General features: G+C 74.3%; 207 protein-coding genes, 4 tRNA genes, 2 pseudogenes and 2 riboswitches (2 of these 215 running past the window's edge). Of the genes and pseudogenes, 67 read left to right on the forward strand and 146 right to left on the reverse strand.

Translation table 11 applies throughout. The annotated features are described in order from the left end of the window. The 3 genes in view from AAEM63_RS08295 to AAEM63_RS08305 are tightly spaced (each overlapping or abutting the next) and all read right to left on the reverse strand, a layout consistent with a single transcriptional unit that may run on beyond the window. On the reverse strand, positions 1-688 hold the 5' end (the start) of the coding sequence (locus AAEM63_RS08295; RefSeq protein WP_341361068.1) for a DUF3488 and transglutaminase-like domain-containing protein. The gene continues 1,691 nt to the left of window position 1, outside the view; only the first 688 of its 2,379 coding nucleotides appear in the window; it begins with the start codon at positions 686-688; its stop codon lies beyond the left edge, outside the window. Beyond that, the gene (locus tag AAEM63_RS08300) at positions 685-1,917 is read right to left on the reverse strand and encodes a DUF58 domain-containing protein (RefSeq protein ID WP_341361069.1); all 1,233 of its coding nucleotides are present in this window, start codon (positions 1,915-1,917) and stop codon (positions 685-687) included. The genes AAEM63_RS08295 and AAEM63_RS08300 overlap by 4 nt, the downstream gene beginning before the upstream one ends. Then, the gene (locus tag AAEM63_RS08305) at positions 1,914-2,894 is read right to left on the reverse strand and encodes an AAA family ATPase (protein WP_341361070.1); all 981 of its coding nucleotides are present in this window, start codon (positions 2,892-2,894) and stop codon (positions 1,914-1,916) included. The genes AAEM63_RS08300 and AAEM63_RS08305 overlap by 4 nt, the downstream gene beginning before the upstream one ends. A 61-nt stretch (positions 2,895-2,955) precedes the next feature. Between AAEM63_RS08305 and AAEM63_RS08310 the strand changes: the two genes are divergently transcribed. Next, positions 2,956-3,234, forward strand: coding sequence for a hypothetical protein (locus AAEM63_RS08310; protein WP_341361071.1), 279 nt, complete (start codon positions 2,956-2,958; stop codon positions 3,232-3,234). A gap of 21 nt (positions 3,235-3,255) precedes the next feature. Here the strand turns inward: AAEM63_RS08310 and AAEM63_RS08315 are convergent, their stop codons facing one another. From AAEM63_RS08315 to AAEM63_RS08350, 8 genes are all read right to left on the reverse strand, one after another. Next, positions 3,256-3,726, reverse strand: a complete 471-nt coding sequence (locus AAEM63_RS08315; RefSeq protein WP_341361072.1) for a hypothetical protein — start codon at positions 3,724-3,726, stop codon at positions 3,256-3,258. A 361-nt stretch (positions 3,727-4,087) separates the two neighbouring features. Next, complete coding sequence (locus tag AAEM63_RS08320; RefSeq protein ID WP_341361073.1) at positions 4,088-5,752, reverse strand: substrate-binding domain-containing protein; 1,665 nt, start codon at positions 5,750-5,752, stop codon at positions 4,088-4,090. Between the two features lie 54 nt (positions 5,753-5,806). Further along, entirely contained in the window at positions 5,807-6,259 is a 453-nt protein-coding gene (locus AAEM63_RS08325; protein WP_341361074.1) for an isoprenylcysteine carboxylmethyltransferase family protein, read from the reverse strand. Between the two features lie 32 nt (positions 6,260-6,291). Then, entirely contained in the window at positions 6,292-6,717 is a 426-nt protein-coding gene (gene arfB, locus AAEM63_RS08330) for an alternative ribosome rescue aminoacyl-tRNA hydrolase ArfB (RefSeq protein ID WP_341361075.1), read from the reverse strand. Then, complete coding sequence (locus AAEM63_RS08335) at positions 6,710-7,195, reverse strand: DUF6328 family protein (RefSeq protein WP_341361076.1); 486 nt, start codon at positions 7,193-7,195, stop codon at positions 6,710-6,712. Before AAEM63_RS08335 ends, arfB begins: the two co-directional genes overlap by 8 nt. 56 nt (positions 7,196-7,251) lie before the next feature. After that, a complete protein-coding gene (locus AAEM63_RS08340) occupies positions 7,252-8,898 on the reverse strand; it encodes an NAD-dependent epimerase/dehydratase family protein (RefSeq protein WP_341361077.1) in 1,647 nt (548 codons plus the stop codon). Then, positions 8,895-10,118, reverse strand: coding sequence for a zinc-dependent alcohol dehydrogenase (locus tag AAEM63_RS08345; protein ID WP_341361078.1), 1,224 nt, complete (start codon positions 10,116-10,118; stop codon positions 8,895-8,897). Before AAEM63_RS08345 ends, AAEM63_RS08340 begins: the two co-directional genes overlap by 4 nt. Positions 10,119-10,128: 10 nt before the next feature. Next, positions 10,129-10,269, reverse strand: a complete 141-nt coding sequence (locus tag AAEM63_RS08350) for a hypothetical protein (RefSeq protein ID WP_170175144.1) — start codon at positions 10,267-10,269, stop codon at positions 10,129-10,131. A 158-nt stretch (positions 10,270-10,427) separates the two neighbouring features. On the opposite strand from AAEM63_RS08350, the gene AAEM63_RS08355 reads away from it, so the two are divergent. From AAEM63_RS08355 to AAEM63_RS08365, 3 genes are read left to right on the forward strand one after another with little or no spacing between them, the layout of a single operon-like run. Continuing rightward, entirely contained in the window at positions 10,428-11,822 is a 1,395-nt protein-coding gene (locus tag AAEM63_RS08355) for an ABC transporter substrate-binding protein (protein WP_341361079.1), read from the forward strand. Between the two features lies 1 nt (position 11,823). Continuing rightward, positions 11,824-12,771 (forward strand): sugar ABC transporter permease, encoded by a 948-nt coding sequence (locus AAEM63_RS08360; protein WP_341361080.1) that lies wholly within the window; start codon positions 11,824-11,826, stop codon positions 12,769-12,771. Further along, the gene (locus AAEM63_RS08365) at positions 12,768-13,721 is read left to right on the forward strand and encodes a carbohydrate ABC transporter permease (RefSeq protein ID WP_341361081.1); all 954 of its coding nucleotides are present in this window, start codon (positions 12,768-12,770) and stop codon (positions 13,719-13,721) included. Before AAEM63_RS08360 ends, AAEM63_RS08365 begins: the two co-directional genes overlap by 4 nt. Positions 13,722-13,850: 129 nt before the next feature. On the opposite strand, the gene AAEM63_RS08370 is transcribed toward AAEM63_RS08365, so the two are convergent. Beyond that, complete coding sequence (locus AAEM63_RS08370; protein WP_341361082.1) at positions 13,851-14,735, reverse strand: universal stress protein; 885 nt, start codon at positions 14,733-14,735, stop codon at positions 13,851-13,853. Positions 14,736-14,891: 156 nt separating this feature from the next. Between AAEM63_RS08370 and pepN the strand changes: the two genes are divergently transcribed. Continuing rightward, the gene (gene pepN, locus AAEM63_RS08375) at positions 14,892-17,462 is read left to right on the forward strand and encodes an aminopeptidase N (protein ID WP_341361083.1); all 2,571 of its coding nucleotides are present in this window, start codon (positions 14,892-14,894) and stop codon (positions 17,460-17,462) included. 72 nt (positions 17,463-17,534) lie between these two features. Here the strand turns inward: pepN and AAEM63_RS08380 are convergent, their stop codons facing one another. The 4 genes from AAEM63_RS08380 to AAEM63_RS08395 all read right to left on the reverse strand — a co-directional run bounded on the left by AAEM63_RS08380 (position 17,535) and on the right by AAEM63_RS08395 (position 21,829). After that, positions 17,535-18,458, reverse strand: coding sequence for a trypsin-like peptidase domain-containing protein (locus AAEM63_RS08380; RefSeq protein WP_341361084.1), 924 nt, complete (start codon positions 18,456-18,458; stop codon positions 17,535-17,537). Between the two features lie 155 nt (positions 18,459-18,613). Next, positions 18,614-19,216 (reverse strand): dihydrofolate reductase family protein, encoded by a 603-nt coding sequence (locus tag AAEM63_RS08385; protein ID WP_341361085.1) that lies wholly within the window; start codon positions 19,214-19,216, stop codon positions 18,614-18,616. A gap of 54 nt (positions 19,217-19,270) precedes the next feature. After that, complete coding sequence (locus AAEM63_RS08390; protein WP_341361086.1) at positions 19,271-19,699, reverse strand: YccF domain-containing protein; 429 nt, start codon at positions 19,697-19,699, stop codon at positions 19,271-19,273. A 48-nt stretch (positions 19,700-19,747) separates the two neighbouring features. Further along, positions 19,748-21,829, reverse strand: a complete 2,082-nt coding sequence (locus tag AAEM63_RS08395; RefSeq protein WP_341361087.1) for an elongation factor G — start codon at positions 21,827-21,829, stop codon at positions 19,748-19,750. 219 nt (positions 21,830-22,048) lie between these two features. Here AAEM63_RS08395 and AAEM63_RS08400 point away from each other — a divergent pair, with 219 nt between their 5' ends. Beyond that, positions 22,049-22,780 carry a ribonuclease H gene (locus tag AAEM63_RS08400; RefSeq protein ID WP_341361088.1) on the forward strand — a complete coding sequence of 244 codons (732 nt, stop codon included), beginning with the start codon at positions 22,049-22,051 and terminating at the stop codon, positions 22,778-22,780. A gap of 50 nt (positions 22,781-22,830) precedes the next feature. Here AAEM63_RS08400 and AAEM63_RS08405 read toward each other — a convergent pair whose 3' ends face one another. Both AAEM63_RS08405 and AAEM63_RS08410 read right to left on the reverse strand, forming a co-directional pair. Beyond that, positions 22,831-23,841 carry an LLM class F420-dependent oxidoreductase gene (locus AAEM63_RS08405; protein WP_341361339.1) on the reverse strand — a complete coding sequence of 337 codons (1,011 nt, stop codon included), beginning with the start codon at positions 23,839-23,841 and terminating at the stop codon, positions 22,831-22,833. A gap of 22 nt (positions 23,842-23,863) precedes the next feature. Next, positions 23,864-24,469 carry a DUF4126 domain-containing protein gene (locus tag AAEM63_RS08410; protein ID WP_341361089.1) on the reverse strand — a complete coding sequence of 202 codons (606 nt, stop codon included), beginning with the start codon at positions 24,467-24,469 and terminating at the stop codon, positions 23,864-23,866. 122 nt (positions 24,470-24,591) lie between these two features. On the opposite strand from AAEM63_RS08410, the gene AAEM63_RS08415 reads away from it, so the two are divergent. The 10 genes from AAEM63_RS08415 to AAEM63_RS08460 all read left to right on the forward strand — a co-directional run bounded on the left by AAEM63_RS08415 (position 24,592) and on the right by AAEM63_RS08460 (position 31,595). Then, entirely contained in the window at positions 24,592-25,197 is a 606-nt protein-coding gene (locus tag AAEM63_RS08415; RefSeq protein ID WP_341361090.1) for a CDP-alcohol phosphatidyltransferase family protein, read from the forward strand. 122 nt (positions 25,198-25,319) lie between these two features. Further along, complete coding sequence (locus AAEM63_RS08420) at positions 25,320-26,201, forward strand: DUF881 domain-containing protein (RefSeq protein WP_341361091.1); 882 nt, start codon at positions 25,320-25,322, stop codon at positions 26,199-26,201. After that, on the forward strand, positions 26,202-26,534 hold the full coding sequence (locus tag AAEM63_RS08425; RefSeq protein ID WP_123918587.1) for a small basic family protein: 333 nt from the start codon (positions 26,202-26,204) through the stop codon (positions 26,532-26,534). It abuts the gene before it with no gap. Continuing rightward, a complete protein-coding gene (locus AAEM63_RS08430; protein WP_341361092.1) occupies positions 26,531-27,367 on the forward strand; it encodes a DUF881 domain-containing protein in 837 nt (278 codons plus the stop codon). The genes AAEM63_RS08425 and AAEM63_RS08430 overlap by 4 nt, the downstream gene beginning before the upstream one ends. A gap of 84 nt (positions 27,368-27,451) precedes the next feature. After that, entirely contained in the window at positions 27,452-27,931 is a 480-nt protein-coding gene (locus AAEM63_RS08435) for an FHA domain-containing protein (RefSeq protein ID WP_341361093.1), read from the forward strand. Next, positions 27,928-28,707: a MerR family transcriptional regulator gene (locus tag AAEM63_RS08440; RefSeq protein ID WP_341361094.1), complete on the forward strand. Its 780-nt coding sequence runs from the start codon at positions 27,928-27,930 to the stop codon at positions 28,705-28,707. The genes AAEM63_RS08435 and AAEM63_RS08440 overlap by 4 nt, the downstream gene beginning before the upstream one ends. A gap of 50 nt (positions 28,708-28,757) precedes the next feature. Continuing rightward, a complete protein-coding gene (locus tag AAEM63_RS08445) occupies positions 28,758-29,396 on the forward strand; it encodes a bifunctional nuclease family protein (protein ID WP_341361095.1) in 639 nt (212 codons plus the stop codon). A gap of 253 nt (positions 29,397-29,649) precedes the next feature. Continuing rightward, positions 29,650-30,171 carry a MerR family transcriptional regulator gene (locus AAEM63_RS08450; protein ID WP_341361340.1) on the forward strand — a complete coding sequence of 174 codons (522 nt, stop codon included), beginning with the start codon at positions 29,650-29,652 and terminating at the stop codon, positions 30,169-30,171. A gap of 54 nt (positions 30,172-30,225) precedes the next feature. Next, positions 30,226-31,128 carry a hypothetical protein gene (locus AAEM63_RS08455; RefSeq protein WP_341361096.1) on the forward strand — a complete coding sequence of 301 codons (903 nt, stop codon included), beginning with the start codon at positions 30,226-30,228 and terminating at the stop codon, positions 31,126-31,128. A gap of 83 nt (positions 31,129-31,211) precedes the next feature. Continuing rightward, a complete protein-coding gene (locus AAEM63_RS08460; protein WP_341361097.1) occupies positions 31,212-31,595 on the forward strand; it encodes a DUF2695 domain-containing protein in 384 nt (127 codons plus the stop codon). A gap of 74 nt (positions 31,596-31,669) precedes the next feature. Here AAEM63_RS08460 and AAEM63_RS08465 read toward each other — a convergent pair whose 3' ends face one another. After that, positions 31,670-32,815 (reverse strand): DUF6596 domain-containing protein, encoded by a 1,146-nt coding sequence (locus AAEM63_RS08465; protein WP_341361098.1) that lies wholly within the window; start codon positions 32,813-32,815, stop codon positions 31,670-31,672. A gap of 54 nt (positions 32,816-32,869) precedes the next feature. Continuing rightward, entirely contained in the window at positions 32,870-33,229 is a 360-nt protein-coding gene (locus tag AAEM63_RS08470) for a YciI family protein (RefSeq protein WP_341361099.1), read from the reverse strand. Between the two features lie 245 nt (positions 33,230-33,474). On the opposite strand from AAEM63_RS08470, the gene arr reads away from it, so the two are divergent. The 5 genes from arr (at position 33,475) to AAEM63_RS08495 (ending at position 36,309) form a co-directional block, all read left to right on the forward strand. Then, positions 33,475-33,900, forward strand: a complete 426-nt coding sequence (gene arr, locus AAEM63_RS08475) for an NAD(+)--rifampin ADP-ribosyltransferase (protein WP_341361100.1) — start codon at positions 33,475-33,477, stop codon at positions 33,898-33,900. Positions 33,901-34,041: 141 nt separating this feature from the next. Continuing rightward, positions 34,042-34,227 carry a hypothetical protein gene (locus tag AAEM63_RS08480; protein WP_341361101.1) on the forward strand — a complete coding sequence of 62 codons (186 nt, stop codon included), beginning with the start codon at positions 34,042-34,044 and terminating at the stop codon, positions 34,225-34,227. Positions 34,228-34,360: 133 nt separating this feature from the next. Continuing rightward, positions 34,361-35,068, forward strand: a complete 708-nt coding sequence (locus tag AAEM63_RS08485; RefSeq protein WP_341361102.1) for a VOC family protein — start codon at positions 34,361-34,363, stop codon at positions 35,066-35,068. 196 nt (positions 35,069-35,264) lie between these two features. Beyond that, positions 35,265-35,699 carry a VOC family protein gene (locus AAEM63_RS08490; RefSeq protein ID WP_341361103.1) on the forward strand — a complete coding sequence of 145 codons (435 nt, stop codon included), beginning with the start codon at positions 35,265-35,267 and terminating at the stop codon, positions 35,697-35,699. Beyond that, a complete protein-coding gene (locus AAEM63_RS08495; protein WP_341361104.1) occupies positions 35,692-36,309 on the forward strand; it encodes a maleylpyruvate isomerase family mycothiol-dependent enzyme in 618 nt (205 codons plus the stop codon). Before AAEM63_RS08490 ends, AAEM63_RS08495 begins: the two co-directional genes overlap by 8 nt. A gap of 43 nt (positions 36,310-36,352) precedes the next feature. Here AAEM63_RS08495 and AAEM63_RS08500 read toward each other — a convergent pair whose 3' ends face one another. The 5 genes from AAEM63_RS08500 to AAEM63_RS08520 form a co-directional block, all read right to left on the reverse strand. Beyond that, entirely contained in the window at positions 36,353-37,015 is a 663-nt protein-coding gene (locus AAEM63_RS08500) for a histidine phosphatase family protein (protein ID WP_341361105.1), read from the reverse strand. A 96-nt stretch (positions 37,016-37,111) separates the two neighbouring features. Continuing rightward, complete coding sequence (locus AAEM63_RS08505; RefSeq protein ID WP_341361106.1) at positions 37,112-39,508, reverse strand: excinuclease ABC subunit UvrA; 2,397 nt, start codon at positions 39,506-39,508, stop codon at positions 37,112-37,114. A gap of 34 nt (positions 39,509-39,542) precedes the next feature. Beyond that, a complete protein-coding gene (locus AAEM63_RS08510; protein ID WP_341361107.1) occupies positions 39,543-39,953 on the reverse strand; it encodes a VOC family protein in 411 nt (136 codons plus the stop codon). A gap of 5 nt (positions 39,954-39,958) precedes the next feature. Continuing rightward, a complete protein-coding gene (locus AAEM63_RS08515; protein ID WP_341361341.1) occupies positions 39,959-40,378 on the reverse strand; it encodes a helix-turn-helix transcriptional regulator in 420 nt (139 codons plus the stop codon). A gap of 118 nt (positions 40,379-40,496) precedes the next feature. After that, positions 40,497-41,222, reverse strand: coding sequence for a hypothetical protein (locus tag AAEM63_RS08520; RefSeq protein ID WP_341361108.1), 726 nt, complete (start codon positions 41,220-41,222; stop codon positions 40,497-40,499). Between the two features lie 95 nt (positions 41,223-41,317). On the opposite strand from AAEM63_RS08520, the gene AAEM63_RS08525 reads away from it, so the two are divergent. Beyond that, on the forward strand, positions 41,318-41,719 hold the full coding sequence (locus tag AAEM63_RS08525; protein ID WP_341361109.1) for a hypothetical protein: 402 nt from the start codon (positions 41,318-41,320) through the stop codon (positions 41,717-41,719). Positions 41,720-41,740: 21 nt separating this feature from the next. Here AAEM63_RS08525 and AAEM63_RS08530 read toward each other — a convergent pair whose 3' ends face one another. The 3 genes from AAEM63_RS08530 to AAEM63_RS08540 are packed head-to-tail and all read right to left on the reverse strand — an operon-like array spanning position 41,741 to position 43,475. Then, a complete protein-coding gene (locus tag AAEM63_RS08530) occupies positions 41,741-42,127 on the reverse strand; it encodes a VOC family protein (protein ID WP_341361110.1) in 387 nt (128 codons plus the stop codon). Next, positions 42,124-42,900, reverse strand: coding sequence for an alpha/beta hydrolase family protein (locus AAEM63_RS08535; RefSeq protein WP_341361111.1), 777 nt, complete (start codon positions 42,898-42,900; stop codon positions 42,124-42,126). Before AAEM63_RS08535 ends, AAEM63_RS08530 begins: the two co-directional genes overlap by 4 nt. Positions 42,901-42,905: 5 nt before the next feature. Beyond that, positions 42,906-43,475: a biotin transporter BioY gene (locus tag AAEM63_RS08540; RefSeq protein ID WP_341361112.1), complete on the reverse strand. Its 570-nt coding sequence runs from the start codon at positions 43,473-43,475 to the stop codon at positions 42,906-42,908. Between the two features lie 280 nt (positions 43,476-43,755). Here AAEM63_RS08540 and AAEM63_RS08545 point away from each other — a divergent pair, with 280 nt between their 5' ends. Beyond that, a complete protein-coding gene (locus AAEM63_RS08545) occupies positions 43,756-44,106 on the forward strand; it encodes an RNA polymerase-binding protein RbpA (protein WP_123918627.1) in 351 nt (116 codons plus the stop codon). Between the two features lie 85 nt (positions 44,107-44,191). On the opposite strand, the gene AAEM63_RS08550 is transcribed toward AAEM63_RS08545, so the two are convergent. The 6 genes from AAEM63_RS08550 to AAEM63_RS08575 form a co-directional block, all read right to left on the reverse strand. Next, on the reverse strand, positions 44,192-44,953 hold the full coding sequence (locus AAEM63_RS08550) for a polyprenol monophosphomannose synthase (RefSeq protein WP_341361113.1): 762 nt from the start codon (positions 44,951-44,953) through the stop codon (positions 44,192-44,194). Next, positions 44,950-46,698, reverse strand: a complete 1,749-nt coding sequence (lnt, locus tag AAEM63_RS08555; RefSeq protein ID WP_341361114.1) for an apolipoprotein N-acyltransferase — start codon at positions 46,696-46,698, stop codon at positions 44,950-44,952. Before lnt ends, AAEM63_RS08550 begins: the two co-directional genes overlap by 4 nt. A gap of 407 nt (positions 46,699-47,105) precedes the next feature. Next, on the reverse strand, positions 47,106-49,898 hold the full coding sequence (locus tag AAEM63_RS08560) for a DEAD/DEAH box helicase (RefSeq protein ID WP_341361115.1): 2,793 nt from the start codon (positions 49,896-49,898) through the stop codon (positions 47,106-47,108). A gap of 9 nt (positions 49,899-49,907) precedes the next feature. Further along, entirely contained in the window at positions 49,908-50,882 is a 975-nt protein-coding gene (locus AAEM63_RS08565; protein WP_341361116.1) for a diacylglycerol kinase family protein, read from the reverse strand. Further along, the gene (gene tatC, locus AAEM63_RS08570; protein ID WP_341361117.1) at positions 50,879-51,688 is read right to left on the reverse strand and encodes a twin-arginine translocase subunit TatC; all 810 of its coding nucleotides are present in this window, start codon (positions 51,686-51,688) and stop codon (positions 50,879-50,881) included. Before tatC ends, AAEM63_RS08565 begins: the two co-directional genes overlap by 4 nt. A 3-nt stretch (positions 51,689-51,691) precedes the next feature. Further along, complete coding sequence (locus AAEM63_RS08575) at positions 51,692-52,105, reverse strand: twin-arginine translocase TatA/TatE family subunit (protein ID WP_341361118.1); 414 nt, start codon at positions 52,103-52,105, stop codon at positions 51,692-51,694. 161 nt (positions 52,106-52,266) lie between these two features. On the opposite strand from AAEM63_RS08575, the gene AAEM63_RS08580 reads away from it, so the two are divergent. Continuing rightward, entirely contained in the window at positions 52,267-53,205 is a 939-nt protein-coding gene (locus AAEM63_RS08580; protein ID WP_341361119.1) for a glycerophosphodiester phosphodiesterase family protein, read from the forward strand. Here the strand turns inward: AAEM63_RS08580 and ribH are convergent. The 10 genes and pseudogenes from ribH to ligD form a co-directional block, all read right to left on the reverse strand. After that, positions 53,202-53,672 carry a 6,7-dimethyl-8-ribityllumazine synthase gene (gene ribH, locus AAEM63_RS08585; RefSeq protein WP_341361120.1) on the reverse strand — a complete coding sequence of 157 codons (471 nt, stop codon included), beginning with the start codon at positions 53,670-53,672 and terminating at the stop codon, positions 53,202-53,204. The two genes, AAEM63_RS08580 and ribH, sit on opposite strands and share 4 nt — an antisense overlap. Positions 53,673-53,815: 143 nt before the next feature. After that, a pseudogene (gene ribB, locus AAEM63_RS08590) lies at positions 53,816-54,433 on the reverse strand (3,4-dihydroxy-2-butanone-4-phosphate synthase); the annotation flags it as partial. 38 nt (positions 54,434-54,471) lie between these two features. Beyond that, positions 54,472-55,071 carry a riboflavin synthase gene (locus tag AAEM63_RS08595; RefSeq protein WP_341361121.1) on the reverse strand — a complete coding sequence of 200 codons (600 nt, stop codon included), beginning with the start codon at positions 55,069-55,071 and terminating at the stop codon, positions 54,472-54,474. Next, on the reverse strand, positions 55,071-56,165 hold the full coding sequence (gene ribD / locus AAEM63_RS08600; protein ID WP_341361122.1) for a bifunctional diaminohydroxyphosphoribosylaminopyrimidine deaminase/5-amino-6-(5-phosphoribosylamino)uracil reductase RibD: 1,095 nt from the start codon (positions 56,163-56,165) through the stop codon (positions 55,071-55,073). Before ribD ends, AAEM63_RS08595 begins: the two co-directional genes overlap by 1 nt. Before the next feature lie 79 nt (positions 56,166-56,244). Next, positions 56,245-56,376: riboswitch (FMN riboswitch) on the reverse strand. Between the two features lie 131 nt (positions 56,377-56,507). After that, positions 56,508-56,825, reverse strand: a complete 318-nt coding sequence (locus tag AAEM63_RS08605) for a hypothetical protein (protein ID WP_341361123.1) — start codon at positions 56,823-56,825, stop codon at positions 56,508-56,510. Further along, complete coding sequence (locus AAEM63_RS08610; RefSeq protein ID WP_341361124.1) at positions 56,822-57,790, reverse strand: WYL domain-containing protein; 969 nt, start codon at positions 57,788-57,790, stop codon at positions 56,822-56,824. The genes AAEM63_RS08605 and AAEM63_RS08610 overlap by 4 nt, the downstream gene beginning before the upstream one ends. Continuing rightward, complete coding sequence (locus AAEM63_RS08615; protein ID WP_341361125.1) at positions 57,783-58,775, reverse strand: WYL domain-containing protein; 993 nt, start codon at positions 58,773-58,775, stop codon at positions 57,783-57,785. Before AAEM63_RS08615 ends, AAEM63_RS08610 begins: the two co-directional genes overlap by 8 nt. A gap of 67 nt (positions 58,776-58,842) precedes the next feature. Continuing rightward, on the reverse strand, positions 58,843-59,916 hold the full coding sequence (locus AAEM63_RS08620; protein ID WP_341361126.1) for an ATP-dependent DNA ligase: 1,074 nt from the start codon (positions 59,914-59,916) through the stop codon (positions 58,843-58,845). A gap of 347 nt (positions 59,917-60,263) precedes the next feature. Then, on the reverse strand, positions 60,264-60,746 hold the full coding sequence (locus AAEM63_RS08625) for a septum formation family protein (RefSeq protein ID WP_341361127.1): 483 nt from the start codon (positions 60,744-60,746) through the stop codon (positions 60,264-60,266). A gap of 170 nt (positions 60,747-60,916) precedes the next feature. Then, positions 60,917-61,960 (reverse strand): non-homologous end-joining DNA ligase, encoded by a 1,044-nt coding sequence (gene ligD / locus AAEM63_RS08630; RefSeq protein ID WP_341361128.1) that lies wholly within the window; start codon positions 61,958-61,960, stop codon positions 60,917-60,919. Positions 61,961-62,013: 53 nt separating this feature from the next. Between ligD and AAEM63_RS08635 the strand changes: the two genes are divergently transcribed. Then, a complete protein-coding gene (locus tag AAEM63_RS08635) occupies positions 62,014-63,267 on the forward strand; it encodes a DUF3866 family protein (protein WP_341361129.1) in 1,254 nt (417 codons plus the stop codon). A 278-nt stretch (positions 63,268-63,545) separates the two neighbouring features. Here AAEM63_RS08635 and AAEM63_RS08640 read toward each other — a convergent pair whose 3' ends face one another. The 5 genes from AAEM63_RS08640 to AAEM63_RS08660 all read right to left on the reverse strand — a co-directional run bounded on the left by AAEM63_RS08640 (position 63,546) and on the right by AAEM63_RS08660 (position 67,301). Next, positions 63,546-63,992: a PH domain-containing protein gene (locus AAEM63_RS08640; RefSeq protein ID WP_341361130.1), complete on the reverse strand. Its 447-nt coding sequence runs from the start codon at positions 63,990-63,992 to the stop codon at positions 63,546-63,548. Continuing rightward, a complete protein-coding gene (hisG, locus tag AAEM63_RS08645; RefSeq protein WP_341361131.1) occupies positions 63,992-64,840 on the reverse strand; it encodes an ATP phosphoribosyltransferase in 849 nt (282 codons plus the stop codon). The genes AAEM63_RS08640 and hisG overlap by 1 nt, the downstream gene beginning before the upstream one ends. A gap of 33 nt (positions 64,841-64,873) precedes the next feature. Next, complete coding sequence (locus tag AAEM63_RS08650; protein ID WP_341361132.1) at positions 64,874-65,137, reverse strand: phosphoribosyl-ATP diphosphatase; 264 nt, start codon at positions 65,135-65,137, stop codon at positions 64,874-64,876. Positions 65,138-65,147: 10 nt separating this feature from the next. Beyond that, complete coding sequence (locus tag AAEM63_RS08655) at positions 65,148-66,182, reverse strand: ABC transporter substrate-binding protein (RefSeq protein ID WP_341361133.1); 1,035 nt, start codon at positions 66,180-66,182, stop codon at positions 65,148-65,150. A gap of 129 nt (positions 66,183-66,311) precedes the next feature. Next, positions 66,312-67,301: an ABC transporter permease gene (locus AAEM63_RS08660; RefSeq protein WP_341361134.1), complete on the reverse strand. Its 990-nt coding sequence runs from the start codon at positions 67,299-67,301 to the stop codon at positions 66,312-66,314. A gap of 90 nt (positions 67,302-67,391) precedes the next feature. Further along, a riboswitch (FMN riboswitch) is annotated at positions 67,392-67,521 on the reverse strand. A 197-nt stretch (positions 67,522-67,718) separates the two neighbouring features. On the opposite strand from AAEM63_RS08660, the gene AAEM63_RS08665 reads away from it, so the two are divergent. Genes AAEM63_RS08665 through AAEM63_RS08680 form a run of 4 tightly spaced genes read left to right on the forward strand, consistent with a single transcriptional unit; the run spans position 67,719 to position 71,245 of the window. After that, positions 67,719-68,711, forward strand: a complete 993-nt coding sequence (locus AAEM63_RS08665) for an ABC transporter substrate-binding protein (protein WP_341361135.1) — start codon at positions 67,719-67,721, stop codon at positions 68,709-68,711. 14 nt (positions 68,712-68,725) lie between these two features. Then, the gene (locus AAEM63_RS08670) at positions 68,726-69,493 is read left to right on the forward strand and encodes an ABC transporter permease (RefSeq protein ID WP_341361136.1); all 768 of its coding nucleotides are present in this window, start codon (positions 68,726-68,728) and stop codon (positions 69,491-69,493) included. Positions 69,494-69,516: 23 nt separating this feature from the next. Next, positions 69,517-70,380: an ABC transporter permease gene (locus AAEM63_RS08675; RefSeq protein ID WP_341361137.1), complete on the forward strand. Its 864-nt coding sequence runs from the start codon at positions 69,517-69,519 to the stop codon at positions 70,378-70,380. A 43-nt stretch (positions 70,381-70,423) separates the two neighbouring features. After that, entirely contained in the window at positions 70,424-71,245 is an 822-nt protein-coding gene (locus AAEM63_RS08680; protein ID WP_341361138.1) for an ABC transporter ATP-binding protein, read from the forward strand. Between the two features lie 138 nt (positions 71,246-71,383). Here AAEM63_RS08680 and putP read toward each other — a convergent pair whose 3' ends face one another. From putP to mihF, 10 genes are all read right to left on the reverse strand, one after another. After that, positions 71,384-72,931, reverse strand: a complete 1,548-nt coding sequence (gene putP / locus AAEM63_RS08685) for a sodium/proline symporter PutP (protein WP_341361139.1) — start codon at positions 72,929-72,931, stop codon at positions 71,384-71,386. Positions 72,932-73,238: 307 nt separating this feature from the next. Further along, positions 73,239-73,907 (reverse strand): ribulose-phosphate 3-epimerase, encoded by a 669-nt coding sequence (rpe, locus tag AAEM63_RS08690; RefSeq protein ID WP_341361140.1) that lies wholly within the window; start codon positions 73,905-73,907, stop codon positions 73,239-73,241. A gap of 11 nt (positions 73,908-73,918) precedes the next feature. Beyond that, positions 73,919-75,562, reverse strand: a complete 1,644-nt coding sequence (locus AAEM63_RS08695; protein ID WP_341361141.1) for a transcription antitermination factor NusB — start codon at positions 75,560-75,562, stop codon at positions 73,919-73,921. Further along, positions 75,559-76,497 (reverse strand): methionyl-tRNA formyltransferase, encoded by a 939-nt coding sequence (gene fmt / locus AAEM63_RS08700; protein WP_341361142.1) that lies wholly within the window; start codon positions 76,495-76,497, stop codon positions 75,559-75,561. The genes AAEM63_RS08695 and fmt overlap by 4 nt, the downstream gene beginning before the upstream one ends. A gap of 22 nt (positions 76,498-76,519) precedes the next feature. Next, positions 76,520-78,562, reverse strand: coding sequence for a primosomal protein N' (locus tag AAEM63_RS08705; RefSeq protein WP_341361143.1), 2,043 nt, complete (start codon positions 78,560-78,562; stop codon positions 76,520-76,522). Between the two features lie 111 nt (positions 78,563-78,673). Further along, positions 78,674-79,882: a methionine adenosyltransferase gene (metK, locus tag AAEM63_RS08710; RefSeq protein ID WP_341361144.1), complete on the reverse strand. Its 1,209-nt coding sequence runs from the start codon at positions 79,880-79,882 to the stop codon at positions 78,674-78,676. Beyond that, positions 79,879-81,114 (reverse strand): bifunctional phosphopantothenoylcysteine decarboxylase/phosphopantothenate--cysteine ligase CoaBC, encoded by a 1,236-nt coding sequence (gene coaBC, locus AAEM63_RS08715; RefSeq protein WP_341361342.1) that lies wholly within the window; start codon positions 81,112-81,114, stop codon positions 79,879-79,881. The genes metK and coaBC overlap by 4 nt, the downstream gene beginning before the upstream one ends. Positions 81,115-81,172: 58 nt before the next feature. Next, positions 81,173-81,436 (reverse strand): DNA-directed RNA polymerase subunit omega, encoded by a 264-nt coding sequence (gene rpoZ / locus AAEM63_RS08720; protein WP_123918681.1) that lies wholly within the window; start codon positions 81,434-81,436, stop codon positions 81,173-81,175. A gap of 67 nt (positions 81,437-81,503) precedes the next feature. Continuing rightward, positions 81,504-82,106: a guanylate kinase gene (gene gmk / locus AAEM63_RS08725; protein ID WP_341361145.1), complete on the reverse strand. Its 603-nt coding sequence runs from the start codon at positions 82,104-82,106 to the stop codon at positions 81,504-81,506. A gap of 343 nt (positions 82,107-82,449) precedes the next feature. Next, entirely contained in the window at positions 82,450-82,761 is a 312-nt protein-coding gene (mihF, locus tag AAEM63_RS08730) for an integration host factor, actinobacterial type (protein WP_341361146.1), read from the reverse strand. A gap of 573 nt (positions 82,762-83,334) precedes the next feature. Between mihF and AAEM63_RS08735 the strand changes: the two genes are divergently transcribed. Then, complete coding sequence (locus AAEM63_RS08735; RefSeq protein WP_341361147.1) at positions 83,335-84,825, forward strand: DUF222 domain-containing protein; 1,491 nt, start codon at positions 83,335-83,337, stop codon at positions 84,823-84,825. Positions 84,826-85,648: 823 nt separating this feature from the next. Here the strand turns inward: AAEM63_RS08735 and pyrF are convergent. The 7 genes from pyrF to AAEM63_RS08770 all read right to left on the reverse strand — a co-directional run bounded on the left by pyrF (position 85,649) and on the right by AAEM63_RS08770 (position 94,869). Further along, a complete protein-coding gene (pyrF, locus tag AAEM63_RS08740; protein ID WP_341361148.1) occupies positions 85,649-86,647 on the reverse strand; it encodes an orotidine-5'-phosphate decarboxylase in 999 nt (332 codons plus the stop codon). Continuing rightward, entirely contained in the window at positions 86,647-90,066 is a 3,420-nt protein-coding gene (gene carB, locus AAEM63_RS08745; RefSeq protein WP_341361149.1) for a carbamoyl-phosphate synthase large subunit, read from the reverse strand. The genes pyrF and carB overlap by 1 nt, the downstream gene beginning before the upstream one ends. Beyond that, positions 90,066-91,409: a glutamine-hydrolyzing carbamoyl-phosphate synthase small subunit gene (carA, locus tag AAEM63_RS08750; protein ID WP_341361150.1), complete on the reverse strand. Its 1,344-nt coding sequence runs from the start codon at positions 91,407-91,409 to the stop codon at positions 90,066-90,068. Before carA ends, carB begins: the two co-directional genes overlap by 1 nt. Beyond that, on the reverse strand, positions 91,406-92,722 hold the full coding sequence (locus AAEM63_RS08755; protein ID WP_341361151.1) for a dihydroorotase: 1,317 nt from the start codon (positions 92,720-92,722) through the stop codon (positions 91,406-91,408). Before AAEM63_RS08755 ends, carA begins: the two co-directional genes overlap by 4 nt. Further along, positions 92,719-93,723, reverse strand: coding sequence for an aspartate carbamoyltransferase catalytic subunit (locus tag AAEM63_RS08760; RefSeq protein ID WP_341361152.1), 1,005 nt, complete (start codon positions 93,721-93,723; stop codon positions 92,719-92,721). Before AAEM63_RS08760 ends, AAEM63_RS08755 begins: the two co-directional genes overlap by 4 nt. Continuing rightward, positions 93,720-94,271 carry a bifunctional pyr operon transcriptional regulator/uracil phosphoribosyltransferase PyrR gene (pyrR, locus tag AAEM63_RS08765; protein ID WP_341361153.1) on the reverse strand — a complete coding sequence of 184 codons (552 nt, stop codon included), beginning with the start codon at positions 94,269-94,271 and terminating at the stop codon, positions 93,720-93,722. The genes AAEM63_RS08760 and pyrR overlap by 4 nt, the downstream gene beginning before the upstream one ends. Before the next feature lie 118 nt (positions 94,272-94,389). After that, complete coding sequence (locus tag AAEM63_RS08770) at positions 94,390-94,869, reverse strand: CinA family protein (protein ID WP_341361154.1); 480 nt, start codon at positions 94,867-94,869, stop codon at positions 94,390-94,392. 119 nt (positions 94,870-94,988) lie between these two features. On the opposite strand from AAEM63_RS08770, the gene aroD reads away from it, so the two are divergent. Then, positions 94,989-95,858, forward strand: coding sequence for a type I 3-dehydroquinate dehydratase (gene aroD, locus AAEM63_RS08775; protein WP_341361155.1), 870 nt, complete (start codon positions 94,989-94,991; stop codon positions 95,856-95,858). A 57-nt stretch (positions 95,859-95,915) separates the two neighbouring features. Here aroD and nusB read toward each other — a convergent pair whose 3' ends face one another. The 16 genes from nusB to AAEM63_RS08855 all read right to left on the reverse strand — a co-directional run bounded on the left by nusB (position 95,916) and on the right by AAEM63_RS08855 (position 111,193). Next, complete coding sequence (gene nusB / locus AAEM63_RS08780; protein ID WP_123918708.1) at positions 95,916-96,341, reverse strand: transcription antitermination factor NusB; 426 nt, start codon at positions 96,339-96,341, stop codon at positions 95,916-95,918. Positions 96,342-96,415: 74 nt separating this feature from the next. Next, complete coding sequence (gene efp / locus AAEM63_RS08785; RefSeq protein ID WP_123918710.1) at positions 96,416-96,976, reverse strand: elongation factor P; 561 nt, start codon at positions 96,974-96,976, stop codon at positions 96,416-96,418. 68 nt (positions 96,977-97,044) lie between these two features. Continuing rightward, positions 97,045-97,425 (reverse strand): hypothetical protein, encoded by a 381-nt coding sequence (locus tag AAEM63_RS08790; RefSeq protein ID WP_341361156.1) that lies wholly within the window; start codon positions 97,423-97,425, stop codon positions 97,045-97,047. Next, a complete protein-coding gene (locus AAEM63_RS08795) occupies positions 97,422-98,156 on the reverse strand; it encodes a hypothetical protein (protein WP_341361157.1) in 735 nt (244 codons plus the stop codon). Before AAEM63_RS08795 ends, AAEM63_RS08790 begins: the two co-directional genes overlap by 4 nt. 267 nt (positions 98,157-98,423) lie before the next feature. Further along, positions 98,424-98,939, reverse strand: a complete 516-nt coding sequence (locus AAEM63_RS08800; RefSeq protein WP_341361158.1) for a shikimate kinase — start codon at positions 98,937-98,939, stop codon at positions 98,424-98,426. Positions 98,940-98,953: 14 nt separating this feature from the next. Beyond that, the gene (gene aroB / locus AAEM63_RS08805; RefSeq protein ID WP_341361159.1) at positions 98,954-100,618 is read right to left on the reverse strand and encodes a 3-dehydroquinate synthase; all 1,665 of its coding nucleotides are present in this window, start codon (positions 100,616-100,618) and stop codon (positions 98,954-98,956) included. A 67-nt stretch (positions 100,619-100,685) separates the two neighbouring features. Further along, positions 100,686-101,903 carry a chorismate synthase gene (gene aroC, locus AAEM63_RS08810; protein WP_341361160.1) on the reverse strand — a complete coding sequence of 406 codons (1,218 nt, stop codon included), beginning with the start codon at positions 101,901-101,903 and terminating at the stop codon, positions 100,686-100,688. 308 nt (positions 101,904-102,211) lie between these two features. Then, a complete protein-coding gene (locus AAEM63_RS08815) occupies positions 102,212-102,700 on the reverse strand; it encodes an A24 family peptidase (protein WP_341361161.1) in 489 nt (162 codons plus the stop codon). Beyond that, positions 102,697-103,734, reverse strand: a complete 1,038-nt coding sequence (locus tag AAEM63_RS08820) for a shikimate dehydrogenase (protein WP_341361162.1) — start codon at positions 103,732-103,734, stop codon at positions 102,697-102,699. The genes AAEM63_RS08815 and AAEM63_RS08820 overlap by 4 nt, the downstream gene beginning before the upstream one ends. Next, positions 103,734-104,897 carry an endolytic transglycosylase MltG gene (gene mltG / locus AAEM63_RS08825; protein ID WP_341361163.1) on the reverse strand — a complete coding sequence of 388 codons (1,164 nt, stop codon included), beginning with the start codon at positions 104,895-104,897 and terminating at the stop codon, positions 103,734-103,736. The genes AAEM63_RS08820 and mltG overlap by 1 nt, the downstream gene beginning before the upstream one ends. Further along, positions 104,894-105,397: a Holliday junction resolvase RuvX gene (ruvX, locus tag AAEM63_RS08830; protein ID WP_341361164.1), complete on the reverse strand. Its 504-nt coding sequence runs from the start codon at positions 105,395-105,397 to the stop codon at positions 104,894-104,896. The genes mltG and ruvX overlap by 4 nt, the downstream gene beginning before the upstream one ends. Then, the gene (gene alaS / locus AAEM63_RS08835) at positions 105,394-108,090 is read right to left on the reverse strand and encodes an alanine--tRNA ligase (RefSeq protein ID WP_341361165.1); all 2,697 of its coding nucleotides are present in this window, start codon (positions 108,088-108,090) and stop codon (positions 105,394-105,396) included. Before alaS ends, ruvX begins: the two co-directional genes overlap by 4 nt. Positions 108,091-108,321: 231 nt before the next feature. Then, positions 108,322-108,597, reverse strand: a complete 276-nt coding sequence (locus AAEM63_RS08840; RefSeq protein WP_341361166.1) for a hypothetical protein — start codon at positions 108,595-108,597, stop codon at positions 108,322-108,324. Next, positions 108,597-108,947, reverse strand: coding sequence for a DUF948 domain-containing protein (locus AAEM63_RS08845; protein WP_341361167.1), 351 nt, complete (start codon positions 108,945-108,947; stop codon positions 108,597-108,599). Before AAEM63_RS08845 ends, AAEM63_RS08840 begins: the two co-directional genes overlap by 1 nt. 123 nt (positions 108,948-109,070) lie before the next feature. Beyond that, complete coding sequence (gene rpsD, locus AAEM63_RS08850; protein WP_123918730.1) at positions 109,071-109,694, reverse strand: 30S ribosomal protein S4; 624 nt, start codon at positions 109,692-109,694, stop codon at positions 109,071-109,073. 143 nt (positions 109,695-109,837) lie between these two features. Beyond that, positions 109,838-111,193 (reverse strand): replication-associated recombination protein A, encoded by a 1,356-nt coding sequence (locus AAEM63_RS08855; protein ID WP_341361168.1) that lies wholly within the window; start codon positions 111,191-111,193, stop codon positions 109,838-109,840. A 67-nt stretch (positions 111,194-111,260) separates the two neighbouring features. Between AAEM63_RS08855 and AAEM63_RS08860 the strand changes: the two genes are divergently transcribed. Then, positions 111,261-113,522 carry an MMPL family transporter gene (locus tag AAEM63_RS08860; RefSeq protein ID WP_341361169.1) on the forward strand — a complete coding sequence of 754 codons (2,262 nt, stop codon included), beginning with the start codon at positions 111,261-111,263 and terminating at the stop codon, positions 113,520-113,522. Positions 113,523-113,562: 40 nt separating this feature from the next. Here AAEM63_RS08860 and AAEM63_RS08865 read toward each other — a convergent pair whose 3' ends face one another. From AAEM63_RS08865 to aspS, 3 genes are read right to left on the reverse strand one after another with little or no spacing between them, the layout of a single operon-like run. Beyond that, positions 113,563-114,180: an L-threonylcarbamoyladenylate synthase gene (locus AAEM63_RS08865; protein WP_341361170.1), complete on the reverse strand. Its 618-nt coding sequence runs from the start codon at positions 114,178-114,180 to the stop codon at positions 113,563-113,565. Between the two features lie 11 nt (positions 114,181-114,191). Continuing rightward, positions 114,192-114,992, reverse strand: a complete 801-nt coding sequence (locus tag AAEM63_RS08870; RefSeq protein WP_341361171.1) for a GNAT family N-acetyltransferase — start codon at positions 114,990-114,992, stop codon at positions 114,192-114,194. Further along, positions 114,989-116,782 (reverse strand): aspartate--tRNA ligase, encoded by a 1,794-nt coding sequence (aspS, locus tag AAEM63_RS08875; RefSeq protein WP_341361172.1) that lies wholly within the window; start codon positions 116,780-116,782, stop codon positions 114,989-114,991. The genes AAEM63_RS08870 and aspS overlap by 4 nt, the downstream gene beginning before the upstream one ends. A gap of 246 nt (positions 116,783-117,028) precedes the next feature. Here aspS and AAEM63_RS08880 point away from each other — a divergent pair, with 246 nt between their 5' ends. After that, the gene (locus AAEM63_RS08880) at positions 117,029-118,516 is read left to right on the forward strand and encodes an MFS transporter (RefSeq protein ID WP_341361173.1); all 1,488 of its coding nucleotides are present in this window, start codon (positions 117,029-117,031) and stop codon (positions 118,514-118,516) included. A 219-nt stretch (positions 118,517-118,735) separates the two neighbouring features. After that, positions 118,736-120,721 (forward strand): DEAD/DEAH box helicase, encoded by a 1,986-nt coding sequence (locus AAEM63_RS08885; protein ID WP_341361174.1) that lies wholly within the window; start codon positions 118,736-118,738, stop codon positions 120,719-120,721. Between the two features lie 322 nt (positions 120,722-121,043). Here AAEM63_RS08885 and AAEM63_RS08890 read toward each other — a convergent pair whose 3' ends face one another. From AAEM63_RS08890 to AAEM63_RS08915, 6 genes are all read right to left on the reverse strand, one after another. Continuing rightward, complete coding sequence (locus tag AAEM63_RS08890) at positions 121,044-122,723, reverse strand: GTPase (protein WP_341361343.1); 1,680 nt, start codon at positions 122,721-122,723, stop codon at positions 121,044-121,046. 5 nt (positions 122,724-122,728) lie between these two features. Next, positions 122,729-124,489: a dynamin family protein gene (locus tag AAEM63_RS08895; protein ID WP_341361175.1), complete on the reverse strand. Its 1,761-nt coding sequence runs from the start codon at positions 124,487-124,489 to the stop codon at positions 122,729-122,731. Further along, entirely contained in the window at positions 124,486-125,841 is a 1,356-nt protein-coding gene (hisS, locus tag AAEM63_RS08900) for a histidine--tRNA ligase (RefSeq protein WP_341361176.1), read from the reverse strand. Before hisS ends, AAEM63_RS08895 begins: the two co-directional genes overlap by 4 nt. Positions 125,842-125,905: 64 nt before the next feature. Next, complete coding sequence (locus tag AAEM63_RS08905; RefSeq protein WP_341361177.1) at positions 125,906-126,652, reverse strand: MBL fold metallo-hydrolase; 747 nt, start codon at positions 126,650-126,652, stop codon at positions 125,906-125,908. A gap of 9 nt (positions 126,653-126,661) precedes the next feature. After that, positions 126,662-127,948 (reverse strand): cation diffusion facilitator family transporter, encoded by a 1,287-nt coding sequence (locus AAEM63_RS08910; RefSeq protein WP_341361178.1) that lies wholly within the window; start codon positions 127,946-127,948, stop codon positions 126,662-126,664. After that, positions 127,945-128,316: a metalloregulator ArsR/SmtB family transcription factor gene (locus AAEM63_RS08915; RefSeq protein WP_341361179.1), complete on the reverse strand. Its 372-nt coding sequence runs from the start codon at positions 128,314-128,316 to the stop codon at positions 127,945-127,947. Before AAEM63_RS08915 ends, AAEM63_RS08910 begins: the two co-directional genes overlap by 4 nt. Positions 128,317-129,243: 927 nt before the next feature. Between AAEM63_RS08915 and AAEM63_RS08920 the strand changes: the two genes are divergently transcribed. Beyond that, positions 129,244-130,500, forward strand: coding sequence for a DUF349 domain-containing protein (locus tag AAEM63_RS08920; protein WP_341361180.1), 1,257 nt, complete (start codon positions 129,244-129,246; stop codon positions 130,498-130,500). A gap of 88 nt (positions 130,501-130,588) precedes the next feature. After that, on the forward strand, positions 130,589-131,149 hold the full coding sequence (locus AAEM63_RS08925; protein ID WP_341361181.1) for a hypothetical protein: 561 nt from the start codon (positions 130,589-130,591) through the stop codon (positions 131,147-131,149). Positions 131,150-131,154: 5 nt separating this feature from the next. On the opposite strand, the gene AAEM63_RS08930 is transcribed toward AAEM63_RS08925, so the two are convergent. The 20 genes from AAEM63_RS08930 to AAEM63_RS09025 form a co-directional block, all read right to left on the reverse strand. Continuing rightward, on the reverse strand, positions 131,155-133,485 hold the full coding sequence (locus AAEM63_RS08930) for a bifunctional (p)ppGpp synthetase/guanosine-3',5'-bis(diphosphate) 3'-pyrophosphohydrolase (RefSeq protein WP_341361182.1): 2,331 nt from the start codon (positions 133,483-133,485) through the stop codon (positions 131,155-131,157). 217 nt (positions 133,486-133,702) lie between these two features. Continuing rightward, positions 133,703-134,254, reverse strand: a complete 552-nt coding sequence (locus tag AAEM63_RS08935; RefSeq protein ID WP_123918762.1) for an adenine phosphoribosyltransferase — start codon at positions 134,252-134,254, stop codon at positions 133,703-133,705. Next, entirely contained in the window at positions 134,251-135,360 is a 1,110-nt protein-coding gene (gene secF, locus AAEM63_RS08940) for a protein translocase subunit SecF (protein WP_341361183.1), read from the reverse strand. Before secF ends, AAEM63_RS08935 begins: the two co-directional genes overlap by 4 nt. Further along, positions 135,360-137,717: a protein translocase subunit SecD gene (gene secD / locus AAEM63_RS08945; protein ID WP_341361184.1), complete on the reverse strand. Its 2,358-nt coding sequence runs from the start codon at positions 137,715-137,717 to the stop codon at positions 135,360-135,362. The genes secF and secD overlap by 1 nt, the downstream gene beginning before the upstream one ends. A 67-nt stretch (positions 137,718-137,784) precedes the next feature. Continuing rightward, positions 137,785-138,219: a preprotein translocase subunit YajC gene (yajC, locus tag AAEM63_RS08950; RefSeq protein WP_341361185.1), complete on the reverse strand. Its 435-nt coding sequence runs from the start codon at positions 138,217-138,219 to the stop codon at positions 137,785-137,787. A 214-nt stretch (positions 138,220-138,433) separates the two neighbouring features. Continuing rightward, a complete protein-coding gene (gene ruvB, locus AAEM63_RS08955; protein WP_341361186.1) occupies positions 138,434-139,456 on the reverse strand; it encodes a Holliday junction branch migration DNA helicase RuvB in 1,023 nt (340 codons plus the stop codon). Next, on the reverse strand, positions 139,449-140,057 hold the full coding sequence (gene ruvA / locus AAEM63_RS08960) for a Holliday junction branch migration protein RuvA (RefSeq protein ID WP_341361187.1): 609 nt from the start codon (positions 140,055-140,057) through the stop codon (positions 139,449-139,451). Before ruvA ends, ruvB begins: the two co-directional genes overlap by 8 nt. 63 nt (positions 140,058-140,120) lie before the next feature. After that, complete coding sequence (gene ruvC, locus AAEM63_RS08965; protein ID WP_341361188.1) at positions 140,121-140,738, reverse strand: crossover junction endodeoxyribonuclease RuvC; 618 nt, start codon at positions 140,736-140,738, stop codon at positions 140,121-140,123. 87 nt (positions 140,739-140,825) lie between these two features. Further along, the gene (locus AAEM63_RS08970; RefSeq protein WP_341361189.1) at positions 140,826-141,587 is read right to left on the reverse strand and encodes a YebC/PmpR family DNA-binding transcriptional regulator; all 762 of its coding nucleotides are present in this window, start codon (positions 141,585-141,587) and stop codon (positions 140,826-140,828) included. A gap of 38 nt (positions 141,588-141,625) precedes the next feature. Further along, a complete protein-coding gene (gene pdxT, locus AAEM63_RS08975; protein ID WP_341361190.1) occupies positions 141,626-142,255 on the reverse strand; it encodes a pyridoxal 5'-phosphate synthase glutaminase subunit PdxT in 630 nt (209 codons plus the stop codon). A gap of 56 nt (positions 142,256-142,311) precedes the next feature. After that, positions 142,312-142,863, reverse strand: coding sequence for an NUDIX domain-containing protein (locus tag AAEM63_RS08980; protein WP_341361191.1), 552 nt, complete (start codon positions 142,861-142,863; stop codon positions 142,312-142,314). A gap of 12 nt (positions 142,864-142,875) precedes the next feature. After that, positions 142,876-143,796, reverse strand: a complete 921-nt coding sequence (pdxS, locus tag AAEM63_RS08985) for a pyridoxal 5'-phosphate synthase lyase subunit PdxS (protein WP_341361192.1) — start codon at positions 143,794-143,796, stop codon at positions 142,876-142,878. A 38-nt stretch (positions 143,797-143,834) separates the two neighbouring features. Continuing rightward, the gene (locus AAEM63_RS08990; protein ID WP_341361193.1) at positions 143,835-145,016 is read right to left on the reverse strand and encodes a PrsW family intramembrane metalloprotease; all 1,182 of its coding nucleotides are present in this window, start codon (positions 145,014-145,016) and stop codon (positions 143,835-143,837) included. A 23-nt stretch (positions 145,017-145,039) separates the two neighbouring features. Further along, the gene (locus AAEM63_RS08995; RefSeq protein ID WP_341361194.1) at positions 145,040-145,642 is read right to left on the reverse strand and encodes a hypothetical protein; all 603 of its coding nucleotides are present in this window, start codon (positions 145,640-145,642) and stop codon (positions 145,040-145,042) included. Further along, complete coding sequence (locus AAEM63_RS09000; protein ID WP_341361195.1) at positions 145,639-146,835, reverse strand: glycosyltransferase family 4 protein; 1,197 nt, start codon at positions 146,833-146,835, stop codon at positions 145,639-145,641. Before AAEM63_RS09000 ends, AAEM63_RS08995 begins: the two co-directional genes overlap by 4 nt. Beyond that, a complete protein-coding gene (locus tag AAEM63_RS09005; protein WP_341361196.1) occupies positions 146,835-147,866 on the reverse strand; it encodes a phosphatidylinositol mannoside acyltransferase in 1,032 nt (343 codons plus the stop codon). The genes AAEM63_RS09000 and AAEM63_RS09005 overlap by 1 nt, the downstream gene beginning before the upstream one ends. Continuing rightward, positions 147,863-148,498 (reverse strand): CDP-alcohol phosphatidyltransferase family protein, encoded by a 636-nt coding sequence (locus AAEM63_RS09010; RefSeq protein WP_341361197.1) that lies wholly within the window; start codon positions 148,496-148,498, stop codon positions 147,863-147,865. The genes AAEM63_RS09005 and AAEM63_RS09010 overlap by 4 nt, the downstream gene beginning before the upstream one ends. Continuing rightward, positions 148,498-149,046 carry an HIT domain-containing protein gene (locus tag AAEM63_RS09015; RefSeq protein WP_341361198.1) on the reverse strand — a complete coding sequence of 183 codons (549 nt, stop codon included), beginning with the start codon at positions 149,044-149,046 and terminating at the stop codon, positions 148,498-148,500. Before AAEM63_RS09015 ends, AAEM63_RS09010 begins: the two co-directional genes overlap by 1 nt. After that, complete coding sequence (thrS, locus tag AAEM63_RS09020; protein WP_341361344.1) at positions 149,043-151,061, reverse strand: threonine--tRNA ligase; 2,019 nt, start codon at positions 151,059-151,061, stop codon at positions 149,043-149,045. The genes AAEM63_RS09015 and thrS overlap by 4 nt, the downstream gene beginning before the upstream one ends. A gap of 202 nt (positions 151,062-151,263) precedes the next feature. After that, a tRNA-Val gene (locus AAEM63_RS09025) sits at positions 151,264-151,338 on the reverse strand. A 357-nt stretch (positions 151,339-151,695) separates the two neighbouring features. On the opposite strand from AAEM63_RS09025, the gene AAEM63_RS09030 reads away from it, so the two are divergent. The 3 genes from AAEM63_RS09030 (at position 151,696) to AAEM63_RS09040 (ending at position 151,967) form a co-directional block, all read left to right on the forward strand. Then, positions 151,696-151,768, forward strand: a tRNA-Gly gene (locus tag AAEM63_RS09030). 37 nt (positions 151,769-151,805) lie between these two features. Next, positions 151,806-151,879 (forward strand) — tRNA-Cys (locus tag AAEM63_RS09035). A gap of 13 nt (positions 151,880-151,892) precedes the next feature. Then, positions 151,893-151,967: transfer RNA gene (locus AAEM63_RS09040), tRNA-Val, on the forward strand. A 13-nt stretch (positions 151,968-151,980) separates the two neighbouring features. Here the strand turns inward: AAEM63_RS09040 and AAEM63_RS09045 are convergent. After that, positions 151,981-152,910 carry a hypothetical protein gene (locus AAEM63_RS09045; protein ID WP_341361199.1) on the reverse strand — a complete coding sequence of 310 codons (930 nt, stop codon included), beginning with the start codon at positions 152,908-152,910 and terminating at the stop codon, positions 151,981-151,983. 245 nt (positions 152,911-153,155) lie between these two features. Here AAEM63_RS09045 and AAEM63_RS09050 point away from each other — a divergent pair, with 245 nt between their 5' ends. The 4 genes and pseudogenes from AAEM63_RS09050 to sulP all read left to right on the forward strand — a co-directional run. Continuing rightward, entirely contained in the window at positions 153,156-153,836 is a 681-nt protein-coding gene (locus tag AAEM63_RS09050; RefSeq protein ID WP_341361200.1) for a serine esterase, read from the forward strand. Between the two features lie 137 nt (positions 153,837-153,973). Then, positions 153,974-154,960 (forward strand): aldo/keto reductase, encoded by a 987-nt coding sequence (locus tag AAEM63_RS09055; RefSeq protein ID WP_341361201.1) that lies wholly within the window; start codon positions 153,974-153,976, stop codon positions 154,958-154,960. Next, complete coding sequence (locus AAEM63_RS09060) at positions 154,957-155,100, forward strand: hypothetical protein (protein ID WP_341361202.1); 144 nt, start codon at positions 154,957-154,959, stop codon at positions 155,098-155,100. Before AAEM63_RS09055 ends, AAEM63_RS09060 begins: the two co-directional genes overlap by 4 nt. Positions 155,101-155,162: 62 nt before the next feature. Then, positions 155,163-156,800 (forward strand): annotated as a pseudogene (gene sulP / locus AAEM63_RS09065) (sulfate permease); the annotation flags it as partial. 154 nt (positions 156,801-156,954) lie between these two features. On the opposite strand, the gene AAEM63_RS09070 reads toward sulP, so the two are convergent. After that, the gene (locus AAEM63_RS09070; protein WP_341361203.1) at positions 156,955-157,563 is read right to left on the reverse strand and encodes a hypothetical protein; all 609 of its coding nucleotides are present in this window, start codon (positions 157,561-157,563) and stop codon (positions 156,955-156,957) included. 125 nt (positions 157,564-157,688) lie between these two features. Here AAEM63_RS09070 and glgX point away from each other — a divergent pair, with 125 nt between their 5' ends. The 3 genes from glgX to treZ are packed head-to-tail and all read left to right on the forward strand — an operon-like array spanning position 157,689 to position 164,106. Further along, positions 157,689-159,809 (forward strand): glycogen debranching protein GlgX, encoded by a 2,121-nt coding sequence (glgX, locus tag AAEM63_RS09075; RefSeq protein ID WP_341361204.1) that lies wholly within the window; start codon positions 157,689-157,691, stop codon positions 159,807-159,809. Then, entirely contained in the window at positions 159,806-162,322 is a 2,517-nt protein-coding gene (gene treY / locus AAEM63_RS09080) for a malto-oligosyltrehalose synthase (RefSeq protein ID WP_341361205.1), read from the forward strand. Before glgX ends, treY begins: the two co-directional genes overlap by 4 nt. Next, positions 162,319-164,106 carry a malto-oligosyltrehalose trehalohydrolase gene (gene treZ / locus AAEM63_RS09085; protein WP_341361206.1) on the forward strand — a complete coding sequence of 596 codons (1,788 nt, stop codon included), beginning with the start codon at positions 162,319-162,321 and terminating at the stop codon, positions 164,104-164,106. The genes treY and treZ overlap by 4 nt, the downstream gene beginning before the upstream one ends. Positions 164,107-164,452: 346 nt before the next feature. Here the strand turns inward: treZ and AAEM63_RS09090 are convergent, their stop codons facing one another. Continuing rightward, entirely contained in the window at positions 164,453-165,679 is a 1,227-nt protein-coding gene (locus AAEM63_RS09090; RefSeq protein ID WP_341361207.1) for a carboxylate--amine ligase, read from the reverse strand. Between the two features lie 179 nt (positions 165,680-165,858). Here AAEM63_RS09090 and AAEM63_RS09095 point away from each other — a divergent pair, with 179 nt between their 5' ends. The 3 genes from AAEM63_RS09095 (at position 165,859) to AAEM63_RS09105 (ending at position 170,198) form a co-directional block, all read left to right on the forward strand. Then, the gene (locus tag AAEM63_RS09095) at positions 165,859-166,422 is read left to right on the forward strand and encodes a DUF3000 domain-containing protein (protein WP_341361208.1); all 564 of its coding nucleotides are present in this window, start codon (positions 165,859-165,861) and stop codon (positions 166,420-166,422) included. Between the two features lie 236 nt (positions 166,423-166,658). After that, positions 166,659-167,930 carry an HRDC domain-containing protein gene (locus AAEM63_RS09100; protein WP_341361209.1) on the forward strand — a complete coding sequence of 424 codons (1,272 nt, stop codon included), beginning with the start codon at positions 166,659-166,661 and terminating at the stop codon, positions 167,928-167,930. 156 nt (positions 167,931-168,086) lie between these two features. Continuing rightward, positions 168,087-170,198, forward strand: coding sequence for a 3-hydroxyacyl-CoA dehydrogenase NAD-binding domain-containing protein (locus AAEM63_RS09105; protein WP_341361210.1), 2,112 nt, complete (start codon positions 168,087-168,089; stop codon positions 170,196-170,198). A gap of 69 nt (positions 170,199-170,267) precedes the next feature. Here the strand turns inward: AAEM63_RS09105 and pflA are convergent, their stop codons facing one another. The 6 genes from pflA to AAEM63_RS09135 form a co-directional block, all read right to left on the reverse strand. Beyond that, positions 170,268-171,032 carry a pyruvate formate-lyase-activating protein gene (gene pflA / locus AAEM63_RS09110; RefSeq protein WP_341361345.1) on the reverse strand — a complete coding sequence of 255 codons (765 nt, stop codon included), beginning with the start codon at positions 171,030-171,032 and terminating at the stop codon, positions 170,268-170,270. 124 nt (positions 171,033-171,156) lie between these two features. Beyond that, on the reverse strand, positions 171,157-173,424 hold the full coding sequence (pflB, locus tag AAEM63_RS09115; protein WP_341361211.1) for a formate C-acetyltransferase: 2,268 nt from the start codon (positions 173,422-173,424) through the stop codon (positions 171,157-171,159). Positions 173,425-173,555: 131 nt separating this feature from the next. Beyond that, a complete protein-coding gene (dxs, locus tag AAEM63_RS09120) occupies positions 173,556-175,463 on the reverse strand; it encodes a 1-deoxy-D-xylulose-5-phosphate synthase (RefSeq protein ID WP_341361212.1) in 1,908 nt (635 codons plus the stop codon). 223 nt (positions 175,464-175,686) lie between these two features. Continuing rightward, complete coding sequence (locus AAEM63_RS09125) at positions 175,687-178,491, reverse strand: aconitate hydratase (protein WP_341361213.1); 2,805 nt, start codon at positions 178,489-178,491, stop codon at positions 175,687-175,689. 137 nt (positions 178,492-178,628) lie between these two features. Beyond that, a complete protein-coding gene (locus AAEM63_RS09130) occupies positions 178,629-179,876 on the reverse strand; it encodes a TRAM domain-containing protein (RefSeq protein WP_341361214.1) in 1,248 nt (415 codons plus the stop codon). Then, on the reverse strand, positions 179,873-181,840 hold the full coding sequence (locus AAEM63_RS09135; protein WP_341361215.1) for an APC family permease: 1,968 nt from the start codon (positions 181,838-181,840) through the stop codon (positions 179,873-179,875). Before AAEM63_RS09135 ends, AAEM63_RS09130 begins: the two co-directional genes overlap by 4 nt. Before the next feature lie 53 nt (positions 181,841-181,893). Here AAEM63_RS09135 and AAEM63_RS09140 point away from each other — a divergent pair, with 53 nt between their 5' ends. Both AAEM63_RS09140 and AAEM63_RS09145 read left to right on the forward strand, forming a co-directional pair. Next, the gene (locus AAEM63_RS09140; RefSeq protein WP_341361346.1) at positions 181,894-182,544 is read left to right on the forward strand and encodes a TrkA family potassium uptake protein; all 651 of its coding nucleotides are present in this window, start codon (positions 181,894-181,896) and stop codon (positions 182,542-182,544) included. Beyond that, complete coding sequence (locus AAEM63_RS09145; protein WP_341361216.1) at positions 182,544-183,239, forward strand: TrkA family potassium uptake protein; 696 nt, start codon at positions 182,544-182,546, stop codon at positions 183,237-183,239. Before AAEM63_RS09140 ends, AAEM63_RS09145 begins: the two co-directional genes overlap by 1 nt. Here AAEM63_RS09145 and AAEM63_RS09150 read toward each other — a convergent pair. Genes AAEM63_RS09150 through AAEM63_RS09160 form a run of 3 tightly spaced genes read right to left on the reverse strand, consistent with a single transcriptional unit; the run spans position 183,181 to position 184,993 of the window. Then, the gene (locus AAEM63_RS09150; RefSeq protein WP_341361217.1) at positions 183,181-183,873 is read right to left on the reverse strand and encodes a DUF3159 domain-containing protein; all 693 of its coding nucleotides are present in this window, start codon (positions 183,871-183,873) and stop codon (positions 183,181-183,183) included. The genes AAEM63_RS09145 and AAEM63_RS09150 overlap by 59 nt on opposite strands. After that, positions 183,873-184,241 carry an OB-fold nucleic acid binding domain-containing protein gene (locus tag AAEM63_RS09155; RefSeq protein ID WP_341361218.1) on the reverse strand — a complete coding sequence of 123 codons (369 nt, stop codon included), beginning with the start codon at positions 184,239-184,241 and terminating at the stop codon, positions 183,873-183,875. Before AAEM63_RS09155 ends, AAEM63_RS09150 begins: the two co-directional genes overlap by 1 nt. After that, entirely contained in the window at positions 184,241-184,993 is a 753-nt protein-coding gene (locus AAEM63_RS09160) for a DUF3710 domain-containing protein (RefSeq protein WP_341361219.1), read from the reverse strand. Before AAEM63_RS09160 ends, AAEM63_RS09155 begins: the two co-directional genes overlap by 1 nt. Positions 184,994-185,130: 137 nt before the next feature. On the opposite strand from AAEM63_RS09160, the gene AAEM63_RS09165 reads away from it, so the two are divergent. Next, positions 185,131-185,616 (forward strand): DUF3093 domain-containing protein, encoded by a 486-nt coding sequence (locus tag AAEM63_RS09165; RefSeq protein WP_341361220.1) that lies wholly within the window; start codon positions 185,131-185,133, stop codon positions 185,614-185,616. A gap of 5 nt (positions 185,617-185,621) precedes the next feature. On the opposite strand, the gene AAEM63_RS09170 is transcribed toward AAEM63_RS09165, so the two are convergent. After that, complete coding sequence (locus AAEM63_RS09170; protein WP_123919012.1) at positions 185,622-185,921, reverse strand: DUF4193 domain-containing protein; 300 nt, start codon at positions 185,919-185,921, stop codon at positions 185,622-185,624. A 355-nt stretch (positions 185,922-186,276) separates the two neighbouring features. Between AAEM63_RS09170 and sepH the strand changes: the two genes are divergently transcribed. Next, positions 186,277-187,416, forward strand: a complete 1,140-nt coding sequence (gene sepH / locus AAEM63_RS09175; RefSeq protein ID WP_341361221.1) for a septation protein SepH — start codon at positions 186,277-186,279, stop codon at positions 187,414-187,416. A 40-nt stretch (positions 187,417-187,456) separates the two neighbouring features. Here the strand turns inward: sepH and AAEM63_RS09180 are convergent, their stop codons facing one another. The 4 genes from AAEM63_RS09180 to AAEM63_RS09195 are packed head-to-tail and all read right to left on the reverse strand — an operon-like array spanning position 187,457 to position 192,664. After that, entirely contained in the window at positions 187,457-188,143 is a 687-nt protein-coding gene (locus tag AAEM63_RS09180; RefSeq protein WP_341361222.1) for a thymidine kinase, read from the reverse strand. Then, positions 188,144-189,295, reverse strand: coding sequence for an alkaline phosphatase family protein (locus AAEM63_RS09185; protein ID WP_341361223.1), 1,152 nt, complete (start codon positions 189,293-189,295; stop codon positions 188,144-188,146). After that, on the reverse strand, positions 189,292-189,864 hold the full coding sequence (locus AAEM63_RS09190) for a DUF5998 family protein (protein WP_341361224.1): 573 nt from the start codon (positions 189,862-189,864) through the stop codon (positions 189,292-189,294). Before AAEM63_RS09190 ends, AAEM63_RS09185 begins: the two co-directional genes overlap by 4 nt. A 4-nt stretch (positions 189,865-189,868) precedes the next feature. After that, positions 189,869-192,664, reverse strand: coding sequence for a GNAT family N-acetyltransferase (locus AAEM63_RS09195; RefSeq protein ID WP_341361225.1), 2,796 nt, complete (start codon positions 192,662-192,664; stop codon positions 189,869-189,871). Positions 192,665-192,740: 76 nt separating this feature from the next. Between AAEM63_RS09195 and AAEM63_RS09200 the strand changes: the two genes are divergently transcribed. Beyond that, positions 192,741-195,209: a DNA topoisomerase IV subunit A gene (locus tag AAEM63_RS09200; RefSeq protein WP_341361226.1), complete on the forward strand. Its 2,469-nt coding sequence runs from the start codon at positions 192,741-192,743 to the stop codon at positions 195,207-195,209. Positions 195,210-195,255: 46 nt separating this feature from the next. Here the strand turns inward: AAEM63_RS09200 and AAEM63_RS09205 are convergent, their stop codons facing one another. From AAEM63_RS09205 to AAEM63_RS09215, 3 genes are all read right to left on the reverse strand, one after another. Further along, the gene (locus tag AAEM63_RS09205) at positions 195,256-196,374 is read right to left on the reverse strand and encodes an N-acetyltransferase (RefSeq protein WP_341361227.1); all 1,119 of its coding nucleotides are present in this window, start codon (positions 196,372-196,374) and stop codon (positions 195,256-195,258) included. Between the two features lie 73 nt (positions 196,375-196,447). Continuing rightward, entirely contained in the window at positions 196,448-197,449 is a 1,002-nt protein-coding gene (locus AAEM63_RS09210; protein ID WP_341361228.1) for a GNAT family N-acetyltransferase, read from the reverse strand. A 20-nt stretch (positions 197,450-197,469) separates the two neighbouring features. After that, on the reverse strand, positions 197,470-199,590 hold the full coding sequence (locus tag AAEM63_RS09215; protein ID WP_341361347.1) for a DNA topoisomerase IV subunit B: 2,121 nt from the start codon (positions 199,588-199,590) through the stop codon (positions 197,470-197,472). Between the two features lie 255 nt (positions 199,591-199,845). Here AAEM63_RS09215 and AAEM63_RS09220 point away from each other — a divergent pair, with 255 nt between their 5' ends. Then, the gene (locus AAEM63_RS09220; protein WP_341361229.1) at positions 199,846-200,058 is read left to right on the forward strand and encodes a hypothetical protein; all 213 of its coding nucleotides are present in this window, start codon (positions 199,846-199,848) and stop codon (positions 200,056-200,058) included. 215 nt (positions 200,059-200,273) lie between these two features. Here AAEM63_RS09220 and AAEM63_RS09225 read toward each other — a convergent pair whose 3' ends face one another. The 6 genes from AAEM63_RS09225 to AAEM63_RS09250 form a co-directional block, all read right to left on the reverse strand. Continuing rightward, entirely contained in the window at positions 200,274-200,441 is a 168-nt protein-coding gene (locus tag AAEM63_RS09225; RefSeq protein WP_341361230.1) for a hypothetical protein, read from the reverse strand. Next, a complete protein-coding gene (locus AAEM63_RS09230) occupies positions 200,438-201,079 on the reverse strand; it encodes a winged helix-turn-helix domain-containing protein (RefSeq protein ID WP_341361231.1) in 642 nt (213 codons plus the stop codon). The genes AAEM63_RS09225 and AAEM63_RS09230 overlap by 4 nt, the downstream gene beginning before the upstream one ends. A gap of 232 nt (positions 201,080-201,311) precedes the next feature. Continuing rightward, a complete protein-coding gene (locus AAEM63_RS09235) occupies positions 201,312-202,598 on the reverse strand; it encodes an RNA polymerase sigma factor (RefSeq protein WP_341361232.1) in 1,287 nt (428 codons plus the stop codon). Between the two features lie 284 nt (positions 202,599-202,882). Beyond that, positions 202,883-203,266 carry a glycine cleavage system protein GcvH gene (gcvH, locus tag AAEM63_RS09240; protein WP_341361233.1) on the reverse strand — a complete coding sequence of 128 codons (384 nt, stop codon included), beginning with the start codon at positions 203,264-203,266 and terminating at the stop codon, positions 202,883-202,885. A gap of 62 nt (positions 203,267-203,328) precedes the next feature. Then, on the reverse strand, positions 203,329-203,727 hold the full coding sequence (locus AAEM63_RS09245) for a universal stress protein (protein ID WP_341361234.1): 399 nt from the start codon (positions 203,725-203,727) through the stop codon (positions 203,329-203,331). 114 nt (positions 203,728-203,841) lie between these two features. Further along, positions 203,842-204,981 (reverse strand): DUF4192 domain-containing protein, encoded by a 1,140-nt coding sequence (locus AAEM63_RS09250; protein WP_341361235.1) that lies wholly within the window; start codon positions 204,979-204,981, stop codon positions 203,842-203,844. Between the two features lie 143 nt (positions 204,982-205,124). Between AAEM63_RS09250 and AAEM63_RS09255 the strand changes: the two genes are divergently transcribed. Then, entirely contained in the window at positions 205,125-206,207 is a 1,083-nt protein-coding gene (locus tag AAEM63_RS09255) for a polyprenyl synthetase family protein (RefSeq protein ID WP_341361236.1), read from the forward strand. A 49-nt stretch (positions 206,208-206,256) separates the two neighbouring features. On the opposite strand, the gene AAEM63_RS09260 is transcribed toward AAEM63_RS09255, so the two are convergent. Then, positions 206,257-206,628, reverse strand: a complete 372-nt coding sequence (locus AAEM63_RS09260; protein ID WP_341361237.1) for an Rv2175c family DNA-binding protein — start codon at positions 206,626-206,628, stop codon at positions 206,257-206,259. Between the two features lie 192 nt (positions 206,629-206,820). Between AAEM63_RS09260 and AAEM63_RS09265 the strand changes: the two genes are divergently transcribed. Together AAEM63_RS09265 and pknB are read left to right on the forward strand one after the other, a co-directional pair. Further along, entirely contained in the window at positions 206,821-208,071 is a 1,251-nt protein-coding gene (locus AAEM63_RS09265; RefSeq protein ID WP_341361238.1) for a LysM peptidoglycan-binding domain-containing protein, read from the forward strand. Between the two features lie 61 nt (positions 208,072-208,132). Continuing rightward, positions 208,133-210,040 carry a Stk1 family PASTA domain-containing Ser/Thr kinase gene (gene pknB, locus AAEM63_RS09270; RefSeq protein ID WP_341361239.1) on the forward strand — a complete coding sequence of 636 codons (1,908 nt, stop codon included), beginning with the start codon at positions 208,133-208,135 and terminating at the stop codon, positions 210,038-210,040. 9 nt (positions 210,041-210,049) lie between these two features. Here pknB and AAEM63_RS09275 read toward each other — a convergent pair whose 3' ends face one another. From AAEM63_RS09275 to AAEM63_RS09285, 3 genes are all read right to left on the reverse strand, one after another. Then, on the reverse strand, positions 210,050-210,670 hold the full coding sequence (locus tag AAEM63_RS09275; RefSeq protein WP_341361240.1) for a molybdopterin-dependent oxidoreductase: 621 nt from the start codon (positions 210,668-210,670) through the stop codon (positions 210,050-210,052). A gap of 5 nt (positions 210,671-210,675) precedes the next feature. Further along, positions 210,676-212,028 (reverse strand): 3-deoxy-7-phosphoheptulonate synthase class II, encoded by a 1,353-nt coding sequence (locus AAEM63_RS09280; protein ID WP_341361241.1) that lies wholly within the window; start codon positions 212,026-212,028, stop codon positions 210,676-210,678. Between the two features lie 86 nt (positions 212,029-212,114). Beyond that, positions 212,115-213,341 carry a pyrophosphate--fructose-6-phosphate 1-phosphotransferase gene (locus tag AAEM63_RS09285; RefSeq protein WP_341361242.1) on the reverse strand — a complete coding sequence of 409 codons (1,227 nt, stop codon included), beginning with the start codon at positions 213,339-213,341 and terminating at the stop codon, positions 212,115-212,117. A gap of 179 nt (positions 213,342-213,520) precedes the next feature. Between AAEM63_RS09285 and AAEM63_RS09290 the strand changes: the two genes are divergently transcribed. Beyond that, the gene (locus tag AAEM63_RS09290; RefSeq protein ID WP_341361243.1) at positions 213,521-214,042 is read left to right on the forward strand and encodes a hypothetical protein; all 522 of its coding nucleotides are present in this window, start codon (positions 213,521-213,523) and stop codon (positions 214,040-214,042) included. Positions 214,043-214,047: 5 nt separating this feature from the next. Here AAEM63_RS09290 and AAEM63_RS09295 read toward each other — a convergent pair whose 3' ends face one another. Next, a complete protein-coding gene (locus AAEM63_RS09295; protein ID WP_341361244.1) occupies positions 214,048-214,980 on the reverse strand; it encodes an ROK family glucokinase in 933 nt (310 codons plus the stop codon). 165 nt (positions 214,981-215,145) lie between these two features. On the opposite strand from AAEM63_RS09295, the gene AAEM63_RS09300 reads away from it, so the two are divergent. The 3 genes from AAEM63_RS09300 (at position 215,146) to AAEM63_RS09310 (ending at position 219,210) form a co-directional block, all read left to right on the forward strand. Then, positions 215,146-216,978 carry a long-chain fatty acid--CoA ligase gene (locus AAEM63_RS09300; protein ID WP_341361245.1) on the forward strand — a complete coding sequence of 611 codons (1,833 nt, stop codon included), beginning with the start codon at positions 215,146-215,148 and terminating at the stop codon, positions 216,976-216,978. A 124-nt stretch (positions 216,979-217,102) separates the two neighbouring features. Next, positions 217,103-218,881: a DEDD exonuclease domain-containing protein gene (locus AAEM63_RS09305; protein WP_341361246.1), complete on the forward strand. Its 1,779-nt coding sequence runs from the start codon at positions 217,103-217,105 to the stop codon at positions 218,879-218,881. Positions 218,882-218,931: 50 nt separating this feature from the next. Further along, positions 218,932-219,210 (forward strand): Lrp/AsnC ligand binding domain-containing protein, encoded by a 279-nt coding sequence (locus AAEM63_RS09310; RefSeq protein ID WP_123919056.1) that lies wholly within the window; start codon positions 218,932-218,934, stop codon positions 219,208-219,210. 7 nt (positions 219,211-219,217) lie between these two features. On the opposite strand, the gene trpD is transcribed toward AAEM63_RS09310, so the two are convergent. Together trpD and AAEM63_RS09320 are read right to left on the reverse strand one after the other, a co-directional pair. Further along, complete coding sequence (gene trpD, locus AAEM63_RS09315; RefSeq protein ID WP_341361247.1) at positions 219,218-220,276, reverse strand: anthranilate phosphoribosyltransferase; 1,059 nt, start codon at positions 220,274-220,276, stop codon at positions 219,218-219,220. Beyond that, a complete protein-coding gene (locus AAEM63_RS09320) occupies positions 220,273-220,707 on the reverse strand; it encodes a hypothetical protein (RefSeq protein ID WP_341361248.1) in 435 nt (144 codons plus the stop codon). Before AAEM63_RS09320 ends, trpD begins: the two co-directional genes overlap by 4 nt. 292 nt (positions 220,708-220,999) lie before the next feature. Here AAEM63_RS09320 and AAEM63_RS09325 point away from each other — a divergent pair, with 292 nt between their 5' ends. The 5 genes from AAEM63_RS09325 (at position 221,000) to AAEM63_RS09345 (ending at position 226,217) form a co-directional block, all read left to right on the forward strand. Next, a complete protein-coding gene (locus AAEM63_RS09325) occupies positions 221,000-221,635 on the forward strand; it encodes a heme-copper oxidase subunit III (protein ID WP_341361249.1) in 636 nt (211 codons plus the stop codon). A gap of 56 nt (positions 221,636-221,691) precedes the next feature. After that, entirely contained in the window at positions 221,692-222,477 is a 786-nt protein-coding gene (locus AAEM63_RS09330; RefSeq protein ID WP_341361250.1) for a c-type cytochrome, read from the forward strand. Beyond that, on the forward strand, positions 222,474-223,523 hold the full coding sequence (locus tag AAEM63_RS09335) for a Rieske 2Fe-2S domain-containing protein (RefSeq protein ID WP_341361251.1): 1,050 nt from the start codon (positions 222,474-222,476) through the stop codon (positions 223,521-223,523). The genes AAEM63_RS09330 and AAEM63_RS09335 overlap by 4 nt, the downstream gene beginning before the upstream one ends. Further along, a complete protein-coding gene (locus AAEM63_RS09340; protein ID WP_341361252.1) occupies positions 223,520-225,289 on the forward strand; it encodes a cytochrome bc complex cytochrome b subunit in 1,770 nt (589 codons plus the stop codon). The genes AAEM63_RS09335 and AAEM63_RS09340 overlap by 4 nt, the downstream gene beginning before the upstream one ends. A 301-nt stretch (positions 225,290-225,590) precedes the next feature. Further along, on the forward strand, positions 225,591-226,217 hold the full coding sequence (locus tag AAEM63_RS09345; RefSeq protein ID WP_123919070.1) for a superoxide dismutase: 627 nt from the start codon (positions 225,591-225,593) through the stop codon (positions 226,215-226,217). A gap of 232 nt (positions 226,218-226,449) precedes the next feature. Here the strand turns inward: AAEM63_RS09345 and AAEM63_RS09350 are convergent, their stop codons facing one another. After that, entirely contained in the window at positions 226,450-226,926 is a 477-nt protein-coding gene (locus AAEM63_RS09350) for a cytochrome c oxidase subunit 4 (protein WP_341361253.1), read from the reverse strand. Continuing rightward, positions 226,923-228,412: the 3' portion of a cytochrome c oxidase subunit I gene (ctaD, locus tag AAEM63_RS09355; protein ID WP_341361254.1), read on the reverse strand. 328 nt of this gene lie beyond the right edge of the window; only the last 1,490 of its 1,818 coding nucleotides appear in the window; its start codon lies beyond the right edge, outside the window; its stop codon occupies positions 226,923-226,925. The genes AAEM63_RS09350 and ctaD overlap by 4 nt, the downstream gene beginning before the upstream one ends.

A 228,412-nucleotide genomic window follows, 5' to 3' on the forward strand; every position in this document is an offset into this window, starting at 1 on the left:
CGGTGGCGGCGACGAGGACGCGTCCTCGCTGGGAGTAGCGCCGCCGGCTGCGCTCGACGGCGGGACCGAGCCAGACCGACGTGGTGAGCTCGTCCGTGCGGGCGGTGGACCAGCCCCGCACCGTGCCGAGCCCCTCGCGCGCGACCAGCAGCAGCCACACGACGGCGGTGGAGGCGAAGTACCACGGGTGCAGGGCGTCGCCGGTGTTCGAGGCCGTCACCGTCCCCACCACGAGGAGCGGGACGCCGGCGAGCGCCGGCGACCGGCCGGTCACCCCGATCGCGTCCACGGCCAGCCCCACCGCGGCGAGAGCGGCGACGACGAGGAGGACCAGACCGGCCGTGGCCGGCGCCGGGACCTGCTCGTCACGGACGGTCGTGAGGCCCTCGGTCCACAGGGCCGCTGCGGCCGCGAGGGTGCGGGAGGTGGGCAGGCCGTAGAGGTGGTCGCCGGGCACCAGGAGCCAGGAGAGGACGAGCGTCGCGAGGGTCCCCTGGACCGCGAGGACGGCCGGCGCCGGCAGGCGCAGGGCCCGTGCGGCGCTGCCGGTCACGGCCACGGTCGCCAGGACGACGAGCAGCGGTCCGACCCAGGGCTGCTCGCGCAGGAGCGGGGTGACCGACCAGCTCGCCACCGCGGTCGCGAGGGCGGCGAGGAGGGCGTCGGGCCAGCGGCTGCGCTCGTTCACGAGCGCACCCGCTCGCCGCGCGTGACCTCGTCCCAGGCCCGGTGGACGCTCTCGCCGTGCCGGGTGACGTGGCAGTGCCAGCCCGCCGCCCGGGCCCGCGTGGCCGCCTCCTGGGTGCGGCGGCCGGGCACGGTGGCGGAGGTGAAGGTGGCGGTGTCCAGGAGCAGCAGGAGGCCGACCCCGCCCGGTGGCCGGACGCCGACCAGGCGCGGGAGGTCCTCGCCGAGGCCGTCGGCCACGGCCGCGACGGCCATCCCCGCCCGGGCGTGACGCGCGGCGCGCAGGACCCCGGTGAGGTCGCCGTCGTCGGCGCGGGCGAGGGCGAGGTGGCGCAGGACGGCCTGGACGGGCAGCGGCTCGCGGGCCAGGCCCTCGGCGGCGGTCCCCGCCGACGCCAGCACGAGCGAGAAACCCAGCCGGTGCAGGTGCACCGCGGCCGAGGCCAGGGCGCTGACGGCCCACTCGAAGGAGCTGTCCTCGCCGCTCCCGCGGTGGGCGGCGGGGCGCGGGTCGAGCACGAGGACGGCGCGGCGGCGGGCGTGGCGCTCCTCCTGGCGCACCATGAGCTCGCCGCGGTGGGCCGTGGCGGGCCAGTGGATGCGGCGCAGGTCGTCGCCCTCGCGGTAGGAGCGCGTGCTGGCGTCGTCCTCGCCCTGCGTCCCCACGGAGTGGGGCAGGACCCCCTCGCCGGCGACGCCGAGCCGGCGCAGGACCGCCGGGTCGAGCTCCTCCACCCGGGGGAGGACGACGACGTCGGCGGTGGCGTGCAGCTGCAGCCGCGAGGTCGTCAGGCCGAACGGGTCCTCCTGGCGCAGGCTCAGCGGGCCGACCCGGTAGCCCCCCCGGGTGGCACCGCGCACCCGGTAGGACGCCTGGTGGTGCTCGCCGGGGCGCATGTCGGGTAGGAGCAGGCGCGGGGGGCGGCCCAGCGCAGGGTCCAGGTGCTCCTCGGCGAGCTGCAGGACGGTCGAGGTCGTGCCGGTGTTGCGGATGTCGAGGTGGACGTCGGCGCTCTGCCCCGGTCGCAGCAGGGTGGGGCTCACGGTCCGGCGCACCGAGATCTGCGGCGTGCGCCGCCACCCGGCGACCAGTGCCAGGACCGGCAGCACGGCGAGCAGGGCGCCGATGCGGGTGATGTCGGGGAACCCGAGCACCATGCCGACCAGGGAGATCGTCAGTCCCGCGGCCAGGAACGACTGTCCCCGGGTCGTCAGGCGCGGGCTCCTCATCGGGCGCGGTCGGGGACCGGGACGTCGGCCAGGAGCGCCCCCAGGACGTCCGCGGGGGTGAGGAGGGCGAGCTCGGCCTCGCCGGCGAGGAGGAGACGGTGCGCGAGGACCGGGACGGCGAGCTCCTGGATGTCCTCGGGGAGGACGTGGTCACGCCCGCGCAGGGCGGCGTGGGCCCGCGCGGCGCGCAGCAGGTGCAGACCTGCGCGGGGCGAGGCGCCCAGGCGCAGGTAGCGGCTCGTCCGTGTCGCGGCGACGAGGTCCACGACGTACTGGCGCACCGCGGCGCCTGCGTACAGGCGCTGCACCTCCTGGACGAGGTCGGCGACGGTGGCGGCGTCGGTGACCGGCTCGAGCTCGGCGAGGGGGTCGTGGGCGCTGTGCGTGTCGAGCATGCGCAGCTCGGCCGACGCCGAGGGGTAGCCCATGGAGATCCGGGCCATGAACCGGTCGCGCTGCGCCTCGGGGAGGGGGTAGGTGCCCTCCATCTCGATGGGGTTCTGCGTCGCCATGACGATGAAGGGGGAGGGGAGGTGGTGGGTGCGGCCGTCGACCGTCACCTGCCGCTCCTCCATGGCCTCGAGCAGCGCCGACTGGGTCTTGGGCGAGGCCCGGTTGATCTCGTCGCCGACGACGACGTTGGCGAAGACGGCCCCCCGGCGGAACTCGAAGGTGTGGGTGTCCTGGTTGAACACGCTCACCCCCGTGATGTCGCTCGGGAGGAGGTCGGGGGTGAACTGGATGCGCCGGACCGTGCCGTCGACCGTGCGGGCGAGGGTCTTGGCCAGGAGGGTCTTGCCCACGCCGGGGACGTCCTCGACGAGGAGGTGGCCGCCCGCGAGGAGGACGGTGAGCGTGGTGGCGACCGCCTCCTCCTTACCCTCGACCACGGTCGACATCGCGGCCCGGGCGGAGCCGACGACGGCGTGCAGCCGGTCGAGATCGACGTCGACCGTCTCCGTGACAACCGGGTCCATGGCCCGATCGTGCCTCATCGGCAGCCCGCACGGAAGGGATCGGGACGTCTAGGCTGCGGGGATGGCCCATCACCGGGCGCGCGACGCCGGCCGCGGCGCCGCCGCCGTCGCCGGGGTCCTCCTGCTGCTGGTGCTCCTGCCGGTCTTCCTCTCGTCGGGGCTGCTGGCCCCGGGGTGGGCGGTGGTCGCCCTCGTCGTGGTGTGGGTGGTGGCCCTGGTCCTCGCGGTCCGGTGGTTCCGCCCGCATCCCGGGCGGGTCCTGGCCCTGCCCTTCGCCCTGGCGGCTGTGTGGCTCGTGACGATGTACGTCGGTGACCTCGTCCTGGGGTGGACGGCCTAGCGGGCAGCGCCCGCCGACAGGTCAGGCGGTCGGGCAGGACGTCTGGCCGACGAGCCGCTGCGTGAGGCCGAAGGCGGCGAAGGAGACGGCGAACATCGCACCGGGCACGGCGTGCGCGGGGTTGTTCGCCAGGGTCACCACCGCGCAGACCACGCTGACGGCCGCCAGGGCGGCGCACGTCGAGCAGCCGGTGTCGACCACCCTGCCGGTGCCGGGGAGCGGGACGTACGAGGCGAGCGTGCCTGCCGCGAGGACGGCGGCCGCGAGCACGAGCGCGCTCCACGCGGGCGGGCCGTCCCACCCGCCCCCGGCGGCGGCCAGCACGACGGCGAGGACGGGCGCGGCCACGGCGGCGACGAGGAGCCGCCGGGCGGGCCACTGGTCGCGCAGGCGCGGCGCCGCGACCGGGGCGAGGGCGGGGTTCGTGGTGAGGTCCAGGCGGGTGACGACGGTGTCCTCGGTGGGCGGGACGGGGGCGGACGGGACAGCCATGACCGCACCATACCCCATGGGGTATACGTCACTCCGCCTCGCGTAGGCTGGACACCACATACCCCCTGGGGTATAAAAGTTCGGTACCCGTTCCTGAGACCGAGGAGAGAACCATGTGCAGTCCCGCTCGATGCAACAGCTGTGGCAAGATCACCTGGACCGGCTGCGGCATGCACGTCGACCAGGTCTTCGCGGGCGTTCCCACGGAGCAGCGCTGCACCTGCCGCTGACGCGGACACCCCGACCGACGGCCCGTCGCGACGCCTTCCCCCGGCACGCGGCGGGCCGTCCTCCATGTCCGGGACCGCGTCGAGGAGCGGTCGCCCGCCACGTCCGGGCGGCTCGGCGGCGTCCGGTCGGCTCAGCGGCGGGGCCGGTTCAGCAGGGCGTCCACGAAGACGGTGCCGATGTCCTCCGGGTCCTGGGCGAGGTAGCTCCGCCCGCCGGTCTGGGCGGAGATGACCCGCAGCTCGGTCTCGTCGGTGCCCGGTCCCATGCCCACCGTGATGACCGGTACGGGCCGGTCCGGGTCGCCGGCCGCCTGGAGCTCGGCGAGGAGCTGGTCGAAGCTGATCCCGTCGTCGTCCTCGTTCTTGCCGTCGGTGAGCAGCACCACCGAGTTGACGAAGCCCGGCTCGTAGCTGTCCTGGACCGTGCGGTACGCCGCGAGCACCGTGTCGTAGAGGCCGGTGTCCCCGTCGGCGCGGCCGGGCAGGGACTGCGCCGCCGCCAGCAGGGCGTCACGGTGGGTCCCGTCGCCGGCGGGGGAGTCGATCCGGGCGACCGGGACGAGCTCGGTCCAGTCACGACCCTCGCCGTGGTCGGTCGAGAAGGCCCACAGGCCCACCTGGGAGGTCGGCGGGAACTGCTGCATCGCCACCTGGGCGGCGCCGGCCGCGAGCTCGATGCGGGACCGCCCGCCCGCGTCGTCGAGCATCGAGCCGGAGATGTCGATGACGGCGAGCATGCGCATGTCCACCGCGACGGTGCGCCACGACGCCAGGGCCGTCTCGACGGCTCCCGCGGTGGGATCGGGCCTCGGCTCGGTGTCCTCGGGGACGCCCGGCACACCGGGGGAGCCCCCACCGTCGGCGTCGCGGAAGCCGGCCGCGGCGAGCGCGGCGCGCCCGCCGGGGCCGGTCAGGGCCTCCTCGAGCGCCGCCACGGCGGGTTCGGGTGCCGCGGCGACCCGGACGAAGGGGAACGCGAACGACCCGGTCCCCTCGGCGGGGACGACGGCGACCAGCGGGGCGCCCGGGTTGTCCGCGAGGTGGCGGAAGAGCCGCTGCTCGCTGGCGGGGAAGGCGACGGCGTCGGGGGAGTCCGCCCGGTCGAACAGCTCGTCCTCCGTCGTCTCCTGCCGCGAGAGTACGATGGTCGCGCGGCCCAGGGCCTGCTCGCCCTCGGGCGTGCCGCCGAGCACCTCCCCGGCGCTGACCAGGGCGAGGAGGGAGGCGGTGGACTCCTCGGGATCGGCCATGAGCAGGTCCACCCCGCCGGTGAGGAACGTCTGCCAGGGCTGGGCCCCGCCGAGCTCCTCGGTCATCGCGCGCGGCAGCGCGATCACGACCGGGCTGGTCGCCAGGACCGGCCCCACCTCGAGCGCCTCGCCACGCGCGGCCGCGGTGCGCTCAGCCCAGACCGGTGAGTCCGGCACCCACACGTGCGGACCGGTGGCCGTGGCGACGGTGAGCTGCGCGGCCGTCTCCGCGGCGGGCGCCGCCGTGACCGCGTAGGTCGCGCAGGCCTCCTCCTCGATCTCAGCCGCCACCTCCGCCAGGACCGGTGCCAGGTCGGGCGTCGTGGTCACCCTCACCTCGGCGGGCTCCTCGCAGGGGGTTGCCGTGGCCGTGGCGGGCGCCGAGGTGGTGGCTGCCTGGCCGCCCGCCCTGTCCCGGCCGGCGGGCTCGTCGGCGCGCGGCCAGTTCGCCCAGGCGATGCCGCCCAGGACCACGAGCAGAGCGACGAGCGCGGTGGGTGCCACCCACCACAGCCCGCTGCGCCGCGAGTCGTCGTGCCGACCCATGCCCGTGAACCTAACGATGCCCCGGCGACGGGGGTACCGCGCGTTCTGGGGGCATCAGCGCGGACGGCGCCCCGGCACCAGCCGCGGGGTGCGCGCGGCGTAGTGGCGGTAGGGCTCGCCGAAGTGGCGGTGCAGGGCGTCCTCCTCGACCCGTGCCTTCGTGGCGAGGACGCCGGCCAGGAGCGCGGCGGCGGCGAGCGGGCCTCGGCGTCCGCGCAGCAGGGCCACGCCGAAGGACGCGGTGGCCAGACCGGCGTAGATGGGGTTGCGGGTGTGGGCGTAGACGCCGGTGGTGATGAGGCCGGCGTCGGCGGGCGGGCGCACACGCGGGGTGATCCGCCGTCCGTGCGGGGCGAGCCCGGCGAGCGAGAGGGCCCCGCCGGCCAGGGTCAGCGTCCAGGCGAGGCGGCGGGTGGCGGGCGCGGGCCGCCACCGGGCGCGTCCGGGCCACAGCACGCCGGCGAGCGCGGCGGCCTGGCCGGCCACGAGCAGGTCCGTACGGTCCATCCGCCCAGGGTGCCACCTGCGACCGGCGGCCGTCAGTCCGGCGGGCGTCGCCGCAGCTCCTTGGTGGCGCTGCGGCGCTGCTTGTCCTCCGCCCGGCGGCGCCGCACGCCGCGGGACGGGCGCGAGGCGCGCCGCGCCGGGGGCGGCGGGGCGAGCGCGTCCCGCAGCAGGGCGAGCAGGCGCTCCTGGGCGGCGCGCCGGTTCTGCAGCTGCGAGCGGTGCTCGGACGCCACCACCGTCAGCACGTCGCCGACGAGCCGTGCGGCGAGCGCGGCCCGGACCCGCTCGCGCTGAGCGGGGCTGAGCGCGGCGGACCGGGCGACGTCGAACGAGAGCTCGACGCGCGAGTCCGTCGTGTTGACGCCCTGGCCGCCCGGCCCGCCGGCGCGCGAGAACCGCCACGCCAGGTCGGCGGGGTCGAGGACGACCCTGCCGGTGACCCGCAGCGGATCAGGCATCGCGACGGCGCACGCCGTGCGGCAGCACGAGCCAGGCGAGCAAGACGAGCAGACCCAGCACGCCGGCGACCGTGAGCGCCGTGGTGCGCGTGGTGACGACGTCGAAGACGAGCAGCACGACGCCGACGACGACCACCCCGAGCAGGGCCAGGCCGCCCTTGACCAGGCGGTTGCCGGTGTCGACGGTCTCGGGCTTGAGGCGCTTGCCGAAGAGGATGCGGTGCAGGCTCACCGGGGCGACCACGGCGATGGTGGTCATCGTCGACAGGACCACCAGCGCGAGGTAGGTGCCCACCTGGAACGCGTCCAGCTCGGTGAAGCGGGACTGGAAGGGCAGCGTGAGGAGGAACCCGGTGAGGATCTGGGTGCCCGTCTGCATGACGCGCATCTCCTGGAGGAGTTCGTTCCAGTTCCGGTCCGAGCGCTCCTCGGGCGTCTCGTCCCGGCCCTTCTCCAGACCGCCGTCCCTGCCGCGCACCCGTCCTCCTCCGTGATGTCCAGGCCGCCAGGGTAGGTCCTCCGAGCCGCCGGGGCTCACCTACGGCCCGTGCCGGCGTCGACCTCGTCCCCGCGTACGAACGCCTCGGCCCGCACGCTCGCGTGGAGCCGGTCGAACATCTCCGCCTGGTCCCGGGCCTGCTGCGCGAGGGCGTCGAACCGGGCGGCGGTCAGCCCCAGGTCCGCGGCGTGGTGCGAGAGCACCTGCCACAGCCCGAGCTTGCCCATGACGGCGCCGCGAAAGAGCTCGAGCTCGAGCAGCGGCGTCATGGGGGAGCGGGAGAGCACCCGGCGGTTGAGCTTGAGCCGGCCGACCCGCTCGCCGGCCCACGCGGCCGCCTGGCGGTGGCGACGGCGCGGGAGGCCGAGACCGTCGATGACCGTGGTGAGGACCTCGACCTCCTCGGTGAGCTCGCTCACGAGGCGCCGCAGGTCCGGCGCGAGGGCCGTGTCCGCGTAGTGCTCGGCCATGAACCGGGCCCGGCTCAGCCCGCCGGTGGCGCCGGTGAGGTGGTCGGAGAGGTAGAGCCCGAGGAGCCCGTCGTCGAGGTGGCGCGGGACGTGCGCGCTCGGGGTTCTTCCGGGGGACGTGATCGCGGCGGTCGACGCCGACGGGGCGGACGTGGGGGTGTCCGGGGTGCCGGCGGGACGCATGGGCGGGCTGGCCGTGCCGCGGCCGGCCGCCATGCCCTCCAGGAGCTCGGCGAGGGTGTCGGCGGCGTCGTGCTGCGGCCGCCAGCCCAGCACGGCCCGGGCACGGTCGGTGGACATCAGGGGGACGCCCATGCCCATGTCGAGCCAGCCCGCGTCGGTGGGGACCAGGCGGCTCTGCCAGGCGAGGGCGAGGACGCGTCGGAGCGGCGCCGGCGGCACCTCGACGAACCGGCCGTGGTCGACCACCCGGGCGAGGTCCGCCGCGCGCAGGACCGGCTCGCCGGCCACGTTGAACGCTCCCGGCGCGCGTTGCACGACCACCTGGACGTACGCGCGGGCGACGTCGTCGGCGTGGACGACCTGCAGGCGCAGACCCCTCGGCAGCGGCAGGAGGGGGAGGCGGCCGGGCGCCAGCAGCGGGGCCGGGACGAGCGGTCCGAGGAAGTAGCGCACGATCTCGGCGCCGGCGTCGTCCTGGAAGATCAGGGCCGGTCGCAGGCGCGAGACGACCAGGTCGGGGTGGGCCGCTGCCACCCGGTCCAGGACCCGCTCCTGCGCGACCTTGTCCACGGAGTAGTGGGACGTCGGGATCCCGCCGGTCGGCCAGGACTCCTCGCGGGGGACGTCGTCGTCGACGGGGGAGTACGCGCCCACCGAGGAGGCGCACACGAGGTGCCCGACGCCGGCCCGGACGCACGCCTCGGCCACCCGGCGGGTACCGGCGACGTTCGCGCGGCGCAGGACCTCCCGCTCGTGGTTGGGCTGGATGAGCCAGGCGAGGTGGATGACGGCGTCCGCGCCCGCCAGGTGCGCGGCGAGCCGGGTGACGAGCGCGTCCTCCTCGCCGGGACCGGCGGTCTCGGCGCCGACGTCGACCGTGGCCCACTCGACGTCGGCGTAGGGCTCGGCCGCGCGGTCCGGCAGCCGGCGCGCCAGGCCCAGCACGGAGGTGACCGCCGGCTCGGCCCGCAGCGCGCGCAGGACGGCGGTGCCGGCGTTGCCGGTCGCCCCGACGACGACGACCCTCATGCGCCCGTGCCCCCCGTCCGGCGGGCCGGCAGGGTCGGGTCGAGCACGACCTTGATCGCGCCGTCGAGCTTCTTCTGGAAGATCTCGTACCCGTACGGGGCGTCCTCGAGGGCGATGCGGTGCGTGCGCAGGTCGAGCACGCCGAGCGGGTCGGCGGCATCGGAGACGAGCGGAAGGAGGTCGTCGACCCAGCGACGCACGTTCGCCTGACCCATCCGCACGGTGACCTGCTTGTCGAACAGCTGGAGCATCGGCAGGGGGTCGCGGGCGCCGCCGTAGACCCCGGAGACGGACAGCGTCCCACCGCGCCGCACCAGCTCGATCGCGGTGAGGAGGGCCGCGAGGCGGTCCACCCCCAGCTTCTTGAACACCGGCCGGGCGAGGGCGTCGGGCAGCAGGTTCGCCCCGGCGTGGAGCGCCTCGGCGACGGGCGAGCCGTGTGCCTCCATCCCGACGGCGTCGATGACCGAGTCGGGCCCGCGGCCACCGGTCAGTGCCCGGACGGCGTCGGGGAGGTCGTCGACCTCACGCAGGTCCAGGGTGTCCACGCCGTGCCGGCGCGCCATCGCCAGACGCTCGGGGACGAGGTCGACCCCGATCACCAGCTCCGCCCCGCGGTGGCGGGCGACGCGGGCGGCCATCTGCCCGACCGGTCCGAGACCGAGGACGACGACGGACCCGCCGGGGGGCACCTGGGCGTACTCGACCGCCTGCCACGCGGTGGGCAGGACGTCGGAGAGGTAGAGGTAGCGCTCGTCCGGCTGGCCGTCGTCGGGGACGGGGACCGGGCCGTAGTGCGCCTGGGGCACGCGCAGGTACTCGGCCTGGCCGCCCGGGACCTGCCCGTAGAGCCTGGTGTAGCCCAGCAGGGACCCGCCCGTGCCGTGCTCGTGGTTCTGGGTGGTCTCGCACTGGCTCTGCAGGCCGCGGGTGCACATCCAGCACCGGCCGCACGAGACGTTGAAGGGGACGACGACACGGTCGCCCGGGCGGATGTGCGCGACCTCGGGGCCGACCTCCTCGACGACGCCCATCGGCTCGTGGCCGAGCACGTCGCCGGCGTCGAGGAAGGGCCCGAAGACGTCGTAGAGGTGCAGGTCCGAGCCGCAGATCGCCGTGGACGTCACCCGGATGACGGCGTCGGTCGGCTCGACGATCCTCGGGTCGGGGACGTCCTCGACGCGGACGTCCTCCTTGCCCTGCCAGGTCAGTGCGCGCATCTGTCGTCCGTCAGCTGCCGCCGGTCTCGGCGGGGTCGTCCTCGCCCTCGGCCTGGTCGGGCTGGTCCGCCGCCTCGCGCGAGGTCAGGCTGCCCGGGTCGGCGTCGGGGTCGGTGGTGGGGTCGTACGGCTGCTCCGATGGTGTGCTCATGGTGCTCACGGTGGCACCGGGTCCCGTGGTGCGCATCTCGGGGCGCTGGTCCGGAGCCCGATCACCGTTCGGGTCGCCGACGCCGGGGAACCGTCCTACGTTCAGGGCACATCGACGTCCGTCGAAGCGAGCTTTGCCGGATCGAAGGAGACAGACAGATGCGTCACCACCTCACCGCGACGTCGCTGACCGCGGCCCTCGCGCTCACGCTGGCCGCCTGCGCACAGGGCAGCGGCGGCGACGACCAGGACCCCGCGCCCACCGGCGACGACGCCGGCCAGTTCGACCCCGAGGCCGAGCTCTCGGGCAGCCTCGACATCCTCGGCTTCGGCGCCGGGGACGAGGTCGCGACCGTGCGGATGGAGCACGCCGAGGAGGCCCTCGGCGACGTCGAGGTCTCGCTGACCGAGGGCGACCTCGACATCCAGCAGTTCCTCTCCGCGGTCGCCTCCGGGGAGCCGCCCGAGCTCATCTACGCCAACCGCGACCAGATCGGCACGTTCGCCTCCCGGGGCGCGATCATCCCCCTCACCGGCTGCATCGAGGGCGAGGGGATCCGCACCGAGGACTTCCGTGAGCCTGCTATCGAGCAGGTGACCTTCGACGGGGAGGTCTACGGCATCCCGGAGTTCAACTCCGTCCAGCTCACCATGGCCAACTCCGAGCTGCTCGAGGCCGCCGGCCTGAGCGTCGAGGACGTCAACGGCTCCGACTGGGACGCGGTGACGTCGGCCAGCGAGGCGCTGGCCGACCCGGGGGCGGGAGTCATCGGCTACGACTCCAAGCTCCCGGAGTTCCTCCCGCTGTGGGCCCACGTCAACGGCACCGACCTCATCTCCGAGGACGGCCGCACCGCCCAGCTCGACGACCCCGCCGTCGTCGAGGCGCTCGAGTGGGCCGTCGGGATCTACGACGCCCAGGGCGGCTTCCCGACCGTCAAGGCCGTGCGCGACTCGGCCGACTTCTTCGGCTCCGGCAACCAGTTCGCCTCGGGCACCCTCGGGGCGATGCCGATGGAGCAGTGGTACGTCAACGTCCTCAACGACGTCTCGCCCGACGCCCCGCTCGTCTTCGACACCGTGCGCGACCACGACGGCGCCCCCGTCGCCTACGCCTCCGGCTCGGCCTGGGCGATCCCGGCCGACACCGAGAACCCGGCCGCCGCGTGCCGCTGGGCCCGGGCGATGACCGAGGTGGACGCGTGGGTGGCCGCCGCCGAGGAGCGCAAGTCGATCCGCGACGGCGAGGGCAAGCCCTTCACCGGGCTGCTCACCGGCAACCAGGCCGCCGACGACGCCGTCGCCGAGCTCGTCGAGCCCAGCGGCGACGAGGTCTGGGACAGCGCCGTCGAGGCGATGTACGAGGCGAACGACAACACCTTCTCCCTCCCGGCCAACCCCGCCGACGCCGAGTTCAAGACGGCCTGGCAGGACGCGGTCAACCGGGTCCTCAACGGCCAGGCCGAGCCGGCCGACTCCCTCGCCCAGGCCCAGGAGGAGGCGCAGGCGGCCCTCGACGAGAGGTGGGCGGCCTGGGACGACGGCGAGGGCTGACATGACCGCCCTCACCGGGCCGCTCGCCCGGGTCCGCGCGCAGGTCTCGACGCGCTCCCAGCGCCGGGACCTGCGCGCGGCCCTGCTGTTCATCAGTCCCTGGGCGGTCGGCTTCCTCGTCTTCACCGCGTGGCCGCTGCTGTACTCGGCCTACCTGTCGCTGACCGACTACGACGTGCTGACCGACCCGAGCTTCATCGGCCTGGAGAACTACCGCACGCTCCTCGAGGACGACAAGATCGCGCTCTCCCTGCGCAACACGATCTTCTACACGGTGATCCAGGTGCCGGCGTACGTCCTGGTCTCCCTCGGCCTGGCCATGCTGCTCAACCAGGCGGGACGGGCGGCGGGATTCTTCCGCACCGCGTTCTACCTGCCCAACATGACCCCGCCGGTCGCCGTCGGGGTGCTGCTCCTGCTGATCTTCAACGGCCAGAACGGCCTCATCAACGAGGTGCTCGGGTTCTTCGGGATCGACGGGCCGTCGTGGACCACCGACCCGAACTGGGTCAAGCCCGCCATCATCGTCATGAGCCTGTGGTCGGTGGGAGGCTCCGTCATCATCCTCCTCGCCGCCCTGCGCAACGTGCCCACGGAGCTCTACGACGCGGCCCGGGTCGACGGCGCCGGGCCGTGGCAGCGGACCTGGAGCGTGACCCTGCCGATGATCTCCCCCGCCCTGTTCTTCGTCACGGTCGTCAACACGATCGCCGCGTTCCAGACCTTCACCGAGACGTACACGGCGTTCTTCGGCTCGGGCAACTCCACCTACAGCAACGACGCGGCCCTGTTCTTCTCGATCTACCTGTTCCAGCAGGCGTTCCAGTTCCTCAACATGGGCTACGCCTCGGCGATGGCCTGGGTGCTGTTCGTCATCATCATGGTCATCACCGTGATCCAGCTGCGGGTCTCGCGCCGGCTGGTCTACCTCGAGGGGGAGCAGCGATGAGCGCCTCCACCGACACCGCCCGCCCCGTCGCCGCCGCCCGCGGCGTCGACCTCACCCCGGGCGGGCCCACCGGGCCGCTGCCCGCCCCGCCGCCGCGGGCCGCCCGGCCCGCCGGGGGGCGCCGGTGGGGGCCCGGCCGGGTCGCCGTCGTCGTTGCGCTCGTCGCGCTCACCGGTGTCTTCGTCTACCCGTTCGTCTGGCTGGTGAGCGCGTCCCTCAAGCCGCAGGGCGAGGTGTTCGACAACCGGATCATCCCCCTGACCCCCACGCTCGAGAACTACGTCAACGTGTGGGCCGAGGCGCCGATGCTCCTGTGGCTGGGCAACACCGTCCTCGTCACGGTCCTCGCGGCCGTGACCGTGACCGTCTCCAGCGCGATGGTCGCGTGGGGTTTCGCCTACTTCCGCTTCCCCGGGCGCGGGCCGCTGTTCGGCCTGGTGCTGGCCACGATGATGCTGCCGGGCGCGGTGACGATGATCCCCACGTTCCTCATCTGGAACTCGCTCGGCCAGGTCAACACCCTCACCCCGCTGTGGGCGGGCAACCTCTTCGGCAGCGCCTTCTACATCTTCCTGCTGCGCCAGTTCTTCCTCGGCCTGCCCCGCGAGCTCTTCGAGGCGGCGAAGCTCGACGGTGCGGGCAACTGGGCGATCTTCCGCCGCATCGCGATGCCGCTGACGAAACCGGCGCTGGTGGTGACGCTGCTGTTCGAGTTCCAGGCGGCCTGGACGGACCTCATGCGTCCGCTCATCTACCTGCGTGACTCCGACAAGTTCACCATCCCGCGCGGGCTGAAGTCGCTCCTCGACCAGTTCGGCTTCGGCGGGAACTGGCACTGGGAGATCATCGTCACCGCCTCCGTCATCACGACGGTGCCGATGATCATCCTGTTCTTCCTCGGCCAGCGGCACTTCGTCGAGGGCATCGCGACGACCGGCTCCAAGGGCTGAGCCGCGGCGGCGCGGGTCGCCCCCGCCGCCGCTCGCCCGCACCGTCGCCCCTCCCGCCGCTCCCGCCGGTCACCCCGGTCACGCCGGTCACCCCGGTCACGCCGGTCACCCCGGGCCGGCGGGGTCCTCTCAGCCGGTCGCAGCGTGAGCGCGGACGACGGCGACGAGCGGCGCGCGGTGGAGCACCCCGCGGCTGACGGAGCCGAGCAGCAGCCCGGCGAGGCCTCCCCGGCCGCGGCTGCCCACGACGACGACGCCGGCGGTCCCCGCCTCGGCCGCGAGCGCGTCCACCGGGTGCTCGGGCACCTGCACCAGCTCGACCTCGACCTCGGGGTAGTGCTCGGTCCAGGACGCGACCGCGTCGCGGACCGCCTGCTCCGCACGCTCGTCGAGGTCGGCGAGGGTCTGCATCGCGGAGGAGTCGAAGTACTCCCCGGTCACGGCCTCGCGGTAGCGCGAGTGGACGACCCGGACCCCGACGCCCCGGCGCCGGGCCTCCGCCATGGCGAAGGCCATCGCCTCGGGGGAGCCGTCGGCCGGGTCGATGCCCACGACCACCGGCCCGCCCGTGTCCCCGGCCTCCTCGCGCACGACGAGGACCGGGCCGTGGGCGTGCGCGGCCACCTTCTGCGACACCGAGCCGAGCAGGGGTCCGGCCAGGCGGCCCAGGCCCCGCGCGCCGACGACGACGAGGGCGGCGTCCTCCGACGCCGCGACCAGCTCGACGGCCGGCGCACCGAGGTGGACGGACGTGGTGATCGAGAGGTCGGGGTGCGCCGCGGCGACCTCGGCGGCGAGGTCGTCCACGAGCTTCCCGCCACCGGCGAGGAGGTCCACCACGGGCAGGACGTCGAAGTCCGCGCCCGACGGCAGCGGCGGGAACGCGTAGAGCAGGTGGAGCCCGGCGCCGCGCCGGGCGGCCTCGCCCGCCGCGACCTCGGCCGCGTGCCGGGCGCGGGGCGAGCCGTCGACACCGACGACGACGCTTCCTCGGGGGATCTCGGTGGACGTCATGACGCACCCCTTCTCCGGCGCGCCCCGTCCCGCGGTCGGCACCCGGAACCGGGGCGAACCACCTGTGGTCCACCCAGCGTCCCACATGCGGTCGCAACCCCCTCGGACGAACGTCCCGCCTGGCCGCGGGGGCGCCGGAGGTGGTTGAGTGCCCCGGTGAGCGCAGCGACCCAGAACCTGACCCGGGCCGAGGCGCAGGAGCGCTCGGCGCACCTGCGGGTGACGACGACGGAGGTCCACCTCGACCTCGCCGGCGACGCCGAGACCTTCGGGACCACCACGACCGTGACCTTCGAGGCCACCACCGGCGAGACCTTCCTGGACTTCCTGGGCCCCGTCGTGGAGCGGGTGGTGCTCAACGGCGCCGAGCTCGACCCGGCCGCCTGCTTCGACGGCGCGCGCATCCACCTCACGCCGCTCGAGGCGGAGAACGTCGTCACCGTCGTCGCGCGCGGGGCGTACTCCCGCTCGGGCGAGGGGCTGCACCGCTTCGTCGACCCGGTCGACGGGCAGACCTACCTCTACACCCAGTACGAGCCGGCCGACTCCCGCCGGGTCCTGGCGACCTTCGAGCAGCCGGACCTCAAGTCCCGGTACACGTTCTCGGTGACGGCGCCCGCCCCGTGGCTGGTCCTGTCCAACCAGCCGGCCGTGGGGTCCGAGCCCGCGGGGGTGGGCCTCACGAGGACGACGTTCGCGCCCACGCCGCCGCTGTCCTCCTACCTCACCGCCGTCGTCGCCGGGCCCTACCACCACGTGCGCGACGTGTGGGAGTCCCCGGACGGGCTGCGCGTCCCGCTGGGAGTGCTGTGCCGCGCCTCGCTCGCCCCGCACCTCGACGCCGACAGGATCCTCACCGTGACGAGGCAGGGCCTGGACTTCTACCATCGCGAGTTCGCCTTCCCGTACCCGTGGGGCAAGTACGACCAGGTCTTCGTCCCCGAGTGCAACCTCGGCGCCATGGAGAACCCCGGCTGCGTGACGTTCACCGAGCACTACGTCTTCCGCTCCGCCGCCACCCGCAACCAGTACCAGGGGCGGGCGAACACGATCCTGCACGAGATGGCGCACATGTGGTTCGGCGACCTGGCCACCCCGCGGTGGTGGGACGACCTGTGGCTCAAGGAGTCCTTCGCCGACTACATGGGCTCCCACGCCTCCGTCGCCGCCACCGAGCACACCGACGCCTGGGTGGCCTTCGCCAACCGGCGCAAGGCCTGGGCGTACACCCAGGACCAGCTGCCCACCACCCACCCGGTGGTCGCGGACATCCCCGACCTGGAGGCGGCCAAGCAGAACTTCGACGGCATCACCTACGCCAAGGGCGCCGCCGTCCTCAAGCAGCTCGTCGCCTACGTCGGGGTCGAGGCGTTCTTCGACGGCGCCCGGCGCTACTTCCGTGACCACGCCTACGCCGCGACGACGCTCGGCGACCTCCTCGGTGCGCTCGAGGCGGCGTCGGGCCGGAACCTGGGGGAGTGGGCACGGCTGTGGCTGCAGACCGCCGGCACCGCGGAGCTGCGCGCCCAGGTCGAGGCCCGGGACGGCCGGGTCGAGCGGCTCACGGTCCACCAGCGCGGCACGGACCCGCGCACCGGCTCGTCGGTGCTGCGGCCGCACCGCCTCGCCGTGGGGCTCTACGGCCTGGCCGACGGCGTCCTCGTCCGGACCGCCCGGTACGAGCTGGACGTCGCCGGCGCGGTCACGGAGGTGGCCGGGGCCGCCGGGGCGCCGGTGCCGGACCTCGTCCTCGTCAACGACGACGACCTCACCTACGCCAAGGTCGTCCTGGACGAGCCGTCCGCCGCCACGGCGCTGGCCCACGTCGGTGCCATCCCCGACGCCATGCCCCGCTCGCTGGTCTGGTCGGGGCTGTGGAACGCCACCCGCGACGCCCGGCTGCCCGCCGCGGACTACCTCACCGCGGTCCTCACCCACGGCGCGCACGAGAGCGACACCGCCGTCCTCACCGGACTGACCGTGAACGCCCGGACCGCCGTCGAGCGCTACGTCCCGGCCCCGCGGCGCCCTGCCGAGCGGGAGCGCCTCGGCGAGGGCGCCTGGGAGCACCTGCGCTCGGCGGCGCCCGGCTCGGACGACCAGCTCGTCTGGGCGCGCGCCTTCGCCGCGGCCGCCGCCACGGTCCCGGCCGCCGCGGGGCGGGCCCGCGAGGTCCTCGCCGGGGTCGTGCCCGGCCTGCCGCTGGACCCGGAGCTGCGGTGGGCGCTGTGGCAGTCCCTGGCCGCGACCGGGTCCGCGACCCCTGCCGAGCTCGACGCCGAGCTGGCCCGCGACGCGACCGCGGACGGGGCCACCCGCCACCTCGCCGCACACTCCGCGCTACCGGAACCGCAGGTGCGCGAGACGGCCTTCGAGACCCTGCTGCGCCCGGGCGCGCTGACGAACGACCAGGTGGACGCCACCCTGGAGGGGTACGGCCAGCCGCTCCACGCCGACCTGGCCGCACCGCTGACCGAGCGGTACTTCGCCGCCCTGCGCACCGTCTGGGCCGAGCACAGCATCGAGATCGCGGACCGGCTCGTCCAGGGCCTCTACCCCGGCCACCAGGACGCCGGCGACGGCGATCCTGCCGACCACCCCGTCGTCGCGCGGACGACGCGGTGGCTCGAGGACAACGCCGACGCGCCCGGCGCCCTGCGTCGCCTGGTGCTCGAGGAGCGGGACCATCTCCTGCGGTCGCTGCACGCCCAGCGGGCGGGCCGCTGAGGTCGGGCCGCTGAGGCCGGGCCCTGCCCGCGCGGACGGCGAGGCCGTGCCCGGTCGCCGGGCCGGGCCCGGTCAGACCGCGAGCTCGGCCAGGGTGGCGACGACGTCGACCAGGGCGCCGCGCCGGAAGACGGTCACCGGGAGGTCCCGGCCCACCGCGGTGCCGAGCATGAGTCGCTGGAGGTCCTGAGCGGTGCTGACGGGCCGGTCGCCCGCGCTGGTGACGATGTCGCCCAGGTAGATCCCAGCGGCGGCCGCGGGGCCGCCCGGGACGACCTCCCGCACGTGCAGGCCGGTGCGACGGCCCAGCCGGTCGGCGAGCGCGGGCGGTACCGGCGCGGTGACCCCGCCGACGCCGAGCCACGCCCGGCGCACCCGGCCGTCCCGGACGAGCGAGTCGAGGATCCGCAGCGTCGTGGGGTTGACCGGCACCGCCAGCCCGAGCCCCACGCCGGCGACGGCGGTGCTGACCCCCACCACCCGCGCGGCGGAGTCGGCCAGCGCCCCGCCGCTGTTGCCCGGGTTCAGGGCGGCGTCGGTCTGGATGACGTCGTCGATGGAGTGGGCGCCGTAGGCGGTGCGGACCGGCAGCGAGCGGCCGAGCGCGCTGACGACACCGGCGGTCACGGACCCGGCGAGACCCAGCGGGCTGCCGACCGCGACGACGAGCTGGCCCACTCGCAGCGAGTCGGCGTCCCCGAGCACCGCCGGAGGCGAGAGGCCCTCCCGGGTGCGCAGGACCGCCAGGTCCGAGAGCCGGTCGGCGCCGACGACGTCGAAGGGCGACTCCTCGCCGTCGGCCGCGACGACCCTGCCGCCACGGACGCCCTCGACCACGTGGGCGCTGGTGAGCAGCAGGCCGTCGGCGGAGAACGCCACGGCGGAGCCGGCGCCCGCGCCGCGGCGACCGTGCACCCGCACGGACAGCACCGACGGCGCCAGCGCCGCGGCGACCGTCGTGACCACCCGGGAGTAGGCGTCCATGGCCTCGTCCACGGCAGCGCAACGTCGCCGGGCCACGGTGCGATACCCGTGTTCGCCCGGGGCTTACCGTTCCGGCGGTGGCCGCGGTCCGAGTGCGGTCATCCGGGCCGGCGGGCCGGCCGGCCGGGGGCGGGTCGGCGGGGCGGCCGGCCGGGGGGCGGTGGACGTCAGAACGAGCCGGTGCGGACCTCGCCGGCCGGGAGCCAGGCGGTGTACACCGCGCCGCCCGCGGTCGCGCGGGTCTCGACGGCGCGCAGCGTCCGCGCGGGCGTCCCCTCGGCGAAGATCCGCTTGCCGCGGCCCAGCACGACGGGGTACGTGAACAGGCGGTACTCGTCGACCAGGTCGTGGATGTGCTGGAGGAGCCGGCTGCTGCCCTGGATGAGGATGTCGCCCCCGTCGCCCTCCTTCAGCCCGGCGACGACGTCGTGGGCCTCACCGCGCAGGACCGTGGTGTTCTCCCACGCGGCCTCCGTGAGCGTCCGGGAGACCACGTACTTGGGCATCCGCCCCAGCGATGCGGCGAACTCGTCGCCGGCCTCGGCCTGGCCGGGCCAGTACCCGGCGAAGATGTCGTACGTCCGCCGGCCCAGGAGCAGTGCGGAGGACGAGCGGAAGTAGTCGCCGACGATGGCGCCGAGCTCGTCGTCGGCGAACGGGACCTGCCACCCGCCGAACGGGAAGTCGTCCTCGGTGTCCTCCTGCGGGCCGCCCGGTCCCTGCATGACCCCGTCCAGGGTCACGAACCCGGCCATGACGAGCGTGCGCACGGTCTCCTCCTTCTCGAGGCGGGAGCGCCCACCGACCTGGCGGGCGCCCTACGGTCAGCGGCCGCCGCCCCGCACCTGGTGCACGGCCACCCAGCCCTCGGGCACGTACTGGTCCGAGGGGATGATGCGCTTGCCGAACGGCACGACCGTGACCGGCAGCATCTTGAGGTTCGCCAGGGCCAGCGGGATCCCGACGATCGTCACGGCCTGCGCGGCGGCGGTCGTGATGTGCCCGATCGCCAGCCACACCCCGGCGACGACGAACCACACGACGTTCGCCACCGCCGACCCCGCTCCGGCGCCCGGCTTGGCCACCACCATGCGGCCGAACGGCCACAGGGCGTACGAGGCCATCCGGAAGGAGGCCACCCCGAAGGGGATGGTGACGATGAACAGGCACGCGACGACCCCGAAGACGACGTAGCCGAGGGCGAGCCACAGACCGCCGAAGAGGAGCCAGATGACGTTGAGCAGAGCGGACATGCCTACGAGGTTGCCACACCGGCCCGCCGGGCGGGAGGTGCCGGATCGTCAGCGCGCGGCCCCGACGGTGGCCCGGGTGGCGGCGGTGAGGTGGGTGGGCACGGGGTCGTAGTGGTCGTGCACCGCCCGGTAGGTGCCGCGGCCTCCGGTGAGGGCCCGCAGGTCGATGGCGTAGCGGCGCAGCTCGGCGGTGGGCACGTGGGCCTCGATGACGCCCTCGCCGTCGGCGCCGGTGCCGGTGTCCACCACGCGGCCGCGCCGGCCGGCCAGGTCGGCCAGGACGTCGCCCTGGGTGGCGACCGGGACCGTGACGGTGACGGCGGAGACCGGCTCGAGCACGAGCGAGCCGGCCTGCTGCAGCGCCTGGGCGACGCCGAGGCCGGCGGCGGTCCGGAACGCCATGTCGGAGGAGTCGACCGAGTGGTACTTGCCGTCGACGCACTCGACCCGCAGGTCGGTCAGGCGGTGCCCGTTCGGCCCGCCCGCGAGGAGGGCGTCCTGCACCCCGTGCTCGACGGCGGGCAGGTAGTTGCGCGGGATCGCGCCGCCGACGATGGAGTCGACGAAGACCAGGCCCGTGCCGCGCTCGGCGGGGGAGACCACCAGGCGCACCACGGCGAACTGGCCGTGCCCGCCGGACTGCTTCTTGAGCTTGCCCTCGACCTCGACCGGGCCCGCGATGGTCTCGCGGTAGGCGACCTTGACGTCCTCGGTCTCGACCCGCACGCCGAACTTGCGCTCGAGACGCTCGAGCGCGACCGCCAGGTGGGTGTCCCCGACCGCGGTGAGCAGGGTCTGCCCCGACTCCTCGTCCTGGGTCACGGTCAGCGCCGGGTCCTCGGCGGCCAGGCGGCGCAGGGCGTCGGTGAGCTTGTCGTCGTCGGACTGGGTCAGCGGCCGCACCCCCAGGGTGTAGCCCGCCTCGGGGGTGGGCCGGGACGGCAGGGCCACCGGTCGGCCGGGTCGGGCCAGGAGGGTACGGGTGGGGGAGTCGCCGAGCTTGGCGACGGCGGCGAGGTCGCCGGCCACGACCGAGCGGACGTCCAGATGCTCACGCCCCCGCAGGGTGAACAGGCCGTGGAGCCGCTCGTCCGCACCGGTGGAGGTGTTGGTGAGGCGCTCGTCGCCGCGCACGGTCCCCGAGAGGACCTTGAGGAGGGAGATCTGTCCGACGAACTGGTCGGCGACGGTGCGGAAGACGTGGACGAGGGCCTCCCTGCCGGGGTCGGCCGGCACCGCGGTGGCCTCGCCGCCGACGAGGACCTCGGTGGGGTGCATGTCCGGCGAGGGACCGATCTCGCAGATGAAGTCCCCGAGCCGGTCCACCCCGGCGCCGGTGGTGGCCGAGCCGACGAGGACCGGGAAGATCGCCGAGGCCGCGACCGCCCGGCGCAGGGTGCGCTCGACGTCCCCGGGGGCCGGCTCGTCCCCGGCGAGGTAGCGCTCGAGCTGGTCGTCGTCGCCGCTGACGACCTCCTCCACGAGCTCCTCGTGGCGGATCCGCTCGATCTCCTCGACGTCGGCGGGCACCGGCGCGGTGGTCTCGTGCCACTCGGCGTCGTAGAGGTGGGCGATGTCGAAGAGCACGTCGGCGACGCCGCGGAAGTCCTGCTGCTCCCCGATGGGGAGCTCGAGGGGGAACAGGCGCTCGCCCAGGCGGGCGCGCAGGTCGGCCAGGACCGACTCGAAGTCCGCGCTGGGCTTGTCCTCCTTGGTCACGAAGATCATCCGGGCCAGACCGAGCTCCTGGCAGCGGGCCCACACCCGCTCGTCGCCGGCCTGGACACCCTCCACGGCGGAGACGACGACGACGGCGAGGTCGGCCACCTCGAGCGCGGTGTCGACCACCTGGGTGAAGTCGTCGTGGCCCGGGGTGTCGAGGAGGTTGATCTTGCAGGTCTCGCCGTTCGCGGTCGTCCACGGCACCGCCGCCAGGGCGAGCGAGAGCGTCTGGTGGCGCCGGGTCTCCTCGGGGTCGGCGTCGAGCAGCGAGGTGCCGTCGTCCACGCGGCCCAGGCGAGCCGTCGCACCGGCACGGAAGAGCAACGCCTCGGCGAGGGAGGTCTTGCCGCTGCCCGCGTGGCCGACCAGGACCACGTTGCGGATGGCTGAGGTGACGACGTCGTCCATGCTCACTCCCGGCTCTGGGTCTGTGGCTGCGATCGTAGCGCCGAGGGGGCCGGGGGTATGTGACGAAGATCCCACTTCGTGCTGCAGCGGCCGGTGTACGCCCGGCGCGGGGTGCCCCGGGAGGGCGCGCCGGGCGTGTCCGGTTTCGGGGCGGACCGTCCGGCGTTGCACAGTGGTCCCCGGCCGGCCGCGTCCGCGGGCGCCGCAGGAGGGGTGGACGTGGCAGGGACCTGGTCGACGCAGACGGAGCTGGGTGCGGCGCACGCGCTCACCGCGCGGCAGGTGGGCACCCACCTCGCCGCCCTGGGCCTCAAGGAGGGCACCCGGGCGAGCGAGTCGGCGGTGGCGCAGGGGCTGGCGCGGGACGCGAGGCTGCGCGACGGCACGGTCTTCTTCGTCTGGCACACCGAACGGGTGACCGCCCTCCTCGCCGGGCAGGGCGTCATGCCCGCCGTGCCGACGGCGCCGACGACGTCGGCACCGAGCTCGACGCCGTCCGCCGCCGCGTCGCGGCGGCACGACAAGGTGGTGGCCACCGACGGCTCGGCACTGGGCAACCCGGGCCCGACGGGGTGGGCCTGGGTGGACCAGACCACGGGGGAGACCGGCTCGGGCGGGCTGGCCCACGGCACCAACAACATCGGCGAGCTGCTCGCGCTGCGCGAGGCGCTGCACCACGCCGGGCCCGAGGGCGACCTGCTCGTCCGCGCGGACTCGCAGTACGTCATCAACATCGCCACGAGGTGGGCGGTCGGCTGGCGGCGGCGCGGCTGGCGCAAGGGCGACGGCAAGGTCCCGGAGAACCTCGAGATCGTCCAGGACATCCTCGCCGCCCTGGAGGCCCGCGCGGGGCGGACGGACTTCGAGTGGGTGCGCGGCCACGCCGGCGACGAGCACAACGAGCGTGCCGACGCCCTCGCCAACGCCGCCGCGCGGGCCGCCCGCGGGTAGTCGTGCTCTCGCCGCCCGCGGGCGGCGAGCTTGCGCTGCCCCGAGCTCGCTCAGTCCTCCCAGGAGGGCACACCGGCCAGGGCCGGCATCACCTCGTGCTCGAAGAGCTCGATGCTCTCGGTGGTGTAGGCCGCGTCCGGGAAGTAGAAGATCCCGTAGGTCATGCCGGCCTCGCGCAGCGCCAGCAGCTTCTCCACGATCTGCTCGGGGGTGCCGAACGCCGGCAGGTCCCGGAAGCCCGCGAGCTGCCGCTCGAGGTCGTCGGCGCCCAGGTGGGGCGCGAGCCGGGCCGCCAGCTCGTCGAGCTTGGCCGCCACGTCCGCCTCGGTGCGGCCGATCGTGACGTTGTAGTTCGCGGAGCGGACGATCTGGTCGAAGTCCGTGCCCTGGGCGGCGCAGTGCTCGGCGAGGATCTCGCTCTTGCGGGTGAAGCCCTCCAGGGTCCCGTCGAAGTTGGTGTACCGCGCGTGCTGGGCGGCGATGCGCAGCGTGACCTTCTCCCCGCCGCCGGCGATCCACAGCGGGATCCCGCCGGGCTGGACGGGCAGGGGGTAGCACAGGGCGCCGTCGACGTCGTAGTGCTTGCCGTGGAGGGTGGCCGAGCCCGTGCGCCAGGCCTGCTCGAAGATCTGCACACCCTCGTCCAGCCGCGCCAGCCGCTCGCCGGCGGACGGGAAGCCGTAGCCGTAGGCACGCCACTCGTGCTCGTACCACCCCGCGCCGATGCCCATCTCCAGGCGGCCCCCGCTGATGTGGTCGACCGTCGCGGCGACCTTGGCCAGGTACATGGGGTTGCGGTAGCTCATGCAGCTGCACATCTGCCCGATCCGGACCCGGTCGGTCACGGCGCCGAGGCCCGCCATGAGGGCCCAGGCCTCGTGCGTCGCCTCCTCGCTGGGCACCGGGGTGGTGTGGAAGTGGTCGTACACCCACACCGACTCCCACAGGCCGCCGTCGTCGGCGCGCCTGGCGAGGGAGGACATGACGTTCCAGTGCTGCGACTCGTCGATCCCGACGAGGTCGAAGCGCCAGCCCTGGGGGATGAACATCCCGAACCGCATGTGATCAGCCATGACGCCAACCCTAGAGGGGGGCCTCGTGCCTCGCGCGCGAGCGGGCGGCGAGCCACCGGCGCACCGCCAGGATCGCCAGGACGAGGACCACGACCGCCAGCACCGTCACGAGGACGGGGACGAGCACGGCCACGAGCACCAGGCCGACCGACGACACGTCCTCGACGGTGGAGGCGACCGGCGCGCCGACACCGGCAGTCGCGGTGTTGACCACCGGGCGGGACAGGGACTTCGCGGTGTGGGTCGTCAGCGCCAGCAGCACGCCCAGCACGATCGGCACCCACTGCCAGTCCTGCAGCAGGGTCGAGGGGTCGGGCACGGCCTGGGTCTGCGACGCGGAGCCCGCCGCGAAGACGATGCCACCGGCGGTGGGCCGCACCGCCGTCTGGATGACGTCGTTCACCGAGTCGACGGCGGGGATCTTGTCGGCGACGACCTCGACGACGAGAAGGATGCCCAGCACCACCAGCGCCGGGGTGGACTCGAGCCACGACCACCCCGCCGGGAGGGCGAGCAGGTCGGAGAAGCGTGAGAGCAGCCCGAGGGCGATGAGCGGCACGTAGGCGTTGAGGCCGGCGGCCATCGCCATCCCGGACCCGGTCATGAGCTCGAGCACGTCGTCAGCGTCCCACGACCGCGACGACGCCGCCGGGTGGGCGGGGTCACGGAACGGTCTCGTCCCGGTCCGGCGGCGTCGTCCCGGCCCGGGGCGTCGGGGCGGCTGCGTAGGCTGGGCGGGTGAGCAGCCAGGCCCCCCGGGAGCGGACGCGGACCGCCGCCCCGAGCGAGAGGGTCTGGACCGTGCCCAACGCGATCTCGGGCGTGCGGCTGCTCCTCGTGCCGGTCTTCGCGGTGCTGATCTTCACCGGCCGCGACGTCGCGGCGATCGTCGTCCTCGTCGTCGCCGGAGCCAGCGACTGGCTCGACGGCGTCATCGCCCGCCGGTTCGACCAGACCAGCCGTGTGGGCCAGCTCCTCGACCCCGCCGCGGACCGGCTCTACATCTTCGTCACCCTCATCGGCCTCGGGTGGCGCGAGGTCGTGCCGTGGTGGCTCGTGATCGTCATCGCCGCCCGCGACGTGTTCCTCGCGGGGATGATCCCCACGCTGAGCCGCCACGGGTACGGGCCGCTGCCGGTCCACCTCGCGGGCAAGGCGGGCACCTTCGCCCTCATGTACTCCTTCCCCCTCCTCCTCCTCGCGGGCAGCCCCGGCACGCTCGGTGACGTCGCCAGCACGGTCGGGTGGGCGTCGGCGCTGTGGGGCGTGGGCCTGTACTGGTTCGCGGCGCTGCTCTACCTCGAGCAGGTGGTGCGCATCGTGCGTGAGGACCGGGTCGCGTGAACGCACCCACCCACCGCACCGATCCGGCGCCGCACCGGGCGCAGCCGGCCGCGCACCGGACGGAGCCGGCCGCACACCGCACGGCGGTATCACCCCCGCCGCCGCGCCGCCCCGACGAGTCGATGTCACTCCTGCGCGAGCTGCTCGACGACCCCCTCGACGCGGGCTACCGCACCGCTCCGCGCAGCGCGGCGCCCGGACCGGGCCGCCCGCTCACGTGGCGCCAGATCCTCGTGGTCGTCGCGGCGTTCGTCATCGGCGCCGGCGCCGTGTGGTCGGCCCGCGAGCTGCGTGCCCCCGACGGCACGGTGACCGCCCGGACCGTGCTGCTCGACCAGATCGTCGAGCGCCGAGCGGTCGGCGACGAGCTGCAGGCCGCCAACGAGAGCCGGCAGATCGAGATCGAGGAGCTGCGCGCCGCGGCGCTCGAGGGCGCCGACCAGGAGCTGCTCGAGCAGCTCGCCGTGCTGGGGGTGGCGTCCGGGATGTCCCGGGTGTCCGGACCGGGGATCGTCGTCGAGCTCACCGACTCCGAGGCGGCGCAGGCGGGCGAGGCCGGTTCGGAGGAGGAACGGGTCAAGGACATCGACCTGCAGGTCCTCGTCAACGGGCTCTGGGCCGCGGGCGCGGAGGCGATCGCCGTCGACGGCCAGCGGCTCAGCTCGACGAGCGCGATCCGCGCGGCGGGGCAGACGATCCTCGTCAACCTCGCACCCGTGGCCTCGCCGTACACGGTGGAGGTCATCGGCGACCCGGTGGAGCTGCAGACCCGGCTCGCGCGCACCGTGGCCGGGGCCCACCTCGGTGTGCTCCGCTCGAGCTTCGGGATCCGCTCGGAGATCACGGTCGCCGAGGAGCTCGTCCTCTCCGCGCCGACCCTGTCGGAGCTGAGGTACGCCGAGCCGTTCGGCGGTGAGGCCACCGCGGCCTCCGAGGTCGGGGCACAATCACCGGGGGCGCCGACGCAGGGACGCCCGGGTCCCACCGATGGAGAGGGAGACTGAGTGCTAGCGCTGATCGGACTGGTCGTGGGGGTCGTGGCCGGGGTGCTCATGGACCCCACCGTGCCCCTGTGGCTCCAGCCCTACCTGCCCATCGCGCTCGTCGCCGCCCTCGACGCCCTCTTCGGGGCGCTGCGCGCCGGCCTGGACGGCATCTTCAACGACCGGGTCTTCGTGGTCTCGTTCGTCTTCAACGTGCTCGTGGCCGGGTTCATCGTCTTCCTCGGCGACCAGCTCGGCGTCGGGGCGCAGCTGACGACCGCCGTCGTGGTGGTCCTCGGGATCCGGATCTTCTCCAACGCCGCGGCGATCCGCCGTCACGTCTTCAAGGCATGAGCACGACCAGGCACGGGGAGGACGGCCCGGACCGGACGGCCGCGGTCCGGGCGGGCTCCGTCGACGGCGCCGAGCCGGCGGCCGGCCGTGCCGGTGACCAGGCCTCACCCACGCGGGCGGGGGAGCGCGGCGTCAGGGCGCTGCTGGTGCCCCGGTGGAGCGCGACGCACGTCGTCGGGGCCCTGCTGTGCGTCGCGCTCGGCTTCGCGGTGGTCGCCCAGGTGAGCCAGACCCAGGACGACGTCCTCACGGGGATGCGTCAGGACGACCTCGTCCGGCTGCTCGACGACCTCAACCAGCGCAACGTCGAGCTCACCGACGAGCAGGAGGAGCTGCGCCAGGACCTCGCGGAGCTGCGCTCGAGCACGAGCTCGCGCCAGGCGGCCCAGGAGGCCGCCGAGGAGCAGGCCCGGGTGCAGGGTGTGCTGGCCGGCACCCTGCCGGTGCGCGGGCCCGGGGTGGTGCTGACGATCCGCGACCCCGAGGACGGCGTCCGCGCGCAGCACCTCGTGACGATCCTCGAGGAGATGCGCAACGCCGGCGTGGAGGCCGTGGAGCTCTCCGGGCAGCGGCTGACCGCCAGCAGCTGGATCCTCGACGGCGGGGACGGCATCGTCGTCGACGGCGTCGCCCTCGCGCAGCCCTGGACGTGGACGGCGATCGGGGACCCCGACGTCGTCTCGGTCGCCCTGGGGATCCCCGGTGGCGCGCTCGCCACGGTGCGGGCGGCGGGGGCGACCGTCGTGCTGCGCGAGGTCGAGGAGGTCGAGATCACCGCCGTGCGCACGCTCGACGAGCCCGAGTTCGCCGAACCGGCCGCGCCGACGGGGTGAGCGGTGGTCACAGGCCGGTCACGGACCTCTAGAGTGGGGGAGGAGACAGCGGGCGAGCGCCCAGGACCACCAGGAGGCAGGTACATGACCAGCACCCCGGAGCAGCCCGGCCGTGAGCCCGCGGACCGCCCGGACGTGACGACGACCGCCCGGTTCGGAGCCGTGGGCCACGAGCCCGAGACCGAGCTGCTGAGCCGCGGGCTCAACCCCGACGACGCCGCGGCGGTCGAGGCGCTCCCGCCGGCCTCCGCGCTGCTCATCGTCCAGCGGGGCCCGAACGCCGGCGCCCGGTTCCTCCTCGACGCCGAGCGCACCACGGCGGGGCGGCACCCGAGCTCGGACATCTTCCTCGACGACGTCACCGTCTCGCGCAAGCACGCCGAGTTCATCGCCGTCGACGGCGGGTTCGTCGTGCGTGACGTCGGCAGCCTCAACGGCACGTACGTCAACCGCGAGCGGATCGACACCGCGACCCTGCGGGCGGGCGACGAGGTCCAGATCGGCAAGTACCGACTCACCTACCACCCCAGCCCCCAGCGCGGCGACGGCGCAGACGCCCGGTGAGCCCGGCCGCAGGACCCGCCGCGGCCGCCGGGCCGCGCCGGGAGGACCACCAGGGTGCGCCGGCGGGGGAGCAGACCTGGCCCCAGGGCGTCTCCCACGAGGCGACGATGAGCATCGGGGCGGTGCTCGCCGTCCTGCAGCCCGAGTTCCCGGCGGTGACGGTCTCCAAGCTCCGCTTCCTCGAGGAGCAGGGGCTGGTGACCCCGCGGCGCACCGGGTCGGGGTACCGCAAGTACTCCCGTGCCGACGTCGAGCGGCTGCGCTACGCCCTGACGGCGCAGCGCGACTCCTACCTGCCGCTGCGGGTCATCCGGGACCAGCTCGCCGACCTCGACGCCGGGCGCAGCGCCGAGCACCCGTCCCACGCCCGGGTCGTCACCCGCGACGGCGAGCTCGTGGCCCCGCCGGCCGGGGCCCGGGTCGGTGCCGCGGAGATCTGCGAGCTCACCGGGGCGAGCGAGGCCGAGGTCGAGGAGATGGCCTCGGCGGGCCTCATCATCGCCGACACCCGGGGCCGGTTCCCGGGACGCTCGGTCCAGGTGGTCCAGGCGGCCCTGTCCCTCGCGCGGCACGGCATCAGCCCCCGCCACCTGCGCTCGGTCCGCACCGCGGCCGAGCGCGAGGCCGACCTCATCGACCAGGTGGTCGCGCCCCTGCGTGCGCAGCGTTCCGGAGCGGCCCGCGAGCGGGGTGCGGCGCAGGCCGCCGAGCTCGCCGAGCTCTACGCCACCCTGCACGCCGAGCTCGTGCGCGCGGCGGTCGACCAGCTCGGCTGAGCGGGTCATTCGCTGCGCGCCGGGTCGCGGGCCGTCGTACCGTTGGCCGCATGCGCGAGATGGTGGTGCTCGGCGTGCGGGTGAGCGTCCCGGGGAACGAGGTCGTCGTCGTCCTGGGCGAGCCCGGCGGGACCGTGGTGCTGCCCATCGTCATCGGTCCGCGTGAGGGCGCGGCCATCGCCTCGGCGCAGGCCGGACTGGTCCCGCCGCGGCCCCTGACCCACGACCTCCTCGTCTCGATCCTGCAGACCCTGGGCGCCACGGTGGTGGAGGTGCGGGTGACGCGGGTGGTCGACGGCATCTTCCACGCCGAGCTCGTCCTCTCGGCGGGGCAGGTGGTCGACGCTCGTCCCTCGGACGCCATCGCCGTGGCCCTGCGGGTCCACTGCCCGGTGCTGTGCGAGGACGACCTCCTCGAGGTGGCGGGCGTGCCGGTCGCCGACGCCGGGCTGGAGACGGCCGAGGACCAGGGCGAGATGGCCAGCGAGATGGAGGAGTTCCGCGCCTTCCTCGCCGAGGTCGAGCCGGAGGACTTCGGCCGGCCGGCCGGTGAGGGCGGACCGGAGGGCGCTCCCGGGCCGGGCGACGCTCCGGGGGCGGGCGACGCTCCCGGGCCAGGGACCACGGGAGACGACTCGGCCGGCCCCGACCCGGAGGCCGGACCGTCGCGCGGACCAGGAGCGGGATGACCGCCCCGGGCACCAAAGCTCAACGTTTGGTCGAGAGTCAGACTCGCCCGGCCGACACGCCTGCCGCGGCGCGCGGCCAGCCTCGTTGACCAGTCCCCTCCCCGGTCATAGCGTGTGTCCATCGGCAAGTGAGGCACAGCGGTACCCTCGAGATGCGAGCGTCACCCGGGGCCGCGGACGAACGGAGATCCCTGTGAGCGGCACTGATGCGACAGCCGGCGCCGTCCCCGGCGTCCCCCAGCGCGCCCAGGGCATGCTCTTCGGGGACACCCTGCCCGACCTGGACCAGGACACGGGCTACCGCGGTCCGACCGCGTGCCGCGCTGCCGGCATCACCTACCGCCAGCTCGACTACTGGGCCCGGACCGGGCTGGTCGAGCCGAGCATCCGTGGCGCCAAGGGTTCGGGCAGCCAGCGCCTGTACAGCTTCCGCGACATCCTCGTGCTCAAGGTCGTCAAGCGGCTGCTCGACACCGGGGTCTCCCTCCAGCAGATCCGGTCCGCCATCACCGCGCTCAAGGAGCGCGGGGTGGAGGACCTCGCGCAGATCACCCTCATGAGCGACGGCGCCTCGGTCTACGAGTGCACCTCCGCCGACGAGGTCATCGACCTCGTCCAGGGCGGGCAGGGCGTCTTCGGCATCGCGGTCGGCCGCGTGTGGCGGGAGGTCGAGGGTGACCTCGCCCAGCTGCCCACGGAGCGCGCCCACGACGATGAGGCCCCCGACGTCGAGGACGAGCTGGCCCGCCGCCGCGCTGCCCGCAACGCGGTCTGAGCGCTGCCGCGCCCCCCCGGGGCCGCCGGTCGGCCCTGCGGTAAGTTGTCCCGCGTGCCGCACCCCCGCAGCCTCCTGAGCCTCCTCGACCTCCAGCGCATCGACCTCGAACGTCTCTGGCTCGCCTCCGCGGGGTGGAAGGACCAGCGTTCACGGCGCCGCTCGCGGTTCGCCGACCGGCGGGTCGCCACGATCTTCGACGGCCCGGCCTTCCGGACGCGGCTCGCCTTCGACAGCGCCATCGACGCCGTCGGTGCCCACCGCGTGGACCTGCCGGTCGTGCTCGGCGAGCGCGAACCGATCCAGGACACCGCCGCCATCCTGTCCGGGGCGGTGGACGCCGTCGTCGTGCGCTCGGCGTCCCACGCCGCGCTCAGCGCGCTCGCCGAGGCGTGCGAGGTCCCGGTCGTGAACGCGATGAGCGATGCGGGGCACCCCGTGGAGGTCTTCTCCGAGGCGTTCAGCGTGCTCGAGCGACGCGGCCCCCTCGACGACGTCGTCCTGACGTTCGTCGGCGAGGCCACGAACATGCTGCGCTCGTGGGCCGAGCTGACGGTGCCCTTCGCCATCGAGGTCCGCCAGCTCTGCCCGCCCGGGCACAGCCTGGAGCAGGACCTGCGCGAGGACCTCGCCGCCCGCGGCCAGCGGGGGAGCGTCCGCGTCCTGCACGACGTCGAGGAGGCAGTCACCGGCGCCCACGTCGTCTACACCGACGCCTGGCCTGCGGCGGCACGCTCGGTCGGCCGGCGTCGGCTCTCGTTCGAGCCGTACCGCGTCACCACCGAGATGCTCGACATCGCCGGCCCGCAGGCCCTGCTCATGCACGCGATGCCCGTGCGGCGCGGGGACGAGGTCACCGCGGAGGCCTTCGCCGACCCCCGCTCCATCACGCTCGCCGCCAAGCGCAACCTCTCCGCCACGCACGCGGCGATCGTCGAGCGGGCCCTGGAGGGCTGAGCGCCCGATGTCAGACCCCTCTGACAGGCTTCGCACAGAGGTTCGAACTCTCGGTTCGGCCCCGCGAGCCAGGGGAGTGGGACATGACTGTCGACGACGGGATCGGCACGCTCGAGATCGAGCTGGCGGAGCTTGCGCAGGGCCTCACCGAGCCAGGTCCGGGGGAGTGCCTGCAGTGCTTCACCAACCGGATGCTCGTGGAGTTCGGGTGCGACTGCTCGCTGCGGTGGGCACGCCGCTGGCGTGAGGTCCGGGCGCCGCGGGCGTACCGGCTCCTCGAGCGTCTGGGGCGGCGCGGCGCCTACTGCGACTGCGAGATCTTCCTCAACGGCTGGGACGTCACGGTCGAGCCCGTCGTGGATCCCGCGACCGGTGACTCGCGGTGGCCCGAGGAGGTCGACGGCTGCCGGGGCGTCCGCACGGGTTCGACCCGGCCGTGCAGCCTGTGGGCGGAACGTCGGCGGTGAGGGGTCCCGGGCGGTCGCCACAGGTGTGCGCGGCGGCCGCGGGCCGTCACCGCGGGCAACCGGCCGGCGGGGGCTCAGGCCCGCTCGAGGGCGCGGAGCCGCGCGGCCTGGCGGGTGAGGTGCTCGCGCTCGGCGAGACTGGGCGTCAGCCGAGCCGCCTCGGCGTAGAGCCGTGCCGCTCCCGCCAGGTCGCCGTCGTGCTCGTGGAGGTACGCACGGACGGCGGTGTGCCGGGGCAGGGCGGGGTCGAGTCCCTCGAGGGCCGCCAGTCCTGCTCGTGCGCCGTCGGCCTCACCGACCGCGACCGCCCGGTTGAGGCGGGCCACCGGGCTGGCGGTGAGTCGCACCAGCTCGTCGTACCACTGGACGATCTGCACCCAGTCCGTCTCCGCCACGGATGCTGCGTCGGCGTGGAGCGCGGCGATGGCGGCCTGTGCCTGGAACTCGCCCAGCCGGTCGCGGGCGAGCGCGGCCTGCAGCACGCCGACACCCTCGGCGATCATCGCGGTGTCCCAGCTGCTCCGGTCCTGCTCCCGCAGCGCGACGAGAGTGCCGTCGGGGCCGGTCCGTGCCGGCCGACGCGCGTGGTGGAGCAGCATGAGGGCGAGGAGGCCCGCCACCTCTTCGTCCTCGGTCATCGCGGCGAGCCGACGGGTGAGTCGGATGGCCTCGGCCTCGAGGTCGATGTCGCCCGAGTAGCCCTCGTTGAAGACGAGGTAGAGCACGCGCAGCACGGTGCCGAGGTCGCCTGGCCGGTCGAACCGGACATCCGCGACCGTCCGTTTGGCTCTGCAGATCCGCTGAGCCATGGTCGCCTCGGGGACGAGGTAGGCCCGGGCGATCTGACGTGTCGTGAGGCCGCCGACGGCCCGGAGCGTGAGCGCCACGGCCGAGGTGGGGGAGAGGGAGGGGTGGGCGCAGAGGAAGTACAGCCAGAGCGTGTCGTCCGTCCCCGTGGCCGGTCCGGGCGCGGGCTCGGCGTCGACCCTGACCTCGCGGCGACGTCGGGAGGCCTCGGCGCGCACCTCGTCGAGGAGCTTGCGCCAGGCGACGGTGACGAGCCAGGCCTTCGGGTCCCGCGGCGGGGCGGCCGGCCACACCCGCAGGGCCTCGAGCAGAGCCTCCTGGACCGCGTCCTCGGCGGCCGCGAAGCTCGCTCCGCGGCCGCCGAGGATCCCGATGACGGCAGGTGTCAGGCTCCGCAGCAGGGCCTCGTCCACCGACGGTGACTCCGTGACGGTCGGCGGCGCCGTGAGGAACGGGCGCAGCTCGAGCTACTCGTGGATCGGCCTGCCGCCGGCGCCCGGCGCCGCGGACAGCTCGCCGGCGAGCTCGAGAGCGCGCTCGTAGCTGTCGACGTCGATGACCATCCACCCGGCGATGAGGTCCTTCGTCTCCGCGAACGGGCCGTCGGTGACGGGTGGCCGCCCCTCGCCGTCGTAGCGGACGAAGGTGCCCTCGGGGGAGAGGGCCTGAGCGTCGACGAACTCTCCGGCGTCCTCGAGCCGGTCGGCGAAGTCGCGCATGTACTGCATGTGGGCCGAGATCTCCTCCGGTGTCCAGCGGTCCATCGGCACGTCGTTCACCGCCGCCGGGGCGCCGCGGTAGTGCTTGAGCAGCAGGTACTTGGCCATGGTCTCTCCTCGGTTCGGTACGGCCCATTGTGGCCGTGCTCACCCCGGGGACGGAGCCGAGGATGCGTTCTCGACATCGCCCGGTGGGCGTTCCGGCTCGGGGCGGCGCCGGTGCGGCCCACGGGTATCGTGCGGCACGAGAACGGCTTCCGGGCAGGTGCGGGTTGCGTCCGCCCGGGAGGGACGGCTCCGCCGGGGTGGCACGGTGGCGGGCGCCGTCGACGGACAGAGCGCGGGGGTGCTGGATGGCGAACGGACCCGACTTCTCAGGTGCCCAGGATCCCGGCCCGTTCTACCACGGCACGAAGGCCGACCTGGAGCCGGGGGACGTGCTGGAGCCCGGCTACAGCTCCAACTACGGCGGTCGACGACGGTCGAGCTTCATCTACCTGACCGCGACCCTCGATGCGGCCACCTGGGGAGCGGAGCTCGCGGTGGGCGAGGGGAGGGGCAGGATCTACCGTGTGGTGCCCACCGGCCCGATCGAGGACGACCCCAACCTGACGGACAAGAGGTTCCCCGGGAACCCGACGCGGTCGTACCGCACCCGGCAGCCGCTGCGCGTGGTCGGCGAGGTCACGGACTGGGCCGGGCATGCGCCCGAGGTCCTCCAGCGCATGCGGGAGCACCTGGAGGAGCTGGAGCGGCTCGGGGTCGAGGCGATCGACTGAGCGGCCCGACACGCCGAGCGTGGTCCGTGCTGGAGGGTGGGGTGATCCGTATCGTCGATGGCCGGTGCTCATGGGGGAGCGCCACACCGAGTAGGCGACGGGGCCGGGCGCAGACCGGCACCACGACGGAGGCGGGCGGACATGACAACGACCACCACCGAACAGGCGGCGCTCACCTATGCCGAGGCCGCGTACCTGATGTGGCTGGAGTGGGAGGAGCGGCGCCAGCGCGACGGTGCGCCGCCGATGATGCCGTGGGACAGGATGTCGGAGCCCTTCCGACGACTGCTGGTCCTCGGGCGCTACGGCAACCGGGTGTCCGACTGACGTCAGGTCCGGGTCTCCGGTCGCCCCGGTCCGAGCTCGACACGCCGGTGCGTCGGCAGGCGCAGGCAAGAGCGGCAGGTCCGACCGCCCAACTGCCGGCGCTGCGGGCGGGTCAGGCATATTCTCCCCGTCCATGGACATGCTGAGGGGCGACCAGATCGCCGAGGCCGGGCTGAGCGACTGGCGCAAGCTCGCGCAGGGCCTGCACGCCCGCTACCTGGTCGACGACTTCGGCACCAGCGCCCGGTTCGTCGCCGCGGTGAGCGAGGCGGGGGACGCGCTCGCACACCACCCGAGCGTCTCGATCGGCAGAGGCTACGTCGACCTCAGGCTGATCAGCGCCGACGCCGTCTACCGTGACGGCGAGGGCACCGAGCACCTCGTCGAGTGGGTGACCCAGCGAGACGTCGACCTCGCGCGCCGGATCACCGAGATCGCTGCCGACCAGAGGATCGCTGCCGACCCGGCCTCGGTCAGCCACATCGAGCTCGGCCTCGACACGGCGCGCTCCGCGACCATCGCCCCGGTGTGGGCCGCCCTGCTGACCGGCAGCGCCGAGGCCCAGGGCCGCGGGTCTCCCAGCGACGAGATCCGCGACGCCACGGGACGGGTCCCGAACCTGTGGTTCGGGGACGCGGACGAGCACGAGACGCCACGGCAGCGGTTCCACCTCGAGGTCTATGTGGCGCCCGAGGTGGCCGAGCGACGGATCTCCGCCGCCGTCGCCGCGGGCGGGACCGTCGTCGACGACAGCAACGCGCCCTCGCTCACCGTGATCGCCGACCAGGACGGCAACACGGGAGTCGTGTGCGTCGACGTCTCGGCCGCGACGAGGGCCTGAGGAGGCCACCGTCCCGTCGTCACCGACCGGGAAGTGGGTCGCTGACGGGGAAGTGGGGCGGTCTGCGGGCATCGGTGCATCTGAGACCCGGCACCAATCCGCTATCTGACATAACGTCCATTATCGGATGTCGGTGACCGAGCGACAGAGGGCACTGCTGGGGTCCGCACGAGGTTGGGTCGATAGCATCGGCCGGATGACCGCACCGACGCTGTACATCCACCTCCCGGGCACCGCACGTGAGGCGCTGACCTTCTACGGGGACGTCTTCGGCTGCGACGTCCGGCTCCACACCTTCGAGGAGTTCGGCAGGACCGACGGTCCGGCCGACGCCGTCGCGCACGGCTACCTCGCGGACGGGCCGGTCGTCCTCTTCGCCGCTGACGCCGCCGGCGACCAGCCCCCGCTGAGGTGTGACGGGATGATGCTGTCCCTGCTCGGGACCTCGTCCCCGTCGGTCCTGCGCAGCTGGTTCTCCAGGCTCGCGGCGGGCGGCCGGGTCGTGGACGACCTGCAGCCTCGGCCCTGGGGCGCGACGGACGGCCAGGTCGTCGACCGGTACGGTCTCCACTGGCTGGTCGGCTTCGAGGGCGACGACGACCGTCACGCGCAGGGCGAGCCCGATGAGTGACGTCTGGCCGGTCGTCCACGCCGAGCGCGCGGCGTTGATCAGCGACCTGCACCCGCTCTCGGCGCAGCAGTGGGCCACCCCGTCGCTGTGCCCGGGCTGGGACGTCCACGACGTCCTGGCGCACCTCGTCAACGACGCCCGGACGACCCGCCTGGGATTCGTGCGCGACCTGATCGCCGCCGGCCTCGACTTCGACAAGGTCAACGCCCGCGGTGTCGCCCGGGCGCGGTCCGAGGACCCCGGCTGCACGCTGGCGGATTTTCGGACGGTGAGCGGACGTACCACGAGTGCGCCGGCGCCGCCGGCCACCCGGCTCGTGGAGGCGTTCGTCCACGGGGAGGACATCCGCCGCCCGCTGGGCATCCGTCGCCACTACCCACCGGTCCACGTGGCCGACGCGCTGCGCTACCAGGCGAGAACCAGTGTCCGGGTCGGCGGCGGCAAGGAACGGGCCGAGCGGCTGCGGATGGTGGCCACCGATACGGACCTCCGCCTCGGCGCGGGCGACGAGGTGCACGGGACGGCCATCGCCCTGCTCCTGGCGGTCTCCGGCCGGCCGGTGGGTCCGCACGAGCTCACCGGTCCAGGTGCTGACGCCCTGACGAGGTAGCGCGTGGGTACGTGCGCGTGACATGCCTCGCCGGCTCACCGGCTCAGTGGTGCAGCGGCTCCGCGGCGGCGCCGTCCGTGGCCGGGTCCTCGAGGGGCGCGCCACCGAGGGCCTGCTCCTGCCAGTGCTCGGCCCGCCAGCGTCCCGGCCGGCCGGACAGGACGAGCGCACCGGTGTTCGACACCGCGTTCTGCGCCGCGAAGTCGACGGTGACGTTGTGGCAGCGCGCAGCGGCCCAGGCGCGGATCATGGCGCCGTGGCTGAAGAGGGCCGCGACCCCGACGCCCGTGCCGGCGACCTCCTCGACGACCTCGTCGAACCGGCCCAGGACGGCGGCGGCGTCCTCGTCGGTCCCGGGCATGCGTGCGTGCGGTGCGCCGTCGGCCCACCCGAGGACGATCGACAGGTAGGTCTGGACGGACTGCTCGTCGCCGGCCATCTCCAGGTCGCCCGCGGTGATCTCCCGCAGCCCGCGACGGACCTGGACGTCGAGCCCGAGCGCACGTGCCAGCGGGTCGGCCGTCTGCTGGGTCCGCACGAGCGTGGAGGCGTAGATGGCCTCGATGCCGATCGGTCCGAGCGTGTTCGGCAGTGCGAGCGCCTGCTGCCGGCCGAGGTCGGTGAGATCCGGGCCGGGCTCGGCGGTGTCGAGCAGGTGGTCGACGTTGGACGGTGTCTGCCCGTGCCGGACGAGAACGAGGCGCATGGTTCCGAGTATCCCCCGTGGGTCACCTCCGGCGCGCCGCCACGGAGCTGACCAATCTCCCGAACCGCCGGGCACAGGCGCGCCGGCGACGGGCCGCTACCGGGACCGGTCCGCGCCGACGTACGCGGCGAGGTGCTCCCCCGTGAGGGTGGAGCGACCTGCGACGAGGTCCGCCGGTGTGCCCTCGAAGACCACACGGCCGCCGTCGTGCCCGGCGCCGGGCCCGAGGTCGACGATCCAGTCCGCGTGCGCCATGACCGCCTGGTGGTGCTCGATGACGATGACCGACCGTCCCGAGTCGACCAACCGGTCCAGGAGCCCGAGCAGCTGTTCGACGTCGGCGAGGTGCAGGCCCGTGGTGGGCTCGTCGAGGACGTAGATCTCCCCCTTCTCCCCCATCTGGCTGGCGAGCTTGAGCCGCTGCCGCTCGCCGCCCGACAGCGTTGTCAGCTGCTGCCCGAGGCTGAGGTAGCCCAGTCCGACGTCGGCGAGCCGGCCGAGGACCCTGTGGGCGGCGGGCGTGCGCGCGTCGCCGTCCGCGAAGAAGTCCTCGGCCTCCGTCACCGACATCGCGAGGACCTCGGCGATGTTCTTCCCGCCCAGCGTGTACTCCAGCACCGCCGCCTGGAACCGTCTGCCCTCGCACTCCTCGCAGGTGGACTCGACCGTGGCCATGACGCCCAGGTCGGTGTAGATGACGCCGGCGCCGTTGCAGGTGGGGCAGGCCCCCTCCGAGTTGGAGCTGAACAGCGCGGGCTTGACGCCGTTGGCCTTGGCGAACGCCTTGCGGATGGGGTCGAGCAGCCCGGTGTACGTCGCGGGGTTGCTCCGGCGGGAGCCGCGGATCGCACCCTGGTCGATGACCACCACGCCGTCACGGCCGGTGACCGAGCCGCTGATGAGCGAGCTCTTGCCGGACCCGGCGACGCCGGTGAGCACGCACAGCACCCCGAGCGGGAGGTCGACGTCGACGTCCTTGAGGTTGTGCGTGGCCGCCCCGCGCACCTCGAGCGTGCCCGCGGCCGTCCGCACCGAGTCCTTGAGCCGCGCCCGGTCGTCGAGGTGGTGACCGGTGACGGTGTCGCTCCCCCGCAGCCCCTCCACGGTGCCCTCGAAGCAGACGGTGCCGCCGTGCGTGCCGGCGCCCGGACCGAGGTCGACGACGTGGTCCGCGATCGCGATCGTCTCGGGCTTGTGCTCGACGACGAGGACCGTGTTGCCCTTGTCCCGCAGCTGGAGCAGGAGGGTGTTCATCCGTTGGATGTCGTGGGGGTGCAGGCCGATGGTGGGCTCGTCGAAGACGTAGGTGACGTCGGTGAGCGAGGAACCGAGGTGGCGGATCATCTTGGTGCGCTGGGCCTCTCCCCCGGACAGGGTGCCCGCGGGCCGGTCGAGCGAGAGGTAACCCAGCCCGATCTCGGCGAACGAGTCCAGGAGGTGCCGCAGGCCCGTGAGCAGCGGGGCCACCGAGGGCTCGTCGAGCTCGCGGACCCAGCCGGCCAGGTCGCTGATCTGCATCGCGCAGAGCTCGGCGATGTTCTTCCCCCGGATCCTCGACGAGCGGGCCTCCGCGCTCAGCCGCGTGCCGTCGCACTCCGGGCACGTGGTGAACGTGATCGCGCGGTCCACGAAGGCGCGGATGTGCGGCTGCATCGCCTCCGGGTCCTTGGACAGCATCGACTTCTGGATCTTGGGGATGAGGCCCTCGTAGGTGAGGTTGATCCCCTCGACCTTGATCTTCTCGGGCTCGGCGTAGAGCAGCTTGTGCAGCTCCTTCTTCGTGAACGTCCCGACCGGCTTGTCCATCGGCAGGCCGGCCCCGGCGAAGATCCGCCCGTACCAGCCGTCCATGCTGTAGCCGGGCACGGTCAGGGCGCCCTCGCTGAGCGACCTGGTCCCGTCGTAGAGCGCGGTGAGGTCGAAGTCCGTGACCGAGCCCATCCCCTCGCAGCGCGGGCACATGCCGCCCAGGCGGGTGAACGTCGCCTTCTCGGCCTTGGTCCGCTCCCCCCGCTCGACGGTGATCGCCCCGCTGGCCCGCACCGTCGGGATGTTGAAGGAGAAGGCGTTGGGCGAGCCGATGTGCGGCCTCCCGAGCCGGCTGAAGAGGATCCGGAGCAGGGCGTTGGCGTCCGTGGCGGTGCCCACGGTCGAGCGCGGGTTGGCCCCCATCCGTTCCTGGTCGACGATGATCGCCGTCGTGAGCCCCTCGAGCCGGTCGACGTCGGGCCGCGCGAGGGTGGGCATGAAGCCCTGGACGAAGGCCGAGTAGGTCTCGTTGATCATCCGCTGGGACTCCGCGGCGATGGTGTCGAACACCAGGGAGCTCTTGCCCGAGCCGGACACGCCGGTGAAGACCGTGAGCCGGCGCTTGGGGATCTCGACGTGGATGTCCTTGAGGTTGTTCTCCCGCGCGCCCTCCACGCGGATGAGGTCGTGGGTGTCGGCGACGTGCGTCTCGCGCACCCCGTCGGTCCTCGTGGCCGTGCTCATGGCTCTCCGTCCGGTCTGGGGGTCGTTCGGTCCGTCAGCGCCGCTCCTGGATGCGGATGAGGTTGCCCGAGGGGTCGCGGATCGCGCAGTCACGCACACCGTACGGCTGCTCGGTCGGCTCCTGGACGACCTCGACGTCGTCGGCCACGACCCGCCCGAAGGTGCCGTCGAGGTCGCGCGTGGCCAGGTTCACCCCGAAGAAGCTGCCCTTGGCCATCAGCTCGGAGATGGTGCGGCGCTCGTCGTCGGTCAGCCCCGGCGTCGCGGCGGGCGGGTGCAGGACGATCGAGGTGTCGGGCTGGCCCGCGGGACCGACGGTGATCCACCGCATCCCCTTGTACCCGACGTCGCCGCGGACCTCGAAGCCGAGGACGTCGCGGTAGAAGGCCAGAGAGGCGTCGGGGTCGGTGTGCGGGAGGAAGCTCTGGTGAATGGTGAGGTCCATGTCGCTCACCGTAGGCGCGGCCCGGCCGAGGACGCTTCTCGATTCCTGACCGGTCGGGTGACCGCCTTGGCGACGCACGGCGCCATCCCGGTCGTCGCCGGGCCCGCCTCACGGCGGTAGACGCTGGGCGGCACCCCGACCAGCTCGGCGAACCGGGTGCTGAACGTCCCCAGGGAGGAGCAGCCCACGGCGAAGCAGACCTCCGTGACGCTGAGGTCGCCGCGGCGCAGCAGGGCCATCGCGCGCTCGATGCGCCGGGTCATGAGGTAGGCGTAGGGCGACTCGCCGTAGGCCCTGCGGAACTGCCGGCTCAGGTGCCCGGCGGACATGTTCGCGCCGCGGGCGAGCGCCTCGACGTCGAGGGGCTGCGCGTACTCGCGGTCGATCCGGTCGCGGACCCGGCGGAGCAGGGCGAGGTCGCGCAGCTGCGCAGCGTCGCGCTGCTGCGCGAGCTCGCGTGACCGTGCGGCGTCAGCCCGGGTGCTCACCCGGACGATCGTGCCACGTCCTGGCGGGCCTCATCCAGGGGCGGCGCGGGCGTCGTCACGCCACGGTGCCGTCCGCGGTGGTGGGGACCGCGATCCAGGTGGACCGGGCCCGACCCACCAGTCTCCCGTCCTCGCCGTAGAGGGTCGTGGCGGTGAACGACTTGCGGCCCTCGGTCGCGAGGAGCTGGCCCATGACGACGCAGCGCTCGCCCGGCCGGGTGGTGCCCGGGACCTCGGCGGTGATCCGCCCCAGCACCATGGGGCGGCCCTCGATCGGCGCCGCCCAGCCGCCGGGGCAGTCCAGGGCGGCCCACGCGAGCTCGGGCCGGCCGGCCAGGTCCGGCGCGACGGCCCACACGCAGGCGGTCCGGCCGTGGTCGATGCGCCCCGGTCGCAGGCCCATGGCGTCCTCCCCGCGCGCCGTCCCGCACACGAAGCACTCCGGGAAGGGGTGACGCCGGAGCCCCGCGTAGGTGCGTGAGGCCTCCGCGGCCTCCTCGGGGCCGACCGGGGGGACCGTGACGAGATCGGCAGCCGGGGCCCGCGTCGCCTCGGCCACGAGGTCGTCGCCCAGGCGGAGGGTCACGCCGTGTGGGGTCACGCCGTCGTTGGCGGCGTCGGGCTCGACCACCATGGGGGTCTCGAGCGGCGGCGGGAGCCTCAACGTGACCGTGACGGCACCCACGCCGGCGCCGAGGTGGGCGGCGAGCACACCCGCGGTGTACCCGCCGTTGCCGGACGTCGTCGGGCCACGGAACCGGTGCGGCACGAGCAGTGTCACGCTGTGCACGCTAGCGCCGTCGTGCTCGCGCCCGTGGCGCCACGCGGGGCGAGCGCACCGGTGCCCCCCGAACCACGGGATGTCTACGCTGCAGCATGGCTCGCTACGCGATCGACGCCCCGACCCTGCTGCACCTGGTGGACGCCGGTCGGCCCGTGCACCCCGGCCACCAGGTCGTCGCGCCCAGGTCGATCCACTCGGCGGCGCTGGAGCTGCTGCTGGGCGAGGTGCGGCGCGGCGCACGCACCGAGAAGGAGGCCCTGGAGCGCCACGAGCGGATGACGGAGCTGAGGATGCGGCTGCTCGGTGACCGGGTGTCGCGTCGTATGGCGTGGCAGATCGCGCGGGAGCACGGCTGGGACGGCCTCCGCGACGCCGAGTACCTCGCGATCGCCCGGCTCCAGGCGGACGCCCTGGTCACCGTCGATCCGGACCTGGCAGCCCGGGCCGCGACGATCACACCGGTGGCCCCGGTCCAGGCCCTGTTCACCGCGTGACCGTACCGCCGGCGCGGCCGCTCAGGAGGGCGGCGCGATGACGTCCCAGAGGTTGCCGTACAGGTCGCGCAGGATGACGACCCGGCCGTGCGGCTCGTCCCGCGGTGTCTCCGTCGCCTCGGCGCCCGCCTCGAGGGCGGAGGCCAGGGTGGCGTCGAAGTCCTCGACGTGGAGGAAGAACCCGACGCCGCCGCCGAGCTGGTCGCCGACCCGGGCGAGCTGCTCCGGCGTGCGGGCCAGGGCCAGCCGGAGGCCCGCGCCGCGTGCCGGTGCACCGACCACCACCCACCGCTTGCCCCCGCCCTGCGCGGTGTCCTCCAGGAGGCTCAGCCCGAAGGCCCGGGTGTAGAAGGCGATCGCCTCGTCGTAGTCGCGCACCAGCACGGTCACCATCGGCACGTGCGTCATGAGGTCGTGTCCTTCCTGTGCGCCAGCGGGAGCCAGGCGAGGACGTCCTGGATGCGGGCGTCCCAGTACGCCCAGTCGTGCCGACCCGGACCCGCGGACCACGTCAGGGGGACGTCCGCGGCCCGTGCGGCGGCGACGAACCTCTCGTTGCCGGGGAGGAGCTCGTCCTCCGTCCCGCACACCGCCCACAGCCGCGGCACCGTGGCGGTGTCGACGTCGGCGAGCCGGGCGACGAGGTCGTGGCGGGTCCCGGCGACCGGCCCCGGCCCGAACACGGGCTCGAGATCGGGACGGGCGGACCGCAGGCCCGCGAGGTCGAGGACGCCCGAGAGGCTCGCGGCGGCGGCGAACCGCTCGGGCCGGTCCAGCGCCCAGCGGAACGCGCCGTAGCCGCCCATCGACAGCCCGGCGACGAAGGTGTCCTCACGACGGTCCGAGACGCGGACGAACCGCTGGACCAGCGCGGGCAGCTCGTCCTGGACGAACTCGCCGTACCGGGAGCCGTGGTGCTCGTCGACGTAGAAGCTGCGGCCCACCTGGGGCATGACGACGGCGAGGCCGAGCTCGGTGGCGTAGCGCTCGATCGAGGTGCGCCGGACCCACGTGGTCGCGTCGTCGCTCATGCCGTGCAGGAGGTACAGGACCGGCGGCTCGGCATCGGTGGCCGTGCCGGTCAGGCCGATCTGGGCCGACGTCGGCTGGGGCAGGATGATCGACATCGACGTCCCCACCCCGAGGACGTCGGAGAAGAAGTCGCAGCGCAGGAGGGCCAAGGCCGTTACCGCCCGGACGTCCCGAGCAGGCGCCAGGCGCCCGGCAGGAGCAGCGCGGCCGCAGCGGCCTTGACGACGTCACCCACGAGGAAGGGCAGGACGCCCAGCACGAGGGCGCGCTCGAGGGAGATGTCGGCGAAACCCATGAGCCACGGCACGCCGGCGGCGTAGACGAGGGCGGTCGCGGCGATCGCGGCGGCCACCATGCGGCCGGCGGAGCGGTCCGCCCCCCGCCGGGCGAGCGCTCCCGCGAGCAGCGCCGCAGGCAGGTAGCCCAGCGCGTAGCCGAAGGAGGCCGCGGCCCAGCCGGAGCCGCCCCCGGCGAGGACCGGGGCGCCCGCCAGGGCGGCGAGCAGGAAGAGCGACATCGCGGCCCCGGCGCGCGCCGGTCCGAGCGCGGAGCCCACGAGGAGCACCGCGAAGGTCCCCAGGGTCAGCGGGACGGGCGTGAAGGGCAGCGGGACGGCGATCTGGCCGACGACGGCGACCAGGGCCGCCCCGCCGACGACCAGGGCGACGTCGCGGGCGCGGGAGGCAGGCAGGGCGTCGGCGAGGACGGCGGTGGTGGCGGACATGCGTGACTCCCGGGGGCTGGACGGGCACGGGCGGGCCCTAGCATGCCCGAACCGGGCGGTCCCCCGCTCCCCCGGTCCGTGCCGTCCCGCCCGCCGGCCGCTCGTGGGCGTTCGTGTGCCGGCGTGGGAGCCACCTCACACGGGCGGCACGGCTCTCCTGGAACACAACGGGGTGCGGCGGCGTTGGACATGACAGACACAGCGGGCGGTGGGTCCTCAGACCGCCGCGACCCGGGCGGCAGGACGGTCCCCGGACGAGTGACGAGCGAGGGAGAATCACATGGCGGAACGCTCACTGCGCGGCATGAAGATCGGTGCCAACAGCATGGAGTCCGAGGAGGGTGTCGACTTCGCCCCCCGGATGATGGCCAGGTACACCTGCCCCGACGGTCACAGCTTCCAGCTGCCGTTCGCGGCGGACGCCGAGGTGCCCCCGGTGTGGGAGTGCCGCTGCGGCAAGGAGGCGCTCCTGCTGGACGCCACCAAGCCGGAGCCCAAGAAGCCGGTGAAGCCGCCGCGCACCCACTGGGACATGCTCCTCGAGCGGCGCTCGATCGGCGAGCTCGAGGTCCTTCTCGAGGAGCGTCTGGAGCTGCTGCGCAGCGGCCAGGCACGTCGCCGCAGCGCCTGACCACCGGCGCCGCACGACGGCGCACCACCGAGGGCCCGCCAGGTCAGCACCTGGCGGGCCCTCGCGCGTCGCCCGTGCCGAGGTCTCAGCGTGACCGGCGACCGACCAGTGCCACGACGGCGTCGCGCACCTGACCGGTCCGGTGGGCCACCCCCCACGCGGTGGTCCGCCACAGCGCCTCGAGGACGATGGCCCGGCTCATCTTCGAGCTCCCCTCGGCCCGCTCGACGAAGCTGATGGGGACCTCGACGATGTGCCCGCCCGCCCGCTGGAGCCGCCAGGTCATGTCCACCTGGAAGCAGTAGCCCTGCGACTCGATGTCCTGCAGCGGCAGCAGCCGCAGCGCGTCGGCGCGGTAGACCCGGAACCCGCCCGTCGCGTCGCGCGCCCCGAGCCCCAGGGCGAGCCGCACCCACAGGTTGCCGCCGCGCGAGAGCAGCTCGCGGTGCGCCGGCCAGTTGACCACCTCTCCCCCGGGCACCCACCGGGAGCCGAGGACGAGGTCCGGGGCGTCGTCGGCGTGGGCCCGGTCGAGCAGACGGCGCAGCTCCTCGGGCCGGTGCGAGCCGTCGGCGTCCATCTCGACGACGTGGTCGTAGCCACGCTCGAGCGCCCAGCCGAAGCCCGCGACGTACGCACGCCCCAGCCCCTCCTTGGCGGTGCGGTGGAGGACGTGTACGTGCGGGTCGTCCGCCGCGAGGGCGTCGGCGACCGTCCCGGTCCCATCGGGGCTGGCGTCGTCGACCACGAGGACGTCGGCCTCGGGCACCGAGACGCGGGTCCGGCTGACGGCCTTGGGGAGGGTGTCCCGCTCGTTGTAGGTGGGGACGATGACGAGTGTCCTCACCGCGTCGACCTCGTTCCCGGCCGGCGGCCGGCCGCGGCCTTCTCCGCGGGCCGCGCCGGTCCCCGGCCGACGCCGGTCCTGCCCGTCGTGGCGCCGTTGCCGCGGCCTCTGCCGTTCGACCTACCGCCCCGGCCCGCCGCGTTGCCCCGGCCGGACCCGCCGGTGCGCCGCTGCTGCCGCGCCTCGTGGCGGAGGCGGACGGTGGTGGTTAGGCCGGCGAGCAGCGCGAGCGCCGCGACGATCTCGACCGCCGCCGCGGGCCAGCCGCCGAGCCGGGCCGCGAGCGTCGTCGTCGTGCGCAGCGGGAGCGCCTCGGTCATCTGCGCCGCCGTGAACAGCTCGGTGGTGTCCATGACCACGCCGTTGGGGCTGATGATCCCGCTGACGCCGACGGTCGAGACCTGGACGACGGCGCGCCCGTGCTCCACCGCCCGGAACCGCGACATCGCCAGCTGCTGGGTGGACTCCTGCGTGTACCCGAAGGAGGCGTTGTTCGTCGGGATGACGAGGATCTCCGCCCCGGCCGTGACGGCGTCGCGGATGAGGTCGTCGTAGGCGACCTCGAAGCAGATCCCGACACCGACGGGGACCTCGCGGCCGAGCCGGTCCACCGGGACCGGGACGAGCCCCGTGCCGGTCCCGGCCGCCATGTCGACGGTGATGAGGTCCACGGCGGAGGTGAACCTCCGGAAGAAGTCGCGGTAGGGCATGTACTCCCCGAACGGGACGGGGTGCTGCTTGGTGTAGGTCGCGCCCGTCGGGCCGCCCGGCTCCCACAGGACCATCTCGTTGTAGCGGATCCGCAGGCCCTCCTGGTCGGGGTCGTCGACGTAGCGCTGGGTGCCGAGCAGGATCGGGGCGTCGACGGCGCGGGCCGCGGCGTCGACCGTCGAGGCGACGTCGGCGTCGGTGCGCGGGTCGATGTCGGACGCGCTCTCGGGCCAGAGCACGACGTCCAGGGTTCCCGGTGCGCTCTGCCCGAGCAGCGCCTCCGTGCCGGCGGCGTGGTTGGCCGCGACCTCGCGGGCCTGCGACGTCGCCTCGGCGCCCGCCGTGGGGACGTTGCCCTGGACCGCGCCCACCCGCAGGGTCCCCGCCTCGGCACGTGACGGCAGCGGGACGAGCCACGGACCGGCGAGGATCACGGCGGCGAGGACGATCGCCGCGCTGGCGGAGCCGACCCGCCACGTGCGAAGGTGCACCACCGCCAGGGCCAGGAGCGCGCCGACGACGACCACGAGCAGGCTCACGACGGTGGTGCCGCCCAGGGACGCCGCGCGCACGAGCGGGGCGTCGGTCTGGGAGAAGGCCAGGAGGCCCCACGGGAACCCGCCGAAGGGCCAGCTCGACCGCAGCTGCTCCACCGCGACCCACAGCACCGCGACGGCCAGGACACGGGCCCACCCGTGCCGGGCCACCCACGGGATCCGCCGCACGAGCACCCAGCTCGCACCGAAGAGCCCGATGGCGCCCGCCTCGGCGACCGAGAGCGCCACCCACCCGATGGGCTCGCCCACCGCCTCGTTCGCCCACCACAGGTGCGGCAGGAAGAACCCCAGGCCGGCGACCGTGCCGACGACGAAGCCCCACGGTGCGGAGTCGCGGCGCAGGGCGAGCAGGAGCAGGGCGATCCCGACGTAGGCCATCGGCCACCACGACCGGTCCGGGAAGGCGGTGTCCAGGCTGAGGCCGCCGGCGGCGGCGAGGAGCAGGGTCCACCTGCGCCGGGGGAAGTCGGGGGCCACCGGCCCAGTCTAGGTCCGCCGCCGCACCCGCTCGGTCGCCGGGGCCCGAGGGCTCCGGCGTCGGGGCACCGGGCCCCGGCGTCGGTGCACGGGGCCTCGGCGACGTGGGCTGCGTCGCGGCGCCAGGCCCGCGTGCCCTTCGGACCGTCGGGCCCCGCCGAGGCGGGGCCGGGCGTTTTCTACGGGGCACGCGGGCCTGGTCACTGCTTTCCTCACGAGCCGGTACGCACAGCGGAGCCCGTCGTGGTGTGCCTGCTCGGCGGAGGGACAGGGCACGAACCTAGCGCCTGGGCGCGCACGGAGACAACCACGCGTCGGTGCAGGTGGGGGTCGACGGCGCAGGTCACGGCCGACGGGACGGACCGACTCCTCGGCGTGTCGGTGACCGTGCGTGTCGCGGACCGGGGTCAGACGCTCGACCAGGCGACGACGCCCCGGCGGACCAGACCCATCGCCTCGTGCGCCCGCTGGGCCATCCGGGCCGACGGTGCGGCCGTGGCGAGCTGGTCGAGCACGTCCAGCACCTGCTTGCACCACCGGACGAAGTCGCCCGCGCCCAGCTCGGCCACCCGTAGGACGTCGGCGAGGGTCTCCCCCCGCGCCCACAGGTGCACCGCGCCGACGAGGCCGAGGTCCACCGGGTCGGTGACGCGCACGCCGTGCTCGCGCTCGAGCTCGGCCAGCCGGGCGCTGAGACCCACCGTGGCGTCCAGCGCCTGGCCCAGCATCCCGTTGCGCCCGCCGGGCAGCGGTCCGGGGCCACGCTGCTCCTCGGTGCGGGAGGAGTAGACCGTGGTGGAGACGACGGCGGCCAGCTCCGCCGACCCGAGGTGGTCCCAGGCGCCGGTCCGCAGGCACTCGGCCAGCAGGAGGTCCTTCTCCGCGTACAGGCGCGCCAGCCACCTGCCCTCCTCCGAGACCTCGAGGTTGCCGCCCTCGACCTCGCGGAGGTAGCCCAGCTCGGCGAGGATGGCGCCCACCTTGTCGAAGTCGGCGGCGATCGAGCCGGTCCGGCTCTCGATCCGCCCCAGGAGCTCCTCGTGCTCCTCCTTGGCCCGGGCCCACCGCTGCGACCAGCGGGCGTGGTCCTCGCGGTCGGCGCACCCGTGGCAGGGATGGGCACGCAGCTCCTCACGCAGGCGTGAGAGGGACTCGTCGCCGGTGGCCGGCGGGCGGTGCCGCCCGCGCGGCACGTCCGTCGGGGCGCGCCCCAGGGCGTTGCGCAACGAGGATGCGAGGTCACGGCGCTGCGCGGGGTTGCGGGGGTTGAAGTTCTTCGGCACCCGCACCCGGGCCACCACCTCCACCCCGTGCGGCACCTCCGTGGTGGACAGGGTGCGGACCTGCCGCTCGTCGGTGAGGAGGCGGAGCTCGGGCCCGGCGAAGGAGCCCTCGAGCGTCTCGAGCACCACGCCGTGCGAGAGCCGGCGCCCGCGCGCCCACGAGACGACGTCGCCGCGCCGCACCGCGGCCATCGACCGGCGCGCGTCGGAGCGCTGGGCGTGCGAGCGCTCCCGGGACAGGTCCGCCTCGCGGTTCTTGATGCGCCGGCGCAGGTCGGCGTACTCGGCGAAGTCGCCGAGGTGGCAGCTCATGGCCCGCTCGTACTCGGTCAGGGTCTGCGCGTGGCGGGCCGCCTGCCGGGCCAGGCCCACCACGCCGCGGTCGGCCTGGAACTGGGCGAAGGAGGTCTCCAGCACCTGGCGGGCCTGGTGGACCGACATCGTGCCCAGGAGGTTGACCGCCATGTTGTACGTGGGGTGGAACGCCGAGCGCAGCGGGTAGGTGCGGCGCGAGGCCAGGCCGGAGACGGCGACGGGGTCGATCTCGTCCGAGTACAGCACGACGGCGTGGCCCTCGACGTCGATGCCTCGGCGCCCCGCCCGACCGGTGAGCTGGGTGTACTCCCCCGGGGTCAGCTGGACGTGGGCGCTGCCGTTCCACTTCACGAGCGACTCGAGGACGACCGACCGGGCGGGCATGTTGATCCCCAGCGCGAGGGTCTCGGTGGCGTAGACGACCTTGACCAGGCCCGCGGCGAAGAGCTGCTCGACGGTCTCCTTGAACACCGGCAGCAGGCCCGCGTGGTGGGCGGCGACGCCCCGCTCGAGGGCGAGCGCCCATGCGTCGTAGCCGAGCACCGCGAGGTCCTCCGGCGGGACGGCGGCCGTGGCGGCCTCGACGGCCGCGCGGATCCGGGCGGCCTCCGCGGCCGAGGTCAGGCGCACCCCCGCGGCGAGGGTCTGACGCACCGCGGCCTCGCAGCCGGCGCGGGAGAAGATGAACACGATCGCCGGCAGCAGGCCGTCGCGGTCGAGGCGCTCGACGACGACCGGCCGCGGGGCGGGCCGCACCCGCCCGGGCAGCGGGTCGCGGCCCCGCCGGGGACCCGAGCGACGCCCGGCGTCCGACCGGCGACCGGGGAGCGCACGGGCGCTGCCGGTGCGCTGCGCCCGGCGGATGGCGTCGACGAGGTCGGGGTTGAGCGGGGGGTCGGCGCGCACGTCCGTCGGGTCGACGTGGGCGGAGTACAGGTCCAGCAGCCGGGGGCCCACCATCATGTGCTGCCACAGCGGCACCGGTCGCCGCTCGGAGACGACGACCGCGGTGTTGCCGCGCACCATCGTCAGCCAGTCGCCGAACTCCTCGGCGTTGGACACGGTCGCGGAGAGGGAGACCACCTGGACGGACGGGTCGAGGTGGATGATGACCTCCTCCCACACCGGTCCTCGGAAGCGGTCGGCGAGGTAGTGCACCTCGTCCATGACGACGAACCCGAGGCCGTCGAGGGTGGCCGAGCCGGCGTAGAGCATGTTCCGCAGGACCTCGGTGGTCATCACCACCACCGGCGCGGAGCCGTTGATGGTCGTGTCGCCGGTGAGGAGGCCGACGCGGTCGCGGCCGTGCGCGGCGACGAGGTCGAGGTACTTCTGGTTGCTCAGGGCCTTGATCGGCGTCGTGTAGAACGCCTTGCGCCCGGTGGCGAGGGAGAGGTGGACGGCGAACTCCCCCACGACCGTCTTGCCGGCACCTGTCGGGGCGGCGACGAGGACGCCGTGCCCGGACTCCAGCGCCTCGCACGCCCGCACCTGGAAGTCGTCGAGCTCGAAGGCGAGGCCGCGACGGAACCGCCCCAGCTCGCTGCGCTCGGCCTGCTGGCGGCGCTTCGCCGCGGCGTACCGCTCCGCCGGTGAGGTCATACCGGAACACTACGTCCGGTCGGTGCCGCCGGCTTCCCGGCGCACGAGCACGCCGATGGCGCCGGGGTGCACGTCGCACTGCAGCGGGAGCGCCTCGAGCCGCTCGCCGTCGGCGAAGGCCACCGGCGGGGTGGCGCCGGCGCCCTCGAGCGGCTCGATGACCACCGACCGGGCGCGGCGCACCTCGACGGCGGGGTGGCGCACGTGCGTCCCCGGGTAGATGCGGGGGAACAGCCGCAGCAGGCCCGCGCGGCTCAGGCCCCGAGCGAGGACCACCTCGAGCAGCCCGTCGTCGGGCTCGGCCGACGGGGCGATGCGCATCCCCCCGCCGAAGGACGGCGTGTTGGCCACGACCACGAGGGTGCCCTCGCCCTGCCACACCTCCCCGTCGAGGGTGACCTTGTAGCCGAAGGGCCGGAACGAGCCGAGCTCGGCCAGGAGGGCCCGCACGTAGCGGCCGCCCCCCGCGGGCCAGGACATCGCGTTCGCGCGCTCGTTGACGGCGGCGTCGAGCCCGCACGACAGCGACGCCATGTACCAGTGCGCCGTGGGGCCCCCGGGGCGGGAGACGGCGACGGCGTCCAGGCGGCGCACGCCGGCGCCGGCGGTCCCGGCCAGCGCGTCACGCACCACCGCCACGGAGGCGTCGACGTCGCCGACGGGCAGGCCCAGGTCCCGGGCGACGTCGTTGCCCGAGCCGACCGCCACGACGCCCAGCGGGACCGCGGTGCCGGCCAGGGCGCCCACGCCCAGGTGGACCATGCCGTCCCCGCCGACGACGACGAGGGCGTCCAGGCCCCGGGAGAGCCCCGCGCGCGAGTTCGCCACGGCACGCTCGACGTCGGCCCCGGAGAGGTCGACCGGCTCCAGGCCGGCGGCGGCCAGCGCCCCGGCGACCCGGCTGTGGACACGCGTGCCGCGGCCCTTGCCGGCCGTGGGGTTGACGACGAGGCCGACCCGCCCGGTGGGCGGTGGCGGTGTCACAGCCCCGCCGCGGCGTCGGCCGCGTCCTGGGCGGCCCGGCGGCGGGCGACCCGGCGGTCCCGCAGGAACGAGATCCCGACGGCGGCGAAGTACAGCCCGCACAGGGGTAGCGCCATCGCGATCATCGACCACGCGTCGGGCAGGGGGTTGGCGAAGGCGGTGAAGACGAAGGAGCCGAGGACCGCCCAGCGCCACGCCTTGAGGTAGGCGGCGCCGGAGACCACGCCGAGGAAGTTCAGGCCGACCATGACCAGCGGCAGGAGGAACGCGACGCCGAAGGCGAGGATCACCCGCATGAAGAACGTGAAGTAGGTGCGCGCGTCGAGGATGTTCACCGCGAGGTCGGGGGTGAACGAGGTGAGCATCTCCACCGCGTGCGGGAGGATGTACCACGCCAGCCAGCCGCCCGAGACGAACAGCAGGGCGCCGGCGGTGACGAAGGAGATGGAGTAGAGCCGCTCCTTGCGGGTCAGGCCCGGGGTGATGAACATCCACATCTGCCCGATCCACCACGGGCTGGCGATGAACAGCCCGAGGAACAGCGAGACCTGGATCTTCAGGTCGAACGCGGAGCCGACCGTGCCGAAGTTGAGGTCCGCCTGCTGCCCGCGGTCGTTGATGACCTCCAGCGGGGAGACCATCATCGCCACGATGGGCTCGTACAGGATCCAGCCGACGACGGCGCCGACGACGACGCCCAGGCCCGCCCAGAGGATGCGTCTGCGCAGCTCGCGCAGGTGGTCACCCAGGGGCATCCGCCCTTCGGGGTCCTTCTTGCGCGGGCGCGCGGTGGTCTCCGCGCCCACCCGTCAGGGCTGCTGCGGGCTCTGGCCCTGCGGCGGGTAGGGCTGCTGAGGGGCCTGCTGCGGCGGGTAGGGCACCTGCTGGGGCGGGTAGGGCTCCTGCGCCGCCTGCTGGGGGTCCTGGACCGGCGGGTAGGGCGCGGTGGCGCCGGGCGGCGGGTAGGGCGCACCCGCCGGCGGGGCGCTCTGCGGGTAGGTCGGGTAGGTGGTCTGGGGCGGCTGGCCGCCCGTGGCGGTGTAGGAGGACGGCGCGGCCGAGGAGTCGTCGTCGTCGCGCAGCTCCTTGACCTCCTTCTTGAACACCTTGAGCGACTTGCCGATGCTCCCCGCGATCTCCGGCAGCTTCGAGGCGCCGAAGATGAGGAGGATCACCAGGAGCAGGATGATGATGTGCGAGGGCTGGAGGCCGTTGCGGAGCATCTGGGCACCTTCGGTCGTCGTCGGGTTGCTCCCAGGATACTCACGGCGCGTCGGCGCCGAGCCGGACCTCTCGCCCATTCCCCCCCGGGGCAGGGCCTCGCCGCCCGCCCCCGCCGTCGGGGCGCACGTAGGATGCCCGGCGGAGACAGCCAGGAGGAGCGATGAGCACCCAGGAGACCCCCGCCCTGCCGTGGCGGCCGGGGACCACGCAGGTCCTGGGGCACCGCGGGGCCCGCGGCCTGACCCCCGAGAACACGCTCGTGGGGTTCCTCCACGCCCACCGGGTGGGGGCCACCGCGATGGAGCTCGACGTCCAGCTGAGCGCCGACGGCGAGGTCGTCGTGTGGCACGACCCGGTGCTGACCGCCGACAAGGCGGTCGACACCGCGCCGGCGACCCGCGAGGACCCGTTGTTCCCCTACGTCGGCTCCCGCCTGCGCGAGCTCACCTACGGCCAGCTCGCGTCGGTGGACGTCGGCCGGCGCACGCTCGCGGCGTTCCCCGAGCAACGGCCCCGGCCGGGGGCGCGCGTCCCCCTCCTCGGCGAGGTCCTCCAGGCTCTGGCCGAGGTGGACCCCCAGGTGTGGACCCTGGTCGAGATGAAGACCGACCCCACCGACCCCGGCGCCGACCCCGACGCGCTCGTGCGCGCCGTCGTCGAGGTGGTCCGGGCGTGCGGGGCCGGGGCCCGGGTGGTCCTGCAGTCCTTCGACTGGCACGCCGTCGACCTCGCGGGTCGGACGGCGCCAGACCTGCCGCGCGCCGCGCTCGCCGTGCCCGGCCTGACCTTCGCCCGAGGCAGCGCCTGGCTCGGTCCGGTGCGGTACGAGGACCACGGCGGTGACCTCGCCGCCGCCGCGTCCGCCCTGGGAGTCCAGGCGGTCGCGCCCGCCTATGCGTCGCGGGCCCACGCGGGCGACGACGGCTTCCGGATCGTCGCCGACCGGGCGTTCGTCGACCACGCCCACGACCTCGGCCTCGCCGTCCTGCCCTGGACCGTCAACGGCGAGGACGACCTCAGGCAGGTCCTGGCCGCCGGCGCCGACGGGGTCATCTCCGACCGCCCGGACCGGGCCGCCGCGCTCGTGGCTTCCGGCTAGACGTCGAGGTCCGCGCAGGCGCGGACGGTCGCGAGGGCCGCCTGCGCCGCCTCCGCGCCCTTGTCCTCGCGTGAGCCGGGCAGACCGGCTCGCGCGAGGGCCTGAGCCTCGTCGTCGGTGGTGAGCACGCCGAAACCGACCGGCACCCCGGTGCGCACCGAGACCTCCGTCAGGCCGACGGTGGCGCCCTGGCAGACGTAGTCGAAGTGGGGCGTCTCGCCGCGGATCACGACGCCGAGGGCCACGACGGCGTCCGCGCCGGCGGCGGCGGCCCGTGACGCCGCGACCGGCAGCTCGAAGGAGCCGGGCACCCGCACGAGCGTCGTCGTGGCCCCCGCCTCCCCCAGCGCCCGCAGCGCACCGGCGACGAGGCCGTCCATGACGGCCGTGTGCCAGCTGGCGGCCACCACGGTGACCCGTAGCCCCCGGCCGTCGGCGGTGATCATCGGTGCTCCTGCTCCGCTCATGCGTGGGTCTCCTCGTCGGTGTCGCGGTCGTCGGTGTGGCGGGTGCCGGTCCTGCGGGCATGGGTGTGGTGGTCGTCCGGGTGGTCGCGCCCGGGCACGTGGCGGGCGCGGGAGGTCGCTGCGGCGCACGACCCGGACACGTGGGCGACGACGTCGGCGATCGTCAGCAGGACCAGGTCGTCCCGTTCGGCCAGGACGGCGGCCTGGCGCCGCCGCGTCATGGTGCCGTCGTCCTCGACGAGCTCGGCGATCGCCCCCACCGGTGCGACGCCCGCGAGCCGGCACAGGTCGACGGCCGCCTCGGTGTGCCCGGGGCGGGCCAGGACGCCGCCGGGGACGGCCCGCAGCGGGAGCACGTGGCCGGGGCGGATGAGGTCCCCGGGCCCGGCGCCGGCGTCGGCGAGGGTGCGCAGGGTCGTCGCGCGGTCGGCGGCGGAGATGCCGGTGCCCACGCCGCGCGCGGCGTCGACGCTCACCGTGTAGGCCGTGCCGCGCGGGTCCTGGGACCGGGCGACCATGAGCGGCAGGTCGAGGTCGTCCGCCCGCTCGGCCGGCAGCGGGGCGCAGAGGTAGCCGGAGGTGTGCCGCACCGTCCGGCCCACCCAGTGCTCGGTCGCGTGGGCGGCGGCCAGGACGACGTCGACCTCGTCCTCGCGGTCCTCCCCGTCCGCCACGAGGACGGGCCGGCCGGCGCGGAGCGCGGCCAGGGCCCGGGTGACGAGGTCGTCGGTGTGGTGCTCGGCGGGGAGGCCGGAGGCCACGGGGTGCGTGGCCGTGCTCCCGGCGGCCGCCGGGGCGGTCACGAGCCACCCCCGACGGCGAGCAGCCGCTCGACGTACTTGGCCAGCACGTCGACCTCGAGGTTGACCGGGTCCCCCACGGCCAGGGTGCCGAGCGTGGTCGCACCGAGGGTGGTGGGGATGAGGGCGACACCGAAGGAGTCCTCCCGGGCAGCCGTGACCGTGAGCGAGACCCCCTCGACGGTGATCGACCCCTTCTCGGCGACGTAGCGCGCCAGCGCCGCGGGGACCGAGACGTCGACCTCGTCCCACCGCGGGCCGGGACGGCGGGCGAGGACCGTCCCCACGCCGTCCACGTGGCCCTGCACGAGGTGCCCGCCGAGACGGCCGTCCGCGGCGAGCGCCCGCTCGAGGTTCACGCCGCGGCCGGGCGTGAGCGACCCGAGGGTGGTGCGCCGCAGGGTCTCCGGCATGACGTCGGCGGTGAAGCCGTCCGCGTCCAGGGCCGTGACCGTCAGGCACACCCCCGCGACGGCGACGGAGTCACCCTCACGCAGCCCGTCCAGGACGGTCGCGGCGGTGAGCGACAGCACGGCCGCGCCGTCTGCGTCGGAGCGCCCGCGCACGGTCCCGACCTCGTCGATGAGTCCGGTGAACATCAGCACTTCCTCTCCGGTCGGCGGGCGACGACGAGGACGTCCTCGCCCAGGCGGTGGGTCTCATGGGTGTGCCAGCGCTGCGCCTGCGCCAGCGTGGCGATGTCGAGGTCGGGCACCGCGGGCGTGCCGGCGCCGAGCAGCACGGGCGCGAGGTAGGCGTGCAGCTCGTCCACCAGCCCCGCCCGCAGGGCGGCGCCGAGGAGGGTCGGGCCGCCCTCGAGGAGGACCCGTCGGGCCCCCTCGCTCCCGAGCTCGTCGAGGACGGCGGCGAGGTCGTGGGTGGCGGCGTGGCGCCATGCGCCGGGTCCCCGGCGCACCGCGGCGTCCGGGGGGACGGCGCGCCGGCCGACGACCACGCGCACCGGTTGGCGCTCGTGGTGCGAGCCGTCCGCGCGGCGGGCGGTGAGGGCGGGGTCGTCCGACAGCACCGTCCCGGTGCCGGCGACGATCGCGTCGACCGCGGAGCGGACCGTGTGGGCGTGGGCCCGGGCGGCGGCGCCCGTGATCCACTGGGAGGTGCCGTCGGCGGCGGCCACACGTCCGTCGAGGGTCGTGGCGATCTTGCCCGTGACCCACGACCGACCGAGGGTCCACGGCGCCGCCCACGGCTCGAGGAGACGGTCGGCCCGGTCGCGGAGGTGCGGCGCGGCGCCGGCACCGGCGCCGGTGCGCACCTCGACGCCGTGGCGGGCCAACCAGGTGGCACCGCCGGCCGCGACGGGGTTGGGGTCCGCGCACGCGTACACGACCCGGGCGACCCCCGCGTCGCGCAGGGCCACCGAGCAGGGCGGCGTGCGCCCGCTGTGGTGGCACGGCTCGAGGGTGACGACCGCCGTCGCGCCCCTCAGCCGGACCGGGTCGGCCGAGGCCAGGGCTGCTGCCTCGGCGTGCCGGGTGCCCGCGCCGCGGTGCCACCCCTCGCCCACGACGGTGCCCGTGGTGTCGATCAGCACGCACCCGACCTGGGGGTTGGGTCCGTGCGCGGGGCCGCGGGCGGCCAGGACGAGGGCGCGCTCCAGCGCCCGGTCGACGGCGCGGCGGTCGGGCGCCCGGTCGATGGCGCGGTCGACGGCGTCGGCGGTGAGGTCCTGCACCGGTCTCCTTCCACGACGTGGACCGGAGATGTGCGGACGCGAACGCAACGCCGCCGGGCGCGGGGCGCGCACGGCGACGTCACGTGCTGCCTCCCATCCGGACTTTCACCGTCGGTCCCGGAGTTCCACCAGGTCAACCGCCCACCAGGAGGTGGTCGGGTCGCGGACTGTCACCGCCGGCTCGGAATTTCACCGACCCCGGAGCACGTGCTGCTCGCGGAGGATCCTTGCACGGACGAGTGGCCCGGCCAAAACGGCAGGTGGGAGATGGCGGCTGCGGCCTCGGCCTGTTCCCTACAGGCCGAGCCGGTGGGGTGCAGGCTCAGCCGGTGGGGTGCAGGCTCAGCCGACGAGGCCCAGGCCCCGCCAGCGGGCGGTGGCCCGCTCCAGCCGGGCACGGCGGCGGGCGGCGCGGGCCGCCCTGACACGCCGGTGGGTGGCGCGGGCGCGGTCCAGGGCAGCCGGGTCCCCCGTCACCCCCGGGACGTGCGGGGCAGTTGCCGGCGGTTCACCGGCGTCCGCGAGCCGGGCGCCGAGCTGGCCGGCCGCAGAGACCTCGGCCCCCAGCGCCTTGACCCGGCGCCACAGCCACAGTCCTGTCAGTGCCAGCGCGGCGAGGGCGCCGAGGACGAGCAGCGCCCACACGAGCCACCAGATCATGGTGCCGAGGATAGGCGCTCGTACGCGTCCAGCGCGGCGCGGGCCCGCCCCGCCACCTCGCCGGCGACGTCGGCCGGCTCGACGGCCAGGACGGACTCGCCGAGCGAGAGCAGGAGGTTCGCCGTCCAGGCCGGGTCCACCGCCCGCAGCCGCACGCGCAAGGTGCCGTCGTCGAGGTCGGTGACCTCCTCGACCGGGGTGTGCTCGGCCACCCACCGCGCCTGGGAGGGCAGGTGCAGGACCACCTCGCGCCCGCCGACGTCCCAGGCGGGCACCTCGGCCGTCATCTCCGGGTGCGGGGCGGCGGCGTCGTCGAGGATCCGGGCGTCGAGGATCCGGTCGAGGCGGAAGGTGCGGGAGGCCCCGGCGCGGTGGCACCAGGCGCGCAGCGACCACGACGCCCCGTCGGTGCGCAGCTCCACGGGGTCGACGTCGCGCTCGGTGACGACGTCGGCGGCCGAGACGTACCGCAGGCGCACCCGCCGGCCCCGCGCCAGCGCGTCGCGCAGGGTCTCGGCCGTCCCGGCCGGCGCCCGCGCCCCGCCGGTGACCTCGACCGGGGCGTCCGCGACGCGGCCGGCTGCGGCGAGGAGCTTCTCCGTGGCGGAGGCGAGCGCGGTCTGCGCCGCGCCGAGCCCGTCCGGCACCAGCTCGGCCAGCGCCCGCAGGCCGACCAGGAGGGACATGGCCTCGGAGGTGCTCAGCCGCAGCGGGCGGTCCATCCCGCGCGCCTGGGTGAGGACGATCTCGCCGTGGTCGAGGGCGTCGGCCGAGAAGTCGATGAGGTCGTCCGGGAGGTAGCCGGGGGTGCCGGTGACCCACAGGAGGTTGACGTCGGCGAGGACCTGGGCCTCGGTGGTGCCGAAGTGGGCGGCGACGGACGGCACGGGGGCGCCGGGGTTGTCGCGCAGGTACGTCATGAGGGAGAGCAGGCGGGTGAGCCGCTCGGCGGTGGGTTCAGCCACGAGGTGCCTCCTGGTCGAGGCGTGCGACCGCGCGCAGACGGCGCAGGACAGCCTCGCGCAGCTCCGGCGGGTCGAGGACGAGCACCGCCTCGGCGTACGTGGCGAGCTCCTCGGCGAGGTCCTCGAGGTCGGCGAAGGGCACGACGACGACGTCCCGGTCGGTGAGCGGGCCGGTGGGCGAGGGCGGCGGCCCGGACCGGCCGCGGGCGCGCAGCGCGGCCCCGCGCTCGGGGAGCACGGCCAGGCGGGCGGTGCCGGCGCGCGGGGTGCTGCGCTCGAGGAGGGCGGCGACGTCGACGTCGGCGGGGACCGCGAAGGAGCCGGGCGCACCCGTGGACCGGACCCGGCCCTGGATGCGCGAGAGGCGGAACGCGCGTGGCGCGGCGCGGTCGACGTCCCGGCCGACGAGGTACCAGCCCCGGTTGCGGCTGAGGATCCGCCAGGGCTCGACGGTGCGGCGCGCGACGGCGCCGGTGCTCGCCGCGCGGTAGGTGAACGTGACCGGCTGACGGGCGTCGATCGCGGCGAGGAGGGGCGCGAAGGCCTCCTCGGGCCCCCGGACCCGCAGCGCCAGGCCGGCGTGGGCGACCGGGTCCGCGGCCGGGGCGACGGCGCGCAGCTTGGTCATGCCGCGGTGGGCCGGGGACCGCAGCGAGGCGTCCTGCCACAGCTCGGCCGCGAGGGAGAGCACCCCGATCTCCGCGGCCGTGAAGGACACCGGCGGGAGGGTGTAGCCCGCGGCGTCGATGCGGTAGCCGATGTCGTCCTCGTGGAGAGGGTCGTGCGCGACGACGAGCGGGACGCCCATCTCCCGCAGCAGGTCCTTGTCGCGCTCGAACATCCGCTCGAAGGCCTCCGCGGAGGCGGCGTCGGCGTAGCCGTGCACCTGGGTACGGATCTGCCGCTTGGTCATCCACCGCTGGGTGTGCGAGAGCGCGATGACGAGGTCGAGCAGGCGCTCGGCCGCCTCCACACGCTGGGCCACCCCTGCACGCTACCGGCCCGGCGGCCGGTGGCCCGCACCGGTGGGCGCCCGCGCGCCGCGTGGCGGGTCAGGCGGGCGTCGGGCCGCCGAGGATGTCCGCGAGCCGGTAGCCGGCCGGCTCCTCGAGCTGGTCGTAGGTGCACGAGGCCGGGTCCCGGTCGGGCCGCCAGCGGCGGAACTGGGCGGTGTGGCGGAACCGGTCGCCCTCCATGTGGTCGTAGGCCACCTCGACGACGAGCTCGGGCCGCAGCGGCACGAACGACAGGTCCTTGGTGGCGTTCCACCGGCTGACGGCGCCGGGCATGCGCCGGTCCGTGTGCGCGGACTGGTCCGCCCAGGAGCCCCACGGGTGCTCGGCGAGGTCGACCTCGCGGTAGGGCGCGAGCTCGTCGAGCAGGCTCTTGCGCCGGGCCATGGGGAAGGACGCCGCCACACCGACGTGCTGGAGCCGCCCGTCGTCGGTGTACAGCCCCAGGAGCAACGAGCCGACGACGTCGCCGCTCTTGTGCCACCGGAACCCGGCGACGACGCAGTCGGCCGTGCGCAGGTGCTTGATCTTGAACATCGTCCGCTTGTTGGGCTCGTACGGCCGCTCGGGCGGCTTGACGACGACGCCGTCGAGCCCGGCACCCTCGAACCGGGTGAACCACTCCTGGGCCTGGGTGAGGTCCGCCGTCGCCGGGGTGACGAACACCGGCGCCGCGGCGTGGGCGAGGGCGCCGACGAGACGCTCGCGGCGCTCCCGGAAGGGCCGGCGCATGAGGTCCTCGTCGTCCACGGCGAGGAGGTCGAACGCGACGAAGGACGCTGGGGTCTGCTCGGCCAGCAGGCGCACCCGGCTGTCCGCCGGGTGGATGCGCTGCTGGAGCGCGTCGAAGTCGAGCCGGTCGTCCGCCACGACGACGATCTCGCCGTCGATGACGCACCGCTCGGGCGTGTTCGCCCGGATGGCCTCGACCAGCTCGGGGAAGTACCGGGTCATCGGCTTCTCGTTCCGGCTGCCGAGCACGACCTCGTCGCCGTCGCGGAAGACGATCGTGCGGAAGCCGTCCCACTTGGGCTCGGCGTGGCCGAGGTCGGGGATCTCCGGCACGGACTTGGCCAGCATCGGGGCGACGGGCGGCATGACAGGCAGGTCCATGGTGTGATCCTGCCCGCTCGGGGCGTGATGCGCCCCCGGCACCACCTCGCGCCGCGGACTCCGGCGATCTCGAGCGCCGCGGACTCCGGCCCCAAGCGCCGCGGACTCCGGCGATCTCGGCGGCGCGGCGCCGCCCGGTGGCAGGAACAGGTCGGCCCCGCGCCGGTGGCGAAACCGGGCGGGGCCTGGCGCTCACCTGTGGAAGAGGATCGCGTTGCGCACCAGCCTACCGCGCGCCGCCGGGCCGGCGCCCAGGCGGGCTCCCGGCGCCGTCGGGGCGCCGTCGGCGAGCCCCGTCGGGGCGCCGGTCGAGTTCCCGTGGCGGTGGTCCGCGTGCACCGGCCGGGTCAGCGCGCGGCGCCCTTCAAGGTGCCGGTGACCGGTCCTGCGGGGTCGACCAGGAGGCAGACGACCTCGCGGTCGTCGAACCCGTTCCACGACTCCTCGGTCGGGAAGTACGTTCCGAAGTCGAGGGTGGAGTCCTCGTAGGCCGCGCCGACGAACTCCGCGAAGGCGCCGTAGCAGCCCTCGTCCGCCGAGCCCATCACCGCCTCGTCGCCCGGGAACTCGCCGTCGGCGAGGTCGAACACCGCGTACACCTCGGAGTCGTGGGACTCGGCGCAGGGCACCACCTCGACCTGCGAGACCTCGACGACCTCCTCGGAGGCCTCGGCGCCGCCCTCGCTCACGCAGTCGCCGAGCGCCACGGAGAACGCGTCCACCGTGCCCGCGGTGGCGACGGCGCCGGTGTCGTCACGCACCGCGGTCGGGCCACAGCCGGTGAGGGTGAGGAGCAGGAGGGGAAGGACGATCGACGCAGGACGCTTCATCACGGTCGGGGCTCTCTGGGATACACGGCAGCAGGGACGGTCGTCCCCCTCGTTCCGGCGTGGCCGAGCCTAGGGGCAGCGCGACGACGGCAACGCCGGATCACGCGCGCACCTTGCGTGTGAGGTCCGTCACATCACGGCCGCGGACGCCACGCGGCGCGCGAGTCGCCTCAGTGGCGCTCGCGCGAGGGCTGGACCCGCTTGGGCTCCCCCGGCATCTTGGGGTACTCCGGCGGGTAGGGCATGTCCCCCAGCTCCGCCTCGTCCCGGGCGTACCACTCGAGCAGCGGCGTGAGGTCGTGGGCGACGTCGTCGATGCCCGCGTGGAGGTCGCCCCGTTCGGCGAAGCGGGCGGGCATGCTCAGGACCGTGAGGTCGCGCGGGTCGACGTCGGCCAGCTCGTCCCACGTCACCGGGGCGGAGACCGGCGCGTGCGCGAGCGGCCGGATGCTGTACGCGCTGGCGATCGTGCGGTCGCGGGCGTTCTGGTTGTAGTCGACGAAGATCGTCTCGCCGCGCTCCTCCTTCCACCACCTCGTGGTGACCTTCCCGGGCATGCGGCGCTCGAGCTCGCGGCCGAGGGCGATGGCCGCGTGACGCACGTCGGTGAAGGTCCACCGGGGGGCGATGCGCACGTAGATGTGCACGCCCCGGTTGCCGGAGGTCTTCGGGTAGCCCGTGATCCCCAGCTCCTCGAGCAGCTCCCGGGCGACGCCCGCGACGGCGACCGCGTCGGAGAAGTGGGTGCCGGGCTGGGGGTCGAGGTCGATCCGCAGCTCGTCGGGGTGGTCGACGTCGGAGCGCCGCACCGGCCACGGGTGGAAGGTGATCGTGCCCAGGTTCACGGCCCAGGCCACCGCGGCGAGCTCGGTGGGGCACAGCTCGTCGGCCGTGCGTCCGCTGGGGAAGGTGATCGTCGCCGTCTCGATCCAGTCCGGAACACCCTTGGTGGGGACCCGCTTCTGGAAGAAGGCGTCACCGTGCGGGTCCGCGCGCGTGGCCATCTTGACGTCGTCGCGGACGCCGTGCGGCCACCGCTCGAGGGTGACGGGCCGCTCGCCGAGGGCCCGCATGATCCCCTCCCCGACGCTCAGGTAGTACTCGACGAGCTGGAGCTTGGTGATGCCCGGTCCGGCGAAGTACACGCGGTCGGGGTTGGTCACGCGGACGGCGCGGCCGTCGACGTCGAGCTCGATCGCCGGGGTGGCTGCCATGTCGGCACGCTACCGCGCGGTCACCTCGGCGGCCCGCCGGTAGCGTGGCCGCCGTGATGATCTGGCGTGAGGGCGTGGTGCGGCGGCTCGGCAGGGCGTGGCCGGGCGCGGCCGAGCTGGAGGTGGAGGTCACCGACGGAGCGTCCGCGGCGGCGGGCGACCCGGTCGCGGCCACCGGTGTGCCGGCCACCGGTGTGCCGGCCACCGGTGTGCCGGCCGCCGGTGTGCCGGTCACCGCCGGGCCGGCAGGGCCGGTGCCGGCCGGCACGACCGTGCGGGCGCTCGCCTACCCGTCGCTCGTCGGCGAACCGGCACCGGGCGACCGCGTCCTGCTCTCGGCCGCGGCGCTGGCCCGCGGGCTGGGCACCGGCGGCTACGCCATGGTCGTCGCGCTGCCCGACCGGCTCCCCGCCGACCCGGCGCCGGGCCCAGGTCACCTCGTCAAGGCGCGGTACACCCCGCTGCAGACCCTCGTCCTCGGCGCCGACGAGCAGGAGTCCGAGCACCACGAGGTCCTGCGCGACGCCGACGACCTGGCCGGCCTGCCGGTCGTCGTGGCCGACCTGCACTCCGCGCTCCCGGCCGTGGTGGCCGGCGTCCGCGCCGCCTGGAGCGGCACGACCGCCCCGCGGGTCGTGTACGTCATGACGGACGGCGGGGCGTTGCCCGCGTGGTTCTCGCGCGCCCTCGCGGGGCTGCGGGAGGCGGGCTGGCTCGCCGGCTCGGTGACGGTCGGGCAGGCGTTCGGCGGAGACCTCGAGGCCGTCAGCCTCCACTCGGGCCTGCTCGCCGCCCGGCTCGTGCTGGCGGCCGACGTCGTCGTCGTCGCCCAGGGGCCGGGCAATCTCGGCACCGGGACCCGGTGGGGGTTCTCCGGGACCGTGTGCGGCGACGCCGTCAACGCCGTCGTCGCCCTCGGGGGGCAGGCGGTGGCGTCGCTGCGCGTCTCGGGCGCCGACCCGCGTGAGCGGCACCTCGGTGTCTCCCACCACTCGCTGACCGCGTACGGACGCGTCGCCCTCGCCCCGGCCGACGTCGTCGTCCCCCGGTTCGACGACGCCCTGGCCGCCGCGCTGCCCGGCCGGCTGGCCGAACGCATCGACGACCAGGTGGCCGGTCTCGTCGCGCCCGTGGGCATCCACCGGCTCGTCGAGGTGCCCACCGACGGGCTGCTCGAGGCGCTCGCGGGCTCTCCCGTGGCGCTCTCGACGATGGGACGCGGCCTCGACGCCGATCCCGCGGCGTTCGTCGCCGCCGCCGTCGCCGGGGTCCACGCGGCGCGGGTGGCTGGGCGTCCCGTGCGGTGAGTCAGCGGCCTCCGGTGGGGGTGGCTGGGCGTCCCGTGCGGTGAGTCAGCGGCCTCCGGTGGGGGTGGCTGGGCGTCCCGTGCGGTGAGTCAGCGGCCTCCGGGGCGGGTGGCTGGGCGTCCCGCGCGGTGAGTCAGCGGCCTCCGGTGCGGGTCAGCGGGTTCGGAGATCCTGGCTCACCCCGGGAGTTCCTGACTGACCGCGAAGGTCCTGACTCACCGCAAAGGGCGCGACGAGCGCGACGGGCGGAGCCGGCGGGCGGCGGACGTGCCGCCTGCTCAGTCGCGTGGCTCGTGCAGCGCGATGAGCGTGGCGAGGCGCCGGGCCTCGGCGTGGCCGTGCTCGCCGTCGGCCCGCTGGATCGCCATGACGGCGAGGGTCGAGCCGTCGGTGAGGTCGAGCTGGGCCCACGGGGTGCCGTCGCCGAAGCCGAGGGAGACGATCTCCGCCCACCCCACGTCGCGGGAGTGGATGAGGTTGCGCACGTGCAGGCCGTCCTCGTCCGGGCGCGCCGAGACCCCGCCCTGCCGGCTCAGGAACCAGCAGATCAGCACGGCCAGCGCCGCTGTCCCGGCGGCGTCCGCCGGGCCGTAGTCGACGCCCGCCGCCGGCAGCATGACGATGACCGCCAGGGCGCCGAGCACGGTCAGGGCGCCCAGCACCCACGAGACGCCCCGCGCGGCCCGGGGCCGGAACGGCCGGTGGAGCTCGGCGCGGTCCGCCATCAGATCCGGCAGGCGTGGATGGAGGTGGTGAGGATGGCGCGGGCGCCGACGTCGTAGAGGGAGTCCATGACCCTGTTGGTGTCCTCGCGGCGGACCATCGCCCGCACCGCCACCCACTCGCCGTTGTGCAGCGGCGAGACGGTCGGGGACTCCAGACCCGGGGTGATCGCGACCGCGGCCTCGACGTCGGTGACCCGCACGTCGTAGTCCATGAGCACGTACTGGCGGGCGACGAGCACGCCCTGGAGCCGGCGGTCCAGGACGCTGAGCCCGGCGGGCTCCTCGGCACCACCGTCGTGACGGATGAGGACCGCCTCCGAGCGCAGGATCGGCTCACCGAAGGTGGCCAGCCCCGCCGCACGCAGGGTGGAGCCGGTCTCGACGACGTCCGCGACGAGGTCGGCGATGCCCAGCTGGACCGAGGACTCCACCGCGCCGTCGAGGTGGACGACCTCCGCGTCGACGCCGTGGGCGGCGAGGTAGTCACCCACGAGGACGTCGTAGCTGGTGGCGACCCGCTTGCCGGCGACCTGCTCGAGGGAGGTGATCTCCCCGGCGGGTGCGGCGAAGCGGAACGTGGACCGGGCGAAGCCGAGGGGACGGTGCTCGATCGCCGCGGCACCGGAGTCGAGCAGGAGGTCGCGGCCGGTGATCCCGACGTCGACGGTGCCCGAGCCGACGTACACGGCGATGTCGCGGGGGCGCAGGAAGAAGAACTCGACGTCGTTGCCCGGGTCGGCCAGGACGAGCTCGCGCGAGTCGCGGCGCTGGCGGTAACCCGCCTCGCTGAGGATCTCGGCGGCGGGGGCGGACAGGGAGCCCTTGTTGGGCACGGCGATGCGCAGCACTGTTGCTCCGTAGGTTGGTTGTGGTCGGCCGGCTCAGAGGTGGCGGTAGACGTCCTGCAGGGTCAGGCCCCGCGCGATCATCATCACCTGGAGGTGGTACAGGAGCTGGCTGATCTCCTCGGCCGCGGCCTCGGCACCCTCGTGCTCGGCGGCCATCCACACCTCGGCAGCCTCCTCGACGACCTTCTTGCCGATGGTGTGGATCCCGGCGTCGAGCTCGGCCACGGTCCCCGAGCCCTCTGGACGGGTGGCAGCCTTGTGCTCGAGCTCGGCGAAGAGCTCCTCGAACGACTTCACGGACGCCAGCCTAGTTGCTCGCGGCGGGCAGGAACCGGTCGGTCCACGCCTGGGCCGGGTCGACCTCGGCCTCGAGCAGGCCCGCGTCGGTCAGCAGGGTGACCATCTCCTCCCACACGCCGGCCTCGTGGGCGCCCGGCTCGCCGGCGCCCTCGTAGAGCGGGACGGTGGCCTCGAGCGTGGCCAGGGCCGCCTGGCGCTGCTCGGCCCGGTCGAGGTCGGGGACGTGGGCGGCGGAGATCTCCACGGCGGCCTCGGGGTCCGCGGCGACGTCGGCGACCCCGCGCAGGCTCGCCTCGACGAACGCGGCGACCTCCTCGCCCCGTTCATCCGCCGTCGCCTCGAGGGTGCCCAGCGAGATGCCGACGAGGGGGACCTCGCCCTCGGCGATCTCGATGGTGCGCACGGGCGTGCCCGCCTCGGCGAAACGCACGGCGTCGTTGTTGACGAAGCCCATGACGGCGTCGACGTGCCCGCCGGTCAGGGCGGCCTGCTGGGTGAAGCCGATGTGCTCGACCGTGACGTCGTCCTCGGTCAGCCCGGCGTCCTGGAGGAGCGCGACGAGGCCGAAGTAGGTCTCCCCGAACGGTCCCGGGATGCCGACGGTGCGGCCGGCGAGGTCGGCGGCGGAGCGGATGTCGGAGTCGTCCGGGACGATGAGCGCGACGGGGTACTGCTGGTACAGGGTCGCGACGGACACCAGCGGCACCCCCTGGGAGCGCGCCTGGAGCATCTCGTCCCCGCCGGCGACGACGACGTCCTCCTCCCCGCCGCTGATCGCGGTGAACAGGCCCTCGCTCTGGCCGTGGTGGCGCAGGGTGACGTCCAGGCCTGCCTCCTCGTAGTACCCCTTCTCGGCCGCGACGTAGAAGGGCGCGAACTGGATGTCGGGGACGTAGGTGAGCCCGAGGGTCAGGGGGGCGGGCTCGGTGGCGGTCGTGGCGGGGTCGGTCGCGGCCGGAGCCGTGTCCGGCTCGGCCGCGCACGCGGCGAGGGTCAGGGCGGTGGCGGTGGCGGCCAGGAGGGCGAGCGGGCGGCGGGACATGGGGCTCCTCGGGTGCGGCGGTCCGGTGCGCGGACGCCGGGCGGTGTGCTGGTCGGGTGGGTGTCGGTTCGTGGGGTCTTGGGCTGGTGGCCGGGGGTGTGTGGTTCCGGCGGGTGGCGGTTCGGTGGGTCAGTCGGCCGTGCGGCGCTCGAGCGCGCCGAGGAGGCCGTAGATGGTCATGGCCAGGGCGCACAGGACGATGAGGGCGGAGAAGATGCCGGTGGTGTCGGCGGCGAGTCCGCGGGCGGACAGCAGCATCCCCAGGCCGTGCCCGCCCATGACGAACTCCCCCACGACCGCGCCGGTCACCGACAGGGTGAAGCCGTTGCGCACGCCGGTGAGGATCGACGGCCAGGCCAGGGGCAGCTCGACGTGGCGCAGGAGCGACCACGAGCCCGCGCCGTCCAGTCGCGCGGCGGCGACGACGTCGGGGTCGAGGGTGCGCAGGCCGAGGACGGTGGCGAGGAGGATCGGGAAGAACACCAGCAGCGCGCACAGCACGACGATCGGCAGGAGACCGTAGCCCAGCCACAGGACGAGGAGCGGGGCCAGCGCCACCGCGGGGATCGCCTGGGAGGCGGCGATGTACGGCTCGAGCGCCGCCGAGGCGTGCCGGCTGCGGAAGACGAGGTAACCCAGCGGCAGCGCGACCGCCGCCCCCAGCGCGCTGCCGAGGACGGCCTCGACGAGGGTGGGCAGGACGTACCGCGCCAGCCCGCCGGTGGTGAGGTCCTCCGCCAGGCGCTCGGCGACGGCCGTGGGGGCGGGCAGGAAGACGGCGGGGACCAGCCCCGTGCGCGCGACGGTCTCCCACACGACGACGAGCACCGCGCCGAGGACGAGCGCCGGCAGGACCCGGCGGCTTCCGGCGGCCCGCCGGCCGGCGCGGGCGGTGGCCGGTCCCGGGCTCGCCGGTGCGGTGCCGGCGGAGGCAGGAGCGACCGTGACCGCGCCCGTGGCGGACATGCCGGACCTGCCGGCTGAGGTGGCGCGGGGGCGCGAGAGCGCGGACGGCACGGCGACGGGCGACCGGTCGTGCGCCGGTCCGCCGGCCTGCAGGTTCGGCCGCGGGTCCTGCGACGGCGTCGCGGCGGCGGGTGCGCCGAGGTCGGTGCTCACGAAGTCCTCCCGGTCCTGGACGTGGACCGGGGCCGGACGGGTGACGGCGTGTGCCGTCGCCAGCCCTCGGCGTGCGCCGAGGGCGCACGCCGCGTGCATCCTCCCATCCGGACTTTCACCGTCGGTCCTGGAGTTCCACCAGGTCAACCGGGCACCCGAGGGTGCACGGCTCGCGGACTGTCACCGCCGGTTCGGACTCTCACCGACCCCGGAGCACGTAGCTTGCGCCTCGATGGTATCCCTTCCGCCCGGGTCGCGGGGTGCCGGGGCCGTGAGACGCCGCGCACGTGGGACGCCGCGCACGTGGGACGCCGCGCACCTGAGACGCGGCGGACCGGGGTCCCGCCCGGACGCGCCGTCGGGCATGCTGGGCGCGGTGCGGGCTCCTGCGCACCTGCACCGACCGGAGGACACCTCATGCGACCACTCCCCCTCGCGCCGGCGGCCGCGACGGTCGCGCTGGCGCTCGCGGCCTGTGCCGGCGGGGGCCAGGACGGTGCTCCGGCCACCACGGCCACCACGGCCACCGACGGCGACCCGGCCGCCGAGCTCACGGCGATCACCGTGGGGGTGCTGCCGATCGTCGACACCGCCCCCATCTGGCTGGGGGTCGAGGAGGGGATCTTCGCCGAGCACGGCCTCGACGTCGAGCTCGCCGTCGCGCAGGGCGGTGCCGCCGTGGTGCCGGCGGTCGTGGCCGGGGAGTACCAGTTCGGGTTCTCCAACGTCACCTCCCTCCTGCTCGCCGAGTCCCGGGGTCTGCCCCTGCGGCTCGTCGCGCCCGGCAGCTTCACCACGGGCGACCCGGACGCCGACATCGCGGCGGTGGTGACCCAGCCGGGAAGCGGCATCACCTCCCCCGCCGACCTCGCCGGGCGGACCGTCGCCGTGAACACCCTGGGCAACATCGGTGAGTCCACGGTCCGCAAGGTCGTCGAGGACGCCGGCGGCGACCCGGCGGCCGTGCGGTTCGTCGAGCTGGGTTTCCCCGACATGCCTGCCGCCGTCGCCGGTGATCAGGTCGACGCCGCCTGGGTGAACGAGCCGTTCCTCACCATCACCAGGGACCAGGGCGCGCAGGTCGTGAGCCACACCTTCGCGGCGGTCGATCCCGAGATGCTCATCGCCGCCTACTTCACCTCCGCGGAGTACGCCGCGTCCGACCCCGGGACGGTCGAGGCGTTCACCGCCGCGATGACCGAGGCGTCCGCCCGTGCGGCGGCGGACCCCGCCGCGGCGCGGGAGATCCTCGGCACCTACACCGAGATCGGCGACGACGTCGTCGCGCGCATGGTGGTGCCCCGCTACGCCGGGGAGGTCCCCGAGGACTCGGTCCGGCTCCTCGCAGACCTCGCGCTGCGCTACGGCCTCGTCGAGGACGAGATCGACGTCAGCGCGCTGCTGCGGTGAGGCCACTCGGGCCCGTGCACCGGACGGCGCTGGGACTGACGGGGGTGCTCGTCGTCGTCGCCCTGCTCGAGATCCTCCCCCGGACCGGCGCGGTGGACCCGCGGTTCCTGCCTCCCTCCACCGAGATCGCCGCCGCGCTCGCGGACCGGGCGGCGACGCCGGCGTTCTGGACCGCACTGGGGCAGACCCTCACCACGTGGTCGCTGGGCCTGGCGGTCGCCACGCTCGCCGGGGTCGTGCTCGGTGCGGTGATCGGCTCGGCCGGGTGGGTGCGCGCGGCCACGTCGTCGACGATCGAGTTCCTGCGTCCGATCCCGTCGGTGGCCCTCATCCCCCTGGTCGTCCTCCTCCACGGCACCGGCGTGGCCGCGACGTTGCTCCTCGTGGTCTACGCCGCCTTCTGGCCGGTGCTGCTGCAGATTCTCGCCGGCGTCGCCGACGTCGACCCCCTCACGCGCGAGACGGCCCGCGTGTACCGGTACCGGCGGCTCACGGTGGCCACCCACGTGGTGGGGCCGAGCGCCCTGCCGTACGTCGTCACCGGGTTCCGCCTGGCCGCCTCCGTGGCCCTGGTCCTCACCCTCACCGGGGAGCTGGTGGTCGGCACACCGGGCCTCGGCCGGCTGCTCGCCGTCGCCCAGCAGTCCGGCGCCGTGGCGCCGATGTACGCCCTCGTGGTCGTCACCGGCCTGCTGGGTGTGGCGGTCAACCTCGGGGTGCGCGCACTCGAGCGGAAGGTCCTGCGGTGGCACCCGTCGGTCCGTCGGGAGGTGGCGGCGTGACCGGGGGGCGAGGTGCCGGCACCGTGGTTGGCCGGACCGAGGGGGGTGGCACGCTGCGTGGCCGGGCCGGGGACGGCCGCACGGTGAGAGGCCGGGCGCGGCATGTCGCTGCCGGCGTCCTGCGGCGGGTGGGGGCCGCCGTCGCCCTGCCCGCCGTCCTCCTCACCGCGTGGTGGTTCGCCTCGGCGGGGAGCGAGTCGTTCTACGTCCCGCCGCTGGCGGTGATCGTCGACGCGTTCGCCCCCACGTGGTTCGAGGGCAGGCTCGTCACCGATGCCCTCCCGAGCCTCGCCCGGCTCATGGTCGGCTACGCGGCGGCGCTGGTCGTCGGGATCGCCGGCGGCGTTGCGATCGGGTCCTCCCCCGTGCTCCGGGCCCTGACCGAGCCGGTCCTGGAGTTCTTCCGGGCGATCCCCCCGCCGGTGATGATCCCCGTGGCGATGCTCTTCCTGGGCATCTTCACCCCCATGAAGGTGTTCGTCATCGCCACCGGGGCGCTGTGGCCGATCCTGCTCAACACGGTCGAGGGCGTGCGCGGTGTCGACGAGGTCCTCCGCGACACCGCCACGGTGTACCGGCTCCGTCGGCGCACGGCGCTGCGCACCCTCGTGCTACGGGCCGCGTCGCCGCAGATCATGATCGGCGCTCGGCAGGGGCTCTCGCTCGCCATCATCCTCATGGTCATCAGCGAGATGTTCGCCGCCAGCAACGGCCTGGGGTTCGCCGTCGTGCAGTTCCAGCGCTCGTTCGCCGTCCCCCAGATGTGGACCGGCATCATCGTGCTCGGCGTGCTCGGCGTGGTGCTGTCCGCGCTGCTGCGGGTGGTCGAGCGGCGTGTGCTGGCCTGGCACCGGGGGCTGCGGCGGACCGGCCGGGAGAGCCGCTGATGCCCGCGCGGCCGCCGGCGCCCGCTGAGCGAGGAGGGAACCGATGACCGCCGTGCCCGACCGCCGGCCCCCCGCCGGTGCGCCGATGCTGCGGGTCGAGGCCCTGCACAAGGTCTACGGGACCGGGGACGGCGGGGTGGAGGCCATCCGTGACCTCAGCTTCGAGGTCCGTGCCGGCGAGATGGTCTGTGTGGTCGGGCCCTCCGGCGCCGGCAAGACCACGCTCCTGCGGTGCCTCTCGGGCCTGCTCGAGCCGACGTCGGGTGAGGTGGTCCTCGAGGGGCGGCGCGTGCAGGGGCCACCGCCGGGGATGGCCATGGTCTTCCAGGACTACGCACGCTCGTTGTTCCCGTGGCTCACCGTCGAGCGCAACGTCGAGCTGCCGCTGCGGGAGAAGGGGGTGGGCCGGGCCGAACGGCGGCGACTGGTCGGCCAGTCGCTGGCGGCCGTGGGTCTCGCCGATGTGCCCACGGCCTACCCCTGGCAGCTGAGCGGCGGCATGCAGCAGCGGGTGGCCATCGCGCGGGCGGTGGCCTACGAGCCCCACATCCTGCTCATGGACGAGCCGTTCGCCGCCGTCGACGCCCAGACCCGCGCCGACCTGGAGGACCTCGTCCGCGAGCTCTGGCACCGTCTCGGCATCACCCTGGTCCTCGTCACCCACGACATCGACGAGGCCGTCTACCTCGGCCAGCGGGTGCTCGTCCTGTCCGGGCGGCCCACCGTCGTGCTGGCCGACGTGGCCGTCGACCTGCCGGACCGGCGCGACCAGCGCACCACCCGCAGCTCGGAGGAGTTCGCACGGCTCCGCGCCCGCGTCTACGACCTCGTCCAGCAGGCCCGCCGGCGTCCCCTGGACCCGTAGGCGCGTCCGCCTCCGCACGGGTCACCGGGCGGCGGTCGCGGTCCGTGAACCACGGTGGCCCTGCCGACTGAGGGCGCTGGGTCCACCCACGCACGAGGGCCGCCGCCTCGCGGCGGCGGCCCTCGGTGCTGAGCTCGGTCAGGCGGTCGTACGCCCCGCGGCGCGGGCGTCGGCGGCGTCCGAACGGGCTGCCGCGGCGTCCGACTCGTCGTCGTCGAGCAGCTGCAGGGCAGCGTCGAACTCGTCGGTGACCTCCTGGTCGTGCCGGTGCACGACCAGGCTCACCACCACGGCGACGAGGAGGTTGAGCACGAAGCCGGGGACGATCTCGTAGAGGTCGAGGATGCCGCCCTCGAGGTTGCCCCACACCGCAACGGTGACCGCACCGACGACCATGCCGGCCAGCGCACCCGAGGCGGTGAGCCGGCGCCAGTACAGGGCCAGGAGGATCGTCGGGCCGAACGCGGCGCCGAAGCCGGCCCACGCGAAGGCCACCAGGCCGAGGATGGTGTCGTTCTGGGTCCAGGCCATGGCCGCGGCCACGAGCGAGACCAGCAGGACGCCGAGGCGACCCAGGATGACGAACTGCCGGTCCGAGCCGTCCTTGCGCACCGCGGTGCGGTAGAGGTCCTCGACCAGCGCGGAGGAGCTGACGAGCAGCTGCGAGGAGATGGTGCTCATGATCGCGGCGAGGACCGCGGCGAGGAGGAACCCGGCGACCAGCGGGTGGAACAGGACCTGGCCCATGGTGATGAACACGGTCTCGGGGTCGCCGAGGTCGGCGCCCGGGTTCTGCTGGAAGTAGGCCACGCCGACCAGGGCGGTGGCGAGGGCCCCGAGGACGGACAGGATCATCCAGCCCAGCCCGATGCGGCGGCCGGCCTTGGCCTCGGCGGAGCTCCGGATCGCCATGAAGCGCACGATGATGTGGGGCTGACCGAAGTAGCCCAGGCCCCAGGCGAGCGCCGAGACGACGCCGAGGACGGTGGCGCCGCTGGTCAGGCTCAGCAGACCGGGGTCGACGTCGCGGATGGACGCGGCGGCGCCGGTGGGCCCGCCGACGACGGTCAGGCCGACGAGCGGCACCGCGAGCAGGGCGAGGAACATCATGACGCCCTGGACGAAGTCGGTGTAGCTGACGGCGAGGAACCCGCCGAAGAGCGTGTACGCCACCGTGACGGCGGCGACGAGGAGCATGCCGGTGCGGTAGTCCCAGCCGAACGAGCTCTCGAAGAACACCCCGCCCGCGACCATGCCGGAGGAGACGTAGAACGTGAAGAACGCCAGGATGATGACGCCGGAGGCGATGCGCAGGGCGCGGGACGTGTCCTTGAGGCGGCTCTCGAGGAAGCTCGGGATCGTGATCGAGTTGCTCGAGACCTGCGTGTACGTCCGCAGCCGGGGCGCGACGAACTTCCAGTTCAGCCACGCGCCGACGGTGAGCCCGACGGCGATCCATGCCTCGACGAGGCCGGCGGCGTAGATGGCGCCGGGCAGACCCATGAGGAGCCAGCCGGACATGTCCGACGCTCCGGCGCTCAGAGCGGCCACGCCGGGGCCGAGACCTCGTCCGGCGAGCATGTAGTCACCGAGGTCGGTGGTCTTGCGGAAGGACCACCAGCCGATGAACAACATCGCTGCCAGGTAGATGATCATGGCCAGGGCTTGGTACGCCTGATCGCTCACGCCGCTCCTTAGGTTGGGGTTCGGGGCGCGGCGACGTTACCGCGGCTCAGCGGCGCGATCCAGCGGTTTGCCCCTGCTACGAGGGGCTTTGTGAGGGGTCTCTCAGTGCTCGCGGAGGTGGTTGCAGCAGGTCAGGAGAGGACCACGGCGCACCGGTCGAGGGTGGGTCCGACACGTTCTCCGTGGGTGTTGACGTGCGTCACCGGGCAGCTTCGACGTGCCGTCACCGGGCAGCTTCGACGTGCCGTCACCGGGCAGCTTCGACGTGCCGTCACCGGGCCGGTTCGACGTGCTGTCCCGACGTCCCTCACCGGTGGTGGTGCGCCCCGGCGGCGAGATCGCGCAGGGCCTCGACCTCGGCGGCCGCGTCCTCGGCGCGGTAGACGGCGCTGCCGGCCACGAAGACGTTCGCTCCGGCGTCGGCGGCCCGCTCGATCGTCTCACGGGAGATCCCGCCGTCGACCTGCACCCACACGTCGAGACCGGCCTCGGTCACGGCCCTGCGGGTCCGGGCGATCTTCGGCAGCGTCGCATCGATGAAGCTCTGCCCGCCGAAGCCCGGCTCGACGGTCATCACGAGGATCATGTCGAACTCGGGCAGGAGGTCCAGGTACGGCTCGACGGCGGTCGCCGGGCGCAGCGCGAGGCCGGCCCGCGCACCCAGGGCGCGCAGGTCCCGGGCGAGCTTGACGGGCGCCGCCGCGGCCTCCGCGTGGAAGGTCACCGACGCGCACCCTGCCTCGGCGTAGGCGGGGGCCCACCGGTCGGGGTCGTCGATCATGAGGTGCGCGTCGACCGGGACGGGGCTGACCTCGAGGATCTTCTCCACCACCGGCAGCCCGAGGCTGAGGTTGGGCACGAAGTGGTTGTCCATGACGTCGACGTGGGCGAAGTCGGCGCCCGCGATCTTCGCGAGCTCCCCGCGGAGGTCGGAGAAGTCCGAGTTGAGGATGCTGGGCGAGATGACGATGCTCACGGTGCCCGAGCCTATCGGCGGCGCAGCAGCGCGAGAAACATCGCGTCGGTGCCGTGCAGGTCGGGCCAGAGCTGGGCGTAGGGGCCGGTCAGGCCCGGCAGCGGCTCCCGGGTGACGTCGTGGAGGACGGCGACGGCGTCGAGGACCTCGACGTCGTCGCGGCGGCGCAGGACGTCCTCGACGACCGCACGGGTCTCGGCCAGGTGGGGCGAGCACGTCACGTACGCGACCACTCCCCCCGGCCGGACCGAGTCGAGCGCCGACGTGAGCAGGTCACGCTGGAGCGGCGAGAGGGCGGTGAGGTCCCCGGGCGTGCGCCGCCAGCGCGACTCCGGCCGGCGGCGCAGCGCACCGAGGCCCGTGCAGGGGGCGTCGACCATGACGCGGTCGTAGCTCGCCGGGGACAGCTCCCCGAGCTCGCGGCCGTCGCCGACCCGCACCTCGACCGTGCCGGGCGGGACCGCCGCGACCGACCCGCGCACCAGGCCGGCGCGGTGCGGCGCGACCTCGTTCGCCAGGAGGCGGGCGCCACGCTGGTGGGCCAGGGCACCGAGGAGAGCCGCCTTGCCGCCGGGCCCGGCGCACAGGTCGAGCCACCGCCGGTCGGGGGCGGCGCCCTCACGGTCCGGACCCAGCGGGGCCGCGGCCAGCGCCAGGGCGACGAGCTGGGAGCCCTCGTCCTGGACGCCCGCGGCGGCCCGGCGGACCGAGGGCAGCAGGGCCGGGTCGCCGCCGCCCGGCACGAGAGCCACGGGCGACCAGCGGCCCGGCCGGACCCCGGACTCCCCCGCACGGGCAGCCTCGCCCGCCAGCGCGTCGGTCGTCACCAGGCCCGGGCGGGCGACGAGGGCCACCCGCGGGGCGGTGTTGTCCGCGGCGAGCAGACCCGGCAGGTCGGCCGCGGTGCGCCCGTGGGCGACCAGGGCCTGCCGCAGGGCGCGGGTGATCCACTCCGGGTGGGACTCGGTGCGCGACAGGACGGCGAGGTCGTCACCGGGGCGCGCGGGCTCGGTGGTGCCGTGCTCCCCAGCCCCGTCCGTGCGGTCGGCGCGGTCGGAGCGGTCGGGCTGGCCGACGGGCGCGGCGAGGACGCCGAGCCACTCCTCGAGACCGCGCCGGGACACCGCTCGCAGCACGGCGTTGACCAGCCCGGCCGGGGCGGGACCCACGGTCGCGCGGGTGAGCGTGACGGTCTCGGAGACGGCGGCGTGGACGGGTACGCGCATGCCGAGGATCTGGTGGGCGCCCAGGCGCAGGAGGTCGAGGACAGGGGCGTCGAGCGCGGCGAGCGGACGGCCGTTCGTGCAGTGCTCGAGCACGGCGTCGTAGCGGCCGCGCAGCCGCAGGGTGCCGTAGGCGAGCTCCGTGGCGAAGGCGGCGTCGCGGCCGGTGAGGCCCCGCTCGCGCAGGAGCACCGGCAGGACGAGGTTCGCGTAGGCGTCGGACTCCCGGACCTCGCGCAGGACCTCGTACGCCACCGCCCGTGCGGGGTCGGGCCTGCCCGGCCGCCGTGGACCCGGCGCGTCGCTCCGGCGGGCCGCTCCGTCACGGGCGTCACGGCGTCTCCCGGCCTGGCGGCCCGGCGGACGGCCGCGCCCGGCGTCCCCGGCCGACCGACCCGCTCCGCCGTCGCGCCCCGTCCGGTCGGGGCTCACGAGGACTGCCCGAGGATCGTCCCGGGCGCCGGGCGCGCGCCGCGCGCCCACGCCTCCGCCGCCATCCAGCCCTTGCCCGCGGGGGCGACGTCGCCCAGCGCCACCGCGACCGAGCCCGTGCCGACGAGCACCTCGTGCTTGCTCGTTCGCATCTCTCCCGGGCGCAGGTCGTCGACGTCGGGCCGGGGCCGGACCGGGCCGAGCTTGAGCCGCGACCCGTCCGGGAGAGTCGTCCACGCGCCCGGCGCGGGCGTGCACCCGCGCACGAGACGGTCCACGGCGAGGGCGGGATCGACCCAGCGGACCCGGGCGTCGGCCGCCTCGAGCTTGGCGGCGTGGCTCAGACCGTCCGTGCCCTGCGGCTGGGGCCGGGCGGAGCCGTCGGCGATGGCGTCGAGGGTGGCGACCAGCAGACCGGCGCCGGAGACGGCGAGGCGGGCGAGGAGGTCCCCGGCGGTGTCGCGGGGGCGGACGTCCTCGGTGAGCGTGCCGTAGACCGGGCCGGTGTCCAGGCCCTGCTCGATCCGGAAGGTGCTCGCGCCGGTGACCTCGTCGCCGGCGATGAGGGCTCGCTGCACGGGCGCGGCACCGCGCCAGGCGGGCAGCAGGGAGAAGTGCAGGTTCACCCAGCCGTGGGCCGGGACGTCGAGGAGGTGCGCCGGGATGATGTTGCCGTAGGCGACCACCGGTGCGGCGTCGACGCCGAGGTCCGCCAGCTGCTCGGCGACCCCGTCCTCACGCAGGGTGCGCGGGGTGAGCACCGGGATGCCCTCCTCGCGGGCGAGCGCCGCGACGGGGCTGGCCGCCATCCCCCGCCCGCGGCCGCGCGGGGCATCGGGACGGGTGAGGACGGCGACGACGTCGTGGGCCGAGCCGATGAGGGCACGCAGGGAGGGAAGGGCCACCTCGGGGGTGCCGGCGAACAGCAGGCGCATGGTCGGCAAGTCTAGGTGCCGGTCACCACAGGTCCGGGGGGTCCACCTGGACCCGGACCGAGCCCTCCTCCTTCCGGGCGCTGCGCACGGCCGAGGCCTGGGCGAGCCGCCGGCCCAGACCCGCCCCGTGCCGGCGCCCCACCCGCACGACCGCCCGGACGCCGTCGTCGGCCGGGACCGGTCCCAGGATCTCCAGCCCGGGCAGCCCCTCCCCGGTGCGGAGGTGGTCGAGGAACGAGCGCACCGCCGCCGCCGGGCCCTCGACGATCGCGAGCCGGACGGCCGGGGGGAAGGACAGCTCGGTCCGCTCGGCGAGCTCGCGTGCGGCGAAGCCGGCGGGGTCCCAGCGCACGAGCGCCTGCGCCGGGACCGGCGCGGGCCGACCCAGGAGCATGACGCGTCCGCCGTCCGCCGCGGCGCGGACGAGCGCGGCTGCCCCGGTCCACCGCCGCAGCGCCTCGGCCGAGGCCCAGAGCTCCGGTCGGGAGGTCAGGACCGCACCGTCGAGCAGGAGGGCGCCGGTGTAGCCGCCGCGGGCCACCGGCTCCGCGCCCGGGGTCGCGACCACGAGCCGGGGACGGTCGTCCACGGTCTCGACCACCCCGTGGGCCGCGGAGGTGCCCGAGACGACGACCGGCACCGAGGGGAAGGCCCGTCCGAGCTCCTCGGCTGTCCGGCCCGAGCCGACCCGTACCGCGCGCAGCGCCGTGTGCGCGCAGGTGCCGCACGACCAGTCGACCGCGGGCCGGCCGCACCACGAGCAGGCGGGCACGGCGCCGGCGCGGTCGAGCCGGAGCGGTCCGTGGCAGGCGCGGCACCGCGCCGGCTCGTGGCACCGGGCGCACGCGACGACCGGCAGGTACCCCGAGCGTGGCACCTGGACGAGGACGGGCCCGGTCTCGAGCGCGGTGCGGGCGAGCTGCCACGCGGCGTGCGGGATGCGGGCCGCGGCGGCGGGGCCCTCCCGGGCCAGGTCGACGTCGGTGGGAGCCTCGACCCGCGGTGCGGCACGGCGCACGACCGCGCGGGGCGGCTGGACCGGGTGCGCCCAGCCGGTCTCGACGAGGAGCTGGGCCTCCACCGTGCGCGTGTGCCCGCCCAGCAGGAGCGCGGCGCCCTCCTGCTCGGCACGCAGGACCAGGACCTGCCGGGCGTGCGGGTAGGGCGCGCGAGGCTCGGCGAGGCGGTCGTCGCCGTCGTCGAAGCAGGCGACGAGACCGAGGCGCCGCACCGGGGCGAACGCTGCGGCGCGGGTGCCCACGACCACCCGCGCCTCGCCGCGCAGCACCCGGAGGAAGCTGCGGTAGCGCCGGGCCGGGCCGTCCTCGGCGACGAGGCGCACGACCGGCTCCGCGGCGAGCTCGGCGGTGAGCGCGGCGGTGACCGCCTCCACCTGGCGCGAGGTGGGCACGACGACGAGGACGCCTCGGCCTGAGCCGAGCGTGGCGCGCGCGGCGAGGGCGAGCGCGCTCTCCCAGCCGGCGGGCGGGGTCGCTGCTGCGGGGGCGGCCGTCCACACCGCGCGGGGGCTGGCGCCGTCGGCGAGGTGCCGCAGGAACGCCGGGCCGCCGGTGAGGTCGGTCCACGGGCCGGGTTCCGGCGCGTCGACCACGGCGTCGGCCGGCGGCACCGCCTTCTCGAGGACCGAGCGCTCGGTCGTCGCGTGCCGGGGCGGCACGGCCAGGCGGACGACGTCGACGAGGGTGCCGGCGTACCGGTCCGCGACGGCGCGGCACAGGCGCAGGACCGCGGGCGTGAGCACCGGCACCGGCGAGACGGCGCGGCGCAGCGGGCTCAGGACCGAGCCGTGGTCGGTGTCGGAGCGTCGCTCGAGGACGTAGCCGGGTCGGTCCTGGCCGGCGAAGCGCACGTGCACGCGCGTCCCCGGCAGCGCGTCCTGCGCCATGGCCGGCGGGACCAGGTAGTCGAAGGGGTGGTCGAGGTGGGCGAGCGGGACGTCGACGACGACGCGGGCGACCGGGTCGGTGACGTCGCCGCCGTCGACCCGCACCGGTGCGGCCGCGGGCAGGTCGAGGAGTGCCTCCTGCCGTCCCGCCGTCGTCATGGGTGCCATCTCATCACGGCCCGGGGACAGGGACGCTCACAGCACACGGACGCCGCCTGGTCGCGGCACCCGGACCTGCCGTGACGTTCCGGGCCGGGCTCGGCCGGACCCTCAGGCCACGAACTCCTGCAGCGCCTCGGCGCGGTCGGTCCGCTCCCAGGTGAACTCGGGGAGCTCGCGGCCGAAGTGGCCGTAGGCGGAGGTGTGGCGGTAGATGGGCCGCAGCAGGTCCAGGTCGCGGACGATCGCGGCCGGGCGCAGGTCGAAGACCTCGTGCACGGCGTCGACGATCTTGTGCACCGGAACGCTCTCGGTGCCGAACGTCTCGACGAACAGGCCGACCGGGTGGGCCTTGCCGATCGCGTACGCCACCTGCACCTCGCACCGGCGCGCGAGCCCGGCGGCGACGACGTTCTTGGCCACCCACCGCATCGCGTACGAGCCGGACCGGTCGACCTTCGAGGGGTCCTTCCCCGAGAACGCCCCGCCGCCGTGGCGGGCCATGCCGCCGTAGGTGTCGACGATGATCTTGCGCCCGGTCAGGCCGGCGTCGCCCATGGGTCCGCCGACGACGAACTTGCCGGTCGGGTTGACCAGCAGGTCGTGCCGGGCGATGTCGAGGTCGAGGTCGAGCTGGGCGAGCACCGGGGTGACGACCTCCTCGGCGACGGCCGAGCGCAGCCACCGCTGGGTGACGTCCTCGTCGTGCTGGGTCGAGACGACGAGGGTCTGCAGGTCGACGGCGCGGTCGCCCTCGTAGCCGATGGTCACCTGGGTCTTGCCGTCGGGGCGCAGGCCCGGGAGGATCCCCTCGCGCCGCACGGCGGCCAGGCGCTCGGCGAGGCGGTGCGCGAGGTGGATGGGCAGCGGCATGAGCTGGGCGGTGTCGTCGCAGGCGTAGCCGAACATCAGGCCCTGGTCGCCCGCGCCCTGCAGGTCGAGCGGGTCGTGGTCGCTCGCGTCGTCCCGGATCTCCAGCGACTTGCTCACGCCCGCGGAGATGTCCGGGGACTGCTGGCCGATCGAGACCGAGACGCCGCAGGAGTCGCCGTCGAAGCCGACCGCGGAGGAGGTGTAGCCGATGCGGTTGACCTCGTCGCGCACGATCTGGGGGATCTCGACGTACGCCTCGGTGGTCACCTCCCCCACCACGTGCACCAGACCCGTGGTCACGACGGTCTCGACGGCCACCCGGGCGTCGGGGTCCTGCTCGAGGAGGGCGTCGAGGATGGAGTCGGAGATGCGGTCGCAGACCTTGTCGGGGTGTCCCTCGGTCACCGACTCGGAGGTGAACTGGCGCAGGCGGGGGGCTGAGGTCACCGGACGATCGTAGTCGCCGCCGTGAGACGGGCCGCGACGGCGTCCAGCAGGGCGTCGGCGACGTCGTCCTTGGTGCCCTCGGCGCGGGTGACGACCTGGCCGCCGGCGTCCAGGACCGTCACGGCGTTCGGGACGTCGCCGAACCCGGACGCGGTGCCGACCGCGTTGACGGCCATGAGGTCCGCCCCCTTGCGGCGGGCCTTGGCCCGGCCGTGCTCGAGGACGTCCGCGTCGTCGTCGCCGGTCTCGGCGGCGAAGCCCACGACGACCTGGCCCGGGCGAAGCCTCTCGGCGGCGAGCTCGGCGAGGATGTCCGGGTTCTCCACGAGGGTGATCGGGGCGGGCGCGCTGCCGTGGGTCTTCTTGATCTTGTGGGTCGCGCTCGTGGTCGGGCGGAAGTCCGCGACGGCCGCGGCCATGACGACGACGTCGGCCGACCGGGCGGCGTCGCGCACCGCCTCGCGCAGCTCGGCGGTGGTCTCGACGGGCACGACGGTCAGGGCGCCGAGCGGGGCGGTGAGGGCGGCGTCGACATTGGCGGCGACGAGGGTGACCCTGGCGCCGCGGCGTGCCGCGGCGGCGGCCAGGGCGATCCCCTGTCGTCCGGAGGAGCGGTTCCCGAGGAAACGCACCGGGTCCAGGGGTTCGCGGGTGCCGCCGGCGGAGACCACGACCTCGAGGCCGGCGAGGTCCGCCGTCGGGCTCGGCCGGCCCACGAGGGCCAGGGCGGCGGCCGCGATCGCCTCGGGCTCGGGCAGGCGTCCGGCCCCGGTGTCGGTTCCGGTGAGGCGGCCGACCTCGGGGTCGAGGACGTGCGTGCCGCGTGCTCGCAGGGTGGCCACGTTGGCCTGCGTGGCGGGGTGGAGCCACATCTCGGTGTGCATCGCGGGAGCGAGCAGCACCGGGCAGGTGACGGTGAGCAGGGTCGCGGTGAGCAGGTCGTCCGCCATGCCGGTGGCGGCGCGTGCCAGCAGGTCCGCCGTTGCCGGGGCCACGACGACGAGGTCGGCGCTGCGGCCCAGGGCCACGTGGTCGACGTGCTCGGCGTCGTCGAAGACGGAGGTGCGCACCGGCTCGCCCGAGAGGGCCTCCCACGTGGGGCGGCCCACCATCTGCAGCGCCGCCTCGGTGGGGACGACCCGGACGCGGTGGCCCGCCTCGCGGAAGCGGCGAAGGAGGTAGGCGGCCTTGTAGGCGGCGATCCCGCCGGTCACCCCGAGGACGATGCGCAGCGCGCCGCCACCCGGGGTGCCGGGGGCGGCGCGCACGTCGTCGGTCATGACCGGTCGGTCACTCCTCGATGGGGGTGAGGGTGAGCATGCCCTCGTTGATCTCGCGCATCGCGATGGAGAGCGGCTTGTCCTCCTGCGCGGCGGGCACGAGCGGGCCGACGAACTCCAGGAGGCCCTCCTGCAGCTGGGCGTTGTAGGTGTTGATCTGACGGGCGCGCTTGGCCGCGTAGATCACCAGGGCGTACTTGGAGTCGACCTTCTCGAGCAGCTCGTCGATGGGCGGGTCGGTGATGCCCTCGGGGGCGGCGACGGTTCCGTACATGCGTGACCTTCTCTTCCAGCCGGGGGTGCGCTGCCGCTGGGCGCGCGCACGCATACAGCCGCCCAGTCTACCTGGCGGCCAGGCCCATCAGTGCCAGCACCTCGTCCGTGGCGCGCGTCACGTCGTCGTTGACGACGACGTGGTCGAACTCGGCGACGGCGGCGAGCTCCTCCCGGGCGGTGGCCAGACGGCGCGCCCGCTCCTCCTCGCTCTCGGTGCCGCGTCCGACGAGCCTGCGCACGAGCTCGTCGAAGTCCGGCGGCGCCAGGAACACGAACCGGGCCTCCGGCATCGCCGCGCGGACCTGCCGCGCGCCCTGGAGGTCGACCTCGACGAACACGGGCCGGCCGGCCGACAGCTGTTCCTCGACCGGCAGGCGGGGGGTGCCGTACCGGTTGCGGCCGTGCACGACCGCCCACTCGAGCATCTGCCCGGAGGTCACCAGCTCGTCGAAGCGCTTGGGGCTGATGAAGTGGTAGTGGACGCCGTCGACCTCGCCCGGACGTGGCGGTCGCGTCGTGGCCGAGACGGAGATCCACAGGTCGGGGTGGCGACGGCGCATCTCGGCCATCACCGTTCCCTTGCCCACCGCGGTGGGACCGGACAGGACGGTCAGGCGCGCGGCGTCCGGCCGGGTCACGGGCAGGCTTGTCGGGAGGGCGTCGGTCATGGCGGACATCCTGCCATCGGCGGCTGACAGGGTCTCGCGGCCAGGGGCTGTCACGGTTCGCCTGGCCCGCCCGGACCCGCCCGACCGCCCTGACCCGCCCGGACCCGCCCGGCGGCCCGGACCCGCCCTGACCCGCCCTGACCCGCCCGGACTCGCCCGGCCGCCCTGACCTGCCCGGACTCGCCCTGACCTGCCCGGCTGCCCTGACCTGCCCGGCCCGCCGGTCCGCGCGTCGCGGCGCAACCCGGTGTTGACCGACTGGGATGGTCAGATGCAGATCGTGCAGCCCGTCGCGGTGGAACGTCGACCGGCGCGGGCGCCGCAGCGGCCCGCGCGCGCGAGCTCAGCCGAAGCGGTCGACGAGCGCGGCGCTCTGGTGCGGACCAAGGCCTCGGACACGCCGCGCCTCGGAGATGCCGATCTCGGCCATGAGGTTCCGGGCGGTGGCCTTCCCCACGCCGGGCATGGATTCGAGGAGCGAGACGACCTTGAGCTTGCCGAGCGCGTCGTCCGTCTGGGCGGCCTCGAGGACCTCGGAGAGCTTGACCTGGGAGTACTTCAGCTTGTTCTTGACCTCGGCGCGTGTGGCTCGGGCGGCAGCCGCCTTCCGCAGGGCGTCGGCTCGCTGTTCCGGGGTCAGCGGGGGCAGTGCCACGGCGGTCACCTCGTCGGGTCGCAGGGACATAGCACGGACGTCATCAGCGACGTTGTGCTGAACGTAGCGACTCCCCCGGGGTCCGGCAACGGCTGAGGTTTGCGGTCCTGGGCATCTGAATTCCTGGGTCCTCCGTGGTGTGCCGCTACGACGGTCAGGTGGTGATCACGGCTGCTGTGCTCCACCGGTGCATCTCTCCTCATGGTTGCGTGCCTCGGGTTGTCCACACCCGTTGCGCCGATGTCGGTGGGCCGGTCTAGCGTCTCGTACAGACGTTCCACTCGGTCGGTCGGCCGGTGAGAGGGGGTGGTCCTGGTGGCGGAGGCCGTGGTGCCGGCGCAGGGATCGCCCGTGTCGTCGGCCGGGGCGGGTTCACCCGCGGTGTCGGCGGGAGGGTCGGCGGGGTCGGCAGGCTCCGGGTCGTCTGCGGGCTCCGGAACGCCGATGCTGTCGCTGGGACCGTCTGAGAGCTGTTCGCCGTCGGGCCTGGTCGCGGAGGTGCGGTCGGCGGTCGCGGGTCTGCGCGCCGGGGCTGCGGGGTCGGGCGCGGCGGGGTGGTCTGATGATGAGCGGGTGGCGGTGATCGAGGGGCTGGACGCGGCGCTGCGGGAGCTGACGCTCTACCGGGGTGAGGTTCTCCTCGCGCACTGGCAGGGCGGGTCGTGGTCGACCGGGCGGGACCGGGACTTCCCGGACTGGCGGGCCCGGGTCACCGGCGCCGGGCGGGGGGCGGCGCTGGGTGAGCTGCAGGTCGCGGAGGGGCTGGAACTGATGCCCGAGGTCGCCGCGGCGGTGGCCGGCGGTGAGCTGACGCTGGAGCACGCGAGGGTGTTGGCGCGGGTGCGGGCGGGCGGGTCGCGCGAGGTCAAGGAGTCGTTGACCGGTGCGGTGGTGGCGGATCTGGTCGAGCGGGGCAAGTCGTTGTCGGCGCCGGAGCTGGCCCGGGAGGCGCGCAAGGTCGCGGCGCGGATCGATGCGCAGGCGGCGCAGGAGAGCTACACGGCGGTGTGGCGGCGCCGCAAGGTCACCACCGCGAGGGTCGCGGGTGGGGGTCGGCGCGGTGAGTGGTTCCTCGACGATGTCGGGGCGGTGATTGTCGAGACGGCGCTCGACGCGGTGGTCGGGACCCCGGCGAAGGACGACACGCGCTCGCGTGAGCAGCGGTGGGCTGACGCGCTGGTGATGATGGCCGGGCGGGTCCTGCAGGTGGGGAACGACCTGACCGGGGCGCAGGTCCGCCCGCACCTGGCGCTGCTCGTCCAGGACCGCACGTGGGCGGCGCTGCGCCTCTGGCGCCGGCAGCACGCGAGCGCCGACCCCGCCGCCGGCGCTGACGGAAGCCGCGAATGTGACGGCGCTGACGGAAGCCGCGGAGACGACGGCACGGGCGCCTCGGACACGCCGGCCGGGGCTGTGTTCGGGCTCACCGGCGGGGCGCGGCCTGAGGTCGGCTGCACATTCGTCTCCGGCCGACCCGGCCCGCGCGCCAGCGGCCCGGGCGCTGCCGGCCCGGGCGCTGCCGGCCCGGGCGCCGCTGTGGCCGGCTTGCCGGACGTCGATCCTGGCGAGCTCGAGGACGGCACGGTGATCCCGTTGGGTGAGCTGGAGCGGTTGATGTGTGACTGCGAGGTCACCCGGATGGTCGTGGACGCGACGGGAGTGCCGTTGGACGTGGGACAGACCCAGCGCACCTACGCCAAGGAGCTGCGTCGGGCGGTGACGACGCGGGATCGGCACTGTCAGTGGCCGGGGTGTGCGATCCGGGCGTCCTGGTGCGAGGTGCATCACCTGTGGTGGTACTCCCGGGGTGGGCCGACCTCGGTCGAGCTGGGGCTGACGGTGTGCAGCTTCCACCATCACCGCATCCACGACGAGCACGTCAGCGTGACGATCCTGGCTGACGGGTACGACTTCCAGCACCGTGACGGGCGTCCCATCGGCACGACCCGACGCCCCGCGAGGACCGCTGGGCGACGGCGGGACGGCGGCGACGGCCTCACCCCGCCGCGCTGCACCGCGGACGGGCTGAAGCGGCCCTCCTCGCGTCCTGGCCGCCGACCCTGACCAACGCCCCGCCCCCAGCGGCGCAGCGGCATTCCCTCGACTTGTCCGGAACGGACCCGGACGCCGGCGCCGGTGAGGGTGGTTGTGGCTCGCCGCCCGGAGCGACCGGCCCCCCAGGTCAGGGGCACCCCGTTGACGGAAACACCCGCGGGTCCCCGCCGGGGACGGCGGCATGGTCCCGCCCGGACACGCCCGGGTCACCCAGCGTCGCACCGGACGCTCCGGGCCGAACCACGGCCGCACCGAACCCAGCGGCGGGAGCCGGGACGGTGCCGGACACGCCGGACCGAACGCGGGCCCTGCCTACGGGCCCGCCCCAGACCGGGCGACCGGGCAGCGGACCTCCGGGCAGGCCCGACGGACCGCCGAGACCCGGAACGACCACGCCCGCAGACCATCCGGCCGGGCGAGAGCCGCGCGAGCGGAGTGGGCGAACCTCGGCGCGGGCCCACCACGCTCAGCCAGACCTGTGGGACACCGGGCCCTGGGACGGCAACACCATGCTCGACCCCCGCTACACCAAGACCGCCGACCCGCCCTTCTGACCACGACGGCCAGGACACCAGCCGCGCCGGACGCGCGATCCACCGGACAAGCGCAGGTGCGCACGTGCGAAGCGGGCGCGGGACGTACCGGCCACGAGTGCCGGGGCGGATCGCGCGCGAGCCGAACGGTGAGCTCCCGAGACCTGCCGCATCGAGCGGCTCCACAGTGACGACGAGTGTGACCGCTCTCCGTTCTGGACCGAGCGTGAGCGGCACACGGTGACGAACGGGGGTGCCGTTCTCCGTCGTCGACCACGCGCCGCCGGTCTCGCGGCGGCTCAGGCCTGAAGCGCCTCGCGCACCTGATCCACCGCCGCGGCAAGCGCCGAACGCAGCGAACCGGCCTCCGGACCAGCCGCCAGGACCGCGCGCGACGTCGAGGCGAGAACCTGGCGGCGCGCCGGACCGAACACCTCCGCGAGCTCTCGCGCTCCGGCGCCCTGGGCACCGACGCCGGGGGCCAGGATGGCCCCGCCCATGCGGGTGAGGTCGACGCCCAGGTCAGCGACTGCCGAACCGGTGGTCGCACCCACCACCAGGCCCACCGAGCCCAGCTGCGCGGGCGCGGCGGTCGAGGCGACCACGGTGGCTGCCGGGTCACCGGCGGCGGCAGCAGCCGCGGCGGTCGAGGCGACCTCGGTGGCTGCCGGGTCAGCGGCAGCGGAATCAGCCGCGTTCTCGGCCGCCGCGTTCTCGGCCGCCGCGCTCTCGGCGATCCGCGCGGCCACGGCGACACCACCGTCGAGCGCGTGCTGGATCGAGGCGCCCTCGGGGTTGGACGTCAGCGCCAGGACGAAGATGCCGCGGCCGGTCTCCCGGGCGAGATCCAGCGCCGGGCGCAGCGAGCCGAACCCCAGATAGGGCGAGAGAGTGACGGCGTCCGCGGCCAGGGGCGAGCCGTCGCGCAGATAAGCGTCGGCGTAGCCGGCCATCGTCGATCCGATGTCGCCTCGTTTGACGTCGAGGACGGTGAGGGTGCCGGACGCCGCGGCGGCCGCCAGGACCTCCTCCAGGACGGCGACGCCCGCCGAGCCGTGGCGCTCGAAGAACGCCGACTGCGGCTTGAGAGCAGCCACGCGGCCACCGAGCGCCTCGACCACTCCGAGCGAGAAGCGGCGAAGCCCCTCCACGTCGTCATCGAGTCCCCAGGCGCGAAGGAGCCCGGGATGCGGGTCGATGCCGACGCAGAGCGGACCCTGAGCGGCCATCGCCGCGGCGAGCCGGGCTCCGAACGGCACCAGGACCCGGCGCGGCACGGCGGGTACGGACGGCGCCATCAGCGCGTCCCGGCGGCGGAGGACCCGGCCGGGGACGACGTGGCTGAGCCCGCCGAGGCTGACGTGACCGCGGCTGCCGCCCCGACGAGCGCCGCTGACGCGGACGAGGAAGCCTCACGGCGGACGAGACGAGCGGCGTCGTGGTCCTGGAGGCTGCGCACCCGGAACGGTCCGGCCGTCAGGGCCTCCACGGCGAGCACGGCGGCGCCGAACTCCTGGACGGTGGTGATGATCGGCTTGTCCGCCGCGGTCGTCGCCGCCCGGATCTCGTAGCCGTCGGCACGCGCACCCTGACCGCTGGGTGTGTTGATGACCATGTCGACGTCTCCGTCGGAGATGAGGTCGATGATCGTCGGCTCACCCTCGGGGCCGCGGCCCTGGGACGCCTTGCGCACCACGGTGGCGTGGATGCCGTAGCGGCGCAGCACCCCGGCCGTGCCCTCGGTCGCGAGGATCTCGAAGCCCAGCTCGACGAGCCGGTTGACCGGGAAGATGATCGATCGCTTGTCCCTGTCCGCGACCGAGACGAACACCCGCCCCGTCGTCGGCAGACCGCCGTACGCCGCGGACTGGGACTTGGCGAACGCACGCGGGAAGTCCACGTCGAAGCCCATGACCTCGCCCGTCGAGCGCATCTCGGGCCCGAGGAGGGTGTCCACGATCGTCCCGCGGGCGGTGGCGAACCGCTTGAACGGCAGCACGGCCTCCTTGACCGCCATGGGCGAGTCGAGGTCGAGCACCCCGCCGTCGTCGACGGGCAGGATCCCCCGCTCGCGCAGGGAGGCGATGCTCTCCCCCGCCATGACCAGCGAGGCGGCCTTGGCCAGCGGGACGCCGGTGGCCTTGGCGACGAAGGGCACCGTCCGCGACGCCCGCGGGTTCGCCTCGATGACGTAGAGGACGTCGGAGACGAGCGCGAACTGGATATTGATGAGGCCGTGCACGCCCACGCCCTCCGCGATCGCCTCGGTGGAGCGGCGGATCCGGGCGATCTCCGTCTGGGAGAGCGTCACGGGGGGCAGGACGCACGCGGAGTCGCCCGAGTGGATGCCCGCCTCCTCGATGTGCTCCATGACCCCGCCGAGGTAGAGCTCGGTGCCGTCGTAGAGCGCGTCGACGTCGATCTCGATGGCGTCGTCGAGGAAACGGTCGATGAGCAGGGGTGCCACCCGCCGGGTGGCGTCACCGGCCTCGACGGCCGAGCGCGCGATGTAGTCGCGCAGCCCGGGCTCGTCGTAGACGATCTCCATCCCGCGACCGCCCAGGACGTAGCTCGGGCGCACGAGGACGGGGAAGCCGATGGCCGCGGCGACCTCGAGGGCCTGCTCGGGCGAGGTCGCGGTCCCGAACGCCGGCGCCGGCAGGCCGGCCCGTCCCAGCACCGCGCCGAACGCCCCGCGGTCCTCGGCGAGGTCGATCGACTCCGGCGAGGTGCCCATGATGGGCACGCCCGCGTCGGCCAGCCGCTGGGCCAGCGACAGCGGGGTCTGACCGCCCAGCTGGACCACGACGCCGGCCACGGGACCGGCGGCGAGCTCGGCGTGGTAGATCTCGAGGACGTCCTCGAACGTCAGCGGCTCGAAGTAGAGCCGGTCGGAGATGTCGTAGTCCGTCGAGACCGTCTCGGGGTTGCAGTTGACCATGACGGTCTCGTACTTCTCCGCCAGCGCCAGGGCGGCGTGGACGCAGGAGTAGTCGAACTCGATGCCCTGGCCGATCCGGTTCGGCCCCGAGCCGAGGATGATCACGGCCTCGCGCTCGCGCGGGGCGACCTCGGTCTCGAGGTCGTACGCCGAGTAGTGGTAGGGCGTGCGGGCGGCGAACTCGGCGGCGCAGGTGTCGACCGTCTTGTACACCGGGCGCAGGCCGTAGGCGTGGCGCACCTCGCGGACCGCCTCCTCCCCCAGCCCGCGCAGCCGGCCGATCTGCAGGTCGGAGAAGCCGTTGCGCTTGGCCAGGCGCAGCACCCGCTCGGTGAGGGCCGGCGCGGTGCGGACCGCCTCGGCGACCTCCTCGATGAGGACGAGCTGGTCGAGGAACCACGGGTCGATCGCCGTCGCCTCGAACACCTCCTCGACGGTGGCGCCGCCGCGCAGCGCCTGCTGGACGTCGACCAGGCGTGTCTCGGTGGGGGTGCGCACCGACTCCAGGAGGGCCGCCGTCGCCTCGGCGTCGGGGGCCGGGCCGTCCCAGTGGAAGCTCGTGCCGCTCTTGTCGATCGAGCGCTGGGCCTTCTGCAGCGCCTCGGTGAAGTTGCGGCCCATCGCCATCGCCTCCCCCACCGACTTCATGGTGGTGGTGAGGGTGGGGTCGGCGGCGGGGAACTTCTCGAACGCGAACCGCGGCACCTTGACGACGACGTAGTCGAGCGTGGGCTCGAAGCTCGCCGGGGTGGAGCCGGTGATGTCGTTGGGGATCTCGTCGAGGGTGTAACCCACGGCGAGGCGGGCGGCGATCTTGGCGATGGGGAACCCGGTCGCCTTCGACGCCAGCGCCGAGGAGCGCGAGACGCGCGGGTTCATCTCGATGACGACGACGCGCCCCGTCGCGGGGTCGACCGCGAACTGGACGTTGCAGCCGCCGGTGTCGACGCCCACCTCGCGGATGATGGCGATGCCGACGTCGCGCAGCTTCTGGTACTCGCGGTCGGTGAGCGTCAGGGCCGGCGCGACGGTGATCGAGTCGCCGGTGTGCACGCCGACGGGGTCGACGTTCTCGATCGAGCACACGACGACGACGTTGTCCGCCTTGTCGCGCATGAGCTCGAGCTCGAACTCCTTCCAGCCGAGGATGGACTCCTCGAGCAGCACCTCGGTGGTGGGCGAGTAGTGCAGGCCCGCGCCGGCGATCCGGGTGAGGTCCTCGGGGGTGTACGCCATGCCGGAGCCCAGGCCGCCCATGGTGAAGGAGGGCCGCACGACGAGCGGGTAGCCCAGCTCCTCGGCGGCGGCGTGGCACTCCTCGAGGCTGTGGGTGATGACCGACCGGGCGCTCTCCGCCCCGCACCGCTCGACGACGCCCTTGAAGGCCTCCCGGTCCTCGGCGAGGTTGATCGCGTCGATGGAGGCGCCGATGAGCTCCACGCCGAACTCCTCCAGGACACCGGCCTCGTGCAGGGCGATGGCCGTGTTGAGGGCCGTCTGCCCGCCCAGGGTGGGCAGGAGGGCGTCGGGGCGCTCCTTGGCGATGATCGTGGCGACGACCTCGGGGGTGATCGGCTCGACGTACGTGGCGTCGGCCATCTCGGGGTCGGTCATGATCGTGGCCGGGTTGGAGTTGACGAGGATGACCCGCATGCCCTCCTCGCGCAGCACGCGCACGGCCTGGGTGCCGGAGTAGTCGAACTCGGCGGCCTGGCCGATGACGATCGGCCCGGAGCCGATGACCAGGACGCTGGAGATGTCGGTGCGCCGGGGCATCAGCTGTTCTCGCTCTCGTCGGTGGTGCCGGCGGGGCCGGTGGTGGTGCTGTCGGTGGCCGTGCGGTCGACCGGATGAGTCGCCGGCGTCCCCGTGCCGGCGGTCAGGCCGGCGGGCGCGGCCTCCCCCCGCTCGGCGAGCATGAGCCGGACGAACCGGTCGAAGAGGTGCTCCGCGTCGTGCGGGCCGGCCGCCGCCTCGGGGTGGTACTGCACCGAGAAGGCGGGGATGTCCAGGGCGCGCAGGCCCTCGACCACGTTGTCGTTGAGACCCACGTGCGAGACCTCCACGCGGCCGTACCGCCCGCCCTCGAACGGTGCGGTGGACGGCTCGCCGATGGGGGCGTCGACGGCGAAGCCGTGGTTGTGCGCGGTGATCTCCACCTTGCCGGTCTCGCGGTCCAGGACCGGCTGGTTGACCCCGCGGTGGCCGTACTCGAGCTTGTACGTGCCGTACCCGAGCGCCCGGCCGAGGAGCTGGTTGCCGAAGCAGATGCCGAAGAACGGCAGGCCGGCGTCGAGGACCCCGCGCAGGAGGTCGACCTCGTGGGTGGCGGCCTCGGGGTCGCCGGGGCCGTTGGAGAAGAACACCCCGTCGGGCTTCAGGGCCAGCACCTCGGCGAGGGTCACCGACTGCGGGACGACGTGCACGCGCACCCCCCGAGCGGCGAGCTGCTGCGGCGTGCGGGACTTGATGCCGAGGTCGACGGCGACGACGGTCGCGACCGCTTCGCCGGCGCGGTCGTCGGTGGGCTCGACGGTGTACGCGGCCTCGGTGCTGACCTCGCGCGCGAGGTCGGCACCGAGCATCTCCGGGGACTCCCGGACGACGTCGAGGAGCACCTCGGTGGCCTGCTCGGTGAGGTTCTCGGCGCCCGCGGGCAGGGCGGCGCCGGAGAAGATGCCGGCGCGCATGACCCCGCGCTCGCGCAGGTGCCGGGTCAGGGCCCGGGTGTCGACGTCGCAGATCCCCACGACGCCCTGCTCGGCGAGCTCGTCCTCCAGCTCGCGCTGGGAGCGCCACGACGACGCCCGGCGGGCGGCGTCGCGCACGACGAACCCGGCCACCCAGATCCGGTGCGACTCCGGGTCCTCGTCGTTGACGCCGGTGTTGCCGATGTGCGGGGCCGTCATGACGACGATCTGGCGGTGGTAGGACGGGTCGGTGAGGGTCTCCTGGTAGCCGGTCATCCCGGTGGAGAAGACGATCTCGCCGACCGTGCGGCCGGTGGCGGCGTAGGCGCTGCCACGCAGGACGAGACCGTCCTCGAGGACGATGAGCGCGGGCTCGCGCAGGGCGCCGCGGGGGGCCGTGCCCGATGCCTGGCTGATGGGGGCGCTCATGCGCCTGCCTCCTCACGCGCCACGGGGGCGCCGTCGAGAACGGTGGGACGTCCCCGCAGGAACGTCGCGACCACCCGGCCGGGGAGCTCCCGGCCGGCGTACGGGGTGTTGCGGCTGCGGGTGGCCTGGACGGCCGGGTCGACGACCCGACGCGCGGCGGGGTCGACGAGGGTGAGGTTGGCCGGCTCGCCGACGGCGAGGGGCCGGCCGTGGCCGGTGACGCGGCCGATCCGGGCCGGCGCCTCGGACATGACGCGTGCGACGTCGGCCCAGGTCGTGCGGCCGCTGTCGACCATGACCTCCTGGACGACCGACAGGGCGGTCTCCAGCCCGGTCATGCCGAAGGCGCCGGCCGCCCACTCGCAGTCCTTGTCCTCGGCCGCGTGCGGGGCGTGGTCGGTGCCGACCGTGTCGATGGTGCCGTCGGCCAGGCCCGCCCGGACCGCCTCGACGTCCTCGGCGGTGCGCAGCGGCGGGTTGACCTTGAACAGCGGGTCGTAGCTGCGGGCGAGCTCGTCGGTGAGGAGGAGGTGGTGCGGGGTGACCTCCGCCGTCACCGCGATGCCGCGGGCCTTGGCCCACCGGACGATGTCGACCGACCCGGCCGTGGACAGGTGGAGCACGTGCAGGCGGGAGCCGACGTGCTCGGCGAGGAGGACGTCGCGGGCGATGATCGACTCCTCCGCCACCGCCGGCCAGCCGGCGAGGCCGAGCTCGGCGGAGACGGCCCCCTCGTGCATCTGGGCGCCCTCGGTCAGGCGCGGCTCCTGGGCGTGCTGGGCGATGACGCCGTCGAGGCCCTTGACGTACTCCAGGGCGCGTCGCATGAGGACGGGGTCCGCCACGCACCGGCCGTCGTCGGAGAACACCCGCACGCGGGCGGCGGACTGGGCCATGGCCCCGAGCTCGGCCAGCACCTTGCCCTCGAGGCCGACGGAGACGGCACCGACGGGGTGGACGTCGGCCCAGCCGGCCTCGCGGCCGAGGTTCCACACCTGCTCGACGACCCCGGCGGTGTCCGCGACCGGGGAGGTGTTGGCCATGGCGTGCACCGCGGTGAAGCCGCCGAGCGCGGCGGCACGCGTCCCGGTCGCGACCGTCTCGGTGTCCTCCCGGCCGGGCTCGCGCAGGTGGGTGTGCAGGTCGACCAGACCGGGCAGCGCGACGAGGCCGTCGGCGTCGACGACGACCGCGTCGCGCCCGGCCGCACGGGCGGCGTCGGCACCGACGGCGGCGATACGGCCCTCACGCAGGAGCAGGTCGGCCGGGTCGCCGCCGAGGAGGCGCGCGCCGCGGACGAGGTGGTCGGTCATGAGATCCCTCCGTCGGTGCCCCCGGACAGGAGCAGGTACAGCACGGCCATGCGGACCGAGACGCCGTTGGCGACCTGCTCGACGATGGTCGAGCGCGGGGAGTCGGCGGCCTCGGCGCTGATCTCCAGGCCGCGGTTCATCGGTCCCGGGTGCATGACGATGGCGTGCTCGGGCAGCGCCCGCAGCCGCGGGCCGTCCAGGCCGTAGCGGCGGTGGTACTCCTGCGGCGAGGGGAAGAACCCGCCGCCGGCGCTGGACATCCGCTCGCGCTGGACGCGCAGCATCATCACCGCGTCGGGGGCGTCGGCCTCGACGGCCTCGTCGAGGTCGTAGCGGACCGTCGCGGGCCAGCCGTCCATGCCGACCGGGAGCAGGGTGGGCGGGCCGACGAGGGTGACCCTCGCCCCCAGGGTGGAGAGGAGCTGGACGTTCGACCGGGCGACGCGCGAGTGGAGGACGTCGCCGACGATGACCACCGACGTCCCGGCGAGGTCGGAGCCGGTCGGGGCGGGGGTGGCGCCGGCCGCGTCCGACGCGATGACGTCGCGGGCGTGGAGGTGGCGGCGCAGGGTGAACGCGTCGAGCAGGGCCTGGGTGGGGTGCTGGTGCGTGCCGTCGCCGGCGTTGAGGACCGGGACGTCGATCCAGCCCGAGTGGGCGAGCCGGTGGGGGGCGCCGGAGGCCTGGTGCCGGATGACGACGCCGTCGGCGCCCATCGCCTGCAGGGTCTGGGCGGTGTCCTTGAGGGACTCGCCCTTGGACACCGAGGAGCCCTTCGCGGAGAAGTTGATGACGTCGGCGCTCAGTCGCTTGGCGGCCGCCTCGAAGGAGATCCGCGTGCGGGTGGAGTCCTCGAAGAAGAGGTTGACGACCGTGCGGCCGCGCAGGGTGGGCAGCTTCTTCATCGTCCGGCCCTGGGTGGCGGCCATCGCCTCGGCGGTGTCGAGGACGCCGACGGCCGTGTCGTGGTCGAGGTCGGCGGCGGAGAGGAGGTGCCTCATCGTGCCTCCCCCGCGATCGTCACGGCGTCGTCCGAGCCGTCGATCTCCGAGAGCTGCACGCTCACCCGCTCGCTGCGGGCGGTGGGCAGGTTCTTCCCCACGTAGTCGGCGCGGATGGGCAGCTCCCGGTGGCCGCGGTCGACGAGGACGGCGAGCTGGACGGCCCGGGGGCGCCCGAGGTCCTGGAGGGCGTCCAGGGCGGCGCGGACCGTCCGGCCGGAGAAGAGGACGTCGTCGACGAGGACGACGACCTTGTCGTCGATCCCGCCCGGTGGGAGCGACGTCGGGCCCAGCGGCCGGGTGGGGTGGGACCGGAGGTCGTCGCGGTACATGGTGATGTCGAGGGACCCGACCGGGATCTCCCGGCCGCCCTCGGTGCCGGCCATGCGCCGGGCGACGCGCTCCGCGAGCGGGACGCCGCGGGTCGGGATGCCCAGGACGACGACGTCCTCGCTGCCGTGGTTGCGTTCGAGGATCTCGTGCGCGATCCGGGTGAGGGACCGGGAGACGTCGGCGTCGGAGAGGACCTGTCGGGGCGTGCTGGTCACGATGGACCTCCTTCCCCGCCTCACGGGACGGGTGTTAAAGGATGTCGGACAGCGCCGATGGTACGCCCTGGCTCGGCGCGTTCCCCGCGCTGTCCGCGGGTCGGCACCGTGGCGCCGCTCACGCCTCGTCGAGCAGACGCCGCAGCATCTCGAGCGCGCGCAGGACCGTGCCGGTGAGGACGTCCTGGGGGTCGCCGGGCAGGTGGTGCTCCTCGTGGCGGGCGGTGCCGCGCAGGTGCCCGCCGACGAACACCGTCCCGGCGGGTCGTCCCTCCTGCGGCCCGGGACCGCCGACGCCCGTGACCGAGGCCGTGACGTCCGCACCGGTGAGGCGGGCGACGCCGTCGGCCATCTGCTCCGCACACCTCGCCGTGACCACCGGGCCGGGGGCCACGCCCAGGACCGTGAACTTGACCTCGTCGAGGTAGGACACCACGCCGCCGGCGAACCAGGTGGACGCCTCCTCGGCGGCGCCGAGCTGGGTGGCCAGCAGCCCGGCCGTGAGGGACTCGGCCACCGCGACCGTCAGGCCCGAGGTCCGTGCCCGGGCGGCGATCTCGTCGAGGAGCGGCTGCGCGCCGTCGATGATCGTGGTCATGGAGCCCGATGATGCCCGGCCCCTCCGGGTCCCGCACGGTGTGGGCGTCCCGGCCCGGGACCCGCCCCGCCGATACGCTCGGCGGGCCGGGAGGTCCGGCCCAGCGGCGGAGGAGCACGGTGCGCACGGTCCGACTCAAGAACGTCGTCCTCGGCGAGGACCCGACGAAGGTGATCGTCCCACTCACCGGTGCCGACGCCGCGAGCCTCGTCGACGAGGTGCGCGCCGTGCGGGCGGTGCGCGCAGGTCCAGACGGGCACGACGCCAGCAGCGTCGTCGACGTCGTGGAGTGGCGGGCGGACCACCTGGCCCGGGGGGTCGGGCCCGACGGGCCCGCTGCCGACGGGCCCGCGGCCGACGGGCCCGCTGCCGACAGGCCCGCGGCCGACGCGCGAGTGGCCGACGCGCTCGTGCCCGACGTGCTCGCGGCCGGCCGGATGATCGCCGCCGAGGCCGGCGACCTGCCCGTGCTCTTCACCTTCCGCACCGCCGCGGAGGGCGGCGCGGCGGCGATCGCGGACGAGGACTACGCCGACCTCACGATCGCGGTCGCCCGGTCGGGCCTGGTCGACGCCGTCGACGTCGAGCTGTTCCGGGACGAGCGGCAGGTGCGGCGGGTCGTCGCGGCCGCCCACGAGGCGGGTGTCGCCGTCGTCATGTCCACCCACGACTTCGCCGGCACCCCGGCGACGCAGGAGATCCTCGACCGCCTGGAGCGGATGGTCGAGCTCGGGGCCGACGTCGCCAAGCTCGCTGCGACCCCCCGGGACGCCGGGGACGTGCTGACCCTGCTCGACGCCACATGGACGATGAGCCGCCGGACGGACCGTCCGCTCATCACCATGGCGATGGGCCGGGTGGGAGTGGCCTCGCGGCTCGTGGGTGGGGTGTTCGGCTCGGCCGCCACCTTCGGGAGCGTCGGCGCGGCGTCGGCCCCCGGTCAGGTGCCGGTGGGCGAGCTGAACCGGGTGCTGCGCCTGCTGGGGTGAGCCGGTGCGCCTGCCGGGGTGGCCGGTGAGCCTGCCGGGGTGGCCGGTGAGCCTGCCTCAGAGGGTGGGCTTGATCTCCATCAGCCGGGCGAGCAGCCCGTTGACGAACGACGGGGACTCGTCCGTGGACAGCTCGGTGGCGAGGTTGACCGCCTCGTCGACGGCGACCGCGTCGGGGACGTCGTCGTTGTAGAGGAGCTCCCACGCGCCCAGGCGGAGGATGGCCCGGTCGACCGCCGCCATCCGCTCGAGCGACCAGCCCTGGGAGTAGGTGCGCAGCAGCTCGTCGATCTCGCCGCCGTGCGCGGCGACACCGGTGACGATCTCCGCCGCGTACGGCGGGAAGGGGCCCTGCGCGACCGTGATCTGCTTGCGCTCCTCCAGGAGGGCGAGCAGGTCGTCGGCCGTGTCACCACGGCCCTTCTGGTCGGCCTCGAACAGGACGTCCAACGCCCGGCGTCGGGCCTTGGTGCGTGCGGCCACGGAGGTCCTCTCTGGTGCTCGTGCTCCTGGTCGTGCGTGTGGTCGCGATCAGGCCGGTCGGCCCGGGCGGCCGGTCAGCTGACGCGACCGAGGTAGTCGCCCGAGCGGGTGTCCACCTTGACCTTGGTGCCGATCTCGAGGAACAGCGGGACCTGGATCTCGTAGCCGGTCTCCACGGTGGCGGGCTTGGTGCCGGCCGAGGAGCGGTCGCCCTGCAGGCCCGGCTCGGTGTAGGTGATCTCGAGGACGACGGAGGCGGGCAGCTCGACGAAGAGCACCGTGCCCTCGTGCGTGGCCACGATGGCCTCCTGGTTCTCCAGGAGGAAGTTTGCGGCGTCGCCGACCGTCTCGGCCGGGACGTGGATCTGCTCGTACGTCTCGGAGTCCATGAAGACGAAGTCGGTGCCGTCCTTGTACAGGAACTGCATGTCGCGGCGGTCGACCGTCGCGGTCTCGACCTTGATGCCCGCGTTGAAGGTCTTGTCGACGGTCTTGCCCGACATGACGTTCTTGAGCTTGGTGCGGACGAAGGCGGGGCCCTTGCCCGGCTTGACGTGCTGGAACTCGACGACCTGCCAGAGCTGTCCGTCGATGTTGAGCACGAGGCCGTTCTTCAGGTCGTTCGTCGTCGCCACGTTTCTCTGCCGTTCCTGTCGTCGAGTGCTGGTCGCGCCACCGGTCGCCGGGCGCCGGGCAGCGCCGGTCAGGATACCGCGCCGAGCACCAGCACGCCGACGACGCCGAGGAGGGCGGCCCAGATGTAGCTCGCCAGTGTGCCGATGATGAACCGTTCCGCGGCGGGGCTGCGCTTGTCGGGATGGGCCTCACGCAGCTCGGGGTAGCGGCCGAGGCCCTTGACGGCCAGCACGACGGCGACCGTCTCGGGGTAGCCGGCGAGGACGCCGCCGGTGATCGCGAAGCGCTCGAGCATGCCGATCCAGGTGCCCCCGCGCAGCACGCCGGGGATGACCGGCCCCGGCTCCACGCGCCGCAGGGTGGCACCGACGATCACCCGGCCCAGCAGGGCCGAGAGCAGCAGCACGGCGATGACGACGCCCGCCTGGAGGCCTGTGGTCGAACTCACCTGTTCTCCTTCGGGACGCGTGGGGTGTCGTTGCCGTTGCCGTTGCCGTTGCCGTTGCCGTTGCCGGTGCCGGTGCCGGTGCCGGTGTCGGTGCCGGTCCGGGACCGTGCCTGGGGGCCGGTCCCGGACGGTCCCACGGCGCCGGTGAGGAGCTCCGCGGCCAGGGGCCGGACGGCGCGCTCCTCCTCGATCATGGCCGAGCGCACGCGCTGGCTCACGGCCTGCTCGCTGATGCCCAGCGTCGCGGCGACGTCCTTCTGCAGGGCCCCGCCCACGAGCAGGTCCGCCACCTCCCAGCCGGGAGCCGAGCGACGGCGCACGACGGCGGCGAGGAGCTGCAGGAGGGCGGTCGCCCGCTCGGCGGCCGAGGTGTCCTCGCCGGTGACGACCACCGGCGCCGGCACGGCCCGTCCCCGGGCCCGCTCGACGGCGGTACGGGCGTGGACGAACGCCGGTCCCGAGCTGGCCCGGGAGGTCTCCGCCAGTGCGTCGGTCGGACCGGCGCCGATCCCGACGGCCCACTCGCCCAGCCGGATGAGGTGCAGCGCCAGGTCGACGGCGGCGGAGGGGTCCGACAGGACGATCTGGACCTCGTCGCCCACGGTCCGCTCGAGAGGGAGGACGACGGCGTCCGCGTGGGCGCGGTCCCACCCCTCCTGCGCGTCGAGCAGTGCGGCGACCTTGTCGCCACGTACCTTGCTCGCGTGCTGGTCTGCGGTGAGCACGAACATAGGATCAAGCCTAGGGACTAGACTGCGGCAGGTCAAGGGTTGGGGCTTGATCGCCCGGAGTGGCGGGTCGGGGTGGCTGCGCCGCGCACCGCGATGCCGGAAACGAATGTGTGAGCCCAGGGACGTGTCCGTCCCGACGATCAAGGTTCCTCGCTTGATGTGTTGCCATCGAGTCCATGGCCTTGTCCTACCGGAAGCCGGCTGCCCGCAGCCATGTCACGCGTGCCCCGGCCGGTGGGCGCGTCGCCGTCTCGACGCCGACCGTCATCAACCCCGCAGGACGGCCAGGACGGCCTCGGCGACCTCGGTCGGGCTGAGGGACGAGGTGTCGACGACGGCGTCGGCCGCGGCTGCGTAGACGGGCCGGCGCGCGTTCGCCATCGCGGCGTACTGGGCGCGCGGGGATCCCACGACGACCGCCCGCGGGGCGTTGAGGCCGACCCGTGGCATGGCCGCCGCGAGAGAGACGTCGAGGAAGACGACCGTCCCGCCGTCGGCGCGGTAGGCCTCGAGGCGCTGGGCCACGCCCGGGACGGCCCCGCCGCCCAGGGCGACCACGCCCGGCCGGCCCAGCGCGGCCGCGGCCACCTCGGCCTCGACCTCGCGGAACCGCTCCTCGCCGGCGTCGAGGAAGAACTCCCCCACGTCCGTGCCCACCCGTGCCGCGAGGAGGTCGTCGGTGTCGAGGAGCTCGAGCCCCAGTCGCTCCGCGAGGAGCGCGCCGACCGTGGACTTCCCGGCACCGGGGGCACCGAGGAGGACGAGGGTGGGGATGGGGGTCACCGGGGAACCGTACGTCATCCCCGCACCGCGGCCCACGCCGCCTCGAGCTGCTCCGGGGCCGGGCCGCGCAGGACCGTGGGCCGGCCCACGGCGTCGAGGACGACGAAGCGCAGGGTGGACCCGCGGACCTTCTTGTCGCTGGCCATCGCGTCGAGGAGGTCCGGCCAGCGGTCCTCGCCGTAGGCGGTGGGCAGGCCCAGCGACTCGAGCACCGCGCGGTGGCGCCGGACACCGGTCTCGTCCAGGTGCCCGGCCGCATGAGCGAGCTCGGCCGCGAAGACCATCCCCACGGCGACGGCGTCGCCGTGACGCCAGGTGTAGCCCTCGGTCCGCTCGATCGCATGGGCGAAGGTGTGGCCGTAGTTGAGGATCTCGCGCAGACCGGCCTCGCGGAGGTCGGCCCCGACGACCCGCGCCTTGACCGCCACGGCGCGCTCGACGAGCTCACGCAGGACGGGTGACCCCGGACGCAGCGCCGCCGCGCCGCCGTCGGCCTCGACCAGGCGGAGGATCTCCTCGTCGGCGATCAAGCCGCACTTGACGACCTCGGCCAGGCCCGCGCGCAGGTCCTCCGCAGGCAGGGTCTGGAGGGCGTCGAGGTCGCACACGACACCGGCTGGCGGGTGGAAGGAGCCGACGAGGTTCTTGCCCGCGGCGGTGTTGATGCCGGTCTTGCCGCCGACCGCGGCGTCGACCATGCCGAGCAGGGTGGTCGGGACGTTGACGAGCCGGATGCCGCGCAGCCACGTCGCGGCCACGAAGCCCGCCATGTCGGTCGTGGCGCCGCCGCCGAGGGCGACGACCGCGTCGTCGCGACCGAAGCGCCGCTCCCCCAGCAGGTCCCAGCAGCCGGCGACCACGTCGAGGGTCTTCGCGGACTCGGCGTCGGGCACCTCGTGGGTCACCACGGTGCGCCCTGCGGTGGCCAGCTCCGTGCGCAACGCCTCGGCGCGGCCGGCCAGGGCTGCGGGGTGGACGAGGAGGACGCGGGAGGCGTCGGGACCGACGAGGTCGAGAACCTCGCGGTCCAGCCCGTGACCGACGACGACGTCGTACGGGGCGGCGCCCGAGACCGTGATCCGCGTCGCCGGTGCTGCGGGTGCCGGCGATGTCGTCGGTGCCGCGGGTGCGGCCGACGTGGCCGGTGCCGCGGATGTGACCGGCGCCGCGAGGGTCCGGAGCACCTCGGCGGCGACATCCTCGGCGGTGCGTCCGCCGGTGACCACCCGCACCGTCGCAACCCGTTCGTACACCGGTCGCCGGGCGGTCATGAGCGCCTCGAACCGGGCGGTCGGGTCGCCCTCGAGGAGGGGGCGGGCACCCGAACGGGCCACCCGGGCCACGGCGTGGTCGGCGTCGACGTCGAGGAAGACGACGTGGTGCCCGGCGAGGGCCGCCTGGGTGCCGGGGTGCAGGACGGCGCCGCCGCCGAGGGCCAGCACGCCGTCGTGCTCGGACAGCAGACGGGTGACGGCGTCGTGCTCGAGCACCCGGAACTCGCCCTCGCCCCGGGTCCGGAAGATCTCCGGGACACTCGTCCCCGCGAGGCGCTCCACCTCGGCGTCGGAGTCGCGCAGCGGCACACCCAGGGTGGCGGCGACGAGCTCACCGACGGTGGTCTTGCCGGCCCCCGGGGGGCCGACGAGGATCAGGCGGGGACCGGTTCGGGAGTGAGCCACGAGGCGCAACGCTACCGTCGGCGCGGGGCGGGCCGTGCTGCGGACCGAGACGGGCTGCGAGGGCTCCCTAGCGCTGGTGCTCGGGGATGGCCTCGAGGTAGCCGCGCAGGTTGCGCGTGGACTCGCTCACCGAGTCGCCGCCGACCTTCTCCAGCAGGGCGTCGGCCAGGACCAGGGCCACCATCGCCTCGGCGACCACGGCGGCCGGCGGCACCGCGCAGACGTCGGAGCGCTGGTGGATGGCCCGCGCCTCCGCGCCGGTGGCGACGTCCACGGTGGCCAGCGCACGGGGCACGGTGGAGATGGGCTTCATCGCGGCGCGCACGCGCAGCGGCTCGCCGTTGGACATCCCGCCCTCGGTACCGCCGGCCCGGTTGGTGGCGCGGCGGATCCGGCCGTCGGAGCCTCGGACGATCTCGTCGTGCGCGGCGGAGCCGCGGCGGGTTGCGGTGCGGAAGCCGTCGCCGATCTCGACACCCTTGACGGCCTGGATGCCCATGACCGCCCCGGCGAGCCGGGAGTCCAGGCGCCGGTCGGACGAGACGTGCGAGCCCAGGCCGGGAGGCAGGCCGTAGGCGAGGACCTCGACGACGCCGCCGAGGGTGTCGCCGTCCTTCTGGCAGGCGTCGATCTCGGCGACCATGGCCGCCGAGGACGTCGCGTCGAGGCAGCGCACGGGGTCGGCGTCCAGCGCCGCCACGTCGTCGGGTCCGGGCACCGGAGCGTCGTCGGGGACCGTGACCGGGCCGATCGCCACGACGTGCGAGACGAGACGGATGCCCGCGACCTGCTCCAGGAGCGCCGCGGCCAGCGTTCCCAGGGCGACCCGGGCGGCGGTCTCGCGCGCGCTGGCCCGCTCGAGGATCGGCCGGGCGTCGTCGAGGTGGTACTTCTGCATCCCGACCAGGTCCGCGTGGCCGGGGCGCGGGCGCGTGAGGCGCCGGTTACGGGCGATCTCCCGCTCGTCGCCGGTGCCGGCGTCGACGAGGAGGGCCTCGCGAGGCACCGGGTCGGCGGCCATGACCGTCTCCCACTTGGGCCACTCGGTGTTGCCGATCTCGATCGCGACCGGGCCGCCCATCGTCAGGCCGTGCCGCACGCCGGAGAGCAGTCGGACCTCGTCCTGCTCGAACGACATCCGTGACCCGCGGCCGTGCCCGAGCCGGCGCCGGGCGAGGGCGTCGCCCACCTGGTCGGTGGTGATCTCGACCCCGGCCGGCAGGCCCTCGAGCACCCCGACGAGAGCCTGGCCGTGCGACTCACCTGCGGTCATCCATCTGAGCATGGCCCGATCCTCCCATGCGACGGCGGGGCCCGGCCGGGGGCGTCCACGGGGAGGGCGGTCGGGTGTCGACGGTGAGGGCGGTCGGGTGTCGACGGTGAGGGCGGTCGGCGGTGGGGTGTCACGGCACCCACGCCGGGACTCCCGCCCTCGGCGGACGCGTCCTGCGGGGGCTCGAGTTCAGCGGGCGCGTGCTGCGGGGGCTCGAGTTCAGCGGACGCGTGCTGCGGGGGCTCGCGATCATCGGGCGCGTGCTGCGGGGCCTCGCGATCATCGGGCGCGCGCTGCAGCGGAACGCGGCTGCCTCGGGCTCAGGCGGGCACGAGCCCCGCGAGGTGCGCCACCGTGGCGAGCGCCGCCCCGAGCACCAGCCAGGGCCCGAGGGGGACGGCGTCCTCGTGTCGGGCGCGGCGGATGAGAAGTCGCGCGGTGGTCCATGCGCCGCCGAGCACGAACGCCGCCAGGAGTCCTGTCGCGACCACCCCCCAGCCGAACCACCCGAGCCAGAGACCCAGAACGCCGGCCAGCTTGACGTCACCCAGCCCCAGCCCGGTCACCCGCGGGAGGGCGAGGAGCACAGAGCCGGCGGCGACCGCGGCGGCGGCCAGGACCGCCCGGCCCAGGTCCGTCCACTGACCGGTGGTGAGCGCCGCGACGGTGAGGAGAACGAGCACCCCGGCCGCTGCCGCCCCGACGAGGCGGTCCGGGAGCCGGTGGGTGCGCAGGTCGGCGACGACGAGCGCCGCCGACACGGCCGCCAGCCAGGCCCCGGCCGCCACGACGGCCGCCGGGACGCTCACGCCGAGCGGGTGGGCGGCGGGCTCGCGGACGCCGGGGCAGGTTCGGTGCGCGGCGCGGGGGCAGCTGCCTCGGCCCGCGGCCCCGTCCCGGCCGGGAACGGCGGCGGCGACGCGCGCACCTCTCCCCCGCCCCGGCGCCGGGCCAGCTCGGCGAGCAGGGCCGCGCGCATCACCTCGACGTCGGGGGTGCGGCCGGTCATGAGACGGACCTGGGCCTCCGCCTGGTGCAGGAGCATCGCCCAGCCCGGCACGACGGCGCCGCCGGCGCCCTCCCACGCGGCCGCGAGCGGGGTGGGGGACGGGTCGTAGACGACGTCGAGGAGCACCGCGCCGGCGAGGACGCCGAGCCGGGCGAGGTCGGCGGCGGTGTCGTCCGCGGCGCCCGCCGGGACGGTGGAGATGACGAGGTCGGCGCCGGCGGCGGCCTCGGCCGCGACGGCCGGGGAGGTCCACGCCACGTGCTCGACGGCCACGCCCATCCGGGCCGTGGCCGCGGCCGCGGCGGGTGGTACGCGGCGGGCCACGAGGGTGGAGCGGGTCAGGCCGAGCTCGGCCACCGCGGCCTGCGCGGAGGAGCTGGTGGCACCCGCGCCGAGGATGACGGCCCGCCGCGGGACCCAGCCGGGCGCGGCTGCCTCGCGGACCGCCGCGACGATGCCGTGCACGTCGGTGTTGAACCCGGTGAGGGGGCCGGCCGACCCGCCCGGCCCGGGTTGGACGACGACCGTGTTGACCGCTCCGGTGACCTCGGCGAGCGGGTCGACCGCGTCGAGCAGCCCCATGACGGCGTGCTTGAGCGGCATCGTCAACGACAGGCCCGCCCATGAGCCGTCGAGCCGGGCGACGACGCCGGGCAGCTCCTCGGCGGTGACGTCCTGGAGGCCGTACGCCCAGCCGTCGAGGCCGAGCTGGGTGTAGGCGGCCCGGTGGAGCGCCGGCGAGAGGGAGTGGGCGACGGGGTGGCCGAGCACCGCCGCCCGCCGGCTCACCCCCGGCGCGGCGAGGTCCTGGCCGGCACCGCCGACGACCCCCATCAGCCCTGCGGGTTCTCGGCCAGCCACGCGCGGAGCTCGGCGACGTTGGCGTTGTGCTCGTCGAGGGTCGCGGCGAACTTCGTCTCCCCCGTGTCGAGGTTGACGGTGGCGAAGTAGAGCCAGTCCCCCTCGGGGGCGTTGATGACCGCGTCGAGGGCCGCCTCGCCCGGGGCGCCGATGGGCGTCGGCGGCAGACCGGGGTTGAGGTATGTGTTGTACGGGTTGTCGTCGTCGAGGTCGGCCTGGGTGGGCACGCCACCGACCTTGCCCACGCCGTACAGGACGGTGGAGTCCATCTGGAGGCGACCGTTGACGTCGTCGTCGTCGGTGAGCCGGTTCTCGATGACGCGGGCGACCTGGCCGTAGTACTCCGGCAGGTTCACCTCGCGCTCGACGATCGAGGCCTTGGTCAGGACCGCCTGACGCTGGTCGGCCGGCACCTCGAGGGCGTCCAGGCGCGAGATGGTCTGGGCGACCATCGTCGAGAGCATGGTCGTGGCGTCGTCGGCCGGCTCGAAGGAGTACGTCGCGGCGGCGTACCACCCCTCGGGGTTGCCGTCCGCCTCGGCGGGCAGCCCGATCGCCCCGGTGTCCTCGGCCGCGGCCTGGACCTCCTCGAGGGGGATGTCGGCGACGTTCGCGATCCGCTCGTACACCTGCGCGGCGTGGAAGCCCTCCGGCACGGTGATCGTGACCTCGGCCCGCGAGGCCGGGTCGAGCAGTGCGGCGACGGCGTCGCTCGCGGCCATCTCGTTCATGAGCGTGTAGGTGCCGGGCTGGATCCGTCCGGCGTTGACGTTCTCGCCGAACGCGTCGACGAACGCCCGCTGGGAGGCCACCACCCCGGCCTCCTCCAGGACCGAGCCCATCTCGGCGCCGGAGGCGCCCGCGGGGATCACCACCTGGACCTCGCCGCTGCCGGGGCCGGGGAAGTCCTCGGCCGCGGCCGTGGGCCGGTCGGAGAGGGCGTCCCGCACGGTCGGGTACGCCCAGAGAGCCACCGCGGCGACGATCGCGACGACCACGGCGAGGACGAGCAGCGTGCGGCGGCGCCGCCGGCGGCGGCGGTCCTCGCGGGCGCGCCGCTGCTCCCGGCGGGCGCGCCGGAGGTCGTCCTCGTGCGCCGGCTCGGCCGTCGTGCCCTGGGCAAACAGGTCGTTCACTGCGAGGTCCCCCCTCGGACGGTCTCCCCCGGTCCGACCGGCTCACCGGCGGGCTGGCCGGTGCGCCGCTCGACCTCGAGGGCGTGCTCAACGATCATCACGGCAGCCACCTGGTCGACGACCTCCCGGTGCCGGCGCCCGGGGCGGCCGGACGCCCGCAGCGCCTGGTGGGCGCTGACCGTCGTCAGTCGCTCGTCGACGAGCCGCACCGGAAGCGGTGCCACGGCGGCCGCGACCCGGACAGCGTACCCGCGTGCGGCGTCGGCGGACTCCCCCTGCCGGCCGGACAGGTGCCGCGGCAGGCCCACGAGGACCTCCATCGCCCCGACCTCCGCGGCGATCGCGGCGATCTCCGCGACGTCACCGCCGTCGCGGCGCCGGGCGACGGTGCGCACCGGCGTCGCGAGGATGCCGTCGGGGTCGCAGCGCGCGACGCCGACCCGCACGGAGCCGACGTCGACGCCGAGGCGCACCCCGCGCCGCAGCCCGGCAGCGCTCACGCGCCGACCAGGGTCGTCACCTCGGCGCGGACGGCGTCGAGGGCGCCGCCGAGCGCCGCGACGTCGGTCCCGCCACCCTGGGCGACGTCGTCCTTGCCGCCGCCGCCCCCACCGAGGGTGGTCGCCGCGACGCGGACGAGGGCACCGGCCCGCACGCCGGCCTGCCGGGCGGCGGCGTTGGTGGCGACGACGACGACCGGGCGGTCCTTCGCGACGCCGCCGACGGCGACGACGGCGGGCGCGGACTCACCGAGGCGCTGGCGCACGTCCAGGGCCAGGGTGCGCAGGTCGTCGGCGGAGGCGACCTCGCCGGCGTCGTGAGTGACGACGAGCGCGGGGCCGACCCGGTCGGCGGATCCGGCGACCTGGGCCGCGCCCCCGAGCAGCTGGGCCTGGCGCAGCGCCGCCAGCTCCTTCTCGGCGGCCTTGAGCTTGGCCATGAGCGAGCCGACCCGCTCGGGCAGCTCCTCCGGGCGCCCGCCCAGGATCGTCGAGACCTGGCTGACGAGGGCGTGCTCCTTGGCCTGGTAGCCGTAGGCGCCCGCGCCGACGAGGGCGTCGACCCGGCGCACGCCCGAGCCGATCGAGGCCTCGCCCAGGAGGGTGACGAGCCCGAGGTTGCCGGTGGAGGGCACGTGGGTGCCCGCGCACAGCTCCTTCGACCAGTCGCCGCCGATGGAGACGACGCGCACGCGGCGACCGTACTTCTCGCCGAACAGGGCCATCGCCCCGGCCGCCCGGGCGTCGTCGATGTCCATGATCTCGTCGGTGACGTCGAGGTTCTCCGCGAGCTGGGCGTTGACGCGCCCCTCGATCTCGGACAGGACGTCCCCGGGCACGGCGGAGCCGTGCCGGAAGTCGAACCGCAGCCGCGACGGCGCGTTCTCGGAGCCGGCCTGGGTCGCCTGGTCGCCGAGGTGCTCGTGGAGGGCCTTGTGGACCATGTGGGTGGCCGTGTGGGCGCGCGCGATCGCCCGGCGGCGGTCGGTGTCGATGCTCGCCACGCCCGTCTCGTCCAGGGTGAGGGTGCCCTCGGTGAGGCGCCCGCGGTGCACGGACAGCCCGCGGACCGGGGACTGGACGTCGGCGACGTCGACGATCGCCCCGCCCTGGAAGGAGATCGTGCCCTGGTCGGCGAGCTGGCCGCCGGCCTCGGCGTAGAACGGGGTGCGGTCCAGGACGACCTCGACGTCCGCGGGAGCGGTCGCGACCGGGGCCGCGACGCCGTCGACGAGCAGACCGACGAGGCGCGCCTCGGCGACGGCGTCGGTGTAGCCGAGGAACTCCACCGCGCCGCCGAGGCGGCCGAGGACCTCGTTGTAGACCGCGGTGTCGACGTGGCCGGACTTCTTGGCCAGGGCGTCGGCGCGGGCACGCTCACGCTGCTCCTGCATGAGGCTGCGGAAGCCCGCCTCGTCGACGCGCACGCCCTGCTCGGCCGCCATCTCGAGGGTGAGGTCGATGGGGAAGCCGTAGGTGTCGTGGAGCGCGAACGCGTCCGCCCCGCTGAGGACCGACCCGCCCGCGGTGCGGGCGCGGCTAACGGCGGTGTCGAGGATGGTCGTGCCGGAGGTGAGGGTGCGCCGGAAGGCCTCCTCCTCCTCGTAGGCGACATGGGAGATGCGGTCGAAGTCGGTGCCGATCTCGGGGTAGGAGTCCTTCATCGCGTCGCGCGACGCCGGCAGCAGGACGGGCAGCGAGGGCTCGTCGACGCCGAGCAGGCGCATCGAGCGCACCGCGCGGCGGATGACGCGGCGCAGCACGTACCCGCGGCCGTCGTTGCCCGGTCGCACGCCGTCGCCGATGAGCATCATCGCCGAGCGCACGTGGTCGGCGACGACGCGCATGCGGATGTCGTCGGGGTCGGTGGAGTTGCGGCCCAGGCCGTAGGGACGCCCGCTCATCTCCTGCGCGGCCGCGATGACGGGGTAGACCTCGTCGATCTCGTAGAAGTTCTCCTTCTCCTGCAGGAGGAACGCGAGCCGCTCGACGCCCAGTCCGGTGTCGATGGCCTTCTTGTCGAGCTCACGCAGGAGCGGGTAGTCCTTGCCCGAGCCCTCGCCGCGGAGGTACTGGTCGAAGACGAGGTTCCAGATCTCGAGGAAGCGGTCGCCCTGCTTGTCCACCTCGGGGCCGCCGTCGGGGCCGTACGCCGGTCCGCGGTCGTAGTGGATCTCGGAGGTGGGACCGGCCGGGCCGGGCTGGCCCGTGTCCCAGAAGTTCTCCGCGCGCGGCTGGGTCTGGATCCGCTCGGCGGGCAGGCCGATCTTGCGGGACCAGATGTCGCGAGCCTCCTCGTCCTGGTCCCAGATGGCCACCCAGAGGCGATCGCCGTCCAGGCCGTAGCCGCCCTGGTCGCGCGAGGCGGTGAGCAGCTCCCAGGCGTAGGTGATCGCCCCCTCCTTGAAGTAGTCGCCGAAGGAGAAGTTGCCGCCCATCTGGAAGAAGGTGCCGTGCCGGGTGGTGCGGCCGACCTCCTCGATGTCGTTGGTGCGGATGCACTTCTGCACGCTCGCGACCCGTGGCCAGGGTGCCTCCTGGGTCCCGATGATGTACGGGATGAAGGGCACCATGCCGGCGATGGTGAACAGGATCGACGGGTCCGGGGAGACCAGGGGGACGCTGGGCACGACGGCGTGGTCGTGCTTGGCGAAGTAGTCCAGCCAGCGGGAGCGGATCTCGGCGGTACGCATGGTTCCTCGGGTTCGTGTCGGTGCTGGGGTGCGGCGGTGGTGCGGTCACGTGGTGCTGTGGTGGTCCGGTCACCTAGTGCGGTGGCCACGTGGTGCTGTGGTGGTGCGGCCACGTGGTGCTGTGGTGGTGCGGCCACATGGTGCTGTGGTGGTGCGGTCACGTGGTGCGGTGGCCGCGTGGTGCTCTCGTGCGGTGACGTGCTGAGGGCGGCGCGCGTTGCCCCTCACGGACTACAACGCAGATGCCAGGTCGTCGTCTTCCGTGGTGGCCCAGGGCTGCGGCGTCGTGGGTGCGGCCCGGCGCCGGGCGACCTCGGCCCGGGCGGCGGCGACGGCGTCCTCGTCGGGCAGCAGCGCCGCGCGCAGCTCGGCCTCGCGCTCGTGGTAGGCCGCGGAGAGCTCTCCCGGAAGGGCTCGCAGGCGCTGCAGCAAGGAGGGGGCCCGTGCTGCCAGGACGACGGCGGCGGAGCCGACGACGACGAGCCCGACGACCAGACGGACGCCCATCAGCGGCCCTTCCCGCCCAGGACCCGCCGCACCGCGTAGGAGAAGGCGGAGACCTTGATGAGGGGCCCGCCCACCGTGGCGGCGACCAGGGTCGTCAGGGCCGAGACGTCCTCGGTGACCTGCGCGGCCGAGGTGGTGATGGTGTCGACCTTGGCGAGCTGACCGTTGGCCGCGCGGACGGTCTCCACGGCCTCGTCCAGCGCCGGCAGGGTGTGCTCGGTGAGCTGGTGCACGGTGCCGCGGGCCTCGTCCAGAACCCGGCCGAGCTTGAGCAGCGGCACGGCCAGGAACGCGACCAGGGCGACGAACGCCAGCGCGGCGATCAGTCCGGCGATGTCACCGAGCGACATGTGTTCTCCTCGTACCGGTGGGCACCGGCGGGTTGCGCCGGTCTGCCGGGGAAGCCTACCCGTAGGACGACGACGCCCCGGGCACCGGCAAGCCGGCCGCCCGGGGCGTCGTGAGCGCTGGGGTCAGCGCGAGTAGTACTCGACGACCAGCTGCTCGTTGCAGGTCACGGGGACCTCGGCGCGCTTGGGGCGGCGGACCAGCTCGGCGCGGAGCTTGGTGAGCTCGACGTCGAGGTAGGACGGCAGGTTGGGCAGCACGTCGCGGTGGGCGCCGGCGGCGGCGACCTGGAACGGCACCATGGCCTGCGACTTCGGCTTGACCTGGATGACCTGGCCGGGCTTGACCCGGAAGGAGGGCCGGTCGACCAGCTTGCCGTCGACGAGGATGTGACGGTGCACCACGGCCTGGCGGGCCTGGGCGATGGTGCGGGCGAAGCCCGAGCGCAGGACGAGCGCGTCCAGGCGCATCTCGAGCAGCTCGACCAGCGACTCACCGGTCAGGGCCTGCTCGCGCTTGGCCTCCTCGAACACCCGCTGGATCTGGGCCTCGCGGATGCCGTACTGGGCGCGCAGACGCTGCTTCTCCTTCAGACGCACCGCGTAGTCGGACTCGGTGCGGCGACGGGCGCGGCCGTGCTCACCGGGGCCGTAGGGGCGCTTCTCGAAGTACTTGACCGCCTTGGGGGTCAGGGCGATGCCGAGGGCGCGCGAGAGGCGCACCTGACGGCGCGTGCGGGAGACTGCCATGTGTTTCGTCCTGTCGTGTCGGTGACGTCACCGCGGCGGACGGGATGTCCGGACGGTGCGGGGTCGACCTCGTGGCCATGACCCCAGGTGGCTGCCGACCGCGGGCGCGAACGAGCCCGCACGGCAACCTCACGAGGTTAGCACTACCGCTCGGCGAGGATCTGACGGATCCGGGTGAGCCGGGCTGTGATGTCCCGCTCGTGGCCGTGAGCGGTGGGCTCGTAGTACCGCGTGCCGTCCAGCTCGTCGGGGGCGTACTGCTGGCCGACGATCCCGTGCGGGTAGGAGTGGGCGTAGCGGTAGCCGTCCCCGTGGCCGTGCTGCTTGGCCCCGGCGTAGTGGGCGTCGCGCAGGTGCGCCGGGACCGGCCCGGCCTTGCCGGCGCGGACGTCGGCGATGGCGGCGTCCACTGCGGCGTAGGCGGCGTTGGACTTCGGTGCCGTGGCCACGTGCACGACCGCCTCGGCGAGGATGATCCGCGCCTCGGGCATCCCGATGAGGGCCACCGCCTGGGCGGCGGCGACGGCGGTCTGCAGCGCGGAGGGGTCGGCCATGCCGACGTCCTCGGCCGCCGCGATGACGATCCGCCGGGCGATGAAGCGCGGGTCCTCCCCCGCGACGACCATGCGGGCGAGGTAGTGCAGGGCGGCGTCGACGTCCGAGCCGCGCATGGACTTGATGAAGGCGGAGATGACGTCGTAGTGCTGGTCGCCGGCCCGGTCGTACCGCACCGCGGCGACGTCGATGGCCCGTTCGACGGCCTCGAGGGTGATCGCGTCCTCGCCGGCGGCGTCGGCTGAGCCGGCGGCGGCCTCGAGGATGGTCAGCGCCTTGCGCGCGTCCGCCCCGGCAAGGCGCACCAGGTGGTCCTCGGCGGCCTCGTCCAGGGCGAGGGAGCCGCCGAGCCCGCGCTCGTCGTCGAGGGCGCGGCGCACGAGGGCGCGCACGTCCTCCTCCGCGAGCGGGCGCAGCGTGAGCAGCAGCGAGCGGGACAGCAGCGGTGAGATGACCGAGAAGCTCGGGTTCTCGGTGGTGGCGGCCACGAGCGTGACCCACCGGTTCTCCACGCTCGGCAGCAGCGCGTCCTGCTGGGACTTGGAGAAGCGGTGGACCTCGTCGATGAAGAGGACCGTCTCCTCCCCCGAGGTCACCAGGCGCCGGCGGGCGTCCTCCACGACGGCGCGGACGTCCTTGACGCCGGCGGTGACGGCGGAGAGCTCGGTGAAGCGCCGGCCCGAGGCGTGCGCGACGAGGTAGGCCAGCGTCGTCTTGCCCGTGCCGGGCGGCCCCCACAGCACCACCGACGACGGCGCGATCCGGCGCCGCCCCTCGGGTGCGGGCTCGACGAGGCGGCGCAGGGGCGAGCCCGGCTCGAGCAGGTGCTCCTGGCCGAGCACCTCCTCCAGGGAGGCCGGGCGCATGCGCACGGCCAGGGGCGCCCCGCTGCCGACGGCAGGGACGCCGGCGTCGTCGGCTCCGGCCGCCTCGAACAGGTCCACGCCCCGGAGCCTACGCAACGTCGCGCCCGTGGCCTGGAGGACCTCCCCGCGGTGGAAGACTGGGCGCGTGTTCGACCGCCTCGGCCGCCTCGTCACGCGGCACCCACGCTCCGTGGTCCTGCTGTGGACCCTCGTCTCGCTGGCCGCGCTGCTCGTGGCGTTCACGGGGCTGGGCGGCGACAGCCTCTTCGACCGGCTCCGCACGGGCGAGCCCACTGTGCCGGGATCGGAGAGCCAGCGGGCGCGCGAGATCCTCGAGGGGGACCGTGAGAGCGGGGACCAGGTCACCCTCCTCGTCGAGGGTGCCGACCTCACCGACACCGAGCAGACCGCCGGGATCGCCGAGGCCCTCGCCCCGGCCCACGCCGACCTCACCGCCATCGACGGCGTCGACCAGGTGGTCGACGCCTTCCTCCTGCCCGAGGGCCTGGCCAACCCCGCGGCGGCCGGCCTCGTCTCGAGCGCGCAGGACGGCTTCCTCGTCGCCGTCACCCTGGACCCGGGCCTAGACGACGACGAGGCCGCGCTCGCCCACGACGCGGTCGTCGAGCGTCTCGAGCAGGTGCCGGCGGACCTGGCCGGCGTCGCTCCCGACGTCCGCGGGACGACCAGCTCGAACGAGATCATCGCCGGGGAGATCGTCGAGCAGGTCGAGGAGGACCTCGTCACCGGCGAGGCGGTGGCCCTGCCGGTCTCCCTGCTCATCATGGTGGTGGTCTTCGGCGGGTTCCTCGCGGCGAGCCTGCCGCTCATGGGCGCCGTCGCCTCGATCTTCGCCGGGCTGGGTGTCCTGCTCGTCATGAGCTACGGCGTCGACATCGACTCGTTCGTCATCAACGTCGTCACCGTCCTGGGCCTGGGCCTGTCGATCGACTACGGCCTGCTCATCGTCTCCCGCTTCCGGGAGGAGGCGCACCGGCTCGTCGGCGACGGCGCCGAACCGGTCGCGGTCCAGGCGCGGCGGCGCCGGCACCGCCGCAACCCGCTCGTGGTGCAGGCGGTGCGCGCGACCGTGGCCACGGCCGGGCGCACGGTGCTCTTCTCCGCCGTCACGGTCGCCTTCGCGATCTCGGGGCTGCTGCTCCTGCGGCCGGACGTGCTGCGCTCGATCGGTGCCGCCGCCGTCGCCGTGGTGATCCTCGCCGTCTTCTCCGCCGTCGTCTTCGTCCCCGCCGTCATCGTCCTGCTCGGGGAGCGGCTCCTGCGACCCTCCGCGCTGGGGCGGGTCCCCGGCCTGCGGGTGCTCGTGCGGGGCCTGGGCGACGTCGCACCCGCGGAGGGCTTCTTCTCCCGGCTCGCCCGCGGCGTGCACCGCCACCCCTGGCTCGTGCTCGTCGGCGTCGTCGCGCTCCTGGCGGTGCTCGCCTCCCCCGTGCTGGGGCTGACGATGCGCAACTCCACCACCGAGCTCCTGCCCTCGGACTCCGACCAGCGCGACTACATCGCGGTCCTCGGTGAGGACTACCCCGCCGCGGCGGCGGCAGACGTCCTCGTCGTCGCCGACACCGACGCCGCGGGCGCCGCCGGTCTCGCCGAGGACGTGGGTGGGCTGCCCGGCGTGGCCGAGGTCCGCGGCCCGGTCCCGGTCGACGACCGCGCTGTGCTCGAGGTGTTCGTCGACGCCGAGGACGCGGGCGGGCCGGAGGCGACGGCGGTCGTGAGAGAGATCCGCGCGCTCGACCCCGGGTTCGAGACGTGGGTCGCCGGGCAGGCCGCCAACCAGGCCGACTTCAACGACGCCATCGTCGAGGGGCTGCCGCTGGCCGGCGGGATCATCGTGCTGGCGATCTTCGTCCTGCTCTTCCTCATGACCGGCTCGCTGCTAGTCCCGCTCAAGGCGTTGGTCATCAACCTCTTCTCCCTCGCGGCCTCGCTCGGGGTGACCGTGTGGGTCTTCCAGGAGGGCCACGGCGCCGACCTCCTGGGGTTCACGCCCGTGGCCGGCCTGGAGTCCTACGTCGTGGCCATCGCGGTGGCGTTCGGGTTCGGCCTGGCCATGGACTACGAGGTGTTCCTGCTCTCGCGGATCAAGGAGTTCTGGGACCTCGGCTACGACAACGACGCCGCGGTCGAGCACGGCCTGCAGCGCTCGGGCCGGATCATCACCTCGGCGGCCCTGGTCATCATCTCGGTGTTCGCGGGCTTCGCCGCGGGCGACCTCATCGTCATCAAGCAGGCCGGCGTCGCGCTGGCCCTGACGGTCCTCATCGACGCCACGCTCGTGCGGATGCTCCTCGTCCCGGCGACCATGACGCTGCTCGGGCGGTGGAACTGGTGGGCGCCCGCGCCGATGCGGGCCCTGTACGACCGGCTCAAGATCGTCCACTGACCGCGGGCCGCGCCGACGCACGCTCGTCCGGCGACCGCCGTCAGAAGCGCGACAGGTCGCCCGCGCCCTCCCGCAGCACCTCGGGCGCCCCGGAGGTGAGGTCGACGACCGTGGTGGGTTCCGCGTCGTCGACGTCAGCGTCCACGACGGCGTCGAGGAGGTGTCCCAGGTGCTCGGCGACCTCCCAGCCGGTGGTCATCGGCAGCTCCTCACCGGGGAGGATGAGGGTGCTCGAGACGAGCGGTTCGCCCAGCTCTGCGAGGATCGCCTGGCTGATCCGGTGGTCGGGGATGCGGGCGCCCACGGTGTGCTTCCTGGGGTGGAGCATCCGCCGCGGCACCTCCTTGGTGCCCCGGAGGATGAAGGTGTAGGGCCCGGGCGTCGCGGACTTGACGAGGCGGAAGGCCCGGTTGTCGACGATGACGAACTGCCCGAGCTGGGCGAAGTCCCGGCACATCAGCGTGAAGTGGTGGGTGTCACCGAGCTGGCGGATCGCGCGGATCCGGTCCAGCCCCGCCTTGTTGTCCAGGGTGCAGCCCAGGGCGTAGCCGGAGTCGGTGGGGTAGGCGATGACCCCCCCGCCGCGCAGCGCGTCGACCACCTGCCCGACGAGCCGGGGCTGCGGGTCGACCGGGTGGATCTGCAGGGTGCGGGCCATGAGGGCAGTGTTCACCACCGCGGCGCGGCGTGCAGGTTCTCCAGCTCCGCGGCCACGGTGTACCCGAGGGAGAGGTACAGGGCCCGCGCGGCGTCGTTGTCGGCCCAGGTGCCCAGGTGGACCAGGCCGGTGCCCACCAGGGCGCGCCGGGTGACCTCGCCGGTCATCGCGGTGGCGACCCCGCGCCGTCGCCAGGCGGGATCGACCGCCACGGCCGAGAGGTGGACGCCGCCCGGGAGCGGCAGGGCGGAGAGCACGCCGGCGAGGCCGCCGGCGCCGTCGTCGAAACCCACCCAGGTGCGCGACGCGTCGTCCGCGCGCGCCTCGCGCTCGGGGTAGGCGCGGTCGAGGACCTCCTGCGCCCGGGCGGCCGCCGCCGGTCCCGTGCCGAGGTCGCGCACCCGACCGGCGTCCGGATGACGCGGCGGCGCGGCGGTGCACGTGAGCCAGTCCCAGGGGCGACCGGGCCGCAGGCCGAGCCGCTCGCGTGCGGCCGGGTCGACGGCGTCCCACGTCCCGCGCGGGAGCAGGGCGCTGACGACGGCGCGGGCCGGGGTCGGGTCGACGGGCCCGGCCCGGCCGCTGACCTCGGCCAGGAGCGCGGCGAGGTCGGCGGGCCGTCCCAGCCCGACCAGGCCCGTGCCGCCGCATCGCTCGACGAGCGCGACCGCCGGGGCGGGCGCGGTGGCGGCCCCGGACGTCGTGGTCCACACGTCGAGCAGGCGGAACCGTCCCGCGTTCGCGCGCCAGAACGGCCAGCGGTCCAGGACGTCCTGGCCGCCGGCCGTCAACCGGTCCGTCCGCGCGCTCACGCCACCGGCGCCGCGGACCTCCCGGGCGCCGGCTCGGCCGGCGCGTCCACCCCGGCCTCCTTGCGCTGCTCGGGGGTGATGGGGGCAGGCGCCTGGGTGAGCGGGTCGTACCCGCCGCCGGACTTGGGGAAGGCGATGACGTCGCGGATGGAGTCCGAGTGCGTCAGGAGCGAGACGATCCGGTCCCAGCCGAACGCGATGCCGCCGTGAGGCGGCGCGCCGAACTTGAACGCGTCGAGGAGGAAGCCGAACTTCTCCTGCGCCTCCGCCTCGCCGATGCCCATGACCGCGAAGACCCGCTCCTGGACGTCGCGGCGGTGGATACGGATGGAGCCGCCGCCGATCTCGTTGCCGTTGCAGACGATGTCGTACGCGTACGCCAGGGCCTCGCCCGGGCTCTCCTCGAACCGGTCGACCCACTCCGGTGTCGGGGAGGTGAAGGCGTGGTGGACCGCGGTCCACGCGCTGTGGCCCAGGTCGACGTCGTCGTCCTCGCCCGTGGGCTTGAACAGGGGGGCGTCGACGATCCACACGAAGGACCACGCGTCCTCGTCGATGAGCCCGACCCGCCGGCCGATCTCCAGCCGGGCGGCGCCGAGGAGCGCCCGGGCGTCGGAGGCGCGGCCCGCGGCGAAGAAGACGTTGTCGCCCGGCTGGGCGCCGACCGCCTCAGCCAGGCCCGCCCGCTCGGCCTCGGAGATGTTCTTGGCCACGGGCCCGCCGAGGGTGCCGTCCTCGCCGATCGTCACGTACGCCAGACCCTTGGCGCCGCGCGACTTGGCCCAGTCCTGCCACGCGTCGAAGGTCCGGCGCGGCTGCGAGGCGCCGCCCGGCATGACGACGGCGCCGACGTAGGGGCTCTGGAACACCCGGAACGGGGTGTCCTTGAAGTACTCGGTGAGGTCGGTCAGCTCCAGGCCGAAGCGCAGGTCCGGCTTGTCGGTGCCGTAGCGGCGCATGGCCTCGAGGTAGGTCATCCGCGGGATGGGGCGGTCGATCTCGTGGCCGACGAGGCGCCACAGCTCGGCGAGGACCTGCTCCGCGACGGCGATGACGTCGTCCTGGTCCACGAAACTCATCTCGACGTCGAGCTGGGTGAACTCGGGCTGGCGGTCGGCCCGGAAGTCCTCGTCCCGGTAGCAGCGGGCGATCTGGTAGTAGCGCTCCATGCCGGCGACCATGAGCAGCTGCTTGAACAGCTGCGGGGACTGCGGCAGGGCGTACCAGGAGCCCGGGGAGAGGCGCGCCGGCACGAGGAAGTCGCGTGCCCCCTCGGGGGTGGACCGGGTGAGCGTGGGCGTCTCGATCTCGACGAAGCCCTGGTCGTCCAGGACCCGGCGGGCGGCCTGGTTGACCTTGGCGCGCAGGCGCAGCGCGTGCGACGGCGCCTTCCGGCGCAGGTCGAGGTAGCGGTAGCGCAGACGCGCCTCCTCCCCCACCTGACCGGCGTCCTCGGCGTGCTCGGAGACCTGGAAGGGCAGTGCCGCGGCGGTGTTGAGGACCTCGACGTCGGCCGCGATCACCTCGATCTCGCCGGTCGGCAGGTTCGGGTTCGCGTTGCCCTCGGGCCGCTGGACGACCTCCCCCGTCACCTGGAGGACGAACTCGCTGCGCAGCTCGTGGGCGACCGCCTCGTCACGGATGACCACCTGCGCGATGCCCGAGGCGTCGCGCAGGTCGATGAAGGCGACCCCGCCGTGGTCGCGGCGGCGGTCGACCCAGCCGGCCAGGGTCACGGTGGTGCCGATGTCGGAGGCGCGCAGGGATCCTGCCGCGTGGGTGCGGAGCACGGGGTTCCTTCCGGGTAGACGGGCGCACCGCTAGACGGGCGGGCGCTCCGACGATCCTAGTGTCGGCGGCCCGGGGTGCCAGGCCGCGGGCGGGGCGCGAGGGTCCGGCACCTCCGCGGCCCGTCGGTTCCACCCGTCGGTTCTGCGTGCGTCCACGGTGAGGTACCCGCCTCAGTTCCGCGTGCGTCCACGGTGAGGTACCCGCCTCAGTTCCGCGTGCGCCCCGGCGTCCGTCATGATTCCCCGGTGAGCGAGCGGCGGCCGGGTTCGGCGACGACGACGGGCGGCCCCGACGTCGTGCGGCTGCTCCTCGTCGCCTCCGTCTCGCTCATCACCCTGGTCGCGTTCGAGAACCTCGCGGTGACCACGGTGATGCCGAGCGTCGCGGCGGACCTCGACGGGCTCCGGCTCTACGCGGTGGCCTCGGGGGCGCCGCTGGCGGCCCAGCTCGTGGCGACCGCCGTCGGGGGCGCGTGGTCCGACGCCCGCGGTCCGCGCGGCCCGCTGATCGGCGGGGTCCTGCTGTTCTGCGCGGGACTGGTCGTGGCCGGCCTGGCGCCGGGCATGGCGGTCCTGGCCGCCGGCCGGGCCGTGCAGGGGTTCGGCGGCGGGCTGCTCATCGTCCCGCTGTACGTGCTGGTCGGCTCGATGGTGCCGGCGCCGCGGCAGCCGAGGTTCTTCGCCGCCTTCGCCGTGGCCTGGGTGTTCCCCGGGCTCGTGGGTCCCGGCATCGCGGGGTTCGTCGCCCAGGAGTGGACGTGGCGATGGGTCTTCCTCGCCGTGCCGGTGCTCACCCTCGGTGCCTCGGTCGTGCTCCTGCCGCTGCTGCGCCACCTGCCCGGTCCGCCCGACCGGCCCGACGAGGGTCGTCCCCGGGCGCGGCGGCTGGTGCTCGCCGCCACCGGGGCGGGGCTCGCCGCGGCGGCCCTGCAGGTCGCCGGTGCCGAGGGCGGCGCGACGGGCCTGTTCCTCGCCGTCGCCGGGGTCGCGGTCCTCGTCCTCACGCTCCCGGTCCTCCTGCCGGCCGGGACGGTGCGGCTGCGCGCCGGCGTGCCCTCCGCCGTCGCGACCCGCGGGCTCCTCAACACCACGTTCCTCAGCGCCGAGACGTTCCTGCCGCTGCTCCTCGTGCGCGAGCACGGGTGGTCCGTGGCCCAGGCCGGTCTGGTGCTCACCGTCGCGTCCGTCACCTGGGCGACCGGCTCGTGGATCCAGGGCCGGGTCAGCGACGAGGAGCTGCGCCGCCGTCTGCTCTGGGTGGGACCGCTGACTCTGGCGCTGGGCACGCTCGTCACCGCGGGGGCCACGGTCGAGGGCGCACCGGGGTGGCTGGTCGTCGTGGGCTGGACCATCGCCGGCGGCGGGATGGGGCTGGTGTTCCCCGCGGTCAGCGTCCTGGTCCTCCAGCGCACGCCGGCGTACCGGCACGGACGCATCAGCTCCTCGCTCCAGGTCGCCGACGCCCTCGGGGCCGCGCTCGGGCTGGCTGCCTCGGGTGGGCTCTTCATCGCGCTCGTCGGGCGGGGCGGCACGCTCGCGTACCTCGCGGGGCTCCTCCTCGCCGTCGTGGTGGCGCTCCTGGCCACCCTGGCCGGGGCGCGGGCAGGGCAGCGCGGCGAGGACGAGACCGGCGACCCGCCCGGTGGGTCCGCGGCGCGCGCCGCCGACGGCGCCGACGTCCCGGCCGACGGGGCCGACGTCCCGGCCGACGGGGCCCCGCTCCAGGGCGGCTGAGCAGCCAGGACCGGTGTGCGGGACCTTGTGCCCAAGGTCACCGCCGCCCGCTCCTGCGGGCGTGGGGGCCCTCCGGGTAGGCTGGGACCTCCTGGAGTGCTCTCCCGCCCAGGCCCTGAAGCGGATGTTGTCGCAACTGTGTGGGCCCATCGCGGAGGGCTTGCCGCCGACCTGGCGGTGCCGCCCCACTCCGCTCGACGATGGGTTTCCCCTGTGACGATGAACGACTTTGCCCTTTCGCGCCCCGAGACGGGTGACGACGCCCTGTTCGAGGCGCTGGAGCTCTCCGACGCCGAGGCGCCCACCGACGACACCGGTGCGTCCTCCGATGACACCGGTGCGTCCGCCCCGACGGCGGGTGCCGACACCGCCGAGACCGCTCCCGCCGAGACCTCTCCCGCCGCGGCGGCACCGCTCGCCAAGGCGGCGGTGACCTTCGCCGACCTCGGCCTGCCGGACGACCTGCTCTCGGCGATCGAGGACCTCGGCTTCACCGTCCCGACCGACATCCAGGCCGAGGCGATCCCGGTGCTGCTCTCCGGCCGCGACGTCGTCGGCGTCGCCCAGACCGGCACGGGCAAGACCGCCGCCTTCGGTCTGCCGCTGCTCGAGGCGGTCGACGCGTGGGAGCGCTCGGTGCAGGCCCTGGTGCTCACGCCCACCCGCGAGCTCGCCATGCAGGTCTCGGACGCCATCGCGTCCTTTGCCCACCGCACCAAGAACCTCACCGTGCTGCCGGTCTACGGCGGCTCGAGCTACATCCCGCAGCTGCGGGCCCTCAAGGACGGGGCGCAGGTCGTGGTCGGCACCCCCGGTCGCGTCATGGACCTCATCGAGCGCGGCAGCCTCAACCTCTCGGGCGTGCGGTTCCTCGTCCTGGACGAGGCCGACGAGATGCTGCGCATGGGCTTCGCCGAGGACGTCGAGCAGATCGCCTCGCACGTCCCCTCCGGCCGGCGCACCGCGCTGTTCTCGGCCACCATGCCCGCGGCCATCAAGCGGGTCGCCGACACCCACCTCACCGACCCGGTGCGTGTGGCCGTCACCCGGCCGGCGTCCACCACCGCCACCGTGCGCCAGACCTACGCCGTCGTGCCGTTCCGCCACAAGGTCGGTGCCCTCGCCCGCGTGCTTGCCACCACCGAGGCCGACGCCGCGATCGTCTTCGTCCGCACCAAGGGCACCGTCGAGGACGTCGCCATCGAGCTCGCCGGCCGGGGGATCTCCGCCGCCGGTCTGTCCGGCGACGTCCCGCAGAAGGAGCGCGAGAAGCTCGTCGAGCGGCTGCGCAACGGCACGCTCGACGTCCTCGTGGCCACCGACGTCGCCGCCCGCGGCCTCGACGTCGAGCGCATCGGCCTCGTCGTGAACTTCGACGTGCCGCGTGAGGCCGACTCCTACGTCCACCGCATCGGCCGCACCGGCCGCGCCGGTCGGACCGGTACGGCCCTGACCTTCCTGACCCCGCGTGAGCGCGGGCAGCTGCGCCAGATCGAGAAGCTCACGGGCTCCACCCTCGAGGAGGTCACGCTCCCCACGCCGGCGGACGTCTCCGCGCACCGGGCCGGCAAGCTCTTCGGCCAGGTCGCCGAGCGCCGCGGTGCCGGCCGCCTGGAGATGTACCGCGAGGCGCTGACCGCGCACGTCGAGGAGACCGGTGCCGACCTGCTCGAGGTCGCCGCCGCTCTCGTGGCCCTGTCCGTCGGTGACGAGGGTCCGCAGCGCCGCGACGACGAGGACGACCGCCCGCGCACCCGTCGCGAGGAGACCGTGGACGACGAGGGCACCTTCGTCGCCGCGCGCTTCGACGAGGGCCACACGTCCAAGCACGGCACCCGCGGCCCGGCCGAGCGTGGCGGCCGCCGCCCGCGCATCGCCGGTACCCGCTACCGCGTCGAGGTCGGGCACAAGGACGGCGTCCAGCCCGGTGCCATCGTCGGTGCGATCACCGGCGAGGGCGGCCTGCGCGGCTCCGACCTGGGCAAGATCGACATCTTCCCCAGCTTCTCGCTCGTGGAGATCTCCGGTGACCTCTCCCCCGAGTCGGCCCGTCGCATCGGCGCCGCCAAGGTGGCCGGCCGTCCGCTGAAGATCCGCCCGGACGAGGGCCCGCGCGCCGCCCGGCCCGCGAAGCGTCACGGCGAGCACGACCGTCCCGAGCGTCGGCCCTCGCGACCGGTCGGCCCCGCCCGCCGCCCCCGCTGAGCCGGCGGCGCCGGTCCCGGGCTCTGCTCGCCTGGTCGCTCGTAGGAGCGATCGGTGGCGGTCCGGAGCCTCGAGTCTGCTCATCCGGTCGGTAGCGGCAGTCTCCGTTGGCGGTTCGGAGCCCGCGTCTGCTCGTCTGGTCGCTTCTAGCAGCCACCTGAGCAGACTCGTCGAGGGACCGACGGCGCCCGGCACGACGACGAAGGCCCACCCGGTCGGGTGGGCCTTCGTCGTGTGTCTGGGCGGTCCGCGAACGGATCGCCGCTGGTTCGCTGGCGCGAGCCTGCCGACACCGACCCGCGGCGCCGACGCCCCGGCAGCGTCAGCGCGCCAGCGACGTCAGCTCGCGCCAGAACCGCGCGAAGTCGGCGAGCTCTCCCTCGAGGGGCCCGACGACCTGCTCGCGCACGGTCCCGGCCACCACCTCGCGTAGCCGTCGGGCCACGCGGCGGGACCGCCGCCGCGCCCCCACGCGCGCGGCGATGCCGCCCACGAGGGCGAGCAGCAGTCCCACGACCACCCCGCCGCCGAGCAGCACGGTGGGCCACGGGAGCGGGCCGGCCATCGGGGTCTCCGGAGCCGGGAGCTGCAGGTACCCCATCACCGCGAGGGCGGCCAGCCACAGCCCACCGGCGATCGCGGCCGCGAGGAAGACCCACTGGAGGAAACCCAGCACGCGCCACCACGCAGGCCGCCGGGTCTGCTCGAGCTCGGCCGCGCCGACCTGCTGGTCGAGGGAGTCCACGAGCCCCGGCACGCGCGCCTCGGTGTCCTGCAGGACGTCCGCCCGCCAGGAGTCCGGCAGGTGACGCGTGGCCGTGGACGCCATCGCGTGGGCCGCCGAGCGCACCGCGGCCTCCTGCACCGGTGTCGGCCCGGGCAGGGAGGTGCGCACCAGGCGCGCCTCGGGAGCCTGCTTGTCCAGGTGCAGGCGGCGCATCGGGTCCGGCCGCAGCCGGGCCAGCCAGCGCACGGGCGGCCAGCCCACGTGCCGGCGTGCGGCCCGGACGTAGCTGCCGCGGACCGCGTCCTGGACGGCGTCCACCCCGGCCGCGCGGGCCGCGGCCTCGATGAGCCGGGCGCTCTGGCGCGGCTCCACGCCCGTCGTGGGCTCCCCGTCCGGGGTCACCTCGGCGGCGCGGAGCAGGTGCGCCGCGGCGGTGCGCACGTCCGCGGCCAGGCGCAGCTGGGCCGCCCGGGTCGAGGCGACGACGGAGTCGATCCGCTCGCGCAGCTCGGGCACCCCCTCGCCGGTGCGCGCGGAGACCGGCAGGACAGGCACCCCGCGCAGGCCGTCGCGCTCGAGGATGCCGGCGAGGTCGCGGAGGATCCCCTCCCGCTCCCCCGGCTCGAGGGTGTCCACCTGGTTGAGGACGACGACGGTGACGTCGGCGTGCGCGGCCATCGGGGCGAGGTAGTCGCGGTGGACGATCGCGTCGGCGTACTTCTGCGGGTCCAGCACCCACACGAGGACGTCGACGGCCGAGGCCATGCGCGAGGCGATGCGGCGGTGGTCCTCCGCGGTGGAGTCGATGTCCGGCAGGTCGAGGAGCACCAGCCCTTCCGGGCTGGTGGTCGAGGCGCGCCGGGCGGGCAGGCGACGCACGGCCGCGCCGGCGTCGGGGTCGACGGGCCCGTCGCCGGCACGGGTGCGGTCGGGCACGCCGAGCCAGTCGAGCAGGTCGCCGGCGTCGTCCGGACCCCACACCGCCGCCAGCGGCCGGGCCGTCGTGGGCCGGGTGGCCGCGACCCGGGAGACCGGCCGGCCGACGATGGCGTTGAACAGCGAGGACTTCCCCGACCCCGTCGCGCCCAGCAGGGCCACGACCGTCCGGCCGGCGGCGAGGTTCTGGCGCTGGTCCGCCCGCAGGACGAGCGACCGGGCGCCCTCGACGACGTTCGAGGGCAGGTGCGGCTCCCCGATGCCGACGGCGGAGCGCAGCGTGGCGAGGTCCTGCGGGAGCGTCGCGGCGTGGTCGACCTCGCGGCGACGGCGGAGCATCGCGCTCACAGGCCCGCCTCCGCCCGGCGGGCGGCCCGCACGGCGGTGACCGCCGCGCCGATCCGGTCCGTCGCCGACGGGTCGATCTCCAGCGTGGCGAGCGCCTGCCGGTACGCCTCGGCCTGGTCGGCGAGGAACTGCCCGGCGCGGGTGTGGAGGTCGTCGCGGGCGTTCTTCGTCATCTTCCGCACCGCGTCGTCACCGAAGACCGCCTCCAGGAGCTTCTGCGCCACGACGGCCGTGCCGCCGGCGATGGCGATCTCGGCGCCGGTCAGGCCGGCCGTCGAGGCGAACATGACGATCATCAGCGCGATGCCCAGGCCGTTGACGCCGAAGGAGAGCATCCGGGCGGTGAACCGCTTGTCGGCGCCCTCGTCCCGCACCATCGCCAGCAGTCCCGACTGCCAGCCGCGCACCTGCGCCGAGGCGGCGTCGTAGAGCTCGGCCTCGGGGGCGAGGGACGCGGTCGCGGTGGCGAGGACGCCTCGGGCGCCCGGCTCGCGGCGCCACGCGTGGTCGACGTCGGCGGCGGCCCGCTCGGCCTCGGCCACGAGGACGGTCTGCAGACCGGTCTCGATGGCTTCCTCGACCTGCTCGGTGGGCACCGGCCGGCCGCGGAAGAAACTGCCGATCCGGTCGCGCAGGCGGCCCACCTGGGCCTCGACGGACCGGAAGAACTCACCGGTGCCGACGAACTCCTGCCACCGGGCCAGGACCTCGCCACGGAGCATGGCCCCGTCGGCGGTGGCGGTCATGATCCGGTGGTGCGCCTGGGCGTAGGCCTCGTCGACCCGCCCCGCGAGCTGGACGAGCGCGGCGGTCTGGGCGTGCGTGCCCTCCGCGACGAGGGTGGCGCGGCCCAGCGCGGCGTCGACGGCGCCGCCGAGGGTCTGGCGCGCGACGGACGCCCGCGAGCCGGCGTCGGCGGCGATGCCGTGCAGCCACCCCTGCAGGGCGGCGACGTCGGCGCCGGGCAGGAGGCCGTCCGGGCCGAGGTCCGTCTCGCCGATGACGAACAGCGGCGCCCGGCCCAGACCCTCCTCCTCCAGCCGCTCGGCCAGGTCGTGGCGCACCTCGGCGCTGACGCCGGCGGGGACGCGGTCCAGGACGACCGCCACGACGATCCGGCGGTCGGCCGCCTCGGTGAGCAGCGCCCACGGGACCGCGTCGCCGTAGCGCGCGGCCGTGGTGACGAAGACCCACAGGTCGGCCGCCGCGAGGAGCTGGCCGGCGAGCTGGCGGTTCTCGCTGACGACGGAGTCGATGTCCGGGGCGTCCAGCAGCGCCAGGCCCGGCGGCAGGGCGGCAGAGGCACGCAGCTCGATCTCGTGGCCGGCCGTCCCCGTGGCCGGGCTCGGCGGGGCCCCCGGTCCCACGTGCACGCGGGCGAGCCCGGGCAGGATCCGGTCGTCGGTGAACCAGGCGGCGTCGTCGGGGTGGTGCACGAGGAGCGGCCGGCGGGTGGTGGGGCGGATCGCGGAGGCCGCCGTGACCTGCTCGCGCAGGAGGGCGTTGACGAGGGTGGACTTGCCCGCTCCGGTGGACCCGCCGACGACGGCGAGCAGCGGCGCCTCGAGCTGCTCGTAGCGCGGGATGACGTAGTCGGACAGCTGGTCGAGGACCTCCTGGCGGTCCTGTCGCGCGAGCGCGGCGCCCTCGACGTCGAGCGGGAGGTGCACCCCGCGCAGGATCTCGCGCAGCTCGCCGAGGGCGCCGAGGACCGCGCGGGCGCCGTCGCCCGTCCCCGAGGGCAGCGTGAGGCTCATCGCGCCGCGGCGGGGTCGGCCCGGACGACGCGGGGCAGCAGGTCGTCCTCGGGCGGCGCCCAGGTGCCGGCGTCGGCCGGGACCTGCTCGCCCGAGCGGATGTCCTTGACCTCGTCGCCGTCGGCACCGGGGAACCAGACGAACGGGATGCCGCGGCGGTCGGCGTAGCGGATCTGCTTGCCGAACTTGGCCGCCACGGGCGCGACGTCGGTGGGGATCCCCCGGGCGCGCAGCCGGCGGGCCACCCGGTCCGAGGCCCGGCGGTGCTCCTCGTCGGTCACGGCGACGAGGACGGCGCTCGGCACCGGTCGCGTCGCCGTCGCCAGGTCGTCGCGCAGGAGCCGAGCCAGCAACCGGGAGACCCCGATGGACAGGCCCACCCCCGGGTAGGTGCGCCGGCCGTCCGAGGCGAGGGAGTCGTAACGTCCCCCGGAGCAGATCGAGCCGAGGTCCTCGTGGCCCAGCAGCGTCGTCTCGTAGACGCTGCCGGTGTAGTAGTCGAGCCCGCGCGCGATCTTCAGGTCCGCCACCACGGTGCCCGGGGAGAGCTCGTGGGCGGCCTCGAGGAGGGCCACGAGTTCGCCGAGGCCCTCGTCGAGGAGGGCCGAACGGGCCCCGAGCGCGAGGACCTGGTCGGCGACCGAGGCGTCCGTCCCGGAGATGTCGGCCAGCTCGAGGGCGTGCGCGGCCTGCTCCGGCGTGGCGCCGACCTCGTCCATGAGGAGCCGGGCGACACCTTCGGGGCCGACCTTGTCGAGCTTGTCGATGGTGCGCAGCGTCCCCTCGACGTCCTCCAGGCCGATGGCCTCGTAGAAGCCCTGGGCGACCTTGCGGTTGTTGACGCTCACCCGGACCGGCGGGATGGGCAGCGCGGCGAGGGCCTCGGCCATCACCAGCGGCAGCTCGACCTCGTAGTGGAAGGGCAGGGTGTCGGCCCCGACGACGTCGATGTCGGCCTGCGTGAACTCCCGGAACCGGCCGTCCTGAGGACGCTCGCCGCGCCAGACCTTCTGGATCTGGTAGCGCTTGAACGGGAACGCGAGCTGTCCGGCGTGCTCGAGCACGTACCGGGCGAAGGGGACGGTGAGGTCGAAGTGCAGGCCCAGGCGGCGCTCGGCGTCGACCTCGCCCGCGTCGTCGGCCTCCTCCTGGAGGCGCTGGAGGAGGTAGACCTCCTTGGACGTCTCCCCCTTGCGCAGCAGCTGGGACAGCGGCTCGACGGCGCGCGTCTCGATCCCGGCGAACCCGTGGAGCTCGAAGGTGCGGCGGAGCGAGTCGAGCACGTGCTGCTCGACGACCCGGCCGTCGGGGAGCCACTCGGGGAAGCCGGAGAGGGAGGACGTGCGTGCCATGGGCCTGATCCTTCCATCCCCGGCACGCTGCGGGCGATTCGGCCCGCCGCTGTCCGCTGCCGGTTCAGCCGGTCGCCCGGCGGAGGTAGGGGTTGGAGGCGAGCTCGGCGGACAAGGTGGTGGACGGGCCGTGGCCGGGCAGCAGGACGGTCTCGGGCGGCAGGGCGCTGGCCAGGGTGCGCAACGTCGAGAGCATCTCGCGCTCGTCTCCGCCGGGCAGGTCCGTGCGACCCATCGAGCCGGCGAAGAGCACGTCCCCGCACAGCCCCAGGAGGACCTCGGTCGGGCCGTCGGGGGCCAGGATGCCGCGGGGCAGGATGTCGGCCGGCCGCACGTCCCCGGGTTCCAGCGTGGCCCGCACGAGGAGGACGGCGCTGCCCTCGGTGTGCCCCGGCGCGGGGACGGCCCGGACGACGACGCCCGGGACGACCTCGTCGCCGCCCCCCTCGAGCCAGCCGGCCGGGAAGGGCCGGGTGGTCTCGGGCTCGCGCCACGCGGTGCCGGTGAGCCGGCGGAAGTACTCCCCCAGCTCGCCCAGCGCGCCCGCGGGGTCGCTCATCCGGTACAGGTCGGGGCCGGCCAGGTGGACCGGCGCCCCGCCCGCGACCTCGGCGGCGTCCCAGAGGTGGTCGGCGTGCCCGTGGGTCACGACGACGGCACCGACCGTGAGGCCGTGCGCGGCGAGCAGCGCTGGCAGCGCCTGACCCGCGCCCGCGCCCGGGTCGACCACCACGGCGGGGCCACCGGCACCCGCGGCGAGGACGTAGCAGTGGGTCTCCAGGGCGGTGCGGGAGGTTCGCAGCAGCAGCACCGCGCCAGGCTACCGGTGCGGGTGGGCGTGCCCGTGGGACGCCGGCCGCGCTCGTGCGGCAGGGCGGCCGGGACCGGGTGCGGCGTCGCGGCGGTCGGGACCGGGTGCCACGTCGGTCGCACGGTTCTCGGGCGCCGGCACGACGTCGGTGGCCGCCGCGGCCGGGGCGACGACGACGTGGCCCACACCCGGCAGCGCGGCCCGCAGCGCGGCGGTGGCCGAGCCCTGCAGGGTGAGGAACTCGGTCATGGTCACCCCGGGCGCCGGCTCGATCTCGGTACCGACGTCCAGCCGGTGACCCGCCCACCGCAGCCGCAGCCCGCGGACGGCGTGGACGCCGGGAAGGGCGAGCAGCGCTCGCTCGGCACGGTCGACGAGGTCCGGCTCGACGCCGTCGAGGAGCCGCCGGCCGACGTCGCGCACCGTCCCCCAGAGCAGGACGGCGATCATCGCGGAGATGAGCAGGCCCACGACCGGGTCGGCGGCCGGCACGCCCAGCCAGACGCCGACCACGCCGAGGACCACGGCGAGGGAGGTGAAGCCGTCGGTGCGGGCGTGGATGCCGTCGGCGACGAGGGCGGCCGAGCCGATCCGGCGCCCCGTACGGATGCGGTACCCCGCGACGAGCTCGTTCCCGGCGAAGCCGATGACACCCGCGGCGAGGACCCACTCGAGGTTCTGCAACGGCTGCGGCTCGAAGAACCGGTGGACCGACTCGTATGCCGCGACGACGGCGGAGAGGGCGATCATGACCACGACGAACAGGCCGGCGAGATCCTCGGCGCGGCCGTAGCCGTGGGTGAAGCGCCGGTCCGGGCGGCGCCGACCCAGGACGAAGGCGATCCACAGCGGGACCGAGGTGAGGGCGTCGGAGAAGTTGTGGATCGTGTCCGCCGCCAGGGCGACCGAGCCCGAGACGGCCACGACCACCAGCTGCAGCAGCGCCGTCGTCCCCAGGACGACCAGGCTGATCTTGACGGTCCTGATGCCCTGGCTCGAGGCCTCGAGGGCGTCGTCGATCGAGTCCGCGGCGTCGTGGCTGTGCGGGACGAAGAGGTGGTGGAGGAAGCCCCGGACACCTCCGTGGGGATGGGTGTGGGTGTCGTCGGAGTGGTCGTGGGCATGGCCGTGGTCATGGCCGTGGTCGTGACCGTGGTCATGGCCGTGGTCATGGTCGCGGTCGTGGTCGCGGTCGTGGGGGTGAACATGGCCGCCGTCTCCCCGGTGGGCGTGACCGTGCTCGTCCCCGCCCTGGTGGTGCCGGTCGGTCGAGCCCCACTCCGGCGATCGGCTCATCGCCGCACCTGCTGCGCCGAGCGGACGGCGCGCACCTGGTGGTGGCGCGGCGTGCCGCCGATGCTGTGCTCGGCCTGGTGCAGCGCGTCCGTGACCAGGCTGTGCGCGTGCTCGTCGAGGAGCCGGTACAGCACCCGGGTCCCCTCATGGCGTGCGGCGACGATCCGGGCGAGTCGAAGCTTCGCGAGATGCTGGGAGACGGCGGACGGTGCCTTCCCGACCGTCGCGGCCAGCTCTCCGACGGAGCGCTCGCCGTCGCCGAGGGCGAGGACGAGCCTGACCCGGGTCGGCTCGGCGAGCATCGCGAAGACCTCCGCCGCCACGTCAACCAGATCGTCGTCGACCGGGCCATCGGTATCTGCGTACATGTGCAGATAGTAGCGCGTTTGCCTCGCCGCCCCGACGTGCAGCGCTCGAAAACCGGTGTGTGCTCGCTTGCGCCTGTCCCTAGACTGATGGTCTCGCGCGCGCGGCGGCAGACTTTTGCGTGCAGGCGCGACGAGGCACCGGCGGAGACGTCGGGCCGAATGGCCGAGAACGGTGTGGCGCCCCCGCCAACCCCGTCATCCCGAAGGAGTGACCACAAAGTGACCGAGCAGCCGGGAACCAGCGAGAACGAGGACAGCGCATCGACCGCCCAGGACCAGGCTGCGACGGTAGAGCACCGCGGCGCAGCGGGCTTCCCTGCCGGCTCGGCCGAGAAGCCGCCGGTCGAGTCCGCGTCGATGCCGCCGGTCGTGGCGGCCGAGAAGCCGCCGGTCGTGTCGGCGGACAAGCCGCCGGTCGAGGCTGCGGCGACGCCGCCTGCCGGTCCGTCCACGTCCGTGTCGACCGACGACGCACTGGTCGAGGAGCCGGTTGCAGAGCCCGCTGCTGAGGTTGCGTCGACCACCGAGACTGAGGTTGCGGCGACCACCGAGCGCGCTCCCGAGACTGAGCAGGCTGCCGAGACTGCGGCTGAGGCCGAGCCGACCGCTGAGACTGAGCCGGTCGCCGAGGCCGAGCCGACCGCTGAGACTGAGCCGGTCGCCGAGGCCGAGCCCGCTGATGAGGCTGGGCCGGTTGCCGAGGCTCCGGCTGAGGCCGAGCCGACCGCTGAGGCTGAGCCGGTTGCCGAGACTGAGCCGGCTGCCGACGCTCCGGCTGAGGCCGAGCCGACCGCTGAGTCTGAGCCGGCCGTCGAGGCTGAGCCGGCACCAGCGCCTGCTCCCCGACCGGTTCCTCGGCCCGCCCCGCGCCCGCTCCCCCGCAAGGCGGCTCCGGCCGTCGCTGCTGCCGCGCCGCCCACCCCGCCGGTGGACGCGCACGATGCCGCCGAGGCCGCGGCGTGGGGCCGGGTCGCGGAGGACGGGACCGTCTACGTCCGGGAGGCCGCCGGCGAGCGGGTCGTCGGGCAGTACACCGGTGCCGACACCGAGGAGGCGCTCGGTTTCTACGTGCGCCGCTTCCTCGACCTCCAGGCTCAGGTCGCCCTGTTCGAGGCGCGCCTGCCCCAGCTGGCCCCCAAGGAGATCGACCAGACGCTGCAGACGCTCACGGAGGCGCTCGCCGAGCCCGCTGCCGTGGGCGACGTCGACGCGCTCAGGGCTCGCCTGGACAAGCTCCGCGAGATCGGTGAGGAGCGCCGACGCGAGGCTGCCGCCGAGCGGGAGGCGGCGCGGGCCGTCGCCGTGTCCGAACGGACCGCGATCGTGGAGAAGGCCGAGGCGATCGCGGAGCAGGATCCGTCCCGCACGCAGTGGAAGCAGTCCGGCGAGCGGCTGCGTGAGCTGCTCGACCAGTGGAAGACGGCGCAGCGGTCCGGGCCTCGCCTCGACCGGCCGACCGAGGACAAGCTCTGGAAGCGGTTCTCCCACGCGCGCACGGCCTTCGACCGTCACCGTCGGCAGTACTTCTCCGAGCTCGACGCGGCCCAGAGCACCGTCAAGGCCGCGAAGGAGAAGCTCATCGCCCGCGCCGAGGAGATGGCGTCGTCGACGGACTGGGGCCGCACGGCAGCGGCGTACCGGCAGCTCATGGACGAGTGGAAGGAGGCTGGCAGGGCCTCCCGCAAGGACGACGACGCCCTCTGGGCACGCTTCCGCGCGGCACAGCAGCGCTTCTTCGACGCCCGCAGCGCCCAGAACGCCGAGGTCGATGCCGAGTACGGCGACAACCTCAAGGTCAAGCTCGCCATCCTCGAGGAGGCGGAGGCCCTCGTCCCGGTCACCGACCTCAAGGCCGCCAAGGCTGCCCTGCGCCCGCTCCAGGACCGGTGGGAGGCCGCCGGCAAGGTTCCCCGCGCCGACGTCCAGCGCGTCGAGGGCCGGATGCGCGCCGTGGAGCAGGCCGTCCGCGACGCCGAGCAGGCCGTGTGGAAGCAGTCCAACCCCGAGACCCGCGCCCGCGCCGAGGGGGCGGCCGCCCAGCTCGAGTCGGCGATCGGCCAGCTCGAGGACCAGCTCGAGGCCGCACGAGCGACCGGCGACGCCGATGCCGTGGCCCAGGCGCAGGCTGCGCTGGACGCCCGGCGTGCCTGGCTGGACCAGATCCAGCGCACCGCCCAGGGCTGACCCTTCACAACGCCGCAGGCCCGCCCCGCATCCACAGGGGGCGGGCCTGCGGCGTCCCGGTGCCGGGCGGGACCGGCACGATCGGGGCATGACGACGACGGCGCTGCGGTGGTTGGAGCCGGGACACCCCGAACCGGTGCGTGCGGTCGAGCTGCCCGGCGGCGGCGGACCCCGGGAGGATGCGCTGCTGGCCGGGGCCCGGCTTGACGGGCTGCTCTGCCCCGGACCCGACGGCCGGGCGGCAACGCTCGACCTCGCCGGCTCCGCGGCCGCCCGCGCGTCCTCGCTCGCCGGCCGGGTGCCCGGGGGCGGCGCAGTCTGCCTGGGCACCGCGGTGTGGGTCCACACCGGCCTGTCGCACCCGGGGCACCTCCAGGTCTGCCCGGCGCCAGGCGCCGGCCGGGTGGGCACGGTGGCCCTGACGCTCGTCGAGGACGACGTCGTCGTCCTGGAGTCCCTGACCGTGACCACCCCGCTGCGCACCGCGTGCGACATCGCCAGGCTGGCGCCCCTCGACCGGGCGGCGACGGGCCTGCTCGCTCTGCGCCGGACCGGGCTGGACCTCGCCGAGGTGTCCGCGGCGCTGGCCCTGCAGCGTCGTCGCCCCTTCGTCCAGCGCGGGCGGGACCTGGTCGCCCTCCTGCTGTGAGCGCGTCAGGCGTTGGGCTCGGGGGTGCGCGAGCTCTTCGTCCCCGTGACGCGGTAGGCGTCGAAGACACCGTCGATCCGGCGCACCGCGCTGAGGACGGCACCGAGGTGGGAGGGCTCGGCCATCTCGAAGACGAACTTGCTCAGCGCCACGCGGTCCCGGGAGGTCGAGACCGCGGCCGAGAGGATGTTGACGTGGTTCTCGGACAGGACGCGCGTGACGTCCGACAGGAGCGCGTTGCGGTCCAGCGCCTCGACCTGGATCTGCACGAGGAACGTGCTCTGGCCGCGCGGCGCCCAGCTGACCGAGACCATCCGCTCGGGCTGGGCGCGCAGGCCCTCGACGTTGCCGCAGTCCGCACGGTGGACGGAGACCCCCGAGCCGCGGGTGATGAACCCGACGATCGGGTCGCCCGGGACCGGGGTGCAGCACCGGGCGAGCTTGACCCAGATGTCGGTGTCCGCCATGCCCTCAACGACGACGCCGGAGTCCCCGGTGCGGTGCCGGATGCGCTGCTCCCCCGGCATCGTGGCCTCGGCGAGGGTCTCCTCCGCGCCGGGCTCCCCACCCATCGACTGCACGAGCCGGTGGACGACGTTGGAGGCGGAGACGTGGTTCTCGCCGACGGCCGCGTAGAGCGAGGACACGTCGGCGTAGCGCATCTCGGTGGCGAGGGCGCTGAGGGACTCGTGGTTCATGAGGCGCTGGATGGGCAGGTTCTGCTTGCGCATCGCCTTCGTCAGCTGGGTCTTGCCCAGCTCGATGGCCTCCTCGCGCCGTTCCTTCGTGAACCAGGCCTTGATCTTGTTGCGCGCCCGCGGGCTCTTGACGAAGGTCAGCCAGTCCTGGCTCGGGCCGGCCCCCTCGGCCTTGGAGGTGAAGACCTCGACGTTGTCACCGTTCTCCAGCGCGGAGTCGAGCGGCACGAGACGGCCGTTGACACGCGCTCCGACCGTGCGGTGCCCGACCTCGGTGTGGACGGCGTAGGCGAAGTCGACCGGGGTGGCCCCGGCGGGGAGGGCGATGACGTCGCCCTTGGGGGTGAAGACGTAGACCTGCGACCCCGACATCTCGTAGCGCAGCGAGTCGAGGAACTCGCCGGGGTCCGCGGTCTCGCGCTGCCAGTCCACGAGCTGGCGCAGCCAGCCCATCTCGCTGGGGGGAGCCTCGCCCGACTTGGTGCCCTTGGCGCCGGGGTTCTCCTTGTACTTCCAGTGGGCCGCGACGCCATACTCGGCCCGGCGGTGCATGTCGTGCGTGCGGATCTGGATCTCGACCGGCCGTCCGCCGGGTCCCACGACGGTGGTGTGGAGCGACTGGTACAGGTTGAACTTCGGCATCGCGATGTAGTCCTTGAACCGCCCCGGCAGGGGCGTCCAACGGGCGTGCATCGCGCCGAGCGCGGCGTAGCAGTCGCGCACCGAGTCCACGAGCACGCGCACGCCGACGAGGTCGAAGATGTCGTCGAAGTCGCGGCCGCGGACGATCATCTTCTGGTAGATCGAGTAGTAGTGCTTCGGCCGGCCGGTGACCACCCCGCGGATCTTCGCGCTGCGCAGGTCCGACTCGATCTGCTGGCTCACCTGGTCGAGGTACTCGTCGCGGGCGGGCGCGCGCTCGACGACGAGGTGCTCGATCTCCTCGTAGACCTTGGGGTACAGGGTGGCGAAGGAGAGGTCCTCCAGCTCCCACTTGATCGTGTTCATGCCCAGCCGGTGCGCCAGCGGGGCGTAGATCTCCAGGGTCTCGCGCGCCTTGCGCTGGGCGGAGGCCGCGGGAACGTACTTCCAGGTGCGCGCGTTGTGCAGCCGGTCGGCGAGCTTGATGACGAGGACGCGGATGTCCTTCGCCATCGCCACGACCATCTTGCGGACGGTCTCGGCCTGGGCGGCGTCGCCGTAGGTGACCTTGTCGAGCTTGGTGACGCCGTCGACGAGCAGGGCGATCTCCTCGCCGAACTCCTTGCGCAGCGCCTCGAGGGAGTACCCGGTGTCCTCCACGGTGTCGTGCAGGAGCGCCGCGGCCAGGGTGGGCGGCGTCATGCCCAGCTCGGCGAGGATGGTCGCGACGGAGACCGGGTGGGTGATGTAGGGGTCGCCGCTCTTGCGGACCTGCCCGCGGTGGGCCTCCTCCGCGACCTCGTAGGCGCGCACGAGGAGCTGGACGTCGGCCTTGGGGTGGTTGGCCCGGACGGCGCGCAGCAGCGGCTCGATGGCGGGCGGGCTGGTGTGGCCGCGAGAGCCGAGCCAGACCAGGCGTGAGCGCACCCGTGACCCGGGTACGACCGTGTCGGTCGTACCGGTCTCTCCCGGCGCCGGGATCCGTTCGCCCGCCATTGGAGAATCCTACGGTGCGCCCGGAGAGCGGGACGACCGGGCGCCAACCGCTCGTTGCCGCCTCGCCGTGCCCGGCTCACCGGTTCCCGGCCGGTGACGCCGCCGAATCGGTGCACGAGCACCGCCGAACCAGGGCACGAGCAGCGCCGAATCAGTGCACGAGCAGCGCCGAACCAGGGCACGAGCACCGCTGCATCAGTACGTGAGCAGTGCTGGATCAGTACACGAGCACCGCGTCGACGTCGTGACCCTCGAGCTTCGAGCGTCCCCCGAGCGCAGCGAGCTCGAGCAGCATGGCCAGGGCGACGACCTCGCCGCCGCTGCGCTCGATGAGCTTGACGGCCGCGGCGCCGGTGCCACCGGTGGCCAGGACGTCGTCGATGATGAGGACGCGCTGGCCGTCGCGGACCGTCTCCGGCCTCAGCTCCATGCGGGCGGTGCCGTACTCGAGGGCGTAGTCGACGCCGATGACGGGCCCGGGGAGGCGGCCGGCCTTGCGCACCGTGATCATGCCGACGCCGAGAGCGTTCGCCAGCGGTGCCGCGAGGATGAAGCCACGGGACTCCAGGCCCGCGACGGCGTCGACCCGCCCGCGGTACTTCTCCGCCAGGCCGTCGACGAGGGCCCCGAAGGCGGGGCCGTCGGCGAGGAGCGGGGTGATGTCACGGAACAGCACGCCGGGCGCCGGGAAGTCCGGGATCTCCCGGATGTGCCCACGGACCAGGTCGGTGAGCGAGGTCGGGAACGCGGTCTGCGGTGCGGCGGTCATCGTCGGCCCTTCTTGCGTCGTCTGGGCTGGGCGTCGTGGCCCTGGTGGTGGCCGGCGACGACCCCCACGCCGGTGAGGTCCTCGGTCCGGGCGGCGAGGCTCTCGCCGTCCTGCGCCTCGCCGGCCGCGGCGCGGCTGCGCGCCCGGTGCTCGAGCACCGAACGGGTGTGCCTGCGGATGGGTTCCGAACGCTCCCGCAGGGTGACCTCGAGGGGGGTCGCGATGAAGATCGAGGAGTAGGTCGAGAGCAGCATCCCGACGAACAGCGCGAGCGCGATGTCGCGCAGCGTCCCCGCGCCGAGCAGGAACGCCCCGACGAAGAGGATCGAGGCGACCGGCAGCAGGCCGACGACCGAGGTGTTGATCGACCGCACGAGCGTCTGGTTGACGGCGAGGTTGGCGCCCTCGGCGTAGGTCCGCCGGTGCTGGGTGTACAGGTCGGCGTTGTTCTCGCGGACCTTGTCGAAGACGACGACCGTGTCGTAGAGCGAGTAGCCCAGGATGGTGAGGAAGCCGATGACGGAGGCGGGGGTCACCTCGAAGCCGACGAGGGCGTACACCCCGACCGTGGCGACGAGGTCGTGCAGGAGCGCCACGATCGCGGCGACCGACATCGTCCACGTGCGGAAGTAGGCCGCCATGACGAGCGAGACCAGCACGAGGAAGATCACCAGGCCCTGAAGGGCCTTGGTGGTCACGTCCTGGCCCCACGACGGGCCGACGAACGTCGCGGTCACGTCCTGCGCCGGCACGCCGTACGCCTCGGCCAGGCCGTCCCGGAGCTGCTGGGTCTCCTCGCTGGTCAGCTCGGCGGTCTGCACGCGCAGCGAGTCGGTGCCGACCGTGGAGATCCGCGGGGGCTCGCCTGACAGCTCGGCGACGACGTCGGCCGCGGGCTGCTGGTCGAGGGTGGCGGCGCCCGAGACGGTGAACTGCGAGCCGCCGCGGAACTCGATGCCGAGGTTCATGCCCTTGACCGCGAGGATGAGGACCGAGACGACCACGAGCGCGACCGCGATGGTGAACCAGGTCCGGCGTCGTCCGACGATCTGGACGGACCGGCGACCGGTGTAGAGCTCGTTGCCGAGGGAGGACAGGCCGCGCATCAGCGATCACCGCCTTCCGTGGTGCGGGTGTCGGTGCCCGTACCGGGCAGGTCGGTGGGGGGATCGTCGTCCGGCGGTGCGCCGGTCGTGGTGCCGTCGTCGTGCTCGACGGCCGGGTCCGGCCCGCCGGCGCCCGGCCGGGCGACCTCCGGGCCGCTGCCCTCGGACTCCTGCGCCGCGGCCCTGGCCCGCGCCGCCGCGCGGCGCTCGGCGATGGTCAGGCGGCGGCCGTCCGGGGCGTAGAGCTCGTCGTCGGCAGCGCCGTGGGCGTCGTGCGCGGTAGGTGCGGCGGAGGCCGGCGGAACCACACCCGCCCCGGCGGCGGCGCCGGCGCTCGTACCGCTCGCGGTGGCCCCGGTCGTCGTCCCTGCGGAGCTCGCCCCGGCGGCCCGCGACGCGCCGGCCGCGGCCGAGCCCGAGGCTGCGCCCACCCCGGCCCCGACCAGGGTCTTCTCGGCCGGCCGCGCCGCCGTCGCCGGTCGCGCGGCCCGGTCGAAGCGCCCCCGGCCACGGTAGGTCACCGAGCTCGCTCCGAGCCGGACGGGGTCCAGGCCGGAGAGCCGGTGCCCCTGACCGAAGAACTGCGTGCGGATGAGCACCTGCATGAGCGGGTGAGTGAAGAGCACGACCACGAGGAGGTCGATGAGCGTCGTGAGACCGAGGGTGAAGGCGAACCCGCGGACGCCGCCGACGGCCAGGTAGTACAGGACGAGCGCAGCGAGGAAGTTCACCGCGTCGGAGGCCAGGATGGTGCGCCGCGCGCGGGCCCAGCCGTGCTCGACCGCGTCGACGAGGAGGCGGCCCTCACGGACCTCGTCCCGGATGCGTTCGAAGTAGACGATGAACGAGTCCGCCGTGATGCCCACCGCGACGATCATGCCGACGACGCCGGGCAGGGACAGGCGGTAGCCGACCGTCCACGACAGGATCGTGATGACCAGGTAGGTGAGCAGCGCGGCGATGAGGAGGCTGGCGACGGAGACCAGGCCCAGCCCGCGGTACTGCCAGAACATGTAGAGGATGACCAGGCCGGCACCGATGAGGCCGGCGAGGACGCCCCGCTGGAGCTGCTCGGAGCCGAGCGTCGCCGAGATCTGGTCCTCGGACTGGACCGTGAAGTCCAGCGGGAGCGAGCCGAAGTTCAGCTGGTTGGCGAGCGTCGCCGCCGTCTCGCGGGTGAAGTCGCCCGAGATCTGGGCCCGGCCGTCGAAGATGGCGTTCTGCATCTCCGCGTTGGAGATCACCAGGCCGTCCAGGACGATGCCGAACTGGTTCTGCGGCGCGGGCAGGTCGAGCAGGCGCTGGCTGAACTCGGCGAAGACGTCCGCGCCCTCACCGTCCATCTCGAGCGAGACGACCCACTGCCCGGTGCTGACGCCCTGCTGGTTGACGCCCATGCCCGAGGTGGCGGAGTCGACGTTCGTGCCCTCGAGGGCGGTCGGGCCGAGGATGAACTTCGTGGCACCGTCGTCGGAGCACGCCACCAGCGGGGCGGCCGGGTCGTCCTCGACCCCGCCGGTGAGGTTCGCCGGGTCGGTGCAGTCGGTCGTGTAGAAGTCGTAGCTGACCTGCTCGGTGATCCACGCGAGGTCGGAGGACGACGTCGGCTCGGTCGCGGGGTCCGCGGAGAGCTGGCCGTCGCCGTCGGCGTCGGACGCCGCGCGGGCCGCGGCCTCGATCTCCTCCTGGGTCGGCGGCGCCGTCGGCTCCTCGGTGGCGGCGTCGGTCGCCTCCGCCGTTGCGCCCTCGGTGGCGGCGTCGGTCGACTGCTCGGTGGCGCTCTCTGCGGCGTCGGCCGGTGCCTCGGTCTGCCCGTCGGTGAGCTGCTCCGCGGCGGCGTCGGCCGGTGCCTCGGTCTGCCCGTCGGTGAGCTGCTCCGCGGCGGCGTCGGTCGGCTCCTCCGCGGGCTGCTGGGACTCCTCGAAGGCGACCGGGTCGATCGTGCCGGGACCGGCGAGCGTGAGCACGGGCCGGAACCGCAGCTGCGCGGAGCGCCGCACGAGGTCGAGGGTCTCCTGCGAGGGGGTCCCGGGAAGGGCGACGACGATGTTCTGCCCGCCCTGGCTCGTGATCTCCGCCTCGGTGACGCCGGAGGCGTCCACGCGCTGACGGATGATCTCGATCGCCTGGGTGATGTCCTCCTCGGTCACCTCCGACCCGTCGGTGGTCGTGGGCGTGAGGATCAGCTGCGTGCCGCCCTCGAGGTCCAGGGCCAGGCGAGGCGCGAAGGACGCCCCGTCCTCGTCGTCGCCGGTGAGCTGGACGCCGGCCACCAGCGATCCGGTGAGGAGGAGGACCAGCAGGGCCAGCAGGCCGAGCGACCGGCCGGGACGGTTCTTCTTCGGGCGTTGCGCCACCGATGTCTTCTCTCGTGCAGGGCGGCGAGGGGCCGCGGGTGCTCGCCCGGTGGGACCGGGCGGCAGGTCAGGGGCGCGGGTTCTCGTGGTCGCCGTCCGGGCCACGGTCGGCCGGGGGCAGCCCGCCGGTCCCGGTGGTGCCCGTGCCGTCGACGGCCGTCGGCGTGCCACCCAGGGCACCGGCGTCGTCGGGGACGACGACGACGCCGTCGGCCTCGACCTCGTCCTCGTCGGCGGAGGCGTACGGGGGCTCCTTGGCCTCCCGGATCGCGGTCCGGTTCCAGATGGTCTCCACGCCGGAGGGGCTCTCCAGGGTGATGACGTCGCCGTCGATGTCGACGATCTTCCCGAGGAAACCGCCGATCGTCATGACCCACGTGCCCGGGACGAGCGCCTCCTCGAGCTTCTGCCGGGCGGCGGCCTGCTGCTTCTTCCCGCGTGAGCTGATGAACCACATCATGCCGAGCATGAGGGCGAGGAAGATCAAGATCGAGGGATCCATCGGGAGATGCTCCGGTCGTGTCGAGGACGATGGCCACCTGAGTCTAGGCCACGCCCCGCCGCCGGGGGGAACTCCGCCGCGCGCGTCCACGTGGGTTCCTCGGCGCGTGTCGGCGTCGGTTCCTCGGCGCGTGTCCGCGGGGGTTCCTCGGCGCGTGTCCGCGGGGGTTCCTCGGCGCGGAGACGTGCGGTCCGCCCGGCGGGGCGCGTGGCGCTCAGACGAAGAGGAGGCCGTCGCCGGGCCGGTCGAGCCCGAGGTGGTCGTAGGCGGCCGGCGTGGCCATCCGGCCGCGGGGCGTGCGCACGATCAGCCCCTCGCGCACGAGGAACGGCTCGGCGACGGTCTCGACGGTCTCAGGCTCCTCCCCCACGGTCACCGCGAGGGTGGTCAGGCCCACCGGCCCGCCGCCGAATCGGCTGCACAGGGCCTGCAGCACGGCGCGGTCGAGCCGGTCCAGGCCGAGCCGGTCGACCTCGAAGACGTCCAGGGCCCCGTGGGCGGCGGCGAGGTCGAGCTCGCCGCTGCCGCGCACCTGGGCGAAGTCCTGCACCCGGCGCAGGAGGCGGTTGGCGATGCGCGGGGTGCCCCGCGAGCGGGAGGCGAGCTCGGTGGCGGCGTCGTCGTGCAGGGGCGCGCCGAGCAGGCCCGCGCTGCGCCGCAGGACCCGCTCGAGCTCGGCGGGTGAGTAGAACTCGAGGTGGCCGGTGAACCCGAACCGGTCCCGCAGCGGGGCCGGCAGCAGGCCGGCGCGGGTGGTGGCGCCGACCACCGTGAACGGCGGGAGGCTGAGCGGGATCGACGTGGCGCCGGGTCCCTTGCCGACGATGACGTCGACCCGGTAGTCCTCCATCGCCAGGTAGAGCATCTCCTCGGCGGGGCGGGCGAGGCGGTGGATCTCGTCGATGAACAGCACGTCCCGGTCCTGGAGGGACGACAGGATCGCGGCGAGGTCGCCGGCGTGCTGGATGGCGGGGCCGGACGTCAGCCGCAGGGAGCCCTCGACCTCGGCGGCGATGATCATCGCCAGGGTGGTCTTGCCCAGCCCGGGCGGGCCGGACAGCAGGACGTGGTCGGGCGGGCTCTGGCGCGCGTTCGCGGCGTCGAGGAGGAGGGAGAGCTGGTCGCGCACGACCTCCTGACCCACGAAGTCGGCCAGCCGGCGGGGGCGCAGCGCGGCCTCGGCGGCCCGTTCGAGGTCGTCCGCCGCGGCGTCGACCACCTCGCGGGCGTCAGCCACGGCGCTGCCCGCCCAGGCTCTGCAGCGCCGCCCGCAGGATTGCCGGGACGTCCGAGGGTGCGTCGTCGGCGGCCAGGACGGAGTCGACCGCCCCGGCGGCGACCTTCTCGGTCCAGCCCAGCTGGACGAGGGCCTCGACGACGTCCGGGGCTCCGTCGGCGACGGCCGGTGCCGGGGCCGGCTCCGCGCCCGTCCCGCCCGGGGCACCGAGCTTCGTCCCGACCTCGAGGACGATGCGCTGGGCCCCCTTGCGGCCGATGCCGGGCACCCGCTGCAGGGCGGCGAGGTCCTCCGCCGCGACGGCGCGTCGCAGACCGTCGGGGGTGTGCACGGCCAGCATCGCCAGCGCCAGGCGCGGCCCGACGCCGGAGACGGTCTGGAGGGTCTCGAAGACCTCCCGCTCGTCGTCGTCGGCGAAGCCGAACAGGGTGAGGGAGTCCTCGCGCACCACGAGCGTGGTCGCCAGGCGGGCCCGGTCACCCACACGCAGCCCGGCCAACGTGGTGGGCGTGGCGTGGACGAGCATGCCCACCCCGCCCACGGTGACCACGGCCCGGTCGAGCGTGACGGTCTCGACGGTGCCGGTGACGGCGGCGATCATCGGTGCGGTTCCTCCCGGCGGGCTGCCCGCACAGCGTGCGGGACGTACAGGTGTACGACCAACCTACATGTTGGGTGCGACGGCACCGGCCCGGCGCGCCGATCGCTCGGCCTCGGCCCACGCGCGCTGGGCCGGCGTGAGGCCGGCCCCGGTGGCGCGGGGCAGAGTGTCCGCGCCGCCGTACTGGGCGCGCACCGCCGAGCCCGTCCCGCCGCCGCGCCAGGCGTGGCAGATGGCCAGGGCCAGGGCGTCGGCGGCGTCGGCGGGGCGCGGCCGCTCGGCGAGGCCCAGGATGCGCATGACCATCTCCTGGACCTGGGCCTTCTCCGCCCGGCCGTTGCCCGTCACCGCGGCCTTGACCTCGCTCGGCGTGTGCAGCGCCAACGGCAGGTGCGCCCGGGCGGCGGCGAGCATGGCCACGCCGGCCACCTGGGACGTCCCGGTGACCGACCGCACGTTTGCCTGGGCGAACACCCGCTCGACCGCGACGACGTCCGGGCGCAGCGTCGTCAGCCAGCGCTCGATCTCCTCGGCGACGGCGAGCAGGCGCAGGTGCGGTGACAGCTCCGCCGCCGTTCGCACCACGCCGACCTCGACGAGGTGCACCCGCCGGCCGGCGGCGGTGTCGACGACGCCGAGACCGCACCGGGTCATGCCGGGGTCGACTCCGAGGATGCGCACGGGCCTACTCTCCCCCGCGGCGCGCCGGGGTGGCGGCACCGGCGCGCCGGGCTGTGCGCGGGGCGGCGGGCACGGCGGCGGTGGACCTCAGTCCTCCTCGTCGAGCGCCGCCATGACCTCGTCGGAGGCGTCGAAGTTGGCGAAGACGTTCTGGACGTCGTCGCTGTCCTCGAGGGCGTCGATGAGGCGCAGGACCTTGCGGGCGCCGTCGAGGTCCACCTCGACCTCCATGGAGGGCACAAACTGCGCCTCGGCGGAGTCGTACTCGATCCCCGCGTCCTGCAGGGCGGTCCGCACGGCGACGACGTCGGTGGCCTCGGAGAGCACCTCGAAGGAGTCGCCGAGGTCGTTGACCTCCTCGGCGCCGGCGTCGAGGACGGCGGCGAGGACGTCGTCCTCGGTGAGCCCGCCGGCCTTGGGCAGGGTGACCACGCCGCGGCGGTTGAACAGGTACGACACCGAGCCGGGGTCGGCGAGGTTGCCGCCGTTGCGGGTGAACGCCACGCGCACGTCGGAGGCCGCGCGGTTGCGGTTGTCCGTGAGGCACTCGACGAGGACGGCGACGCCGCCGGGGGCGTAGCCCTCGTACATGATCGTCTCGTAGTCCGCCCCACCGGTCTCCGCGCCGGAGCCGCGCTTGACGGCACGGTCGATGTTGTCGGCCGGCACGGACGACTTCTTCGCCTTCTGGATGGCGTCGAAGAGCGTGGGGTTGCCGGCCGGGTCACCGCCGCCGGTGCGCGCGGCCACCTCGATGTTCTTGATCATCCGCGCGAAGAGCTTGCCCCGCTTGGCGTCGATTGCCGCCTTCTTGTGCTTGGTGGTGGCCCACTTGGAGTGACCGGACACTGTGTGCTCCTCGGAGGTTGCGTGTGCATGGCGAGCGGTCAGGCCGCGTCGCGGACCATGCCCACGAAGTAGCGGTGCACCCGCCCGTCCCCCCCGATCTCCGGGTGGAAGGCGGTGGCGAGCAGCCTGCCGTGCCGAACCGCGACGATCTTACCGTCGCCGGTGCCGGACGCGCCCGGGGCCCCGGTGCGGGCGAGGACCTCCACGTCCGCCCCGACCCGCTCGACCCACGGGGCCCGGATGAACACCGCGTGCAACGGCCCCTCCCCCGGCCCGGAGAGCGCCGGGACGACGAGGTCCTCCTCGAAGGAGTCGACCTGGCGACCGAAGGCGTTGCGCCGCACCGTCATGTCGATCCCGCCCAGCCCCTCCTGGTCGGCGGTGGCGCCGGCCACCCGGTCGGCCAGCAGGATCATCCCCGCGCAGGAGCCGTACACCGGCAGGCCGGCGGCGATGCGGTCGCGCAGGGGGACGTACAGCCCGAAGGCCTTGAGGAGCTTCTCGATCGTCGTCGACTCCCCACCGGGCAGCACCAGGGCGTCGACGGCGGCGAGCTCGGTCGTCCGGCGCACCGTGACCGGTCGGGCGCCGGCCGCGGCGAGCGCCGCGACGTGCTCGCGCACGTCGCCCTGCAGCGCCAGGACGCCGATCGTGGGGGAAGAAGTCACGGCGGACGATCCTATACCGGCCGAAACCGGACCCGGGCGGGCGCGCTCGGTCGTGGTCACACCGACGACTCGTCGAGGTGCTCGGCCGTCCCGTCCCAGCCGCCGAGCAGCCGTGTGACGATGGCGGGCAGCCCCGCGGGGTAGACGACGACGCCGTCGCGCACCGCCTCCGCGAGCTCGCCCACGTGCCACCAGCGCACCTCGTCGAGGACCTCCCGCTCGAGCTCGGTCCAGCCGGCGTGGCTGACCTCCGTGGCGGTGACGCGCACGAAGAAGAAGTCCTCGTCCTGCCGGCAGGTCACCCGGGCGAAGTCGAACAGGGCGCTGCGGGTCAGGACCGGCCCGAGGAGCTCCTCGGGGTCGACCACCAGACCGGTCTCCTCGGCGAGCTCGCGCACCGCACCGGCGCGCTCGTCCTCGCCGGCGTCGACGCCGCCGCCGACGGTGAACCACCACGAGCGGGTCACCTCGCCGGAGTCGTGCCCGCGGACGAGGAGGACCCGGTCCTCCTCGTCCGCGACGATCACGCGGGCGGCGCGCCGGTACGGGATGCCGTCCGGCCCGGGCACCCAGTCGGGGCTCAGCCCGTACGTCTGCGGGTCAGGCATGCGCCCGGGCGGTCACCAGCCGCGCTCGGCGAGACGGTGCGGGACGGGGATGTCATCGACGTTGATGCCGACCATGGCCTCGCCCAGCCCGCGGGAGACCTCGGCGATGACGTCGGGGTCGTCGTAGAAGGTCGTCGCCCGCACGATCGCCGCGGCCCGCTGGGCGGGGTTGCCGGACTTGAAGATGCCCGAGCCGACGAACACGCCCTCGGCGCCGAGCTGCATCATCATCGCGGCGTCGGCCGGGGTGGCGATGCCGCCGGCGGTGAACAGCACCACGGGCAGCTTCCCGGCCTGGGCGACCTCCTTGACGAGCTCGTACGGCGCCTGGAGCTCCTTCGCGGCCACGAAGAGCTCGTCCTCGGGCAGGTTCTGCAGGCGGCGGATCTCCTGGCGGATCTGGCGCATGTGCGTGGTGGCGTTGGAGACGTCCCCGGTGCCGGCCTCGCCCTTGGAGCGGATCATCGCGGCGCCCTCGGTGATGCGGCGCAGCGCCTCGCCCAGGTTGGTGGCCCCGCAGACGAAGGGGACGGTGAAGCGCCACTTGTCGATGTGGTTGGCGTAGTCGGCGGGGGTGAGGACCTCGGACTCGTCGACGTAGTCCACGCCGAGCGCCTGGAGCACCTGGGCCTCGACGAAGTGGCCGATGCGGGCCTTGGCCATCACGGGGATGGAGACGGCGGCGATGATGCCGTCGATCATGTCCGGGTCGCTCATGCGCGAGACCCCGCCCTGCGCGCGGATGTCGGCGGGCACCCGCTCGAGGGCCATGACGGCCACGGCGCCCGCGTCCTCGGCGATCTTGGCCTGCTCGGGGGTGACGACGTCCATGATGACGCCGCCCTTGAGCATCTCGGCCATCCCGCGCTTGACGCGGGCGGTGCCCTGCTGGGGCGCGGCGGCCGGCTCGGTGGCGAACTCGTTCTCAGACACGGTGACCTCGGGGGAAGGGCGGATGGAACCCCACCAGTCTAGTCGCGGCGGGCGGCGAACCCCGCCCGCGCCGAGACCACCTGCTCGAGCAGGTGCTGCTCGTCCAGGCGGGCGCCGATGTCGTACCGGCCGGTCAGGGCCCGCTGCCGCGCGAAGGCCAGGGAGGTCGCGGCCCGCTGGAAGTCCCTCATGGCGCCGCCGGCGCCGCGACGGGCGGCCCAGGCCCGCGCGTCCCGGCGGGCGGGCATCGAGGTGAGCATCTCCACCTCGAAGGGGGCGAACCAGCCGGCCCGGGCGTACTCCCCCAGCCGCCGCGCGATGGTGCGCTGCTCCGCGCGCCGGAGCGCCAGGACGAGCAGGATCGCGACGGCGAAGAGCGGCACCTGGACGGTCCAGTACACGCTCTCGTGGACGGCCATGACGGCCGAGCCGTTCCACAGGGCGTGCAGGGCGACGGCGCCGGCCCACCCCAGCGGCGCGAGCCACACCCAGGAGCCGCGGCTTCGGGTGCGGCTGGCCAGGCCCAGCGCCAGCCCGGTGCAGGCGGTGAAGGTCACGTGGGCGAAGGGCCCCTGGATCGCCCGCGCGAAGAAGACCTGCCCGAGCGCCTGCTCGTACTGGACGAAGTAGAGGATGTTCTCGGTGAAGGCGAACCCGGCGGCCACCACCGACCCGTAGACGATGCCGTCCACCGGGCCGTCGAAGTAGCGCCTGCGCAGCAGGAAGATGAGGAGGACGCCGACGCCCTTGGCGCTCTCCTCCACCAGGGGGGCGCCGACGACGGCGCCGAGGACCGAGGCGGTGGTGTCGTCGCCGGTGGTGGACAGGACCGAGAACGTGAACAGCTCGTTGAAGACGAGCGAGACCGCGGTGGAGACCCCGGCGCCCCACAGCAGGGCGGCGAGGAGCAGGCTCCGAGGCTCGGGCTCCCAGCGGTCGACCCAGCGCACGGTGGCGAGGACCACCACGAGTGGCACGAACGCCAGCGCCCCGGCCATGGCCGTGGAGGTCGCCCCGCCCACGCCCATGATGAGGGTGATCATCCAGTAGACGCCGGCCAGGCCGAGCGCGATGCCGAGGACCTCCACGACGAGGAGGGTCCGGCCCGGGGGCCGGCGCGGCGTCCAGCCAGCGACCGCGGGCGGCGCGCCGGGCGCGGGGGCGATCGCCGGACGGCCGGGCCGGCCCGGCGGGAGGTGCGAGGACCCGCTCGTCGTCATGGCCCACACCCTAGGGGGCCGGCTCAGCGCTGCGGCAGGACGTCGTCCATGTCGAACGGCTCGGGCAGGGGCGCGCGGCCGGCGAGGTGGAAGACCCGCACGACCGGGTCGGTGCGCAGCCGCCGGACCTGCTCGACGTGGGCGTTGTGGAACCGGCGCGCCAGCTGCAGCCGGTACCAGGCGTGCTCGAGCCGCTCGAGGGGGTCCGCGGCGCGGGGGTCGGCCGCGAGCTCGGCCCGGTCGGCCGGCTCGCCCAGCACGGCCCGGAGGGTACGGCTGAGCTCGCTCTCGACCAGGCCGCGGTCGGCTGCGGCGTCCCGGGCGTCGGCCCCGGTGAGGACGTCCGCCTCCGGGAAGCCCTCGAGGCCGTCGGCCACCACCCCACCCGGGGCGGCGTCGGCGGCCCGCAGCGCCACGTCCGTCACGGCGAGGGCCTCGGCCGGGTCGAGCGCGCCGCACGCGGCGAGCTCGCTGGCCGCCGCGGCGCGGCGCGCCAGCTGGGCGTCGAGGGTGACCCGGGAGCGCAGGACGGTGCGGTGGAGCCGGTCGACGCGCGCGGCCAGGCGCAGCAGCGCCACACCCAGCAGGACGACCAGCAGGACGCCGAGGAGGACCCACTCGGTCACACCCACGCGTCCTCACCGCCCGTCGTGGCGGCCCGCAGGCGGGCGAACATCGTTCGCGAGCGCGGGTCCTCCCGGACGCGGGCGTGCGTGGTGGACATCGCCATCTCGTACACGGCGAGGATCTGGTCGGTGACCGTGGACCAGTCGTACCGGCGGGCGGCGACGGCCCCGCGGGCCGCCAGCTCCCGTGCGGCCGGCCGGTCGGTGAGGACGTCGACGAGGACGCGGGCGAGGCTGTCGGCGTCGCCGCGGCGGAAGAGGCGCCCGTGCGCCCCGCCGTCGAGGACGGCCTGGAACGCCGGGATGTCGGAGGCGACGACGAGCGTCCCGGCGCTCATCGCCTCGACCAGGACGATGCCGAAGCTCTCCCCGCCGGTCTGCGGTGCGACGTACGCGTCGACCGAGGCGAACAGGGCCGCCTTCTCGGCGTCGCTCACACCGCCGAGGAACTCCACGGAGTCCCCCGTGGTGGCGAGCAGGGCCCGCTCGTCCTCGGCGTCGCCGCGGCCGGCGACGAGGAACCGGGCACCCGGCACCCGGGCCAGCACGGCCGGGACCGCGGCGGCGAGCACCGGCAGGCCCTTGCGCGGCTCGTCGAGGCGGCCGAGGAACGCCACGGTCGGACGGTCGTCGGTGCCGGTCCAGCGCGGGTCGGTCGGTGCGCCGGCGAACCGGTCGACGTAGACCCCGTTGGGAACGACGACGGCGTCCCCGCCCAGGTGCTGGACGAGGGTGCGGCGAGCCTCCTCCGACACGGCGATGCGGGCGGTGAGCTTCTCGAGCATGGGGCCCACGACCGGCGAGACCGCCTGCAGCGCGCGCGAACGCTCCATGGAGCTGTGGAACGTGCCCACGACCGGGCCGTCGGCCACCCACAGCGCGAGCATGCTCAGGGAGGGGTTCATCGGCTCGTGGAGGTGCAGCAGGTCGAAGTCGCCCTGCTGCACCCAGCGCCGCAGCTTCGCACCCGCCACGGGCCCGAACGTCACCCGCGCGACGGAGCCGTTGTACGGGATGGGGATCGAGCCGCCGGCGGGGACGACGTAGTCCGGGACCTCGGTGCCCTCGTCGGCCGGTGCCAGGACGCTGACCTCGTGGCCGCGCGTGGTGAGCTCCTCCGCGAGGTCGCGGACGTGGAACTGCACGCCCCCGGGGGCGTCGAAGGAGAACGGGCAGACGATGCCGATGCGCATCAACGCCGGCCTGCCGCTGATCCGCCGTCCGCGGGTGTCTCGTGACCGCGCTCGACCGCGGTAGGTGTGTCGCCCTCGTGCGTCGGCCGGGGAGCCGCCTGGCGCGCGAGCCGGTCGGGGTCGAGGTCGGCGAGGAAGACCTTCTGGAGCATGTGCCACTGGTCGGGGTGCGCGGCGATGCCGGACGCGACCGCGTCCACCCAGCGCTGGGTCAGCTCCGCCACGGACGGCCGGGGCGCGCCGGGGGCCGAGCCCGGCCAGACCTCGACGAAGTCGATGGCGATGCCCCACCCGGTCCCGGCCGCCCGGCGGCGGGCGCCCCGGAGCCGCTCGTGACGGATCGTCGCCACGAACAGCGGACGCCCGGTGGCCAGTGCGAGGGCGGCCGGACCCGGCGCGAACCGGGCGCGGTGCCCGAGGAGGTCGACGTCGACCCCGGTCCGGGAGAGGTCGCGGTCCGCCAGGAGCGGGACGACGCTGGCGGAGCCCCGCGTGTGGCGGAGCAGCTCACGGAAGGTCGAGCCGTCCTTCTCCAGCGGGATGATCGTCATCCCCAGGGAGGTCCGGAACTCGAGGAAGCCCTGGAAGATCTCCTCCGGCTCGAGGTGCTCGGCCACGGTGACGACCGGCCCGAGGAACTTCGTCGCCCACGCCCCCGCGAGGTCCCAGTTCCCGGTGTGGCCCAGCGCCAGGACGGCCGAGCCGGTGGTGAGGGCCTGCCGGACCGCGCCGTCCCCGGTGGCGCGCACCCGCGCCGCGAGGTCGTCCGGTCCCAGGGCGGGGAGCCGGAACGATTCGCAGTAGTACCGCATGTACGCCCGCATGCCCGCCAGGGACAGGCGCAGCAGCCCGACACGCCCCTGGCCGGGGCGGACGCGGGCCAGGTTGCGCTCGAGCTGACGGACCCCACCCACGCGCGCCGCCCAGGCGCCGAGCGCCACGAGGTCGAACGCGGCGCGGGCGACCGGCTCCGGCAGGGCCCGGACACCGGCGTCGGCGAGGGCGAACAGCCGGACGACGTCGAGCCTCATGCCACGCCCCGGTTCGGGCCCACGGCCTGGAGGTAGACGGTGCGCATGCGCTGGACCACGGTGACGGCGCTGGCGACCGCGAGCAGCGCCAGCGCGCCGGTCATGACGCCCGCGGGGAGCCCGAGCCCGACGAGCAGGGTGGCCACCAGGACGACGAGGAGACGGTCCGCGCGCTCGGCGAGGCCGACGTCGGCGGTCATGCCCAGGCCCTCGGCCCGCGCCTTGGCGTAGGGCACCACGGAGCCGAGGACGAGCGCGGCGAGGGCGAACCCGGCCGTCCACGTCCGCACCGGGCCCTCGAGGTGGGTCAGGGACCACAGCAGGACGCCGGAGAAGATCGCGGCGTCGGCGATGCGGTCCATCGTGGAGTCGAGGAACGCGCCCCAGCGGCTCGCCCGGTTCAGCAGGCGGGCCATCTGGCCGTCGAGGTTGTCGGCCAGCACCAGCGCGCCGAGCAGCAGGGCGCCCGAGGTCAGCCGCCCCGACGGGAGGAAGGTCAGCGCCACGGTGGTGGACAGGACCGTCCCGCCGACGGTGACGACGTCGGGACTGATCCCGAGCCGGACGAGGCCGCGGGCCGCAGGGCCGAAGACGGCGGTGGCGAAGCCGCGCCCGTTTCGCGAGAGCACCATCAGCGCGCCACCGACCATGCGGCAGCGATGAGGTCCCGAGTCTCGCCGAGGACCTGCGGCAGGGCCTTGGTGCCGGCGATGATCGGGAAGAAGTTGGCGTCCCCGCCCCAGCGCGGCACGACGTGCTGGTGCAGGTGCGCGGCGATCCCGGCACCGGCGGCGGGTCCCTGGTTCATCCCCAGGTTGAACCCGTGGGGGGCCGAGACCTCCCGCAGGACGCTCATCGCCGCGGCGGTCAGCGCCCCCACCTCGTCCCGCTCGGCGTCGGTGAGCTCGGTGAGGTCCGCGACGTGACGGTACGGGCACACCAGGAGGTGGCCGGGGTTGTAGGGGTAGAGGTTGAGGATGACGTAGCCCGTCACGCCGCGGTGGACGATGAGGGACTCCGCGTCGTCGCGGCCGGGTGCCGTGCAGAACGGGCAGGCCGCCTCGCCGTCGTCGTCCGGCTTGTCCTGGCCACCGACGTAGACCATCCGGTGGGGCGTCCAGAGGCGCGCGAAGGCGTCCGGCACGCCGGCGTGGTCGGTCGCGGGCTCGGCGCCGGTCACACCTGCTCCCGGCTGGCGATGGCGGCGAGGATCTCCTCGATCGCCTCGGCCACGGGGACGCCGTTGCGCTGGGTGCCGTCGCGGTAGCGGAAGGACACCGCACCCGCCTCGACGTCCTCGCCGCCGGCGATGAGGACGAACGGCACCTTCTCCTTGGCAGCGTTGCGGATCTTCTTGCCGAACCGGTCGTCGGAGGCGTCGAGCTCGGTGCGCACACCGCGGGCTCGCAGCTGGTCCAGGACGTCGCGGAGGTAGTCGTCGAAGACGTCGGCGACGGGCACGCCCACGACCTGGACCGGCGCGAGCCACGCCGGGAACGCACCGGCGTAGTGCTCGAGCAGCACCGCGAAGAACCGCTCGATCGAGCCGAACAGGGCGCGGTGGATCATCACCGGGCGCTGCCGCGAGCCGTCGGCCGCGGTGTACTCGAGCTCGAACAGCTCGGGGAGGTTGAAGTCGAGCTGGATGGTCGACATCTGCCAGGTCCGCCCGATGGCGTCGCGCGCCTGGACCGAGATCTTCGGCCCGTAGAACGCGGCCCCGCCCGGGTCGGGCACCAGCTCGAGACCGGAGGCCTCGCCGACCTCGGCGAGGGTGGCGGTGGCCTCCTCCCACACCTGCGCCGACCCCACGGACTTCTCCGGGTCCCGGGTGGAGAGCTCGAGGTAGAAGTCGTCCAGGCCGTAGTCCTTGAGCAGACCGAGGACGAAGTTCAAGGTGGTGGTGAGCTCGTCCTTCATCTGCTCGCGCGTGCAGTAGATGTGGGCGTCGTCCTGGGTGAAGCCGCGGGCTCGGGTGAGGCCGTGCACGACGCCCGACTTCTCGTTGCGGTAGACGGTGCCGAACTCGAAAAGGCGCAGCGGCAACTCGCGGTACGAACGCCCCCGGGAGCGGAAGACGAGGTTGTGCATGGGGCAGTTCATGGGCTTGAGGTAGTAGTCCTGCCCCTGCTTGCGCACGGTGCCGTCGGCGTCGCGCTCCTCGTCCATGTGCATGGGCGGGTACATGCCCTCGCGGTACCAGTCCAGGTGGCCGGAGACCTCGAACAGGTGGCCCTTGGTGATGTGCGGGGTGTTGACGAAGGAGTAGCCCTCCTCGACGTGCCGGCGGCGGGAGTACTCCTCCATGGTCATGCGCACGATGCCGCCGCGAGGGTGGAACACCGCCAGACCGGAGCCGATCTCGTCCGGGAAGGAGAACAGGTCCATCTCCGAGCCGAGCCGGCGGTGGTCACGCCGCTCGGCCTCGGCGAGGCGGTCGGTGTAGGCCTTGAGCTCGTCCTTGGACGGCCACGCGGTGCCGTAGACGCGCTGGAGCTGGGGGTTCTTCTCACTGCCGCGCCAGTAGGCCGCCGCCGAGCGCATGAGCGCGAAGCCGTTGCCGATGAGCCTGGTCGAGGGCAGGTGCGGTCCGCGGCACAGGTCCCTCCACGCCACCTCTCCCCCACGCCGGACGTTGTCGTAGATCGTCAGCTCGCCACCGCCGACCTCCACCGAGGCGCCCTCGGCGACCTCGCCGGCGCCGGCCGGCCCCTTGAGCCCGATGAGCTCGAGCTTGTAGGGCTCGTCGGCGAGCTCGGCGCGCGCCTCCGCCTCGGTGACGACCCGCCGCCGGAAGGTCTGGCCCTCGCGCACGATCCGGTTCATCTGCTTCTCGAGGTCCTTGAGGAGCTCGGGCGTGAAGGGCACCTCGACGTCGAAGTCGTAGTAGAAGCCGTCGGTGATCGGCGGTCCGATCCCCAGCCGGGCGTCGGGGTTGACCTGCTGGACCGCCTGGGCGAGGACGTGGGCGGCGGAGTGCCGCAGGATGGCCAGGCCGTCCGGGCTGCCGATCGTCACGGACTCCACGACGGCGCCGGCCGGCAGCCCGGCGAGCTCGGTGTCGAGGTCCTTGAGGTCGCCGTCGACCCGGAGGGCGACGACGTCGCGCCGGTCGGCGAACAGCTCGGTGCCCGTGGTGCCACCGGTGACCGTCCGCGGGGTGCCGTCGATGGTCAAGGGGTGGTCGGTGCCCACGGTGTGCTCCTGCTCGTCCTGCGGAAAGGTCGCCTCGATCGTACCGACGCCGGGGACGTGCACGGACGCTCGCAGCAGTGCCGTGGCGGCGACGTCCCGGCCCGTGCCGAGCGGGTCCTCGCCTGGGGGCGCCGTGCCCGGACGAGCACACAGCGTGCGGCACGACGAAGGCCCCCGACCGATGGGGTCGGGGGCCTTGTGATGGTGGGCGATACTGGGTTCGAACCAGTGACCTCCTCGGTGTGAACGAGGCGCTCTACCACTGAGCCAATCGCCCGCGTGCGGTGACACCCGGGGGTGTTCTCCGTGCGGCATCCGACTCTAGCGGACGCCGGTGGCGATCGCGAAACCGGCACGACGACGCCCCTCTGGACCGGCCGGCCGCCCCCGTTCCGGAGGTCTTGCGGGCCCGGGAGGGCGTCGCGTGAGGGTTGTCGCCGGCGCGGCCCGCGGGCCACGCGCACGGGCGGCGCGCGAAAAGAGGGTCTGCGCCGGGAGGACGTCGCTGCGACGCGCCGTCCGCGCCCTTGTGGGGGCTCTCACAGCCCGGCGGTGCCACCCTGGTTTGGACTTTGCCAGACGGTCTGGCTAGAGTTCTGGACTGCGCCACCGAGTGAGAATCTCGGCGGAGCACGCGGATGTGGCTCAGTTGGTAGAGCATCACCTTGCCAAGGTGAGGGTCGCGGGTTCGAGTCCCGTCATCCGCTCGGAGGCACCACCACCCGGTGGGGCACAAGCCTTCAGGGTGGCGTGGCCGAGAGGCGAGGCAGCGGCCTGCAAAGCCGTACACACGGGTTCGAATCCCGTCGCCACCTCCACGAAAGGCACCATGGGCGATTGGCGCAGCGGTAGCGCGCTTCCCTGACACGGAAGAGGTCACTGGTTCGATCCCAGTATCGCCCACCAGCACAGCCCCAGGTCAGACACCACCGACCTGGGGCTTCTGTGTTCCCGCGCCCCCGGACGACGGCCGGTGCGGGAACCGGCCGCCCGCGACCAGACGCTCCAGCGGTGCCGGCAGGGCGACGGCCCCCCGGCCGCGCGCGGCGGGGCACGGCAGGACGGCCACCCCCACGGCGTCCAGGACGCGCTCCTCGACGGACGCGCGTTCGCGGAGCACGGCCACCGTGCCCTCGACCCCGGTCCCGCCGAGCCGGTGGCCGAGCCCTCGCCCGGTGTAGTAGCCGATCACGTGGTCGAGCCACCACGCCGGACGCTCGGACATGACGGCGCGGAACGCCTCGCCGACGTCGTCGGCGCGCAGGTGCACCACGACCGGCGACAGCGGAGCGGCGAGGCGGGCCAGGTCGCCGACGAACCGGACGAGCAGGTCCTCGGGTGCGTCGTCGCGCAGCAGGGTCACCGTCAGCGGGTTCTGCAGGAAGCAGCACTCGAGCACCCACACCTCGTCCCGCGCGCACACCCCCGCGACGAACCCCTCCCACCGCGCCAGCCGGGTGCGGATGTGCTCCGCGAGCGGCAGCTCGTAGGCGTCGCGTGCGCGGAGCCGGGCGGCCAGCTGTTCGGGGACGGGGCCGTGGTCCCGCTCGAGGACGCCGTAGGCGACCAGCAGGCCGTCCGCGTTCCCGGTGGTCACCGCTCGCAGCGGACCCGCCCACCCGGGGTGCTCGGCGAGCAGCTCGTCGAGCTCGTCCGCCACGAGGAGGGCCACCGACTCGAGGTCCGCCGGGTGCTCCAGGTCCCCCTCCAGGACCGCCCGTGCGGGTGTGCCGCGATCGCTCAGCGCCCGCGCGAGCAGCCGGGCGGTGGTGGACTTCCCGGTGCCGACGGACCCCTCGACGAGGATCAGCCGGGTCGGCGCCGGGTCGGGCGGTGCGGGTCGGCTCACGCGTGGATCGTGGCGGACACGGCCCGAGGTGTCCACGCACCCCCACTTCCCTCCGACACTTGAAGGCACAAGTAATAACGGCTACCGTCAGCAGCGACGGAAGTCCGACCGTTCCCCGTTCCCCCGAGAGGCCCACCCGTGCTCGAGCGCCCCGATCTCACGCCCGTCGCGCCCGTCCTTCCCCGGACTGGGTGTGCGCCTGAGACCGACCTCTCCGACCCTGGCGCCGCGCCGGTGGCCGCACGATGACGGACACCGGCGCCGTCCAGGTGCCGCCCGTGGTGGCACCAGCCGGGTCGACGGACCCCGCGGCGCCCCTGGTGGTGCTGCTGCACGGACGCGGCTCCTCCGAGGCCGACATCATCGGCCTGGCCCGCCACCTGCCGACGGGTGCGGCCTACGCCGCCGTCCGGGCGCCCATCCCCTCCGGGGCCGGGTTCGCCTGGTTCGCGAACCGGGGCATCGGCCGGCCGGTCGAGGAGTCGCTGACGCAGACGATGTCCTGGTTCGGCGCCTGGCTCGACGGCGTCGCCCCGCCCGGCCGCCCCGTGGTCCTCGTGGGCTTCAGCGGTGGCGCCGCCTTCGCCGGCGGGCTGGTGCTGAGCCGGCCGGACCGGTTCGCCGGCGCCGCGATCCTCTACGGCACGCTGCCCTTCGACGCCGGTGTCCCCGTCACGCCTGCCCGACTCGCGGGCGTGCCGGTGCTCGTGGCCCAGGGCGACACCGACACGGTGATCCCGCGCGAGCTGCTGGACCGGACCTGGACCTACCTGGTGGAGGAGTCCGGTGCCCGCACCGTCGCCAGGCGGGACCCGGGTGGGCACGGGCTCACCGTGGAGACCGTCGCGGAGCTTCACCGCTGGCTCTCGGAGCTGTCGGCCGGCCCCCGACCGGCCGACGACGTCGCGGGACCGCCGCGCTCGTAGGTGCGGAGTCCCCCGAGTCGGCCCGGGCGCGCGACGTGGGGAACGGCAGTACCCGGACGGCCAGGGGCTCCCCGCCGGGCGGCCCGGGTGGTTGTCTAGGACCGTCCTCGTCCCACTGACGACACAAGGCGGTCACGATGCACGCACGAGCACTCGGCCAGGGACTCCGTGTCTCGGCCATCGGCCTGGGCGCCATGGGCATGTCCCAGAGCTACGGCCCCAACCCCGGCTCCCGGGCCGACATGATCGCCGTCCTGCGAGGCGCCGTCGAGCGCGGGGTCACCTTCGTCGACACCGCGGAGGTCTACGGCCCGTACGCCAACGAGGAGCTCGTCGGGGAGGCGCTCGAACCCGTCCGCGACCAGGTGGTCATCGCGACGAAGTTCGGCTGGCACATCGAGGACGGACGCCCGAACGGGCTGGACAGCCGACCCGAGCAGATCCGCCGGGTGGCCGACGCCTCCCTGCGGCGGCTGCGCACCGACACCATCGACCTCTCCTACCAGCACCGGGTCGACCCCCAGGTCCCGATCGAGGACGTCGCCGGTGCGGTCGGTGACCTGGTGGCCGCCGGCAAGGTGCGCCACCTCGGCCTCTCCGAGGCCGGGGCCGGCACGATCCGCCGGGCGCACGCCGTGCACCCGGTGACCGCCGTGCAGAGCGAGTACTCGCTGTGGACCCGCGACCCCGAGCCCGAGGTGCTGCCCACCTGCGCCGAGCTCGGCATCGGCTTCGTCCCGTTCAGCCCGCTCGGCAGGGGCTTCCTCACCGGGACGGTGCAGCCGGGAACGACCTTCCCCGCCGGTGACATCCGGGCCACGATCCCGCGCTTCGCCGAGGAGAACCAGGCCGCCAACCAGGCGCTGGTGGACCACGTGCGCGCCCTGGCCGAGGCGAAGGGCGCCACGCCCGGCCAGGTCGCGCTCGCGTGGCTGCTCGCGCAGCAGCCCTGGATCGCGCCCATTCCGGGCACCCGCCGGCTCGAGCGGGTCGAGGAGAACGCCGCGGCCACGACCGTGCCGCTCTCCGCCGACGACGTGGCCGACCTCGACGCCCTCGCCGCGAGCATCGGCGTCCGGGGCAACCGGTACGACGACGCCGGCATGGGGATGGTGGGCCTGTGAGCACCTGGACGCCCCGCGACGCGCGCGACCTCGCGCTCGTCGACGCCGCGCACCGCCGCAAGCACGCCCGCCACCCCTCGACCGTGGACCACCTGGTGGGCGGGCCCCGGTCGGCGACCCCCGAGCTCACACCCTCCTGAGCACGTCCGGCGCCTCCCGCCCGGCGCTACCGTGAGCAGCGACGGCGGCGGAGGGAGCGGCGATGGCCCGGCTCGAGGGTCCCGAGCCCGGCCTCGTCACGCTGCGTCGCTACCGGCGCTCGTGGTGGCGCGGCGACGTCCTGGCGGGGCTCACCGTCACCGCCTACCTCGTCCCCCAGGTGATGGCGTACGCGGCGCTGGCCGGGCTGCCGCCCGTGGCGGGGCTGTGGACGATCGTGCCGTCGATGGCCGTCTACGCGTTCCTGGGCTCCTCGCGGCAGCTGTCGGTGGGGCCGGAGTCCACGACGGCGCTCATGGTGGCCGTCACGGTGGGTCCGCTCGCCGACGGCGACCCGGGACGGTACGCGGGCCTGGCCGCGACCCTCGCGCTCCTGGTCGGTGCCCTGGCGCTCGTCGCGCGGGCCCTGCGGCTGGGCGTCGTGGCGGACGTCGTCTCCCGGCCCGTCCTCATCGGCTACATGGCCGGCGTGGCGGCGCTCATGATCTCCGGCCAGCTCGAGAAGGTCACCGGGGTCCCGGTCCCCGACGGGACGATCGTGGCGCAGCTGGCCGCCTTCGCGGCGAACCTGCGGGACGTCGAGCCGGTCACCACCGCCGTCGCGACCGGTGCGCTGGTCCTGCTGCTGGTGCTGCGACGTACCGCCCCGCGGCTGCCCGGACCGCTGCTCGTCGTCCTCCTCGCGACGGCGCTCGTCGCCGTCGGCGGTGACCGCGTGGCCGGCGTCGACGTGGTCGGGACCATCCCGGCCGAGCTGCCCTCCCCCACCGTGCCGCCCCTGGACCTCGGCACGCTCCAGTTGCTGGTCGTGCCGGCCCTCGGCGTCCTCCTCGTCGCCTACACCGACAACATCCTCACCGCGCGGGCGTTCGCCACCCGTGGGGGGTACCGGATCGACCCCGATGCCGAGCTCCTCGCCCTCGGCTCGGTCAACGTCGTCGCCGGCCTCGTGCAGGGCTTCCCCGTCTCGTCCTCGGGCTCGCGCACGGCGATCGGCGCGGCGGCGGGCAGCCGCACCCAGGTCTTCTCCCTCGTGGCGGTCGCCTCGGTGCTGCTGGTGCTGGCGTTCGGGCGCCCGGTGCTCGCGGGCTTCCCCGACGCGGCGCTGGGTGCGCTCATCGTCTTCGCCGCGCTGCAGCTCGTGGACGTCCCGGGCTTCCGTCAGCTTGCCTCGTTCCGGCGCAGCGAGCTGGCCCTGGCCCTGCTCACGCTCGCCGCGGTGGTGGTGCTCGGCATCCTCGAGGGCGTCCTGCTGGCCGTCGCGCTGTCCCTGGCGGAGCTGCTCCTGCGGGTGGGCCGCCCGCACGACGCGATCCTCGGGCGGGTCCCGGGGCTGGCCGGGATGCACGACGTCGACGACTACCCCACCGCCCGCACGATCCCCGGCCTGGTGGTCTACCGGTACGACTCGCCCCTGTTCTTCGCCAACGCCGAGGACTTCCGGCGCCGCGCACTGCGCGCGGTCGACGACGAGCCCGGACCGGTGCGGTGGTTCCTCCTCAACGCCGAGGCGAACGTGGAGGTCGACCTCACGGCGCTCGACGCGCTGGAGTCGCTGCGCGAGGAGCTGCACGGGCGCGGCGTCGTCGTCGCCCTCGCCCGGGTCAAGCAGGACCTGTTCGCCGAGCTGGACGCCTACGGCCTGGTCGAGGCCGTCGGGCGGGACCACATCTTCGCGACCCTGCCGACCGCGGTGGACGCGTACGAGAGGTGGGCGGCGGGGCGCGGCGCCGGAGGGTCGGGCGACGGCGCGGAGGACGGCCCGGCCGGCGGGGGCCGGGGGGGGCGGTGGCCCGGGGGGCGGGCCGGCGAACCCGCCCCGCTGAGCGGCACGGTCACAGGGCCAGCTCGTACCGGTCCCCCGCCGGGGCGAACCCGATGCGCTCGTAGTAGGGGGCACGCATGCCCGGGGCGCTGCGCACCGTGCGGTAGCCGGCGGCGCGCAGGACGTCCGAGCGCCGGAAGACGAACTCGCCCGGGGTGAAGTCGCGGTACCGCTCGGTGACGTAGTCGAGGTCGACCTGAGCCACCCCGTCCCCGGCGTCGTGGAGGAGGACGTAGCCGACGGTCTCCTCCCCGCGCACCACCAGGTAGGCCTCCGACCCGGGTGCCGGACCGGTGAAGCCGGGGTTGAACTCGTGCACGTCGTCGTCGTGCAGACGCAGGAGGTGGCGCAGGTAGGCGCCCTCGGGGTCGACGGGCAGGACGTCGTAGGTCGCCTCCGAGTGCCGGGTCCGCAGGAGCCGGACGATGCTCACCACCTGGATCGCGGCGAGGACGACGTTGAGCACGAACACCGGCCAGATGCCCAGGACGCCGTTGTAGACCATCTGCATGCTCGAGCCGATGAGATTGATCACACGCAGGCGCAGGATCCGCTGCTGCATCATCGACCAGACGATGACGGCCGAGCCCGCCCAGCCCACGATCTCCAGCACCGGCACGGCCGGGCCTCCCCTCGACGACGGACACGGCGCCGTGCGAGCGCGCGGTCCGCCGTGCCGATCGTCTCACGCGCCCGGACCCGTTGAGCCGGGCGGAAACGCCGGGGCCGTGCCAACCTTGGCCCATGCAGATCTGGCCTGGTCGTCCCTATCCCCTCGGTGCCACGTACGACGGCAGCGGCACCAACTTCGCCATCTTCTCCTCCGTCGCCGAGCGGGTGGAGCTGTGCCTCATCGGCGACCGGGGCAAGGAGACCCGGCTCGAGCTGACCGAGGTCGACGCCCACGTGTGGCACGCCTACCTCCCCGGCGCCCAGCCCGGACAGCGCTACGGCTACCGCGTCCACGGCCCGTACGAGCCGGAGAACGGCCACCGCTGCGACCCCAGCAAGCTCCTGCTCGACCCCTACGCCAAGGCGATCGACGGCCAGATCGACCGCGACCCATCCCTGTACTCCTACAGCTTCGACGACCCGGACAAGCGCAACACCGCCGACTCCAAGAAGCACACGATGTACTCGGTCGTCATCAACCCCTACTTCGACTGGGGCTACGACCGCCCGCCGAACCACGAGTACCACGACTCCGTCGTCTACGAGGCGCACGTCAAGGGCATGACCCAGCTCCACCCGGACGTCCCGGAGGAGCTGCGCGGTACGTACGCGGGGATGGCGCACCCGTCGGTCATCGAGCACCTCACCACGCTGGGCGTCACCGCCGTCGAGCTCATGCCCGTGCACCAGTTCGTCAACGACCCGCACCTGCAGGAGAAGGGGCTGAGCAACTACTGGGGCTACAACACCATCGGCTTCTTCGCCCCGCACAACGGCTTCGCCGCCTACGGCACCCGCGGTGAGCAGGTCCAGGAGTTCAAGACCCTGGTCAAGGCCCTGCACGAGGCCAACATCGAGGTCATCCTCGACGTCGTCTACAACCACACCGCCGAGGGCAACCACATGGGCCCGACGCTGTCCTTCAGGGGCATCGACAACGCCTCGTACTACCGGCTCGTCGAGGGCGACGAGGCCCACTACTTCGACACGACCGGCACCGGCAACTCGCTGCTCATGCGCTCCCCGCACACGCTGCAGATGATCATGGACTCGCTGCGCTACTGGATCGAGGAGATGCACGTCGACGGCTTCCGCTTCGACCTCGCCTCGACCCTGGCGCGCGAGCTGCACGCCGTGGACCGGCTCTCCGCGTTCTTCGACATCGTCCAGCAGGACCCCAAGATCTCCCAGGTCAAGCTCATCGCCGAGCCGTGGGACGTCGGTGAGGGCGGCTACCAGGTGGGCGGGTTCCCCCCGCTGTGGTCGGAGTGGAACGGCAAGTACCGCGACACCGTCCGGGACTTCTGGCGCGGCGAGCCCTCCACCCTGGGGGAGTTCGCCAGCCGGATCACCGGCTCGTCCGACCTGTACGAGCACACCGGCCGCCGGCCCGTGTCCTCCGTCAACTTCGTCACCGCGCACGACGGGTTCACGCTGCGCGACCTCGTCTCCTACAACGACAAGCACAACGAGGCCAACGGCGAGGGCAACGCCGACGGCGAGTCCCACAACCGGTCCTGGAACTGCGGTGTCGAGGGGCCGACGGACGACCCGGAGATCCGGGCGCTGCGCGCCCGCCAGCAGCGCAACTTCCTCACCACCCTGCTCTTCAGCCAGGGCGTGCCGATGATCGCCCACGGGGACGAGCTCGGCCGCACCCAGGACGGCAACAACAACGTCTACTGCCAGGACAACGAGCTGGCGTGGATGGACTGGGACCTCGACGACGAGCGGCAGTCGCTCCTCGACTTCACCCGCGCCGTCGTCCAGCTCCGCAAGGACCACCCGGTCCTGCGCCGCCGCAGGTTCTTCGCCGGCTCCCCCGACCACGGCGGTGAGTCCGACATCGGCGACATCGAGTGGTTCACCCACGCCGCCGAGCACATGTCCGAGGAGGACTGGTCGGTCTCCCACGCCCGCTCGGTGATGGTGTTCCTCAACGGCCAGGCGATCCCCGAGCCGGACGCTCGCGGCGAGCGCATCGTCGACGACAACGTCCTCGGGCTGCTCAACGCCGGCGCCGAGCCGCTGGAGTTCCAGCTGCCCCCGGCGGAGTACGGCACCACCTGGACGACCGCGCTGGACACCTCCGACGACGAGGGCGTCGGTGTCGAGCACGCCGCCGGCGGGACCGTCGCCGTGCCGGGACGCACCACCATCGTCCTGGTCAGCCCGCGCGCGGAGACCGAGTGAGCGGCCCGGGGCCCGCGCCGGCGGGCGGCGGGGCGCACCTGCCCGCGGCCGGCCGGCGCCTGCCGGTGAGCACCTACCGGCTGCAGCTCGGGCCGGACCTGACCTTCGCCGCGGCGGAGGCGCTCCTGCCCTACCTCGACGACCTCGGTGTCACCGACCTCTACCTCTCCCCCGTCCTCCAGGCCGCACCCGGGTCCACGCACGGCTACGACGTCGTCGACCACACCCGGATCAGCGACACCATGGGGGGCCGTGCCGGCCTGGAGAGCCTCGCCGCCGCGGCGCACGCCCGCGGCCTCGGCATCGTCGTCGACGTCGTTCCCAACCACATGGCGGTGCCCACCCCCGCCTGGCACAACCGGGCCCTGTGGTCGGTGCTGCGTCACGGCGCGGACTCGCCCTACGCCTCGTGGTTCGACATCGACCTCGGCGGCGACGACGGCGTGCTCATGCCGGTCCTCGGCACCCGGGTCGGGGAGGTCCTCGCCTCGGGCGAGCTCAGGGTCGAGCGTCTCGTCGTTCCGTCCGAGCCGGAGGCCGGCGAGCAGGTGGTGCTGCGCTACTTCGACCACGTCTTCCCCGTCCGGCCCGAGACCGAGCACCTCCCCCTGGCGGAGCTCCTCGAGCGCCAGCACTACCGCCTCGCGTACTGGCGGGTCGCCGACGAGGAGCTCAACTACCGCCGGTTCTTCGACGTCGGCACCCTCGCCGCGGTCCGCGTGGAGGTGCCGGAGGTCTTCGACGCCACCCACGCCCTGCTCCTCGAGCTGTTCGACGCCGGGGTGATCGACGGCTTCCGCATCGACCACCCCGACGGCCTGGCCGACCCGCGCGGCTACCTCCGCCGGCTCGCCGAGGCGACCGGCGGAGCGTGGGTCGTCGCCGAGAAGATCCTCGAGGGCGAGGAGGAGCTCCCCGGCGACTGGCCCGTGGCCGGCACCACCGGCTACGACGCGGCCTGGCGCCTCCACGCGCTCCAGGTCGACCCGGCCGGCGCCGTCCCGCTGGCCGACCTCATGCACGAGGTCACCGGGATCTCGGCCGCCCTGCCGGCGGTCGTCGAGGAGGCCAAGCGGCAGATCGTCACCACCTCGCTCTACGCCGAGGTCCACCGGCTGGCCACGCTCGCCGCGGAGATCTGCCACGACGACATCCGCCTGCGCGACCACACCTTCCGCGCGCTGCACGACTGCTTCGCCGAGCTGGTCGTGGCGATGGACCGCTACCGCGCCTACGTCGTGCCGGGCGAGCCCGTCCCCGCCGCCGAGGAGCGGGTGGTCCGCGAGGCGGCGGAGATCGCCCGGGGCCGTCTCGAGGCCGACCGCCACGACACCCTCGAGGTCGCCGTCGCCCTGGTTCTGGGCCAGGAGACCGGCAGCGCGGGACGGACCCACGAGGCACGCCGCGCCGAGCTCATGGTCCGCTTCCCGCAGGTGTGCGGGGCGGTCATGGCCAAGGGGGTCGAGGACACCGCGTTCTACCGCTGGACGCACCTGGTGAGCCTGTGCGAGGTGGGTGGGGTGCCCTCCCGGTTCGGCATCGGCCCGGACGAGCTCCACGCCTGGGCGGGCCGCTCGGGCGCGAACTGGCCCGCGACGATGACCGCGGGGACCACCCACGACACCAAGCGCGGGGAGGACGTCCGCGCGCGGATCGGGGTCATCTCCGAGCACGCCGACGCCTGGGCCGAGCTCGTGCACTCCCTGCGGGAGGCGACCGCCGCGGCGCGCCCGGCCGACCTGGACGGCCGCACCGAGAACCTGCTGTGGCAGACGCTCGCCGGGACCTGGACCGAGGCCGGTCCCATCCCCGCCGAGCGCCTCCAGGGCTACCTCACCAAGGCCGTGCGCGAGCAGAAGTCGTGGACGACCTGGACCGCGCCGGACCTCGCCCGTGAGGCCGCGCTGCTCGACCACGCCGCCGCCCTGCTCGAGCACCCCGCCGTCGTCGAGGGGTTCGGCCGGTGGGTGGAGAAGGTCGCCCCCGCGGTGCGCGCGTCGGTCCTGGGCACCAAGCTCCTGCAGCTGACCATCCCGGGCGTCGCCGACGTCTACCAGGGCAGCGAGATCACCCAGACGTCCCTCGTCGACCCCGACAACCGCCGGCCCGTGGACCACGCCGCCCTCGCGGCCCGCCTGGCGGAGCTCGACGGCGGCGTCCGGCCTGCCGACCTCGACGACGAGAAGCTGGCCCTCACCGCCGCTGCCCTGCGGCTGCGGCGCGCCCACCCCGGCGCCTTCGTCGGTCCGGCCGCGGGGTACCTGCCGCTGCCCACCACCACCGGCCACGCGGTCGCGCTGGCCCGCACCGAGGCCGACACCCCGGCCGTCGTGGCGGTCACCACCCGGCTGGCCGGGGCCACCGCCCGGGTGCACGGACTCCCCGACGCCACCGTCGTGCTGCCCGAGGGGTCCTGGCGCGAGGTCCTCACGGGGACGACCTTCGAGGGCGGTCCGTGCCGCCTCGGGGACCTGCTGGCCTCCTCGCCGGTCGCGCTCCTGGAGCGGGCGTGAGCGCCGGGTCCCCCGCCGGGCCGGGGACTCCCGTCCCGGCCGGGACGCCGGTGCGGGTCTGGGCGCCGGACGCCGGCACCGTCGAGCTCGTCTCGGGCGAGGCGCGCACGCCGATGAGCCGGGAGGACGGCGGGTGGTGGCGCTCGGCCGCCGCCCTGGCGCCCGGCACGGACTACGCCTTCGCGCTCGACGGCGGTCCGGCCCTGCCGGACCCGCGCAGCCCGTGGCAGCCGCACGGCGTCCACGGTCCCTCACGGACCTTCGACGTCTCCGCGCACGCCTGGACCGACGGGAGGTGGGCCGGGCGCTCCAGCCTCGGTGCGGTGATCTACGAGCTGCACATCGGCACCTTCACCCCCGAGGGCACCCTTGACGCCGCCATCGGCAGGCTGGACCACCTGGTCGACCTGGGCGTGGAGATGGTCGAGCTCATGCCCGTCGCAGCCTTCCCCGGCACGGCGGGCTGGGGCTACGACGGCGTGGCGCTGTACGCGGTGCACGAGCCCTACGGCGGCCCCGCGGCGCTGCAGCGCTTCGTCGATGCCGCCCACGGCCGCGGCATCGCGGTGTGCCTCGACGTCGTCTACAACCACCTCGGGCCCTCGGGCAACTACCTGGGCGCGTTCGGGCCGTACTTCACCGAGCGCCACCACACCCCCTGGGGGGCGGCGGTCAACCTCGACGGCGGCGACGCGGCCGAGGTGCGCGCGTTCGTCGTCGACAACGCCGTGCGCTGGCTGCGCGACTTCCACATCGACGCCCTGCGCCTGGACGCCGTCCACGCCCTCGTCGACGACTCCGACCGGCACGTCCTCGCCGAGCTCGCCGACGCCGTCGCCGCGCTCGAGCACGAGGTGGGCCGGCCGCTCTCGCTCATCGCCGAGTCCGACCTCAACGACGCGCGGATGGTGACTCCCACCGCCGACGGCGGGCTGGGGATGACCGCGCAGTGGAACGACGACCTCCACCACGCCCTCCACGCCCTCGTCACGGGCGAGCGGCAGGGCTACTACGCCGACTTCGGGTCCGTGGCGACCCTGGCCAAGGCGCTGACCGAGGTCTTCGTCCACGCCGGGGAGTTCTCCTCCTTCCGCGGGAAGGTCTGGGGCGCGCCGGTCCCGCCCGAGGTGGACCGGCGCCGGTTCGTCGTGTTCTCCCAGGACCACGACCAGGTCGGCAACCGCGCCCTGGGCGACCGGCCCAGCCGGGCGCTCACCCCCGGCCAGCTCGCGATCTCCGCCGCCGTCGTCCTCCTGGGGCCCGGCACGCCCATGCTCTTCATGGGCGAGGAGTGGGGGGCGACCACGCCGTTCCAGTACTTCACCGACCACGCGGAGCCCGAGCTGGCCGACGGCGTGCGGGAGGGACGCTCGCGCGAGTTCGGCACGCACGGCTGGGCCGAGCTCTACGGGCACGACATCGTCGTGCCGGACCCGCAGTCCCCCGCGACCGTGGTGGCCTCGCGCCTGGACTGGGACGAACCGGCACGGCCCGGCAACGCCCGACTCCTGCGGTTCTACACCGATCTCGTGCGGCTGCGCCGCGAGCCGGACATCGCCTCGGGCGACCGGGCAGCCACGGCCGTCCAGACGGGGCCGGACCAGCTGGTGATGCGTCGCGGGGGCCTCGCCGTCGTGATCAACCTCGGCCCGGAGCCCGCGACCCTGGGGCTGGGGTCCGCGGCCGGGGAGGTGCTCCTGTGCTGGGACGGGGAGGGGCTCGGCGTGCACGGGTCCGAGGTCGAGCTGTCCGGCCACAACGTGGCGGTGCTGCGGCTGGCGTGAGCGACGGCTTCGGACCGGTCCGGGTCACCGGACGGCCCGCGCCCCCCGGACGGGTCGGGCCGCTCCGGTCGTGGCCTGCTCGCGCTGCTCGAGCCCTGTTCGCGCCGGTCGTGGGGTTCTTGCGCCGGTCGTGGCGTCCTCGCAGCCCCCGAGTCCGCACGTGGTGGCCGGGTCAGCAGGTATCGGGTTGAGTCCGAGGGCAACTTCCTGCTGACTGGGCAACACACCCTCGACCTCGGCTGCAACCCGCGAGCTCGCGGCCGCCACCCGGCCACCGCCGCAACCCGCGAGCTCGCGGCCACCGGATCGAGGCAGACGCGCTCCCGTCCCGGCGCCGGGCCCGGCCTCAGCGGCTGGTGGGGCGCGCGCCGGGGTGGTGCCGGGCGAACTTGCGGAACTGGTTCGCCTGGGCCGCGGCGATCTCCGCCCACCGGCGCGGGTCGCGCTCCGCGCGGTAGAGGAGCGGGTTGGTCGCCCGGCCCGCTCGTGCCAGCCGCCGGACGAGGGCTGCGTCGGCGGCGGGGACGTACCGGCGCACCAGGCGCAGCGGCACCACGTGGAAGAGGTGCTCGGCGGTGCCCACGCGGGGCTCGGCCGGCGCGCCGTCGACGAACGCGCGCACGTACATCTCCGCGACGTCGTAGCCCGACGCCGTCACCGCGTAGCCGCTGCGGCCCACGCGCGGGTTGACCTCGAGGAAGCGGTGGACGCCGTCACGCGGGTCGCGCTTGAGGTCGACGTTGGCGAACCCTCGCCAGCCGACGTGCTCGAGCAGGCGCCGCGCCTGGTCCACCGCGTCGGGGTGGACACCGGTCACCTGCGCCACGGAGTTCCCCAGGGCCCCCGGGGTGTGCTCCTCCAGGAGGACCCGTCCGTACTGAGCGAAGCGCCACACGCCGTCGGCGTCGAAGAAGAGGTTGACGGCGGCCATCTCCCCGTCGCCGCCCGGGACGAGCTCCTGGACGAGGAGGTCCCCGGGGAAGCCGGCGGCGGCGATCCGGGCGAGGACGGTCGCGAGCGCCGCGGGGTCGTCGGCGTGGTCGACCTTGCGCTTGCCGTCGAAGGTCACCTCGTGGAACGCGCTGGTCGAGGCCGCCTTGACCACGACCGGGAACGTGAGGTCACGCACCGCGTCGGCCCCGTCGGCCGCCCTGAGGACCACCGTGCGCGGGACCGGCAGGCCGAGCCCCTCGCACAGCGCCGTGAACCGGCCCTTGTCGGTGATCCGGGCCATCGCGGCGGCGTCGGCGTAGGGCACGACGACGTCGGGCTCGAGCTCGTCGCGGCGGGCGACGACGACGTCGACGAGCCAGTCCGCGCTGGCCAGCACCAGGTGGCGACGGTCCGGCTCCTCGGCGGCGACCGCACGGACCGCCGCGACGACGGCGTCGGGGTCCGACATGCCGGGGATCTCCCGGTGGTCCACCGCGACCGAGCGGCGCACCGCCCAGGTGGTCACGGCCGAGAGGACGACCGAGCGTACGCCGTAGCGCTCGTGGAAGGTCCGTGCGGTGGCGTAGGCGCCGAGGTCGCCGCCCAGGATGATCGGGCGGACGTCGGAGGTGGGGGCCATGCGGTCCTCTCAGGGGTGGGCTGCAGTGGCGAGCATAGGCGGGGTGCGCACCCGCGGCCCTACGGCACCCGACGGTGCGGCCGGCCCGGGCGCCGACCGGACGCCGCGGCGGAGGGACGGCGCGCCCTGCTGACGCCCGACGGCGGGAGACCTAGCCTGGGGTGGTGAACGGTGACCGGGTGGCACCACCCGACTTCGAGGCGGCGCTGCTGAGCCTGCGCGGGCACCGCCTGCGCCCGGAGCTCCATCTCGAGGAGATTCCCGCGCCGTCCCGGCTCGCCCCCTATGCGCTCGCCCTGACCGGTGAGGTCAACACCGACCCGGGCTCGGACCCGGACTCCTTCCTCGGGCACGGCCGGTTCGTGGTCCTGCACGACCCCGCCGGCCAGGACGCCTGGCACGGCACCTTCCGTGTGGTCGCCATGGCCAAGGCCCGCCTCGAGGACGAGCTCGGCGCCGACCCGCTCCTCGGCGAGGTGGGCTGGAGCTGGCTCACCGACGCGCTGACCGACGCCGGTGCCGGGTACCACCACCTCTCCGGCACCGTCACGCGGGTGCTGTCCGAGACCTTCGGGGGCCTGGAGCTGCGCGGCGGCGAGGTGGAGATCGAGGTGCGCGCGTCCTGGACCGCGACGACGCCCGACCTCGGCCCCCACCTCCGGGCGTGGGCCACGCTGACGTGCACAGCGGCCGGCCTCGAACCGCTGCCGGAGAACGTCACCGCGCTCACCCGGCGACACTGAGCACACCCGGCGGCCCTGAGCACGCCCCCGCCGCGTCCCGCGGCGCGGCAGAGGGCACGCCGCCACCGCAACGCCCCCCACGCGACGGTGGAGAGCGCGGCAGCCCGGCCCGCCCTGGGGCCGGTCGGGCGCGGCGCGGCGGCTGCCGAGCGGCTCAGCCCGATTGCGGCGGACGTCACCGGCGCGGCTTCGGGACGACGCGTCGCCGCGCGCGGGTGGGCAAGTAACGTGGGGCCGTGCCCCAGACGCCCGACGCCGCCGGACCTGCCCGTCCTGAGGGAGCCGCGACGTCCGTGGCCGAGCCGGCGCCGCCGGCCGCCGAGCCCCTGACCGAGCCCGCCGGCGGCGTGCCGCCCGTGACCGACACACCGTCCGCGCTCGAGGCCGCGGTCGCGGCACTCGCCGGGGGCACCGGCCCGCTCGCCGTCGACGCCGAGCGCGCCTCGGGCTACCGGTACGGCCAGAGCGCCTACCTGGTCCAGCTGCGTCGCGCGGGTGCCGGGACGGTGCTCCTCGACCCCGTCCCGCTCACCGACCTCGGCGGCCTCGCCCGCGTCATGGGCGAGGCGGAGTGGGTGCTCCACGCCGCCGACCAGGACCTGCCGTGCCTGCGCGAGCTCGGGCTGGAGCCGCCGAGCCTGTTCGACACCGAGCTGGCGTCGCGGCTGCTGGGCCGCCAGCGCGTCGGCCTGGCCGCCGTCGTCGCCGAGAACCTCGGCTACGCGCTCGCGAAGGAGCACTCCGCCGCCGACTGGTCCACCCGACCGTTGCCTGCGGCGTGGTTGCGCTACGCGGCCCTGGACGTCGAGCTGCTGGTCGAGCTGCGCACCGTCCTCGTCGACCAGCTCGACGACGCCGGCAAGCTCACCTGGGCCCTGGAGGAGTTCGAGCACGTCCGCACCGCACCCCCGGCTCCCCCGCGGCCGGACGCCTGGCGACGCACCTCGGGGCTCCAGGCCGTGCGGTCCCCCCGTGGCCTGGCCGTGGCGCGCGAGGTGTGGCTCGCCCGGGAGGAGCTCGCCCGGCGCCGGGACCGCTCTCCGGGACGGGTGCTGCCGGCGGCGGCGGTGGTCGCCGCCGCCCAGGCACAGCCCAGGACCGTCGAGGACCTCCTGCGCCTCCCCGAGTTCGCGGGCAAGGGCACCCGCCGCCACGCCGCCTACTGGCACGCGGCCGTGGCACGCGGCCTGCGGCTCCCCGACAGCGAGCTGCCACCCCGGCGGGCACCTCTCGAGCCCGACCACCTCCCGGCCCCCCGGTCCTGGCCGGAGCGCAACCCGGAGGCCGCCGCACGCCTGGAGGTCGTACGGACCGCGGTGCGGACCCGAGCGGCCGAGCTCGAGCTGCCCCAGGAGAACCTGCTGGCCCCCGCCCTGCAGCGCCGCCTCGCCTGGGACGGCACGGAGACCACGGCTGCGGCGGTCGGCGACCGCCTCCTCGCCCTCGGAGCGCGCCGGTGGCAGGCCGAGCAGGTCTCGGGAGTCCTCGCGGCCGCGCTCAGCGACTGAGCTGGACCGTCCACGGCAACCGACGACGACGGTCCTCGGCCGGGCGACGGTGGGCGGCGGCTGAGGCCGACGGCGGCGGTGATCGGCGGCTGACGGAGGGACCCGGTAGGCTCCGCGGGTACCTGATACCGACAGTGCCGTCTACCAGGAGGTCCCGTGCCCGCACCGTCCTACACCGAGCGCGTCACCGTGGTCCGCCGCTCCGACGTCGAGGTTCCCGGCCTCGGCACCGCCGCGCTCCTCGTCCTCGTCGCCGAGGACGGCTCGGACCGGCCGTGCTCGCTCGGCCCGACCGGCCTGGCCAACCTCCAGGCCGCAGTGGCCGAGGCCGGGTCCCGGGCAGCGCGCGGGGAGGTGGGCGCCGTCGTCCTCACCGGCGGCGGGCGGACCTTCCTCGCGGGCGCGGACCTGACGATGATGCGCGCCGCCACGACCGCCGCCGAGGTGCGGGACCTGGCCGAGGCGGGCCACCGCCTCGTGGCGGCGATCGCCGACCTGCCCGTGCCCACCCTCGCCCACCTCAACGGTGCCGCCCTCGGCGGCGGGCTCGAGATCGCCCTCGCGTGCGACCACCGCACGGCCGCCCCCGGGGTCCGCGCGATCGGCCTGCCGGAGGTCACCCTCGGCCTGCTGCCCGGCTGGGGCGGGTGCACGACCCTGCCCCGGCTGGTCGGCCCGGACGCCGCGCTGACGGTCATCCTCGACAACCCCGCCCGGGGCAACACCCTCCTCGACGCCGCGGGCGCGCGGCGACTCGGCGTCGTCGACGCGGTCGTCGGCAGCCTCGAGGCCGCCCTGGAGCACCTCGGCGCCACCGCGGACGCCCCGGCCGGAGCGGGCAGCGGCCCCGCCGCCGACCAGGCCGATCCGTCGACCGCCGACGAGGCCGCCTGGACAGCGGCGGTCGAGGCGAGGCGTGAGCGCGCCCGGGCCGCCGCCGCAGGCGGGGCACCCGCCGCCGCGCGCGCCCTCGGCATCGTCGAGGCCTCCCGCACCCGCACCCGTGCCGAGTCCTTCGCCGCCGAGGACGACGGACTCACCGAGCTGGTCATGACCGACCAGTGCCGCGCGAGCCTCTACGCCGCGGACCTCCTCGGTCACCGCACCGGACGTCCCGGCCGGCCCGAGGGCGTCGAGCCCCGGCCGGTCACCACCGTGGGCATCGCGGGGGCCGGGCTCATGGCCGGGCAGCTCGCCCTGCTGCTGGCACGCTCCCTCCGCGTGCCGGTGACCATGCGCGACCTCGACGACGAGCGCGCCGCCCGCGGGCTGGCGGCAGTGCGGGCGGAGATCGGGCGGATGCGCGAGCGCGGCCGCCTCGACGAGGCCACCGCCGAGGAGCTCACCGGCCTCGTCACCGTCACGACCGACCTCGCCGACCTCGCCGGCGCCGACCTCGTCGTCGAGGCGGTGTTCGAGGAGCTGGAGGTCAAGCGCGCCGTCCTCTCCGAGCTCGAGGGCGTCGTCTCCCCCACCGCCGTGCTGGCGACGAACACCTCGGCCCTGTCCGTCACGGCGATGGCCGAGAACCTGCGCCACCCCGAGCGGGTGGTCGGCCTGCACTTCTTCAACCCCGTCGCCCAGATGCCGCTGGTCGAGGTGGTGCGGGCGCGGCGCACGGACGACCCCGCCTACGCGACGGCGTTCGCCGTGGCCGACCGCTGCCGCAAGACCGCGGTCGCCGTGGCCGACGCACCCGGCTTCGTCGTCAACCGGCTGCTCGTCCGCCTCCTCGGAGAGGTCCTCGGCTCCCTCGAGGAGGGCACCACCGTGGCCGAGGCCGACGCCGCGCTCGTGCCGATGGGCCTGCCGATGGGGCCCTTCCAGCTCCTCCAGCTCGTGGGGCCCGCCGTCGCCGAGCACGTCCTCGTCACCCTGCGCGAGCAGCTCGGCGAGCGGTACCCGGACTCGCCCGGCCTGCGCGCGGTGGTGGCGTCGGGCCGCGCGTTCGTCACCGGGAGCGGTCGGCCCACCGCGGCCTCGCCGGTGGACCCGGCGGTCCAGGAGCTGTTCGGCTCCCGGCGGTCGCCCGAGCCGCTGGACGCGGCCGGGGTGCTGCGCCGGGTGCAGCTGGCCCTGGCCGAGGAGACCCACCTCGTCCTGCGCGAGGGCGTCGTCACCGGTGCCGAGGACGTGGACCTGGCGATGATCCTCGGGGCGGGATGGCCGGCGCACAACGGCGGGCTGACGCCGTACCTGGACCGCACCGGTGCCGCCGAGGAACGCGGTGGGCGCTTCCACCCCCGGGGGGTCGCGGACCTGCCGTGAGCAGGTGGGGTGCCCTGGCAGGCCGCGTGGCCGCCGGACGGTCGGGCGCGCCGCGGGTCTGCCGGACGGTTAGAAGACCGTCAGCCCCCGGTCGCGGAACTGTGCCCGAATCCGCTCGACGTCGGCGGCCTCGGGCGCCGGGGTCTCGCCGAGCTCGTAGGGCAGGTCCAGCCGCTCCCACTTGTCCCGGCCCATCTGGTGGAAGGGCAGGACCTCGACACGCTCGACCGTCGCCAGCGACGCGACGTGGTCGGCCACTGCCGCGACGTTGTCGGGCGCGTCGGTCAGGCCCGGCACGGCGACGAACCGGATCCACATCGGCGTGCCCCGCGCGGCGAGGCGCCGCGAGAAGTCCAGCGTCGGGGCGAGCTCGCGGCCCGTGGTGCGCAGGTAGGTCTGCGGCAGGCCCGACTTGACGTCGAGGAGGACGAGGTCGACGTCGTCGAGCAGCGCGTCCGAGGCGTGGGTGCCGAGGAAGCCGGAGGTGTCGATGGTCGTGTGGACACCCATCTCCTTGGCCCCGCGCAGGAGCCGGCCGAGGAACGCCGGCTGCATGAGGGGCTCGCCGCCGGAGACGGTGAGCCCACCGCCGGTGGCGCGGAAGACCGGGAGGTAGCGCCGCACCCGGCGCAGGAGCTCGTCCACGGCCACGGGCTCGCCGTCGCGCATCCGCAGCGTGTCGGGGTTGTGGCAGTACAGGCACCGCAGGGGGCACCCCGCCAGGAAGACGGTCATCCGGGTGCCCGGCCCGTCGACGGCCGTGACCAGCTCCCACGAGTGCATGGAGCCGATCTCGCCGGCCCGCACGGCCGCGACGTGCTCGCCGTGGCTCATCTCGGCCGTCGTCGCGATGCCCGCCGTGCCCGCCGAACGGCGCAGGCGCGGCACGGCGTCCTCGGGGACGGCGACGTACTCGCCGTTGATCCCGTCGGGCGCGACGACGGCCGGGAGCCTCACCTCACAGGCCGCCGTGGAAGGTGCGGGAGATGACGTCGAGCTGCTGCTCCCGGGTGAGCCGGACGAAGTTCACCGCGTAGCCGGACACGCGGATCGTCAGCTGCGGGTACTTCTCCGGGTTCTCCATCGCCTCGTAGAGGGTGTCCCGGTTCAGCACGTTGACGTTCATGTGGTAGCCCTGCGAGCCCATGTAGGCGTCGAGGAGGCCCACGAGGTTGGTGGCCTGCTCGTCCGCTGTCCGGCCCAGGCCCGACGGGACGACCGTGTTGGTCAGGGAGATCCCGTCCTGCGCCTCGTTGTAGGGCAGCTTCGCCACCGACAGCGCCGAGGCGAGCATGCCGTGGGTGTCGCGCCCGTTCATGGGGTTGGCGCCCGGCGCGAACGGCTCGCCCGAGCGGCGCCCGTCCGGGGTGTTGCCGGTGTGCTTGCCGTAGACGACGTTGGAGGTGATCGTCAGCACGGACTGGGTGTGCACGGCGTCGCGGTAGGTGGCCAGCGCCCGGATCTTCGTCATGAACCGCTCGACGAGCGTGACGGCGATGGAGTCCACGCGGTCGTCGTCGTTGCCGAACATCGGGAAGTCGCCCTCGGTGACGTAGTCGACGACGAGGCCGGCCTCGTTGCGCACGGGGTGCACGGTGGCGTAGCGGATGGCGGAGAGGGAGTCCGCGGCCACGGACAGGCCCGCGATGCCGCAGGCCATGGTGCGCAGCACGTCCTTGTCGTGCAGGGCCATCTCCAGGCGCTCGTAGGCGTACTTGTCGTGCATGTAGTGGATGCAGTTGAGCGCGTCGACGTAGGTCGCGGCCAGCCAGTCCAGCAGGGTGTCGTACTTGCCCAGGACCTCGCCGTAGTCGAGGACGTCACCGGTCACGGGCTCGCTCACGGGGGCGATCTGCTGGCCGGAGTTCTCGTCCCGCCCGCCGTTGATGGCGTAGAGCAGGGCCTTGGCGAGGTTGACCCGGGCGCCGAAGAACTGCATCTGCTTGCCCACGGCCATGGGCGAGACGCAGCACGCGATCGCCGAGTCGTCGCCCCACGCGCCGCAGATCTGGGCGTCGGACTCGTACTGGATGGCGGAGGTGTCGATGGAGACCTGCGCGCAGAACTTCTTGAAGCCCTCGGGCAGGTGCTCGCTCCACAGCACGGTGAGGTTCGGCTCGGGCGCGGGACCGAGGTTGTACAGGGTCTGCAGCATCCGGAAGGAGGTCTTCGACACCAGGGTCCGGCCGTCGTCGCCCATGCCGCCGATGGACTCCGTCACCCAGGTCGGGTCGCCGGAGAACAGCTCGTCGTACTCGGGGGTCCGCAGGAACCGCACGATGCGCAGCTTGATGACGAAGTCGTCGATGATCTCCTGCGCCTGGCTCTCGGTGAGGCGGCCGGCGGCGAGGTCACGCTGGAGGTAGACGTCGAGGAAGGTCGAGGTGCGGCCCAGCGACATCGCCGCGCCGTTCTGCTCCTTGACCGCGCCGAGGTAGGCGAAGTACAGCCACTGCACGGCCTCGCGGCCGGTCGCGGCGGGCCGGGAGATGTCGAAGCCGTAGGAGGCCGCCATCTCCTTGAGCTCGACCAGCGCGCGGATCTGCTCGCTGTTCTCCTCACGGTCGCGGATGACGTCCTCGGTGCTGCGCACCGCGTCCATCTCGGCCCGGTCGCGCTTCTTCTGGGCGATGAGGTGGTCGACGCCGTACAGGGCCACCCGGCGGTAGTCGCCGATGATGCGGCCGCGGCCGTAGGCGTCGGGCAGGCCGGTGACGAGGTGGGAGCTGCGTGCGCGGCGGACGTCGGGCGGGTAGACGTCGAAGACGCCGGCGTTGTGGGTCTTGCGGTACTTGGTGAAGATGTCCTTCACGACCGGGTCGACCTCGTACCCGTAGGTCTTGAGGGAGGTCTCGACCATCCGCCAGCCGCCGTAGGGCATGATCGCCCGCTTGAGCGGCGCGTCGGTCTGCAGGCCCACGATGAGCTCGGCGTCCTTGTCGATGTAGCCCGGCGCGTGCGCGGTGATCCCGGCAGGGGTGACGGGGTCGATGTCGTAGACGCCCTTCTCCCGCTCGGCGGGGAACATCCCCGACAGGACCTCCCAGATGTGGGTGGTGCGTGCGGTGGGGCCGGCGAGGAAGGACGCGTCCCCCTCGTACGGGGTGTAGTTGCGCTGGATGAAGTCGCGCACGTCCACGCCGTCCTGCCACGGACCGGCGACGAACGTCGCCCACGGGTCGGCCGCGCGGGCCTCGTCGACGGGCTCCTGGATGGTCGTGGCCATTCCTGCCTCCTACGTGTGCCTGCGGCAGATCTTGCCGCCTGTCACAACAGTACGAATCGGACACCCGCTCGCGCGTGGGACCTAGGGCTGGGAGGGGCCGTGCGCTCCCTCACAGCGACGTGCCCGCGGGGTCAGACCTCGGTGGCGTCGACCCGGCTCGGCAGGGCGGGCAGGGAGGCGACCGAGGCCGCGGTCTCGCGGGCGATGTCCTGCCCGCGCAGGTGGAAGTCCTCGACGAGCTCGCCCCGGGAGGCGTGCTCGAGGAAGCGCAGGGGGATGCCGTGCGAGCGGACGGGGACGTCCCACCCGGCCCCGGCCACGGCGTCGCGCAGGGCGGAGCCGACGCCGGCGGTGACGAGGCCGTCCTCGACCGTCACGACGAGGTCGTGCCGGGCGGCCAGATCGACGAGGTCGGCGGCGACGGGCAGCACCCAGCGAGGGTCGACCACGGTCGAGCCGATGCCCTGCGCGTTGAGCGCGGCACCGACCTCCACGGCGGTGCGGGCCATCGCCCCGACGCCGACGACGAGCACCCGGGGCGTGCCGGCGTGCCGGGCGAGGACGTCCACGCTGCCCTGGCGCGCCAGGGCGGGCAGCTCCTCGGGGACGGCGCCCTTGGGGTAGCGCACCACCGTCGGGCCGTCCTCGACCGCGACCGCCTCGCGCAGCTCGGCCCGCAGGGTCTCCGCGTCCCGGGGGGCGGCCAGCCGCAGGCCCGGCACGGTGCGCAGCAGCGCCATGTCCCACATGCCGTTGTGCGAGGCGCCGTCGTCCCCGGTGAGCCCGGCCCGGTCGAGCACGAACGTCACGCCGGCCCGGTGCAGGGCGACGTCCATGAGGACCTGGTCGTAGCCGCGGTTGAGGAAGGTCGCGTACAGGGCGACGACGGGGTGGAGCCCGGCGAAGGCCATGCCGGCGGCGGAGGTCACCGCGTGCTGCTCGGCGATGCCCACGTCGAAGACCCGGTCGGGGAACTCCTCGGCGAAGGGGGCCAGGCCCACCGGGGCGAGCATCGCGGCGGTGAGCGCGACGACGTCGGAGCGGCGCCGGGCGATCTCGACGATCTCCTCCGCGAAGACGCTCGTCCACCCGAACCGTGACGGCGCCACCGGGAGACCCGTCTCGGGGTGGATCACCCCCACGGCGTGGAACCGGTCGCGCACGTCCTCCTCGGCGGGCGTGTACCCCCGGCCCTTCTCCGTGATGGCGTGGACGATGACCGGGCCGCCGTAGGCCCGCGCACGGGTGAGGGCGAACTCCATCGCGGTGATGTCGTGCCCGTCGACGGGCCCGACGTACTTGATGCCGAGGCCCTCGAAGAGCCCCTGCGGGGCGATGACGTCCTTGAGGCCCTTCTTCATGCCGTGCAGGGCGTCGAACGCGACGCGCCCCGGGGTCCCCGAGCGCTGGAGCGTCCGCTTGCCCCAGCCGAGGACCTTCTCGTAGCTCGGGGTGGTGCGCAGCGCGTCGAGGTGGTGGGCCAGCCCGCCGATCGTCGGGGCGTAGGAGCGGCCGTTGTCGTTGACGACGATGATGAGGGAGCGGTCCTGGCCGTCGGCGATGTTGTTGAGCGCCTCCCACGCCATGCCACCGGTCAGCGCGCCGTCACCGATGACCGCGACGACGCAGCGGTCATCGAGACCGCGCAGCTCGTTCGCCTTGGCGATGCCGTCGGCCCAGCTCAGCGCGGTGGAGGCGTGGGAGTTCTCCACGATGTCGTGGTCGGACTCGGCCCGGGAGGGGTACCCGGACATCCCGCCGCGGCGGCGCAGGCCGGAGAAGTCCTGCCGGCCGGTGAGGAGCTTGTGGACATAGGCCTGGTGCCCGGTGTCGAAGACGATCCGGTCCACCGGGGAGTCGAAGACCCGGTGCAGCGCGATGGTCAGCTCGACGACGCCGAGGTTGGGTCCCATGTGGCCACCGGTGGCCGAGACCGAGCTGACGAGGAACTCCCGGATCTCCTTGGCCAGGACCTCCAGCTCGGGGGACGTCAGCCGTCGCAGGTCGGCGGGGCGGCGGATGCGCTCCAGCTGGCTCATGGTCGGTCCCTCCCCGGAGCGCGAGGAAACGCACCGGTGCAACACTGTAGGACGCGCGGCGGCCCCGGGCGAGGCCTGAGGGCGTGCGGGTGGTCACCGTCGTTCCGCGCGACGGTCCGCGGCCGACCGACGACGGGCTGGGGCCGAACGACGGCGGCGCCCGACCGACGACGGTGGGCCCGCCCGGAGGTTCCGGAGGGGGCCACCGTCGTCGACGCTCCGGTCAGGCCTTGACGAGCTGCCGCAGGACGTACTGGAGGATGCCGCCGTTGCGGAAGTAGTCCGCCTCGCCGGGGGTGTCGATGCGCACCACCGCGTCGAACTCCACGACCGAGCCGTCCTCCTTGGTGGCGGTGACCTTGACCGTGCGGGGCGTGGTGCCCTCGTTCATCGCGGTCACCCCGGCGACGTCGAACGTCTCCGTGCCGTCCAGGCCGAGGGAGTCGGCGTTCTGCCCGGCGGGGAACTGCAGCGGCAGGACGCCCATGCCGATGAGGTTCGAGCGGTGGATCCGCTCGAAGCTCTCGGTGATGACCGCGCGGACGCCCAGGAGCGCGGTGCCCTTGGCCGCCCAGTCGCGCGACGAGCCGGAGCCGTACTCCTTGCCGCCCAGGATCACCAGGGGCACACCGGCCTCGGCGTAGTCCTGCGCGGCGTCGAAGATCGCGGCCTGCTCCCCCGTGAGGAAGTTCTTCGTGAAGCCGCCCTCGACGCCGTCGAGGAGCTGGTTGCGCAGCCGGATGTTGGCGAAGGTTCCGCGGATCATCACCTCGTGGTTGCCGCGGCGCGAGCCGTAGGAGTTGAAGTCGCGGCGTGCCACCCCGTGCTCGGCGAGGTACTTCCCGGCGGGGCTGTCGGGCTTGATCGACCCGGCCGGCGAGATGTGGTCGGTGGTCACCGAGTCGCCCAGCTTGGCCAGCACCCGCGCACCGGTGATGTCCTGGACGGGCTCGGGGTCGACGCTCATGCCCTCGAAGTACGGGGGCTTGCGCACGTACGTCGAGTCCGGCTGCCAGTCGAAGGTGTCGCCCTCGGGCGTCTCCAGCGCGCGCCAGCGCTCGTCCCCGGCGAAGACGTCGGCGTAGTCCTTGGTAAACATCTCGCGGTCGATCGAGGACGCGATCGTGGCATCGACGTCGGCGGCGGTGGGCCAGATGTCGGCGAGGAAGACGTCCTGGCCGTCCTTGTCCTGCCCCAGCGGCTCACCGGCGAAGTCGAAGTCCATGGTCCCCGCCAGGCCGTAGGCGATGACCAACGGCGGGGAGGCGAGGTAGTTCATCTTCACGTCGGGGTTGATGCGGCCCTCGAAGTTCCGGTTGCCGGAGAGCACCGACGCGACCGAGAGGTCGTTCGCGTTCACGGCGGCGGAGATCTCCTCGGGCAGCGGGCCGGAGTTGCCGATGCACGTGGTGCAGCCGTACCCGACGAGGTGGTAGCCGAGGTTCTCCAGGTAGGGCCACAGGCCCGCCTTGTCGTAGTAGTCGGAGACCACCTTCGACCCGGGCGCCATGGACGTCTTGACCCAGGGCTTGACCTGCAGGCCGCGCTCGACCGCGTTCTTGGCGAGCAGGCCCGCGGCGAGCATGACGGAGGGGTTGGAGGTGTTCGTGCACGAGGTGATCGAGGAGATCACGACGGCGCCGTGGTCGAGCTCGGTCTCGCGGCCGTCGGCCATCGTCACCGGCACCCTCTTCGACACCCGGCCGATGCCCAGGTGCGCGTGGTGGTGGGTCTCGACGTGCTCGACGCCGTCGGTGCCGACCGCGATGGGGTCGGAGGCGGGGAAGGTGTCCTCGACCGCCTCGTCCAGCTCGTTCTCCGCGAACGGCTCCTCGGCGCCCACGTAGTGCGGCAGCGCCTCGGCGAAGGCCGACTTCGCGTCGGTGAGGGCGATGCGGTCCTGCGGGCGCTTGGGCCCGGCGATCGAGGGCACGACCGTGGACAGGTCGAGCTCGAGGTACTCCGAGAACGCGGGCTCGCGGCTCGCGTCGTGCCAGAGGCCCTGCTCCTTGGCGTACGCCTCGACGAGGGCGACCTGCTCCTCCTCGCGCCCGGTCAGGCGCAGGTAGTCCACGGTGACCTGGTCGATCGGGAAGATCGCGGCGGTCGAGCCGAACTCCGGGCTCATGTTGCCGATCGTGGCGCGGTTGGCCAGCGGCACGGCGGCGACGCCCTCGCCGTAGAACTCGACGAACTTCCCGACGACGCCGTGCTCGCGGAGCATCTCGGTGATGGTCAGCACGACGTCGGTGGCGGTGGCGCCGGGCGGGATGGACCCGGAGAGCTTGAAGCCGACCACGCGCGGGATGAGCATCGACACCGGCTGGCCGAGCATGGCGGCCTCCGCCTCGATGCCGCCGACGCCCCACCCGAGCACACCGAGCCCGTTGACCATCGTGGTGTGCGAGTCGGTCCCGACGCAGGTGTCGGGGTAGGCCTGGACGACGCCGCCGACCTCGCGGGTCATCGTCACCCGGGCGAGGTACTCGATGTTGACCTGGTGGACGATGCCGGTGCCGGGCGGGACGACCTTGAAGTCGTCGAACGCCGTCTGGCCCCAGCGCAGGAACTGGTAGCGCTCCTTGTTGCGTCCGTACTCGAGCTCGACGTTGCGCTCGAAGGCGTCCTCGCGGCCGAAGACGTCGATGACGACCGAGTGGTCGATGACGAGCTCGGCCGGGGCCAGCGGGTTGATGCGCGCCGGGTCGCCGCCGAGCTCGGCGACGGCCTCGCGCATGGTCGCGAGGTCGACGACGCAGGGCACGCCGGTGAAGTCCTGCATGACCACGCGGGCCGGGGTGAACTGGATCTCGGTGCTGGGCTGTGCCGTCGGGTCCCACGTGGCGAGGGCGCGGACGTGGTCGGCGGTGACGTTCTTGCCGTCCTCGGTGCGCAGGAGGTTCTCCGCGAGGACCTTGAGGCTGTACGGGAGGCGGTCGAGACCCTCGACGGCGGCGAGCCGGAAGATCTCGTAGCTCTTCTCGCCCACCTCGAGGGTTCCCCTGGACTTGAAGCTGTCAGTGCTCACTTGTGCTCCTCGGCTCGTGCTGGCGCGTGCGGTGCGCGTCTGTGCGCCTGCGGCCATCGTTCCACGGCCCCCACCACACCCTCTTATATCTCGATGTCAAGATAGTTCCTCGTCCGGGGTGTGTCCACCGACACGCCTCACGGGCGGCGCAGCGTGACGACGACCTCGAAGTGGTGCGTGTGCGGGAAGAGGTCGAACGCCCGGACCGCGGTGGGGACGTAGCCGTGGTCGCGGGCGGCCCGCAGGTCGCGGGCCAGGGCGGCGGGGTCGCACGCCACGTGGACGACCCGGTCGGCGCCCAGCGCGGCCACGGCCGCCATGACGCCGGGGCCGGCGCCGGTGCGCGGCGGGTCCAGGACCACGACGTCGGCCCCGGCCCCGGCGGCGACGGCCGCCGGGTCGACGCGTCCGTGGTGGAGCGTGGCCCACGGCTGGTCGTGGAGGTTGCGCCGGGCGTCGCGGACGGCGTCGGCGGCCCCCTCCACCGTGAGGACCCCGCCGGCCGGGCCCACGGCGAGGGCCAGCGGCAGGCTCAGCAGCCCGGCACCGGCGTAGAGCTCGAGCACCCGCTCCCCCGGCCGGGGCGCGGCGGCCTCGAGGACGGCGTCGACGAGGGTGGCGGGGGCGGCGCGGTGGACCTGCCAGAAGCCGGCGCCGCCGACGCGGTAGGTGAGCTCGCCGAGCGAGGTGCCGACCCGCTCGCGCACGCTGCGCCGCGGCGGGCCGGTGCGGCGCCGGGCGGCGGGCTCGCCGTCGACGAGGACGAGCGGGTCCCCGGCGCTCGGGGCGACCGCCTGCACGCGGGCGCCCGGCGCCCAGGTCGGACGCCACGGGGAGCCCGCGCCCAGCAGCTCGAGCCCGGTGATCCCCTCCGCCGCGAGGGGCATCGCCGCCAGGGCCAGCACGTCGTGGCTGCGGAAGCGGTGCATCCCGGCCAGGCCGGCGCGGTCGACGGTCAGCTCGATGCGGGTGCGGGTGGCCAGACCGTCGTCGTCGCCGGGCAGGGCCTCGACGTCCACGCCCTGCGGGCGCACCGCGGCGACGTCGGCGGCGACCTCCTCCCCGCCGATCCTCCGCAGCGTGTCGGCCAGGACGCGGGCCTTCCAGGCCCGCTGGGCCGGCAGCGCCACGTGGGCCAGCTCGCCGCCGCCGACGCCGCCGGGCCCGGCCTCGGGCCACACGGAGGCGACACGCTCGGCCGCGGGTGTGAGGATCTCGACGGCGTCGGCCCGCCAGAAGCGCGAGCGGCGGTCGGTGACGTCGAGGACGACCTCCTCGCCCTCGATGGCGTGGCGGACGAAGACCACGCGGCCGTCCAGCCGGGCGACGCAGTGGCCGCCGTGCGCCGGGGGGCCGACGGTGACGACCGGGCGTTCCTCGCTCACTTCTTCTCCTCCAGGTGGTCGACCTCGTGCAGCTGGAACGGGACCGAGGCCATGACGACGCCCGGGGTGTAGAGCAGGCGGCCCTTGAGCCGCAGGGCGCTCTGGTTGTGCAGCACCTGCTCCCACCAGTGGCTCACGACGTACTCGGGGACGAACACGACGACGAGGTCGCGCGGCGAGGCGCGCCGCACCGCCCGGACGTGCTCGACCACCGGACGCGTGATCTCCCGGAACGGGGAGTCCAGCACGGTGAGCGGGACGGGGATCTCGGCCTCCTCCCACGCCCGGCGCAGCTCGGCCGTGTCGGCCGGGTCGACGTTGACCGTCACGGCCTCGAGGGTCGACGGTCGCGTGGCCCGGGCGTAGGCCAGCGCCCGCATGGCGGGCTGGTGGAGCTTGGAGACCAGGACGACGCCGTGCACGCGCGAGGGCAGGGCGCGGGCGGCGGCCAGGTCGGGCACGGTGAGGTCACGCGCGACCGCGTCGTAGTGGCGCCGGATGCCGTTCATCGCGCCGTACAGGACCGCCATGAGCACCAGGGTGATCCACGCGCCGTGGGTGAACTTCGTGACCAGGACGATGAGCAGGACGGTGGCCGTCATGACCAGGCCGAAGGAGTTCACCATCCGGGAGCGTCGCATGCGGGCGCGGACCGGGCCCGAGGTCTCGACCCGCAGCCGGCTGGTCCAGTGCCGCACCATGCCGAGCTGGCTGACCGTGAAGGAGATGAACACCCCGACGATGTAGAGCTGGATGAGGCGGGTGACCTGGGCGTCGAAGGCGACGACGAGGACCACCGCCGCCGCCGCGAGGAGCAGGATGCCGTTGGAGTACGCCAGGCGGTCACCGCGGGTGTGCAGCTGACGCGGCAGGAAGCCGTCGCGCGCGAGGATGGAGCCCAGGCCCGGGAACCCGTTGAAGGCGGTGTTGGCGGCCAGGACGAGGATGAGGCCGGTGACCACGGTGACGACGAGGTACATGACGGGCACGTCGGTGAACACCGCCGCGGCGATCTGACCGATGACCGGGTGCTGCTCGTAGTTCTCGCCCACCGGCACCCCGTCGCGCAGGAGCTGGGTGCCGGGGTCCTCGACGTAGCGCACGCCGGTGGCGCCGGCGAGGAGGAGCACCGACATGAGCATGGTGGCCGAGATCAGCCCCAGGAGGAGCAGGGTGGTGGCGGCGTTGCGGGAGCGGGGTCGCCGGAACGCCGGGACGCCGTTGCTGATCGCCTCGACGCCGGTCAGCGCCGCGGAGCCGGAGGAGAAGGCCCGGAGCACGAGGAACGCCCCGGCCAGCCCGACCAGGCCCTGGTCGAGCGCGGCCTCGGGCAGGACCTCCAGCCCGGCGGACTCGGCACGGGCCAGGGTGCCGGTGGCGGCCTGGACCATCCCGACGACCGCCATGAGCCCGATCGAGCCCATGTACAGGTAGGTGGGGATGGCGAAGCCGGTGCCGGACTCGCGCACGCCCCGCAGGTTCAGCAGCGCGAGCAGCGCGATGACGCCGACGGCGACCGGCACCTCGAGCCCGATCGCGGCCGGCAGGGCGGCGGCGAGGTACTGGGCGCCGGAGGAGATCGACACGGCCACGGTCAGGACGTAGTCGACGAGCAGCGCGCTGGCCACCCCCAGGCCCGCCCGCGGGCCCAGGTTCTCCGTGGCGACCTCGTAGTCCCCGCCGCCGGAGGGGTAGGCGTGGACGGTCTGGCGGTAGGAGGCGACGACCGTGAGCATGACGACGACCACCGCCAGACCGACCCACGGCGAGATCGCGGTGGCCGCGAACCCGGCGAGGGCGAGGGTGAGGATGATCTCGTCCGGGGCGTAGGCCACGGAGGACAGCGCGTCCGAGGCGAAGACCGGCAGGGCGATCCGTTTGGGCAGAAGGGTCTGGCTCAGGCGGTCGCTGCGCATCGGGCGTCCGACGAGCATGCGCTTGAACGCCCCTGGGATGTCCGGCACGGGAGCCCATGCTAGGCCCCGCGCGGTAGCGTCGCCCCGTGCACTTCGTGATCATGGGCTGCGGCCGGGTCGGCGCCACGCTGGCCGAGCAGCTGGAGGAGGGCGGCCACTCCGTCGCCGTCGTCGACCAGAACCCCGACGCGTTCCGGCGTCTGCCCGAGGACTTCCAGGGCCGGCGGGTGACCGGGCTGGGGTTCGACCGCGACGCCCTCGCCCAGGCGGGGATCGAGGAGGCCTACGCCTTCGCGGCGGTCTCCAACGGCGACAACTCCAACATCATCGCCGCCCGGGTCGTGCGCGAGACGTTCGGCGTCGCCAACGTCGTCGCCCGCATCTACGACCCCCGGCGGGCCGAGGTCTACCAGCGTCTGGGCATCCCGACGGTGGCGACCGTGCGCTGGACCGCGGACCAGGTGCTGCGCCGGCTGCTGCCGATGGGCGCGGTGGCGGAGTTCCAGGACGCCTCCTCCCAGGTCTCCCTGGCCAGCTTCGACCTGCACCGGCGGTGGGTCGGCGAGGACATGCGCCGCCTGGAGCGGGTGGCCGGGGCCCGGGTGGCCTACCTCACCCGGCTCGGGCTCGGCATCATCCCGGAGGAGGGCACGGTGCTCCAGGAGCACGACGTCGTCCACCTCGTCGTGGCCACCGACCGGATCGGACCGGTGCAGCGGCTCCTCGCCGTCGCGCCGGCGGAGGAGGAGTGATGCGCGTCCTCATCGCGGGAGCGGGCTCGGTCGGGCGCTCGATCGCCCGGGAGCTCCTCGGGCACGGCCACGAGGTGGCCCTCATCGACCGCAACCCGGCGGCCATGCGCATCGCCAGCGTCGCCGAGGCGGACTGGCTCCTCGCCGACGCGTGCGAGCCGGCCGCCCTGGCCGAGGCGCAGGTCGAGGACGCCGACGTCGTCGTGGCCGCCACCGGCGACGACAAGGTCAACCTCGTGGTCTCCCTGCTCGCCAAGACCGAGTTCGGGGTCCCCCGCGTCGTGGCGCGGGTGAACAACCCGAAGAACGAGTGGATGTTCGACGAGGCGTGGGGGGTCGACGTCCAGGTCTCCACCCCCCGGATCATGACGTCTCTGGTGGAGGAGGCGGTCACGGTGGGCGACCTCGTGCGGATCTTCCGGTTCCACCAGTCCGGGGCGAGCATGCACGAGCTCACCCTGCCGGCGGACTCACCGGTGGTCGGGGCGCTGGTCGGGTCGCTGCGCTGGCCCACGGACACCGTGCTCGCCGCCGTCATCCGCGAGGACCGGCCCTTCACCCCGACGTCGGACGACACCCTCGAGGCCGGCGACGAGCTGCTCTTCGTCGTCGCCGCCGCGGCGCTGGAGTCCGACCTCAGCGAGCTTCAGCAGATGCTGGCTCCCGCACGAGGAGCCACGTCAGCCACAGGGTGAGGCCCCACAGGGGCAGACCCATGGCGATCCGGGCGGTGCCGAGCCAGGCGACCTCCGCGTCGAGGTAGAGCGGGACCTGGACCACCAGGCGCAGCGCGAACATCCCCACCCAGAGCCAGGTGGCGACGGTGTAGCGGGAGCGCCGGGCACGCTGGCGCGGGTCGGTCCGCCACGACATGTCGTGGCCGCGCAGGAGCGCCACCACCACCCCGACGACCGGCCAGCGCAGCGCGAGCGCCACGAGGAGGGCGACGAGGTACGCCGCGTTCGTCCACAGGCCCATCGCGAAGTAGTCCTCGGCGCGGCCGGACTGCCAGGCCCACACCACGCCGACGAGGACCCCGAGGAGCCCGCCGACGGCCTGGGTCACCGGGGTGCGCTGGACGAGCCGCAGGACCGTGGCCGTCAGCGCCACGGCGAGGGAGGCCACGAGCGCCGGGACGAGGTCACGGGTGGCGACGAAGACGGCCAGGAAGACGACACCGGGGGCCATCGACTCGGCCACGCCGCGCCACCCGCCGATGGAGTCCGCGACGGAGAAGTCCTCGCCGACGAGCTGACGCAGGCTCGAGCGCGCGGCTGCCTCGGGCAGCGGGGCCGCCTCGCTCGCCTCGGCGTCCTGGGGCTCGGTCATCAGTCGTCCCCCCGGGCGCCGAGCTCGTAGGCGGGGTTGAAGATGGCGGGGCGGCCGTGGTCGTCGTAGACCGTGCCCTCGGCGACGAGCCGGCGTCCGGGCTCGATGCCCGGGACGTCCCGGCGCCCGAGGAAGATCAGCTCCACCGAGCCGGAGCCGTCGTACAGGCGGGCCACCAGGGCGGGCGTCTCGCCCCGCGGGCGGTAGGTGAGGGAGGAGATGACCCCGGCCACGCGGGCGGGCCGGCGCGCGACGCACTCGGCGACGGGGGTGGCACCCGAGGTCCGGGCGGTGCGCAGCTGCTCCGCGGCGTCGATCTCCTCGCGTGAGGCGGTGAGCCGGTGCACGGACTCCAGGAGCCGGCCCATCACCGCACCTCCGTGATCTCCGGGCCGCGCCGCAGCGGGTCGAGCGGGGCGTCCGTCGGCACGGGTGCGGGCGGGGCGGCGCCCCGGCCGGGGGCGTGGAGCAGGAGCACGTCGCGCGGGGCCCGCGCCTCGGCGCCGCGGACGACGACGACGTCGGCGAGCAGCGCCTCGAAGGTCGCCGCCGCGTCGGGCTCGACGGCGGCCCTGCCGGTGAGCACGGCCCGGAGGAACCAGCGGGGGCCGTCGACGCCGAGGAACCGTGCGGGGCGGTGCCCGACGCCGCCCTCGGGGGTCTTGACGGGAAGCCGGGTGACGAGCTCGGTGCCGAAGGGGCCGGTGGCCTCCTCGCTCGTCCCACCCTGCTTGGCGACGGACGCGGAGATCTCCTCGCGGAGCTCGTCCCAGATCCCGGCGGTGCGGGGGGCGGCGAAGACCTGCAGCTGCATCGCCGAGCCCTCCAGGCCCAGCGTCACCGCGACGACGTTGCGCGACTTCTTCTCCATCTCCAGGCGCACCTGGAGACCGCTGCGAGCCGGCACGCGCAGCGCGCCGAGGTCGAGCCGGGCACCCAGCTCGGGCCGGTCGGCGACGTCGTGAGGACCGCGGGATGCGGCGTCGAGGTCGTCCCCGCCCGCACCACCGGTCGCCTGCGTCCCGTCGCCGGTCGGCGCGTCGGCACGCTCGTCGGTCACCGGCGCGTCGGCGCCGTCGGCAGGCGTCTCGTCCCGGCTGCGGCGCGAGAACAGGCCCATCAGATCGTCTCCTCGGTCCGTGGTCGCCCGTGTGGTGGGCGCCCTCGACTGTACCCGCGCCCGCGGTGCCCGTGCAGACGGCCCGTCGGCGCGGGCCCGGTGCGGCGCGAACCCGCCGAGGTGGCAGAGTGGTAGCCGTGAGCTCTGCGGTGGTCTACTCCGAGCGGCTGAGCCCCTCGGTCCGCACGCACCTGGTGTCGGTGCTCGCCGGGCTGGGGACGGCTCTGGCCGTCTCCCTCTTCGGGCCGGTGGCCGCCGTCGTGGCGGGCATAGCCGTGACGGTCGGGATCTCCGCGCTCCTCGTCGCCACGGCTCCGGTGGTCCGGGTCACCCAGGGGGGCGACCCGGCGGACGGTGGCGCCGCCGACGCCCGCCGGCTTCACGCCGGCGGTGCGGTCATCCCGGTCGATGCCCTCGGAGAGGCGCAGGTGCTCGACGCCGACGGGTTGCGTGAGGCGATCGGACCGGGCGCCGACGTGCGCGACCACGTGTGCCACCGCTCGTGGGTCCGTGGCGGCGTGCGGGTGGCCGTGGTGGACCCGCGGGACCCGACGCCGTCGTGGGTGGTGTGCACACGCCGGCCCACGCAGCTCATCGCTGCGCTGGGCCGGCGTGGGGGCTGATCGGGTCAGGCGGCGCACTCGGAGCAGACGAGCTGTCCGTTCTCCTCGTACGCGAGCTGGCTGCGGTGGTGAACCAGGAAGCACTTGGAGCAGGTGAACTCGTCCGCCTGGCGCGGCAGCACGCGCACGGAGAGCTCCTCGCCGGACAGGTCCGCGCCGGGGAGCTCGAAGCCCTCCGCCGCCTCCGCCTCGTCCTCGTCCACCGCTCCGGAGTTCTTCTCGGCGCGGCGCGCCTTCAGCTCCTCGATGGAGTCCTCGGAGAGGTCCTCTTCGTTCTTGCGCGGTGCGTCGTAGTCGGTCGCCATCTCGGCGTCACGCTCCGGTTTCCTCGTGGTGGTGTGGTCGGGTCGGCCGATCGGCCGGACACCCCGGGAAAACGCCGTTGTCGCCGTTTTGTTCCCGCGGTCACCGGAGTATGAACCACCCGGGCCGGGAGCGCAGCCCTTTGCGGGCAACATCGGGGCCGTTCGTGGCCGAACTCACAGGCGACGCCCGGGTTGCCGGGGGTCGTCCGCCCGTGCGACGCCCCGTCCGGGGCGGGTGGACACCGGGACACCGGCCGGGACACGTCCCGGACACGCGGTGAACACACCGGGGGCAATGCGCGGGCGGGGCACGGGCGGATGGCACCCTCGGGTGGAGAACCTCGAAGGAGGACCCATGGTTGAGCTCGAGCTCCTCGGTCTGCACGGCGACGGTGAGCACCTGACGCTGACCGACGACGACGGACGTCGCTACCGCCTGTCCATCGACGACACGCTGCGCGCCGCCGTCCGCCGCGACCGACCCCACCTGGAGGCGCTGCGCGCCGCCGGGGAGTCGCCCCTGCGCCCCAAGGACATCCAGGCGCTCGTGCGCGCCGGTGCCAGTGCGGAGGAGGTGGCCGAGGTCTCCGGCCTCTCGCCCGAGCACGTCCGCCGGTACGAGGGGCCCGTCCTCGCCGAGCGCGAGTGGGTCGTCCAGCAGGCGCAGGGTCACCGCGTCGGACGGGAGAGCGACGCCCCACGCCTGGGCGACCTCGTCCTGGACCGTCTCGCCGCCCGCGGCGTCGCCACCGGCGCGCTCGCCTGGGACGCGGTCCGCCGCCAGGGCGAGCCGTGGGAGGTCGTCGTGACGTTCGTCGCCGGCGGTCGCGAGCGCGAGGCCCGCTGGCAGGTGGACCTGCCGGCCCGGAGCGTCCACGCGCTCGACGACGAGGCACGGTGGCTCTCGGAGACCGAGGTGGGTCCCGGTGCTCACCCCCGCCGGCACCTGAGCCCCGTCGGCGCGGGCCGGGCCGGGGTCCAGGACCTCGCTCCCGAGCGGCGCCCGCGCCGTGACGAGCCGGCCGAACCGGCCGAGCCGGCCGAGGAGACCCGCCCGGAGCGGTCCGAGACCGACAACCTCCTGGCCGAGCTCGCCGCCCACCGCGGCACCCGTCTGGAGCTCCAGCCCGAGCTCGAGCCGGACGACGACGAGGGTGGCGCTCTGTGGGACGCCCCCGGGGCGCACCCGCCTGCCTCCCGGCCGGAGGAGGCCACCGACGCCCACGTCCTGGCGCTGCCGCGCCGCGCCGTGACGCAGGCGGAGACCGGCCCGGGCACGACGCCCGCCCTGCCGGCCGGCGGACGGCCCGGCGGCGAGGACGTGCAGGTCGCGCCGGACGACCGGGACGTCGAGGCCGCGGACCGGTCCTCGGGCGGTCCCGGACCCGCGCCCGACGGCGGTCACGCCGGCCGGCAGCCCCGGCGGCAGCGTCGCTCCTCCCGGCGCAGCGTCCCGAGCTGGGACGAGATCGTCTTCGGCGCCCGGCCGGAGTAGACCGCACCCGTCGTCCGGTCGGGTCTGGCGCGCTGGGCGCTCAGTCCCCCAGCGGGAGCGTCTGCGGGCTCGGGCTCGCCGCCCGGGCGACCGCGGAGGTGACGTGGCGCATGTGGTGACGGCGGCACAGCACCTCGTAGCCCACCTCGTCCTCGCGCTCGGGCACGGCGGCGTCGCCGCCGTCGTGGCGGGGCGCCTCGGCGGTGTCGCCGACCACCACCTGCTCGCCCTCGGTGACCATGACCCCGCGGACCGTGCGGGCGTTGTGGGTCGCGCGCGACCCGCACCAGCACAGCGCCTCCACCTGGAGGACCTCCACCCGGTCGGCGAGCTCGAGCATGCGCGCGGAGCCCGGGAAGAGACGCGTGCGGAAGTCGGTGGTGATCCCGAAGCCGAAGACGTCGACCCCCATCTCGTCGACGAGCCGGGCGAGCTGCTCGACCTGGCCGGGGGTGTAGAACTGCACCTCGTCGCAGATGAGGTAGTCCACCCGGGCACCGTGGGTGCGCCGGCGCACCACCTCGGTCCAGAAGTCCGTGTCGTCGGTGACCTCCACGGCGGGGACCGCCAGGCCCAGGCGCGAGGACAGCATCGCCTGGCCCGCGCGGTCGTTGCGCGAGAACCGGACGCCGTCGCGGCCGCGCGCGGCGTGGTTGTGGTCCATCTGGAGGGCGAGGGTGGACTTGCCCGAGTCCATGGTCCCGGAGAAGAAGACGAGCTGGGCCACCTAGACCACCGCCTGGACGAGGGGCACCTCGAGCTCGTCCGGCGTCAGCGCACCGTGCATGCCCACCAGGGCGAGCGACCGGGCCGGCTGGGTGCGTGAGTCCACCACCGCGTGCCGCCCCGTCATGACCGCGACGACGTCGCCGATGGCCGCGGCGCGCTCGGGCGCCACGGGGCCGAGGAGGCCCGTGGCGACGAGCTCCTCCCGTTCGACGACCCACGCCCGCTCACCGAGCTCCTCGCGCCACCGGCGGGCGACGTCGGGGGCGGTCCCGGGGCGGGTGTAGACATGACAGGCACGCGGCTCGCCCGCGACCAGCTCGACCCCGGCCGCCAGGGCGGGGGTGGTGGCCACGTCGACCCGGTCGGTGACGTCGACCATGCCGTGGTCGGCGGTGATGACCAGGAGCGTGCCCGGTGGGAGCGACCGCTCCAGACGGCGCAGCTCGCGGTCGGTGGCCTCCATCTCCTCCCCCCACTGCCACGACCCCCAGCCGTGGACGTGCCCGGTGTGGTCGACGTCGCCCCAGTAGAGGTAGACGGCGGCCGCGCCGCGGCGGAGCTGGGCGACGGCGGCGTCGACCCGCTCCGGGAGGAACTCGGCGGAGACGTTGCGCACGCCCCGCAGCGCCGCCTCGGTCAGCCCCGAGCCGACGAACCGGGCCGGGCCCACGCTGACGACCTCGGGCAGATCCTCGCCCGCGGCACGCCGGCCCGCCAGCTGCTCGAAGAGGGTGTCGGTGCGCTGCCACTCCCGCGGGGTGACGCTCGCGCCGTCCCACTGGATGAGGTTGAGGACCCCGCCGTGCCCGGGGTCCCGGACCGAGTAGCCCAGCATCCCCGTGCGGCCCGGCAGCTCGCCGGTGCCGAGGGTGGTGATGGCCGCGGCCGTGGTCGAGGGGAACGTCGTGGTGAGGGTCCGGGCGCCGGCCGAGCGCAGGAAGGGGGCGTGCCCGCCGCGCTCGGCGAGCATCCGCATCCCCAGGCCGTCGACGAGGACGACGCAGACCCTCGGGGCCGCGGGCAGGCCGAGCAGGGACCGGTCCTCCGCGGAGGTGCGGCCGGCGGAGGTCGTGGCCAGGCCGGCGGCGTCCAGCGCGGCGGGCATCACCGAGCGCAGGTGCGGGTGGTCGACCGGCACCGCCGCACTCACGCCCGGACCGCGGTGGCCGCCGACAGCGTCCGGGCGAACGACAGGGCCCCCTCCACGGCACCCTTCCCCTCGGCCTCGACGCTCACCCGGACCGCGACGTCGTCGGGCGAGAGCATCCCGGTGTAGCCGTGGTCGGCCTCGCAGTCGGGGTCGCCGCAGGTCGCCGGCTGGAGGTCGACGCTGAGGACCGCCCCCCAGCTCACCGAGACGGTCAGCTCCTGGGTGCTCATACCTCGGGCGTGCGCGGGCTCGCTGACGCCGTGGGTGAGCGAGACGGTGCGGACCTGGTGCAGCGGGACCGACTCGGTGGTCGCGGCGGCCGAGGGGCGGCCGTCGTCGCCGGGCATGTCGTCCACATGCGCGACGACCAGCCGCGTGGGAGTCAGGACGAGGGCGGTGAGGTGGCGCCGGACCTCGGTGCTGTCGAACGTGGTCTCCGGGTGGACGAGGAAGGAGACGACCGGCTCGTCGGCCAGGGCGACGTCGATGACGCCGGCGACCAGCTCCGGGTAGTACCCGGCGTGGTCGAGGTCCGAGCGCAGCTGCTTGGCGAGGTTCGTCACGGGCACCCCGTCATTGTTCCACCCTCGCGCCGCCGTCGTCGTCCTGCGCCCCCCGGCCACCGTCCGCGACGACGACGGGGCCGTCCGCCCCGACGCCGGCCGGCCCCGGCTCGGCGGGGGTCGGCAGGCTGCGCCGCCCCGCGTCCTGGCGCACGGGATGGCCGACCTCGAGCACGGCGGAGGCGACGCACAGGCCCTCCTCCCCCACGATGACGGGGTTGAGCGAGACATCGGCCACCTCGGGCAGGTCGTCCACGAGCATCGAGACCCGGGCCAGGAGGTCCTCCAGGGCGGCCACGTCGGCGGCGGGCAGACCCCGGTGCCCGAGGAGCCGGGGCGCGGCCCGCACCGACCGCACCATCTCCGCGACGTCGGTCGGGGTCAGGGGCGGGATGCGGTACGAGACGTCGCCGAGCAGCTCCACCGCGTCCCCCGCGACGCCGAAGGCCACGACCGGGCCGTAGAGGTCGTCCTCGGTCCCGCGGACGACGCACGCCACGCCGGGCGGCGCCATCGCCTGGACCTCGAAGGTGCTCGGCCGGCCCAGGACGTGCGCGGCCCGGGCCGCCATGTGGGCGAAGGCCTCCCGGACGTCGTCGGCGTCCGCCAGGTCCAGGCGCACCCCGCCGAGGTCGGTGCGGTGGCGCAGGACGTCGTCGGCGACCTTGAGCGCCACGGGGTGACCGATCGCCGCGGCCGCCTCGACCGCGGTGTCCGCGTCCGTCACCGCGGTCGCCGGCAGCAGGGTGATCCCGTAGCAGCCGAGCAGCGCCGCCGCCGTCGCGGTGTCGACCCGGCGCCGCTCCCCGGCCGCGACGCCCTCCACGGCCCGGCCGACGACCCGGCGGGCCGCGGCCGGGTCGATCCCGGTCGGGGCCACGAGGTCCTCACCCGCCCGCCGCCGCCACGCGGCGTGCTCCACGGCACCGACCAGGGCGGCGACGGCGTCCTCGACGGTCGTCGTGGACGGGACGGTCCGGCCCTCGGCGGTGAGCTCGGTGGTCAGGCCGTGCAGGCCGTGCACGGCCGCGACCCAGGTGCGTCCGTCCGCGGCGGCGGCCCGCGCCACGACCTGAGCGACGGCGGGGTCGGTGCGCCCCAGCGGCGGGGAGTGCGCGACCACCACCGCGTCCCAGTCCGACCGGGCGGCGAGGGCGGTCAGCGCCCCCTCGTAACGGTCGGGGCCGGCCAGCGGCGGCAGGACCACCGCCTCGCCGGCGACGCTCAGCCCCCCGGCCCGCAGCACCTCCCCGACGAGCCCGGCCAGGGCCGCGGAGGAGGAGACGACCGCGGTGCGCGGCCCGGCGGGCAGCGGCTGCGCGAGGAGGAGGGCGGCGACGTCGAGCATCTCCCGGACCGAGGACGCGCGCACCACCCCGGCCTGGCGCAGCATCTCGGTGAGGACCCGCCGCGGCTGGCGCGAGGTGCGCACGGCGTGGCCGGGCGGGGTGGACTGGCCGGTCTGCCCCGACACGACCGCCACGAGGGGCTTGGTCGAGCTCAGAGCGCGGGCGATGCGCGAGAACTTGCGCGGGTTGCCGATGGACTCGAGGTAGACCGCGCCGACCGCGGTGGGCTCGTGGGCCGACCAGAACTGCATCGTGTCGTTGCCCGAGACGTCCACCCGGTGCCCGGCGGAGAGGAAGGTGCTCACCGGCAGCCCCCGCCTGGCCGCGGTCGAGCGCAGCGCCAGTCCCGCGGAGGCGGACTGGCCGAAGATCCCGACCCCCGGCCCGTCGGCGACGACGCCCGACTCGGCCCAGAGGGAGGCGTTGTACCGGCCGGCCGGCCCCTGCCCCACGACGCCGTACGAGGCCGGGCCGACCACCCGGATGCCGGCCTCGCGCGTGCTGCGGAGCAGCTCGCGCTGGCGGGCCATCCCGGCCGTCCCCTGCTCCCCGAAGCCGTGGGACAGCACGACGAGGGCCCGCACGCCCAGGGCCTGGAGCGCCGGGACCGCCGCGACGACCTCCGCGGGCGGGCCGGCGGCGACGGCGAGATCGACCGGACCGGTGACCGACCCCAGGCTCTCGTGGACCGCGACGTCGGCCCCGGCCGCCGGCGGGGCGGTCAGGCCGACGAGGTCCAGGCCCCCGGTGAACGCGCCGTCGGTCCGCGCGCCGGTCAGCTCACGGGCGACCGCGCCGGCGAGGACCTGACCCTCGCCGTCCGGCGGGCCGGCGGCCAGGACGAGGACGGACCCGGCCTGGAAGAGCCCGCGCATGCTCAGCGCCTCGGCGTGCCGCTCCCGCTCGGCCATGACCTTCCACGACCGCTCGGTCTCCTCGATGGAGAACTCGACCGAGATGACCCCGTCCTCGTAGTGCTGGGCGACCTCGTAGCCGGCGTCGGAGAAGACCCGGATCATCTTGGCGTTGCCGGGCAGCACGTCGGCGACGAAGCGGTCGACGCCCACCTCGCGGGCCGCGGCGGCGAGGTGCTCGAGCAGCACCGAGCCCAGGCCCCGCCCGTGCTCGGTGTCGGCGACGTAGAACGCGACCTCGGCCGTCCCGGGCTCGACGACGTCGAACCGGCCCACCGCGCGCAGGTCGTCGCCGTGGACGAGGACGAGGGCGACGCGGTCGTGGTGGTCGACGTGGGTGAACCGGTGCAGGTCCCGCTCCCCCAGCCGCTCCATGGGGGCGAAGAAGCGGTAGTAGACCGACTGGGCCGACTGGCCCAGGTGCATGCGCTGGAGGGCGTCGGCGTCCTCGGGGCGGATGGGCCGGATCTGCATCGTCGCGCCGTCGCGCAGGACCACGTCCGCCATCCAGCGCGACGGGTACGCGGCGGCGTCGGCGTCCATGCCTCCCGAGCGTAACGGTGCGCCCCGCCCGCGCGGGTGCACCGGAACACCCCCGGCGTCGGCGACAATGGACACCATGGCCCGGAAGACCCCGACGACCCCCGCAGAGCCCGTCGACGAGAAGATCGTCGACATCGACGTCTCCGCGGAGATGCAGGGCTCGTTCCTCGAGTACGCCTACTCGGTCATCTACTCCCGGGCGCTGCCCGACGCGCGCGACGGGCTCAAGCCCGTCCAGCGCCGGATCCTGTTCATGATGGACCAGATGGGGCTGCGACCCGACCGGGGCCACGTGAAGTCCGCGCGCGTCGTCGGCGAGGTGATGGGCAAGCTCCACCCGCACGGCGACTCGGCCATCTACGACGCCATGGTGCGCATGGCCCAGCCGTTCGCGCTGCGGCTGCCCCTCGTGGACGGGCACGGCAACTTCGGCTCCCTCGACGACGGCCCCGCGGCCTCGCGCTACACCGAGGCCCGGCTCACCCCCGCCGCGCTGGCCATGACGGCGGACCTCGGCGAGGACGTCGTCGACTTCGTCCCCAACTACGACAACCAGCTCACCCAGCCGTCGGTGCTGCCCTCGGCCATCCCCAACCTCCTCGTCAACGGCGCCACCGGGATCGCGGTGGGCATGGCCACGAACATGCCCCCGCACAACCTCGTCGAGGTGGTCGCCGCGGCGCGCCACCTCGTGGACAACCCCGACGCCACGCTCGACGAGCTCGTCCGGCTCGTCCCCGGGCCGGACCTGCCCGAGGGCGGCAAGATCGTGGGTCTGGAGGGGGTGCGCGAGGCGTACGCCACCGGGCGGGGCAGCTTCCGCACCCGCGCCACCGCCCGCGTGGAGAACCTGAGCCCGCGCCGCAAGGGCATCGTCGTCACCGAGCTGCCGTACATGGTCGGCCCCGAGCGCGTCATCGAGAAGATCAAGGACGCCGTCCAGGCGCGCAAGCTCCAGGGCATCACCAACGTGCAGAACCTCACCGACCGCCACCACGGGCTGCGGCTGGTCATCGAGGTCAAGAACGCCTTCAACCCCGAGGCCGTGCTCGAGCAGCTCTACCGGCACACGCCGATGGAGGAGTCCTTCGGGATCAACAACGTCGCCCTGGTGGACGGCCAGCCGCGCACGCTCGGGCTGCGCGAGCTCCTCGAGGTCTTCGTCGGGCACCGGCTCACGGTGGTGCGCCGCCGGACCCGGTACCGCCTCGACCGGGCCACGGAGCGCGCGCACCTCGTCGAGGGCCTGCTCGTCGCCATCGCCGACATCGACGAGGTGATCGCGGTCATCCGCAGCTCCGACGACGCCGACGCCGCCCGCACCCGCCTCATGAGCGTGTTCGACCTGTCCGAGGCGCAGGCCGAGTTCATCCTCGCCCTGCGGCTGCGCCGCCTGACCAAGTTCTCCCGGCTCGAGCTCGAGGCGGAGCGGGACGAGCTGGCCCGCACGATCGAGCTCCTCCAGGAGATCCTCGGCTCCGAGGCGCGCCTGCGCGAGGTCGTCTCCGACGAGCTCGCCGACGTCGCCCGCCGGTTCGGCACCCCTCGGCGCACGGTGCTCCTCGAGCATGCCGGTGGTCCCGCCACCCAGGCGGCACCCGGGCGGGCGGGGACCAGGACGGCCGCCCTGCCGCTGGAGGTCGCCGACGAGCCCTGCTGGGTGCTCCTGTCCGGCACCGGCCTGCTGGCCCGGACGACCGAGCCGGACGCCCCCGTGCGCACCGGGGGCCGGTCCGCGCACGACGCCGTCACCCACGCCGTGCCGGCGACCGCGCGCGGGCACGTCGCCGTGGCGACCTCGACGGGTCGGCTGGTACGGCTGGAGGTCCTCGACGCCCCCACGATCCCCCCGACCGGATCGGCACCGGGGCTCTCCGGCGGCGCCCCCGTCCGGGAGCTCCTGGGACTGGAGCGCGACGAGGAGGTGGTCGGGCTCGTCCGTCTGGACGCCGGTGCGCCGCCGGTCGTCCTCGCCACCGCCCAGGGGGTCGTCAAGCGGGTCGTCCCGGATCACCCCGGCAACAAGGACGCCTGGGAGGTCGTCGCCCTGCGGGAGGGCGACCGGGTGGTGGGCGCCGGGCACGCCGCCGAGAGCGACAAGCTGGTCCTCATCACCTCCGACGCCCAGCTGCTGCGCTTCGACGCGGCGGCGGTGCGGCCCCAGGGCCGGGCCGGCCAGGGCATGGCCGGGATCAAGCTGGCCGCCGGTGCGGCGGTCGTCCACCTCGGTGTCGTCGGCGCCGACCACGTCTCCTCCAGCGTCGTCGTCACCGTGGCCGGCGCCTCCGGGGCGCTGCCGGGCACGGTGGCCGGCAGCGCCAAGGTCACCCCCCTGGACCGCTACCCGGCCAAGGGCAGGGCCACCGGCGGCGTCCGCGCCCACCGCTTCGTCCGTGGCGAGGACTGCCTCCAGCTGGCCTGGGTGGGACCCGAGCCCGCCCGCGCCGTGGGCTCCGGGGGCCAGGCGGTGCCCCTGCCCGACCTCGACGAGCGCCGCGACGGCTCCGGGCAGCCCCTGCCCGTCCCGGTCGCCGCGATCGGGTGAGGCGGGTGCGTCGGGTCACGGCGGCGTGCGGGTCCCGGTGGTCGCGTCAGATCTCGACGGTGTACATCGCCGAGGTGCGGGTCACCTCGTAGCCGAGCTTGGCGTACAGGCGCACCGCGCCGGTGAGGTTGTCGGTGTCGACGTCGAGGCCCGCGTACTGCATGCCGGAGTCCCGGTAGGCCCGCATGGCCTCGGTCATCAGTGCGGTGGCGACGTGGCGCCCGCGCCACTCGCGCAGGACGCCGATGATCTCGGTGTACCCCTCCGTCCAGCCCAGGGCGGGCCAGTCCTGCTCGTAGCGGCCGGACATGAGGTACCCGGCCACCTGGGCGCGGTCGCTCGAGCGGTCCAGGGCCACGAAGCTCCAGCCCGGGGCGAAGTGGGTGCGGCCCTGGCGCCAGGACTCGGGGGTGTGGGGCTGGGAGCCCCAGTGGTCGCCGAACGCCCGGTTGTGCGCGCGGCGTACGGCGTCGTCGAGCTCCGGGCTCCACGGCACCACGGTGAGGTGGCGGTCCAGGGGCACCTCCGGGATGGGCAGCGAGAGGTCCCGCCGCATCTCGGTGTACCACCGCCGCGGCTCGAACCCCCGGGCCGTGATGAGCCGGGTGAGGGCGTCCATGCCCTCGTCGACGTGGACGACGATCCGCGCCGGCGCCTCCTTGCCGGTCTCGACGAGCATCTGCCGGCCCCGGGCGACCTGCCAGTCCAGCACGGCCGAGCCGGCCCCCCGGTGGCGCCACAGCGGGTCGACCCCGCCGGAGCAGAACGCCCGCAGCAGCGACGTGTCGCCGTGGCGCACCCGGACGAAGCCGAAGGCGCGCAGCGACCCCGTCGCGTCCCAGCCGCCCATCGCGCTCCAGGCGTGCCCGGAGTCGAAGTACTCGACGATCTCCTCGGCCGAGGTGCGGTAGGGAGGGTCGTCCGCGTCCTCGATGCGCCCCACGAGATCGGTGAGGCCGCCGATGTCCACCGCACCGAGCGGGCGCCACTCCAGGCCGGCGACCGCCGCCGGCGGGGCGACGACCGCGGGGGCCCCGGCGCGGACCGCGAGGGGCACCGTGGAGCCGGCGGGCGCCGCCGTGGTGGCGGGCGCCGCCGTGCTGCCGGGCACCGTCACGCTGCCGGACGGCGCACGGCTGTCCGGACCGGGTCGGGGGGTGGGCACGGCCCCGACGATACGTGGTGGCGCCCGGGACCGTCACCTCGGTGTGCCGGGTGGGCCGCTCGGTCCGCGCGCCTCAGATCTCGATGGTGTAGAGGATCCGGGCTCCCTCGCGGCGGTACCCGAGCTCCTCGTAGAAGGCACCTGCCCCGGGCGGCTCGACCGTGTCGACGGTCAGGCCCGCCGTGGCGACGCCGTCCTCGGCGAGGGAGCGCAGCACCGCGGCGAGGAGGGCGCGGGCGACGCCGCGCCCGCGGTGGTCCGTCCGGACACCGAGCAGCTCGGTCCAGCCCTCGGCCGCGCCCGTGCGCGGGTGGGGACGCCGGCAGGTCATGGCGTAGCCCACGACGGCGCCGTCGGTGTCGACGGCGACCTTGGACCAGGCCGGCTCCCGGGCCTCGAGCAGGCGGGTCCACGACCCGGCGGTCAGGGGCTCGGCGCCCCAGTGGTCGGCGAACGCGGCGTTGTGGACCTCGCGGACGGCGTCGTCGAGGGCCGGGACGAGGTCGCCGATCCGCACGTCCTCCGGCGGTGACGCCGCGGGCACCGGGTCGGCCACGGCGCGGCGCATCTCGTGGAAGGTGCGCTTGGCGCTGAACCCGGCCGCGACGTAGAGCCGGCGCCGGTCGGCGTGGTGCTCGTCCACGTACGCGGCGAGCCGCGCCGGCCCCTCCCCGCCGCGGGCGGCGAGGAGCTGCCGCGCCCGCCCGTCCTGCCAGTCCAGCAGGGCGCGCCCGATGCCCCGGCCTCGCCACTGGGGGGCGAGCGACGCCACGAGCACCGCCTGGTGCACCCGCCCGGCGCCGGGCGGGACGTCCACGACCGCGACCGCCTCGAGCTCGCCCGCGCGGGAGAACCCGCCGAGGGCGTCGCCCGTGCCCCGGCCGAGGGCCTCGACGACCGAGCCCGGGCCGGTCCCGGAGACCGGGCGGTCGACCTCGGCGCAGCGCAGGGCCAGGTCGCGGACGGCGTCGAGGTCCGCCGCCGTGATCGTGCGCCAGCTCAGCCCGAGGTGGGCTGCCGGGAGCTCGGCCACCTCCGGCGCGCCCAGGCGGTCGGTGAGCGGTCGGTCAGGCATGGAGACGATCCTAGGGGCGCTCAGGCGTCGATCCGGTCGGGGTCGACGTGATCTGCGCCGGCCACGATGAAGTCCTTGCGGGGGGCGACGTCGTTGCCCATGAGGAGCTCGAAGACCCGCTCCGCCTCGTGGAGGGCTGCCTCGTCGGCCATGGAGATCCGGCGCAGGGTGCGCCGGGCCGGGTCCATGGTGGTCTCCGCGAGCTGGTGGGCGTCCATCTCGCCGAGACCCTTGTACCGCTGGATGGGCTCCTTGTAGCGCTTGCCGGTCCGCTCGAGCCGGCGCAGGAGCCCGGTGAGCTCGCTCTCGGCGTAGGTGTAGACGACGTCCCCCTTGCGCCCGCCCGAGCCGGCGATCTCCACCCGGTGCAGCGGGGGCACCGCCGCGAAGACCCGGCCGGCCTCGACGAGGGGACGCATGTACCGGAAGAAGAGGGTGAGGAGCAGGGTGCGGATGTGGGCGCCGTCGACGTCGGCGTCCGTCATGAGGACGATCTTGCCGTAGCGCGCCTGAGCCAGGTCGAAGGTGCGGCCGGACCCCGCGCCGATGACCTGGATGATCGAGGCGACCTCGGCGTTCTTGAGGATGTCCCCCGGCGAGGCCTTCTGGACGTTGAGGATCTTCCCCCGGATCGGCAGCAGGGCCTGGAAGTCGCTCGAGCGCGCGAGCTTGGCGGTGCCCAGAGCGGAGTCCCCCTCGACGATGAACAGCTCGGTGCGGTCGACCTCCTCGCTCCGGCAGTCGGCGAGCTTTGCCGGCAGCGTGGAGGTCTCCAGGGCGTTCTTGCGGCGGGAGATCTCCTTGTGCATGCGGGCCGAGACGCGCGCCCGCATCTCCCCGACGACCTTCTCCAGGAGGGCGGCGGCCTGGACCTTCTCCGCCCGCCGCGAGGAGGTGAGCAGCGCGGTGAGCTCGCGCTCGACGACCTTCGCCACGATGCCGCGCACGGGGGCGGTGCCGAGGACCTCCTTGGTCTGGCCCTCGAACTGGGGCTCGGGGAAGCGCACCGTCACGACGGCGGTCATGCCGGCCAGGACGTCGTCCTTCTCGATCTTGCCCTCCTTCGCGGTGACCTTGAGCCGCCGCGCGTTGGTCTCGATCTGCTTGCGCACGGTCTTGAGCAGACCCTGCTCGAACCCGGCCAGGTGCGAGCCACCCTTGGGCGTGGCGATGATGTTGACGAACGAGCGCACGGTCGTGTCGTAGCCGATCCCCCACCGCAGGGCGACCTCGACCTCGCAGCTGCGCACGACGTCGACGGGGTGCAGGTGGCCGCGCTCGTCGAGCTGCTGGACGGTCTCGGCGAACGTCTCGGTGCCCGTCAGGCGCCACGTGTCCGTCACGGAGGCGTCCGGGGCGAGGAAGTCGGCGAAGTCGACCGCGCCGCCGTCGTGGCGGAAGACCTCCTCGGTGGGGCCCGCCTCCCCCGGCGTGCCGGGCAGGCCCCGCAGGTCGCGCACCGTCAGCGTGAGACCCGGGACGAGGAAGGAGGTCTGGCGTGCCCGGTCGAGGAGGTCGTCGTAGGAGAACGTCGCCGAGGCGGGGAAGATCTGCCGGTCGGCCCAGTACCGCACGCGGGTGCCGGTGCGGGTGCGGGGCACCTTGCCGGTGACGGCGAGCTCGGAGGCGTCGGTGAAGGGGGTGAACGGCGCGTCGGGCCCGCGGCCGGCGCTGTCGTCGTACACGCCGGGCTCGCCCCGGTGGAAGGTCATCCGGTGGGTCTTGCCGCCGCGGTCGACCTCGACGTCCAGGCGGGCCGACAGGGCGTTGACCACCGAGGCGCCGACGCCGTGCAGGCCGCCGGAGGCGGCGTAGGACCCGCCGCCGAACTTGCCGCCGGCGTGGAGCTTGGTGAAGACCACCTCGACGCCGGACAGACCGAGGGACGCGACGTTGTCCACCGGGATGCCGCGGCCGTCGTCGCGGACCTCCACCGAGGAGTCCTCGTGCAGGATGACCTCGATGGTCCTGGCGTGCCCCTCGAGGGACTCGTCGACGGCGTTGTCGATGATCTCCCACAGGCAGTGCATGAGGCCGCGCGAGTCGGTGGAGCCGATGTACATGCCGGGGCGCTTGCGCACCGCCTCGAGCCCCTCCAGGACGGAGAGGTGGCGGGCGGTGTAGCTGGACGCGGCGGTCATCGTGGCGGTGGACACCTGTCGATACTAGGTTTCCTCACGGCGGGGCCCGTGCACGACCCACCGGTCGGGCACCGCGCCGTGCCGCGACGGGCTGCCCGCGGGGACGCTCACGGCCGCCGGTGGGAACCGGCGCGAGCCGTGCCTGGCGCCGGTCGGCCGCGACGGGACCTTCGGCCCTGGCGCCGGCGCTACGCCGGGAGCGTAAAGGTGGCCACCCGCAGCATAATTCCAGGGTCGGGATGGTTACATGCTGACATGAGCACCATGACGACAGAGCCCACGCTGACAGCCCAGGACCGTTGCGACGCCTGCGGTGCGCAGGCCTACGTCCGCGTCGAGCTCGACGCCGGCGAGCTGCTGTTCTGCGCCCACCACGCCCGCCGTCACTCCGAGGCCCTCTCGGGTGTGGCCAAGACCATCCACGACGAGACCGAGCGCCTGCACGCGGAGCCCGGCGCCCAGCGCTGACCCACGCCGCGACGGCCGCCACCCCCTCGGGTGGCGGCCGTCGCCGTCTCCGCAGTGGTCTGCCCCTCCCGCGGTTCCCCTTCGTACCATGAGCCCGGTGCGCGTCGGTTCGTGTCTGGCGCCGGCCGCCGTCGGCACGTGTGTGGCGCCGGCCGCGTGGTCGAGGGCCGAGCGCCGAGCCGACGGTCGAGGGCCGAGGGCGACGGCCGGCGAGGTCAGCGGACCTCGCCGGGCAGCGGCCGGCTCGGGCTGACGAACGACGTGCCGCCACGGGTGGTGAGCCGCCACGGCGCCGTCCGTGCGCGTCGGGTGCGGAGCATCTCCTGCATGGGCACGCCCAGGCTGCGGGCGGTGAAGGCGTCGATGAGGCTGGGGTCGGTCATGGCTGGCTCCTGTGCTCGCTGGTGGCGGCGCCGTCCGGCGCGGTGGGGGTGGCGGCGGGGATGCTCCGGGGGAAGGCCCTGAGCTGCAGCTCGACGGGGCTCGTGCCGGGCTCGGTGCCGTCGCGGCCCTCCACCCGGGCGTGCCAGGCCTCGATGACCGCCTGGAGGTCCGTCACGAGCTCGGCGAGCTCGTCGGCGGTGGCGACGAAGGTGGTGCCCATCTCCACCGCTGCCCGGGCCCACGGGGCGGGCACGAGGTCCTGACGTCGCATCTGCTGGTACCGGGCGGCGGACTCAAATCGAAGCTTCAGCCACTCGTCGCCGAAGATGGCCAGCGCCGCGCGGCCCGACGGCGTGGTGACGGCGTCGCGGGTGATGCGCGTCTCACGCTCGGTGGCCCGCCAGAAGCGCTCGCGTGCCGTACCCCGGCCGGGCACCTCCTCGATGAAGCCGTGGCGGGCGAGCTGGCGCAGGTGGTAGCTCGTCGCGCCGGAGGACTCCCCCAGGAGCTCCCCGAGCTGGCTCGCCGTGGCGGGGCCGCACATGAGGGCGTCCCACAGGCGGGTGCGGAGCGGGTGGGCGAGTGCCTTGAGTGCTGCGACGTCGAGGACGTGCTCCTCGTGACGGGTGCTGCTCATGACGCGAGGCTACGCGTCCAAAGACTCCTTTGCAAGTACTTCTTTGCAACGGGTTCTTTGCAACGGGTTCTTCGCACCGACGAGGCCCTGGACCGCACCGGGGTCGTCCCGGACCCTCCTCGCTGACGAGGAGGGGCCGCTCCGCGCCCGGGGGCGCGGCCGAGCGACGGCGGTCCGGACACAGCGACGCCGCCGCGAGGGCTCGCGGCGGCGTCGACGGTGCGTCGTGTGGTCAGTCCAGGTAGTCGCGCAGGACCTGGGACCGGCTCGGGTGGCGCAGCTTCGACATCGTCTTGGACTCGATCTGGCGGATCCGCTCACGCGTGACGCCGTAGACCTTGCCGATCTCGTCCAGCGTCTTCGGCTGACCGTCGGTCAGGCCGAAGCGCATGGAGACGACGCCGGCCTCCCGCTCGGAGAGGGTGTCGAGCACCGCGTGGAGCTGCTCCTGCAGGAGGGTGAAGCTCACCGCGTCGGCGGGAACGACCGCCTCGGAGTCCTCGATGAGGTCACCGAACTCGCTGTCGCCGTCCTCACCGAGCGGGGTGTGCAGCGAGATCGGCTCGCGGCCGTACTTCTGGACCTCCACGACCTTCTCGGGCGTCATGTCCAGCTCCTTGGCGAGCTCCTCCGGGGTGGGCTCGCGGCCCAGGTCCTGGAGCATCTGCCGCTGGACGCGGGCGAGCTTGTTGATGACCTCGACCATGTGGACCGGGATCCGGATGGTGCGGGCCTGGTCGGCCATGGCACGGGTGATGGCCTGGCGGATCCACCACGTGGCGTAGGTGGAGAACTTGTAGCCCTTGGTGTAGTCGAACTTCTCCACGGCGCGGATGAGGCCGAGGTTGCCCTCCTGGATGAGGTCCAGGAACAGCATGCCGCGACCGGTGTACCGCTTGGCGAGGGACACCACCAGGCGGAGGTTGGCCTCGAGGAGGTGGTTCTTGGCGAGGTGCCCGTCGTTGGCGATCCACTGCAGCTCGCGTCGCAGCTTCGGCGCGAGGGTCTCCCCCTCGCTGGCGAGCTTCTCCTCGGCGAACAGGCCGGCCTCGATGCGCTTGGCGAGCTCGACCTCCTGCTCGGCGTTGAGGAGAGCGACCTTGCCGATCTGCTTGAGATAGTCCTTGACCGGGTCCGCGGTCGCACCGGCGGTGACGACCTGCTGGACGGGGGCGTCGTCGTCGTCGTTGTCGGAGACGACGAAGCCGGACTCGTCGGGCTCGTCGTCGTCGGTCGCCGCGGCGGGCTCCGCCGGGGCGTCGGGCACGGCCTTGAGGGCGGCCTTCTTCGCGGTGGGCCGGCCGGCAGCCGGCTTCGTGCCGGGAGCAGCCTTGGTGCGGGCGGTGGCCGCCTTGGTGCCGGCGGCCTTGCGCACCGGGGTCTTCCTGGCGGGGGCATCCTCCGCGGGGGCCTGGGTGGGCACCTCGGCCTGCTCGACCGAACCCTCGGCAGGGGCGTCCGCAGCGGGCTTGGCGGCCCGGTGGGAGCGGGTGGTCTTGGAGGCAGACGTGGACGACACAGACACAGAGAACCTTTCGGCGGGGATCGCGGGGCCGACGATCGAGCGTGCCAGCCCTACAATTATAGCCTCAGCCGGGGTCGGCGGGCTCGTTGTGGGCGGGGCGCGGCTCTACCGTGGGGCAGCGCCGCTGCGGCACTGAAGTCTCAACGCGGGCGCGCCCGGGCGCATTCCGCCGCCGGGTCAGCGCCGCTCCGCAGTCCTGGCCGACGCGTCCAGCGCTCCGCGGCGTCGGCCGCCGCGACGTCCGCAGCGCCCCACCGGAACGCGAACGGGCGAGCCGCTCAGGCGCCCTCGCCGGTGACGAGGGCGGCGTAGGCCTCCGCGTCGAGGAGGTCCTCCGGGACCGCGCCGACGCGCAAGGTGTAGAGCCAGCCGTCGCCGAAGGGGTCGGTGTTGACCGTCTCGGGGGCGTCGACGGCGGCCTCGTTGTGGCTGACGACCTCGCCGTCGGCGGGGGCGACCAGGTCGGAGACCGACTTGGTCGACTCGATCTCCCCGCAGCTCTCCCCCGCCGTGACCACGGTGCCGACCTCGGGCAGGTCCAGGTAGACGACGTCGCCGAGCGCCTGGGCGGCGTAGCTCGTGATGCCCACGCGGGCGACGTCGCCGTCGACGGTGATCCACTCGTGGTCGGGGGTGTACAGACGGTCGCCGGGGTAGTCCATGGCGTGCTCCTTCGGGGGGACGAGGCAGGCCGGCGCGCGGGCGCCGGGGTCGGGGAGGCTCGCTAGGCCGCGGCGCCGGCGGGCTTGACCGCGAGGACCGGGCACGGGGAGTCGAGCAGGATCCGCTGGGCGTTGGAGCCCAGGATGAGCTTGCCCACCGGCGAGCGACGTCGCAGGCCGATGACGATGAGGTCGGCACCCACCTCCTCGGCGACGGCGAGGATGTCCTCGGCGACGTCGCTGCCGCGGCGCAGCTGGCGCACCTCGTAGGCGAGGTCGGCCTCGTCGAGACGGTCGCGCACGGCATCGGCCTCCGCCTCGAGGGCGGCGTGGTCCCCGGCGTCGGTGCGACGCGAGAGCACGACGACGAGCCTGGTGTCGCGGCGCCGGGCCTCCGCCACGGCCGACGTCAGGGCGGCCTCGCCCTCCTTGGTCGACAGGAAGCCCACCACGATGGTCATCCAGCACCCCGTTCCCGTCCGCTCCGGCTCGTCGTGCCCGCGACGTTACCCGATAGCCGGGCGCGACGGCTCGCCCCGCCGGGCGCGGCGGCTCACCCGGGCGCCGGCCGGCACCTAGGTCGGCTGGACGCGATCCGTGCGGGAAGCGGCCTGTGGGTGCTCCTGCGGGTACCACGGTGGCGGTACCGCGGCGTCGAGCGCCTCGCGCACCAGCACCGCCAGGCGGTGCCCGGGCTGCTCCTCCAGCGCCTGCCCGGCCAGGACGTCGGCGCGCGCGCCCGCGGCGTCCCACCAGCACAGGTACGACAGCAGTCCCAGGGCCGGGGCCGCGGCGCCGTCCGGGGCGTGGGCCGCGACGGCGCACGCCAGGCGGTCGGCGGCGACCATCGCGTCCCGCTCCGGCGGTGGCGACACCGTGAGCACGAGGTCCACGGCGTCGACCGGGAGCAGGTCGCGGGCGAGCACGTCGCCGCCGGCCAGCGCGGCGGCGAGGACGGCGTCGCGCACACGGGTGTCCTCCAGCGCCACGAGGAGGCGGCCCAGCGTGGCGGGGGCGGGTACCTCGCCGAGGGAGGCGTCCCACAGGTCGCAGTGCTCCTCGCGGAGACGCCACTGCTGGGCCGACCCGTCGTGCTGTGGTCGGAACGCCGCGCCGACCGCTCGGGCCGCGGCCACCCGGCGCCGCTCCTCCTCAGCCGCCCGGGCGGCGGCCGCGCGCGCGGCGGTGTCCCCCGTCCGGACGACCGCGAGGTCCTCACGGCACCGGACCGCCGCTCGGCCGTCGGCCACGAACGCGGCGCTGGCCACCGAGGTCTCGAGGTCGCGCAGCGGACGCCCGGCAGCCGCGCAGCACCGGCACGGGTCGAGGTGGCCGAAGGCGTCGTGGCCCACGAACCAGGGCCGGGCGAGCGACGCGGCCCAGGGCAGCGCGTCGACCAGCGCGCGTCTGGCGTTGCGGACCCGCGCGTCACGGGCCACCCCGCGCCGGCCGGCGGCGAGGTAGACCACGGCGAGGACGTCGTACGCGCCGTCGGTCAGGAGGTGTCCACCCAGGGTCGCGGCGAGGGCCGGGCCGGCTCCGGGGTGGCCGAGGTCGGCCAGGTCGGTCCGCACGACGAGGCCGACGACGTCGCGCCCGCTCCGGCCGCGGCACAGCCCGGCGAGGACGACGGAGTCGGCGGGGTGGAACCCGAGGCGGTAGGGCAGGTGCGCGACGAGGTCACCGGGGTCGTCGACGGTCACGGTGGTGGTCATGACGGCATCGCACCGTCACGGAGGGCCCGCGTGCGGAGGTCCTGTGGACCGGCGCCGCCCCGGCGGCCTGTGGACGGGCCGGCGGCGAGCCCGAGCGCGGCGGCACGTCGGCGGACCGGGCGGCCGGACCGTAGGGTCGGTCCATGCGCACCTCGACGCTGACGGACGTCCGCGACCACGTCTCGGCCCGAGCGCTCGCCGCGCTGGGCGAGCACACCGCCCGCTTCGCCGAGGTGGGGGCACCCGTCGAGGAGTTCCTCCACCCGGCGCGCGAGCTGCTCTCGGGTGGCAAGCGGCTGCGTGCCCAGCTCTGCGCGGCGGGCTGGCTGGCAGCGGGCCACGACCGGACGAGCGAGGCGGTCGTGCTCGCCGGGTCGGCGCTGGAGCTCTTCCAGGCCACGGCGCTGGTGCACGACGACGTCATGGACGGCTCGGCGACCCGGCGGGGTCTCCCGGCGGCGCACCGCCGCTTCGCCGGGGACCACACCGCCAACGCCTGGCTCGGGGACGCCGACTCCTACGGCACGGCCGCCGCCATCGTCCTGGGCGACCTCCTCCTGGCGCTCTCGGCGATGGAGCTCGAGCGCGCGCGCGACCTGGTGCCGCCCGCGGCCGGGCGGCGGGCGCGGGAGATCTACGACGTCATGACCGCCGAGGTGGCGCTGGGTCAGTACCTCGACATCCGCTCCCAGGACCTGCCCTGGCGCGACGACGGCGAGGAGCTCACCCGCGCCCTGCAGGTCGTGCGGCACAAGTCGGCCCGGTACTCCGTGGAGCACCCGCTCGTGCTCGGCGCGGCCCTCGGTGGCGGGGACGACGACCTGCTCGCGGCGCTCTCGGCGGTCGGGCTGCCGCTGGGCGAGGCGTTCCAGCTCCGCGACGACGAGCTCGGCGTGTTCGGCGACCCCGCGGTCACGGGCAAACCCGCCGGGGACGACCTGCGCGAGGGCAAGCGCACCGCGCTCGTCGCGCTCACCGCGGCCCGGGTCGACGCCACCGACCGGGCGGACCTCAGGGGCCGGCTGGGCCGGGCGGACCTCGGCCCGGCCGAGGTGCGGCGTGTGCAGGACCTCATCGTCGCCAGCGGCGCCCTCGCCGAGCACGGTCGACTGGTCGAGGAGCGGTACGGCGCGGCCCTGCGGGCGCTCGCCGAGGCGCACCTGCCCGAGCACGCCCGCGCCGCGATCGCCGGGCTGGCCGAGGCGCTGACGCGGCGGGACGCCTGAGGCGTCCAGGCGCTCACGCGGCGGGACGGCTCAGGCGTCCCGCCCCCCCTCACAGGGCCAGCGTCTGTGCGACGCGACGGACCGCATGGGTCCGTCGCTCTCGCAGCGCGCTGATGGGGGTGGCGCCGAGCTCGGCATCGGGGGTGAAGAGCCACCGGAACGCCTCCAGGTCGTCCATACCGCCGTCCGCCAGCAGCATGAGCGTGCCCCGCAGGGCGGGGAGCGGTCCAGGCTCGTCCGACTCCCCCGGCAGGAGCAGGAACTCGCCCGGGATCGCGGCCGACCCGTTCGGGCCGTGCGGGACGGTCAGCAGGCGACGGTCCCGGACCAGGGCGCGGACGTCGCGCTGCCGGAGGCCGAGGATCTCGGCGACCTCGGGGACGGAGAGCCAGGTGGTGGGTTCTTCGGGCGCATCGCTCACGGGGCAAGAGTAGGGCGCACGGAAAGGAATGTGGACGGAGCCGGGACGAAGGGCTTGGCGCGTCACCACATCAGTCGCTACTGTCACACCGTTAACACAAGTCACATCATCATCACCAGGCACATGGTCACGTCGGCCGGCACCCACCCGGGTGCCGCACGCGGCCCGGGTGAGACCGACGTTGGAGGATCGATGAAGGCCGAGCACCGTTCCCAGCCCTCGGCGCGGGCGCACGCGGGGCGGGCCGGCGTGGGCCTCGCCCTCGCCGCCACGACCGCCGCCGGGATGGCCGTCCCCGCGGCCGCCGCTCCGGCACCCGCCGCGCGTCCGGCCCCCGCGCTCCACGGCGCGCTCGCGGCTCCGGTCCACGTCCAGCCGGCCGCGCCGGTGATGACCTACCGCGTGCAGGCCGGCGACACCGTCTCCCACATCGCCGCCCGCACGGGGTCCTCGGTCGGGGCCATCGTCGGGGCGAACGGCCTGGACGCCCGCGCCGTGATCCGGGTCGGCCAGATGCTGCGGATCCCCTCCGCCGCCTCTGCCTCCGCCACCGCGACGCCGGCCGCGCCGGCTGCTGCACCCGCGGCCACCACCCACACGGTGCGCAGCGGCGAGTACCTCTCGGGCATCGCCCGGCAGTACGGCACCTCGGTCTCGGCCCTGGTGAGCCTGAACTCCCTCGCCTCGCCCGACCGGATCTACGTCGGCCAGAAGCTGCGGGTCGCCGGCGCCGCGGCCGCCCCGGCCTCCCCCTCCGCCGCGAAGCCGGCCGCCCCGGCAGCCACCACGCACAGGGTCGTCGCGGGCGACACCGTCTCGGTCCTGGCGGCACGGTGGGGCACCACGGTCGCGGCGGTCGCGCAGGCCAACGACCTCGGACCCGCCGCGACGATCTACGTCGGGCAGCGCCTGACGGTCCCGGCCAAGGCGTCCGCCGCCCCGGCACCCACCACCCAGCCCCTCGTGCCCAGCAGCTTCATGGGCAGGACCTACCCCGAGGCCACCGTCGCCTCGGCCAACGCGAACAAGGCGACCCTGCTCGCGACCGGGGTCCCCTCCCGGGCCGAGATGCAGGCGCTGGTGGTCTCGGTCGCCCGCCAGATGGGCGTCGACCCGGCCCTCGCCCAGGCGCACGCCTTCCAGGAGTCGGGCTTCAACCACGCCTCGGTCTCCCCCGCCAACGCGCTCGGCACCATGCAGGTCATCCCGTCGTCCGGCCGGTGGGCCTCGGACCTGGTGGGACGCCCGCTCAACCTGCTGGACCCGCACGACAACGTCGTCGCCGGGGTGGCGATCATCCGCTACCACGTGCGCACGGCCCCCGACCTCGACACCGCGATCGCCTCGTACTACCAGGGCGCCGGGTCCGTGGCCCGCAACGGGCTCTACCCGGACACGAAGATGTACGTCGCGGCCGTCCGCGCCCACATGAACCGGTTCTGAGGACGTCCGGGCCCGGCACGCCTGCCGGGCCCGGCACCGCTGCCGGGTTAGGCTCGCGGCCGTGGACACCGCGACCCTCGACCCGATGATCGGCCGGCTGGTCGACGACCGGTACGAGGTCGGCGCGCGCATCGCCCGCGGCGGCATGGCCACGGTCTACCGGGCCGTGGACCGTCGTCTCGAGCGCACCGTCGCGCTGAAGGTGATGCACCCGCACCTCGCCGAGAGCCCGGACTTCGTGGCCCGCTTCCGCCGCGAGGCGCGCGCGGCCGCCCGCCTCACCCACCCCGGGGTGGTGGCCGTGCACGACCAGGGCACCACGGGCGAGGCGAGCTACCTCGTCATGGAGCTCGTCGAGGGACCCAACCTGCGCACCGTCCTGCGCCGCCGCGGCGCGTTGCCGCTCGGCGAGGCGCTCACCGTGGTCGACCACGTCCTCGACGCCCTCGCCTCGGCCCACCGCGCCGGGCTCGTCCACCGCGACATCAAGCCCGAGAACGTCCTGCTCACCCAGGACGGACGCCCCAAGGTCGCGGACTTCGGGCTCGCGCGCGCCGTCAGCGAGGCCACCGCGGCGACGACCGGGACGGTCCTGGGGACCGTCGCCTACCTCGCGCCCGAGATCGTCACCGAGGGCCGGGCGGACCAGCGCGCCGACGTCTACGCGGTCGGGGTCCTGCTCTACGAGCTCCTCACCGGCCGGCCGCCGTTCACCGGGGACGCCCCGATCCGCATCGCCTACCAGCACGTCACCGACCGGGTGCCGGCCCCCTCCGCCCGGCTGTCGTGGCTGCCTGCCGAGGTCGACGAGCTCGTCGGGGCCCTGACCGCGCGGGAGCTCGACGAGCGCCCCGTCGACGCAGCCGCGGCCCTGGCCCTCGTGCGCCGGTGCGTGCACGACCTCGACCCCACGGACCTGGCGCGGTGCGCCGACGTGCCCCCCACCGCCCAGCCGGCCGCCGAGGAGGCGCCCGACGCCCGCGGCACCGCTGCCGTCGACCTCCCCCGCCGGCACGGCACGGTCGCACTGCCCATCGGTGCCCTCGCCAGCCGCGACGAGGGTCCGGCCCGGCGGGCGAGGGCGTGGCCGCGGGTGGTCGCCCTGCTGCTCGCGATCGCGGTGGTGGCGGGCGCCGGCGCCCTGTGGTGGTTCCAGGTCGGGCCCGGCGCCACGGTCCCCGTCCCGCAGGCGCAGGGACTGGCGGAGGACGTCGCCGTCGACGCGCTGCGCGACGCCGGCCTGGTGCCGGTCGTCACCCGGACCCACCACGACGACGTCGCCGCCGGGGAGGTCATCGGCACCGACCCGGCCGGCGGGACCGAGGTGCGCACCGACTCCGAGGTCGCCGTCCAGGTCTCCCTCGGGATCCTCACCGTCCCGGTGCCCGACGTGACCGGCCGGGACCGCGACGCCGCGGAGGACGCGCTCGCCGCCGCCGGCCTGGCCGTGACCGAGGTCCGGGAGGAGTTCCACGACACCGTGCCGGCCGGGGAGGTCGTCTCCTCCTCCCCCGCCGCGGCGGAGGTCGTCGAGCACACCACCGGTGTCGTCCTCGTCGTCTCTGCCGGCCGGGAGCCGGCCGAGCTGCCCGACGTCACCGGTGCGGCGGCCGCCGACGCCGAGGCCGCGCTCACCGCGGCCGGCCTGGCTGTGGGCGAGACGACCGAGGACTACTCCGACACCGTCGCCGCCGGTCTCGTGCTCGCCCAGTCCCCCGCGCCCGGCGAGGCCCAGCTCTACCGCGGGGACACCGTCGACCTCGTCCTCTCGCGCGGACCGGAGCTGCTCGCCGTGCCCGAGGTGGTCGGCACCCAGGTGCGCACCGCCCGGCAGACCCTCGTCGACGCCGGCTTCCAGGTCGAGGTCGAGGAGGTGCTCGGTGCCTTCTTCGGCACCGTCCGGGCCCAGGACCCCGAGGCAGGGTCGATGCTGCCCCGGGGCAGCGTCATCACGCTCACGGTCGTCTGACGGCGGCCCTCACTCCTGGTAGGCGTAGCGCTCCTCGCGCCAGGCGTCGCCGCGCAGGTGGTAGCCACGCTCCTCCCAGAAGCCCCGCTCGACCTCGGTGAGGTAGTTCCACCCCCGGAGCCACTTGGGGCCCTTCCACGAGTACAGGTGGGGGACGATCAGCCGCATGGGCCCACCCCGCTCGTCCGTCAGGGGCTCGCCGTCGTGGTGCGTGGCCAGCAGGGCGCGGCCCGAGACCAGGTCCTCCAGGCGGACCGTGGCGGCGTAGCCGTACTCGGCGAAGACGAGGACGTGCTCGACGTCGGGCCGAGGCGGGGCGAGCTCGACCACGTCCCGGGCCGCCACCCCCGCCCAGCGCTCGTCGACGGCGGACCACCCGGTCGCGCAGTGCAGGTCCGCGACGAGCGTGCGCCGGGGCAGCGCGGTGACCTCGTCGAAGCCGAGGACGTGCTCGGCGCCGTCCGCGGTGGCACCGCCGACCGTGAGGCGCCACCGCTCGGGCCGCCTCGCCGGCACCGGCCCGTAGTGCATGACGGGCGCGCGGGCGACCAGGTGCTGGCCGGGCGGGAGGAACCTGTCCGCAGGCAGACGCGGGCCCGGGTCGACCTCCATCCGGTCCGGCGGGGCCATCGTCCTCAGTGCCCGCGGATCATCTCGGCGACGTCGAAGGCCATCTCGAGGGACTGCTGGTGGTTCAGCCGCGGGTCGACGAGGGTCTCGTAGCGCCGGGCCAGCGCCGCGTCGTCGACCTCCTCGCTGCCGCCGAGGACCTCGGTGACGTCGTCGCCGGTGAGCTCGACGTGCAGGCCGCCCGGGACCGTCCCGAGGGCCTTGTGGACCCCGAAGAACCCGTGCACCTCGTCCAGCACGGTGGACAGCTCGCGGGTCTTGTAACCGGACGGGGAGGTGATGGTGTTGCCGTGCATGGGGTCGCACACCCACGTCACCGGCCGCCCGTCGGCCGTGACCCGCTCGACCAGCGCCGGCAGCGCGTCGCGGATCTTGCCGGCGCCCATGCGGGTGATGAAGGTCAGCCGGCCCGGCTCGCCGTCGGGGTTGAGCCGGTCCATGAGCGCCAGGGCGTCGTCGCCCGTCGTCGTCGGGCCGAGCTTGACCCCGATGGGGTTGCGGACGCGCGAGAGCAGATCCACGTGGGCGCCGTCGACCTGCCGGGTGCGCTCGCCGATCCAGACGAAGTGGGCGGAGGTGTTGTACGGCGCGCCCGTGCGCGAGTCGATGCGGGTCATCGCCGACTCGTACTCCAGCAGCAGGGCCTCGTGGGAGGAGTAGAAGTCCACGGTGCGCAGGGCGTCGAAGTCGACCCCGCAGGCGGCCATGAACCGCATCGCGCGGTCGATCTCCGCGGCGAGGACCTCGTAGCGCGCGTAGGCAGGGTTGGAGGTGAAGCCGCGGTTCCAGTCGTGGACGAGGCGCAGGTCCGCGAACCCGCCGTACGTGAAGGCTCGGATGAGGTTGATCGTCGTCGCCGAGCGCGTGTACGCGCCGACCAGGCGCTGGGGATCGGGGGTGCGGTCCTGCGGGGTGAAGGCGTGGCCGTTGACGGCGTCACCCCGGTAGGCGGGCAGCGTCACCCCGTCGCGGGTCTCGAGGTCGGAGCTGCGGGGCTTGGCGTACTGGCCCGCCATGCGGCCCATCTTGATGACCGGCATGCTGGCGCCGTACGTGAGGACGGCGGCCATCTGGAGGATGGTGCGGATCTTGTTGCGGATCCGGTCCGCCGTGGACTCGGCGAACGTCTCCGCGCAGTCCCCGCCCTGGAGGAGGAACGCCTCGCCCCGGGCGGCGGCGGCCAGGTGGCCCTTGAGGTTGTCCACCTCGCCGGCGAAGACCAGCGGGGGCCGCTCGCGCAGCTCCGCGGTGGAGGCGTCCAGCGCAGCCTGGTCGGGCCATGCGGGCTGCTGCGCGGCCGGCAGGTCGCGCCAGTGCTGCAGACCCGCCAGGACTTCCTCGGATGCCTCGATGCTCACGCGCCCAGGATAGGTGTTCCCGGCACGTGAGACGGACGTCGTCCGGCAGCCGGACGACGCCCGAACCACGGCGGCGTCGGTGCGTGTCAGTGCGCGGCGGGGGCCGCGGCCTCGACCTTCTGCCCGATCCCGGCCATGAGCTCGCCGAACCACTCCTGGCCGATGTCGAACGCCTTGCCGCCGGCGATGCGCGGGAACGGCACCGCCTTGAGCCGGTCGCCGTCCTCCTCGTCGTGCCCGATGACACCGGACTCCCCGCGCAGCGCGCACTCCACGGCGAGGTCGGTCATGGACTTGATGAGGCGCAGGTCCTCGGCGTTCGCGCGGGCCGAGCGGGAGAAGTAGCCGCTCTTCTGCACCATAACCTTGTCGGCGCCGATCCGCTCGGCGAACTGCTGGGCGAACCAGCGGCCCGGGTTGATGGTGTCGAGCTTGACGTGGCCGAACGGGTCGCGCTCGACCTCCTCGCCCTTGGCCTCGAGCTCGGCGACGATCTCCGGCACCCCGGCGCCCTCGGACAGGAAGACGTTGACGTTGCCCTGCTCGTCCATGATGGTGCGCAGGCGCTCCGCCTCACCGTCGATGTCGAGGTGCATCTCGGGCAGAAACACCGCGTGGATGTCCCACCGCTCCCGGCTCAGGCCGATGCTGGGGACCCACTCCTGGGTGTCGAGCCACGACCGGTAGGACCTCGCGGCCGCGGCCGTCAGCCACCCGCAGTGCCTGCCCATGACCTCGTGGACGATGAGCATGCGGGGGTTGACGCGGTGCTCGCCGATGACGTTCTGCGCGAACTCCGCCGCCTCCTCGGCCGCGGTCCATGCGCCCAGCGACTGGCGGATGGGCACGATGTCGTTGTCGATCGTCTTGGGCAGCCCGACGACGGTGAGGTGGTAGTCGTGCTCCTCCAGGTACGCGGCCAGGTCGGCGGCGGTGGTGTTGGTGTCGTCACCGCCGATCGTGTGCAGGACGTCGATGCCGTCCTCGCGCAGGCGCTCCGCGGCGACCTCCAGGGGGTTCTGGCCCTCGCGGACCAGGCCGCGCTCGACGAGGTCCTTGGCGTTGGTCAGCTTGACGCGGGAGTTGCCGATGGGGCTGCCGCCGAAGCGGTGCAGGACGCCCGCGTGCTTGCGGGCCTCGGCGTCGACGGCGACCTTCGTGCCCGTGAGCAGGCCGTGGTAGCCGTGCTGGTAGGCGACGAGCTCGACGTCGGGGGCGATCTCGGTGTACCGCTCGATCAGGCCGCCGACGGCGGAGGAGAGGCAGGGGGCGAAGCCGCCGGCAGTGAGCAGCGCGACGCGTCGGACCGTCATCGAGAACCTTCCGTCTGTCCGGGCCCGCGACGGACGCCGCCGGGCCGGGCCGCCGCGGTCGCGGTCGGACCCGCAACCATCCTAGAGGGGCGTCCCGGGGCGGCTCCGGGCCCCCCGGCACCCCGTCGCGCGCGGCGGGCGGGTGCCGGTGGCCGGTCGCGGCGATCTAGAGTGCAGGCATGGCCGGACCGAACCGCGAGGGCGACCCCCCCGGCGAGCTCGACGACGCCGCCGTCGCCGCGCGGTGGGCGGAGCTGACGGCCTCCCTCGGTGAGCTGGCCGTCCCGCCGCCCGAGCGCCCCGGGCCCACGCCCGACGAGGCCGGCCCCGACCGGTCGGTCCCCGGCGACGTCTCCGGCGAGGAGATCCCCGTCCGCCCCGCGGACCTGCCGGGGGCTCGCGTGGTGCGCCCCGCGGCGCCGGGTCCGCGCGACTACGTCCCGGACGAGGACGACGACGAGGGCTACGAGCCGCCCGAGCCCGAACCCCTCACCCACGCCGACCCGGCCGTGACCCTGGGCTGGGTCGCGACGATCGGTGCCGTCGTGCTGGGCGTGGTCCTCTCGGTCGTGTGGCGCCCGGTCCCCGACGGGGTGCTCGGGGCCCTGGCGCTCGTCCTGGCCGGCGGCGTCGGGCTGCTCCTGTGGCGCATGCCCGCGCGCCGCGACCGCGACGACCGCTCCGACGGGGCGGTCGTCTAGACCGCTCAGTGCCGGGCGAGGTCCGCCGCGCCGACGATGCCCGCCTCGTTCTCCAGCTCGGCGAGCTCGATCGTCAGCTCCCCGCGGTAGCCCCGCGCGGACAGGTGCCGGGCGAAGGAGGCGCGGATCGGCTCGAGGAGGAGTTCCCCGGCCGCGGCCACCCCGCCGCCCACGACCGCCATCTCGGGGTCGACCGCGGCCGCGAGGTCGGCGATGCCCACCCCGAGCCAGAAGCCCAGCTGGGCGAACAGCTCGATGGCGAGGGGGTCGCCGGCCTGGGCGGCCGCCGTGACGTGCGGGCCCTGGATCTTCCTGTCCCCGGCGAGCTCGAGCAGCGCACCGGCCCGGTCCGGGTACGCCACCGCCGCCGCACGGGCCGAGCGGGTCAGCGCCCGTCCGGAGCCGTACATCTCCCAGCAGCCCTCGTGGCCGCAGCCGCAGTAGTGCCCGCCCGGGACGACCTGCATGTGACCGATCTCGCCGGCGGCGCCGTGCGCGCCGCGCAGCAGCCGGCCGTTCAGGACGAGCGCCCCGCCCAGGCCGGTGCCGACCGTGAGCATGACCATGTCCTCGACCGCGCGGGCCCGGCCGAAGCGGAACTCGGCCCAGCCGGCGGCGTTGGCGTCGTTCTCCACCACGATCGGCAGGTCGATGCCCGCGGCGAGGCGGTCACGCAGCGGGTGGTCGCGCCAGGCGATGTTGGGGGCGAAGAGCACCGCGTCACGGCGCGGGCTGACGAACCCGGCGGCCGCCACGCCGACGGCGCCGACCGTGTGGGTCCGGCGCAGCTGCGCGACGGCGGAGATGACGGCCGCCTCGATCGCGCCGGGGTTGTCCGGGTCGGTGTCGAGCCGGACCTGCGAGAGCACCGTCCCGGCCTCGTCGACCACGCCCGCAGCGATCTTGGTGCCGCCGATGTCCACGCCGATGGCGTCCATGCCGTCCGTCCTTCCGTCGAGTGTCCGGGGTCCATCGTGGTGGGTCACGGGCCCTGGCGCGCAGACGTCCGCCCCTCGGCGCGCCGGGCGACGGGCGTGTTGCGGCCCGTCCGCACGACTAGGGTGGCCCCACGGGATTCACCGCCCCCTGCCGATGGAGACAGCATGGACGAGTTCGCCACCCCTCGCGCCGTCGAGGTCGACCCCTCACGGAGCATCACCGACTATCTCCTCGACCATGCTCGGGAGACCCCGACCAAGGTCCTGTACGAGGAGAAGGTCGGCGACACGTGGGTCCGCCGTGACGCCGCCTGGACCCTGGCCCGGGTCGAGGCGGTCGCGAAGGGACTCATGGCCGCGGGCGTCGGCCCCGGCGACCGCGTGGGCATCATGTCCCGCACCCGCCTGGAGTGGACCCTCATGGACCTGGCCGCCTGGCACGCCGGCGCCGTCCCGGTACCCGTGTACGAGTCCAGCTCCGCCTCCCAGGCCCAGTGGATCCTCTCCGACTCCGGCACCGTCGTCGTGGTCGTCGAGACCGCCGCCAACGCCGCCACCGTCGAGGAGGCCAAGGGCGTCGAGGGCGGCCTGCCGAACCTGCGCGAGGTGCTCACGATCGACGCCGGCGCGCTCGACACGCTCGCCGAGCGGGGCGCGCAGGTCAGCGACGAGGAGCTCGCGGCGCGGCACGGAGCGGTCGGCCTCGCCGACCTGGCGACGATCATCTACACCTCCGGAACCACCGGGCGGCCCAAGGGAGCCGAGCTCACCCACGGCAACTTCGTCGAGCTCTCCCTCGAGGCCATCCGCGAGCTCCACACCGTCTTCGACCCGCCCGAGGCGCGGTCGCTGCTGTTCATCCCGCTGGCGCATGTCTTCGCCCGGTTCGTCGAGGTCCTCGTCCTGCTCTCCGGCCGTGCCCTGGGCCACACCCCCGACACCAAGCAGGCCGTCGCGGACTTCGCGACCTTCCACCCCACGTTCATCCTCTCCGTCCCCCGGGTGTGGGAGCGGGTCTACAACGGCGTCGAGGCCCGCACCGGCGGTGGCCTCAAGACGAAGATCTTCCGCTGGGCGGCCAAGGTCGCCATCGTCTACTCCCGCGCCCTGGACACCGCGTCGGGGCCGTCCGCGGCGCTCAAGGCCCAGCACCGGCTCGCGGACAAGCTCGTGCTGTCCAAGATCCGCCACGCGCTCGGCGGCCAGGCCGAGTACGCGGTCTCCGGCGGCGCGGCCCTGGGCGAGCGGCTCGGCCACTTCTACCGCGGCGTCGGGCTCAAGGTCCTCGAGGGCTACGGCCTGACCGAGACCACGGCACCGACGAACGTCAACCGGCCCGAGCGCATCAAGATCGGCACGGTCGGCCCGCCCCTGCCCGGCACCGCGATCCGCATCGCCCCCGACGGCGAGATCCTCGCCAAGGGCATCCCGGTCTTCCGCGGGTACCACAACAACCCCGAGGCGACGGCCGAGGCGTTCGAGGACGGCTGGTTCCGCACCGGCGACCTCGGGTCCCTCGACGAGGACGGCTACCTGCGCATCACCGGGCGCAAGAAGGAGATCATCGTCACCGCCGGCGGCAAGAACGTGGCCCCCGCCCCGCTCGAGGACGCCATCCGTGCCCACCCGCTCGTCTCCCAGTGCGTCGTCGTCGGCGACCAGCAGCCCTTCATCGGCGCGCTCATGACCATCGACGCGGAGATGCTGCCCGGCTGGCTCGCCAACCACGGCAAGGACGCGATGACGGTCACCGAGGCGGCGCAGGACCCGTTCGTCCGCGAGCACCTCCAGATGGCCGTCGACCGGGCCAACCACAAGGTCTCCCGGGCCGAGTCGATCCGTGCCTTCCACGTCCTCGATGACGACTTCACGGTCGAGAACGGCTACCTGACGCCGTCGCTGAAGGTCAAGCGCAACGTCGTCCTCGCCGACTTCGCCGACGTCGTGGACAAGTTCTACGCCGACGCCGCGGCGAGCCGCGCGGCCAGCCAGGGCTAGCGCCCCGGCGCGCTCGGCCCCCGCAGCGGGCACACGAGGGGGTCACCACCGCCGGCGGTGGTGACCCCCTCGTCGTCGGCGTGGGACGGCGGCGGTGTCGGTGGTCGGCCCTACCGTGACGGCCATGGCAGCCACCCTCCTCGACGTCGCCCCGGGCGGCCGTCTCACGCTGGACGGAACCACGCGCAACGCCGCCGGCGTCGGGGTGCCCGTCCAGCTCGGCCTGGACGAGCTGGGCACGGCGCTGCACGAGGTCACCTTCGTCGTCGTCGACCTGGAGACGACCGGCGGGTCCCCCACGGGCTCGGAGATCACCGAGATCGGCGCGGTGAAGGTCCGTGGCGGGGAGGTCCTCGGCGAGTTCCAGACGCTCGTCAACCCCGGGGTGGCGGTCCCGCCCATGATCACCGTCCTCACCGGGATCACCACGGCGATGGTCATGGCGGCGCCGCCGGTCACCGAGGTGCTGCCGGCCTTCCTCGAGTTCGCGGGCCTGGACCGCGGATCGGTCCTGGTCGCGCACAACGCCCGCTTCGACGTCGGGTTCCTCCGGCACGCCGCCGAACGCATGGGCCTGCCCTGGCCCCGGCCCGCGGTCGTGGACACCGTCGCCCTGGCGCGCCGGGTCGTCACCCGGGACGAGGCGCCCAACCACAAGCTGTCCACCCTGGCCGGGCTGTTCGCGACCGAGGTGACGCCCGACCACCGCGCGCTGCACGACGCGCGCGCCACGGTCGACGTCCTCCACGCGCTCCTCGGGCGCCTGGCGCCCCTGGGCGTCACCCACCTCGAGGACCTGCACACCGCCGCCGACCCGGTGCCCTCCGGGCGCCGGCGCAAGGCCGGCATGGCGGACGGGCTGCCCTCGGGCCCCGGTGTCTACCAGTTCCTCGGCCCGCGGGGTGAGGTCCTCTACGTCGGGACGGCGGTGGACCTGCGCCGGCGCGTGCGCCAGTACTTCACCGCGGCCGAGAAGCGCGCCCGCATCGGGGAGATGCTCGACATCGCCACCTCGGTGCGCCCGATCCCCTGCGCGACGGCGCTCGAGGCACAGGTGCGCGAGCTGCGGCTCATCGCCGAGCTCGACCCGCCCTACAACCGCCGGTCCCGTCGGCCCGACCGCCGCCCGTGGCTGCGCCTGACCGACGAGGCCTTCCCCCGGCTCAGCGTCGTGCGCAATCTCCCGGCCGCCGAGCTCGGCTCCGCGATCGGCCCCTTCCACTCCCGCGCGGCCGCCACCGCCGCGCTGGAGGCGCTGCAGGAGGCCGTGGCGCTGCGCCGCTGCTCGCCGCGCCTGCCGGTGCGCCCGTCCCCCACCGCGGCGGCGTGCGCCCTGGCGGAGATGGGCCGGTGCGGGGCACCGTGCACCGGGGCTCAGGACCGGACGGCCTACGAGGTGGCGCTCGCGCCGGCCCGGGGCGCCCTCGGGACCGAGCTGGACCCCGTGGTGGAGGTGCTGCGCGCCCGGATCTCCGCCCTCGCGGCCCAGCAGCGGTACGAGGAGGCCGCCACCGAGCGCGACCGGCTCCGCGCGCTCGTCCAGGGGGCGCGTCGCGCCCAGCGGCTGCGCCCCCTGGTCACGACGCCGGAGCTCCTCGCGGCCCGGCGGGCCGACGACGGTGGGTGGGAGCTCGTCCTCGTGCGCTACGGCCGGCTCGCGGGCGTCGCGGTCAGCCCCGCCCGGACCGATCCCACGTCGGTGATGGACGCGCTGCTGGCCACCGCCGAGCAGGTCGCTGCCTCGGACCACGCCTGCGGGGCGGCGCCGGTGGAGGAGACCGAGCTGCTCGCGGGCTGGCTCGAGCAGGACGGGGTGCGGCTCGTCCGGGTCGGCGAGGGCGGTATGCCGCTGGCGTGGCCGGTGCGCGGGGCGGCACGACACGCGGTGCCCGGCAGAGGATGATGGGCATGCGTCCCGCCCCCGCGGGCGCCCGACCGCCCCAAGGAGCGCACATGCTGACCGCCATCGTCCTCATCGACGCCGACGCCGCCCGGATCCCGGAGGTCGCCCAGGAGGTGGCCGAACTCGACGGCATCAGCGAGGTCTACTCGGTCACGGGCGACATCGACCTCATCGCGATCGCCCGGGTGCGCGAGCACGAGGACCTCGCCTCGGTGGTGGCCGACCGGCTCGGGAAGGTCGAGGGCGTCGTGCGGACGCAGACCTACATCGCGTTCCAGGCGTACTCCCGCCACGACCTCGAGCAGGCCTTCCACATCGGCCTGGACTGAGACCCGGTCAGCGGGTGGCCGCCACCCAGCGGGTGAGCAGGTCGCCGGCCGCGCCCGAGTCGACCGCGCGCGCCCCGTGCTCGATGCCGGCGCGCAGGCGTTCGACGAGACCGCCGTCCTCCGGGCCGGTGCCGGGCAGGGCGCCCTTGGCGACCATCGCCGCGGCGGCGTTGAGCAGCACGGCGTCGCGCACCGGTCCGCCCTCCCCCGCCAGGAACGCCCGGGCCACGCCCGCGTTGTAGGCGGCGTCGCGTCCTCGCAGGTCGGCCACGGTCGTCGCGGGCAGGCCGAGCTCGCCGACCGCGTCCACGGTGCTCGCGTGCACCAGGCCGTCGCGCACCTCCCACACGTCGTTGAGCGCGGTGGTGGAGAGCTCGTCGAGCCCGTTGCGGCCGCGGAACACCAGTGCGTCGGTCCCCCGGGCCGCGAGCACCCCCGCCACCAGCGGGGCCGTGCGCGCGTCGGCCACCCCGATCGCCGAGGCGCGTGGCCGTGCGGGGTTGGTGAGGGGGCCGAGGACGTTGAACGACGTCCCGACGCCCAGCTCGCGGCGGGTCGGCGCGGCGTGGCGCATCGAGGGGTGGAAGAGGTTGGCGAAGCAGAACGTGATGCCCACCTCGCGGAAGACCCGCTCGACGCCGCGGACGTCGAGGTTGAGGTCGACCCCCAGCGCCTCGAGGACGTCGGCCGAGCCCGACGACGAGCTCGACGCGCGGTTGCCGTGCTTGACCACGCGGATGCCGGCGGCCGCGACCACCAGGGAGGCCATCGTCGAGATGTTGACCGTGTGCATCCGGTCCCCGCCCGTCCCGACGATGTCGACGACGTCGTCCGCGACGTCGATCGGCGTCGCGTGGGCGAGCATCGCGTCGGCGAGGCCGCGGAGCTCCTCGACCGTCTCGCCCTTGGTCGCCAGGCCCACGAGGAACGCGGCGAGCACGGCCGGGGCCGTCTCCCCCGACATCACCCGGTCCATCGCCCAGGCGGTGTCCGCGGCCGTGAGGTCCTCGCGGCCGATCAGCCGGGCGACGAGCTCGGGCCACGTCCGGGCACAGGGTTCGCTCACGGCGCCGCGGTCGCGCGCAGCAGTCCCGCGACCGCCTCCTGCAGCTCGATCGGGTCGAGGGGAGCCGCGACGACGGCGTCGGCCTCCGCCCACGTCGCCAGCCAGGCGTCCTGCGGGCGACCGGTGAGGATGAGCACGGGCGGGCAGTTGTAGATCTCGTCCTTGAGCTGGCGTGCGATGGCCATCCCGCCGACCTTGGCCGCCTCGCCGTCGAGGACCAGGACCGCGAAGGAGCCCTGCTCGACCTTGCTCACCACACCGGCGTGGGTGGCGGCCTCGGTCCACCGCACGCGCGGCAGGCCCTTGGCGGGCCGGCGCCCGACCGACTCGATCACCGCGCGCCGGGTGTCGGCGTCGTCGCTGTAGACGAGCAGGTCCACGGTGCGCTCGTCGTTCGCCGACGGGTCGGAGCCTGTCTCCGTGCTGGTCATCGTCGTCCTCTCGGGCGTGGTGGGCGGTCGTGGTCGAGCCGGCCGCTCCAGGGCTGGGGGGCCGCGGACGGGCCCCCGCCCATGCTAGTGCGCGGCCGGTGGCCGGTCCGTCCCCGCTCGCCGGTGCGTCCGTCGATCCGGGCATACCGGGACGGAGCGGTCCGCGCCCCCGCCGGGACCTTCGTCATGGCTACTCGATCTTTCCGCGGAACTACGCTACTTCTGGCGATCTCCGCGACTCACCACGGGGCAATGTGGGCGCAGGTGCCCCGACCTGAGCCATAATGACGCCGTGTCGTCAACAACCGCTGCCCCCACGGCTCACGTGCAGGTGACAAGGCCGAACACCCTGTCGGTCGGCGTCATCGTCTGGCTCTCGAGCGAGCTGATGTTCTTCGCCGGCCTGTTCGCGATGTACTTCACCCATCGCTCGGTCGCCGGGCCGGAGGTGTGGGCGGCCGAGTCGGGCGCCCTGAACTTCCCCTTCGCACTGGGGAACACCCTCATCCTCGTGCTCAGCTCGGTGACCTGCCAGATGGGCGTGTTCGCGGCGGAGCGCTTCCAGCAGTCCCGGACGGGATCCCTGCTCAACCCCCTGCGCTGGGGCATGAACGAGTGGTACACGCTCACGTTCATCATGGGCGCGGTCTTCGTCGCCGGTCAGGTCACGGAGTACGCCGAGCTCATCCAGCACGGCACGAAGATCTCGACGAGCTCGTACGGGTCGGTCTTCTACATCACCACGGGCTTCCACGCGCTGCACGTCATCGGTGGCCTCGTCGCGTTCCTCTTCGTCCTCGGCCGGTCCTTCACCGCGCGGCGGTTCGGGCACCTCGAGGCCGGCAGCGCGGTCGTGACCTCCTACTACTGGCACTTCGTCGACGTCGTCTGGATCGCGCTGTTCTTCGTCATCTACATCCTGCGGTAACCCCGTCCCGCACACCGACCACCTGCCCACCACCGACCCGAACGAGGACGACCATCGTGAAGGCATTCGCCGCCAGCAGGAGGAACCGGTTCGCGCCGGCCGTCCTCGTGCTGCTCGCCCTGCTCCTGACGGGGGCCCTGTACGCCGTGCTGGCCCCCCGCAGCGCCACCGCCGCCCCGGCCGCGGCCAGCGCCCAGACCGTCGGTGCCGGGCAACAGCTGTTCCGGGCCAACTGCGCCACCTGTCACGGCATGGACGCCGAGGGCACCGACCTCGCGCCGTCCCTCGTCGGTGTGGGCGCGGCGTCGGTGGACTTCCAGATGGCGACCGGGCGTATGCCGATGGCGAACAACTCCCCGCAGGCGGAGGCCAAGGAGCCGCAGTTCACGCCCGACCAGATCGCGCTCGTCGCGTCGTACGTGGCGTCCCTGGCCCCGGGGCCGGCCGTACCCACCGCCGAGCAGGTCGACCCGGCCCTGGGCGACCCCGCGAGCGGCATGGCCCTCTTCCGCACCAACTGCGCCATGTGCCACAACGCCGTCGGGGCCGGCGGTGCGCTGAGCGAGGGCAAGTACGCCCCGTCGCTGTACGACTCCACGCCCACCGAGATCTACGAGGCGATGCTCACCGGTCCGCAGTCCATGCCGGTGTTCAACGAGGCCAACATCGACCCCGAGGGCAAGCGCGACATCATCGCCTACCTCTACGAGCAGCGCGAGACCTCCCCCGGCGGCATCACCCTCGGCTCCCTCGGGCCGGTGTCGGAGGGTCTGTGGGCATGGGTCATCGGCATCGGCGGTCTCATCGGCATGGGTGTGTGGATCGGAGCGAAGTCCTCATGAGCATCGACCGTCCCACGGCCCCGCCGGCCCTGCCGGAGCGCTTCGAGAACCCCGGCGTGGAGGAGCACAAGCCCCGGCTCAGCGACGTCGACCCGCGCGAGGCCCGCCTGGTCGAGCGCCAGGTGGTCATGCTGTTCGGCATCTCCACGCTGGCCTCCCTCGTCGCCGTCGTCGCCTACTTCCTCATCCCCTCCGAAGACACCCTCGGCTCCGTGCGCACCGCCACGCTCGTGCTCGGGCTCGGGCTCGGCATCGGCATGCTCGGCATCGGCGTCGCCGCCATCCACTGGTCCAAGTCGCTCATGAACAACATGGAGCGGGTCGAGCAGCGCCACCCCCAGCGCTCCGACGCCGACACCCGTGCGGTCGCCGGGCAGATGATGGTCGACGGCATCGACGACTCCGGGATCGCCCGGCGGCCCCTGCTCAAGGGTGCCCTCGTCGGGGCCGCGGCCCTCGCGCCGCTGCCGATCCTCGTCCCGCTCGTCGGTGGTCTCGGCGGCGACTGGAACGTCTCCAAGCTCAAGCACACCGTGTGGGGCGACCACCCCGAGGGGTTCGTCGGCACCCTCCCCGACGGGTCGGTGGGCCGCCGGCTCGCCCGTGACCCGGAGGACACCCCCATCCGCGCCACCGACGTCACCATCGGCTCCGTCTTCCACGTCATCCCCCACGGCCTGTCCGAGGAGGAGGAGTACTACGAGGAGAAGGCCAAGGCGGTCGTCCTGCTGGTGCGGCTCGACCCGCGCGTGCTCAAGGAGCGGCCCGAGCGGGCCGACTGGTCCTACGACGGGATCGTGGCCTACTCCAAGATCTGCACCCACGTGGGCTGCCCCGTCGCGCTGTACGAGCAGCAGACCCACCACCTGCTGTGCCCGTGCCACCAGTCGACCTTCGACATCGCGGACGAGGCCAAGGTCGTGTTCGGCCCCGCCGGCCGCCCGCTGCCGCAGCTGCCGATCGCCGTCGACGACGAGGGCTACCTCGTCGCCCGCAGCGACTTCACCGAACCCGTCGGCCCGACCTTCTGGGAGCGCCTGAGATGAGCACCTCCACCCACGGCACCCCGGCGGGGTACGCCCCGTCGAAGCCGGTCACCGCGACCGCCGACTACCTCGACAACCGCGTCGGGGTGGCCAAGGCCGTCAAGTTCATCTCCCGCAAGGTCTTCCCCGAGCACTGGTCGTTCCTGCTCGGCGAGATCGCACTGTGGAGCTTCGTCGTCCTCATCCTCACGGGCATCTTCCTCACGATGTTCTTCGAGCCGTCCATGGCACACACCACCTACCCGGAGGACGCCCTGCCGGCGTCGATGGCCGGGGTCGCCATGTCGGAGGCCTACGCCTCGACGCTGAACATGTCCTTCCACGTCAAGGGTGGTCTGCTCATGCGGCAGATGCACCACTGGGCCGCGCTGCTGTTCATGGCGGGCATCGTCATCCACATGTTCCGCATTTTCTTCACCGGCGCCTTCCGCAAGCCCCGCGAGATGAACTGGCTCGTCGGGTTCGTCATGCTGCTGCTCGGCCTCGCGGCCGGCCTGACGGGCTACTCCCTGCCCGACGACGTCCTGAGCGGCAACGGTCTGCGGATCACCGACGGCGTCGTGAAGTCGATCCCGGTGATCGGCTCCTACGCGAGCTACGCGATCTTCGGCGGGGAGTTCCCCGGGACCGACATCATCGCCCGCTTCTTCACCCTGCACATCCTCCTCATCCCGGCTCTGCTCATCGCCCTGGTGACCGTGCATCTGCTGCTCATGGTGGTGCACAAGCACACCCAGTACCCGGGGCCGGGCCGCACCGACCACAACGTCGTCGGCTACCCCGCGTTCCCCCTCTACGTGGCCAAGATGGCCGGGTTCTTCTTCATCGTGTTCGGCTTCCTGGCGATCATGGGCGCGACGATCTCTATCAACCCGGTGTGGAACTACGGCCCGTACGACCCCTCCCCCGTCTCGGCCGGCGCCCAGCCGGACTGGTACATGCTCTTCCTCGAGGGCTCCCTGCGGCTCATGCCGGGCTGGGAGTGGGTCGTCGCCGGGTTCTCGATCCCGCTCAGCGTCATCATCCCGGCCATCGTCGTGCCCGGGATCCTCTTCACCCTCCTGGGGGCGTACCCGTTCATCGAGGCGGCTGCGACCAACGACCGGCGCGAGCACCACGTCCTCGACCGGCCGCGCAACGCCCCGGTCCGCACCGGCATCGGGGTCGCCATCATCACGGCGTTCGTCGTGCTCGTCCTGGCGGGCTCCAACGACCTCCTCGCGACGCACTTCGACCTGGCGATCAACGACATCACGTGGTTCTTCCGCGTGGCGATCTTCGTCCTGCCGGTGCTCGCGTTCGTGGTCACCAAGCGCATGGCGCTCGCGCTCCAGCGCCGCGACCGCGAGCTCGCCCTGCACGGCCACGAGACGGGCCGCGTCGTCCAGCTCCCGAACGGTGCCTTCATGGAGGTCCACAAGCCGCTCACGCCGGAGGAGCGCTGGATCCTCGTCGCCCACGAGCCGCGTCGCCCGATGGAGATCGAGCCGGCCACCGACCGCAACGGGGTCGAGCGGCCGGGCTACCGCATGGACGCCCTCCGCCAGCGGCTCTCCCGCTTCTTCTACGAGGACCGGGTCGAGCCCCTCACCCCCGCCGAGCTCGCCGCGGTGCACCACCTCGCGGACGAGGTCGAGGGCGACGACGGCCCCCGCAAGCCCATCCACGGCGGGTCGATCGGCGTGGAGATGGAGGTCTCCCAGGGCCACCACGACGACGGCACCGGCCGCCGCAGCACCTCGGTGGCGACGCTGACCAAGCGCTGACGCTCTCGCGCAACCACGACGGCGGTCGGCTCCCCCAGGGACCCGGCCGCCGTCGTCGTAGGGCCCCAGAGGCCCGGCCGTCGTCGTCGTAGGGCTCACCCCGCCGGGCGACCCTCGCTGCCGACCGCACCAGCCGGCCCGCCGAGCGCCCGGGCAGGCCCGCCGACCGCTCGGCCCGGCCCGCGGGCTGGACGCGCGGGAACGACCGGTGACGCAATAGGTTGGTCTCGTGACGGGGCCACGCCCCGAACGAGCAGAGGTGCCGGAGCACGGCACCCACGACAAGCCAGGAGGAGAATTCATGGCCGTGTACACGCTCCCGGAGCTTCCCTACGACTACAGCGCCCTCGAGCCGCACATCAGCGGCAAGATCATGGAGCTGCACCACGACAAGCACCACGCGACGTACGTCGACGGCGCGAACGCCGCCCTCGACAAGCTCGCCGCCGCCCGGGAGAGCGGCGACCTCGCCGCCGTGAACCTCTACGAGAAGAACCTCGCCTTCAACCTCGGCGGGCACATCAACCACACCATCTTCTGGAACAACCTCTCCCCCGAGGGTGGTGGCGAGCCGGACGGCGAGGTCGCCGAGGCGATCAAGGACTCCTTTGGCTCCTTCGAGGGCTTCAAGAGCCACTTCACCGCCAACGCCACGTCGATCCAGGGCTCCGGCTGGTCCGTCCTGGCCTACGACTCGGTCTCGGGCCGTCTCGTGATCTTCCAGATGTTCGACCAGCAGAACAACGTCCCGGTCGGCACCCTCCCGCTGCTCCAGCTCGACATGTGGGAGCACGCCTTCTACCTGGACTACCTCAACGTCAAGGCGGACTACGTCAAGGCGTTCTGGAACATCGTCAACTGGCAGGACGTCGCCGCGCGGCTCTCGCGCGCCACGACCCAGGCCTCGGGCCTCATCGTCCCCGCCTGACGCACACACGCCGGCCCGGCCGGTGCAACGCCCCACAGGGCCCCCAGGATCGCTCCTGGGGGCCCTGTACGCGCTGACGGTGGCCCCGTGGCCCCTGGGGGGTGCGGGCCGGCAGCGACCGCGCACCGGCCCGCTGAGGTGTGCGACGAGGGGCGGTCACCCACGGGACGAACGCACGAGGGCCCCGCCACGCAGGTGACGGGGCCCTCGGTGGAGCGGCTCGGGACCGGGCTCAGTGCTTGTGCTGGCCCCGGGAGAACTCGGTGAGCTGACCGGCCAGGCCGACGAGCGCCACGACGGCGCCGATACCCGTGAGCCACCAGCCGAACGCCAGGCCCAGGAACGCCAGCATGGTTCCGATCCCGATGACGAGCGGTGCCCAGCTGTGCGGGGAGAAGGTGCCGACCTCGCCGGCGCGGTCCTCGATCTCGCCGCGCGGGTCGTCCTCGGGCCGCTGGTCGATCCGCCGCGCGGTCAGCCACAGGTAGCCACCGGAGAACGCGAACATGCCGCCGAGGAGGAACAGCCCCACAGTCCCCACTGGCTCGGCGTCGGAGAGCCACATGTAGATGATCGCGACCGGGATGAAGAACAGGATCCACGCGCTGAAGAGGAGCACCTCGACGCGCATCGGCCTGGTCTGCTCGCCGTGGCCCTTCTCGACCTCGACGCTCGGCCGCTGCTGGTGCAGGCGGTCGTTCTCGGTCATCGCCTCGTCCCCTCCTCGTCGTCACGGCGGCCCGGCTCGAGCAGACCCGTCCCCGTGGCGGGGCGCCGCGCGGCGCGCTCGGCCACGACGTCCGCGGCGTCGGCCGTCTCGGGACCGGCGAGCATGGAGTCGAGGAAGTCCCTGTTCGGCTCGGGGTGGTCGAGCGCGGCGACCTCGGGGTGGTGGAGGTCGAAGGCCGGGCGCTCGGACCGGATGCGGGGCAGCGAGGTGAAGTTGTGCCGCGGGACGGGCGACGCCGTCGCCCACTCCAGGGAGTTGCCGAAGCCCCAGGGGTCGTCCACGAAGACGGTGCGCGGGCCGCGCGAGGTCTTGTAGACGTTGTAGAGGAACGGCAGCGTCGAGGCGGCCAGGAGCACCGCGCCGATCGTGGAGATCTGGTTGTAGAGCGTGAACCCGTCCTCAGGCATGTAGTCCGGGTAGCGCCGGGGCATGCCCTGGGCACCGAGCCAGTGCTGGACGAGGAAGGTGGCGTGGAAGCCGATGAACAGCATCCAGAACTGGATCTTGCCGAGCTTCTCGTCGAGCATCCGCCCGGTCCACTTGGGCCACCAGAAGAAGAAGCCCGAGTACATGGCGAACACCACGGTGCCGAAGACGACATAGTGGAAGTGCGCCACGACGAAGAAGGTGTCTTGGACCTGGAAGTCCATCGCCGGGCTGGACAGGATGATGCCCGTGAGCCCGCCGAAGAGGAAGGTCACGAGGAACCCAAGGGCGTAGAGCATGGGCGTCTCGAACGAGAGCTTGCCGCGCCACATCGTGCCGATCCAGTTGAAGAACTTCACCCCGGTGGGCACGGCGATGAGCATCGTCATCAGCGAGAAGAAGCTCAGCATGACACCGCCGGTGGTGAACATGTGGTGGGCCCACACGGTCACGGACAGGGCCGCGATGGAGATCGTGGCGAAGACCAGGCCCTTGTAGCCGAAGATCGGCTTGCGGGAGAAGACGGGGATGACCTCGGAGATGATCCCGAAGAACGGCAGCGCGATGATGTAGACCTCGGGATGGCCGAAGAACCAGAAGAGGTGCTGCCAGAGCAGCGCGCCGCCGGCCTCCGGGTTGTAGATCTGCGCCCCCAGGAGCCGGTCGGCGCTCAGGCCGAAGAGCGCGGCCGCCAGCACCGGGAAGGCCATGAGCACGAGGATCGAGGTGATGAGGATGTTCCAGGTGAAGATGGGCATCCGGAACATCGTCATGCCCGGCGCGCGCATGGTGATGATCGTCGCGATGAAGTTCACCGAGCCGAAGATGGTCCCGAAGCCGGTCATGGCCAGGCCGAGGATCCACAGGTCACCACCGACGCCCGGGGAGAACGTGGCGTTGGACAGCGGGGTGTAGGCGGTCCAGCCGAAGCTCGCCGCGCCCTTGGGGGTGAGGAACCCCGCGACCGTGACGAGCCCACCGAACAGGAACAGCCAGAATGCATACATGTTCAGGCGCGGGAACGCCACGTCGGGCGCAC

This window comes from Georgenia sp. M64, assembly GCF_038049925.1.
GTDB lineage: Bacteria > Actinomycetota > Actinomycetes > Actinomycetales > Actinomycetaceae > Georgenia.

Coding starts and splice junctions, on each gene's coding strand:
- AAEM63_RS08495 (WP_341361104.1), top strand. CDS start 35,692: ATGAGTGACGTCTGGCCGGTCGTCCACGCCGAGCGCGCGGCGTTGATC.
- AAEM63_RS09195 (WP_341361225.1), bottom strand. CDS start 192,664: ATGGACGCCGACGCCGCCGCGTACCCGTCGCGCTGGATGGCGGACGTG.
- AAEM63_RS08370 (WP_341361082.1), bottom strand. CDS start 14,735: ATGACGTCCACCGAGATCCCCCGAGGAAGCGTCGTCGTCGGTGTCGAC.
- AAEM63_RS08910 (WP_341361178.1), bottom strand. CDS start 127,948: ATGAGCCGATCGCCGGAGTGGGGCTCGACCGACCGGCACCACCAGGGC.
- AAEM63_RS08445 (WP_341361095.1), top strand. CDS start 28,758: ATGCGCGAGATGGTGGTGCTCGGCGTGCGGGTGAGCGTCCCGGGGAAC.
- AAEM63_RS08355 (WP_341361079.1), top strand. CDS start 10,428: ATGCGTCACCACCTCACCGCGACGTCGCTGACCGCGGCCCTCGCGCTC.
- AAEM63_RS08320 (WP_341361073.1), bottom strand. CDS start 5,752: ATGGGTCGGCACGACGACTCGCGGCGCAGCGGGCTGTGGTGGGTGGCA.
- AAEM63_RS09335 (WP_341361251.1), top strand. CDS start 222,474: ATGAGCATCGACCGTCCCACGGCCCCGCCGGCCCTGCCGGAGCGCTTC.
- AAEM63_RS08595 (WP_341361121.1), bottom strand. CDS start 55,071: ATGTTCACCGGACTCATCGACGAGGTCGGGACCGTGCGCGGGCGCTCC.
- AAEM63_RS08755 (WP_341361151.1), bottom strand. CDS start 92,722: ATGACCGACCACCTCGTCCGCGGCGCGCGCCTCCTCGGCGGCGACCCG.
- AAEM63_RS08680 (WP_341361138.1), top strand. CDS start 70,424: ATGACCGCCGTGCCCGACCGCCGGCCCCCCGCCGGTGCGCCGATGCTG.
- AAEM63_RS08560 (WP_341361115.1), bottom strand. CDS start 49,898: ATGACCTCACCGGCGGAGCGGTACGCCGCGGCGAAGCGCCGCCAGCAG.
- AAEM63_RS08605 (WP_341361123.1), bottom strand. CDS start 56,825: ATGATCTGGTGGCTCGTGTGGGCGCTGCTCGTCCTCGGCGCCCTCGCC.
- AAEM63_RS08845 (WP_341361167.1), bottom strand. CDS start 108,947: ATGTCGCTCGGTGACATCGCCGGACTGATCGCCGCGCTGGCGTTCGTC.
- AAEM63_RS08300 (WP_341361069.1), bottom strand. CDS start 1,917: ATGAGGAGCCCGCGCCTGACGACCCGGGGACAGTCGTTCCTGGCCGCG.
- arr (WP_341361100.1), top strand. CDS start 33,475: ATGGCGAACGGACCCGACTTCTCAGGTGCCCAGGATCCCGGCCCGTTC.
- AAEM63_RS09005 (WP_341361196.1), bottom strand. CDS start 147,866: ATGAGGCTCGACGTCGTCCGGCTGTTCGCCCTCGCCGACGCCGGTGTC.
- AAEM63_RS08925 (WP_341361181.1), top strand. CDS start 130,589: ATGACGACGACGGCGCTGCGGTGGTTGGAGCCGGGACACCCCGAACCG.
- AAEM63_RS09090 (WP_341361207.1), bottom strand. CDS start 165,679: ATGGCCCCCACCTCCGACGTCCGCCCGATCATCCTGGGCGGCGACCTC.
- AAEM63_RS09220 (WP_341361229.1), top strand. CDS start 199,846: ATGAGCACCATGACGACAGAGCCCACGCTGACAGCCCAGGACCGTTGC.
- AAEM63_RS08470 (WP_341361099.1), bottom strand. CDS start 33,229: ATGGCCAAGTACCTGCTGCTCAAGCACTACCGCGGCGCCCCGGCGGCG.
- AAEM63_RS08460 (WP_341361097.1), top strand. CDS start 31,212: ATGACTGTCGACGACGGGATCGGCACGCTCGAGATCGAGCTGGCGGAG.
- AAEM63_RS08325 (WP_341361074.1), bottom strand. CDS start 6,259: ATGGACCGTACGGACCTGCTCGTGGCCGGCCAGGCCGCCGCGCTCGCC.
- AAEM63_RS09295 (WP_341361244.1), bottom strand. CDS start 214,980: ATGGACGCCATCGGCGTGGACATCGGCGGCACCAAGATCGCTGCGGGC.
- AAEM63_RS08575 (WP_341361118.1), bottom strand. CDS start 52,105: ATGCTCCGCAACGGCCTCCAGCCCTCGCACATCATCATCCTGCTCCTG.
- AAEM63_RS08990 (WP_341361193.1), bottom strand. CDS start 145,016: ATGACGACGAGCGGGTCCTCGCACCTCCCGCCGGGCCGGCCCGGCCGT.
- AAEM63_RS09300 (WP_341361245.1), top strand. CDS start 215,146: ATGGACGAGTTCGCCACCCCTCGCGCCGTCGAGGTCGACCCCTCACGG.
- AAEM63_RS09275 (WP_341361240.1), bottom strand. CDS start 210,670: ATGGCCCCGCCGGACCGGATGGAGGTCGACCCGGGCCCGCGTCTGCCT.
- AAEM63_RS09200 (WP_341361226.1), top strand. CDS start 192,741: ATGGCCCGGAAGACCCCGACGACCCCCGCAGAGCCCGTCGACGAGAAG.
- AAEM63_RS09285 (WP_341361242.1), bottom strand. CDS start 213,341: ATGACGGTCCGACGCGTCGCGCTGCTCACTGCCGGCGGCTTCGCCCCC.
- rpsD (WP_123918730.1), bottom strand. CDS start 109,694: ATGGCAGTCTCCCGCACGCGCCGTCAGGTGCGCCTCTCGCGCGCCCTC.
- AAEM63_RS08540 (WP_341361112.1), bottom strand. CDS start 43,475: ATGTCCGCCACCACCGCCGTCCTCGCCGACGCCCTGCCTGCCTCCCGC.
- alaS (WP_341361165.1), bottom strand. CDS start 108,090: ATGCGTACCGCCGAGATCCGCTCCCGCTGGCTGGACTACTTCGCCAAG.
- AAEM63_RS09160 (WP_341361219.1), bottom strand. CDS start 184,993: ATGGGCCTGTTCTCGCGCCGCAGCCGGGACGAGACGCCTGCCGACGGC.
- aroC (WP_341361160.1), bottom strand. CDS start 101,903: ATGCTCAGATGGATGACCGCAGGTGAGTCGCACGGCCAGGCTCTCGTC.
- ribH (WP_341361120.1), bottom strand. CDS start 53,672: ATGAGCGGAGCAGGAGCACCGATGATCACCGCCGACGGCCGGGGGCTA.
- AAEM63_RS09290 (WP_341361243.1), top strand. CDS start 213,521: ATGGCCGGACCGAACCGCGAGGGCGACCCCCCCGGCGAGCTCGACGAC.
- AAEM63_RS08530 (WP_341361110.1), bottom strand. CDS start 42,127: ATGACGCACGTGCCGATGGTGACCGTGCTGGTGCGCGACTACGACGAG.
- AAEM63_RS09255 (WP_341361236.1), top strand. CDS start 205,125: ATGCGCACCTCGACGCTGACGGACGTCCGCGACCACGTCTCGGCCCGA.
- AAEM63_RS09345 (WP_123919070.1), top strand. CDS start 225,591: ATGGCCGTGTACACGCTCCCGGAGCTTCCCTACGACTACAGCGCCCTC.
- rpoZ (WP_123918681.1), bottom strand. CDS start 81,436: ATGTACGGAACCGTCGCCGCCCCCGAGGGCATCACCGACCCGCCCATC.
- AAEM63_RS08310 (WP_341361071.1), top strand. CDS start 2,956: ATGGCCCATCACCGGGCGCGCGACGCCGGCCGCGGCGCCGCCGCCGTC.
- AAEM63_RS08485 (WP_341361102.1), top strand. CDS start 34,361: ATGGACATGCTGAGGGGCGACCAGATCGCCGAGGCCGGGCTGAGCGAC.
- AAEM63_RS08895 (WP_341361175.1), bottom strand. CDS start 124,489: ATGAGCCTCACGCTGCCCTCGGGGACGGGCGACGGCGCCCGCGCGGTC.
- AAEM63_RS08980 (WP_341361191.1), bottom strand. CDS start 142,863: ATGCCTGACCCGCAGACGTACGGGCTGAGCCCCGACTGGGTGCCCGGG.
- AAEM63_RS09145 (WP_341361216.1), top strand. CDS start 182,544: ATGCGCGTCCTCATCGCGGGAGCGGGCTCGGTCGGGCGCTCGATCGCC.
- AAEM63_RS08345 (WP_341361078.1), bottom strand. CDS start 10,118: ATGCGCGCACTGACCTGGCAGGGCAAGGAGGACGTCCGCGTCGAGGAC.
- carA (WP_341361150.1), bottom strand. CDS start 91,409: ATGAGCGCCCCCATCAGCCAGGCATCGGGCACGGCCCCCCGCGGCGCC.
- secF (WP_341361183.1), bottom strand. CDS start 135,360: ATGCGCGGCCTGTCCTCCCTCGGCAACGAGCTCTACACCGGTCGCCGG.
- AAEM63_RS08655 (WP_341361133.1), bottom strand. CDS start 66,182: ATGTCCCGCCGCCCGCTCGCCCTCCTGGCCGCCACCGCCACCGCCCTG.
- AAEM63_RS09225 (WP_341361230.1), bottom strand. CDS start 200,441: ATGACCGACCCCAGCCTCATCGACGCCTTCACCGCCCGCAGCCTGGGC.
- AAEM63_RS08350 (WP_170175144.1), bottom strand. CDS start 10,269: ATGAGCACACCATCGGAGCAGCCGTACGACCCCACCACCGACCCCGAC.
- AAEM63_RS08840 (WP_341361166.1), bottom strand. CDS start 108,597: ATGGGCGTCCGTCTGGTCGTCGGGCTCGTCGTCGTCGGCTCCGCCGCC.
- AAEM63_RS09250 (WP_341361235.1), bottom strand. CDS start 204,981: ATGACCACCACCGTGACCGTCGACGACCCCGGTGACCTCGTCGCGCAC.
- AAEM63_RS09055 (WP_341361201.1), top strand. CDS start 153,974: ATGCACGCACGAGCACTCGGCCAGGGACTCCGTGTCTCGGCCATCGGC.
- AAEM63_RS08705 (WP_341361143.1), bottom strand. CDS start 78,562: ATGACGACGGCGGGACGGCAGGAGGCACTCCTCGACCTGCCCGCGGCC.
- arfB (WP_341361075.1), bottom strand. CDS start 6,717: ATGCCTGATCCGCTGCGGGTCACCGGCAGGGTCGTCCTCGACCCCGCC.
- AAEM63_RS08625 (WP_341361127.1), bottom strand. CDS start 60,746: ATGAAGCGTCCTGCGTCGATCGTCCTTCCCCTCCTGCTCCTCACCCTC.
- AAEM63_RS08510 (WP_341361107.1), bottom strand. CDS start 39,953: ATGGACCTCACCATTCACCAGAGCTTCCTCCCGCACACCGACCCCGAC.
- dxs (WP_341361212.1), bottom strand. CDS start 175,463: ATGAGCCAGCTGGAGCGCATCCGCCGCCCCGCCGACCTGCGACGGCTG.
- AAEM63_RS09215 (WP_341361347.1), bottom strand. CDS start 199,590: ATGACCGCCGCGTCCAGCTACACCGCCCGCCACCTCTCCGTCCTGGAG.
- AAEM63_RS09340 (WP_341361252.1), top strand. CDS start 223,520: ATGAGCACCTCCACCCACGGCACCCCGGCGGGGTACGCCCCGTCGAAG.
- AAEM63_RS08930 (WP_341361182.1), bottom strand. CDS start 133,485: ATGGCGGGCGAACGGATCCCGGCGCCGGGAGAGACCGGTACGACCGAC.
- AAEM63_RS08490 (WP_341361103.1), top strand. CDS start 35,265: ATGACCGCACCGACGCTGTACATCCACCTCCCGGGCACCGCACGTGAG.
- AAEM63_RS08435 (WP_341361093.1), top strand. CDS start 27,452: ATGACCAGCACCCCGGAGCAGCCCGGCCGTGAGCCCGCGGACCGCCCG.
- AAEM63_RS08360 (WP_341361080.1), top strand. CDS start 11,824: ATGACCGCCCTCACCGGGCCGCTCGCCCGGGTCCGCGCGCAGGTCTCG.
- AAEM63_RS09050 (WP_341361200.1), top strand. CDS start 153,156: ATGACGGACACCGGCGCCGTCCAGGTGCCGCCCGTGGTGGCACCAGCC.
- pflB (WP_341361211.1), bottom strand. CDS start 173,424: ATGGCCACGACCATCCAGGAGCCCGTCGACGAGGCCCGCGCGGCCGAC.
- pflA (WP_341361345.1), bottom strand. CDS start 171,032: ATGAGCCACGGCGAGCACGTCGCGGCCGTGCGGGCCGGCGAGATCGGC.
- AAEM63_RS09320 (WP_341361248.1), bottom strand. CDS start 220,707: ATGACCAGCACGGAGACAGGCTCCGACCCGTCGGCGAACGACGAGCGC.
- AAEM63_RS08505 (WP_341361106.1), bottom strand. CDS start 39,508: ATGAGCACGGCCACGAGGACCGACGGGGTGCGCGAGACGCACGTCGCC.
- AAEM63_RS08915 (WP_341361179.1), bottom strand. CDS start 128,316: ATGTACGCAGATACCGATGGCCCGGTCGACGACGATCTGGTTGACGTG.
- AAEM63_RS09305 (WP_341361246.1), top strand. CDS start 217,103: ATGGCAGCCACCCTCCTCGACGTCGCCCCGGGCGGCCGTCTCACGCTG.
- AAEM63_RS09245 (WP_341361234.1), bottom strand. CDS start 203,727: ATGACCATCGTGGTGGGCTTCCTGTCGACCAAGGAGGGCGAGGCCGCC.
- AAEM63_RS08795 (WP_341361157.1), bottom strand. CDS start 98,156: ATGTTCGTGCTCACCGCAGACCAGCACGCGAGCAAGGTACGTGGCGAC.
- AAEM63_RS09265 (WP_341361238.1), top strand. CDS start 206,821: ATGAAGGCCGAGCACCGTTCCCAGCCCTCGGCGCGGGCGCACGCGGGG.
- hisS (WP_341361176.1), bottom strand. CDS start 125,841: ATGGCACGCACGTCCTCCCTCTCCGGCTTCCCCGAGTGGCTCCCCGAC.
- AAEM63_RS09150 (WP_341361217.1), bottom strand. CDS start 183,873: ATGACCGAGCCCCAGGACGCCGAGGCGAGCGAGGCGGCCCCGCTGCCC.
- gcvH (WP_341361233.1), bottom strand. CDS start 203,266: ATGGACTACCCCGGCGACCGTCTGTACACCCCCGACCACGAGTGGATC.
- AAEM63_RS08340 (WP_341361077.1), bottom strand. CDS start 8,898: ATGAGGGTCGTCGTCGTCGGGGCGACCGGCAACGCCGGCACCGCCGTC.
- AAEM63_RS08420 (WP_341361091.1), top strand. CDS start 25,320: ATGTCACTCCTGCGCGAGCTGCTCGACGACCCCCTCGACGCGGGCTAC.
- yajC (WP_341361185.1), bottom strand. CDS start 138,219: ATGGATCCCTCGATCTTGATCTTCCTCGCCCTCATGCTCGGCATGATG.
- sepH (WP_341361221.1), top strand. CDS start 186,277: ATGGTTGAGCTCGAGCTCCTCGGTCTGCACGGCGACGGTGAGCACCTG.
- AAEM63_RS08545 (WP_123918627.1), top strand. CDS start 43,756: ATGGCGGAACGCTCACTGCGCGGCATGAAGATCGGTGCCAACAGCATG.
- AAEM63_RS08580 (WP_341361119.1), top strand. CDS start 52,267: ATGAGCACCCAGGAGACCCCCGCCCTGCCGTGGCGGCCGGGGACCACG.
- AAEM63_RS08500 (WP_341361105.1), bottom strand. CDS start 37,015: ATGCGCCTCGTTCTCGTCCGGCACGGGCAGACACCGTCCAACGTCGAC.
- AAEM63_RS08890 (WP_341361343.1), bottom strand. CDS start 122,723: ATGCTCCGCCGTCGCCGCGAGGTCGACCACGCCGCGACGCTCCCGCAG.
- AAEM63_RS09170 (WP_123919012.1), bottom strand. CDS start 185,921: ATGGCGACCGACTACGACGCACCGCGCAAGAACGAAGAGGACCTCTCC.
- AAEM63_RS08665 (WP_341361135.1), top strand. CDS start 67,719: ATGCGACCACTCCCCCTCGCGCCGGCGGCCGCGACGGTCGCGCTGGCG.
- AAEM63_RS08450 (WP_341361340.1), top strand. CDS start 29,650: ATGCTCTTCGGGGACACCCTGCCCGACCTGGACCAGGACACGGGCTAC.
- AAEM63_RS09155 (WP_341361218.1), bottom strand. CDS start 184,241: ATGGGCCGGCTCCTGGAGTCCGTGCACCGGCTCACCGCCTCACGCGAG.
- carB (WP_341361149.1), bottom strand. CDS start 90,066: ATGCCCCGGCGCACCGACATCTCCAGCGTCCTGGTCATCGGCTCCGGG.
- ligD (WP_341361128.1), bottom strand. CDS start 61,960: ATGGCAGCCACCCCGGCGATCGAGCTCGACGTCGACGGCCGCGCCGTC.
- AAEM63_RS08770 (WP_341361154.1), bottom strand. CDS start 94,869: ATGACCACGATCATCGACGGCGCGCAGCCGCTCCTCGACGAGATCGCC.
- AAEM63_RS08365 (WP_341361081.1), top strand. CDS start 12,768: ATGAGCGCCTCCACCGACACCGCCCGCCCCGTCGCCGCCGCCCGCGGC.
- AAEM63_RS08405 (WP_341361339.1), bottom strand. CDS start 23,841: ATGCGGTTCGGGATGTTCATCCCCCAGGGCTGGCGCTTCGACCTCGTC.
- AAEM63_RS08430 (WP_341361092.1), top strand. CDS start 26,531: ATGAGCACGACCAGGCACGGGGAGGACGGCCCGGACCGGACGGCCGCG.
- AAEM63_RS09210 (WP_341361228.1), bottom strand. CDS start 197,449: ATGCCTGACCGACCGCTCACCGACCGCCTGGGCGCGCCGGAGGTGGCC.
- AAEM63_RS09140 (WP_341361346.1), top strand. CDS start 181,894: ATGGGCTGCGGCCGGGTCGGCGCCACGCTGGCCGAGCAGCTGGAGGAG.
- AAEM63_RS09230 (WP_341361231.1), bottom strand. CDS start 201,079: ATGAGCAGCACCCGTCACGAGGAGCACGTCCTCGACGTCGCAGCACTC.
- ruvA (WP_341361187.1), bottom strand. CDS start 140,057: ATGATCGCCGCCGTCACCGGCACCGTCGAGACCGTCACGCTCGACCGG.
- AAEM63_RS08315 (WP_341361072.1), bottom strand. CDS start 3,726: ATGGCTGTCCCGTCCGCCCCCGTCCCGCCCACCGAGGACACCGTCGTC.
- AAEM63_RS09310 (WP_123919056.1), top strand. CDS start 218,932: ATGCTGACCGCCATCGTCCTCATCGACGCCGACGCCGCCCGGATCCCG.
- gmk (WP_341361145.1), bottom strand. CDS start 82,106: ATGACCGACGCCCTCCCGACAAGCCTGCCCGTGACCCGGCCGGACGCC.
- fmt (WP_341361142.1), bottom strand. CDS start 76,497: ATGCGCCTGCTGTTCGCCGGCACCCCCGAGGTGGCCCTTCCCTCCCTG.
- AAEM63_RS09000 (WP_341361195.1), bottom strand. CDS start 146,835: ATGCGCATCGGCATCGTCTGCCCGTTCTCCTTCGACGCCCCCGGGGGC.
- AAEM63_RS08865 (WP_341361170.1), bottom strand. CDS start 114,180: ATGGCCCGCACCCTGCAGATCCACCCGGTCGACCCGCAGCCCCGGCTC.
- AAEM63_RS08885 (WP_341361174.1), top strand. CDS start 118,736: ATGAACGACTTTGCCCTTTCGCGCCCCGAGACGGGTGACGACGCCCTG.
- AAEM63_RS08620 (WP_341361126.1), bottom strand. CDS start 59,916: ATGGACCTGCCTGTCATGCCGCCCGTCGCCCCGATGCTGGCCAAGTCC.
- AAEM63_RS08820 (WP_341361162.1), bottom strand. CDS start 103,734: ATGGGGGTCGTCGGCGGTGCCGGCCAGGACCTCGCCGCGCCGGGGGTG.
- AAEM63_RS09010 (WP_341361197.1), bottom strand. CDS start 148,498: ATGGTGCTCTCGCGAAACGGGCGCGGCTTCGCCACCGCCGTCTTCGGC.
- AAEM63_RS08395 (WP_341361087.1), bottom strand. CDS start 21,829: ATGGACGACGTCGTCACCTCAGCCATCCGCAACGTGGTCCTGGTCGGC.
- AAEM63_RS08480 (WP_341361101.1), top strand. CDS start 34,042: ATGACAACGACCACCACCGAACAGGCGGCGCTCACCTATGCCGAGGCC.
- AAEM63_RS09350 (WP_341361253.1), bottom strand. CDS start 226,926: ATGACCGAGAACGACCGCCTGCACCAGCAGCGGCCGAGCGTCGAGGTC.
- AAEM63_RS08305 (WP_341361070.1), bottom strand. CDS start 2,894: ATGGACCCGGTTGTCACGGAGACGGTCGACGTCGATCTCGACCGGCTG.
- glgX (WP_341361204.1), top strand. CDS start 157,689: ATGCAGATCTGGCCTGGTCGTCCCTATCCCCTCGGTGCCACGTACGAC.
- AAEM63_RS08640 (WP_341361130.1), bottom strand. CDS start 63,992: ATGGCGGACCGCGCCGAGCTCCACCGGCCGTTCCGGCCCCGGGCCGCG.
- AAEM63_RS08760 (WP_341361152.1), bottom strand. CDS start 93,723: ATGAGGCACCTCCTCTCCGCCGCCGACCTCGACCACGACACGGCCGTC.
- AAEM63_RS08525 (WP_341361109.1), top strand. CDS start 41,318: ATGGCTCGCTACGCGATCGACGCCCCGACCCTGCTGCACCTGGTGGAC.
- AAEM63_RS08390 (WP_341361086.1), bottom strand. CDS start 19,699: ATGTCCGCTCTGCTCAACGTCATCTGGCTCCTCTTCGGCGGTCTGTGG.
- AAEM63_RS08935 (WP_123918762.1), bottom strand. CDS start 134,254: ATGACCGCCGCACCGCAGACCGCGTTCCCGACCTCGCTCACCGACCTG.
- pyrF (WP_341361148.1), bottom strand. CDS start 86,647: ATGGCGCCGTCCGTACCCGCCGTGCCGCGCCGGGTCCTGGTGCCGTTC.